Raw genomic sequence first — 227019 nt, forward strand, 5'->3', positions numbered from 1 at the left:
TCCACCGACGCCGGGTCGCTCAGGTCCGCCGGGATCACCACCGCCCGGCCCCCCGCCGCCCCGACCCGAGCAGCCACCTCGCGCAGTCGCTCCTCGCGCCGCGCCAGCAGCAACACCGTCGCCCCCGCCGCACCCAGCCGCAGCGCCGTCGCCTCGCCCACCCCGGACGACGCGCCCGTGACCAGCACCGCCCGCCCCGCCACCGCCGCCCTCAGGGCACTCAGGTCACGGCAGGCAGGCGGGGACAGCAGGGCGCGGCGCACGGGCGCATCGTCCCACACGCCGCCCCGACGTGGCGCGCAAAGTGACCGTTCCGGTCAGGTCAACCGGTCCCGGCGGTCAGTTCACGGTGCCCTGGGCACTCGGGTACGAGCCGATGATCTTCGCGTAGCTGGCCTTGCGCAGCACCCCGGCGAGGGCCTGGGCGACCTTCGGATCGCGCGCGTCGCCCTCGATGTCCACGTACATCAGGTAACTCCAGGCGCGGTCGCGGCGGGGGCGGCTCTCGATGCGCGAGAGGTTCAGGCCGCGCAGTTCGTTCAGCGTCTCGACCAGGAACCCCGGCGTGTGGCGCACAGCGAACACGAGGCTGGTCTTGTGCGGCGCGTCCGACGGGGCGGGTTCGTGCCGCGCGAGGATCATGAAGCGCGTGTAATTGAACGGTTCGTCCTCGATGTTCCGCTGGAGGATGTTCAGGCCATACAGCTGCGCGGCGCGTTCGCTGGCGATCGCGGCGAGGTCCCGTTCGCCGCTCTGCGCGAGGTTCTTCGCGCTCCCCGCCGTGTCGTGCGCGGCGACCGGCTGCCAGCCGTGCTTGCGGATCAGGTCCGTGCACTGGTCGAGCGCGGGCTGCTGGCTGGCGACCCGGCGGATGTCGCCGAGGTCCACGCCGGGGAGCGCCATCAGGCAGTGCGATACCCGCACGACGACCTCGCCGACCACGTGCAGGTCGGTTTCGCTGAGGAGGTCGATGCTCTGGTGGATGGCGCCCATCAGGCTGTTCTCGACCGGCAGCACGCCGTACTCGGCCTCGCCGGTCTCGACGGCGCGGGCGACCTCGTGGAAGGTCGGGTACCCGCGCGTCTCGGCCATGCCGGGCACGGCGTTCAGCGCGGCGATCTCCCCGTACGAACCGGGATTCCCCTGAAACGCCACCACCCCGGAGGTGAGAACGGGCACGGCAGCGGTCGCGGGGACTGGGTCACTCATGCCCTGAACGCTACCGTACCGCGTCCCAGCCCACGGCCGCCGGACTTAGACGTGCGTACAGTGGAGGGCGTGACCCTGCAACCTGACCCGATCCTCGACCTGGACGCCGCCGCCCTGGCCGCCGCCACCCGCCGGGGCGACCTGACGTGCAGCGAGGTGACCCGCACGTACCTCAGTCGCCTGCGTGACCTGAATGGCAGCCTGCACGCCGTGATCACCGTGAACCCGGCCGCGCAGGCCGACGCGGACCGCCTGGACGCCGTCAGCGCCGACCGGCGCGGCCCGCTGCACGGCGTGCCCATGCTCATCAAGGACAACATCGACGTGGCGGGCCTGCCCACCACCGCCGGAAGCGCCCTGCTCGCCGGGCACGTCCCCGACACCGACGCGCCCCTGGTGACCCGGCTGCGCAACGCCGGGGCCGTCATCCTGGGCAAGGCGAACATGACCGAATGGGCGAACTTCATGACGCTCGCCATGCCGAACGGGTACTCCAGCGCGGGCGGGCAGACCGTGAACCCCTGGGGGGACGGCCTGGACACCGGCGGCAGCAGCAGCGGCAGCGGCGTGGCGGTCGCCGCGCGCCTGTGTGCCGCCTCGATCGGCACCGAGACGAGCGGCAGCATCGTCAGCCCCGCCCACCAGAACGGCGTGATCGGCGTGAAACCCACCCTGGGCCTCGTCCCCCGCACCGGCATCGTGCCCATCAGCCACAGCCAGGACACCGCCGGACCCATCACCCGCAGCGTCCGTGACGCCGCGATGATCCTGGCCGTCATCGCCGGGCCGGACGACCGGGACGAAGCCACCCGCCGCCTCCCCGTGCCCGACCTGACCGTGTGGCCCGACGTGCTGCGCGGCGCGCACCTGGGCGTCATCCGCGACGAGAGCGCCGTCACGCCCGCCGAGGCCGCCGCCCTCGACCACCTGACGGCCACGCTGCTCGACGCGGGCGCGACCCTGCACGACGTCGCCTTCCCCAGCCGCGCCGACCTGAACGCCCACGGCTGGAGCCTCGAGGTGCTGGAGCACGAATTCAAGGGTGACCTGAACGCCTACCTGCGCACGGTCACGACCGGCCCGCGCAGCCTCCAGGCGGTCATCGACGCGAACGACGCCGACCCGGAACGCCTGCTGCGTTTCGGGCAGACGCTACTGCACGCCTCGCAGAGCACCCGCGGCGACGCGACCGAACCCGCCTACCTCCAGGCCCGCGAACGCGACCTGCGACTGACCCGCACGCGCGGCTTCGACCCGCTATTCGCGCAGGGCCTCGACCTGATCATCTTCCCCGGCATCCACGGCTACGGCCTGGCCGCGAAGGCCGGGTACCCCAGCCTCGCCCTGCCGGTCACGCCCGCCGGCGCGGCCACCCCGAACGGCGCGCTGCTCGTCGCGCCCGCCGGGAGTGAGGGCCGCCTGCTGTCCCTGGCCGCCGAACTGAACCGCCTGCTGGGCGGCGTGCGCTTCCCGGAGCTGTAAGCGAGCAGGGAGGGGCGACCCTGGTCAATCTGGCCGCCCCTCCCTGCTGCCGTTACTTCTGCACGTCGATGTGAATCACGCCGTCCTGCAGCCGCGCGATCTCCGCCAGCGGCTGGTCCTCACGGTGGCGCATGTTGCTCAGGCTGCTGCCCTCGGGCGCGCGCGCCACGGCGTCCCCGATGCGGATCTGCGTGCTGGCGATGGGCCGCGCCCACACGATCGCGTCCGCGTGCCCGCCCAGCCCCGCGTGCGCCACGCCCCGCAGCGCGCCCACCACGATCACGTCCCCGCCCGCCAGGATCTCCGCGCCGGGGTTCACGTCGCCCAGCACGATCACGCTGCCCGGGAATTCCCGGTGGTACCCGGCGCGCAGCGTGTGCGTGAGGATCTCCGTGCGGGCGGGCAGCGGCGCCGGTCGGGGCGCGCTGTCAGCGGGGGAAGGCGTGGGGACGCTCACGCGCGGCGCCCGCACCCGCCCCGGCGTGCCCCCCGCGGCGCGGATGGCGTGCAGGGCCGCCTCAACCGCCTCGGGGTCGGCGTCGCCCTGCAACTCGAGGGTCACGGCGCTCGCCAGCAGCTCCGTGCGGACACTCAGGGCGTCCTGCACGCTGCTGCCAGTATCGCCGGGTTCGATCAGGAGGTTCAGGCCGCCCAGGGTGCCGCGCAACTTCATGAGCTGCACTCTAGCGTGACACTCATGGACGCACGCAGGTGTCGCCCACCCCGGGCGGGGATGGTGTAAGATGCGACTCATGCTTTGCAAGGAGACTTCCTTTGGTGCAGCTTGATTCCGGCGCGGTCGTGGAGGGCCGCGTGACGCGCGTGACCGACTTCGGCGCGTTCATCCAGTTCGAGAACGGCGAGACGGGCCTCGTGCACATCTCGCAGATCGCGCACTCCTTCGTGCGGAACATTCATGACCACGTCCGCGAGGGCGAGAACGTGGAAGTGAAGGTTCTGGGCCGGGACGAACGCGGTCGCCTCGACCTCTCCATCAAGGAGCTCCTCGAGGAACCCGAGGAAGTGCCCCGTCCCCGCGCGATCGGCCGTCAGAGCCCGCAGTTCGAGGCAAAACTCCGCTCGTTCATGCGCGACGCCAAGGAACGCACCCACGGTGGTGGGGGCGGCGGTGGCGGCGGCGCGGCGAAAAAGCCCGCCGGCGGCAAGCGCAAGCGCTGACCTGCATCCAGACCAGACGGCACCCGGATTCCAAGTCCGGGTGCCTTTCTGCTGCCCGCAACGGGGGTGCAGCGAACACACCTGGACTGATCAGACCGGGCGTCTCCACCGGGCCTCATACGGATTCCGTCTGTTTCGTTGACAGGCCGGAACATCACCGGGTGGTCAACTCCACGCCCGGAAGCCGCTTCTCTCCTGCTCGCATCCGCTCGGATTGAACGGTTATCCCACACCGTTCAATCCGAGTCCGTTTCAGTTCAGCCCGTCGAAGCCCAGCCCGTCGAACAGGCCGCTCAGCGGGTAGTTTGTCAGGGCGGTGCGGGTGCCGCCGATGCTGAAGCCCTCGGTGCCCAGCATGCGGCGTTCCATCGCGTCGCGTTCCTCGGGCGTCATGCGGCCCAGGAGGCTCTGCTCGCCGGTCTGCGTGCCGTGCGCCATCAGCGCGGCTTTCTTGTTCGCGGCGTACGCGCTGACGTCCAGCTGCACGGCCAGCGTGTTCGCCGCCACGCCGTACACGAGGGGATCGAGGTCCTGTCCCATGCGGGCCAGTCCCTGCGCGGCGTCGGTGGACAGCGCGGTGTAGTACAGCCGCTGCGGCCCGCCGTACGGGAGGTGACCGGTGCTGAAGAACGCCGCGACGGTCGCGCGGTGCATCTGGAGGTGATCGACGTGCCCGTACCCGCCGTGCGGGTCGAAGGTGACGATCACCTGCGGCTGCACGTCCTCGATCAGCGCGCGCAACTTCACCTCGACGTCCAGCGGGTTGACGTTCATCAGGGCCTTCGGGTCGTCGTGGCGGGTGCGCTCGTAGCGGCCCGAGTCGTGGTAATCCAGGAACACGGGGGGACCGATCTCCAGCGCCTCGCACGCATCGCGGAGTTCCTGCTCACGCTGCGCGCCCAGGTCGTCCACGGTCATGCCGGGCACCGTGATCTTCCCGGCCTCGCCGCGCGTGGCGCAGGCCAGCACGACGCGCACGCCCTGCCGGGCGTAATGGGTGAGGGTGCCGCCCACGCTGAACGCTTCATCGTCAGGGTGGGCAAAGACGGCCAGGAGGGTCGGGGTGCTCATGGTGGCCCACTCTACGCCCCGCGCGCCCGCGCACCGTGGCGGCCGTCGCGAAGCGGCAACCTCTGACCTCCGGGACGCGTACCCGGTGCATGACCTTCTGGCGCGCGGCCCTGTACCTCCTGATCGGTCAGCCCCTGCCCGGCGCAGAACCGGCGGCGCAGGAGCGGGTGGCGCGCCGCCGGGAGCGACTGGCCCGGGTGCGTCCGGCCACGCTGTGGTCGCTGCTCGTCACGGCGCTGCGCGAGATCACGCTGGCGCTGTTGGGTCAGCCCTCGCCCTCCGCGGCCCGCAGGCGCAGGCCGCGCCGGTAGAAGTCCCAGCAGGCGTCCGGCCAAGTGTTCAGGATCAAGCGGCGGTTGGCGGCGTCGGCGGCGTGCAGCGCGTCGCCCAGCGCGCGGTAGAAGCGGCTGCCCTGCTCCTGCATGGCGCGCGCCGTCCAGTACACCTCGCTGGCGTGGAGTTCCTGCGTCTGCTCGGGCGTGATCATCGGCCCCCATGGTACGGGGTGCCTGACGCGGCTTCCGTTTGTTTCGTTGACAACCCGGTACACTACCGGGTGGCCAACTCCACCGGAGGCCGTATGACGCGTGGCCGCCGCTGCGTCTGCTACGCTTCCGGGCATATGGCACGCGTGGCGGCGATCACTTCAGAGAAGGGCGGCGTGGGCAAGAGCACCCTGGCGGTGCATCTGGCGGGCGCGGCGCACGCGCAGGGCCACAACGTCCTGCTGGTGGATGAGGACGGCCGGGTGGGCAGCAGCCTCCGCTGGGCGCAGCGGGCCGGGGCGCTGCCCTTCCCGGTGGTCGCGGCGGACGACGTGAAACCGAAGAAACTCGCGGCCTTCGACCTCGTGCTGATCGACACCGAGGGCCGTCCGCGCCGCAAGGACCTGCGCCAGCTGGCCGAGCGGGCCGACCTGATCCTGGTGCCCAGCGGCGTGAGTCCGCTGGAGGTGGACGCCACGCGCGAACTGCTGGACTTTCTGACGGAGGAGGGCGCGGCGCGGCAGTCCCGCGTGATCCTGACGCGGGTGCCCCCCGTGGGTCACGCCGCCGAGGTGCTGCGCGAGGACCTGCGTGAGGGGGGCGTGACGGTGTGCAACACGCTGGTGCGGTCGTACCTCGCCTACCAGCGCGCGGCGGAACTGGGCGTGCTGGCCCGCGACGTGCGCGACCCGCGCGCCCTGGCCGCCTGGGCGGACATCGAGACCCTGTCGCGCGAGTTGTGGTGACCGTGGGCCGCTTCGATTACCTGGACAGGAACGGCAAGGGTGGCAAGAAGGGCGGGGCGCGCAAGAGTGCCCCTGCCCCGGACGAGTCCCGCGTGGGTGGCACGGAGCGGCTGGAGGCGGTGTATCTGCGCAAGGAGACCGTGCGGGCCGTGTGGCGGCAGGTCCGCGCGGACGGCGGCGAGAGCGTCAGCGAACTGGTCGAGGACCTGCTGCTGGCGTGGCTGCGGGAGCGGCAGCGCCCTTGACGCTCACCCTGCCGACGTGGTGGCCGCGCGTGCTGGGGCTGCTGCTGAGCCTGTGGGTGACGCTGCCGGGCGTGGTGCGCCCCACCGAGCCGGGTTTCCTGGGGAACGTGAACCTGATCTTCCACGAGGCCGGGCACGTCCTGCTCATGTGGGCGGGGGAGGTCGTGATGCTGCTGGGCGGGAGCGTGTTTCAGCTGCTCGTGCCCGCCGCATGCATCGGGGTGTTCCTGGCGCGCGGCGAGCGCTTCGCGGCGGGACTGGTGACGCTGTGGCTGGCGCATTCGCTGGCGGGGGTGTCGGCGTATGTCGCGGACGCGCCGCTGCGGAATCTGCCGCTGATCACGGGTGATCCGGACACGCACGACTGGTGGCAGCTGCTGACCATCTGGAACGCGCTGGGGTGGGCGCCGGGCCTGGGGCGCTTCCTGCACGCGCTGGCGCTGGGCGCGGTGGTCGTGGGCGTGTTCGTGGCCCTGTGGGACGACCTGAAGGAAAAAGAGTGACCGCTGGCGTGGTGGGCCGCTTCGCGCCCAGTCCCACCGGGGCGATGCACCTGGGCAATGCCCGCACGGCGCTGCTGGCGTGGCTGCACTCCCGCACGCAGGGGGGGCGGCACCTCCTGCGCTTCGAGGATCTGGACACCGGGCGGGTGCGCGCCTGGGCGTACGACGTGACCCGCGCCGATCTGGCGTGGCTGGGTCTCGACTGGGACGAGGAGGTCATCCAGTCGCAGCGGCTGGACCTGTACCGCGCGGCCGCCGCGCGCCTGGACACCTACCCCTGCACCTGCACCCGCAGGGAGGTGCAGGCGGCCATTCAGGACAGCGCGGGCGCCCCGCACGGCGCGGAACCGGTGTACCCCGGCACCTGCCGCGCGGGCAGCCTGCACCCGGAGCGTCCATCTGCCGTGCGATGGCGCGTGCCGGACGAGGTGGTCTGCGCCCGCGATGGGTGGCGCGGCGAGACGCTCTGCCAGCACCTCCGGGCCGAGGTGGGCGACCTCGTGCTGCAGCGCAACGACGGGGTGTTCGCGTATCACCTCGCGGTGGTGGTGGACGATGCAGAGGCGGGCGTCACGGACGTCCTGCGTGGCGAGGACCTCTGGACCGCCACGCCCCGGCAGGTGGCGCTCCAGCGGGCGCTGGGACTGCCCACGCCCCGCTACTGGCACGTGCCGCTCATGCTGGATTTCCGGGGGGAACGGCTGGCGAAGCGCGGCGGCGCGCCGCCCGTGCAGGCGCTCCGGGAGGCCGGGGACCCGCCGGGCCGGGTGCTGTCGGAACTGGCCCGCAGTCTGGGCTGGTCGGTGCCGGATGAGGTGAGCGCGGCCGACCTCCTGCCCCTGTGGCGGCTTGAGATCGGGCGAGCTGAACTTGGTGCCTGGCCCCACAAACTTAGATGACTTGTCTAAGTTTGCCTAACGCCCGTTCGACACGGCAGTCCTACCCTGTCAGCATGTCTCTCCAGCTCCCCACCTACCCCCAGCCGGACGAACGGGGCCGCTTCGGCCGCTTCGGCGGACGGTACGTGCCCGAAACGCTCATCCCCGCCCTGGACGAACTCCAGGCCGCCTACACCGAGGCCCGGAATGACCCCGCCTTCCTGAACGAACTCGAGCGCCTCCTGAAGGACTTCGTGGGTCGCCCCAGCGGCCTGTACCTCGCCCAGGGACTCACCGAGCACGCGGGCGGCGCGAAGATCTACCTCAAACGCGAGGACCAGAACTACACTGGCGCGCACAAGATCAACAACTGCCTCGCGCAGGCCCTGCTCGCCAAGCGCATGGGCAAACAGCGCGTCATCGCCGAGACCGGCGCCGGGCAGCACGGCGTGGCCAGTGCCACCGCCGCCGCCCTGCTGGGCCTGGAGTGCATCGTGTACATGGGCGCCGAGGACATCCGCCGTCAGGCGCTGAACGTGTTCCGCATGAAACTCCTGGGCGCCGAGGTCCGCGAGGTCACCTCCGGCACGAGCACCCTGAAGGACGCCACGAATGAGGCCATCCGCGACTGGGTCACGAACGTCCGCGACACCTTCTACATCCTCGGCAGCGTCGTCGGGCCGCACCCGTACCCCGCGATGGTCCGCGACTTCCAGTCCATCATCGGCGAGGAGGTCAAGGTGCAGCACCAGGCCCTGGAGGGCCGCGCGGTGCCGGACGCGATCGTCGCGTGCGTGGGTGGCGGCAGCAACGCCATCGGCATCTTCGCGCCCTTCGCGTACCTGCCCGAACACGAGCGGCCCCTCTTGATCGGCACCGAGGCCGCCGGTGAGGGCGTCGAGTCCGGCAAGCACGCCGCGAGCGTCGCCGGGGGCCGCATCGGCGTGCTGCACGGCGCGATGATGTATCTCCTGAACGACGACGAGGGCCAGATCGTCCCCCCGCACTCCATCAGCGCGGGCCTGGACTACCCCGGCATCGGCCCCGAGCACTGCCTGTACTCCGAGACCGGCGTGGCGCAGTACGTGCCCGTCACCGACGCGCAGGCGCTGGACGCCCTGCAACTCCTGACCCGCCTGGAGGGCATCATCCCCGCGCTGGAGACCGCGCACGCCATCCACGCCGCCGTGAACCTGGCCCGCACCCTGCGCCCCGACCAGACGGTCGTCGTGAACCTGTCCGGCCGCGGCGACAAGGACGTGGCCGAGGTGATGCGCCTGCTCGACCTGGGCCGCGAGCAGACCGCAACGCCCGCCGCGCCCCGCACCCCGGAGGTGCACGCATGACCGCCACCCTGACCCCCACCACCCCGGGCGCCGCGCGCCTGCACGCCGCCTTCGCCCGCGCCAAGCAGGAGGGCCGCGCCGCGTTCATCCCGTTCATGACCGCCGGGTACCCCACCGCGCAGGCGTTCCCCGCCGTCGCGGACGCCCTGCTCGGGCAGGCGGACATCCTCGAGGTCGGCATTCCCTACAGCGACCCCCTGGGCGACGGACCCACCATCCAGCGCGCCAGCGAGCAGGCCCTCGCGGGCGGCACGAGCACCCGCCACACCCTCGCGCTGGTCAGGGAACTCCGCTCGCGGCACGACACGCCCATCGTGATCATGACGTACGTGAACCCCATCTACGCCGTCGGCCCGCGTGAGTTCATGCGGCTGGCGCAGGAGGCCGGGGTGGACGGGCTGATCCTCCCCGACCTGCCGCCCGACCAGGACCTGGAGATCGCGGATCTGGCCGCCGAGCACGGCATGGCCGTGACGTTCCTGATCGCGCCCACCAGCACCCCGGCCCGCGTGAAACTCGTCGCGGAGGCCTGCACCGGCTTCCTGTACGCCGTGAGTGTGACCGGTGTGACCGGCACCCGCGAGGGCAGCGCCCTGAACGAGGTGCCCGCCATGCTGGCCCTGGCCCGCCAGTACGCCCGCGTGCCCGTCGCCGTCGGCTTCGGCGTGAAGGACGCCGAGAGCGCTGCGCAGGTCGCTCAGGTCGCCGACGGCGTCGTGGTGGGGAGCGCATTCATCAACGCCGTGAAGGCCGGGCAGGACGTCGCCGCACTTGCCGCGAGCATCCGCGCAGGCTGCACGCAGACCTGATTGCCCTTTCTGACGCCGTCCCGGTGGGTCAGGTCTGGCCGGGTCCACTGGAGACGGGCGGGCGGGTGTCATCTTCACCGCCGGGACTGCCGCGCAGCTGCGGCCAGCGGCGCGCCATCAGGATGTACAGACCCGCCACCCACGCGACACTGGCGGTGAAGCCCGCCAGGACGTCCGACGGGTAGTGCACCCCCAGGTAATTGCGGCTGACCCCGATCGCCAGGGCCCACAGCAGCCCGAACACCGCGACCGGCCACCCGGCCCGTGACCGCCAGAACGCCAGCGTGAGCGCGAACCCGAACGCGGCGTTCGCCATGGCGTGCCCGCTGGGAAAGCTGAAACCCGGTTCGGTCAGGACGGCCATCAGTTCGTCCGGGCGGGGACGCTGGAACACGATCTTCGCCACGACGTTGAGCAGGGTCGCGCCGGCCACGCTGCTGACCAGGAACCACCCGTGCGCCCGGCCGCTGGCGCGGCCCATCAGCCACGCGATGGCCAGCGTCACGAACGGCAGGATGGTCACGCCGCCCAGCAGCGCCAGCAGTTCCGCGAAGCGCGTCAGTTCCGGCGTGCGGCGCTGCGCGTACCAGTTCAGCACCGCCTGATCCCACGCGAAGCCGCCCTCGCGGAACACCTCGTGCGTCAGGTGCGTGAACAGCACGAAGGGCACCATGACGCCCAGCAGCAGCAGCAGCAGGGATCGCCAGTGCGACCTTACGAACGGGACGAATTCACGCCGGGACCGGGGAAACATCCTGTCATTACAGCCCGCCGGGACGTGCGGGCGCACCGGGGGGCGCTTGCGCCTTGCTTAACGCTCCTGCGCCCTTTGGCGTAGTCATTCCTGCGCCACCCGGTGCATGTGCGCGCACCCGCCCGGGGCGCACCATAAGAGGCAGAAGGTCCGCGCCCAAACGGGCCGCCACGGGGGCGGCGGCGCGACCTCGGGAGTCTAAATGCAACACGAATTCGGTCAGCTTCACGCGCAGGATCTCCTGCTCGAGGCGCAGCACGCCCGCCTCGTCCGGCAGGCGCAGGCCGCCCAGCGGCAGTCCCGCAAGCCCGGCGCCCTGCGCGCTCTCCTGCACCGCCTGCGGCTCGCGTGACCCGCCGCCCTTCGCTCAAAGCGCCGCTCCCTTCCCAGTGAAGAGGAGCGGCGCTCTTTTCGCTCAGGCGCTCAGGCGATGGGGGCCGAGCGCGCCTCGCGCTCGGCCAGGAATTCTTTCACGCTCTGCGCGGCGCGCATGGTCATGCCGGGCACCGCCGCGATCTGCTCGACCGGGGCGCTCGCCAGATCCTCCAGGCTCGTGAAGTGCTCCAGCAGCGCGTCGCGCCGTTTCTGCCCGATGCCCGGCAGGTCGTCGAACACGCTGCGCAGCATGGATTCCCCGCGCAGCTTGCGGTGGTACGTCACGGCGTAGTTGTGCACCTCGTCACGCACGCCGATCAGCATCCGCAGCGCCGGGTGCGTGTGCGGCAGCAGCAGTGCGCGGTCCACGCCGACCTCCGTGCCGGACTCCAGCCACCACTGCGCCCCGTAACGCCCGGGGAGAATCAGGCGTTCCTCGCGCTTGGCGAGGCCCACGACCGGGATGTGCAGGTTCGCCTCTTTCAGGGCGTCCAGCGCGGCGTTCACCTGCCCGCGCCCCCCGTCGATCAGCAGCAGGTCCGGGAGGGGCAGCTTGTCGCTGAGGCTGCCGGTGAAGCGCCGCGTGATCGTCTGCCGCATGCTCGTGTAGTCGTCCGGGTGGTCCAGGCCGCGCACCTTGAACCGCCGGTGCTCCCCGCGCCGCGAGCGGCCCCCCTCGAACACCACCATCCCGGACACGATGTTCGTGCCGAACAGGTTGCTGTTGTCGTAGCCCTCGATCCGCCAGGGCCGGTCCGGGAGGGCCAGCACCTCGCGCAGTGCGTCCAGGCCCGGGTGGTCGCCCCGGCGTTCCAGCAGCGCCATCTCGGACTCCAGGCCGTTCTGCGCGTTGCGCTGCGCCATATCGATCAGGTCCACCTTGTCCCCGCGTTTGGGGGTGCGCATCTCGACCTTCCGCCCAGCCCGCTCCGACAGGAAGTCGCTCCAGGTGGGGGCGTCCTCGAAGTCGGCGGGCAGCAGGATCAGCGGCGGGACGTGGGTGGCCTGCGTGTAGTAGTCCTGCACGAACGCCTCGACGATCTCGCCCAGCGGGGCGTCCTCCGTGCCGGTCAGGAACCGTTTGTCGCGCCCGACGACGCGCCCGCCGCGCATGCGGAACAGCTGCACCATCGCGTACTCCCCGGCCTGCGCGGCTCCCAGGAAGTCCAGGTCCGTCTCCTCGCTGACGAAGGCGTGCTGCTCGGTCCCGAACAGCTTCTCGACGGCCTGCACGCGGTCGCGGACGCGGGCGGCCTGCTCGAAATCCTGTCCCTTTGCGGCGACCTTCATGTCCTCGCGCAGCCGGGCGATGACCGGCGCGGCGCGGCCTTCCAGCAGACTGGTCACGTCGTCCACCACCCGCGCGTACTCGCCCGGGTCGGCGCGGTCCACGCAGGGGCCCAGGCAGCGGCCCATGTGGAAGTTCAGGCACGGGCGCGGCTTGTGCTGCATGGGCAGCCCACTGTTCTTCCGGAGGGGGAACATCGTGTCGATCAGGTTCTTCACGCGCCGCACCGCCGACGAGTCCGGGTACGGTCCGTAGTAGCGCCCGCCGTCCTTGAGCACACGCCGCGTGACGACCAGCATGGGGAAGGCCTCGTTCGTCAGCTTCAGGAACGGGTAGTGCTTGTCGTCTTTCAGGGTGACGTTGTAGTGCGGCCGGTGCTGCTTGATGAGGTTCGCTTCGAGCACCAGCGCCTCGACCTCGTTGCGGGCGGTGATGAACTCCAGCGTGTCGGCCAGGGCGGTGAACTTCCCGCTCTTGCCGCCCGCCTTGAAATGCTGGTTCACGCGGGACCGGAGGTTCTTGGCCTTCCCGATGTAGATGGGTGTCCCGCCCTTGCGGAAGATGTACACGCCGGGTGTGGTGGGCAGCACGGGCAGGTCGTCGGAATGCACGTCCCGCAGCATAGTGGAGGGACTGGGACGTTTCCGTGACGGGAGGTCCCAATGGTACCCCCTCAATTCAAAGGAAGAGAGAATTCACATCCTGGCAAAATCGTGAATCTATTCACTAATTGGAAGTAGGCTGGATGCGTGACCTGAACGTGAATGTGTACGGGGCAGCAGTAAAGGTCAGGGCCGACTCAGCCTCACCGCACCCAGAATCTCGACCGGAACCTCCGCCATGAGCTGATTCTGGGACTGTCTGGCATCGCGCTCTGAGCGCTGAGGCGCGTGAACCGGGCAATTCGGTTGCCGAACGGGCATCCGTCAACGCCAACCAGCGCAATGCGGTCCCCTGGAGTGGTGATGAGGACTGTGCCGTCAGCGTGCTGCTGGGAACGCTGACCTCCACGCAGACCCGGTCACAGACGCGACTGCGTGTGGGACAGGGCGACTGCGGCGGCAAGGGCAACAGTCACGCCGGTCAGGAGAGGAAGCCTCGGCCGTCTCAGCGGGACCTCGTCTGCGGCGCAGCTCTTGACCTGATCGGCCCCTCGCCGGCCCGGCACTGTTGGTCGGCCTTCCATAAGGTTCCTGACAGGTTGGGGCTGCCGCTGAGCGTCTATCCTGCGTGGCGTGTCCACCGAGTCCTTCACGCATGACGGCGCGCACCTGGGCGTGCGGCGTACCGGGACGGGCCCGCCGGTCGTGCTCGTGCACGGCCTGAGCGGTTCGTCCCGTTGGTGGCGTTTCAATGTGCCCGCGCTGAAGCAGGCGCACGCGGTGTACAGCCTGGATCTCAGCGGCTACGGCCGCTCGTGGGGGCGGCCCTCGCGGAGCGTGCGGGACGCCGCCGACCTAATCTGCGCGTGGCTGGACGCGCAGGACCTGCACAATGTCACGCTGGTCGGGCACTCCATGGGCGGGCAGATCAGTCTGCATGTCGCGGCGCAGCGCCCGGACCGGGTGCGGAACCTCGTGCTCGTGTGCGCCAGCGGCCTGCTCCGGGCGAACGCTGCGCGGACGGCGCTGCACCTGCCGCGCGCTGCGTGGATGGGTGAACGTCGCTTCATCGGCCGGATCGTCTTCGACGGGCTGCGGGCCGGACCACTGAACCTGTGGCGTAATGCCACGGATCTCCTGCGGGACAGCGTGCAGGATGTCCTGCCGTTCGTGCACGCCCGGACACTGATCGTGTGGGGTGAACAGGACATCCTGGTGCCACTCGCGCTGGGGCGACTGCTCCATGAGGCGCTTCCCGGCTCCCGTTTCGAGGTGATTCCCCGCGCGGGGCACGTGGCGATGGTGGACCGCCCGGCAGTGTTCAATGCCATTCTGCTGGACTTCCTGAATGGGGAAGAGGCCGGGACTCCCTCTTGAGTGGACAGCCGACGTACCTGACGGTCAATGGCCTGCGGACCCACGCCTGGAAACGCGGGCGGGGCGCGCCGCTGGTGATCGTGCCGGGTCTCGGGTGCGCGTCGTGGATGTACGCGCGGCTGGCGCGGGAGTTGGGGCGGGAGCGCACGGTGTTCGTGTACGACCCGCCGGGTCACGGGGACAGCCAGGGCCGACCGGACTTCCCGGTGTGCATCGAGCATCTGACCGATCACCTGTCGGCGTGGCTGCGCGCGGCGGGGCTGGTGGGCTCGCCGGTGTTCGGTCACTCGCTGGGGGGTGAGGTGATGTTCGATCTCGCTGCTCGGTATCCGCAGCTGGCCCCGGCCTTGATCGCGTGCGCGCCGACAGGCATTCCGGAGAACCCCAGCGTGCGGCTGCAACTGCTGCGTCTGGTGCGGGATCTGCCGCGTGAACGGCTGGGGCTGCTGTTGCCGGGGCTGCGGGCGTACCGGCAGTGCGGGGCGCGGCGGATGCTGCTGCTCGCGCGGGATCAGGAGGCGCACATGACCGGGCCGCTCCTGCCGCGCGTGAAGGTCCCGACGCTCCTAATTGATGGAGAGAGTGATCCGGTGATCCAGACGTGGACGGTCGAGCGGATCTGCGCGGACATCCCGGAGGCGGTGGCGCGGCAGATCCCCGGCGCGCCGCACGGTCTGACGGACACGCACCCGCGAGCGGTGGCGCAGCTGACGCTGGAATTCCTGCGACAGGCGGGTTGTTAGGCGGAATGCGGTTCCGGTATGACAGTGCAGTAGCAGCAGGGTGAACATTGCGACATCACGCCAGAGAACCGACTTTTCACGAATTAGATTGATCGTGAATAGTTTCACTTAATGGCTTGAGGAAAAAGGGGAGGGTGACCTCCCCAATTCATCTCAGTCCTCGGAATTCGCCACGCTCAGGCCGACGTCGGCCAGCTGACCCGGCTCAACGGGGGAGGGCGCCAGGGCCATCAGGTCCACGCCGCGGTTGTTCTTCGGGAAGGCGATGACCTCGCGGATGCTGGTCGCGCCGCTCATGACCATGATCAGACGGTCAAAGCCCCACGCGATGCCACCGTGCGGGGGCGTGCCGTACTCGAGGGCGTCCATGAAGAACCCGAACTTCTCGCGGGCCTGTTCGGCGCTGAAGCCGATCGCCTGGAACATCTTCGCCTGCACGGCGGGGTCGTGGATGCGGATGCTGCCGCCGCCGACCTCGAAGCCGTTCAGGATGAGGTCGTATGCCTGGGCGCGGATTTCACCCTGGCGGTCGGTGCCGAAGAGGTCCAGGTCGTCGGGGTGGGGGGCGGTGAAGGGGTGGTGCATGTACGTCCAGGTGCTGCTCTCGTCGTCGAATTCCAGCTGGGGGAACTCCGTGACCCAGGAGACGTGGAACTGCGGCCCGGCGGCGGCGAGGTTGAACAGGTCCCGCAGCGCGAGGCGCACGGCACCCAGGGCGCCGACCGCTTTCTTCCACTCGCCGGCGGTGAACAGCAGGGTGCCGCCCTGCGCGACGCCGGTGCGGGCGATCAGTTCGGCGGCCTGAGCGGTGACGAACTTGCTGATGCCGCCGGTGAAGCCGTCGCCGTCACGTTTGAGCCACGCGAGCCCGCCGGCGCCGTTCTGCTTGGCGATGCGTTCGAGTTCGTCGATCTGCTTGCGGGTCAGTTCGGGCGCCGCGATCACCTTGACGGCCTGTGCGGCGGCGAAGGCCTTGAATTCTCCGCCCTGGAACAGGTCGGTGACGTCCGTGAACTTCAGGTCGAAGCGCAGGTCCGGCTTGTCCGAGCCGTAGAGGTTCATGGCGTCCATGTACGCCATGCGCGGGAAGGGTACGGCCAGGTCGACGCCCATCGTCTCGCGGAACACGTGGGCCATCAGGCCCTCCTGGGTGCTCAGGACGTCGTCGAGTTCCACGAAGCTCATCTCCATGTCGAGCTGCGTGAAGTCCGGCTGCCGGTCGGCGCGCAGGTCCTCGTCGCGGAAGCAGCGGGCCAGCTGGTAGTAGCGGTCGTACCCGGCGACCATCAGCATCTGCTTGAACAGCTGCGGGCTCTGCGGCAGCGCGTAGAACTCGCCGGGGTTCTGACGGCTGGGCACCAGGAAGTCACGGGCGCCCTCGGGCGTGGACTTCGTGAGCATGGGGGTCTCGACCTGCACGAAGCCCTCGCGGTCGAGGTACTCGGTGATGGCGGCGACGGCCTTGCTGCGCAGCACGAGGTTGCGTTGCATCTCCGGGCGGCGCAGGTCGAGGTACCGGAACTTCAGGCGGATGTCCTCGGCAACGCTGTCGCCCTTCTCCAGTTCGAAGGGCGTGGTTTTCGCAGTATTCAGCACCTTCACGCGTGTAGCGATGACCTCGTAGTCCGCGAGGCCACCCTTGCGCTGGCTGTCGGGGCGGGTCTGGTACGTGCCCTCGATCTCCGCGACGTACTCGGCGCGCAGGCGGTCCGCGTCCGCGAAGGCGGCGGAGTCCGGTTCGACCTGCACCTGCACCAGCCCGCTGCGGTCGCGCAGTTCCAGGAAGATCAGGCCGCCCAGATCGCGGCGGCGGTTCACCCAGCCCTGCAGGGTGACGGTCTGCCCGGCGTGCGCGGGCGTGAGGTGGCCGATCATGGCGGTGCGTTTCATGCGTGCTCCTGAAGGAAGGTGGCGAGGTCGGCGGCGGCGAGGCTGCGCTGCTCACCGGTCCTGATGTTCTTGAGGCTGAGGGTGCCCTGCGCGACCTCGTCGGTCCCGAGGAGGGCCACCCAGTGCGCGCCGCGCCGCTCGGCGTCGCGGAAGGCCGCGGCGGGTTTCATCGCGCGGTAGGCGAACTCCGCGCGGGCGTGCGCGCGGGCTCTCATGGCGGTGCGCGCGGCGTGCGGGACGTTCACCTCGTCCAGCGCGGCGACGTACAGCAGCGGCCCGGCGATCTCCGGGAGGGCCATCCCCTCGGCCTCCAGCGCCAGCAGCAGCCGCTCTACGCCGAACGCCCAGCCGATGCCGGGAATAGGCTCCTTGCTGCCGAGTTCCTGCGCCAGCCCGTCGTAGCGGCCCCCGCCGCCCAGCGCGGATTTCGCGCCGACGCCCTCGTGGTGCAGTTCCCAGGCGGTGCGGCGGTAGTAGTCCAGGCCTCGCACGATGCTGGGGTCGATGTCGTAGTCCACGCCCCACTCGGTCAGGTAGGCCTGCACGGCGCGGAAGTGCGCGCCCGCCTCCTCACCCAGGAAGTCCAGCATGGGCTTCACGCCGAGTTCCGCGAGCAGCTCCTGATCCGAGGCGCTCTTGCTGTCGAGGATGCGCATGGGGTTGCGGGTCAGGCGGTCCTTCGAGTCGTCCGACAGGCGCTCCAGCTGCGGCGTGAACAGCTCCCGCAGGTACGTGTTGTAGCGCTCGCGGTCCTCCGGGTCGCCGATGCTGCCCAGCTTCACGCGCACTCCCGTCAGGCCCAGTTCACGCACCACGCCCACCATCAGCGCGATCGCCTCGGCGTCCACCAGCGCGTCCGTGCTGCCCAGCACCTCGTAATCCACCTGATGGAACTGCCGCAGGCGCCCGCGCTGCTGCCGCTCGGCGCGGAACATCGGCCCGTGCGTCCACAATTTCAGCGGCGCGGGCAGCTGCTTGAGCCCATTCTGCAGGTACGCGCGCACGATGGCTGCCGTCCCCTCGGGCCGCAGGATGTACCCGCCGTGATCCCCGAAGTAATACACGGTGAACATCTCCTTGCGGACGATGTCCGTGCTGCCCCCCACGCCACGCTTCACGAGGTCCGCCTCCTCGAACAGGGGCGTGTCGATGCGCTGCGCGCCCGCGCGTTCCAGAACGCGCCTTGCCTTCTCCACCAGCCAGCCGTGCGCCTGCGCCGAAACGTCAAGCGTGAGTTTCGGACTCAGGGCCGGGAGGTGATCTTCTGTGCCCTTGGGGCGGTTGATCGCCATAACCCGAGCAGCATAGCGCCTGCACGGCAAAACCCCCCTGTGCCGGACGGTGGGCACGCCCCGCCCTGGCCCCAGAACAGGGGAGAGGGCGGCCCCCGGACTCCCGGACGCCGCCCCCCACCCTTCACGCTCTGGTTACTGCCTGGTTACTGCTTGACGCTGAACGGCAACCCCGTGGAGCGCATCGCGCCGACCTCCACGAACAGCCAGCTTCCGCCCACCGGCGCGTCACTGGGCACGGTCAGCACGATCTGGCTGTCCGTCCACGACTGCACCGCCGCGGCCGGGAACACGTAGCCTCCCTCGCCCTGCTCGTTGGCGCCCAGGCGCACCTTGCCGGTGCTGGGCCCACCCAGGTACCGGCCCTGAATCGTCAGGGTGCCGCCGCGCGCGGCGCCCTCGGACGCCTTGATCAGCACCGGCGTGACCGTCACCATCCGGGACGCGCCCTGCTGGGCAGGCGCGCAGGCCACCAGCCCCCCAGCAATCAGTAAAGAAGCAACAAAGAAACGCAGCATGTCCTTTCCTCCGTGCAGGCAGTCTAATACATGAGATGACAGGCAACGTCCCCACCCCCAGCGGCCCCCGCACCGGCACCCGCGTCCTTGTGGTGTTCAATCCCAAAAGCGGCAGCGGTGACAGTGAACTGCCGCAGTTCATCCAGCTGCTCCGTGAAGACGGCATGGACGTCGTGGAACGCGAACTCCAGAACGACACCCCCATGCGCGACTACGTCACGGACCTCGACCAGTTCACGTACCTCGTCGGGGCCGGCGGGGACGGCACCGTCAGCAGCCTCGCGTACGCCGCGCAGTACAAGAACGTCCCCATGCTGGCCTTCCCGGCCGGCACCGCCAACCTCATTGCGCAGAACCTCGACCTGCCGCAGGACGCCGCCGGACTGGCCGCCATCATCCGCGACGGCCACAGCCTGCGCGTCGACATGGGCGAGATTGAGGTGCAGGGCGAGAAGAGCGGCTTCTGCATGCTCGCCGGCGCGGGCGCCGACGCCAGCATGATCCGCGACAGCGAGGAACTCAAGGACCGCTTCGGCGCCATGGCGTACGTCATGAGCGCCATGAAACAACTGAACCCCAAGAAGACCACCTTCCACCTGAAGATCGACGGGCAACCCCGGGAATTCGAGGGGATCGGGGTCATGATCGCCAACTTCGGCATGGCCAACTACCGCCTGCCCATCACCAGCGACATCAGCCCCAGCGACGGCCGTTTCACCGTCATTCTGATGAAAGCCGGGAACATCATGCGGCTCCTCCCGAATCTGATCGACTCCGTGCGCGCCAAACTGAACCTCGGGGACCCCATGTTCAGCGGCAACCTCGAAACCATCGAGGCCCGCACCGTCGAGGTCGACGCCGACGAACCCTTCCCGCTGCAATACGACGGCGAACTGCACGTCGAGACCACACCCTTCCAGGCCCGCATCCTGCCCGGCGCGATCCGCTTCCTCACCGCCGCCAAGCGCGACGACCTCGAAACCTGAACGTGGCCCTCACCACGGCCGCCCGGCGCACCTGCCCGGGCGGTCATTTGATACGCACCCAAAAAGAGCGTCCAGGACGCAACAAAACACACAAGCTCACAGGAAGGCCAGGAAGGGGCCAGCAAACCCGGCCGAGGGGTACAACACCTACCGGAAGGCCTCGACGGCGTCCGCCAGATCATCTTCCGGCACCTCCACGTACCGCCGCGTCGTATCCACCTGCTCATGGCCCAGAAATCCCGCCACCCGCGTGAAATCCTTGACCGCCGCGTACAGCTGCGTCCCCGCGTACTTGCGCCCGGCGTGAAAGCCCCGGAATTCATGCTCACGCCCGCACCGCAGCGCCAACGTCTGCAACCGCTCGTACGCCGACGAGTAAGCACGCCACGGCAGCACGAACCCATCCCGCGTGGGGGACGCGGCCAGCAACGCCTCCAGCGACCCACGCAGACGACCGCTGAGTGGCACGATCCGCGCCTTGTCGCCCTTACCGTGCGCGACGAGCAGGCGCCGACCCGGCAGATTCACGTGCGACCACTCGACGGACAGCGCCTCCGCGATTCGCAGCCCAGCGTGCGTCAGCAGCAGCAGCAGCGCCGCCTCCCGCACGTCCGCCTCGGCGAGCATCGCCTGCACGAACTCCGCCCGGTACGGCGGGTTCTTCACCACGCCCTTCGTGCGGTCCTTCGGGCGCTTCACGTCCGCGAAGGGATCGGCGTCCGTCGCCCCCGCCCACCGCAGCGCGCGGTACAGCGCCCCGGCCGCCGCCACGCGCGCCATGACCGTCGCTGGCTTCAGGCCTGAGGCCGTCAGGGCCGCCACGTACAGCCCAGGCTCACGCCGCCCCGGGTGCAGCAGATTCCAGGCATTCGACGAGGCGTGCTCCAGCAGAACCTCGACGCCCTTGCGGTACGCGCGCAGTGTGTGCGGACTGAGTTTCACGCCCGCACTGGTGTCGCTGCTGAGGTACGCGAGGGTCAGGGACCACAGGTCCTCGAAGGTCTTGTCCCGGGCGGCGGTGATGGCGCGGACCCGCAGGGCCTCGTCGGTGAGGCCAGCCAGCGCGCGGGCCTGGGCAAGGCGGTCGCCTACGTAAGGGGTAATCTCGGACATCTGCTCCGATGATAACATGCCTTATCAACGTCGGGGTCATAACGGAACAGACATGCACGACGTGCGGCACTCCATTCACACCACAATGCCAGCGCCGCCGCCAGATTCCATTTCGATCACCGCGTACCACTGGCCTCCGGTGGAACCCACTTGCTGGAGAGCCTCGAGCTGTGCTGCGGGGCGTGCAACCGCGCCAAATGGCACTACTCCAAGGTTGAATTCATGGCGTGGCTGATGGAAGCCGCCGAGCGCCTGCGGTCTGAAGGCTAGAAGTCCCGTTCGCGTCGGGTCATGCCGTACAGGATCATGCCGAGGGCCAGCATCAGCGCGGGCCAGTCGCCGAGGCGGACGTAGACGGTGGTGCCGGTCAGGAGGCGTGGGCGGACGTCGAGGGTGCGGAGTTCGGTGCCGTCCTGCACGGTCTGGATGGGCTGCCCGAGGTCGTTGACGGAGCCGGCGACGCCGTTGTTGACGCTGCGGACGAGCCAGCGCCGCGTCTCGATGGCGCGCACGCGGCCCATGTTGAAGTGCTGCTGCACGCCCCAGCCCCGGTACCAGCCGTCGTTGCTGGGGTTCACGAGAACCTCCGCTCCCTGGGCGGTCAGTGCGCGGGCGACCCTGGGGAAGACGCTGTCGTAGCAGATGTACGCGCCGTACAGGACGCCGTTCAGGGCGATGGGCGCGGGGGTGAGGTTGCGGGGCATGCTACCAAGCGGGAAGCCGAGGTTGCGTTCCAGCAAGTTGTAGATGGGCGTCAGGATGGGCCGGAAGGGGAACAGTTCGCCAAAAGGAACGGGCTGAGCCTTGGCGTTGACGCTCTGGACGCGGCCTGCGGTGTCGGTGGTGACGACGGTGTTGAATTCCTCGACCCGGTACTGATTGTCCAGGAGGGGCGTGAACTGCTGGCCGCTGTATCCCGTGATGCCGGGACCGGGAAAATTGGGGACTGCGGTTCCCTTGAGTGCCGGGGTGGACTGGTTACGGACGCTGCTTTCACTCCAGACGACGACGCTGTCCTGGGGGCGGTTGAGGCTGGCTGCTCGTTGCACGTCGAATTCTGAAGCTGGGTCGAGGGTGTTGCTGGCGCGTCCAAAGACGTCGAAGGTGACGCGCATGACCCGCATGGGTTGTTCGGGGCCGGTGCCGGGGGTGCGGGTCAGGCCGTAGCCCAGGGCGGCAGCCCAGGCGCCGGCAGCGAGCAGCGCGGGGGTGAGGGGGCGTCTCCCCTGCTGCTGCCGCTCGGTCCAGGCGTGGGCGAGGCTGGCGGCGGTGAGGGTCACGAGGACACTGCCGAGCAGCACGCCGCCCAGGTCGGCGATCTGGATGGTGGGGGTGGGCAGCAGGGTGTACCCGAGGGTGGGCCAGGGGAAGGCGAGGGGGCCCAGGAAGCGTAGCCATTCGAGGATCACCCACGCGCCGGCCAGTGTCCAGATGCGGCCGGTGCGGGTGCGGGTGACGCTGGTGGCGAGGAACGCGGCGGCCGCCAGGAACGCGCCTTCCAGGGCGAACAGCAGCGCGGCGGCGGCGGCGAGGGGTGGGAAGCCCAGGAGGTTCACGAGGAATGCGCCGAGCCACCACAGGTGCAGGCCGAAGTACCCGAAGCCCACCCAGAAGGCGCGTCCGGCGGCGTGCCTGGGGGTGGGGGCGGCGGCGATGAACGGCAGGATCAGGGCGAGCGGGAGGAACGCGGCCCAGCTCCAGGGCAGGGGGAGGCCGCAGGCGGCGAGGAGCAGGCCGAGCAGGAGGCCGGTGGCGGGCGTGGGCATCGCCTGCCACTATAGGGGCCGGTGCGTCCGGGGATGGACCCGTCGGGTGGGTTGCGTGGGTGGTGGGTGCGGTTTTGTTCTAGGATGAACGCACCTTGAGACTGGCGTTTATCAGTGACATTCACGGGAACATTCACGCGTTGACGGCGGTGAAGCGGTTCCTGTCGGAAAATATCGTGAATCAGGTGATCGTCGTGGGTGATCTGGTGGGGTACGGCGCGAGCCCGGGTCCGGTGATCGATTTCGTGAAGCGGGAGGGCTGGACGGTGGGTCTGGGGTCCAGTGACATGCGCGTGGCGATGGACATGGGAGACCGCGCGGACCGCAAGGGCGTGGCGGATCAGGTCCTGAACTGGACGAAGAAGATGCTCACGCCGGAGCAGGTGGATTTCCTGCGGCGCCTGCCGCCTGGGGGGCGGATCATGACGCCGGTGGGGCGCGTGCGGTTCTTCCATGGCAGTCCGCACGATCCGGAGCAGCGGCTGGACCTGATGGCGGCCGAGCGGGACCTGGAGTCCCTGGCGGAGTCGCTGGGGTCGCGGGTGATCGTGGTGGGTGGGACGCACGTGCCGTTCACGCGGGTGATCGGTGAGACGACGTTCGTGGATCCGGGGAGTGTGGGGTTGACGCTGAATCACGAGCCGGGTGCGGACGTGGTGATCGTGGACTGCGTGGGGCGCAAACCGAAGGTGTCGCTGCATAAGGTGACGTACGATTTCGCGTCGAGTGCGTTCGACATCATGGCGTGGAACCTGCCGCCGGTGATCGCGGACGTGATCCGCACGGGCCGCATGGGCTGACGCATCCGAATGGAAGGGAGGGCCGCCCGGTGAGTGGGCGGCCCTCCCCTCTTGGTGCGTGCCTCACAGCGGTTGGAAGTGGAATTGAAGGGCCAACACCACGCCCTTCAATTCCACTTCCAACCGCTGGTGTTATCAGGTGCTCGCTCCGCTCGATTCAGAGGTATTGAGGGATAACCTCAATACCTCTGAATGCTGCTGTCAGGCGGGCACGGGAGCCAGGGCGTCCTGGAAGCGCCCGGCGAGGCCGCGTTCACCCAGGATGTCCTCCAGGGCGTGCATGAGGGTCAGGTAGGGGGCGGGGCGGGCGGTTTCACCCATCAGGCCCAGACGCCAGATGAGGCCCGCGGTGGGGCCGAGGCCGCCGGTGACGCTGATGTGCCGTTCGCGCAGGGCCGTGCGGACGCCTGCGTCGTCGAAGCCTTCGGGGAGGCGCAGGGCCAGGACGGTGGGGAGGCGGTCCTCGGGGCGGCGGACGTACGAGGTGAAGCCCAGTGGGGCCAGGGCGGTCTGGATGGCCGCGCCGACCTCCTGCACGCGCCGCTGGCGGTTCTCCAGGCCCTCGTCGAGTGCGGCGCGCAGCGCGGCGTGCAGGGCGTAGTGCAGGTTCACGGGCACGGTGTGGTGGTAGGAGTGGTCCTCCCAGTAGTCGCGCAGACCCTCGAAGTCGCAGTACCACAGTGGGGTGGGGGCGCGGCGGGCGGCGAAGCGGGCGAAGGCGCGTTCGCTGATGGCAACTGGCGCGAGGCCGGGGGGGGCGCTGAGGCACTTCTGCGCGCCGGTGTAGGCGAAGTCCACGCCCCACTCGGCCATGTGGAAGGGTTCCATGCCTGCGGTGGTGACGGCGTCCACGGTGAGCAGCGCGCCGCTCTGGCGGACGAGGCGGGCGATCTCGGGGACGGGGTTCAGGACGCCGGTGCTGGTTTCGCCGTGGACGACGGCGACCATCCTGACGCCGTCGAGGTGCGCGGCGACGGCGTCTGGGTTGATGGCCTCGCCGAGGGGCGCGGTGACGAGGCGGACGCGCGCGCCGTAGCGGGCGGCCATCTCGGCCATGCGGCGCCCGAAGGACCCGTTGGCGCACACGAGCACCTCGTCGCCCGCCTCGACGAGGTTCGCGAAGCTGGCTTCCATGCCGAGGCTGCCGGTTCCGGCGAGCAGGGCGGTGAAGGTGCTCTCCTCGGTGCCGTACATGACGCGCAGATCGGCCTGGATCTCGCGGTTCAGGGCGAACACCTCGGGGTCCATGTGGCCGAGCATGGGGCGCGTGAGGGCCTGCATGGCCCTGGGGTGGATGGGGGTGGGTCCAGGGGTCAGCAGGGTGTGTTCGGGGGTCGCGTCCGGCATGGGGGTCAGCCTAGCGGATGTCCACGCCGGACGCAACATCATTGCGATGCTACGGGAATACGCCTGTTTAGATTATAAAATATTGCGGGTATATCTGATTAAATCTCCTAAAATTGCGGGGTATGCTTAGCCTCCGGACATGCTGCGACTGCCGGGGCGTCACTTCCGACAATCGACCGGGAAAGCCGGAGGGTAGAGTGTCCGGCATGTCCAGCCATCCTCCGCTGCGCGCGGTCCTGTTCGACCGGGACGACACCATCGCCTTCACCGACCCTGGCGTGTACCGCGAGGCGGCCCGGTGGGCCCAGGAGACCTTCGGTATCGACGCCCGCACGTTCGGCGGCGCGCTGCGCGAGCAGTGGGACCGCCGCGCGATGGACTGGTGGGACCTACGCACGCCCGAGCAGGAGGACGCCTTCTGGCACGCCTACGGGCAGGAACTCGCGGGGATGCTCGGCCTGACGGCGCCGCAGATGACGCAGCTCATGGACCGCTGGCCGTACGAGGCGTACATGAAACCCGTCCCGAACGCGCGGGCAGTCCTCGGGACGCTGCGCGAGCGGGGGCTGAAGGTGGGCGTGCTCAGCAACACTCTGCCGAGCATCGACCGGACGCTGCGCTTCGTGGGTCTGGACGATCTGGTGGATGTCGCCGTGGCGACCTGCTCGGTCGGGGTGCACAAGCCGGACCCCGGCGCGTACCGGCACGCAGCGGACGCGCTGGGCGTGCGCCTGGAGGAAGTGCTGTTCGTGGACGACAAGATCGAGAACGTCGTTGCCGCCCGCGCGCTGGGCATGCACGCCCTGCTGATCGACCTGAGCGGCGCGCACCCGGACGCCATTCACGACCTCGCGCAGGTGCTGGAGGCCGTCGAGGGGCTGGACGTCGCGTGCTGATCGACGGACACCTGGACCTCGCGTTCAACGCCCTGAACGGCCGGGACCTGACCCTCCCACTGGAGGCGCTGCGCGCGGCGGACCCCACCGTGAACGAGACCGCCACCGTCACCCTGCCGGAACTGCGCTCGGCTGGCCTGCGCGTGTGCGTCGGGACGCTGTTCGCCCTGCCGCACGGAGCGGGCAGTGCCGGCGGGTACAGCGACCACGCGGGCGCGCGGGCGCAGGCGCTGGCGCAGCTGGACGCGTATCACCGCTGGCAGGACGCGGGCCTCGTGCGGCTGCTCTCCACGCGGGCGGAGGTCGGCGCGCACCTACAGGAGCCGGACGGCCCGCTGGGCGTGGTGCTCCTGATGGAGGGCGCCGATCCCATCCGGGACGCCGGGGACCTGCCCTTCTGGGTCGAGCGGGGCGTGCGCGTGATCGGCCCCGCGTGGGGACGCACCCGCTACGCCGGGGGAACGGACGCGCCGGGCCCCCTCACCCCGCAGGGGCGGGAACTGGTGCAGGCCATGCGGGACCTGAACGTCACGCTGGACGCCTCGCACCTGGACGACGCGTCGTTCTGGGAGGCGGCCGAGATCGGGCCGCAGCTGATCGCCACGCACGCCAACAGCCGCGCCCTGGTGCCCGGCAACCGCCACCTGACCGACGACATGGTCCGCGCGGTCGCGGCGTCGGGCGGGATGATCGGACTGGTGTTCCTGAACCGTTTCATCCGCCCGCTGCCGGAGGGTAGCCTGGAACCGGTGCCCCTCTCGGAACTGGCCGCGCACGCCCGGCACTACGCGTCCCTGGTCGGCTGGGAACACGTCACGCTCGGCACGGATCTGGACGGCGGTTTCGGGGCCGAGAAGACCCCGGCGGGCGTGGACCGCTACGCGGACGTGGCTGCCTTCCTGCAGGAGCTGCCCGCCGGGGCGCGGGACGGCGTGGCGTGGGGCAACTGGGCGCGCTGGCTCACGCACCGGCTGTAACCGGGGTCAGGCGGGCGGCCACGCGTGCCGCAGGTCCTCCGACGCTGTGGCCGCGTGCGTCACGGCGTCCCCACCCGCCCCGTTCAGGAATCGCCGGACCAGTTCGAGTCCCAGGGCGTAGCCCCCCCAGCGGGGCAGGTCCTGCGCGGCCGACCCCATGAACCACGCGTGGTAGTCGTACGGCCCGTCCAGGTGCGCCGACGCCCGCGCCCACAGTCCGTCCAGCTCGGTGGTGGGGTGGGCGTACTGGGGGACCTCGCCGCGCTCTTCGGACTCGAAGTGCAGGGCGAGTCCCTCGAACACCAGGGCGTCGAGCAGCGTCCCCAGGCCCGCGTGCCGCCAGCGCCGCGCGTGGTGCAGTTCGTGCGCGAGCGTCGCGGGGAGTTCCTGCCGCCATCCGGCCCGGAAGTGCGGACTGGTGGGTGTCAGGGCAATGTGGACGCTGTGACCGTCCGGGGCATTCCCGACCAGGCCCGTCTCGGGGATCGTCCAGGGGCTGGCGTACAGCACGGCGTCCACGCCGTCCAGTTCCAGTCGGTCCGCGAGGCGAAGGAAGGCGCTCCGCCCGACCTCATCCACATGGGCGGCGAGGTCAGGCGGGAGTTGCCCCCCGGCGTTCAGCAGGTGGAAGAGGTTCGGGCGGGGGTGCGGGCGCATCTGGCGTCCAGCCTCTCACGCGAGGGGGGGCGCGGTCCGCTCATGTGACTGCGCGCCCCCTCGCCCACCGGGTTACTTGATGGTCTTCTTCATGGCCTTGACGGCCGTGTCGAGCAGCGTGGTGTAGTCCTGGGCGGGTTTCTGCACGCTGGCGTTCACGGCGTCACTCCAGGGGCCCCACACCTGGCCCATGGCGGGCACGTTGGGCATGGGGGTGCCGCCGCTGATGATGCGGCCGAAGCCCGCCACGATGGGGTTGCCGGCCAGACGCATGCGGACGCCGATGTTCACCGGGATGCGTCCGCCCGCCTGGTTGAAGGACAGCTGCGCGACGCTGGTGACCAGCCCCTCGGCGAACTGCGTGGCGACGTCCTTCTGCGTGCCGTATGCGTTCAGGACGACGCCCTGCACGCCCACGAAGGGGCTCCACCGGCCGGTCGCGCCGGGGGGCATGGGGACGGACGTGATGCCGTAGTTGATGCCGGCCTTCTTGATGTCGCCCATGTCCCAGGGGCCGGTGACGATCATGGCGGCGTTGCCTTTCAGGAACGCGGCCTTGACCTTGTCGCCGGTCATGTCGGCGGGCACGAGTCGGTCCTTGAAGCGCAGGTCGTTCATCAGCGAGAGTGCCTTGCGGGCGCCGCTGTTGTTCAGGCCGATGTCGCGCACGTCCAGGGTGCCGTCCTGGTCTCCGAACACGTACGAGCCGTACGCGCTGAAGAAACCGTAGTTCATGTAGGCGTTGCTCAGGTCGGTCAGGAAGCCGTAGCGTCCGGCAGCGGTGTTGGTGTTGCGCTTGGCGACCTTCAGGAAGTCCGCCCAGGTGGCGGGGGCGGTGGGGACGAGTTTCTTGTTGTACACCAGGGCGACGCTCTCGGCGAACATGGGCAGGCCGTAGAGTTTCCCGCCGACGGTCAGCGCGCGGACGGTGGTCTGATCGAATTCGCTGCGGCGGGCGGTGCTGTTCAGGGGTTCGATGACGCCGGCCTGCGCGAGCTGGCCGATGCGGTCCTGCGGGAGGGTGACGATCACGTCGGGGCCCTTGCCCTGCTTCGCGGTTTTCAGGAGCTGGTCGACGATCTTGTCGAGGGGCACGTTGACGACCTTGACGGTGTTGCCGCTGAGGTTCTGGTAGGTCTTGACCTGACTGCCGAGCCACGCGACTTCGGCCTTGTCGTTGAAGTGCGTCCAGACGGTGAGGGTGGCGGCGTGGGCGCTGCCCGCCAGGGCGAGGGCCAGCAGGGTGAGGGTTCGTTTCATGTGATCTCCGTGGGCGGCACGGTTGCGCCCGTGGCGGCCCACATGGATCTGGAAACGGTTCCAAAACCGGTGAGGGGCCGCCTTGATGAACTGGTGGAACTGCCCTGCATTATTCCGCCCCCCCCGGCAGGCAGACGTGAAAAACGCCGCACGGAACGCCCCCCGGCGGATGGAACCACCTCTACCCCCACCGGGGGGCGTCGTGGCGTAGGCTGGGGCGCGTGACCACCCCAACCCTCCCGGACGCCCGCACCCACGCGAGCGACCCGCACATGAAGATCGCCGAGGACGCCCTGCGCCCCCACCTGCCAGAACCCGGCTGGCGTTTCGTGACCCCCACCCTCGCGCACGCCGGAGCGGCCCGCCTGAGCCTGCGCGCCCACCCCGAACCCGACGCCGCGCAGGTCACCGAGGCGCTGCCCGGCGAAGCACTGGACCTCCTGTGGGAGAACGCGGGCGGCTGGGCCTATATCCGCACCGCGCACGACCGGTACCTGGGCTGGGCCCGCGCCGACGGCCTGCACGCGCGCCCCTGGCAGCCGGACCTGACCGTCACCGCCCGCCGCGCCCACGCCTACGCCGGGCCGAAGATCAGCCAGCCCATCCGCGCGGAACTCGCGTTCGGCGCGAGGCTCGCCCGGGGCAGCGGCGAGATCGTCACCGAAAACCACCGCCGCTGGGTGCCGGTCATCCTGCCTGGCGGGACGGACGCCTGGGTGCAGGAGGTGATCCTTGCCCCGCTGGACAGCGACCTGTTGACGTTCGCCCAGGGCTTCCTCGACACCCCCTACATGTGGGGCGGGCGCAGCGCGTGGGGACTGGACTGCTCCGGCCTGACGCAACTCGTGTACGGCGCGTTCGGCCGCCCCCTGCCGCGTGATGCTGACCAGCAGCAGGCGTTCCTCACCCCGGTGACGGACGCGCAGCCCGGCGACCTGGCCTTCTTCCCCGGTCATGTCGGCCTGATGCTTGGCGGGCGGCGCCTGCTGCACGCGAACGCCACACACATGCGCGTCACCGTCGAGACGCTCGGCGAGGGCGAGTACGGCACGCGCCTCCAGTCGGACCTCAGCGGCTTCGGGCGGTGGACGCAGTGACCGCCGCGACCTCCCCCACGGTCACCTGGGAGACGCTGGACCTGCACACCGCGCAGCCCTTCGGCATTGCTCGCTGGACGCACAGCGTCTACCCCCGCACCATCGTCACCCTGACCCACGGCGGCCTGACCGGACGCGGCGAGGCCGCCCCGAACGCCTTCTACGGTGAGACGCGCGGCACCGTCGAGGCGGTCCTGCCCATCCTGGCGGACGCGGTGCAGGACCCCTGGGACTGGGACGGCCTGCACGGCCGCCTGTCGGCCCGCATGCCGTACGACCACCCCAGCGTGAAGTGCGCGCTGGAGATGGCGGCCGTCGAGTGGTGCGCCGCGCGCGCCGGGGTGTCCGTCTGGCAGCTGCTCGGCCTGAGCCCCGCGTCCCTCCCCGAGAGCAGCTATACCGTCAGCATCGCCGACCTGGACGACATGCGCCGTCAGGCGCGCGAGGCCGCCGCGCGCGGGCATGGCGTCCTGAAGGTCAAGCTGGGCACCGACCGCGACGAGGCGATTATCGCCGCGCTGCGCGAGGAAGCCCCGCACGTCCGCCTGCGCGTGGACGCCAACGCCGCCTGGACCCGCACCCAGGCCCGCCGGATGCTCGGTGTGTTGGAGGCCGCCGACGTGGAATTCGTCGAGCAGCCCCTCGCCGCCGGGGACCTGGACGGGCACGCCGCGCTGCGCGCCGTGGCGGGGGTGCCCATTGTCGCCGACGAGAGCCTGCACCACGTCTCGGACGTCCTGGCGCTGGCCCGCGCGTTCGACGGCGTGAACCTCAAGCTCGCCAAGCTCGGCGGGCCCCTCCAGGCGCTGCGGGCCCTGCGGCTGGCCCGCGCGCACGGGATGTCGGTCATGATGGGCTGCATGATCGAGAGCAGCCTCGGCATCGCCGCCGCCGCGCACCTCGCAGGTGCGTGCGACTGGGCCGACCTGGACGGCGCGCTGCTCCTCGCGGACGACCCGTTCAGCGGACTGGACTGGCAGGCGGGGCACCTCGCGCGCCCCACGGGCAGCGGCTGGGGCGTCGAGCGGCGCACCCCATGACCGTCCGGGTGGCGATCATCGGCGCCGGTAACCGCGGTGGGGACGTGTACGCCCGCCTGCTCGCGCAGCACGGCGCGCAGGTCACGCATGTCGTGGACCCCCGCGCGGCCCGCCTGACCGAGGTCGCCGCCCGCCACGCCACCCCGCCCGAGCGGCAGTTCAGCGACCCGGACGCCTTCTTCGCGCTGGGTCGCGCGGCCGACGCGGTCGTGATCGCCACCCCCGACGATCAGCACGTCCGGCCCTGCATCCAGGCCCTTGCCCTGGGCTACGACGTGCTGCTGGAAAAACCCATCTGCCTGACCGAGGCGGACCTCGACCTCCTCCAGGCAGCCGAGGCCGCCAGCACCGGGCGAGTCACGGTCTGCCACGTCCTGCGCGCCGCGCCCTTCTTCCGCGAGGTGCGGCGCGTGCTGGACAGCGGCGCCCTGGGCACCCTGATCGGCATCCAGCACGCGGAGAACGTCGCGCACTGGCACTACGCGCACTCCTACGTGCGCGGCAACTGGCGTGCGGCCCCACCCGCCGCGCCGTTCCTGCTCGCCAAGAGCTGCCATGACCTCGACCTGCTCCGCGCGTTCGCCGCCAGCCCCCCCGAACGGGTCAGCAGCGAGGGCGGCCTGCATCACTTCCGCCCCGAGCACGCCCCGCCCGGCGCGACCGACCGCTGCGTCACCTGCCCCGTCCAGGGCTGCCCGTCCGACGCGCGGCGCATCTACTTCACCCGCGACCTGCACACGTGGCCGGTCACGGTCCTCACCGCCGGGGGCATCCGCCTGAGCGACGCGCTGGCACACGGACCGTACGGCGAGTGCGTGTACCTCGGAAAAAACAACGTCGTGGACCACCAGGCCGTCACCGTCCGCTTCCGCAACGGCGTCACCGCGCAGCTCACCGTCAGCGCGTTCACGCACAACAACACCCGCACCCTGAAACTCCTCGGGTCGCACGGCGAACTGCGCGGCCACATGGACCGCCACGAACTCGAACTCCACGACTTCCGCACCGGCCACAGCCAGCGCTGGAGCGTCGACGCCAGCGGCACGCACGGCGGCGGCGACGACGGTCTGATCCAGGCGTGGCTCGCCAGTCTGCGCGGCCACACCCCCCCACCCACTCCCCTGTCCGAATCGCTCGACTCCCACCGCATGGCGTTCGCTGCCGAACGCGCCCGGCAACGAGGCACGGTCGAGGAGGTCTGCTAAGCACGTTCTTTCGCAGGCCTCACACACTCTGAATTCAATAAAGTGAAAGTATTCACGATTAAGCTGGGTCGTGACAAAGTTGTTTCTTCTCTATTCCAGCAGGGACCACCCCCCCTGCTGCCGCTCCAGCACGATCCAATCGGTGTTCTTCAACATGAAGTCCCCACTCCGCCAGACCTCGCGGACATCCAGGCCCAGCAGATCAGCCAGGGCGATCCGGATGATCCCACCGTGCGACACCAGCGCCGCGTCCCCATCCGGCAGTCCGTTCACATCGGCAGCGAACCGCCCCGCGATCTCCCGGAATGACTCACCTCCCCGGAAGCCCAGTTCACCGCCGCCCAGCTCCAGGCGTTCCGGATGCTGCCTCAGGGCCGAGTACGGCTCGCCCGCCCACTCGCCGCAGTCCACCTCGTGAATACCGGGAAGGACCGTGACCGGCACGGCCAGCCGCTCCGCCAGAGGCTGCGCCGTCTGCTGCGCACGGGTATACCGGCTGGCATACACGGCCTGCGGGCACGGCTCTCCCCCGCTGATCCGCTCGGCCATGGCCTGCGCCTGATCATGACCCGCATCGGTAATCTCGTCGTTCGCGCTGCTCGCGCCGCGCAGGATGCCCGCCTGATTGCCCTTCGTCTCGCCGTGCCGGATGATCCAGAGTCGCATGCGCCCAACTGTACCGGGCGCACGCGTCTGTGGACTGCGGGGGATCAGGCGGTCAGGGCGTCCCGCACGGCCTGCGTGGTGGGCGTGGTGGGGCGGCCGATCAGGCGGCTCAGGTCGCGGCTCTCGCTGGCGAGTTCGCCGCGCGTGATGCCGGTGTCACTGTCGGCCAGCACCTGCGCGAAGCCGTCGGGCACGCCGAATCCCGCGAGGGTCCGGGCGTACTCCTCGGCGCTGAGGTCGTGGTACGCGACGGGCTGGCCGCTCTGGCGGGCCACCTCGGCGGCGAGGTCGGCCAGGGTGATGGCCTCGTCCCCGGCGAGCTCGTAGGTCTGCCCGGCGTGACCGTCGGTGCTCAGGACGGCCGCGGCGGCCTCGGCGTAGTCCTGCCGGGGCGCGGGTTGAAGCGCGTGGTTCCCGGCGGCCCCCAGGATCGCGCCATTTTTCACTGCTCCCTTGAGGTCGTAGTTCTCGGTGTACCAGCCGTTGCGCAGCAGGGTGAAGGGCACACCGGACTCGCGCAGGAGCGCCTCCGTGGCCTGATGGTCCCCGGCGAGGATCATGCCGCTGCGGTCGGCGTTCAGGAGGCTGGTGTACGCGATGAGGTCCACCCCGGCGTTCCGGGCGGCGTCAATCACGTGGCGGTGCTGCCCGACGCGGTCGTCGAAGTCGTTGCTGGAGATGAGCAGCAGGCGGTTCACGCCGTTCAGGGCGGCGCTGAGGGTGTCGGGCTGCCTGTAGTCGGCCTGGCGCACCTGGATGCCCTGCGCGGCGAGGTCGGCGGCCTTCGCGGGGTCACGGACGAGAGCGACGAGGTTCCCGGCAGGCACACCCCGCTTGATGAGGGCCTGGAGGGTGAGGCGGCCGAGATGGCCGGTGGCTCCTGTGACGGCAATGGTGCGGGCAGGTGTCGTGGTCATGGTGGGCTCCTGTGGGGGTGAGAGGCGGAACGACTCGTAAGGATCTCACTTACATGTTGGGCAGAGGACCGTCAGCCTGCCCGGGCGGCCAGGTCCCCCAGCACGTCCGCGAGGGTCGTGCGGGCCAGTTCAGCTTCCATCGCGGCCTGCGCGCACCCGAAACGGGCTTCCAGGGTGGCCTGGATGTTCGCGCCGACCGGACACGCCGGGTGCGGATGCTCGTGCAGGCGAAACACGCTGGCCTCGCCGTTCACGGCGCGGTACACGTCCAGCAGGGTGATGTCGCGCGGGTCGCGGGTCAGGCGCGCGCCGCTGACGCCCTGCTGGGTGGCCAGCAGATCCGCGCGGCGCAGCAGGCCCGTGACGGTACGGATCACGACCGGGTTGGTCCCGACGCTGGCAGCGATATCGGCCGAACTGGAGTGCTCGGGGAACTGGCTGATGATGCTGAGCACATGCACCGCCACGGCATACTGACTGTTCACGCACTCACCTCCACCAACATGTCATCAATCTACTTACAGGCTGGGGAGAAGTCAAGGGTGGAGTCTCCCCCACCCCCCCGGACGTTCAGCGCCCCAGGCGGACCGTGACCACTGTGGTATCCGCGAAGGGCTGCACGTTCACCGCGCGGCCCACATCCACAAGGAAGGCGTTCCAGCCACGCTTCAGGCCCGCCTGGAAGCCCTTGCTGGCCGTCACGTTCACGTCGGTGTTCACCCACACCACGAACAGGTTCGCCCCGCGCACGTCCGCCATCACCTCACGCAGCTGCTCGTTCTCGTCGCGGCGGCCGTTGTTGTTCTGATCGCGGTACGTGAACAGCTTGAGTTCCGCCACCTGTGCCTGACCGCTGACCTGCACCGGGTCGATCACGCCGGGCCAGTTCACGTTCTGCGGTGTCAGCGCCACCTGCGCCCGCGCGGTGGGGGCCGTCGCAGGAAGCTCCAGGCTGAACTGGCCCTTCTCGACCGGCACGCTGCTGACCTCCTGCACGACCTGCCCGAAGGGCGTCACGACCACACCGGCCACGCGCAGGTCCGGTGGCAGGTTCCCCCCGGCGACCGAGCCGCGCACCGTCAGGGCGTCAGCGGCACCGGCGGCCAGCAGAACAAGGGAAGTGGCGAGTGTGAAGGTCTTCATATGTCCAGTCTACGCGCGGGGCTGACGCCCATGTGACCGCAGGTGACGATCAACATTCACCAGCCTCTCATGCAATCTGCTGGCAGGAATAGACCGTCCAGCACGGCGCCGCGCACGGACCCACGCCAAACAGGGAGGGCCACCCACGCGGGCAGCCCTCCCTGGACAGCAAGGGCGCTTACTTATTCAGCGCCTGCTTCACGAGATCGATGATCTCGGGCATGGTGTCGGCCACGGGCACGTTCGCCGCCGCGAAGGCCGCGAGCTTGCTCTCGGGGGTGCCGACGTCGCCCATGATGATCGCGCCGGCGTGACCCATGCGCTTGCCCTTGGGTGCCGAGCGGCCACTGATAAAGGCCACGACGGGCTTCTTCATGTTCTGCGCGATGTACTCGGCGGCGGCTTCCTCGTCGGCGCCGCCGATCTCGCCGATCACGACGACCGCGTCGGTGTCGGGGTCGGCCTCGAACAGGGGGAGCACGTCCGCGAAGGTCGTGCCGATGACGGGGTCACCGCCGATGCCGACGGTGGTGCTCGTGCCCATGCCCGCGTCGTTCAGCAGCTTGGCGGCCTCGTACGTCAGGGTGCCGGAGCGGCTGATCAGGCCAATGCGGCCGGGGTTGGCGTAGATCTTGTTCGGCATGATGCCGACCTTGGCTTCCCCGTTCGTGACCAGACCGGGGCAGTTCCCGCCGATCAGGCGGATGCCCTCGCCACCCTCGGCGCGGTTGGCGGCGTCCAGGGTCTTGACTTCCTGCACGGCGCGCATCATGTCCACGGTGGGCACGCCCTCGGTGATCAGGACGATCAGGGGCATACCGGCGTGCGCGGCTTCCAGCACGGCGTCCGCGGCGCCCGCGGGGGGCACGAAGATGATGCTGACGTTCGCGCCGGTCGCGGCCTTGGCCTCGGCGACGCTGTTGAACACGGGCCAGCCCTCGAAGTCGGTGCCGCCCTTGCCGGGGGTGACACCCGCGACGACCTGCGTGCCGAACTCCTTCATGGCGCGGCTGTGCGAAGCGCCTTCACGGCCGGTCATGCCCTGCACGATGACCTTGCTGTCCTTGTTGACGAGGATACCCATTACTTGTTCGCCTCCTTGGCGGCCTCGTCGGCAGCCTCAAACATGGTGGGGTACATCTGGATCAGGGGGCTGTTCACGTCCGCCAGGAGGGCCTTGGCCTCGTCCTCGGCGGTGCCCGCGATGCGCATGCGCACGGGTTTGGTGAGGATGCCCTCGTTCAGCGCCTGGATGACGCCCTTGGCGACCTCGTCGGCGCGGGTGATGCCGCCGAAGATGTTGATGAAGATCGCCTTGACGTCACTGTCCTTGCTGACGAGCTTCACGGCGTTGTACACGACCTCGGCCTTGGCGCCACCGCCGATGTCGAGGAAGTTCGCGGGCTTGGCGCCGGCGCGGTTCACGACGTCGAGGCTGGTCATCACGATGCCCGCGCCGTTGCCCAGCACGCCCACGTTGCCTTCGAGCTTCACGTACGCGAAGCCGTACTTGCTGGCCTCGATCTCGAGGGGGTGCTCGGCTTCCAGTTCGCGCCAGTCGGCCAGGTCCTTGTGGCGGTACATGGCGTTGTCGTCGATCTCGAACTTGGTGTCCAGGGCCAGCGGCGTGCCGCTCTGGTCCACGAACAGGGGGTTGATCTCGACGAGCACGGCGTCACGCTTCAGCGCGGCCTCGCTCATCTTGACCATCATGTCCGCGATCTTGTTCAGGTTGCCCTTGAAGCCGGCCTTGATGGCCACTTCGCGCGCCTCGTAGGGACGCAGGCCCGTGACCGGGTCCACGCGGTGCTTGATGATCTTCTCGGGGGTGGCGGCGGCCACTTCCTCGATCTCCATGCCGCCCTCGGCGCTGGCCATCAGGGTGTAGCTCTGGACGTTGCGGTCGACGATCATGCCGACGTAGTACTCGACGCCCGCGTCGATGTCCACGGCCTTGGTGACCAGCACCTTGTTCACGGTGAGGCCCTTGATGTCCATGCCCAGGATCTTCTCGCCGTTTTCGAAGGCCTTGTCCTCGGTGGGGCTGAACTTCACGCCGCCGGCCTTGCCGCGGCCACCGACGTGCACCTGCGCCTTCACGACGACCGGCTGGCCGTACTCGCGGGCGATCTGACGCACTTCGTCGGGGGTGCGGGCGACCTTGCCGTCCTGAACGTTCACGCCGAACTGGCGCAGAATTTCCTTACCCTGATACTCGTGAAGTTTCACGACTGTTCCCTCCTTGGGGTGAGTGACCTACGCGGCCGAAATCATTTGTCCCGATCAACGAGTATAAGCGCACTTTTGAAAAACCCCGCGCGGCTGTCTCCGGTGGGGGAACAGTCCTGGTGCAGCGGTAGTGGCCGCACGCACTGACAGCCGGCGTCAGGCTCAGGTGAGGAGCGCCGTGTTACTTTGCCTGTCATGACTCAACTTCAGGAGTTGCGCCACGCGATGGCCCGCGCCGGACTGGACGCCGTGTGGATCAGCGATCCCGCCAACGTCCGTGCCGTGAGCGGCTTCAGCAGCGGCAAGGACGGCAAGGTGCTCGTCACGCAGGGTGGGGCCACGCTGTACACCGACGCGCGGTACACGGTGCAGGCGGCCGAGGAGTCCCCGCTCGACGCTTTCATCGCGCGGCCCCCCGCCACGCTGGAGCACGCGGCCCCCGGACTGGCGGGGCTGCGGGTGGGCTTCGAGGCCGATCACCTGACGGTCGCCGCACTGGAAGACCTGCGGGAGCACTGGCCGCAGGCGGCCCTGGTGGCGGTGCAGGGGCTGGTGCAGAGCCTGCGGGCCGTGAAGTCCAGCGCGGAGGTGCAGGCGATCCGGGACGCGCAGGCGCTGGCCGATCAGGTGTTCGCCGAGGTGCGGCCCCTGATCGTGGCGGGCGCGCGGGAACTGGACATCGCCAGCGAGATCGAGCTGCGGCTGCGCCGCGCCGGGGCGCAGAGTGCTTTCGACCTGATCGTCGCCAGCGGCCCGCGCGGCGCGATGCCGCACGGCGTCGCCAGTGACCGCGTCATTCAGGACGGGGACCTCGTGACGGTGGACATGGGCGCGCAGCTGCGCGGGTACCACAGCGACATGACCCGCACGGTCGCGGTGGGCACGCCCGGCGCCGAGATGGCCCGCGTGTACCGCGCCGTGCTGGAGGCCGAGGAGGCCGCCGTGCGTGCCGTGAAGCCCGGCGTGCGGACCGCCGAGTTGGACTGTTTGGCGCGCGACATCCTGACCGGGCACGGCCTGGGCGAGGCCTTCGCGCACTCGCTGGGGCACGGTGTGGGCCTGGAGGTCCACGAGGCGCCCAGTTTGCGCGGCACGAGTGACGACGTGCTGCAACCCGGCATGATCATCACCATCGAACCCGGCGCGTACCTGCCGGGCGTGGGCGGCGTGCGGATCGAGGATCTGGTTCTCGTGACGGAAGACGGCCACGAGGTCCTCAGCGTGTCCCCGAAGGAGGTGCTGTGAGGCTGCGGGTTCCCCTGCTGGCCGCCCTCCTGTTGGGGGCCGCGCAGGCCGGAACGTACCGCGTGCAGGCCGGGGATACCCTGTGGGAGATCGCGCGGGCGCACGGCACCAGCGTCGGCGCCCTGCTGCAACTGAACGGGCGCAGCAGCCAGACGATCCGCGTTGGTGAGGTGCTGCAGGTGCCCGAGCGGGGCGCGCCCACCATCCGCGCGACGTCGCTGGCGCCCGCCGCGCCTGCGTTCCAGCAGGGGCAGGCGGTGTACTACGGGGGCCGCGCACACCCGCAGACGACCATGACGGCCGCGCACCTGAGCCTGCCGTTCGGGACGTGGGTGCGGGTCACGCACGCCCGCACGGGCCGCAGCGTGGACGTGATGATCAACGACCGCGGGCCGTTCGGGGTGCAGTCGCGCGTGATCGACCTGTCCACCGACGCGGCCCGGGCGCTGGGCATCCTGGCTGAAGGCGTGGCACCCGTGACGCTGAGTGTCCTGAGCCGCCCCTGATGCGCGCAGGCGGGGACGGGCGGTGTAGAATCGTTCGGGTTTCAACCACACACGACAAGTTGATGTGCTTCACCCACCGAGGAGGATGGTTTCAATGACGATGGAAACGGCACTGCTGACCCTGGACACCCTGGCCAAGTACCTGAAGGAAAAGGAAGTCCAGCTGGATATGGAAGAGAACAACGGCCAGCGCTTCATCCGCATGGGCTGGCGTTTCGAGATGGGCGACGCGGCCGTGCTGGTCAGCGTGAACGACGGCCCGAACAACACCAGCCGCCTGGAGGTCACCTGCGTGACCCAGAAGCAGTACGGTGACCGCCGCGCGGAGATCGTGAACATGCTGAACGATCGCAACCGCGAGCGTGCCTTCGCCCGCAGCATCGACGCGGACGGCAACGTGTGGCTGGAGTACGTGGGCTTCTACCCCACCCTGGCCGAGATGCCCCAGGAGACCTTCGACACGCTGTTCGGCGGCGTGCTGATGCACTTCCAGGACGACTACGCCGCGCTGGAAGGCTTCGTGCCCCAGATGCAGCAGCAGCCCCAGGCGTAAGCCGACGGGTGAGATGGGCGGGGTCACCCCCCGCCCTTCCTTATAGCTATTAAGTGAATAGTTTCACGATTTTGACTGAACGTGAAAAAATTGCCTCCCTTGCTGTCCGATAACTGAGGAGGGGGCTGGGTTGATGGCCTCCCAGCCCCCTCCTCTCTGGGGCTCGTCTCAGCGGCGCGCGGCCAGCAACTCCTCCAGACGCGCCACGTATCCTTCCAGGGTGCGGAAGGTCGCCTCGACCGGCGCGGGGCTCAGCATGTCCACGCCCGCCTCACGCAGGGCGTCGATGGGGTCCAGGCTCCCGCCCGAGCGCAGGAAGCGCAGGTACGACTCGCGCGCGGCGTCCGGATCGGCGGTGAACTGCTCGAGGATCTGGTGCGCGGCGCTGATCCCGGTCGAGTACTGGTACGCGTAGAAGTTCGCGTACAGGTGCGTGCTGAACTGCGCCCACAGGATGCCGCTGCGCTCGCGGTCCATCGTCACGCCGTCCCCGTAGCCCTCTGACAGCAGGTCGGCGGTCAGGGTGATCAGGTCGGGCGCGCTGAGGGTGCCCCCCGCCTCGATGCGGCGGTACGCTTCCAGCTCGAAGGCCGCCAGGGTCGGCATGATGAAGAAGTACCGGTGGAAGTTCGACAGCGCCTCCTCGATGATCTGCACCTCGAACTCGGTGTCACCGGCCGCGCGGGCCTGGGCGAGCAGGTGCTGGCGGACCATCGCCTGGTTGAAGTTGCTGGCGACCTCCGCGTGGAAGAGGGTATAGCGGGGCACGCCGTACCCGTGTTCGCGCTGCGAGAGCAGGGAGTGCATGGAATGCCCGATCTCGTGCGCCAGGGTGGAGTACGAGTTCATGGTGCCGTTCCAGGTCATGAAGATGTACGGCTTCACGCGCCCCCCACCGTTGCTGTAGGCACCCTGGCGTTTGCCGTCGTTCTCGGCGTAGTCCACCCAGCGCTCAGTGGTCAGGCCGGGCACCATGTCGCGCACGTAGTCGGCACCCAGGGCGGCCATGCCGCCTTCGAGCCACTGCACCGCCTGCTCGTAGGACACGGCGCGGGGGGGCACCAGCGCGGCCTTCACGTCGTATTCGCGCAGTTCGGGCAGGCCCAGCCACTCGCGGCGCACGCGCCAGTAGCGGTGCCAGACCGGCGTGTTCGCGCGGTACGTGTCGAGCAGGGTGGTCACGACGGCAGTGGGAATGTTGTCCGGGGACAGCGACGCACTGATGGTGTCGGGGTAGTTCCGGGCGCGAGCCAGGAACACGTTTTGACGGACGTTCGTGGCGTACATCGCCGCCTGCGAGTGCCGCGCGGCGAGGTGCGCGTCCGCGTAGCCTTCCCAGGCCTCGCGGCGCACCTCGCGCTCCGGGTGGGCGGTCAGGCGGTCCACGTTGCCCTGCGTGACGGTTTCGCCGCCCGCCGTGCCGAAACGCAGGTCCATGTTCGCCAGCGCGGGGTGAATGCCGCGCTCCGAGGCGAAGGGAGCCTGCACGGCACCGAGGAGTTCCTCGACCTCGGCGCTGCGGACGTGGGGTTTACCGCGCAGGATGCGCTCCAGGCGCACGCGGTGCTCGGCGAAGTCCGGCGTGTCCAGCCAGCCGCGCACCAGAGCGTCGTCCAGCGCGAGGAGTTCCGGACGGAAGAACGCCGCAGCGCTGCCGAACTGCGCGCCCAGGGTGGAGGCGCGGTCGCGGCGGGCGGCCGCCACCGCGTCTCGGCCGTCCACGCTGGCGGTCATGCTGGCGTAGGACATGAAACGGCCCAGACGCAGTTCGAGGTCGTTGGCGGCGCGCAGGTACGCCAGCAGCCCCCCGGGCGTGCCGAGCTGTCCCGCGTGAGCAGACAGTGCAGGAAGGTCGCGGGCCAGGGCGTCCCCTTCCGCCGACCAGGCGTCGGGCGTGTCGTAGAGGGCCTCGATGTCCCAGGTCTGTTCACGGGGGACGTCGCTGCGGGGCGGCAGCGCCTTGATCGTTTCAGTTGGCATGCCGGAGGCTAACACTCCGCGCACGGGCACGGGTTTAAAGTGACCCCCATGTTCGGACGGACCTCATGACCACCACCGCCCCCCCCGCGCCCGGCAGCGGCCTGGGCGCCATGCTGCGCCTGCCGCACGCCCTGCCGCTGGCGCTCAGCTGCTTTCTGCTGGGCTTCGGCCTGTCGCTGGCCATCCCGTTCACGGCGCTGTACGCCGTGAAGAAGGCCGGCCTGAGCCCGCTGCAACTGGGCATCTTCCTGACCGTGAACGCCATCAGCGCCGTCGCGGTCGCCACGCTGCTGGCCCGCTGGTCCGACCGGCTGCCCAACCGCAAACCCATCGTCCTGGCCACCATGGCCGCCGGGACCGCCGCGTACGCCCTGATCGGCGTCACCCCTCACTTCGCAGGCCTGCTGGTGATCGGCGCGGGCCTGCTGTCCCTGGGCGCGGCCGCGTTCCCGCAGGTGTTCTCCTTCGCGCGGGCCAGCCTGCAGGATGTCCCCGCCGACCTGGCCGACCGCGCCATGACGCTCCTGCGCGCCGTGTTCAGCCTGTCCTGGGTGGTCGGCCCGGGCCTGGGCGCCGTGATCCTGGGCGCCGGGAACTACACGGCGGTGTTCCTCAGCGCGGGCGCGTGCTTCGCGCTGGCGGCGCTGCCGCTGCTGCGCGTCCCGGGGCGCCGCCCGCAGCCCACGCCGGGCATCACCCCGGACCTGCCCGACACGCCCCGCCCCGCCGCGCGCCGCGCCATCGCGCTGGGCGCCCTGGCATTCGTCCTGTACGGCATGAGCATGCAGATGGGCATGGCGATGTTCCCGCTGTTCGTCACCGAGACGCTGCGCGGCACGAGCGGCGAGGTGGGTTTCCTGGTCGGCCTGTGCGCCCTGCTGGAGATCCCGGTGATGATCGCGCTGGTCACGTGGCGGCGCCTGCCGGGCGTGCCCACGCTGGTCGCGGCGGGCATGGCGCTGTTCGTGGCGCACTTCGCGCTGGTGTACGTCGCGGACAGCCTGCCGCTGCTGATCGCCGCGCAGGTCATCCGCGCGGTGGTCCTGGCGATCCTGGCGGGGCTGGGCATGACCTACTTCCAGACCCTGATGCCGGGCCGCTTCAGTGCGGCCACCACACTGTTCGCGAACACCGGCAGCATCGGCGGGATGCTCAGCGGTATCACCAGCGGCGCCGTCGCGCAGACCCTCGGGTACCGCAGCGTGTTCCTCGTGTGCGCCGCGCTGACCCTGCTGGGCTTCCTGGTGATGATCTGGACGCACCGCCGCAGACCGGAGTGACCGGACAGTCAGAGGGGGACCGGGCGCGCGGCCCGGTCCCCCTCTCCCCTGCTTCTGATCAGGCGGTCGCGGCGCCCAGGCCGAAGGCGCGGTGGACGGCCAGGGTGGCCGCGTCCACGTGCGCGGCCTCCACGGCGACGGACACGTTCAGTTCGCTGCTGCCCTGGGAGATCATCAACACGTTCACGTCCTGATCGGCCAGCGCCGTGAACATCCGCGCCGAGACGCCCTTCTGACCGCGCATGCCGCTGCCCACGATGGCCAGGACCGCCACGCCGGGCTGCTCCTCGACCTTCAGTTCCAGGCTGACCCCGGCGCGCAGCGCGGCCAGGGTGCGTTCGGCGTCCACGGTCTGCACGGCCAGCGACACGTTGCTCATGCTGGACGACTGCGAGACCATCAGCAGCGTGACGTTCTCGCGGGCGATCGCGTCGAACACGCTGGCGATCACCTCGGGAATGCCGAGCACGCCCGCGCCGCTGACGTTGATGATGCTGACGTTGCGGATTGCCGTGACGGCCTTGACGGGGTGACCGTCCTCGTCGCGGGGCTGCGCCTGCACGAGCGTGCCGGGGAAGTCCGGGTCGGCGGCGCTCTTGACGCGAAGGGGAATCCCGCTCTCCTGGAGGGGCGTGACGGCCAGCGGGTGCAGCACCTTCGCGCCGAAGTAGGCGAGTTCCATGACCTCGCCGTACGACAGGACCTCGATGTTCTGCGCGTCCTTGACCACGCGGGGGTCGGCGCTCATGACGCCGTCCACGTCTTTCCAGGCCCAGACCTCATCCGCGCCGAGCGCCTTGCCGACGATGGTGGCACTGAAATCGGTGCCGCCGCGCCCCAGGGTGGTAATCGCGCCCTTCTCGGTCTCGCCCATGAAGCCTGCCACGACCGGCGTGACCCCGGCGGACAGCAGGCCGCTGAGGCGGTCCTTGACACGTTCATAGGTGTTCGGCATGGGCTTGGCGTTCCCGAAGTGGCTGTCGGTCAGGATGCCCGCCTCGCCGCCGGAGAGGTGGTGCGCGCGCAGGCCGTCCTGTTCGAGCGCGAGGCTCATCAGGGGCGCGGAGAGACGCTCGCCGAACGCGACGATCAGGTCGCGGCTGCGGGGCGTGAGTTCGCGCAGCAGGTACACGCCGTACACGGCCTGCCGCAGGGTCTCGTGCATCTCGCGGATCTCGCGGACGGTGATGCTGTCAGGCGCCGCGCCGAGTTCCTGCGCGGCCGTGAAGTGACGGGTGCGCATCAGGGCGATCTCGTCGTTGGCGGCGGCGATGTCGCCGGACTGCGCGGCGTCCGCAAGTTTCAGTAGCTGGTTCGTGACGCCCGCCATGGCCGAGACGACCACGACGACCTTCACGCCCACGCGGACGGAGCGGGCGGCCAGGGAGGCGCTGTGGCGGATGGCGCGCGAGTCCTGCATATTGGTGCCGCCGAACTTCATGACGAGGAGGTCGTAACTCATGGCGTGCAGTATGACCTGACGGGCGGGGCGGTGGGACCGGGGCGTCTGGGCAGCGCCGGTACCCTGCGTGCGGCCCTGAATGAGAACGCCAGCCGGGCTCAGATACTACTCATGAATTCCCCATGTGACGGGGTCCACGGGGCGGGCGTTACACGCCGGAGGCCCAGGATGGCCGGTTCAGCGCACCTCGCCAGCGCAGCTGACATTCCACAACAGAGGAGCGTAACGCCCCTGCAACGAGCCAGTAACGTCACACGCGGCAACAAATTGACCGTCCCAGACATGAGAATTATAGTTTTCCTCAGTCCGGTGACCCGCGTACCACAGCGTTCAGATGACAGCTTCTGGGGAGAAGCTGGCGGCGCCCCATGCGCCGCGCGCCAGCACCCACCGGACAGGAGGAAGGCCATGAAGAGAACCGCTCTGCTGCTCGCCGCCCTGAATCTCGGTCTGGTCCACGCCCAACAGGCCGCCTCGGTCACCCTCCACCCCGCTGTGGAGGTCTCGAACGTGTGCGCCATGGGCGACGAGAACATCAACGGCATGAACATCGACGGCCCCGCAGGGTTCCCGGCGTTCGACTACAACGCCCTTGACGGGGACGGCGGCGGCGTCGAGACGCCCGTCCTGAGGATCCGCTGCACGGCCGGGACAGCCATTACGCTGGGCATCAACGCGTCTGGGGCGGGCTCCGAAAGCCTCGCCCCGCAGAGCCTGTCCAGCACCGTGAACAGCACCTTCGACGGCCTGATCTACCTGCAGGGCAGCGGCTCGGTGCCGCTGAAGGCCATGTGGAAGGTGCGGGTCAACACCAATCCCTCCAGCAGTGCCACCACGCCCGACCGGTACGCCGGGTGGCTGAAGATGACCGCGCCGGACGGTCAGTGGGGCGTGCCCGCCGGGACCTACACCGGTACGCTGGCGATCACCGTCTCGTACAACTGAGCACGGTGTCCGTAGCGCGATCTGCCGGCGCGGACCGGTCCTGAACACCAGTCCGGCCGCGCCGGCAGACGCGCTGGCAGGAGCATCAGGGGCCGGACGGTGCGGGGAGACTCCGCCGTCCGGGCCGTTTCATTCCCGGCCAGGTTCGGGATTCCCGGAGGCCATATGAGGACAGGTGCAGTCTGCTGGAGCGTCTGGCTGCTGGGCGGCGCGCACGCGGCGTGCCTGCCCGTGAGCGCCAGCCTGGACGCTGATCCATACAACGCGCTGCGCGGCGCCCGCCCGACGCTGGCGGTCACCGTGACCTGCGCGCGGCCCGGCGACCGGTTCCGGTTGGACCTGGGACTGCTGGATGGCGGCGCGGGGGCGCTGCGGCTGGTCGGGCCCGGCGGGACGCTCCTGGCGACTGTTGCGGGTGGGGACGGCACGGCGTGGCGGGGCGAGCGGCGCGGCACGCAGGTGGTGCGGGTGCCGCTGAACATCCTTTCCGGGCAGTGGGTGGCGGGCGGCACGTACCGCGCGGCGCTGGAGGTCACCGTGGTGAACACACGACAGGAGACGCCGTGAGGCGCGGGGCGCGCGCGCTGCTGGTCCTCGCGCTGGGGGCGCTGGCGGGCGCGCAGGGGTTCGGGTTCACGCCGACCGTGCTGAACCTCGACCCGACGCGGTCGCTGAACACGCAGACGACCATGCTGAACACCACGCGGGTGGCGTCGAAATTCACGGTGAGTGTGAAAGCCTGGCGGGTCGAGGGCGGACGCATGGTCCTGACCGACACCCGGGACCTGCTCGTCAACCCGGCCGAGTTCATCCTGCCGGGCGGCGCGTCGCAGGTCGTGCGGGTGGGGCTGCGCAAGAAGCCCGGCGCGGCCGAGGTCGCGTACCGGCTGCTGGTGCAGCAGGTCCCGTACGGGACGAGCGTGCCGCAGACGACCGTCGCGGCGGACGGGATCGACGTGCGGCTGGACCTGCCGACGACGTTCTCACTGCCGGTGTACGTGGCGCCACCCGGCGCGGCGGCGCGCATGAGTTTCGACGCGCAGCGGCAGGGGAACGACCTGATCCTGCGTCTCGCGAACGCCGGGACGCGGCACGAGACCTTCAATGCGTTCCAGGCAGCGCGCGGGGACACGCGGGTGGACCTGGCGTCGCTGGCGGTGCTGGGGGGCGCGTCGGTGACACTGACCCTGCCCGGGCTGGGCGCGCGGTCCGGGGACCTGACCCTGAGCTTCCTGAACGCAGACGCGAAACCGGCCCGCGTGACCGTCCGGGTGCCCTGAGATGCGTGCCGCGCACCTTCCAGGCCTGTCGGCGGCGCTGTGGGCGGCGACGCTGCTGTGGGCGGCACCCCCGGTGGGGGCGCAGTCGGGGGGCTCACCGGAACCGGCCGCGTGCGCCGCGCCGGAGATGCTGCTAGAGGTGGTGGTGGGCGGTGCGCCGCGCGGCGCCATGCCGGTCCGCCTGGGCGTGGACCTGGCGGATACGCTGGTCCCACCCGACGTCCTGCGCGCCGCGGAGGCCGGGTACGCGGCGCAGACGGTGTCGTGCGACGGCCAGCCGTTCGTGAGGCTGTCCGGGCAGGTGACCGTCACGTTCGACCAGCCCCGGCAGCGCCTGCTGATCCGCCCCCGTCTGGACCGGTTGCAGGGCGACACGCTGAACCTCGCGGGGGCCGCGGCGGGCGCGCCGACCGGCGGTCAGCCGGTGTGGGGGGTGGAGTACGGGGCGGACGTGCAGGCCACGTATGCCGTCACCCCTGCGGCGGGGGCGCCGCCCGCCGCACTGAACGCGACCGTGAACGCCGACGTGGGGGGATCGGGCGGCGCCTGGAGCGGCTCGGCCGGGGCGCTGCTGGAACGGTCGGACGGGTCGTGGCGGGCGCAGCCGCGCGCGCAGGTCAGCGTGGGCGTCACGGACAGCGTGCGGGTGGGCGCGGCGTGGAACGCGCAGCCACTGGAGGGCAGTCCGGGCCTGAGCAGCAGTGACTTCCGGGGCGTGGCGCTCGGCGCGCAGGGCGGCTTCACGCTGCTGGACCCAGAGCGGCGCGTGGACCTGCCGCTGGAGGCGGACGTGCGGGTTTTCCTGGATGGCCGTGAGGTCGCGGCGAGGCGGGCCGGGCCGGGCGTGCTTCGTCTCGTGGACATTCCGCATCCGGCGGGCGCGCCGCTGACCGTGCAGGTTGAGGTGACGGACGAGACGGGCGTGCGCGTGCAGGAGTGGGTGCTGGAGCCCGATCCGGACCCGCTGCCGCGCGGCGCGTACCTGGCGGCGGTGCGGGCAGGCTCGTCACGCGGCGCGTGGGGCGCGGACGTGCGGGGCGAGTACGGCCTGGGGCGCGGCTGGCGGGTGGGGGCGTCCGGGAGTGCGCAGCTGGGCGGGTCGCTGTCGGCCGGGGCGCGCGTGGCGTACACGGACGCGCGTGGGGGCGCGCAGGCCAGCGTGCAGGTCACTTCGGCGGTGACGGGCGGGGTGCGGTCGACTGTGACGACGCTGGGCCTGCGCGGCGAGACGCAGGTGGGCGCGGCGCGGGTGTCGGCGTTCACGGTCCTGCCGCTCGGCGCGTGGCAGGACACGCAGCTGGGCGCCGCCCTGAACGCGAACCTGGACCCGTGGACGCTGTCGGTATCGGCGCGGACGGCGCTGCGGCGCGACACCTGGAGTGTCGAGGGCAGCGTGACCCGCACCTTCGATACGGTGGGCAGCGTGACGCTCAGCGCGGCGGCGCAGCCGGGCGGCTGGCGGCTGGGCGTGGCCGGCGGGTACCGGCCTTCGCCCAGGTGGGACCTGACGGGGGGCGTGCGGGCCGTGCAGGTGCCGCCTGCGCCGGGCTCAGAGGCCCCGGCGGTGGCGTGGCAGGCCGCGGCGGGCGCAGCGTTCCAGGTGGACACGGGCAACCGCCTGACGGCCCGCGTGTCGCGGGACGATCTGGCGGTGGGGGGCAGTCACGTGGGGCGGGTGCTGGCCTCCGGCGAGGTCGGCCTGCGGGGCGCGTTGGCGCGGGTGCAGGGGGCGGTCGTGGCCCTGCCGGACGGCCTGAGTGCCCAGGCGACGCTGGGGCAGCGGGCGGTGCTGCTGCAGACCGGCGTGCCGGGCCTGAGCATCCTGCTGGGCGGGGTGTTCGTGGGGCGGACGGACGCGGCAGGCAGCATCCTCCTGAGCGGCTTCACGCCCGGCGAAACGGCCGAGGTGCGCGTGGATCTGCGGGACGCGCCGTTCGGCGTGCAGGTGGGCACGGACCGCCGGGTGATCGTGCCGCCGCAGGCAGGCCTGACGGTGCTGGACTGGCGCGCGAACTTCCGGGTGCTGCGCTGGGTGCAGGTGCGCGGCCCGGACGGCACGCCGGTCGGGAACGGCAGCGTGGTCTGGAGTGGCGGGTCAGTCCTGCTGGACGACGAGGGCTTCGGGCTGTTCCCCGCGCAGGTGGTGCGGGGCGAGGTCCGCTCGGCTGGTGACGAGGTACTGTGCGTGCTGGACGTCACGCCGGGCGCTCAGGAGGTCCGCTGCGGGACGCCGCCTGACCAGCCGGGTCAGTAGTAGACGAGTTCGGTGCCGTCGCTTTCGGTGGCGCTCACGCGGGTGTAGACGTTCAGGGTGCCGCCCATGGGATCGTCACTGGTGGCGTTCAGGCGCCACTCTCCGGCAGGCAGGCGGCCGTACAGTTCCGGCAGGGTGCGGGGGTCGGTGGGCCGGTAGTCCTGCGTGCAGCGCAGTGCGAGGGTCTGGGCGTCGCTGCGGCTGACCTCGCACACGGCGCGCACCGTGACGTGGATCGGGATGGTGATCTGCGCGGCGTGGGCAGCACTCAGGGCGGCGCCGAGCAGGGCGGTGAACAGGGTCAGGGCGGTGCGGTGGGGTCGGGGCATGTGAGGGTCCTCCTGGGCGGGCCTCACCGGGGGTGGGCCTGATGCCACGCAGCGTAGGGACGCCGCTGGCACCCGCCTCTTGCAGAAGCGGGACATGAAGAGAGGTTTCCGACACGTGGCGGCGTACCGGACGCCGTGGTCTGGGAGGGGCGACCCCACAGGGTTCTGAGGGCAGTCGTGTGGGCGGGGAGCGCGCAGCGTCAGCCGTGCGTTTGCAGCGTGATGCGCCTGAACCCAGATGCTCGTTTCACCAAGTATTCACCCGCGTGCCGCACCATCAGGGCATGAAAGGACACCTCATGCTGGGACTGACGGGCGCTGCCCTGCTCGCCTCCGGTCTGGCGTTCGCGGCCCCGTACGCCGCGACGGCCGGCACCGCGACCTTCTCGCACACGGTGCGTTTCATTCCGGTGCGCGGCAGCATCGCGGGCGTCACGGCCAGCGTGAACCTGGACCCGGCGAACCTCGCGGCCACGACCGGCAGCGTGACCGTTCCGGTGGTGAATCTGAAGACCGGCATCGGCCTGCGCGATACGCATGCCAAGGGTGCGGAGGCGCTGAATACTGCGAAATTCCCGAATGCGACGTTCAAGCTGGAGAAGCTGACGGGCGGGAAACTGGTCGAGGGCCAGACACTGTCCACCACCGCGACCGGCACGCTGACCGTGAAGGGCACGGCGAAGAACGTCAGCGTGCCCGTCAAGGCCACGTTGCAGGGCGGGAAAGTGAATGTGAGCACGCAGTTCAAGTTCAATCCCTTCGATTTCGACGTGCGTTACCCGGGGAGTAGCGACTCTGTGACGGTGGACGTGGCGTTCGTGCTGAACGCCGGGTAAAGTCCGCGGAAGGCCGTGAGGACGGGGTGGCTGTGGCCGCCCCCTTTTTTTGGACTTGGTTCACGAATGCCTTGGTGTACAGGTGACACGAACCGCCGATCCTGCGACCCGCGTTACACTGCGACATGCGAGGTCATCCGCCCCAGCACTGGGGGCGGCCCTCACGACTGGAGGCACAGCATGAAAGTAGGGATTAACGGCTTCGGCCGCATCGGCCGTCTGGTGTTCCGTGTTCTGGAAGCTCGCGGCGTTGAAGTGGTCGCCATCAACGACCTGACCGACAACAAGACACTCGCCACCCTCCTGAAGTACGACAGCACCGCCGGCAAGTTCGACGGTACCGTCGAGTACGACGACGCGTCCCTGACCGTGAACGGCAAGAAGATCCACGCGCTGGCCGAACGCGACCCCGCCAACATCAAGTGGGGCGAGATGGGCGTGGACATCGTCATCGAATCCACCGGCATCTTCACCAGCCGTGACGGCGCGGGCAAGCACATCCAGGGCGGCGCCAAGAAGGTCATCATCACCGCGCCCGCCAAGGGCGAGGATATCAGCGTCGTGCTGGGCGTCAACGAGCAGGACTACGACCCCGCGCAGCACCACATCATCAGCAACGCCAGCTGCACCACCAACAGCCTGGGCGCGCCCATGAAGCTCATCGACGAAGCCTTCGGGATCGAGAAGGCCATCATGACCACCGTCCACAGCTACACGAACGACCAGCGTGTGCTGGACCTGCCGCACAGCGACCTGCGCCGCGCCCGCGCCGCCGCCGTGAACATCATCCCCACCAGCACCGGCGCCGCCAAGGCCGTGTCGCAGGTGTACCCCGCGCTGAAGGGCAAGTTCGACGGCACCAGCCTGCGCGTGCCCACCCCCACGGGCAGCATCAGCGACGTCGTCGTGATCCTCAAGCGTGACGTGACCGTCGAGGAAGTCAACGACGTGTTCCGCAAGGCCGCCGAGGGCAGCCACAAGGGCATCATCGCCTACACCGAAGATCCCATCGTGCTCTCGGACATCGTGGGCGACCCCCACAGCGCCATCATCGACGGCGGCCTGACCATGACGATGGGCAGCCTCGTGAAGTTCTTCAGCTGGTACGACAACGAGTGGGGCTACAGCAACCGCATCGCCGACCTCGTGCAGCTGGTCCAGCAGAAAGGCTGACCGCCACACCCTGATGGTTGATAGAGAGGTGGCCGGTCCATCCTCTATCAACCATCACCTTTTCCCCCGGAGAGACGACATGCAGAACCTCAGTCAGCTGGATGTGCAGGGCAAGCGCGTGCTGGTGCGCGTGGATTACAACGTTCCCGTCAAGGAGGGCGTGGTGCAGGACGACACGCGCGTCACCGCCAGCCTCCCCACCATCAGCGCCCTGCTGGACGCCGGCGCGCGCAACGTGATCCTGATGAGCCACTTCGGCCGCCCGAAGAACGGCCCCGAGGAGAAGTACTCCCTGAAGCCGGTGGCGCCCGTGCTGGAGAAGGTGCTGGGCCGCCCCGTGACGTTCATCGCCGGGACCGCCGACAGCGACGAGACCCTGGCCGCCGTGCAGGCGCTGCCCGAGGGTGAGGTGGCGCTGCTGGAGAACGTGCGGTTCAGCGCCGGTGAGGAGAAGAACGACAGTGGCCTGAACGGCAAGCTGGCCCGCCTGGGCGACGCGTTCGTGCTGGACGCCTTCGGCAGTGCCCACCGCGCGCACAGCAGTGTCAGTGGCGTGGCGGCGCAGCTGCCCCACGCGGCGGGCACGCTGCTCCAGACCGAGGTGGACGCGCTGGGCAAGCTGCTCAGCGGCGCCGAGCGGCCGTACGTGGTGATCATCGGCGGCGCGAAGGTCAGCGACAAGATCAAGGTCATCGAGAACCTGCTGCCCCGCGTGGACAAACTGCTGATCGGCGGCGGCATGGCGTACACGTTCATCAAGTCGCAGGGCGGCAAGATCGGCGAGAGCATCCACGAGGACGACCAGCTCGACCTCGCCGCGCGACTGCTGCGCGAGTACGGCGACAAGATCATGCTGCCCGTCGACGTGATCGCTGCAGACGCATTCAGCGCCGACGCGAACACCCAGGTGGTCGCCAGTAACGCCATCCCCGACGGCTGGCAGGGCCTCGACGCCGGCCCCGAGACGGTCAGGCTGTACAGCGAGGCCCTGAAAGGCGCGAAGACCGTGTTCTGGAACGGCCCGCTGGGCGTGTTCGAGTTCGCGAAGTTCGCGGGCGGCACGAACGCCGTCGCAGCCGCGGTGGGCAGCCTGAAGAACCAGGCGTACACCGTCGTGGGCGGCGGGGACTCCGTCAGCGCGGTCAACAAGAGCGGCAAGGCCGACCAGATCGACCACATCAGCACGGGCGGCGGGGCCAGCCTGGAACTGCTCGAAGGCAAGGCCCTGCCCGGCGTCGAGGCGATGAAGTAACCCTGCGCCGGGGAGGCCTCCGCGCCTCCCTGCTCACCTGCGCCGCGCCGCCGCACCCGTCCGTGACATGCTGGGAGGCACCATGACCACAACCCCCGTCGCCGTCCAGCACCGCGATCACACCGCCCTGACCGAGGAGTTCGCGCGGACGCTCGTGGCACACCTGAACCGCCTGCGGGCCGAGTCCCACCCGCACGACCCGCCGGTCGACCCGGCGAACGTGTGGGGGCAGATGCAGCACCTGCCCCCAGTCCTGGAACTGGATTTCTGGACGGTAGAGCAGGACGGGCAGATCGTGGCGCACGCCCGCACGCAGCTGTTCACGGTCGGGGAGAACGGGCATCTGGCCGAGCTGGAGCTCATGGTCTCCCCTGCCGCGCGGGGGCGCGGGCTGGGCCGGACGCTGCTGGACCATGCGGCGCGGGCCATGCGGGAACGCGGGCGGACGCTACTGATCACGCAGACGAACGACCGTGTACCCGCAGGTGAGGCGTTCGCGCGCCGCGCCGGGTTCCAGCCGGGCCTGAGCAGTCACGCGAACCGCCTGCTGCTCTCGGACATCCCGGACGGCCTGCTGGACGCCTGGACGACCCGCCCGGACGACGGGTACACGCTGGAGGTCTGGACGGACGGCGTGCCGGACGCGGACCTTGATGCCTACGCGGAACTCCTGAACGTCATGAACAGCGCCCCCCGCGACGACCTGGACATGGAGGACCACCGCACCACTCCGGACGAGGTCCGTTCGATGGAGCAGCTGGCGCGCGCCGGGGGCCGCGCAGCGGTCGTGGCGGTCGTCCGTGCGCCCGACGGGACGCTGGCGGGCCTGACGGACGTGTCGTGGCGCCCCGCGCAGCCGGGCATCGTCAGCCAGGGGAACACGGGCGTGCTCCCGGCGCACCGGGGACACCAGCTGGGCCGCTGGCTGAAGGCGGCGAACGTGAGTGAGGTCATGCGGCTGAACCCGCAGGCGACCGAGATCCGTACGCAAAATGCGGACAGCAACGGCCCCATGCTGAAGATCAACACCGACCTGGGCTTCCGCCCGTTCATGGCGTCCACCGTGTGGCAGGGCGCCGTGGCGGACGTGCTGTCCGGGCTTGAAAGGAACTGACATGAAGAACCTGCTGGCACTGAACTGGAAGATGAACAAGACCCCCACCGAGGCCCGGGCCTGGGCGCAGGAACTCGGCGAGAAACTTGAAGCCGGGCAGGCGGAACTGGCCGTCATGGCTCCCGCGATCACCCTGAGCGCGCTGGCCGCGAATCTCCCCACCGGCGTGGGCTTTGGCGGGCAGGACGTGTCCGCGCACGAGTCCGGTGCGTACACCGGCGAGATCAGCGCCGCGATGCTCAAGGACGTCGGCGCGACATACGCCGTGGTGGGCCACAGCGAGCGCCGCGACTACCACGGCGAGACCGACGCGGTCGTGGCCGCGAAGGCCCGTCAGGCGCAGGCGAACGGCCTGACGCCCATCGTGTGCGTCGGCGAGAAGCTCGATGTCCGTGAGGCGGGCGAGCACGTGCCGTTCACGCTGGCTCAGCTGGCGGGCAGCCTGGAGGGCGTGGGCACCGACGTGGTGGTCGCATACGAGCCCGTATGGGCCATCGGTACCGGCAAGACCGCCACTGCTGAGGACGCCGAGGAGCTGGCCGCCGCAATCCGCAGTGCGCTGGAGGAACGCTACGGCGACGCGGCGGCGGGCATCCGCGTGCTGTACGGCGGCAGCGTGAAGCCGGACAACATTGCCAGCATCTGCGCGAAACCGAACGTGAACGGCGCCCTGGTGGGCGGCGCGAGCCTGAAAGTCGCCGACGTGCTGGGCATGAACGACGCGCTGAAGTAACGCTGATGGCCTGCCCTTAGGGGTGGGCTGTTCTTTGTAGACCGTAAGTGAATGTTTTCACGATTTCTCAGCACGTGAAGGATTTGTTTACTATTCCGTCCGGGCCTTCTGTCATTGATCTGGGCGACGACACGGGTGTGTCCCGAACGCATCCGCCCGCAACACGTCATCCTGAATCTTCCCAGCAGGCGCCGGAGCGTAGCTTCATGGCGTCAGCCGCTGGATCGTCCGCCGCTCAATCGGCCATTCGTTCATCCGCTTCAGGGGTCGCCACCTGATCCCAACGCCACTCTCCAGCGCGGGCCATGGCGTGCAGGCGGGCCCGCAGGGCGGCGTGGCTGCGCAGGTCCTCGCGGAACGCCTCCCGGGACCGGAGGGGCAGGCCCGCCTCGCGCAGTGACGTCAGGTCCGGTGTGGGCGGCACCTCGGCGGCGCGCAGGAGCGGGTGGCGGGACTGGGTGCGCTCAAATGTGCGGCTCAGGCTATCGACGCTGGCCAGGGCGCGCTTCAGGCCGCGTGGGCAGTCACCCCGCAGCGCACCCTGGATGATCAGCAGCGCCTCCCCCAGCGCCGGGAGGTGCAGGTCCAGCGCGTCCTGCCGGTCATGGTCATGGAAACGGTGCAGGTAAGGGGTATTCAGGTGCGCGGCGTCCAGGCGGTTCAGCAGATGTTGCAGGTCTCCCGTGAGGCTGGACAGGCCCCGGTCGTGGTCCTGCACGGCGTTCACGATCAGCGCCTGCGCGCCGGGCCCCGCGCGGTGCAGCAGCAGCGCCAGTTCGCGCCGTTCGGTGCGGGCCTGCGCGATGGGCACGACGAACGTGATGGCGAAGGTCAATAGGAAGAACCCGTTGATGGCGGCCACGTCCGTCATCACGCGCCAGAAGGCCTGCGGGGCGATGATCTCGCCCAGGCCCAGCGTGCTGATGGTGTACCCGACGAAGTAGAAGCAGGCGACGAAAGTGGCGGGCTGACCGCTCTCGGCGCCGACCAGCGCGCCGGGGTGCGACCAGAAGATCAGCGTCCAGCCCAGCCACGTCAGGAGGGTCCATGCCGTGAGGGTACCCGTGATGATGACTGGCGTCGCCCAGGAGAGCAGCGCGCGCCGTCCGGAGTGATGCGCGGCGCGGCGCAGCAGGCCGTACAGCGGACGGTGGATGGCGCGGCTCAGGCGGCCCTCACCGGTCTGGATACACGTGACGATCAGGTCGAGCAGGACCGCCACGACCATCAGCGCGCCGGGAAGCCAGAGGAGGGACCTGAGCATGAGAGGCATTCTCACGGGCCGCGCCGCGCCGGGGGATGCCGTGAACGTGGATGAGCCTTCACGGTTCCCGGGCTGGTACAGTGACCCGGAGTTCAGTTCGGTCACGTCCCATCGTCCACGTTGTCAGGAGCACCCTCATGACCACCGACTGCTGCCGTGAGAGGTCCGTATGCATGTCTCCCCTGTCGTCCTCCCTGTTCTTCTCGTGTTGGTCGCGGCCGGAAGGGTACCGGCCCGCACGGCCGCCGCGCCCCCCGACCCGGAACTGATCCAGGCAGCGGCCGTGCTGTACGGCGCGGCGCAGGTGGGGGGCACCATCCGTGACTGGTGTCTCAAACGCGCCCCGGGGGACCACGCGGTGGTCGAGCAGGGCTTCGCGGCGTGGCAGGTGGCGTCCGGCGTGCCGCAGCTGGAGGCGTACCTGAAGGCCGCCGCGCCGGATCTCCTGCCCCGGTTGCGAGCCCTGGCCGGGGAGCGCCGCGCGCAGACCGAGGCGGCGCTGGACGCGGGCAGCGCCTCGCCGCGTGACGACTGCCGCGCCATCCGGGCGCAGCTCGGCACGTACGCGAACCTCGCGCAGCTGTACCCGGCGGAATTCGCGCGGACGGCCACGCTGCGCCAGGGCAACCCGGCGCCCGCACAGGTCGGTGAGCCCACCGCACCGGCCGCCCCGGTGGGGAACGGCGGGCCGTTCATAACGGGCACGAACTTTTCACCGTTCAACCGCGCGTTCGTACTGAAGGTGCTGGGGGCGGCCGGGGGTCAGGCGCCGTTCACGGCGGGCGGCCCGCTGGGTCCCGGCGCGTTCCGCTGCGTGCGGGAGGACACCGACGAGGACAGCGTGACTGTCGCGGATTACCGGTACACCCTAAACCTGTACGGGGACGGCGGGGTGCGGGTGGCGCAGGGCAGCGTCCGCCCGCGCAGCGGGGCCGCGTACGACCTGAAGGTGCAGACCGGCACGTACACGTACGACCGGGCGTCGGGCACCCTGAAGGTCAAGGGGGACCGGGACAGTGACCTGCTGGACGACCTGATCGTGCAGTCCGGGTCGTACGACAGCCTGATCCGGAAGGTCACGCTGTTCAACTTCTTCCGGGCGATCAAGGACCGCGGCGGGCGGACGCTGCTGTACGGGCAGCAGGCGTACGGGGCGCAGGCCGACACCACCCAGACGGTCTGCACCCCGGCGGGCACGCCGGTCGGCGTGTCACCGGTCGAGGAGGAGCGGCGCGCGCGGGCGGAGGAGGCGCGGATCTTCAACCTCTACCGCGCGGCGCCGGGGCAGGGTCTGAAGGCCGCGCAGATCGAGGGGATCGTCCACGGGTACGCCACCCGCTCCGACGGGATCAACGTGCTGGGCGAGGAGTCGGTGGTGCTGCTGCTGAAGGACGGCCGGGCGTACTTCAACCTGCGCTGGACCCCCACCGACCTGAACGTGGCCGCGTCGGTGAAGGGCGAACCGACGATGTGGGGCCAGTGGCGGCGCCGGGGCGCGGCGCTGGAGGTGAAACGCGGGGGAAGCTGGGCGGCGCTGCCCGGCACCCTGGCCGTTCCGGGCGCCTCGCCGGAGCGGCTGAGCGGCGACTACGAGTTCTTCTCGGCGTATACGTCGGGCACGCTGATGTCCGGCGCGACCGCCACGACCCGAGTGACGTACTCGTTCCGGCCGGACGGCACGTACACCCTGCGGGGCGGGAGCGCCGTGTACGGGAACCTGAATACCGGCGCCACGCAGACGACCGGGGCGGCGGTCGGCAGTGACCCCACCCGCAGCGGCACGTACCGCTTCGACGGGTACACGATGGAACTGCGGGACCGGGCGGGAACCGTGACCCGCACCGTGGCGTTCTTCTGGGACCGGTCGAAGACACACCTGTACCTGGGCGATCGGTCGTACACCCGGCAGTGACGGGCAGAAGCGGACGGCGCAGAGGGGCGCCCGAGGTGACTGCCGGGCGCCCCTCTGTCCCCAGGGTTCAGGTGAGTTCGCCAAAGACCGCACGGCTGATCACGAGCTGCTGGATCTCGCTGGTGCCCTCGTAGATCTCGGTGACCTTCGCGTCGCGGTACAGCCGCTCGACAGGGTACTCGCGGCTGTAGCCGTTCCCCCCGAAGATCTGGATGGCGTCGCGCGTGACGTCTACGGCGGCCTCGCTGGCGAGCAGTTTGGCGATGCTGGCCTCCTTGCCGTACGGGCGGCCCTGGTCCTTGAGCCACGCGGCCTTCAGCGCGACCAGACGGGCGCTCTCGATGCGGGCGGCCATGCGGGCGATCTTGAAGGACACGCCCTCGAACTCACGCAGGGGCTTACCGAACTGCTCGCGCTCGGCGGCGTAACGGGTGGCGTGCTCCATCGCGGCGCGCGCGATCCCGAGGGCCTGCATGGCGATCCCGATGCGGCCCGCGTCCAGGCTGGCCAGCGCGATGATCAGGCCCTGGCCTTCCTCGCCGACCATGTTCGCGTGCGGCACGCGCACCCCGTCGAAGGTGACGGTGGTCGTGTGGCTGGCGTGCAGGCCGAGTTTCTCCTCGGGCTTCCCGAAGCTCAGGCCCGGCGTGCCGTTCTCGACGATGAAGCAGGACACGCCGCGCGCGCCGCTCCCGCCCGTGCGGGCCATGACGAGGTACGTATCCGCCTGACCGCCGCTGGTGATCCAGGCTTTCGTGCCGTTCAGCACCCAGTCGTCCCCGTCGCGGGTCGCCTGGAGGCGCAGGCTGGCGGCGTCGCTGCCCGCGCCGCTCTCGGTCAGGCAGAACGCGCCGATGTGGCGGCCCTCCGCCAGGGGGCGCAGGTAGCGGTCACGCTGCGCGTCGGTGCCGTAGCGGAGGATCATCTGCTCGGGCAGGCCGTTCTGCACGCTGACGATCACGGCGACACTCGCGTCCGCCGCGGCGACCTCCTCGAGGCACAGGGCGTACGTGACGGAGTCCAGGCCCGCGCCGCCCCACGCCTCGGGCACGGTGGCGCCCATCAGGCCCAGGTCGGCCAGGCCGCGCAGCTGCTCGCGGGGGTAGTCGCCGCTGCGGTCGAACTGGGCGGCCAGGGGGGCGATCTCGGCGCGGGCGTAGTCGCGGACGTGCTCGACGATCAGGCGCTGGTCGCTGCTCAGCGCGAAGGACATGCCGGGGTCGGCTTCGGTGACTGTCATGCCCCCAGGCTACCAAACGACCGTTAGGCAGCGTCCAGACCGCTCGGCCCGGTCAGCTCAGGCCAGCGTGGCGGCCAGGGCTTCCTCGATGCCGCGCCCACGCCAGCCGGTCTCGACAGTCGCCGCATCGCCGCCCGGCCAGCGCAGGTGCGCGCCGATCACCGCGCCGCCCGCGATCGCCAGCGCCGCGCCGCTCAGGTCGTCCAGCGGCGCGTCCGGGCACAGGCGCGCGGCGGCCATCCTCAGCGCGGGCGCCAGGGGCAGTGGGGGGCGGGTGACGCGGACACGGGCGGGCAGGTTCACGCCGCGCAGTGTACCGCCCGGGTCAGCCGATCTCGATCACGGTGCGGCCCCGCACGCGCCCCGCCAGGATCTCGGCCGCCAGCGCAGGCACGTCCGGGAGGGGCCGGGTCTGCGTGACGGCCTCCAGGCGGGCGGCGGGCAGGTCACGCGCCAGCCGCGCCCAGGCGGCCTCGCGCCGGGCGGGGGGGCAGGTGACGGAGTCGATGCCCAGCAGGTTCACGCCGCGCAGGATCAGCGGGAACACGGTCGCGTTCAGGTCGTGCCCGCCCGCCAGGCCGCACACGGCGAGGCTGCCGTGCGTGCGGGTCGAGGCGTACGCCCCGGCCAGCGTGGCGCCCCCCACCGTGTCCACCACGCCCGCCCAGCGTTCCTTCTCCAGGGGGCGGGTCAGGGCGGGCAGCTCGTCGCGCCCGATGATCCGCGCGGCGCCCAGGTCACGCAGGTAGGCCTCCTCCTGCGGGCGGCCGGTGCTCGCCACGACCGTGTGCCCCGCCCGGGCCAGCAGGGCGACGGCGGTGCTGCCCACGCCGCCCGCCGCGCCGGTGACGAGCACCTCGCCGTTGCCGGGGGTCAGGCCGTGGTCCTCCAGCGCCATGACGGCCAGCATGGCGGTGAACCCGGCCGTGCCGACGCTCATGGCCCAGTGGGCGTCCGTCCCGGCGGGCTGCGCGACCAGCCACTCGGGGCGGGCGCGGGCGCGGGTGGCGTACCCGCCGTCCTGCCGTTCGCCGATGCCCCAGCCGGTCAGGATGACCGCGTCGCCCGGCTGCCAGCGGCCCGAGGCGTCCTCGAGCACGGTGCCCGCGAGGTCGATGCCGGGCGTCATGGGGTGGCTGCGCAGCACGCCGGGGCGGCCGCTGACGGCCAGGCCGTCTTTGTAGTTCAAGCTGGAGTGCGTCACGGCGAGCAGCACGTCCCCATCCGGCAGGGCCGAGAGGGGCAGCGTCTGAAGTTCGGCGCGGAGGCCCTGGTCGTCCTTCAGGACGCGCAGGGCGAGGTAGGTGTCGGGGGTGGCCTGGGTCATGCGGGATGCCTCCTTGGGGTGTGGTGTGCCCAGCCTACCTTCACGGCTACGCTGCTGCGCGGGGGGCACGCCAATGGTGGGACAGTCGTCCCGGCGCAGAGTGGGGTGTGTTATCCTCGCAACTGCTATGGAGCCTCCCAGTTCCGGCTCACGTACCGCGCCCGGAGAACACCGCCCGAGGGCGGCGTTTTTGCCGTGGCACCCCACTTCCGGTCACCGACGCACCCGCCTGAGCAACCGCCGGGCGGGGCGGGCAGCTTGCGCCTTGCGGATGACCATGACGCGACCCTGGAGCGCGTCCCTACATGAATGATCTGCTCGGAATCGTCGCCCTGTTCTTCCTGGTACTCATGAACGGCTTCTTCGTCGCGGCGGAGTTCGCGCTCGTCAGCGTGCGCCGCACCCGCATCGACCAGCTGGCCGACGAGGGAAACGCCACCGCCAAGGCCACGCAGAAGGCGCTGCAGAACCTCGACCTGTACATCGCCGCCACGCAGCTGGGCATCACCATGGCCAGCCTCGCGATCGGTTTCGTGGCCGAGCCCGCCATCGAGCACCTGCTGCACCCGCTGTTCCCCGAAGGGCAGTTCAGCGAGGCGCAGATCACGGCCATCTCCTTCGGGGTGGCGTTCGCGATCAGCACCGTGCTGCACATCGTGTTCGGGGAACTCGCGCCGAAGACGTGGGCGCTGCAGCGCAGCGAGCAGGTCAGTCTGCTCGTCACGCGCCCGCTGCTGGCCTTCACGTGGCTGTTCAAGTACGTCATCCGCTCGCTGAACGCCCTGGGCAACGGCGTCGTGCGCCTGTTCGGGCTGCGCGGCGTGTCCGGGCATCACACGGCGTACTCGGAAGAGGAGATCCGCATGATCGTCAGCGCGTCCAGCCAGGAGGGCGTGCTGGAGGACGACGAGAAGGAACTCGTGTACAACGTCTTCGACCTGTCCGACACGACCGTGCGCGAGGTCATGACCCCCCGCATCGACATGGTGCTCGTGGACGGAGCCGCGCCGCTGCGCCGCCTGCTGGACCTGAACGCCGAGCACGGCTACTCGCGCGTGCCAGTCTTTCAGGACACCCCGGACAACATCGTGGGCATCGTGCACACCGGCGACATGCTGGCGCACCTCGACAGCCTGGACCACACCCTGATCGCGGACGTGATGCGCCCCGTGTACTTCGTGCCCGAGGGCATGAAGATCAAGGACCTGCTCGCCAAGATGCGCGACAAGAAGAGCCACATGAGCATCGTCGTCGACGAGTTCGGTGGCACGGCAGGTCTGGTCACGCTGGAGGACGCCCTGGAGGAGATCGTGGGCGAAATCTACGACGAGACCGACGAGGAAGAAGTCCCGATGATCGAGGTGCTCAGCGAGGGCGTGTACCTGATGGACGCCAGCCTGACGGTCGGCGAGGTCGAGGAGCGGCTCGGGGCGAACATCGAGGACGGTGAGGGTGAATTTGATACCCTGAGCGGCTTCATGACCAGCCACTTCGGGGACATCCCGGAGCCGGGGCAGAGTTTCACCCACAATGGCTGGGCCTTCACCGTCGAGGACGCCGACCAGCGCCGCGTGACCCGCGTGCGGGTGGAACGCGCTCCGGACGCCGGTCCCCTGGAAGCCGAGGATACCCATGAGTAACACCAACGCACTGAATCTGACCCCCGACCCCCAGCTGCTTGAGGGCGCGCAAGCCGCGTTCCGGCAGGCGTATGCGCCGTACAGCAAGTTCCACGTGGGCGCAGCGCTGCGCACCCGTGACGGCCGCGTGTTCTTCGGCGCGAACGTCGAGAACGCCAGTTACGGCCTGGGCCGCTGCGCCGAGCAGAGCGCCGTGCAGGCCATGGCCACCGCGGGCGAGCGCGAATTCACCGACATCGTCGTGTATTCCGAGGCAACCCCACCTGCCAGTCCCTGTGGCGCGTGCCGTCAGGTACTGTACGAATTCGCGCCGGACGCCCGCGTCGTGTGTGTGAACCAGCACGGCGACATCGTCAGTGGATACGTCCGTGACTTCCTGCCGCACGGCTTCCGGCTGGAACAGCGCGACGACGGGCACGACGTCGGCACGGAATAAGGGCGGCCCGGCGGGGGCGGTGTGCGGTGAGGGCTTTCCCTTACCGCACACCGCCCCCGCCGCAACGCATGTCTGGATTTCAGCGTGTGGGTGGCATTCCCCGCGCCACATGAGCGTGGTATGCTGGGTACGTCAGCGCGGCTTCAATGGACACCTGGGCTTCATTCACGTACCCCGGTTACCCGATCCCTCCTCACCCCAGCGGTGCGGGGCCATTCACGGGTAAGAGCAGGGGCGAAAAGGTAGGCACGTCATGGCAGAAGTCATTCTGGAACACATCAACAAGCGCTATGGTACGAAGCACCACGCGGTGAAGGATTTCAACCTGCACATCCAGGACCGCGAGTTCATGGTGTTCGTCGGGCCGTCCGGCTGCGGGAAGTCCACCACCCTGCGCATGATCGCGGGCCTGGAGGACATCAGCGACGGCATTCTGAAGATCGGGGACCGCGTCGTGAACGACGTGCCGCCCAAGGACCGCGACATCGCGATGGTCTTCCAGAACTACGCGCTGTACCCGCACATGAACGTGTACGAGAACATGGCCTTCGGCCTGAAGCTCCGTAAGACGCCCAAGGAGGAGATCGACAAGCGCGTGCGTGAAGCCGCGAAGATCCTCCAGATCGAGCACCTGCTGGGCCGCAAGCCCAAGGAACTCTCGGGCGGTCAGCGTCAGCGTGTGGCGATGGGCCGCGCCATCGTGCGCGAGCCGAAGGTGTTCCTGATGGACGAGCCGCTCTCGAACCTGGACGCCAAGCTGCGCGTCGAGATGCGCTCGCAGATCAGCCAGCTGCACCGCCGCCTGGGCGCCACGATCGTGTACGTGACCCACGATCAGGTGGAGGCCATGACGCTCGGCAACCGCATCGTGGTCATGCGTGACGGCGTGATCATGCAGGTGGACACGCCCATGAACCTGTACGACTTCCCGCAGAACAAGTTCGTGGCGGGCTTCATCGGCAGCCCCAGCATGAACTTCCTGACGGGCCGCGTGCAGAACGGCGAGTTCGTGATCGGCGAGAACCGCGTCGGCGCGATGGGCCGCCTCGGCCAGAGCCTGAAAGCCTACGAGGGCAAGGACGTCCTGATGGGCATCCGCCCCGAGCACCTCGGCATGGTCGGCATGACCGACATCCCGCGCGGCTCGAACGTCCTGCGCGGTCAGGTCGTCGTGGTCGAGCCGCTGGGCGCCCAGACGGACCTGATCATCGACGTGGCCGGGCAGCACATCACCGCGAAGGTCGAGGGTCAGGCGAACGTCCTCCCCGGCGACAGCATCGAACTGCTCGTCGACCAGACCCGCCTGCACGCCTTCGATCCCAGCAGCGAGGCCGCCATCGACCGCGGCACGCCCGCCGGGACGCGCGGGCAGGCCGACACCCCCGGCCTGGGCTACGAGTACGCTGCGCCCGTCAGCACCTACTGACCTCCCACTGACCTCTGCCGCTGCCAGGGCCGCGTCCTCCTCGGAGGGGCGGCCCTTCAGCGTGCCTTCATGTGGGACGTGGGCCATGGGGTAGAATCGCAGCGTCACCTACAGGAGCAGCGTCCCGCCCAACGTCGTGCCATGCGCCACGGATGTTGATCCACCCGCACAAGGAGTCCCCATGAAGAAAGTTGCCCTGACCCTCGCCGCCCTGACCCTCCTGACCACCGCCCAGGCCCGCACGTGGGCCGAGATCAAACAGTCCGGCACCATCAAGATCGCCACCGAGGGCGCCTTCCCGCCCTTCAACCTGCTCAAGGGCAAGGAGCTGACGGGCTTCGAGGTCGACCTCGCCAACGCCCTGGCCAAGCAGCTGGGCCTGAAGGTGCAGTGGGTGACGCAACCCTTCGACAACCTGCTGATCGGCCTGGGGCAGGACCGCTACGACTTCGTGATCGCCAGTCACGGCATCACGCCCGAACGGCAGAAGGCCGTGGACTTCACGAGCCCGCACTACTGCACGGGCGGCGCGGTCGTCACGAAACCCGGCGGCCCCATGAACGCCGCCGCCCTTAAGGGCAAGACGGTCGCCGTGCAGGTGGGCACCACCTACCTGGAGAACGTGCGTAAGGTGCCCGGCGTGAAGGACGTCAAGACCTTCCCCAAGGACACCGACGCGCAGGCGGCGCTGATGGCGGGCCGCGTGGACGCCTGGGTGGGCGACAAGTTCACGGGTCTGGATCTCGTGAAGGCGCAGAAGGGCAAGGTCGTGCAGGGCTCGCTGCTGTTCAACGAGAAGATCGGCATGGCCGTGAAGAAGGGCAACAGCAGCCTCGTGAAGGAACTGAACGCCGCGCTGGCCAAGGCCATGAGCGACGGCACGTACGCGAAACTGAGCGGCAAGTACTTCGGCACGGACGTGCGCTGCAAGTAAGCGGTCATGACCGCGCGCCCCGCTGCCCGTGTGAGGCAGCGGGGCGCGTCCCGCTGGGCCGGATGCGGATCGCCGCCCCAGGCAGGGTGGGGCCGCGCGGCGCGGAGTGTGGCACAATCCTGCAAATGCAACCCGGTTCTCCATCCGAGCACGCCCCCCTGACGCGGAGGCTGTCATGACCGCCAAGCCCACCCCGCCCCGCGCCAGCCAGCCGCTCGGCCTGGGCGCCCTGCTGCTGTGGCTGGGCGGCGCGGCGGTCGCCTTCCTGGCCCTGTTCTGGGTGATCACGCTGATCCTGCGCCAGATGCCCGACCCGATCGGCCCGCGCGCCGACCTGTTCGTGGACGGCGCCCGCATGACCCTGCAACTCACGGTGGTCAGCGGCCTGATCGGCCTGATCGTGGGGACCATCGCCGGGATCCAGAAGACCAGCGCCCTGTGGATCGTGCGCGCCCCGGCCAGTATGTTCATCTGGCTGGTGCGCGGCACGCCCCTGCTCGTGCAGATCCTGTTCGTGTACAACGCCCTGCCGCCCCTGCTGAAGGGCATCGGGATCGACGTGCAGCTGAATGAATTCTGGTCCGCCGTGATCGCGCTGTCGCTGAACGTGGGGGCGTACAACGCGGAGGTCATCCGCGCCGGGATCCTGGCTGTGCCGCGCGGGCAAACCGAGGCGGCCCGCAGCCTGGGCCTGAGCGGCGCGCAGACCATGACCACCGTGATCCTGCCGCAGGCGCTGCGGATCGTGGTGCCGCCCCTGGTGAACAACCTCGTGGCGCTGCTCAAGGACTCCTCGCTGGCGTCCAGCATCGCGCTGCTGGAACTCACGCTGGCCGGGCAACGGGTGTCCTCCGAGAGCTTCCTGCCCATCCCGGTCCTGACCACCGTGGCGGGCGTGTACCTGGCCCTGACGACGGTGATGACCTTCTTCACCGATCAGCTCGAACGCCGCCTGAAGATCGCCACCCGCTGAGCCCACGTGACAGGAGGCGCACCCACGACCCCGGGTGCGCCTCCTGCTGTGATCGTGCTGTCCTGCGGCGCGATCAGCGCTCGGTGGCACTGTCCTCCCGGCTGGGGGCGGCGCGGCCGGACACGCCCCGGTACAGCGGACTGCGCAGCCAGTAGCGGTTCGTCCAGCGCTTGAGCAGCACCGCGCAGGGGATCGCCAGAATGGCGCCCATCGCGCCCGCCAGGGTCAGGCCCACCAGGATCGCGATCAGGATGCTGGCCGGGCCGATGCTGGTGCTGCGGCCCATGACCATCGGCCCGATGACGTTCCCGAGCAGCTGGTTGATGATGAAGTACAGCGCCCCGACCTCCAGCACCACGGTCGTGCCCTGCGGGATGGCGAGCAGCATGGGCGGGATCGACGCCGCGACGATCCCCACGTACGGGATGAGATTCACGAAGGCACTCAGGATGCCCAGCGCCAGGGCGTTCGGGACCTTCAGGATGAGCAGGCCGGTGGTGGCCAGGACCGCGCAGGCGAGCGCCGTGATGACCGTTCCGCGCAGGTACATGCCGAAGCTGTCGCTGACGTCCTCGGCGAGTTGCAGCACGGTGGGCTGCCACGTGCGTGGGAAGAGTTTCAGCAGGCCCGCCCCGAAGGTGTTGTACTCGAACATGAAATACATGGCGAGTGTCAGCAGCAGCCCCAGCTGGCCCAGCCAGCCCACGAGGCTGGAGAGGGTATCCAGGACGTCCGGCCCGGACGTGACCAGCCGCTCGATCAGAGGGCCGGTGTTCTCCGTGAGGTTGGACGTCTGCGTGTCGATGTACGACGTGATGCTGGCCTTCAGGCCCGTGGTACCCGGAATGCTGTCCAGGCGGTCCAGCAGGGAATTGATGATGACCTTGAGGTTGTGCGCCAGATACGGCAGTCCATCGGCGAGCCCCCGCAGCTGCGAGCTGACCAGGAAGCCCAGCAGGGTCAGGGCGCCCGCCAGCACCACGATCAGGAGCAGCACGCCCACCGCCCGGCCTACCCGGTGGCGTTCCAGCCACGACAGGATCGGGTTGACCAGGAAGGCCAGGGCGTACGCGCCGAGGGCTGTGACGACCACGCTGGCAAGGTGGCCCAGCAGCCACCCGCCCAGGCGCAGGGCCAGCAGGCCGGCCAGCACGAACACGATCAGGCGGAAGGCGGCGTATTGCCAGAGGTTCCGCAGGAAATCCTGAATGGAACCCGTGGACTGCCACGGGGCGCGCCGCCCGGGCGGGGTGGAGTCGGGGAGAGTCACGGCCCCATCGTGACAGGTCGCTGGCGGGGCGCGCCGCTACAGAACTCTTGAGAATCGCGTGTGCGCGCCGCTTCAGGCGGGGCTGAGGTTCGCGAACTTCACGAGCAGCTTCTTGGTGCCTGCGGACGGGAAGTGCACGGTGACCTCCTGCCGGTCGCCCACACCCGCCACGGCCAGCACCTGCCCCTCACCGAACTTGGGGTGTTTCACCTTCTCGCCGCCCCGGAAGGCCATCCCGGCGGTCATGGGGCTGGTGTTCTTGACGACATTGGGGGCAGGCACGGTCGGCCGGTACTGTTTCCAGGTCTTGGCGCGGTACTCGATGACCTGCCCGTACGGGTCGATGGTGTCGAAGTGGCCCTCGATCTCCTCCAGGAAGCGGCTGTCCTCGGCGGCGTTCGTCTTGCCGAACTGCATGCGGTTCTGCGCGGCGGTCAGGAACAGGCGTTCCATGGCGCGGGTGATGCCCACGTAGAACAGGCGGCGTTCCTCCTCGATCCCCCCGGCCTCGACCAGGGCGCCCTTGCTGGGCAGCAGGCCCTCCTCGGTACCCACGATGAACACCACGGGGAATTCCAGGCCCTTGGCGTTGTGCATGGTCATCAGGGTGACGGCGTCCTCCGGGGACCCCTTGTTCTCGGTCTTGGTGCGCATGTCGTCCACGCTGGACAGCAGCGCCGCGTCGTCCAGGAAGTCCGCGATGGTGCCCTCGTGTTCCTGCGCCCATTCCTGCGCGGCGTTGATGAGTTCGTCCAGGTTCTCCATGCGTACCTGGCCCTCCTGCCCCTCCTGGCGCAGCAGGTCAAGGTACCCGCTGGTTTCGATCACGAAGCGCAGGAACGGGGCGGGTTCGTAGTTCTCGGCGGCGTCCGCCATGGCTTCCATCAGCGCGGCGAACTCCACGGGCCGCTGCGCGCCGCGGTCGAGGATACGGGCCTGCTCGGCGTTCGCGCAGGCGGTCAGGAGGCTGGTGCCGTTCGCGCGGGCCCAGTCCATCAGTTTCACCAGGGCCGTGTCGCCGATCCCGCGCTTGGGCCGCCCGATGATGCGGCGCAGGGCCACGTCGTCACTCGGGTTGATGGCCAGCCGGGCGTACGCGAGGATGTCCTTGATCTCGCGGCGGTCGTAGAAGCCCACGCCGCCCACGATCTTCGCGGGAATCTGCACGCGCCGCAGCGATTCCTCCAGCACGCGCGACTGCGCGTTCGTGCGGTACAGGATCGCCATCTCGCTGAAGCGGCGGCCCTCCAGGGTGTGCAGGCGCGTGATCCACTCCGCCACGAAGTCCCCCTCCGCGCGGTGGTCGCCAGCGCGGTGGAACACGACCGGGTGCCCGTCCTCCTTGACGGCCTTGAGGGTCTTGTCGAGGCGCTCGGCGTTGTTCTCGATCAGCTTGTTGGCGATGGTCAGCACGCGGGCGCTGGAGCGGTAGTTGTGTTCCAGCAGGTACACCTTCGCGTCGCGGTAGTCCTTCTGGAAGTCCAGGATGTTCTGGATGTCCGCCCCGCGGAACTTGTAGATGCTCTGGTCGGGGTCGCCCACGACGAGGAGGTTGCGGTCGCGGCTGGCGAGCAGGCGGGTGAGTTCGTACTGGGCCTTGTTGGTGTCCTGGTACTCGTCCACGTGGATGAACTTCGCGCGGTTCTGCACGGCGTTCAGCACGGCCGGCACCTCCTGGAAGAGGCGGACGGTCTCGGTGATCAGGTCGCCGAAGTCGATGGCGTTCTGGCCCTTCTTGCGCTGTTCGTAGCGGCGGTAGACCTCGGCGGCGGCCTCGCGGGGCACGCCGCTGATGTAAGGCTCGCCGCTGCGGGAGAGGTCCTCGGGGGTCAGGAGGTTGCTCTTGGCGCGGTCGAGAATGCCGCGCAGCACGCGGGGGTTGGTGTCGGGGCCGATGCCGGGGACGCTGCCCATGACTTCCTTGAGGATGTCGAGCTGGTCGTCGTCGTCGTAGATGACGAAGCCGCGCCGGAGGCCGATGTGTTCGCCGTAGGCGCGCAGGATGCGCACGCCGGCGCTGTGGAAGGTGCTCATCCACAGTTTGTCCGCGCCGCCGATGAGGTGGCTGGCACGTTCGCGCATCTCGGCGGCGGCCTTGTTCGTGAAGGTCACGGCGAGGATCTCGCCGGGCTGCACGCCGTAGTGGCCGATCAGGTGCGCGATGCGGTAGATGAGGGTGCGGGTCTTGCCGCTGCCGGCACCGGCGATGACCAGGGCCGGGCCGGTGTAGTGGTCGGCGGCCTGGGCCTGGGTGGGGTTGAGCTGGGCAAGGAGGTCGGGCGCGGTCACCGAACGATTGTATCAGGGCGCGTTCTGCACAGGACAGAATAGGTGTGGATTGCGCTGTTCCCTGGCGGGGCACGGTATTCGGCGCACCTAACCCTGCTACGCTCCTGCGGTGACGGTTCCCTCCGCCTCCCAGCAGTCCTCGCAGCGCGCCTCCCGGCTGGCGCTGGGGAGCATTCTCGTGGCCGTGGTGGTGCTGGGCCTGAAGTTCCTGGCGTACCTGCTGACGGACAGCGTGGCGCTGTACTCGGACGCGCTGGAGAGCATCATCAACGTGGCGGCCGCCGTCGCGGCGTTCATCGCGCTGCGTGTCGCGGCCCGCCCGGCGGACGCCAACCACCCCTACGGGCACACGAAGGCCGAGTACTTCAGCGCGGTCGCCGAGGGGGTGCTGATCGTGCTGGCTGCCGCCGCCATCATGCGTGAGGCTCTGCCCGTCCTGATGAACCCCGCCCCGCCGGAAGGCGGCACCGGGCTGGTCGGCCTGGGCGTGAACCTGGGCGCCAGCGCCCTGAACGCGCTGTGGGCGACGGTGCTGTTGCGGCACGGGCGGACGCTGCGGTCTCCGGCGCTGCTCGCCGACGGCCGGCACGTCATGAGCGACGTGGTGACCAGCGTGGGGGTGCTCGTGGGCGTGCTGGCCGCTCGCCTGACCGGGCTGCACTGGCTGGACCCGCTGCTGGCGATGCTGGTGGCGCTGAACATCCTCTGGAGCGGGTGGCTGCTGGTGCGTGACAGCGTGGGCGGCCTGATGGACGCGGCAGTGGACACCGACACCGAGCGGCGCATCCGCGCGGCCATGAGCACAGCGGGTGTGGGCGCGCTGGAGATGCACGACCTGCGCACCCGGCACGCGGGCAGCCTGACGTTCATCGAGTTTCACATGGTGGTGCCGGGCGACATGACCGTCACGGAGGCGCACGCCATCTGCGACCGGCTGGAGGACGCCATCCGCGAGACGACCCCCGACTGCTCGATCAACATTCACGTGGAACCGGCAGACAAGGCCAAGCATCACGGCGTGCTGGTGCTGTGACCTGCAGAGTCTCCTGGCCCGGCCGTTCCTGCGCCGGGCCGCGGCCATGAGCCCACACCAGCACGTACCTGCATGAGCCCGCACTTGCATGAAGTCTTCATGCATTCGGGGCTACTCGCACCCTGAGGGGCCCCGCCTATACTCGCCGGAGTTTCAAGGGAGGACGTATGGGCGAACTGGACGTGCCGAACGACGCGCAGATCCGCAGCGAGGTGGGGCCGACCCGGCCGCCGCGCGGGGCGCAGGTACAGGTCACGGTGGACGGGGCCACGCAGGCGGCGTGGCTGGGCGAGCCGCTGGTGGACGTGATCAACCGCGCGCAGATAGAACTGGCGCAGGTGTGTTACCACCCGCAGCTGGGCCCGATTCAGACGTGTGACACCTGTGCAGTCGAGATTGACGGCGTGGTGGGCCGCGCCTGCGGGACGCCCGTACAGGCGGGGATGGTGGTGCGCACGCAGACGAACGCGGCGCGCACGGCGCAGCGGGACGCGTACGACCGGATCGTGGCGAACCACGACCTGTACTGCACGGTGTGCGACAACAACAACGGGAACTGCACGGTGCACAACACGCTGGGCGTGCTGGGCATCGACCACCAGACCCGGCCCTTCCAGCCCAAGGGCTTTGAAAAGGACATGAGCAATCCCTTCTACCGCTACGACCCGGATCAGTGCATCCTGTGTGGCCGCTGCGTGGAGGCCTGTCAGAACGTACAGGTGAACGAGACCCTGACGATCAACTGGGAGGCGGAGCAGCCGCGCGTGCTGTGGGACGGCGGCAAGCCCATCGGCGAGAGCAGCTGCGTGAGCTGCGGGCACTGCATCTCGGTGTGCCCCTGCAACGCATTGCAGGAGAAGTCCATGCTGGGCGAGGCGGGGCTGTTCACCGGGATTCCGCTGCCGGTGTGGAACTCGGCGATTGACGTGGTCAAGGGCGTGGAGGCCAGCGCGGGCCTGAAACCGATCATGAACGTCAGCGAGATCGAGTCGGCCGCCCGTGACCGCTACATCAAGAAGACGAAGACGGTCTGCACATACTGCGGCGTGGGCTGCTCCTTCGACGTCTGGACGGACGAACGGCACATCCTGAAGGTCGAGCCGGGCCTGGGGCACGCCAACGGCATCAGCACCTGCGTGAAGGGCAAGTTCGGCTGGGACTACGTGAACAGCGAGGACCGCCTGACCAGCCCCCTGATCCGCGATGGGGACCGCTTCCGCGAGGCGAGCTGGGACGAGGCGCTGGCGCTGGTCGCGCGGCGCTTCACCGAGATCCGCGCGGCGAAGGGACCGGACGCGCTGGCGTTCGTGGCGAGCAGCAAGGCCAGCAACGAGGAAGCGTTCCTGGTGCAGAAGTTCGCGCGTCAGGTGATCGGCACGAACAACGTGGACAACTGCTCGCGCTACTGCCAGTCCCCGGCCAGCAAGGGCCTGTCCCTGACGGTCGGGATCGGCGGGGACAGCGGGACGATCAAGGACATCGAGAACGCCAGTCTGGTGATCACGGTGGGCAGCAACACCGCCGAGAGCCACCCGGTGCTCGCCACCCGCGTGAAGCGCGCGCAGAAGCTGGGGCACACGCGCGTGATCGTGTTCGACATCCGCGAGCATGAACTCGCCCGCCGCGCCGACGAGTTCCACCGCCCGAACCCCGGCACGGACTTCGTGTGGCTGGCGGCAGTCAGCAAATTCATCCTGGACAACGGCCTGGAGGACAGGGACTTCCTCCGTGAGCGTGTGAACGGCCTGGACGAGTTCCGCGCGTCCATCGAGGAGTACACCCTGGAGCGCGCCGAGCGTGAGACGGGACTGAGTGCGGCGACACTGGAGGCCCTGGCGCGGCGCATCGCGTCGGAGGACCGGGTGTGCATCCTGTGGGCGATGGGCGTCACGCAGCAGTGCGGCGGTACGGATACGAGCGCCGCGATCAGCAACCTGCTCCTGATCACCGGGAACTACGGGCGGCTGGGGACGGGCGCGTACCCGCTGCGCGGTCACAACAACGTGCAGGGCGCCTCCGACATGGGCGCGCAGCCGGACGCGGTCAGTGGCTACCAGAAGATCGACGATCCGTTCGCCGTGCAGCGCCACGAGCGTGAGTGGGGCGTCACCCTCCGCCCCGAGCGCGGCCTGGACAACACGCAGATGATCGACGCGGCCATCCGCGGCGACCTGCGCGCCCTGTGGATCACGGGCGAGGAGATGAGCCTCACCGACGCGAACGCCAACCACCTGCAGGAGGGCTTCGAGGCGCTGGAGTTCCTCGTCGTGCAGGACCTGTACTTCACGAACACGGCGCGCTTCGCGGACGTGGTGCTCCCAGCGGCCGCGTCACTGGAGAAGGACGGCACCTTCACGAACACTGAGCGGCGCATCCAGCGGCTGTACGAGGTCATGCCGCCCCTGAAAGGCACGAAGCCCGACTGGCAGATCTACACGGCGGTCGCCGAGCGCATGGGCCACCGCTGGGGCTACACGCACCCCGCCCAGATCATGGCCGAGATCGCGCGCCTCACGCCGCACTTTGCCGGGGTGAGCTACGACCGCCTGGAGGGCTACGACACGCTGTGTTGGCCGGTCGCGGAGGACGGCACCGACCAGCCACTGCTGTACACTGAGCGCTTTAACTTCCCCGACGGCAAGGCGCGCTTGCACACCGGTGAGTACCGGCCCCGCCAGCAGGCCCCGAACGACCAGTTCGACCTGCACCTGAACAGCGGCCGCATGCTGGAGCACTTCCACGAGGGGAACATGACCTTCCGCGTGGCGGGCATCGCCGAGAAGACCCCGGACGCGTTCGTGGAGATCAGCCCCGAACTGGCCGCCGAGCGCAGCATCCAGAGTGGGCAGTGGGCGCGGCTGGTCAGCGAGCACGGCGCGGTGCGGCTTCAGGTGCTCGTGACTGGGCGGGTCAGCGGGAATCAGGTGTTCGTGCCCATGAACGCCCGCAAGGCCGAGGACGCCGTGAACCGCCTGACCGGCTCGCAGGGCGACGCGACCACGAACACCCCGGCGTACAAGGACACGCGCGTGCGGCTGGACGTCCTGCACGACGTGGGCCCGAACCCGCTGCCCGCCACGAACCCACGCTGGGGGCACCCGACGCCGCAGCAGGGCGTGGAGGTCGAGCGCAAGTGGGCGCGGCCCGACTATGTGTTCCCGGGCGGGCTGCTGCCCATGCACGGCGACAGCCTGAACGCACGCGCCGACGCGCTGGGCGCCGATGACTGACCAGTCCACACCCACGGAGGAGTCCTGAATGGCGAAACCACTCGAATTCACGCCCCGCACGCCCACCCCGCAGGAGCAGCTGCACACTGAGGTGGCGGACTCCACCGAGGCGCTGCTGGCGGGCCTGCACCTGCTGCGGCAGCTGCACGAGCACGGCGTGCTGGACGTCGCGCAGAAGACCGTGCGGGGCGGCGAGGGCCTCACGGCGTCGCTGCTGCACATCCTGGGCGGGCAGAGCAGCACCACCCTAATCCGCAACGTGACCGAACTCGGCAAGACCCTCTCCGAACTCGATCCGGGTGAGGTCAGCGTGCTCGGCCACGCGGTCACGGTGGGCGTGCACGAGGGCGCGCGGCACGTGGCGTCCGGGAAGGGCATAGGCCTGGGCGAACTGCTGGGCCTGCTGAAAGACCGGGACGTGCAGGTGGCGCTGGGCGCGATCTTCGCGCTCCTCAAGGGCGCGGGGCGGGCGCTGCGCGAGGCCAACGAGGCCGTGCCACAGACCGCGAATCAGGCCGAGGTAGGGCGCTGAACCCAGACGACGGACCGGGCGGGGAGGCGACGACCGGCCTCCCCGTCGTGTTGTGGCGGGGCGGGGCGCCAGCGGAGTGGGTGGACGCCGTGGCGGTCGAGGAGCCGCTGGAACTGCGGCTGCACACGCCGGACGGCCCGCTGCCGCTGGGGGTGCTGATGCGCACGCCCGGCCATGACCGCGAGCTGCTGCTGGGCTGGCTGGTCGCCGAGGCGCTGCTGCCTGAGGACTTGACGCTGCACCCCGACGCGGAGAACCCGAACGTGTGGCACCTGCACACGCCGGACTTCGCGCGGCTGGCGGCGGGCGCGCGACTGGCGGTGTCATCCAGCGCGTGCGGGGTGTGCGGGTCGGGCAGCGTGGAGCGCCTGATGACCCGCGCCTCTCCCCCAGTCTGGGCGGGCGGACCGCTGGACGTGGCGTGGCTCTCGGGCCTGCCGGAGGCGCTCGCGGCGGCCCAGCCGGGCTTCGCGGCGACCGGCGGGCTGCACGGCGCGGCGCTGTTCACCCCGGACGGCGCACGGCTCGCGGCGTTCGAGGACGTGGGGCGGCACAACGCCGTGGACAAACTGGTTGGCTGGGCGCAGGACCGGAGACGCCTCCCCCTGTCGAACGCCGTGCTCGTGGTAAGCAGCCGAGCGGGTTTCGAGATCGTCCAGAAGGCCGTGACGGCTGGTGTGGCGGTCGTCGTGACGGTGGGCGCCGCGACCAGCCTCGCCGTGGACACCGCCGCGGCGTTCGGGGTGACCCTGTGCGGCTTTGCGAGAGGGGACCGGCTGACCATGTACGCCGGAGCACACCGGTTCGCGGCGGTCGTTCAGGCCGGTCCTCCGCCAGACGACTGATGCCTTCGGATCCCAATTTGGAGGTCACGCACGCCCCATCTGGGGTCAGCGGCTGCCTGGGGCCAACGTTCACGCCATCGGGGAGGTAAGGTCCTTAAAGGCGCGGCGCAGGTAAGGCGCGGTGCGGCTACCACTGGCCTCTGCGACCTGTTCGGGGGTGCCCTGCGCGACGATCAGCCCGCCGTCCTCGCCCGCGCCGGGACCCAGGTCGATCACCCAGTCGGCAGCGGCGATCAGGCCCAGGTCGTGCTCGACGAGCATCACGGTGTGCCCGGCGTCCACGAGGCGGCGCAGCTGGGCGTGCAGGCGTTCCACGTCGCTGGGGTGCAGGCCGGTGGTGGGCTCGTCCAGCAGATAGACGGTGTGCCCGCGCGTGGCCTTCTGGAGTTCCGAGGCGAGTTTCACGCGCTGCGCCTCGCCGCCGGAGAGTTCCGTGGCGGGCTGCCCCAGCCGCAGGTAACCCAGTCCCACCTCCTGCAGGGTGCTCAGGGCGCGCGCCACGGGGGGCTCGTGCGCGAAGACGTCGGCGGCGGCGTCCACGGTCAGGTCGAGCACCTGCGCGATATTCAGGTCCGCCCAGGTGACCTCCAGCGTGCTGTCGTTGAAGCGGGCGCCGTGACAGACGGGGCAGGGGGCGTACACGGACGGCAGGAACAGCAGTTCCACCATGACCCAGCCCTCGCCCTGGCAGTGCTCGCAGCGGCCGCCCTTCACGTTGAAGGAGAAGCGGCCCGGCCGGTAGTGCCGCCGCCGGGCCAGGGGCGTGGCGGCGAACAGGCTGCGGACGTGGTCGAACAGGCCGGTGTACGTGGCGAGGTTGCTGCGCGGCGTGCGCCCGATGGGACTCTGCGTGACCTGCACCAGCCGCTTCACGCGGCCCACGTCGCCGCCCAGCGTGCCGCCGGTGGGCGCGGGCGCGTCGTCGGCGCTCAGCAGCTCGGCCGGGTCGGTGCTGCCATCCGCTGCGGGCAGCGTGACGCCCAGGTGCGAGCCAAGCAGGTCCGCGAGGGCCTGGGTGATCAGGCTGGATTTCCCCGAGCCGCTCACGCCCGTCACGGCGGTCAGGACGCCCAGCGGCAGGCGCACGTCCAGGCCGCGCAGGTTGTTGCGGGTCACGCCCAGGAGTTCCAGCCAGCCCTGCGGCTCGCGCGGCGCGGCCCGTTCCGGCGCGGCCCAGCCGAACAGGTGCCGCGCAGTCTGCGAGGCCGACACGTCTCGCAGGCCCTCCGGCGGGCCGCTGTACAGCACCTCTCCCCCGCTCTGCCCGGCGGCCGGGCCGACGTCCACGATCCAGTCGGCGTGGCGGATCACGGCGAGGTCGTGCTCGACCACGAACAGCGAGTTCCCCCCGGCCTTCAGATCGTCCAGGGCGCCCAGCAGCGCCTCGGTGTCGGCGGGGTGCAGCCCGGCGGACGGTTCGTCGAGGACGTACACCACGCCGAACAGGTTCGAGTACAGCTGGGTCGCCAGCCGCAGCCGCTGGAGCTCCCCGGGCGAGAGGGTGGGCGTGCCCCGTTCCAGCGTCAGGTACCCCAGGCCCAGGCGCCCGAGCACCTCGATCCGCGCGCACAGGTCGCCCGCGAGGCGGGTCAGGGCCAGCGCCTCCTCCTGCGGGCGGGGCGGGCCGTCTGGGCGCCCCGTCTCCCCCCGGGCGGCGGGGGCCAGCAGCTCGGCGGCGCGGCTGAGCGGCAGGCGCGAGAAGTCCGCGATGTCCAGCCCCGCGAAGGTCACGCTCAGCGCCTCGCGGGTCAGGCGTTTGCCGTGGCAGACGGGGCACTCGCGGATCACCATGAACGACGCCGCGCGGCGCTTCATGCTCTCGCTGCCGCTGGTCGCGAAGGTGTGCAGCACGTGCCGCCGCGCAGACGTGAACGTCCCCATGTAGGACGGTTCGGCATGGCGTTTCAGGGCCCGGCGGGTCTCCTCGGGCGTGAAGCCGGGGTAGACGGGCACCTGCGGCTGCTCCTCGGTGAACAGGATCCAGTCGCGGTCGCGCTGCGGCAGGTCCTGCCAGGGCGTGTCCACGTCGTAGCCCAGCGTCACGAGGATGTCCCGCTGGTTCTGCCCGCCCCACGCGGTCGGCCACGCGGCGATGGCCCGCTCGCGGATCGTCAGGGACGGGTCGGGCACCATGCTCGCCTCGGTGACATCGAAGACGCGGCCCAGCCCGTGGCATTCCGGGCAGGCGCCCTCGGGCGTGTTCGGCGAGAAGCCCTCCGCGTAGATGATGCCCTGCCCCTCGGGATAGTCGCCCGCGCGGGAATACAGCAGCCGCAGGACGCTGTTCAGGGTGGTCAGGCTGCCGACCGTACTGCGCGCCGACGTCACGCCCCGCCCCTGCTGGAGCGCCACGGCGGGCGGCAGGCCCTCGATACGGTCCACGTCCGGGGTGCCCAGCTGGTTGAACAGCCGCCGCGCGTACGGCGACACGGAATCCAGGTAGCGGCGCTGCGCCTCGGCGTACAGCGTCCCGAACGCCAGGGACGACTTCCCCGATCCGGACACGCCCGTGAACACCACCAGGGCGCCTCTGGGTAGGTCCACGTCCACGTTCTTCAGGTTGTGTTCCCGCGCGCCGCGCACCTGCACGAAACCGTCACGGGGGGTGGGGGCAGACCGGCTCATCCCGGCATGATCCCCGCCCGCCCACCGGGATGGGTGCGGGCCGCCTTCAGCGCTTGCCCATGCTCGGGCGCCACACCCGCGCCACGCCCCTGCGCCCTGCGGCCCGCCGCAGTCAGAACGGGAAGAAGATGAGTTCCCCCAGCGTCTGTGGGGACGTCGCGTAGAGGCTGTCGGCCTGGGGCTTGCGGTAGTGCAGGTGGTCCACGCCGCCCAGCGGCCCGATCTGGCATTCGGGGCCCAGACCAGAGGTCTGCTCCGCGCATGTCACCTCGTGCGGGGTGCCGTCCAGCGTGCGGAAGGTCCCCGTGCGCAGCTGCGCGACCGGGAAGATGTTCGCGCGGGCGAACGCCGCCTGCAGGGCCGCGTCCCTCCGGAAGGCGGTCAGGGTGGTGCCCCGCCCGGCCAGGAAGCGCGTGAGGGCCTCCTCGCGCTCGGTGTCCCCGGTGTTGGGCAGCAGGACGCTCACGGGGCCGCTGACGGCGGCCAGGGTGGGCTGCATGGCGCGGCACATAACGTCACTGCGGGCGCGGGCGCAGGACCGCACGTAGTCCCGCGCGTCCGTCGGGGAGTACAGGTCCAGGCCCTGCGGGTCGCACCCGGCCAGCAGCGGGAGCGTCAGGGCCAGGGGCAGCAGTCGGCGGGTCATGCCGCAGGGTACCGGGTCAGCGCAGTCCGGTCAGGTAGGTCTGGACGGCGTTCAGGATGTCGCCTTCCGCCTGCGCGCGGTTCACGTCCGGCTGCCCGTCGCCCCGCTGCGGGCCGTAGCGGCCGAAGAAGGCGTGCACCGCGCCGGGAATGACGGTCAGGGTGGTGCCCGCAGGCAGGCGGTCCAGGCCGCCGCGCACATCCTCGGGGGCGGCGACGCCGTCACGCTCGGCCAGCAGGGACAGGACGGGCAGCGTCTGGTCCTTTAACGTCACGTTCCCGGCGGGGTACGCGGCCATCAGGATCAGGCCCGCGACCTTCCCGGGGTGCCGGGCGGCGTACTGCGCGGCCATCGCGCCGCCCAGCGAATGCCCGGCGATCACTACGCGCTTCCCGCCCCCGTACGCGCCGATGAGCGCGTCGGCGCGGCCGGCGGCCGTGACGGCCAGATCGAGCGGGAAGGCCGGGATGACTGTCTCGACGCCCTGATCGGCCAGGGCGCGGCCCAGCCACTCGTACGCCTGCGGGCGCACCAGCCCGCCGGGGTAGAACACCAGCAGCGTCCGCGCCTCCCCGCCCGCCGGGCGAATGCGGATGACCGGGCCGCCCGCCTGTTCCAGTGTCACGCGGGCCTCCCGGCTCTGCCGGGAACTGACCGCGTCCTGGCCCAGCACCAGCGGCGGCCGCACCGCCACCTGCCGCGCCGTGGCGATCACGTACCCGCCGAGCAGTGAAAGGCCCGCCACCAGCCACGTGCGGACGCGTGGTGAGAGGCGGGCGGGTCGGCGGGCGCGGACGGGTGGCTCGGAGGTCACACCGGTCAGCATAGGAGGGTGGGATGCGGCGCGAGGGCAGCCGATCCCACAACCTCCCCCGGAGGCGGGGTTATACGAAGGCGCTCAGGCCGGTGATGGCGCGGCCCACGACCAGCGTGTTGATCTCGTTGGTGCCCTCGTAGGAGTAGATGGCCTCGGTGTCCGCGAAGTGCTTCGCGACGCCGTACTCGAGGAGGATGCCGTTCCCGCCGAAGGTCTCGCGGGCTAGCGCGACCGTCTCGCGGCAGCGCGCGGCGGTGACGACCTTGGCCAGGGCGGCGTGTTCGTCACGCATGTCGTCCGCGTCGGCGAGGTGACTCAGGCGCAGGCACAGGGCCAGCATGCCGGTCACGTTGCCCAGCATGTGCACGAGGTGGTTCTGGATGAGCTGGAATTCCCCGATGCGCTTGCCGAACTGCTCGCGGGTCTGCGCGTACGCGAGGGCCAGTTCGTAGGCGCCCATCGCGCAGCCGACCCCCTGCCACGCCACGCCCGCCCGGGTGAGTTTCAGCACCTCGGCGGTGGTCCGCCAGCCCTGCACGTTCTGGAGGCGGTCACTGTCGGGCACGGCGCAGTCGTCCAGGGTGATCAGGCCGTTCTCGACGATGCGCAGCGCGGTCTTGCCCTGGATCTTCTCGACGCTGTACCCGGGGGTGCCCGCGCGGACGATGAAGCCGCGCACCTCGCCGCCGTCCACGTCCCGCGCCCAGATCACGGTGAAGTCGCTGAAGGTGCTGTTCCCGATCCATTTCTTCTGGCCGCGCAGGATCCAGCGGTCCCCGTCGCGGCGGCAGGTGGTGCGCATGCCCTGGCTGACCTGACTGCCGCCCTCGGGCTCGGTCAGGCCGAACGCGCCGATGACGTCCAGGTCAAGCATCTTCGGCAGCCACTCGGCCTTCTGCTCGTCGCTGCCGCCCAGCGCCACGGACGCGAAGGCCAGTCCCGCGTGCACGCCGAAGAACACGGCGGTGCTGACGTCCACCCGGCAGGCCTCCAGGGTGATCAGGCCCTCCAGCACGGTCGCGTTGGGTTTGCGGGTGCCGTCCTCGTTCCAGATGCGGCGCAGCAGGTCCAGGCGGCGCAGCTCCGGGATGAGCTGGCGGGGGAACTCGTCGCGGTTCCAGTACTCGTTCATGATCGGCGCGACGTGCGTCTCCATGAACGCCCGCACGTCCGCAGCGGTCTGCCGCTCGTCAGGGCCGAGGGTGCCCAGCTGGCCCAGGAAGTCCCCATCCGGCGCGGGCAGGGTGCTGTGGTCGTCGTGCTGGCCGCTCAGCATGCGGGTCAGCTGGCCCAGCTGACGGTCGTTCAGGCGGGACGCGGCGCCCAGCAGCGCGGGCAGGTCCACGCGCTCGCTCAGCGCGGCGAGGGCCCGCAGGTCCAGGCCGGCCAGGAGGGCGCTCGGGTCAGGCGTGCTCGTCATGCTGATCTTGTACCGCGTTCAAGGACGCCCGGACTGCGAGGACGCGCCCGGTTCCGCTTCACGTCACCTTCACGCACCCGCCCCGCGCCGTACGATGCGGCCGTGCCCACCCCCGCCAGCGAACGCCCCACCCGGCCCCTCCCGCACCGACCGGCGGGGCACGTCGAACTGGCCCGCTACTCCAGCCTGGGGCGGCTGTGGGCGCTGCTGGGCGGCGCGGCCCGCGCGGGGCGGCAGGTGACGCTGGTGCGCGGCGACAGCCCCGATCTGTGCCGCCGCCGCGTGAGCGGGTCCGTGCTGAGCGGCGCGGGGATCTTCCTGGACGTGCCCCGCACCGCGCGGCACCTGGAGGACGGCTTCGCGCCCCATCCGGCCCTCGTGGCGCTGCTCGCGGGGAACCCGGACCCGCTGCGCGCCGAACTGAACGCCCACTTCGAACTGCGGGTCGAGTTCACGCTGGCCCTGACCGCCGCGCGCGACCTGATCTGCCGCCCCGAACTGCGCTTCGTGCCGATCGTGCCGGGCCTGAGTGACCTGCCGGGCGACCTGCCGCTGGAGGTCCGCCGCCTGGGCCGCGACGAACTGCACCTGCTCGTGCAGCGGGCCTGCGGACTGGCCTGAGCCGGGCACATCCACGGCACCAGACGCGGGCGCGGCGCACCCGGAAGACGGGGATGCGCCGCGCCCAGGGGAAAGGCGGGTCATACGGATTCCGTTTGTTTCGCTGACAATCCGGAACTTCACCGGATTGCCAGCTCCACGTCCGGAACCCGCTTTACTCCTTCTCGCATCCGCTCGGGTTGAAAGATTTTGCAAACCTTTCAACCGGAGTCCGTATCAGAACGTGAAGCCGCTGCGGGTGACCATCAGTTTCAGTTCGTGCGGGCTGGTCGCCGCAGCAAGGGCCTCGTCCATGGTGATCAGGGTGTTGCGGTACAGCTGCACGAGGTGCTGGTCGAAGGTATGCATCCCGCGGATGTTGTCCTCGATCAGGGCGTCCTTGATCAGCGGCGTCTTGTTCTCGTCCTTGATGTACTCCTGGATCAGCGGCGTGTTCAGGAGGATTTCCAGGCCCAGGACCCGGCCCACGCCGTCGGCGCGGCGCAGCAGGCGCTGGCTGACGATCCCGACGAGCGATTCGGCCATCTGGAGGCGCACCTGTTCGCGTTCGAAGGGCGGGAAGAAGTCGATGATGCGGTTCACGCTGCGCACGGCGTCCTGGGTGTGCAGCGTGCTGACGACGAGGTGCCCGGTCTGCGCGGCGCTCAGTGCAGCCTCGACGGTTTCCTTGTCGCGCATCTCGCCGATCATGATGACGTCCGGGTCCTGGCGCATGGCGTACTTCAGGGCGGTGCGGAAGTCGCGGGTGTCGCTGCCGACCTCGCGCTGCACGACGATGCACTTCTTGTTCTTGTGGAGGATCTCGATGGGGTCCTCGATGGTGATGATGTTGTACGCGTACGCGCGGTTGATGTGGTCGATCAGGCTGGCCAGGGTGGTGCTCTTGCCCGACCCGGTGGGGCCCGTGACGAGGATCAGGCCGCGGGCGTGTTCGGCGAGGCCGCGCATGACGTCCGCCGGGAGGCCCAGCGCCTCGAAGCCGGGAATGGCGTCCGAGACGATCCGCATGACCATCCCGACCGCGCCGCGCTGCCGGAAGACGTTGCAGCGGAAGCGGCCCAGTCCGGACACGCTGTACGCGAGGTCGAGTTCGTTGCGGTACGTGAAGTCGTCCCACTGGTCGGCGTTCATCAGCGACTGCGCGAGCAGCATGGTGTCGGGCGGCATGAGCGGCTGCGTGCCGAAGGGCACGAGCTGACCGTCGATGCGGCCCATGGGGGGGCTGCCCGCCTGGAGATGCACGTCGCTGGCGCGGCGGCCCACCATCTCGCGCAGGAGTTCGTCGAGGGTCACCGGGTCTCTCCGAGGGGCATGTTGTCGATCAGGCGCACCCCGAAGAGGCGGGCCGCCACCAAGACGCGATTCATGGGGTCATTGTCCATGATTTCCGGCGTCTGCATATCCCCCCCGACGACCGTAAGATAATCCAGGGTCAGCTCGGGTTCCTGCGCGAGGACCGCGTGTCCGGCGGCCTCCAGCGCGTGTGCGCGGCGTTCACCGGTCGCGTACGTGGCCTGCACGGCGCGCAGCGCACGCGAGAGGATGGTCGCGCGGTCCTGCTGCGCGGCCGTCAGGTAGGTGTTGCGGCTGCTCAGGGCCAGTCCGGACGCGGCGCGGACGGTGGGCACACCCTGGATGATGACGGGGACGTTCAGGTCGCGGACCATGCGGCGCACGACGGCCAGCTGCTGCCAGTCCTTCTCGCCGAACAGCGCCACGTCGGGCTGCACGAGGTTCAGGAGTTTCAGGACGACCGTGGCGACGCCCGTGAAGTGGCCGGGGCGGGCAGCGCCATCCAGGCCGTCGCTGACGCCGGTCACGGTGACGCTGGTGCTGTAGCCCTGCGGGTACATGGTCGCCACGTCCGGGTGGAACAGCAGGTCCGCGCCGGCCTGTGCGGCGATCCGCAGGTCCCGGTCCAGGTCGCGTGGGTAGCGGCTGAGGTCCTCGGTGGGGCCGAACTGCATGGGGTTCACGAACACGCTCACGACGACCAGCCCGTCTGGGCCTGCCTCGGCGCGCGCCGCGCGGATCAGGGTGGCGTGCCCTTCGTGCAGGTAGCCCATGGTGGGCACGAACGCCACGCGCCGATCGCGCAGATGTGCGCGCAGGTCGTCCGGGCTGGTGAGGACGCGCGGGAGCACGGCGGCGGTCACTGGTCCTTCTCCAGGCCCAGGGCGCGCACGGTGGCGTCCAGCACCCATGAGATGACGGCCAGCACGACCGCACCGATCACAGCCGCGCCGAAGCCCGCGACGTTCAGGGCGGTCGCGGCGGCCACCAGCCACAGCACGACGCCGTTCACGACCAGCGTGAACAGGCCCAGCGTCAGGACGTTCACGGGCAGCGACAGCAGCAGCAGCACGGGGCGCACCAGGGCGTTCACGATGCCCATCACGAGCGCGGCGATCAGCACGCTCAGCAGGTCCGCGCCGGGCGCGAAGCTCACGCCGCCGTACACGCGGGTCAGGAGGTACAGGGCCAGTGCGTTCACCAGCAGCCGAAGGACGAAACCCATACCGGCAGGATACGGGATGCGCCCCCCGGCGCGAACCTGCCCGCACGGGAGCCAGCGCTGTACAGACTGTTGCGGGCATCCAGGAAAACCGCTGTGCCCTAGACTGGGCGGGTGACTGTGCCGGACCTTGCGACGACCCAGCGTGCCTTCCTGTTCGCGGACCCGGCGGCGCACTCCCTGTCGCCGCGCATGCATGGCGCGGCGTTCACGCACGCGGGGCTGCTCGGCACGTACGAGGCCCGGCGCGTGCCCACCGGGGAGCTCGCGTCGGCCGTCGCGGGGCTGCGCGCGCCGGGCGTGCTGGGCGCGAACCTGAGCCTGCCGCACAAGGAGGCGGTCGTGCCGCTGCTGGATTCGCTGAGTGACGCGGCGCGGGCGGTCGGGGCGGTGAACACCGTCATTCACCGGGATGGGCAGCTGCACGGTGAGAACACGGACGCGCCAGGGCTGCTCGCGGCGCTGCGGGACGCGGGCCTGCCGGACCTGGGGCCGGGCGAGCCGGTCGTGATCCTGGGGGCGGGCGGGGCGGCGCGCGCGGCGGCGTTCGTGGCGCTGCGCGACCTGCGGGCCCGGGCGTGGATCGTGAACCGCACGCTGGACCGCGCCCGGGCGCTCGCGGCGGAGTTCCGGCCGCACGGCGAGGTGCAGGCCGCCGCCCCGGACGACGTCCCCTGGGCGGACACGCCACTGGTGATCAACGCCAGCAGCGCGGGCCTGAACGATCCGGAGCAGACGCCGCTGGACGCTTCGTTCCTGGCGCGCCTTCCGGCCGGGGCGCTCGTGTACGACATGGTGTACAAGCCGGCCGAGACGCGCCTGATGCGCGAAGCCCGCGCGCTGGGTCTGAACGCCGAAAACGGCCTGGGCATGCTGGCCCATCAGGCGCGGCTGGCGTTCACCGCGTGGACGGGCGCGGACGTGCCGGTGCGGGTGTTCCTGGACGCCCTGGGTGAGGATGCTGGTAGCGGTTCTGGTGCGGGGCGGACGCCGTGAGGCGCCTGCGGGCGCTGCCGCTGGGGGGCCGTCAGGTTCCGGCGCTGGTGATGCTGGTGATCGTGCTGCTGTCGCTGCTGATCGCGTACGCGGTGCATTCGTTCGCGCGGGAGCAGCAGCGGGGCCGGTTTGAGCGGGAGGCCGGGGCGTTCACGCAGGCGCTGCAGGACCGCGTCCTCGTGTACGAGCGGCTGCTTGAGGCGACCCGTTCGAGCTGGCAGACGGTCGGGCCGAGCGCCACCGAGGCGCAGTTCGCGCAGTACGTGGGCGGCCTCGACCTCACGCAGCGGTACCCGGGCGTGCAGGCAGTCGGGTTCGGGCAGCGCGTGGCGCGTGGGCAGGCGGCGGCGCTGCTGGCGGAGCTTCGCCGCAGCGTGTCGCCGGACCTGAGGCTGCGCACCGGGGGGGAGGTGCAGGAGGAACGGGTGATCATCGCGCGGATCGCGCCGCCGACCGCGGTAAACCTCGCGGCGCTGGGCTTCGATCTGAACAGCGAGCCCCTGCGCCGCGCAGCGATGCGTGAGGCCCTCGTGACGGGGCGGGCGCAGGCGACGGCGCCGCTGAGGCTGGTGCAGCGCGCCCCGGACGGCGCGCCCCTTGCGGGATTCCTGGTGATGCTGCCGGTGCAGGAGGCCGCCGGGCTCGGCGGGTTCATGTACGTGGCGGTGGACGCCGCGGCGTTCCTGCGGGGGCTGGAACCGGCGGACGGGGTGTCCGGGAACCTGAACGTGCGGGTGCAGCTGGCGGGGCAGCCGCTGGGCGGCGGAACCGCGCTGGAGGACGGACTGTTCACGACCCGGTCGTCGTTCTCGCTGATCGGGCAGACGTGGACGCTGGAGTACAGCGCGGGCGGCACCTTCGGGCGGGATCAGGCGGCGTTCGTGCCGTACCTGATCGCGCTGCTGGGGCTGCTGCTGGCGGGCTTCGCATTCCGGATCGTGAAGGCGCAGGTGGACGCCCGTGGGCGCGCCGAGCGGCTGAACGTGTCGCTCGGGCACGCCCGGTCGCTGCAGGAGGCGGCCCGTGCGGAGTTCGAGGCGATCTTCCAGTCCATGCAGGACGCGGCGGTGTTCACGGACGCCGAGGGCCGCGTACGGCTGGTGAACCGCGCGCTGCGTGACTGGCTGGGCCGCAACGACCTGGAGGGCCGCCCGCTGGGCGTCATTCACGCGGACCGGCGTCTGGATGGCCGCAGCCGGTTCGAGCCGCTCTCCACCAGTTACGTGCGGGCGGACGGGACGATGTTCTCCGGCGAGGCGCAGCGCAGCGAGGTGCTGGCCCCCGACGGCACGCTGCTGGGTCTGCTGGAGGTCGTGCGGGACATCCGTGAGCGGGTACAGGCCGAGCAGGCCGTGCAGGCCGAGGAGCGCCGCTCGCGGGCGGTACTGGACGCGCTGCCCAGCGTGGTGCAGCTGTCGGGCCGCAGCGGGCGGGTGCGGTACCGGAACCTCGCGCATCAGGAGCAGCTGGGCGGCGTGGACCTCGCCGAGCACCTGAATCCGGCGGAACGGACGGCGTTCGCGCAGTGGCGGGAGCAGGTGCTCGCCAGTGGCCGCGACGCGAGCAGCGAGTGGGAACTGAGCACCCCGCAGGGCGCGCGCTGGTTCCAGGTGCGGGTCAATCCGGTGCGGGACCCGGGCGGGCCGGACGATCAGGTGAGCGCGTGGGTGACGACCGCGACGGACATTCACGACCGGCTGCTGGCCGAGCGGCGCGCGCAGCGCAACGAGGAACGCTACCGGGCGGTGCTGGAGGGCATGCCGCAGATCGTGTGGCTGACCGATCCGCGCGGCGCGGCCGTGTATTTCAACCGCCGCTGGGCGGAGTTCGTGGGCGAAGCCCGGGCCGCGCAGCCGCTGAGCAGCCTGATCCACCCGGAGGACCGCGCGGATTACCTGAGGGGCTGGCAGGCGGCCCTGGCGTCCGGGCGTCTCTTCGAGGCCGAGCACCGTCTGCTGCGTGCCGACGGGCAGTACCGGGCGTTCGTGACGCGGGGCCTGCCGGTCCTGGACGGGGACGGACTGGTCATGGAGTGGGTGGGGACGAGCACGGACGTGGACGATCAGGTGTATGCCGAGCAGACCGCGCGGCTTCTGGCGGACGTGTCCGAGCAGCTCTCGGCGCGCAGTGACGACCCCAGTCACCTGCGGCACGACCGGTACCGGGCGGCGCTGGCGCGACTGGACGGGCGCTTCGTGGACAGCGGCGCGCTGTGGACCGTGCATCCCACGCAGCTGGTGGCGGCGTCCTCTCCGTCAGCGACGTGGCATTCGGCGGCGTTCCAGGTGGTGGCGGGCGGCGCCATCGAGCGGGTGGTGGGCAGCGAAGATCCGGTGTTCATCGACGCGGACCCGGCGCTGCACCGCGTGAGTGCCACGGGGGCGCTGTTCTATCCGCTGACGGGGCGGGACGGGACGCTCAGTGGCGTGCTGGGGCTGCTGTACCGGCAGGCGCTGACGGCGCGGGATCAGGACCTCGCGCAGGAACTCGCGGGGCGGTTCGCGTCGGCCCTGACGAACGATCGCCTGCAGGAGCGGGTGCTCGCGGCGCAGGCGGACCTTCAGGCGCTGAACCAGTCGCTGGAGGAACGGGTGCAGCAGCGCACGCTGGAACTGGAGAGCGCGAACCGGGAGCTGGAAGCGTTCAGTTACTCGGTCAGCCATGACCTGCGCACGCCGCTGCGGCACATCGTGGGATTCGGGGACCTGCTGGCCCGCGAGACGGGGGACAGCCTGACGCCGAAGGGGCAGCGGTACCTGACGGTCATCAAGGACTCGGCCAGCCGCATGAGTCAGCTGATCGACGATCTGCTGTCGTTCTCGCGCATGGGCCGCCAGGAGATGCGGCAGGTGCCGGTGGACCTGCGCCGCGTGATCGAGTCGAGCTGGCAGGGGCTGGAACCCGACCGGGCCGGGCGCCGCGTGACGCTCAGCCTGCCGGACACGCTGCCGACCGTGCAGGGCGACGAGTCGCTGCTGGGGCTGGTCTTCACGAACCTGCTGAGCAACGCGATCAAGTACTCGCGGGGCCGGGAGGAGGCGCGGGTGACGGTCAGTGCGCAGGCCGGGGAACATGAAGTGACGGTGAACGTCAGCGATAACGGTCTGGGTTTCGATCCGCGCTACGTGGATAAACTGTTTGGCGTGTTTCAACGACTGCACCGCGCCGAGGAATTCGAGGGCATCGGCATCGGCCTCGCCAACGTCCGCCGCATCGTCACCCGTCACGGCGGCCGCGTGAGCGCCGAGGGCCGTCCCGGCGAGGGCGCCACCTTCAGCGTCACGCTGCCGCTGCGGGGCCCGGCATGACCGACGCCCTGCCCGGCAGCGGTGAGCCGCTGCGCGTCCTGCACCTCGAGGACAGCGAACTCGACCATGAACTCGTCACCATGCATGTCGAGACGGAACTGCCCTGGCCGGTGGACTTCACGCGCGTGGAGGACGAACAGGAGTTCCTGCGGGCGCTGAACGAGGTTCGCCCCCACCTGATCCTGAGTGATTTCGCGCTGCCCAGCTACGACGGCCTGAGTGCCTTCCGGGCCGCGCACGCGCAGGCACCCAGCGTGCCGTTCATCATCGTGACCGGCGCGATGGGCGAGGAGACGGCCGTGGACACCCTGCGTGAGGGCGTCACCGACTACATCCTCAAGCAGCGCCTGGAGCGGTTGCCGTCCAGCATCCGCCGCGCGCTGAACGAGGTCGAGACCCGCACGCAGCGGGAACGGGCCGAGCGCGAGGTCCGCGAACTGAACGACCGGCTGCGCGCCCGCCTGGACGAGGTCGAGCGGCTGCGCAACACCGCCGAGCGTCAGAGTCAGCGTCTGGAGATCCAGGCCAAGCAGCTCGAGGAGGCCCTGAACCTCCAGAAGACGTTCCTGGCAGAGACCAGCCACGAGCTGCGCACGCCCCTGACGGCCCTGCACGGGTACCTGCGCCGCGCCGAGCGGGAGGCGGGCGGCAGTCAGACGCTGCAGGACGCGCAGCGCGTCGCGGAGAACATGACGCGGCTCGTGAACGACCTGCTCCAGCTGTCGCGCGGGGAGCTCGTGCAGAGCATCGAGATGCACTTCACGAACCTGGGGAACCTGCTGCGGCAGGTGGGCCGCGACTACGGCGTGCAGGCCCCCGAGGGCAACTACGAGATCGTGGGGGACCCGGGCCGCCTGACACAGGTGTTCGTGAATCTCGTGACGAACGCCATTCGCGTGACCGGGAACGCGAATCTCGTGCGGCTGGAGATGGAACCCCGCGCGGGCGAGATCGAGGTGCGGGTCGTGGACCGGGGCCCGGGCGTGCCGGACGCTGTCAAGCCGCGCATTTTCGACAAGTTCTACCGCGGCAAGGAAGCCGGGTCGGCCGGGCTGGGCCTGACGATCGCGCAGCAGGTCGTCACCGCGCACGGCGGCATCATTGACGTGACCGACACGCCGGGCGGTGGGGCGACGTTCCGCGTGCGCCTGCCGGAACTGGAGGAGGACGCCGGGGACGACTCGGACGATCTGAGCGACCTGGAGGACCTGAACGATCTGGGCATGGATGACACGGGGAGCGCGGACAGCCTGCCCGGACAGACCCACAGTGACGGGCCGCGCGGGACGCTAGCGTGAACGCATGAAGAAGACCCTGAACGTCACCTGGCTCGGCGAGCAGCGCTACCTGGGCGTCAGCGAGAGCGGCCACCAGCTGCTGATCGACAACAGTCCCACCAAGATCGGCGTGTCGCCCATGGAGGCGCTGCTGGGCGCGCTGGCGACCTGCACGGCGTATGACGTCGTGGAGATCATGAAAAAGCGCCGCACGCCCCTGAGCAGCTACCGCATCGAGGTCGAGGGCGAGCGGGCCGACACCGACCCCAAACGCTACACGACGATCACGGTGCGGCACATCGCCAGCGGTGAGGGCGTGACCGAGGAGTCGCTGAGCAAGGCGGCGCACCTCAGCCACGAGAAGTACTGCTCGGTCGCGGCGAGCCTGAACAGCGACATCACGGTCGAGACCCGCGTCGAGTGACCCGTGGCGTGACCTGACCCAGCGCGCCCCAGGCTGGAACAACCGGGGGCGCGCTTGCCGGGTGGCGTCTGCACGACCATCCTGGCACCGGTCAGGCCGGGTGACAGAATGCGCGCGTGACGACCGCCCCCCTGACGGACCGCCCCGCTGACACCTCCCCCCTGCTGGCCCTCGATATCGGGGGGACGAGCATGCGCGCGGCGCTCGTGCAGGGCGGGCGGGTGCTGGACCGCGTGGAGGCCCGCACGCCCCGCCCGGCCACGCCGGACGCGGTGATCGCGGCGGCGCTGGAACTGGCCCGGCCCCTGGCCGCGCGGGCCGGGGCAGTGGGCGTGGCCTGCGCGGGCGCCGTGGCGCGGGGGCGCGTGACGGCCACGGCTGCCCACACGTTCCCCGGCTGGGTGGATATTCCCCTGGCTGAGCGGCTGGGCGCGGGGCTGGGCCTGCCGTGCGCGGCGCTGAACGACGCGCGGGCCGCCGCGTGGGGTGAGTTCGCGGCGGGAGCAGGTGTGGGGACGACCGAGTTCATGTTCGTGACGGTCAGCACGGGGGTAGGGGCGGGACTGGTGCTGGGCGGGCGGCTGCATCTGGCGGCGAACGGCCTGGACGCCGAGCTGGGGTTCGTCACGGTTCCGGCCCACTGGCACGCGGGGGCACCCACCCCGGCCGGGCAGCTGGCGCCGCTGGAGTTCGAGTCGAGCGGCACGGCCCTGAACGCCCGTGCGCTCGCGCTGGGCTTCGCGGACGCCCGCGCGCTGTGCGACGCGGCCGAGGCCGGGGACGCGACGGCGGACGCGGCGTACCGGCACTCGGCGGCGGGTCTGGCGTGGAAGATCGCGGACGTCGCGGCGCTGCTGGGCGTGACGCGCGTGGCGCTGGGCGGCAGTGTGGGCCTGCGCCCCGGCTACCGGTCGCGGGTACAGGAGGCGCTGGCGGCGTTCCCGGAGCGCTACCGGCCCGGGGTGGTGCACGCGGCGCTGGGCGCGGACGCCGGGCTGATCGGCGCGGCGCTGTGGGCGGCCCGCTCGGTCCAGGACAGGGCAGCTCAGGACGCCTCAGCCCAGGGGTGAGCGGGTGCCGGTGATTCAGCCGTCCTGCACGGCGCAGAAGGGGTCTGAAGCAGAGTGCGGGTGTCCTCGCCGGGGTGCGGCGTGACGGGGTGCCACTGCCCGACGCACTGTACCTGGAGCCGGTAGTCGGGCGGCGCGGGCTGCACGCGGTTGTTGCCGATGGGGTGGGTGCCGCTGGGCAGGGTGGGGACGTGCATGCTGAACCTCTAGGTCGGGGGCCGCGCGGGGGGCGCTGGCCCAGGCTGATGGTGCAGCGCGTGGCGTGACTGTGGCGTCACTGCCTGGCGGCGGAAAGCCCACCTTTCAATTGACAGGCAAGTGGCGCCTTTCAGTGGCCGCCCCACACCTCAGGAATAGGCATTTTGAGCGTCTGACAGCGTGTTTCCCCACCCCCAGGCGGGTGTGTTAGCCTCGCGGCAACCACAAGGAGGTCCGTATGAGCAGCACCCTGATGGAAGGGTTCCTTCCCTTCGAGCATGAACCGTACTTCAACTTCAAGGACGCGCAGGTGGCCGAGCGGCAGCGCGACGCGTTCACGCAGGTCCGCGAGAAGTACCTCGGCCAGACGTTCCCGCTGATCGTGAACGGGCAGGAGGTGCAGGGCGAGGGCACCTTCGCCGTCCGCAACCCCGCCGACACCCGCGAGATCGTCTGGTCCTTCCAGAAGGCCACCCCGGCGCAGCTGGACGAGGCCGTCAAGGCGGCGCAGGCGGCGTTCGAGGAGTGGCGCTTCACCGAGCCGTTCCAGCGCGCCACGATCTTCAAGCGGGCCGCCGAGCTTCTGCGCGCGCGCCGCATGGAATTCAACGCCGTCATGACCCTGGAGAACGGCAAGAACTGGTTCGAGGCCGACGGTGAGGTCGCCGAGTCCGTGGACCACTTCGAAGTCTTCGCGCGCGAGGCGATGCGCTGGGCGACCGGCAAGCCCGTGTACCCCATGCCGGACGAGCACGTCACGACCGTGTACGAGCCGCTGGGCGTCGTGGCCTGCATCAGCCCCTGGAACTTCCCCAGCGCGATTCCGCTGGGCATGGCGCTGGGCGCGCTGGCCGCCGGGAACACCGTCCTCTGGAAACCGGCGTCCGAGACGCCGCTGTCGTCGTACCTGATGATCGAACTGCTGTTCGAGGCCGGGCTGCCGCGCGGGACCGTGCAGTTCCTCACCGGCACGGACGACGTGCTGGGCGACCCGCTGGTGGATCACCCCGGCGTGCGGATGATCGCGTTCACGGGCAGCAAGGAGATCGGCTGCCGCATCTACGAGCGGGCCGCGCGGGTGCAGCCGGGCCAGAAGTGGCTCAAGCGCGTCATCGCCGAGATGGGCGGCAAGGACCCGACGGTCGTGTGCGCCGACGGTGACCTGGAGGCCGCCGCGACGGGCATCGTGCAGGCGGCGTTCGGGTACAGCGGGCAGAAGTGCAGCGCCTGCTCCCGCGTGATCGTCGAGGAGAGCGTGTACGACGACCTGCTGAGCCGCGTGGTCGAGAAGGCGCGCGGCCTGAAGGTGGGCCTCCCCGAGGAGAACGCCGATCTGGGTCCGGTGATCACGCAGGGCAGCGCCGAGCGCATCCAGACGTACGTGCAGGAGGGGCAGGGCCGCGTGCGCCTGCTGCTGGGCGGCGAGACGCCCGACGTGGGCGAGCGCGTGGGCGGCTACGTAGCGCCCACCATCCTTGCTGACGTGCCCGCCGACGACGCCCTGTTCCAGGAGGAGATCTTCGGCCCGGTCCTGGCGTTCACGAAGGCCCGCGACTGGCAGCACGCCATCGAACTGGCGAACGACAGCGAGTACGGCCTGACCGCCGCGTTCTACTCTCGCGATCCCCGCAAGATCGACGAGGCCCGGAAAAAGATTCACGTCGGCAACCTGTACGTGAACCGCAAGTGCACGGGCGCGCTGAGCGGCACGCACGCCTTCGGCGGGTACGGCATGAGCGGCACGAACGCCAAGGTGGGCGGCCCAGACTACCTGTTCTGGTTCCTGCAGACGAAGACCATCGCGCAGCGCTACTGATGGCGCGCGGGGTCGGGTCAGGGTTGCCCACGCAGCCACGCCCGCCCCGCCGCCTCGTCCGGCACGAAGCGGATGAGGGAATGGCGGGCGTGCTCGCGGGCGAGTTCCGCGAAGCGCTCGCCGTACCGGGCCGGGTCGGGCACGACCACTGCGACGGGCAGGCGGTAGTTCACGAACTTCTGGAACAGCTCGCCCAGCAGGCCCGTGCGCAGGTTCAGGAAGTCGGGGCCCAGGTCCGTGTCGTGCAGGAGGAGGCCCGGCTGGCCGTACAGCGCGCCGATCACATCCGGGATGTCCGCCGCGTCTCTCAGGTGCAGGCCCAACTCGGGCAGGGTCGTGACCTTGTCGGACTGTTGGGGTTCCATCCTCCCATTCTCGTTTCTCGCCGCAATCTGGGACACTGGTCGCATGACGGATGACTCTCGCAATCAACGCTCGCAGCTCGCGTTCGCCCGGCTCCTGCCGAAACTGTTCCGGGGGGGGCAGGCGTTCGTGGGCGTCGAGGCGTCCCTGAGCGGCCTGACCGACGAGCAGGCCACCACCCGCCCGGCGGGGCTGCCGCACAGTGTCGCGCAGCTCGTGGCACACGTGAACTGGTGGAACCGCTGGATGCTGGACATCATCGAGATGGGTCAGGCCCAGCCGTACCCGAAGCACGCGGCGGACACCTGGCCCGGGGTGCCGGCGAGTGACTGGCCGCGCGTGAAGAACGAGTTCTACGAGCTGCTGGCCCGCATCGACCCGCACGCGGCCCGCCCGGACCTGTCCAACCCCGTGAACCACGAGGAGACCATCGGCGAGCTGCTGGCCGACATGGCGCTGCACACCGCGCATCACTTCGGGCAGGTGGTCACGGTGCGGCAGGCGCTGGGGGCGTGGCCTCCTCCCGGCGGCGGCGACACCTGGTAAATGCCCGGCCCCCGCGCGGGCTGGAAAGGATTTCTATGTCGAACGTGTTCTACCGCAGCAGCAAGTCGTATCCGGTCGCCGTGCGCGCCGGGGGCGTGTTCATCGAGACGCAGGATGGCCGGTCGTTGCTGGACGGGTCGTCCGGGGCGCTCGTGGCGAACATCGGGCATGGGCGCGCGGCCGTGGCGCAGGCGATGGCCGCTCAGGCGTCGCGGCTGGCGTTCGTGCACGGCTCGCAGTTCACGAGTGACGTGCTGGAGGAGTACGCGTCGCGTCTCGCGGCGTTCCTGAACCTGCCCGCATTCCGCTTCTGGGCGGTGTCGGGCGGCTCCGAGGCGAACGAGAGTGCCATCAAACTCGCCCGGCAGTACCACGTGGAGCGGGGCGAGCCGGGGCGCTTCAAGGTGATCACGCGGGTGCCCAGTTACCACGGGGCGTCGCTGGGCGCGCTGGCGGCGTCGGGGATGGGTGCGCGGCGCGAGGTGTACGCGCCCCTGATCCGCGAGGACGCCTGGCCGAAGATGCCGAAACCCGACCCGACCCTGAGTGGCGAGGAGGACGCCGAGCGGCTGCGCGCGGTGCTGGAGGCGGCCGGGCCGGAGTCCGTCGCGGCGTTCATCTGCGAGCCGGTGGTGGGTGCGTCGGACGCGGCGCTCGCCCCGAACGCCGGGTATCACGCGCGGATCGCGGCGATCTGCCGGGAGTACGGCGTGCTGTTCGTCGCGGACGAGGTCATGAGCGGCATGGGCCGCTGCGGCGCGCCGCTGGCCGTGCGGCTGGGCGGGGACGTCACGCCGGACATCGTGGTGCTGGGCAAGGGCCTCGCGGCGGGCTACGCGCCCCTGGCAGGCCTGATGGCCAGCCCCGAGGTGTACGGCACGGTCATGGGTGGCAGCGGGGCATTCAAGCACGGCTTCACGTACGCCGGGCATCCGGTCAGCGTGGCAGCGGGCCTGAGCGTGCTGGACATCGTCGAGCATGAGGAGCTGGTGCACGCGGCCCGCGAGCACGGCGCGCAGCTCCTGGCGGGTCTGAAAATCCTCAAGGACCGGCACCCGCAGGTCCTGGCGGTGCGCGGTCAGGGACTGCTGCTGGGCGTCGTGCTGGGCGACCCGGCCACCGGGCAGGCCCTCGCGCGGCCCGGACTGGCTGACCGGGTGGCCGCCGCCGCCCGCGAGGAGGGCCTGCTGACCTACCCCGGCTCCGGTGCGGTGGACGGCGTGCTGGGCGATCACCTGCTGCTGGGGCCGCCCCTGAGCATCACGCCTGCCGAGGTGGACCTGCTGCTCGAACGACTGGACCGGGCACTGGCCTGCACGAGCACCGCCGTTCCAGGCTGATCCACACAAGAAGAGGGGCCGGTGGGCGTCGCTGCCCCCGGCCCCTTCCCGTGCCCTGCGGTTAGACTTCCAGCGCCTTCTTGTTGATGAAGGGCATCTTGTCGCGCAGTTCCTTCCCAACGACTTCCAGGGTGTGGTCGCGCATCTTGCCGCGCTGCTCCTCCATGAAGGGGAAGCCGGCCTCGGCGTCGGCGATAAAGCGCTCGGCGAACTTGCCGGTCTGGATATCCTGGAGGACACGGCCCATCTCGGCTTTCGTCTCGGCGGTCACGACGCGGGGGCCGGTGACGTAGTCGCCGAACTCGGCGGTGTTGCTGATGCTGTGTCGCATGCCTTCGAAGCCCTTCTCGTAGATCAGGTCGACGATCAGCTTGACTTCGTGCAGGGTCTCGAAGTACGCGATTTCGGGCTGGTACCCGGCTTCCACCAGGGTCTCGAAGCCCGCCTGGATCAGGTGGGTGACGCCGCCGCACAGGACGCTCTGCTCGCCGAACAGGTCGGTCTCGGTCTCTTCCTTGAAGGTGGTTTCCAGCACCCCGGCGCGGGTGCAGCCGATGCCGTTCGCGTACGCCAGGGCGATGTCACGGGCGTGGCCGGTGGCGTCCTGCTGCACGGCGAAGATGCCGGGCATGCCCGCACCGTCGGCGTAGACGCGGCGGAGCATGTGGCCGGGGCCTTTGGGGGCCACGAGGAACACGTCCACGTCGGCGGGGGGCGTGATGCGGCCGAAGTGCACGTTGAAGCCGTGCCCGAACGCCAGGGCCTTCCCGGCGCTGAGGTGCGGGGCGATGCTCTGCTCGTACACCTTGGGCTGCTGCTCGTCGGGGATCAGGAGCATGATCACGTCGGCTTCCTTGGTGGCGTCCTCGATGCTGGCGACGCGCAGTCCGGCCTGTTCGGCCTTGGCGCGGCTGGCGCTGCCGTCGCGCAGGCCGACGACGACGTTGAAGCCGCTGTCGCGCAGGTTCTGGGCGTGGGCGTGCGCCTGGCTGCCGTAGCCGATGATGGCGATCAGCTTGTTCTCGATGGGGGCGGTGCTGACGTCTCGGTCGTAGTACATTTTTGCAGCCATGTTCGGGATTCTCCTACAGAAAGTGAGTGGGGGCAGGGTGTGGACTAGGCGGGTTCAGGGGGCGTTGATAGTGGATAGTTGATCGGTTTTCTTTCAACTATCCACTTTCAACCATCGACCTAGAACAGATTGGGGACGTGGCGGGCGCGTTCCTCGCGCGGCTGGACTTCCAGGGTAGGTTGCAGGGCCTGCGTTTCGCCCTCGTGGTAGACGTGGGCGGGGATGTCGGCGTTGCTGCCTCGGGTCAGGGCGATGCGGCCGGTGCGCATGGTTTCCAGGATGCCGAAGGGGCGCATCTGCTCGATGAACGCGGTGATCTTGCCCTCGTCGCCGGTGACCTCGAAGGTGAGGGCGTGGCGGCCGACGTCCACGATGCGGCTGCGGAAGTCCTCGGCGATCTGGCGGACCTCCACGCGGCTCTCGGGGGTGATGGCGACCTTCACGAGGACCAGTTCGCGGTCCACGTACTTCTCGAGGCTGTGGTCGATGATGCGCACCACGTCGTGCAGTTTCTCCAGCTGACGGATGGCCTGTTCGACCACGCCACGGTCGCCGCTGACGACGATGGTCATGCGGGACACGCCGGGGTGTTCGGTGCTGCCGACCGAGAGGCTGCGGATGTTGTAGCCGCGGCGGCCGAACAGGGCGGTGATGCGGGTCAGAACGCGGGGTTCGTCGCGCACCAGGATGGACAGCAGGTGGTCTTGAACGTCGGTCATGCTTCGCTGGCCTCCTCGGCGGCGCCTTGCATCTGCGCGGACAGGTCGGGGCTCTTGACGGGTTCGGTCTCGATCATCTCGTACAGCGCGGCCCCGGCGGGCACCATGGGGAACACGCCGTGCTCGTGCGGCACGACGACTTCCAGCAGGGCGCTCCTGGGGTCGCTGAGCCACGCGTCGATGGCGGCGGGAAGTTCCTCGGCGGTGGTGGCGCGGTAGCCGGGCACGTCGTAGGCGTCGGCGAGTTTGATGAAGTCGGGGTTGCTGTCACCCAGCCAGACCTCGCTGTAGCGCTTCTCGTGGAACAGTTCCTGCCACTGGCGGACCATGCCCAGGAACGAGTTGTTGATGATGCAGATCTTGACGTTGCGGACGTCGTACATCTTCAGCGTCGCGAGTTCCTGCGCGGTCATCTGGAAGCCGCCGTCCCCGGCGATGACCACCGAGCGCACGCCGGGCTCGGCCATGCCGGCGCCAATCGCGGCGGGCAGGCCGAAGCCCATGGTGCCCAGCCCGCCGGAGTTGATCCAGCGGCGGGGCTTCTCGAAGCGGGCGAGCTGCGCGGCGAGCATCTGGTGCTGTCCCACGTCGGAACTCAGGATGTCGTCGGGGCGCAGGCGGTCCACGACGGCCTTCACGGCGTACCCGGCGCCGTAGGTTTCGGGGGGGACGGTGCGGCCCTTCCACTCCTGAATCTGCGCGGTCCATTCGGGGCGGGGGGTGGGCTGGGCGCCCTCGGCGAGCAGCAGCGCGGCCTGCCGGGCGTCGCCCCGCACGGGCACGTGCGTGCGGATGATCTTGCCGATCTCGGCGGCGTCGAGTTCCACGTGAATGATCGCGGCGTTCGGCGCGAAGCCGTTCACGCGGCCGGTCACGCGGTCGTCGAAGCGCAGGCCGATGCCGAGCAGCACGTCCGCCTCGCTGATCGCGCGGTTCGCGGCGACGCTGCCGTGCATGCCGGGCATGCCCAGCCACAGCGGATCACTGCTGGGGAACGCCCCCAGGCCCATCAGGGTCGTGATGACCGGGATGTCCCAGGCGCGGGCCAGGGCGGTGATCTCGGCGCTGGCGTCCAGGCTGCCGCCGCCGGCCATGATCACGGGCTTCCTCGCGGCCCGGAGAAGGTCCAGGGCACGCTCGATGCTCTCGGCGCTGGGCGCGGGCGCCTCGGGGCGGGCGTGCGGGGACGGAATCTCACCGTGGAAGGCGGCCAGCTGGATGTCCTTGGGAATGTCCACCAGCACCGGCCCGGGGCGGCCGGAGCGGGCAATGCGGATGGCCTCGGCAACGATGCGGGGCAGTTCCTCGACGTCACGCACCACGTAGTTGTGTTTCGTGATGGGCAGGGTGATGCCGGTGATGTCAGCCTCCTGGAAGGCGTCGGTGCCCATCAGGTGCGACGCGACGTTCCCGGTGATCGCCAGCAGCGGCACGCTGTCCAGCATCGCGTCGGCCAGTCCGGTCACGAGGTTCGTGGCGCCGGGGCCACTGGTGGCCATGCACACGCCGATCTCGCCGGTCGCCTTGGCCCAGCCTTCGGCGGCGTGGGCGGCACCCTGCTCGTGACGGGTCAGGACGTGACGGACCTCGGGGTAGAAGGTCAGGGCGTCGTACACGGGCATGATCGCCCCGCCGGGGTACCCGAACACGGTGCTGATGCCGTGGTTCGCGAGGGTCGCCCACAGGGCCTTCGCGCCGGTCATGTCGCCCCGGTGCGGGGCGTGCTGCTTGCCGTTGTCTGCCATGGTCTCCTCCGTGCCTGCGCTGGTATGAAAAACCCCCACCCGGGTGTGGGTGGGGGTGTGCGGGTCGGCAGTACGCCTAGCCTCGGACTCCCCCGATGCTAAGAAGTACCACCACAATCGCCGCGCTCATGGCCCCACCATAGGCCCCGGCCTGAACCGGGTGCAAGGCGCGTCTAGACCGCCGGGCGTTCCGGCCCGAGGAACAAACGGCCGTTCGTGTGGTGCGGTGAACGTCAAAAGTTGATGGTTGATGGAATTGAACTCCATCAACCATCAACTCTCGACTATCAACTCCTGGGTCCGGTTTCGTACACCGCCTGCCAGGCCTTGTACACGGTGCTGACCTTGTCGGTGCGCACGCCACTGGCGTCCTTGATGGTGCGGGTGATGTAGAGGCTGTACCCGTCGGAGGCCCAGTCGACCTGCCGGACCACGCCGGGGCGCAGGGCGGTGTTCACCACGTACTTGGGGGCGGGGTGCGGCACGCGCGAGGTGATCACGGCGGGGCTGACGGTCACGGTCCGCTGCGGCTTGACGCCCCAGACCTCGACGGTCAGGGTGCTCCTGGCGTTGTCATTGTTCGCCTTGATCAGGATCGGGGCGGTCGTGTCGTTCTTCAGGCGCAGGTCCAGGCCCGGGTCGTACACGGCGGCCTCGAAGCCCACCTGCGGCTCGTAGTACCCGACGCGGTAGGAGTGCTGGTTGCGTTCGATGACCGGCAGGCCCGCCTGGTACAGCGCGCGGAACACGGTGGTGCTGACCTGGCACACGCCGCCGCCCAGGCCGTCCACGGTGCGGCCCCCACTGATGATCAGGCCGCCCACGAAGCCGTTCGAGGCGTCGATGCCACCCAGGGAGTTCAGGAAGCTGAAGACCTCCCCGGACGGCACGACGGCGCCGTTGATCTTGGCGGCGGCGTTGGCGACGTTCGTGCGGCGCGCGGCGCTGCTGCCGTAGTACGTGCTCTTCCCAACGGCGATCAGCTGAAGCTTGTCCGCGGCGGGCAGTCTGTCGATGGTCAGGGTGGGCTGATCGGCCTTGCTGGGGAACACCACGGTCTTCACCGCGGGGTCCAGCACCGCCTTGCGGAACAGGGCGTACGCGGCGGCGCGGTCCGTGACCAGTCCGGCCTTCTCCTTCGCCTTGACCAGCTTGCCGCCCTGCAGGACGTAACGGGCATTCAGGGCGGGCTGGTCGATGGCGTCGGTCAGGCGGCCGAACGCGGCTTTGAGGGTCTTCTCGTCGGGTTCGATGCCGCTGTCGCGCACCCAGTACAGGTCCGCGACCTGCAACGCGGTCAGGCCGCCCTTGCGGGCCGTGCCGCTGAGGGTCACGGTGAAGGGCCGGGCGATGGCGTTGCCCTGGTCCACGTAGGTCTTAAGGGTCGCGGCCGTGAGTTTCGCGGGGGTGGCCTTCAGCGCGACCTTCAGGCTGGTCAGGCTGGGCGTGGCGACGTAGGTGTTCACGGCGCCGGTCACGTCGGCGCTCAGGCCGGGCGCGTCGGCCTTCACGGCGTAGCGTTTGCTGACCTTGTCGAAGTACACGCTGGCGTTCCTCGGGGCCGTGTTCAGCCCGGCGGTCAGGGTGGTGAGGGTGGCCCGGGCCTTCGCGGGGTCCACGGCGGCCGTCAGGGGGATGTCCTGGGTGGGCGCCTGACCGATCATGCCCTGAAGTTTTTCCAGCACGCCGCGTTCCTGGGTGATCTTCAGGGCAGCGTCCACGCTGGTCTGCGCGTCGGCGTGCCAGCCGAGTTTCTCGGCGCCGAGTGTCCAGGTGTTCTTTCCGGCGGTGACGGTCACCTGCGGTGGGGTCGCGGCGCGGCTGCCCACAGCGGCCAGGGCCTGCTCACGGGTCATGCCGCTCACGTCCGTCCCGGCGATGCGCAGGCCGGGGGCGAGGGTGGTGGTGTTCTGCGTGGCGGCAACCGCGAGCGCTCCCCCCACGAGGAGCGCGACGGTTCCAGCGGTGATTCCTGCGGCCCAGACCTTCATCGCAGGCAGTGTAAGGAAGTTCACGCGCCCGTGATTGAGGATTGTGCACGTTCACTGGACAGATTGAGCTTCATGAAGTCTCCGTCAGACTCAGGGGCTCCATCCGTCCGATCCAGCTGGACAAAGGGGGCCGGTCCGCTCCCACAGCTTGCTCGTCCCCCAGTCTGACGCTGTACCTGGGCCCAAGGCGCCTCTCATCAAATCTGCAATCTCATCCATTCAGGTCACCCGCCCCCGGTCAGGACCACCCCCCTGCCTGCGCGACCACGCGGCTGTGACGGCTGGCCGGGGCGCGCGCCCGGAGGAACAGACACAGCCCCACGCCGACCCGGCCGGGTCGGCGTGGGGCTGGGCCGCTGATCTTACTCGGTCTGGGTCTGCTCCTTCTGCGCGGCGGCCAGCTCCGCCTGACGCTCGGCGCGGGGATTTACGCTGTTCAGAACCCGTTCGAACGCGGCCACCACCGTGTCGATCTGCTCGCGGCTGATCGTGACCGGCGGCAGGAACCGCACGACCAGTGGTGTCGCCTGGAGGGTCAGCACCCCTTCCTCATGTTCCAGCGCGTGGATGTAGGGGGCGCTCTTTTCTTTCAGTTCCACACCGATCATCAGGCCCAGGCCGCGCACCTCGCGGATCTTGGGGCTCTGGATCCCGCGGAGTTTTTCCATGAAGTACGCGCCCTTCTCGCGGGCCTGCTCGGCCATGCCCTCGCGTTTCATGGCGCGGATCGCGGCGACCCCGGCGGCCATCGCCAGGGGGTTCCCACCGAACGTGCCGCCGTGCCCCCCGGCGGGCATGCGGTCGGCGACGTCGGCGGTCATCACGAACGCACCGATGGGCACGCCGCCCGCCATGGCCTTCGCCAGGGTCATGCCGTCGGGGACCACGCCGTAGTGCTCGGCAGCGAACATCTTCCCGGTGCGGCAGAAGCCGGTCTGGATCTCGTCGAGGATCAGCAGCGCGCCCTTCTCCTGCGTCAGGCGGCGGGCCTCCTGGATGAATTCGGGGCTGGCAGGGCGCACGCCACCCTCGCCCTGCACGGGTTCGAGGATCACGGCGGCCGTTTCATCGGTGATCGCGGCGCGCAGTTCCTCGATGTTGCCGTACGTCACGAAGTCCACGTTGCGGTTGTCCACGGCTTCACCGAAGGGCTCGCGGTACTTGGGTTCCCAGGTGAACGCCAGCGCACCCAGGCTGCGGCCCGAGAAGCCGCGCTTCATGCTCACGAACCGCTTGCGGCCCGTGGCGGTGATGGCAAATTTCTTCGCGGCCTCCATGGCCTCGGTGCCGCTGTTGCACAGGAACACCCGGTCGAGCCCGGCGGGGGTCACGCCGACCAGTTCGGTCAGGAACTCGGCGCGTTTGTCGTTGGGAAGGCTCTGGGGCATCACGAGCAGGCGCTCGGCCTGATCCCTGATGGCCTTCACGACGTCCGGGTGGCAGTGACCGATGTTCGCCACGCCATACCCGGCGACGCAGTCGATGTACGAGCGGCCCGACTCGTCCCAGACGACGCTGCCCTGCCCGCGGGTCATGACGACCTCGTGCTTGCCGACCACGCGGCTATCAAACTTCAGTTCGGCTTCGAGCCACTTGCTCTGGGTTGAGGTCATGCGGGGAGTCCTCCGTGCGGGGGTGGAAAGAGGGGCGGGGTGATGTGAACTGGCCGCGCGGGAGCGCAGGCGGGATGCGACAGTGTAGGCCCTGCGGCCCGGTCAGGTGCCCGGGTGTCCAGGGGACACGATCATGGCACGCGGCAGGTGGACAGGCGGGTTCTCCTGGCAATCGGCAGGAGTCGGTACGAGAGGCTGTGATCCTGAGCCCGTCAGCTCTGGGCAGACCGCGCCTCCGCGACCCTCACAGTTCAGAGCTCACAGCCCCCGGAACGCGTTTCGCGCGGGGTGGCAGGTTGATCAGGCCCAGCCCCGCGAGCACCACGAGCACCCCCAGCACGGACATCGGCCCGACGGGCTCCCCGGCCAGCGCGGCCCAGCCCAACCCCCAGACGGGCAGGGCGTACGTGACGGCGGTGACCTGGGTGGGGCTGACGCGGGCCAGCAGGCCGTAGTACAGCAGGTACGCCAGTCCGCTGCCGACCACGCCCAGGAAGAGGGCGGCACCCACGGCGGTCAGGGTCAGGGGGGCAGGGGCAGGGCCGATCAACGCGACCGGGAACAGCATGACGCTGCTGAGACCCAGCTGCGTGGTGGCCAGCCCTACCGGGTTCAGGCCGCCCAGGGTGCGTTTGGCGATGGTGGTGGCGATGGCGTACCCCAGGCTGGCGAGCAGCAGGATGATCACGCCGTGCAGCGTGGCGTGCCCGCCGCCCAGCCCGCCCGACACCGTGAGGGCCACGCCGCCGAGGCCCAGCAGCACGCCGCCCAGCGTCAGGCCACTCAGGCGGGTGTCGCGCAGGGTCAGGCCGATCAGCAGCGCGAACAGGGGCGTGGTGGCGTTGATGATCGCCGCGATGTTGCTGCTCACAGTCTGCTCGCCCCACGCGAAGAACGACCAGGGAATCACGTTGTTGAACAGCGCGACCAGCAGCAGCGGTTTCCACAGCCGGGCGGGCGGCAGGGTGTGGCGGCCCAGCCGCAGCGCGAGCAGCAGCACCGCCGCGCCGAACACGGAGCGTAGCAGCGCCACCCACACGGGCGGGAACACCTCGCCGCTCAGGCGGATGAGCAGGAACGACACGCCCCAGAACGCCGAGAGCAGGAACATGTCTAGTGCGTCGCGGCGAGTCACGCGCGGCTCCCCGGCAGGAAGGGCGCGGCGAGGTGAGGGGGCAGGGCGGGCCAGCCCGCCTCCTGCGCGGCGCCGTCCGCCCAGTTCTCCTTGCCGCTCCAGCGCTCGATACTCAGGGCGTAGACGGCGGTGCGGGCCAGATCGGCGTCCGTGATGGGCCGGGTGTGCGTGCCGACGCGCAGGCCAGGAAACACCCGCTCGCTGAGGGTCGTCAGGGCCGCGCGGGCATCCTCGCCGTGCAGGAGGCGGGCCGTGCCGAACACCATGGCGCTGCGGTACTGCACGCTGAGTTCCAGCGGGGAATTGCTGGGCAGCAGCGCGCCGGTCTCGGTGACCTCGAAGGTCGCGGGGTGGCCCTCTGCCTCTGCCTGCTCGGTGTTCGCGCGCAGGCGGCCCACGACATTCGTGTGGTACACGAGGTCACGCGACCCGGGCCGGTACGCGAAGGCCAGCGGGGTCACGAAGGGCCACACCCGGCCGTCTTCACCCCGGTACACGGTCGCCACGCGGCCCAGCGGCACCCGCAGCAACAGATCCTCGATCCAGGCGTCGTCCCGGCGGTTCTGCGGGCGGCGGCTGACACTGGGGTCGCGCTGCGCGGGGTCGTAGAAGCCGCTCACGCCGTCACCCCATCCAGCAGTCCCTGGCCTGTCGGGCGGAATTCCATCTGGCGGGCGGCGCGGTCCGCCAGCGCACGCGAGTGCAGCCGCCCGACGAGGTGCAGGGTCATGTCGATGCCCGCACTGATCCCACCCGACGTGACCACCGCGCCCGTGTCCACCCAGGCGACGTCCGGCACGACCGTCAGCGCCGGGAACCGCACCTGAAGGTCCGCCTGATCCTCCCAGTGGGTGGTGACGCGCCGGCCGTCCAGCAGGCCCTCAGAGGCCAGCAGGAACGCACCGGTGCAGATCGAGGCGAGCACCTCCACCCGCGCCGATTGCGCACGCACCCACGCACGCACGCGCGGGTCGGCCAGGGGGGCGTCCATCACGCCGCCGGGCACGATCAGCACGTCCAGCGGCGGGTGATCGGCGAGGGTGGCGTGCGGGAGCACCCGGAACCCCCCGCGCCCGATCGCCGGGGCATCGGTCGCGCCGATCAGGACCGGCTGGAAGGGCGCCGCCTCGCCGTCGCGTCCGGCCAGTCGCGTGGCGACACTCAGGACCTCGAAGGGACCGCCGAGGTCAAGGACCTCGATGCCGTCGAAGATCAGGATGCCGACGGTGCGGGTCATAGCAACTCCGATTGAATGGTTTGCAAAACCAGCTCAATCCGAGCGGATGCGAGCGGGAGCAAAGCGGAGTCCGGGCGTGGAGTGAGCCACCCGGTGGTGTTCCGGGTTGTGAACGCAACAGACGGATGCCGCGTCACGCCGTCCCCCGACCCAGCGGGAGGCTGAAGTGGTACGCGGTGATGTTCATTCCGGCGCGGTGGTACAGGCGGTGGGCGGCGTGGCGGGTCTCCCCCACCCCGGCGTCGAGGTGGAGTTCCGCGCAGTCCAGGTCGCGGGCACGGGCGTCCAGCCAGTGCAGGAGCGCGCGGGCGTGGCCGCGCCCACGGAATTCGGGGAGGGTGCTCAGGTCGTCCACGTACAGCGTGCGTCCGGCGTACAGCAGGTGCATGACGCGGTATCCGGCGACGGCGGCGGCCTCCTCGCGGCCCGGTTCGAACGCGCCGACCAGCGCGTAGCCCTCGGGCCCGGTGGCACTCAGGAAGGCGCGCAGGGTGTCCGGCGTGGCGGTGTGGGGCGAGTCGGGCCGCAGCGTGCGCAGGGCCGGAAGGGCCGTCTGCGCCTGCGCGGGCGGGATGGGTCGGAGGTCACGGGCGTCAGTCATGGGCGTAGAGTAAGGACATGGTGGCCCCCGTGAAAGCTCCACTTTCTGCTCATACCCGGGGGCCACTGCCCGCCCGGACGGATGAACTGCCGTTTCCGCTGGACCTGCGCCGCGACCAGACCGAGGCGTTGCACGCGCAGCTGGCCCGGCAGATCCGCGAGGCGGTCCTGTCGGGGCTGCTGCCGGGGGGCACGCCACTGCCCGGCACGCGGACGCTGGCGCGGACGCTGGGAGTCACGCGGGGCGTGGTGGAGGCGGCGTACGCGGAACTGCTCGCGGACGGCACCGCGCAGGCCGAGGTGGGGCGCGGCACCCGCGTGCGCGACGAGACGCCCGCCCCCGTCCCGGACGCCCCGACGGGGGCAGCAGGTGTTCCCGCGTGGCTGCCGGGTATCCCGCCACTGCCGGTGGACGGCCCAGACCCGCGCCCGGGTCTGGACTTCCGGGTGGGCGTGACCGGGACCGCCACCCTGGACCTGCGGGCGTGGCGGCAGGCCTGGTCGGATGCGGCCCGCGAACCCGTCAGCGGGGACTACGCCGACCCGGCGGGCGAGCACCGGCTGCGGGCGGCCCTGGCGGCGTTCGTGGGGCGGCAGCGGGGACTGGGCGCGCAGGCCGAGGACGTCCTGGTGACGGGCGGGACGCTGCACGCCCTGAACCTGATCGTGCGCTCGGTGCTGCCGCCGGGGTCGCGGGTGCTGATGGAGAATCCGGGGTACCGCGCGGCGCGGCAGGTGCTGCTGGACGCCGGGCACGAGGTCGTTCCCGTCCCGGTGGACGGCGACGGCCTGATCGTGAACGCGGACACGCCAGCCGCGCGGCTGGTGTACGTGACGCCCAGCCACCAGTTCCCGCTGGGGGGCCGCATGTGCCTGCCCCGGCGGCTGGCGCTGCTGGAGTGGGCGGCGCGGCACGACGCGCTGATCGTCGAGGACGACTACGACGGCGAGTTCCGCTACGGTGCGCCCCCGCTGCCGCCCCTGGCCGCGCTGGCGGCGCAGACGGGCGCGGGAGGGCGCGTGCTGTACCTGGGCACACTGAGCAAGGTGCTGACCCCCTCGGTGCGGACGGGGTTCGTGGTGGCGGCCCCGCCGCTGCTCTCGCGGCTGGTGCGGGCGCGGACGCTGCTGGACTTCGGGCCGCCCGTTCAGGTGCAGGCGGCCCTGACGCACCTGCTGACCGGCGGGCACGTGGACCGCCACATCCGCCGCTCTCGTCGCTGGCACGCGCAGGTCCGCGCGGCGCTGACTGAATCGCTGGACGGTCTGGAAGGCGTGGCGCACCTGGGCGGCATCGAGGCGGGCCTGCACGTGTGCTTGCACCTCCATCCGGCCATACCTGCCCGGGACGTGGCGGCGGAACTGGCCGCACAGGGCGTACATGTCACCCCCCTGGACACCTACACGCTGGGCGAGGCACCGAACGCGCTGCTGCTCGGTCACGGCGGCCTGAGTGCCGCGCAGGCAGGCGCGGGCGGGCGGGTGATCGCGGGGACCCTGCGAAGTTGTGCAACCCGAGCGCGACTCGCGCCGTAATGTGACGCATGAGCAAGTCCTTCACCCTGCCACTGATGGCGGCGCTGCCCGTCCTGCTGGCCTCCTGCGGGAACGACCTGGACCGGTATTCCCGCACCAGCTACAGCAGCTATGAGCAGTGCCTGATCGCCAACCGCGTCCTGATCGACCGGGGCCTGAGCAACCCCTGCGTGTACCGCACGGGCGGCGGGTACTACGGCCCGTACGTGCGGGTCGTGAGCGGCACCACCCGCTACGTCGGCTACGACCGCCTGGGCAAGGTGTCCGGCGCGGGCCTGACGTACGACAGCAAGCGCGGCTCGTACGGCAACTTCAAGGCGCCCGTCAGCCGGGGTGGCTTCATGTCCGGCAGCCGCTCGGGCAGCTTCGGCGGCTGAATCTCCGTCCACCCGTCCCACTCTTTCTTTGCGTGCTCCCCTACTGGCGCGCGCCGGAGCCCCCATGCCCAGAGAATTCAGCCTGCCCCTGATGACCGCCGTCCTCCCCGCCCTGATCGCGTCGTGTGCGAATCAGCCCGCGCAGCAGGTCAACCAGCCGTACGCCCAGTACGGCGCGCAGACCGTCCCGGACGGCTGTGAACTCGAACTCGACGGAGAGATCGACTGCGACCACGACAGCGTCAAGCTGAAGACCGGGAAGAGCACGAGCAAGGTGGCCAAGGCGGTCGTGGCGGGTGTCGCGGCCCGGACGGCCAGCCGCACGACCTCCACGCAAAGTGTGAACTCTGCGTCGGGCGTGTCGCGGGGTGGGTTCACCACCTCGGCCCGCGCGAGCAGCACGGGCAGCGGGTACGGCGGATGATCCGGCGCACCGTGACACCCCGCCCGGACTGGGAGGCGCGGCTGCGCGAGGTGGGCTTCACGTGGTTCGCTCCCACGCCCGAGCATCCGGTGCCGTACTGGAGCGAGGACGGGTACTACGCCTTCACGACCGACCAGATCGAGCAGATCCGGTCCGCCAGTCAGGAACTGACGAACCTGGTGCTGGAAGCGACCGGGCACGCCATCGAACGTGGGCGGCTGGCGGAACTGGGCATCCCGGCGTTCCTGCACAGCGCCGTGCGGGACTCCTGGGAACAAGATGATCCGACGGTGTATATGCGCCTGGACCTTGCCTACGACGGCCACAGCGGCGTGAAGCTGCTGGAGGTCAACGCGCAGACCCCCACCAGTCTGCTGGAGGCGGCGGTCAGTCAGTGGCAGTGGCTCGAAGACCAGCAGGCGCGCGGCGAGCTGCCCGCAGGGGCAACCCAGTGGAACACCATTCATGAGGGCCTGACCGAACAGTGGGCGCACCTGAAAGCCGCGCGGGGCGTTCATGAGGTGGCCTTCTCCAGCGCCCGCGTCGAGGAGGACGCCGCGACCGTCACGTACCTGCGTGAACTGGCCGGGGCAGCGGGCCTGCGCACGTCATTCATCTTCACCGAGGACCTGGGCACCAGTCCCACCGAACCCTACCTGCTGGACACCTGGAGTCTGCCCATCCGGGGGCTGATGTGGCTGTGGCCGTTCGAGTTCGCGTGGGAGTCCCGCGACTCGGCGTTCCTGGCGAGCACCGGCACGCGCTTCATCGAGCCACTGTGGAAGGCCGTCACCGGCAGCAAGGGCCTGCTGGCGCTGCTGCACGAGCTGAACCCCGGGCACCCGAACCTGCTGCCCGCCACGCTCACGTCCGGCGCGCTGGGGGCGGACGTGGTGCGCAAGCCGCTGTACTCCCGCGAGGGACAGAACGTGCAGCTGCCCGGCGAGGCCAGCACGCCCGGCGCGTACGCCGACCTGCCCGTGGTCGAGCAGGCGTACACCGAACTGCCCACCGCGCAGGCCCCGGACGGCCCCAGGTACCCGGTGCTGGGCGTGTGGGTCGCCGGGGATGAGGTGTGCGGCCTGGGCATCCGAGAGGGACGCTCACGCGTGACGGACAACCGCGCCACCTTCGCGCCGCATGTGGTGCTGCCCGGATGAGCGCGCCCAGGACCTTCCGGGAGAACCTGCACTCGTTCCTCGATCCGAGTGACGGCGCGGGCCCCGCCGAGCGGCTGTTCAATGCGCTGCTGGTCACGCTGATCCTGCTGACGATCGCCGTGACGATCCTGGGCACCGTCCCGGACGTTGCGCGGGAGTATGGGCCGGCCATCCGTGCGTTCGACTACGTGTGCGCGTTCGTGTTCGGCCTGGAGTACCTGGGGCGGCTGTACGTCACGCCGCTGCGGCCCGGCTTCGACGGCACCCCCCGTTCGTACCTGCGGTACGCGACCTCGCCACTGCCGCTGATCGACCTGCTGGTCCTGATCTCGCTCATGGTGCCTGCCACAACTGCCCTGGCCAGCCTGCGCGGCCTGCGCCTGCTGAAACTCCTGAGCCTGCTGAAGCTGGGCCGGTACTCGGACTCGCTGCAACTGATCGGGCGGGTCATCCGCCAGCGGACCGGGGAACTGCTGTCCACCGTGCTGATCGTGCTGGTCCTCGTGTTCATCGCCGCGAGCCTGCTGTACCAGGTGGAATCCAGTGCGGGGACCAAGGGTTTCGAGAGCATCCCGCAGGCACTGTGGTGGGCCGTCGTGACCCTGACCACCACCGGGTACGGCGACGTGTACCCCGCCACGCCGCTGGGCAAGGCCGCGGCTGGACTGATCATGCTGTTCGGGGTGGGCATGGTGGCCCTCCCGGCGGGCATGATCGCCAGCGGCTTCGCCGAGGAACTCTCGCGCCTGCGCCAGCAGGAAACGGTGGCCTGTTGCCCGCACTGCGGCAAGGCGCTGGAATAATTCAGGCATGAAGGCGAGCAACGGTCAACTGCCGTCGCTCCCGTGTCATTCACTCGTTCAGCGGCGGCCCTTGACCAGCCACGCGTGTTCCCCGATCCCGGCGGCCTGGTTCGCGGCGCGGGCCATGACGAACAGCAGGTCCGACAGGCGGTTCAGGTACACCTGCACGTGCGCGTTGGCGTCCTCCTCGTGCAGGAGGCGGATCACCTCGCGTTCGGCGCGGCGGGCGACCGTGCGGGCCACGTGCAGGCTCGCGGCGACCGGAGTGCCGCCGGGGTGCACGAAGCCCGTGAAGGGTGGCGCGCCTTCCTGGTAGCGGTCGATCATCGCCTCGATGAACGCGGTGTCCTGCTCGTCCATGCGGCTGATCTTCTTCTCGTACGTGGTGCCGCTGCGGGTGGCGAGGTCGGCCCCGACATCGAACAGGGCGTTCTGGAGGTACTCGAGGTCGGCGTCCATCTCGGCACTGGGGCCGTGCGCGCGGGCCACGCCGATGGCGCTGTTCAGTTCGTCCACCGTGCCGTACGCTTCCACGCGGATGTTCGCCTTGCTGACGCGGTCCGCGCCGTACAGGCCGGTCGTACCGCCGTCCCCCGTCTTCGTGTAGAGCTTCATGCCCCACAGGGTAGTGGATGGTGAACGGTTGATGGTTGAGAGGAGGTGGTTCGCCTCGCTATCAACCATCAGCTGTCAACCGTTCCCGCTCCTTACCGTCCGGTCGCCTCGGTCAGGTCCCGCAGGCTGCGGGCGAGGTCTGGGCGGAGGTCAGCCGCGGCGTACCGCCAGGTCCAGTTGTGCTGTCCCGTCGTGCCGGGGAGGTTCATGCGGGCCTCGGTGCCGAGGTTCAGCAGGTCCTGGAGGGGCACGACGGCCAGCCGGGCGCGGCTCTCGAAGGCCATGCGGGTCAGTTGCGCCGCGAAGGTGTCCTCGGTGGGGTCGCTGCTGGTGTACACGCGGAAGTTGTGCCGTTCGAGTTCGTCGGCGTTCCGCCACCAGCCGCGCGTGGTGTCGTTGTCGTGCGTGCCGGTGTACACGACCTGGTTCTCCCGGAGGTTGTGGGGCAGGAAGTCGTTCACGCTGAAGTCCCCGCCACCGAACGCGAACTGGAGGACGGCCATGCCGGGGAAGTCGAAGTCGTCGCGGAGTGTCTCCACGTCGGGCGTGATGACGCCCAGGTCCTCCGCGATGATCGGCAGGGTGCCCAGGGCGTTCCGGACGGCCTCGAACATCTCGTGCCCCCTGGCGGGCATCCACTGGCCGTGAATGGCGGTCTCGGCGGGGAACGGGATCTCCCAGGAGGCCGCGAAGCCCCGGAAGTGGTCGATGCGGATCACGTCGAACAGTTTCAGGCTGCCCTGGAAGCGCTTGATCCACCACTGGTAGCCGTCCCTGTCCATGACGTCCCAGTTGTACAGGGGGTTGCCCCACAGCTGCCCGGTCTCGCTGAAGTAGTCCGGCGGGACGCCCGCGACGACGGTGGGCTGGCCCTGGTCATCGAAGTAGAACTGGTCGCGGTTCGCCCAGGCGTCGCTGCTGTCCATGGCGACGAAGATCGGGATGTCCCCGATGATCTCGATGCCCTTCTCGGCGGCGTAGCGGCGCAGGACCGTCCACTGGCGGAAGAACAGGAACTGGATGAACTTCACCCGTTCGATCTCTTCTTTCAGGCGGGTGCGGGCGCTGGCGATCACCTGGGGGTCGCGGTCGCGGGTGCCGGGTTCCCAGGCGTTCCAGGGCAGGCCGCCGTGGGCGTTCTTCAGCGCCATGAACAGGGCGTAGTCGTCGAGCCAGTCGGCTTCCTCGGCCTTGAAGGCGTCGAAGTCGGGCTTCAGGTGCTGGGCGTCCCCGAAGGCGTAGCGGGCGTAGGCGCGTTCCAGCATCTGGTTACGCCACACGTACTGCTGGCCGAAGTCGACCTTGCCGGGGTTGAATTCGGGCAGGACGTTGAAGTCCTTGTCCTCCAGCAGGCCGTGTTCGCGCAGGGCGTTCAGGTCGATCAGGTAGGGGTTCCCGGCGAAGGCGCTGAACGCCTGGTAGGGGCTGTCGCCGTACCCGGTGGGGCCCAGGGGCATGACCTGCCAGTACTTCTGGCCGGCCAGGGCGAGCCAGTCGACGAACGCGCGGGCGTACTGGCCGAGTTCGCCGATTCCGAAAGGGCCGGGAAGGCTGGTGGGGTGCAGCAGGACGCCGCTGGATCGTGGAATGGTCATGGAAGGGGAGCCTCCGGTGGAACGGTCGTGGAACGAGAGTGGAAGTGATTCCAGTTAACAGGTCAAATAGTACAGTCCCACACCGTTCCCGGCATAGCGGCGCGCCGCTCACGGCCCTCATGTGCCCAGACAGGCCGGACAGCGGGGTGGGCGGCGCAGCAGGGAGCGGCCTCCTGGCTTCCATGAGAAAGCGGCTGACACGGCAGTCACGTCACAACTCAGGGGCAATCTGAGCTGGTCGAGACTGCCGTGGTGAACCTGGGCCGGGGAACTTACTGCCCCTGCGCGTCCTCGCGCTGCGCGGCGGCCGCCAGATCGAAGGCCTTCAGGGTGACCTTCACGTCACGCGGCTGCCCGTCGCGGATGACGGTCAGGGTGACGGTCTCGCCGATCCTGCGGCTGATGATCTGCTGCGGCAGCTCCTCCACGCCCGTGATGGGCTGGCCGTCCACGGCGGTGATCACGTCGCCGGGCAGGGTGGTGCGCTCCCCGTTGGACTCGTCGGTGACCGTGCGGCTGCCCTTCAGACCGGCGGCGGCGGCGGGGCTGCCCTGGTACACCCGGCCGATCAGGACGCCCTGGTCGGGCAGCTTGGCCTGCTTGCGCTCGTCGGCACTCAGGCTGGCCACGTCACCGATGCCGACGCCCAGGCTGGGCGTCTGGATGACGGTGCCCTTCCCCGCCTGCAACTCCGGCAGGAGTTTCTTGACGGTGTTCACGGGGATCGCGAAGCCCACCCCGGCGCTCTGGCCGATCCCCCCGGTGAGGATCTGGGTGTTCACGCCGATGACCTGCCCGGCGCTGTTCAGGAGTGGGCCGCCGCTGTTGCCGGGGTTGATGGCGGCGTCGGTCTGGATGACGTTCTGGTTCACGCCCTTCGTGCCGACCGGCACCTGCCGTTCCAGGCTGCTGATGATGCCCTCGGACACGCTGAAGTCCAGACCGAACGGGGCGCCCATGGCGATGGCCTTCAGGCCCACGTCCAGCTGGTCGCTGTCCCCCAGCGGCAGCGCCCGGATCTCGCTGCTGGGCACGCCCTCGGCGCGGATCAGGGCGAGGTCGAAGTCCGGCGCGCGGGCGACGACCTTCGCCGTGTACGTCTTCTTGCTGCCGTGCAGGCGGACCGTGATCTCGCTCGCGCCCTCCACGACGTGGTTGTTCGTGATGATGTCACCGCTGCCCGTCACGAAGAAGCCGCTGCCGGTCCCGGTCTGCTCCTGCCCGCCACCATCGCCGAAGCCGAAGGGGAGCTGCTGCTGGAGGCGCTGGCGCAGCTGGGCCTGGGCGCTGCTGCTGTCGCGTTCCGTGACGCTGATGTACACCAGGCCGTCGCGGCGCTCCCTGACGACCTGCACGGTGTTGGCCTCGGATTCCGTGCGGGCCCGGGCGCTGTCGTACGGCTGCGCGAGGGTCTGCACCATCTGCCCCTGGCGGGCGGGCGCGCCGGTCGTCGCACTCTCGGCCGGGGCGGGCGCCGCGGTGGTGGGTGTCTCACTGCGCTGGTGGATGTCGTAGCCGACCAGACCGCCCAGGACCAGGGAGCCGGTGAGTGCCAGGATGGACAGGGTCTTGTTCATGCGCGCAGTCTGCCCACGCGGGGTTACACATCGGTTAAAACGCGGGTGGGGCCGTCTTCAGGAACGGCAGGGAGTGGCCCCCAGTCTGGAGAACCGCCCCCCGCTGTGCCGTGATGGACGGATTACTGCCCGAGCACCTCGATGGCCTTCTTCAGGATGGCGTCGCCCTGCACGTCCACGACGGCCTCGCCCTGCTGGGCGCTGCGGGTGGGGCGCTTGACCTCGCCGGTGTAGCTGAACTTCCCGTCCTTGTCGGCGGTGACGGTCACGGGTTTGCCCTCGAGAGTCAGGGTGAGGGTCTCGCCGGGTTTCACGCCGCTGCCGCTGAAGTTCACGGGAGTGGTGTAGCGGGTATCCTTGACTTCAATGTCGGGCGTGACGCCCTTCTTGTGGATCTGGCGGCCCTTGGGGGTCAGCCACTCGTTGGACACGATGGCCGCCTTGCCGCCGTCGGGCAGGGTGATGGGGGTCTGCGCGACGCCCTTGCCGAAGGTCTGCTCGCCGATGACCTGCGCGCGGCCCGTGTCCTGCAGCGCGCCGGACACGACCTCGCTGGCGCTGGCGCTGTTCTTGTTCACCAGGACGACCAGTTTGCCGGTGTAGTCGGTGGGGCGGTTGGTGGCGCTGCCGAACACCTGGGTGTTCTTCGCGCGGTCGCGCAGGCTGACGATCGGACCGCTGCCCAGGAACTGGTCGGCGACGTCCACCCCGGCGTTCAGCAGGCCGCCGCCGTTGTCGCGCAGGTCCAGGATCAGTTTCTGCACGTTCTTCTTCTTCATGTCGGCCACGGCGGCGCGGAACTGCTCGCTGGCCTTCTCGTTGTAGAAGGTGTTCAGCGCGATGTACCCGACGCCTCCGGGCAGCACGGTGGATTCCACGCTGACGATCTGCACCGGCTGGCGTTCCATCTTCACGGTGTACGGCTTGCCGTCGCGGGCGAAGGTCACGTTGACCTGGGTGCCCTTCTCGCCACGCACGAGACGCACGATCTCGTTCAGTTTCGCGCCGGTCACGTCCTTGTCGCCGATCTTCAGGAACACGTCCCCGATCTGCACCCCAGCGGTGGAGGCCGCGCCGGTCTTGAAGACGTTGTCGATCTTCCCGCCGGTGCCGTCGGCGTTCGCGGCGACCAGCGTCACGCCGATCCCGTAGAACTCGCCCTGGAGGTTCGCGGCGTCGATGGCGTTGTCCTCGGGTTCGCTGTAGTACGTGAATTCGTCGCCCAGGCTGCCCAGCGCGCCGGTGATGGCGCCGCGCAGCACCTTGTCCTGATCCACGGGGTACAGGTAGTAGCGGTTCAGGTCGTTCAGCACCTGAATGAGGCTCTTGCCTTCCTTGCTGCTGCTCAGGTTCACCGGGGTGTACCCGCCCAGCTGCGCGTAGGCGACAGCGGCGGTGGCGGCCAGCGCGGCCCCCACGACAGTCATGCGTTTGGCGTTCACGCCGCTCAGGATAGAGCGCGGCGGTGAAACGAACGTAAGCGTCTTCCGGGTCGCGAGCGGGCTGGGCAGGCAGGCGTTCATGGGCCAGGCGCGCCCCTGGGCTATCCTGGGCGGCAAGCATGACCAAGCGCATCCACTTACCGCCTCTTCACCTTCCGGGGGAAGCGGCGTGATCGATTTCAAGCACGTGACCCTGGAGTACCCCGTGACCCGCACCCTCGCGCTGGATGACGTGTCCCTGAACATCGGCAAGGGCGAGTTCGTGTACCTCGTGGGGCATTCCGGCGCCGGGAAGAGCTCCTTCATGAATCTGGTCCTGAAGCGGGCGCTGCCCAGCCGGGGCGAGGTGCGCGTGGCGGGCGAACCGCTCTCGGCGTACCGGGGGCGGCGCACGTCCATCCTGCGCCGCCGCATGGGCACCGTCTTCCAGGACAACCTGCTGCTGCCGCACCTGAACGCCTTCGACAACGTGGCGTTCGCGCTGCGCGTGACCGGCGTCCCGCAGCGCGAGTGGCCGCAGCGGGTCACGGCGGCCCTGCGGACCGTGGGCCTGGAACATAAGAAGTACGCGCTGCCGCTGCAACTGTCGCTGGGCGAGCAGCAGCGCGTGGCCATCGCGCGGGCCATCGTCGGAAACCCGCCGCTGCTGCTGGCGGACGAACCTACCGGGAACCTCGACCCGGACAACAGCCGCGAGGTGCTGAAGGTGCTCCAGAACGTGAACCTGCGCGGCACGACCGTGATCGTCGCCACGCACGCCAAGGACCTCGTGGAAACCTTCCGGCACCGCACGCTGACGCTGCGCAAGGGCAAGCTGGTCCGCGACGACCCGTATGGCGGGTACGCGCTGTGATACGGATTCCGTTTGTTCCGTTCACAACCCGGGGAAGCACCGGGTTGCCAACCCCACGTCCGGAATCCGATCTGCTCCTCCTCGCATCCGCTCGGATTGAACGGTTGAAAGCAACCATTCAATCGGAGTGCGTATGAAGTACCACCTGAGGCAGGCGCTGCTCGCCATGCGCGGCAACGTCACGGCCACCCTGGCCACGCTGATGACCATGACCCTAACCCTGCTGATGCTGGGCTTCGTGCTGCTGCTCACGCTGAACGTGAACCGCACCATCGAGCAGCTGGAGGGGCAGGTGGAGGTCGCGGCGTTCCTGGCGGGCGACGCGCAGGACGAATCGCTGCTCGCGCAGGCCCGCGCGATCCCGCAGGTCCGTGACGCGCGACTGGTCACGAGCACGCAGGTGCTGACCGAGATGACGCAGGACTCCCCGTTCGCGCGGGACGCGGCCGCGCTCGTCGGGAACCCTTACCCGGACACGCTGCGCCTGCGGGTGGCCCGCGTGGAGGACACCCGCACGGTCGCCGCGCAGGTCGCCGCGCTGCCCGGCGTGGACGACGTCGAGTACGGCGCCGGGTACGTGGACACCACTGTGCGGACCCTGAGTGCCGTGCGGCTGGCCGGGTACCTGCTGGTGGGCCTGCTGCTGCTGGGCACGCTGTTCAACATCCTGAACGCCGTGCGGGTCGCCATGTACGCCCGCCGCGACGAGATCAGCGTCATGCGTCTGCTGGGCGCCACGCGCGGCTTCATCCGCATGCCGCACGTCCTGGAGGGCCTGATCGTGGGCGCCCTGGCCGCGGCCCTGGCCCTGGCGATCCTGACCCCGGCGTACCTGAGCCTCACGCAGCGCGTGCAGCAGCTCGCCCCGGTCTTCCCCGTCGTGCGCGACCCCGGCACCCTCGCCCCGCTGCTGGGCGGCGTGGCCTGCCTGGGCATCCTGATCGGGCTGCTGGGCAGCGTGTTCGCCACCCGCCGCTACCTCCAGGAGCTGGAGTGACACGGTTTCCGATTGAATGGCTTACAAAGCCGTTCAATCCGAGCGGAGCGAGTGGGAGAAAAACGGGTTCCGGACGTGGAGTTGGCAGATCGGTGATCTTCCGATCTGTCAACGAAACAAACGGAATCCGTATGGGGGCCGCCCGCGCGCTGGCACTGACGCTGCTGCTGGGCGTCGGGAGCGCGCAGGACACGAGCACCCGCCTGGACCAGCTGCAACAGCAGCTTCAGGAGCAGCGGCAGCTGAGCGCCCAGAAGGCCCGTGAACTCGCCGCGGCGCGCGCCCGCATCCAGAACCTGACCGCGCAGCAGCGCCAGACCCTCACGCAGCTGGACGACCTCGCCCGGCGCACCGCGACGCTGGAGAACGAACTGGCCACCGTCACCGCCCGCGTGGCCCTCGCTCAGCGGCAGCTGACCGACACCACCGAGCAGCTGACCGTCACGCGCGCCCAGGTCGAGCGGCTTCAGGGAGACGTGCGCGAGGTCATGCAGCTCATGTACCGCCAGCGCAGCGGGCAGTACCTGCAGCTGCTCTCGCAGGCGCGTAGCCTCCCGGACCTGCTGATCCGCCTGCGGTACACCAACATGGCCGGCGAGTACCAGACGCAGGTCCTGGCCGGCCTGCGCGCGCAGGCCACCGCGCTACGCACGCAGGAGCAGGCGCAGCGGCAGCAGACCGCCGAACTGAAGAAACTCCAGGCGCAGCGGACCGAGAAACTCGGCGCGCTGCGCGCCCAGCGGCAGCAGCAGAACGCCCTGCTGGCCCGGCTGCGGACCAGCGAGCAGGGCCAGCGGACCCTGGCCGCGCAGCGCGCCGCCGAACAGGCCCTCGCCGCGCAGCAGGTCGATCAGCTCGTCGGGCAGGTCGTCGCCGAGCGCGCCCGCCTGGAGGCCGAGCGGCAGCGCCGCCTGGAAGAGGAACGCCGTCGACGCGAGGAGGAGGCGCGCCGTATCCGCGAGGCGCAGGAACGCGCGCGGCAGGAGGCGCTGCGTCTGGCGCAGCTGCGTCAGGCGCAGGCGGCCGCCGCGGCCCGGCAGGCCCAGGCGGCCCGCGCCGCGCAGCTCCAGCGGGACCAGCAGGCGCGCGCCGCGCAGCTGGAACGCGAGCGGCAGGCCCTCGCGCAGCGGCAGGCGCAGGTGCAGCAGGCCCAGGCGCAGGTCGAGCAGCAGCTCGCACCCCTGCCGCCCGTCAGCGGCCCGGCGGGTTTCCCGCTGCCCGGCGGGCGGGTCCTGGCCGCGTACGGCGCGAACGGCGCCCCGTGGGTCGTGCTGACCGGCGCGTCCCAGGTGGTCGCCGCCGAGGGCGGGAACGTCCTGGCGGTCACGTCGTACGCGTCGCTGGGCTGGGTGGTGCTGATCGATCACGGCAGCAGCGTCAGCGCGTACCTGGGTCTGCGCGACCCGCTGATCAGCGTGGGCAGCCGCGTGGCGCGCGGCACCCCGCTGGGCGCGGTGGGCGGCAGCTCGATCATCGGGCCGGGCAACATGGCCTTCCAGCTCCGGCAGGGCGGGCAACCGGTCGCGCCGCGCTTCTGACCCCACCCGGCCCTTGCTGCGGTGCGGGCCGGTCTGATACTCTTCTTCGGTGCGCTTACCGGTTGGCTGCTGACGGGCGCATTTCCCCGTGATCCTAGCGGGAGCTTTACCCTCAAATACCCCAGTTGGAGAACTACCATGGTCAAGATTCGCCTGTCCCGCTTCGGTTCCACCCACAACCCCCACTACCGCATCGTCGTTGCCGACGCGCGCCGTCCCCGTGACGGTGGGTACATCGAGAACCTGGGCCACTACGACCCCCGCAAGACCACCGAGAACTACCTCAAGGTGAACGTCGAGCGCGCCCAGTACTGGCTCGCCAACGGCGCCCAGCCCACCCAGACCGCCCGCCGCCTGCTCAAGAGCCAGGGCGTCAAGGTTTCCTGAGTTCCGCTCCACGGAACATGAAGCCCCCCACGTGGGGGCTTTTTCGTTGTTGCGTGCAGGATAGGCGCGCCGCCCGCAGTGGATGCCGGGCGGCGCGTGGCCTGGGCGGTCAGCGGCTGAAGGCGATGAACCCGGCCGCCACGCCGAGCAGCGTCCCGACAAGCACCTCCAGGTAGGTGTGGCCCAGCAGCACCCGCAAGGGCAGCGGCGCGAAGCCCTCGCGGACGACGGCACGGAGTTCCTCGACGAGGTCGTTCAGCAGCCGGGCCTGCTGGCCGCTGCTGTGGCGCACGCCGGTCGCGTCGTACATGACGATCAGGGCGAACACGGCACTCGCGGCGAACAGCGGGCTGCCGACGCCCTCGGTGATACCGACGCCGGTGGTGAGCGCGGCGACCATCGCGGAGTGGCTGCTGGGCATGCCGCCGGTCTCCATGAACGCGCCGGGGCGCCAGCGGCGTTCGATCAGGAGGATCAGGAACACCTTGAGAAGCTGCGCGGCGGTGCTGCTCAGGACGGCCACCCACAGCCAGCGGTTGCTCAGCAGGTCAGCGAACGAGTTCACCGGTGACCTCGGGCTGGACGTGCTGGCGTTCGGCGGCGATGACGGTGTTCATCAGGAGCTGCGCGACGGTCATGGGGCCGACGCCGCCGGGCACGGGCGTCAGGGCGCCCGCCACGTGCGCCACGTCCGGGTGGACGTCGCCGGTCAGTCGTCCCTTGCCGTCCTCGGTGGGGACGCGGTTGATGCCGACGTCCACGACGGTCGCGCCGGGGCGGACCATGTCTGGCGTGATCAGGTGGGGCTGTCCGGCGGCGACGATCAGGATGTCGGCCCCTCGGGTCACGGCGCCCAGGTCGGGCGTGACGCGGTGGGCCAGCGTGACGGTGGCGTCGGCGTTCAGCAGCAGGCCCGCGACGGGGCGGCCCACCAGGGCGCTGCGGCCCACCACGACCACCCGCGCGCCGCGCACGGTCACGCCGTGGTGCGCCAGCAGCGCCATGATTCCGGCCGGGGTGCAGGGGCGCAGCCCCTCGTGGGCGTTCCATAGTGCCCCGGTGTTCGCCGGGTGCAGGCCGTCCACGTCCTTGGCGGGATTCACGGCCAGCAGGACGGGTTCGGGGTCCAGGTGGGCGGGCAGGGGCAGCTGCACCAGGATGCCACTGACGGCCGGTTCGGCGTTCAGCGTGCCGATCAGGGCCAGCAGGTCCGCCTGGGTGGTGTCCCCCGGCAGGGCGTGCACGTGGCTGCTCAGCCCGACCTCCGAGGCTTTCTTCGCCTTCCCGCGCACGTACGAGACACTTGCAGGGTCCTCTCCCACCCGCACCAGGGCGAGGTGGGGGGGGCGGGGCAGGCGCGCGGCGCGGCGGCGGGCTTCGTCCAGCAGCGCGGCGGCGGCGGGCGGCCCGGCGAGGACCTGCGCGGTCCCCTGGGTCACTCCTGCGGCTCCTCGCGGGGCGCGGCCCTTTCGTTCAGGCTGCGGCTCAGGCCCGCCAGGACGCCGTTCACGAAGCGGCCGGAGTCGTCCCCGCCGAACTTGCGGGCGATGCGCACGGCACTCTCGATGACGGGCGGGTGGGGTTCGGGGGTGTACATCATCTCGAAGGTCGCCAGGCGCAGGACGTTCAGGTCGGTCTGGGCCATCTGGTCGAAGCTCCAGCCGCGGATGGTGCGGCGCAGCGTGGCGTCCACGTCGGGGCGGGCCGAGCCGATGCCCTGCACGAGTTCCTGCGCGAAGGCCAGCGCCTCCTCGCTGAGGGTGGGGTAGGTGTCGTCCCCGCCGCGCATGCTGCCCTCGGCGCGGGTGAAGACGCTCTGCATGGGGAGGTTGCCCCGGTCGGCCTCGAACAGCACGCGGAACGCGAATTCACGCGCGGCGCGGCGGGTGCCGACGGGCGCGGCGGCCTTCTCGCGGCGGCGGGTCACGCCTGACCGCCCTTGGGCACGCAGACGTTCTGCACGGTGACGTTCACGGCGCGCACGCGCAGCCCGGTCATGAGTTCGATGTTCTCCCGCACGGCCTGCTGGACCTTCTCGGCGGTGCCGGTCAGGCTGCGGCCGAACTCGATGTTCAGGCCGACGTCCACGGTGACGTCCTGACCCTCGCGGGTGACCTTCAGCGCGCGGGGTTTGCGGCCGGGCGTCTGGGTGCGCAGCACCTCGCCGACCTTCAGGGGCGTGGTGGCGACCTCGGTGCCCTCGATGCCGTCCAGGGTGGTGGCGGCGATGTCCATCAGGACGCTCTTGCTGATCTCGACTTCGGGTGTTGCCATGCTGGTCTTGCCTCCGGGTCGCGCGGGATGGACGCGCGACAATACCGCCCAGTGTACCTGCTGGGCCTTCAGTTGGTCACGCCGCGCGCGGCGAGCAGCTCGTCCAGGGCCGCCTCGTCCAGCACGGTCACGCCGAGTTCCTGCGCGCGGGCCAGTTTGCTGCCCGCCTCCTCCCCGGCGATCAGGAAGCTGGTCTTCTTCGTGACGCTGCCCGTGACGCGCCCCCCGGCCTGTTCCAGCTGCGCCTTGATGGCGTCGCGCGGGCGGCCCAGCGTGCCGGTGATCACGAAGTTCAGGCCCTGGAGCTGCTCGCCGCGCGTGACCTGTTCCTCCTGCGGGTTCACGCCGTGGTCGCGCAGGCGGGCGATCAGGTCCCGCATGCTGGGGTCGGCCAGGGACGCGGTGACGCTCTGGGCGATCACGCCGCCCATGCCGGGCACGCTCTCGATCTGCTCGGGCGTGGCCGAGAGCAGGGCGTCCAGCGTGCCGAAGGCGCGGGCGAGCGCCTGGGCGTTGCGTTCCCCGACGTGGTTCATGCCCAGCGCGTTCACGAGGCGCCACAGGGGCCTGCCCCGGCTGGCGTCCAGCTGGGACAGGATGTTCTGCGCCTTCTTCTCACCGCTGCGGTCCAGCGAACCCAGTTGCTCGGCGTTCAGGCCGTACAGGTCGGCGGCGTCACGCACGAGTCCGGTCTCGATGAGCTGCGCGACCAGTTTCTCGCCGATGCCGCGCACGTCCATCGCGCCGCGCGACACGAAGTACCGGATGCGCTCGAAGGCCTGCGAGGGGCAGGCGGGGTTCGGGCAGTAGGTGTTCGCGTCACCCTCGGCGCGCGTGACCTCGTGGCCGCACTCCGGGCAGTGGGTGGGGAACTCGAAGGGCTGGGCGCCGTCCGGGCGCCGGTCGGTCAGGACGCGCATGATCTGCGGGATCACGCCGCCGGACTTGCGCACGACGACCGTGTCCCCGATCCGCAGGTCCAGGTCGCGGATGAAGTCCTCGTTGTGCAGCGTGGCGCGGCTGACGGTGCTGCCCTCGATCAGGCGCGGCGCGAGGTGCGCCAGCGGCGCGAGCTTCCCGGTGCGGCCCACGTTCACAGTGATGGCCTCCAGGGTCGTCTCGACCTCCTCGACGGGGAACTTGTACGCGATGGCCCATCTGGGCGCGCGGCTGGTGAAGCCCGCCTCCTCCTGCGCGCGCAGGTCGTCCAGTTTCAGGACGGTGCCGTCCGCGTCGAACTCGAAGGAGCTGCGCGCGGCGGTCATCCGGGCGTGGTAGTCGGCGGCGGCGGCCAGCCCGTGCAGTTCCTCGCTGTGCTCACTGGTGGGAAAGCCCTGGTCACGGAGCCACGCCAGCACCTCGCCCTGCGTGCGGGCGGGCACGCCGTCACGCTTGCCCAGCGCGTACAGGATCGCCCTGAGGTTGCGGCTGCGCGTCACCTCCGGGTCCTTCTGCCGCAGCGCGCCCGCCGCGCCGTTGCGGGGGTTCTTCAGCAGCGGCGTGCCGAGTTCCTCGGCCTGCGCGTTGAACGCCGCGAAGTCCGCGCGGCTCATGTAGACCTCGCCGCGCACCTCCAGTTCCCCGCGCAGGCCAGGCAGCGTGGTGGGGATGCCGGGCACGGTCAGCACCTGCGCGGTGACGATCTCGCCGGTCACGCCGTTGCCGCGCGTGGCCGCCCACTGCAACTCGCCGTCCAGGTAGTAGAGGTTCACGCTCAGGCCGTCGATCTTCAGTTCGCCCGTGAACGTGAAGTCGTCATGATCGGCCGGGAGACCCAGCGCGCGCGCCAGTTTCTCCTGCCAGTCGCGCAGCTCCGCGTCGTCAAAGGCGTTGTCCAGGCTGGTCATGGGCGTGGGGTGATTCACGGGCTGGAACGCGGCGGCCGGGGCGCCCCCCACGGTCTGCGCCGGGCTGTCGCTGCCAGCCTGCGCGGCCCAGTCCGGGTGCGCCGCTTCCAGGTCCCGCAGTTCACGGGCCAGGGCGTCGTAGGCGTCGTCGGGGATGCTGGGCGCGTCCTGTTCGTAGTAGGCGCGGTTGTGGGCGGCCACCTCGGCCCGCAGGGCCAGGTAACGGTCAAACTCGGGCGTCATGGCCGGTAGCGTACCATTCAGGTTCAATTCAGCCTGGAACAGTACGCTACCCCCTGGCCCGAGCAACCCACCGTGATTTTGGAAGGCTAAAGAATCACACAATCACCCGTTCATCCGACGTGAAGAATCCGACCCATCGGCCACCGGGCACCGGGGGTCTAGACACCCACCAAAATCCGTATACTCTATTCAAGCAATCCACGCACCAACTTCCCCTGGAGGAACATCACATGAAGAAGATCCTGACCCTGGCCCTCGCCATGACCGCCACCGCCGCCTCCGCCCAGGCCCTGCGCGTCGGCCTCGCCTACGACGCGGGCGGCAAGTTCGACAAGAGCTTCAACCAGAGCGCCTACGAGGGCAGCCAGCGCGCCAAGAAGAACTTCGGCATCGAGACCAAGGACTTCGAACCCAGCGACCCCAGCCAGACCGTGCAGGGCATCCGCCAGTTCGCTCAGGACGGCTTCGACCTGACCGTCGGCGTGGGCTTCGCCAACAACGCCAGCATCAGCCAGGTCGCCAAGGAAAACCCTGACCTGTTCTTCGGCCTGATCGACGACGTCTCCCCCGAGAAGAACGTCGCCAGCCTGGTCTTCCAGGAAGAGCAGGGCAGCTACCTCGTCGGCTACCTCGCGGGCATGAACAGCTCCACCGGCGTCGTCGGCTTCGTCGGCGGCATGGACATCCCCCTGATCCACAAGTTCGAGGCCGGCTTCGCCGCGGGCGCCAAGGCCGCCAACGCCAAGATCAAGGTCATCGCCCAGTACGTCGGCACCACCCCCGATGCCTGGAACAACCCCGGTAAGGCCAAGGAAATCGCCGGCAGCATGCGCGCCAAGGGTGCGGACATCATCTTCGCCGCCGCCGGTGCGTCCGGCAACGGCGTGATCGACTACATCAAGCAGACCCAGTGCGTGAAGGCCGCCAACCTCCCCAGTGGCGTGAAGTTCACCACCAACAACTTCGCCAAGGTCGCCAAGAGCGCCGCGTACCAGAAGGCCTGCGCCGGCAACACCCGCCCCATGTTCTTCATCGGCGTGGACAGCAACCAGAACTACCTGGGCGACTTCGACAAGAACCCCGCCACCATGAACCACGGTCTGACCAGCATGCTCAAGCGTGTGGACAACGCCGTGTACGCCCTGATCCAGGACGTCAGGAACAACAAGTTCAAGGGCGGCGAGCGTCGCTTCGGCCTGAAGGACGCGGGCGTCGGCTACGCCGTCGACCAGTACAACAAGGCCCTGATCAGCAGCGCCCAGGTCGCCAAGGTCGAGGCCGTCAAGGCCAAGATCATCAGCGGCGCCATCAAGGTTCCCACCAAGTAAGGCCCACGCCTGACCTGAAACGGCCCCCCAGCGGGGCCGTTTTCGCGTGCCCAGGGTCCTTAATGGGTGTGGGCTCCGGTCATCACCCGGACTTCTTGGCAGTGGAACGGACGTAGCGCTCTGTGCCGTGTCGGCGGGTGTTGACGTCCCGGCGCCTCGACGCTGCACGTGATCACGCCCTCCCGTGAACCCGGCGGCCCCGCGCCGAAGGAGCGGTCACCCGCTGTGGGATGACCGCTCCTTCGGCGTGGGTCTGGGGTGGTCAGCGCACCTGTCCGCCGCCCGTGGCGGTGGGGAGCGGCTGCCCGTTCTCGTCGATGACGGTCACGGTGGTGTAGCTGCCGGGAACGCTCACGATGGCCCAGGGGCTGGTGATGACCTGCGCGAGGATCGCACCGGGTGCGGGGGCAGTCAGGCGGACGCGCAGGGTCAGCTGCGTGCCGCTGCTGCTGGCGCTGACGACCTGCACGCCGTACCCGCCGGTGGGGCGCTGACCGAGGAACACGCCGATCAGGGTGCGGCCCGTGACGCTGGGGGGCGTGGGAACGCTGCTCTGGCGGCCGTACGCGCGGGCGTACAGGCTGCTGGCGGCGCTGGCGGTGGCGGCGACCTGCACGCCGGCCTCGCTGGTATTGGCGTTGGTGCCGGTGGCGATCTGGGTGACGGTCACGTTGCCTCCAGGGGTCGGCGTGGTGGGGGTCGGGGTGGTGGGTGTGCCGGGCAGGGGGCGGGGCGGCTGGACCTGTGCGGCGGGGACGCTACTCAGGATGTACAGGTCGCTGCGCAGGTGCTCGGTGGGTGTGGGTTCCACCGCGAGTGCCGGGGCAGCCTGGTTGGCGAGGACAGCCACGGCCAGCGGGCCCTGGGGGCGCAGGGTATCCGCCAGGACGCGGGCCTCGTCGTCCGTGAGCTGCCCGGCGCCCTTCAGGCCCTCCACGCGGGTGCCGCCGACCGTGCCGCTGGTGCCGTTCAGGCGGGTCCAGCTCTGACCGTCGGTGTAGTACACGGCGCTGATCTGCGCGCCGCTGGCCGGCGTGACGGTGAAGGTACTCCCCTGGCGGGTCACGGTCACCTGCGCGGGGATGGTGGTCGTGGGTTCTCGGTAGGTGGCCTTGCCGTTCACGCTGAGGCTACCGGGCGTGGCGATGGGGTCGGTGACCTGGGCGCGCAGGTCCGCGCTCTGACTGCCGAGTTTCACGCTGCTGGCGCTGCCCTGGAGGGTACCGTACACCCAGACGACGCGTTCCTGCGCGCCGCCGTACAGGACGGCCTCGTGGACTCTGAGGTTGCCGGGGCCGGTCATGGTGCAGGCGCTGAGGAGACCGGCACCGAGCAGGGCGGCGGCGAGCAGGGTTCTTTTCATGCGTCCCAGCTTATGAGCGCAGTCTGACGGGCGACTGAACGCCGCCTTTCAGAAATCCTGACGGTTGGTGCCGCTCAGGCGGTCCCGGCGAGCAGTTCGCGGGCGTGGGTCAGGGCGGCGTCACTGGTGTTGCCGCTGAGCATCCGGGCGATCTCCTCCAGGCGTTCGCTCTGCGTGAGGAGGCGCACGCGGCTGACGGTGCGTCCTCCCTCGACGCTCTTCTCGACCTTGTAGTGGTGGTCGGCCCGCGCGGCGATCTGCGCGAGGTGCGTCACGACGAGCACCTGCCGGGTCGCGGCCAGGGCGCGCAGCTGATCGGCGACGGCGTGCGCGGCGCTGCCGCCGATCCCGGCGTCCACCTCGTCGAACACCACGGCGGGCGTGTCGGCACCCAGGACGGTGCTGATGGCCAGCATGACGCGGCTGAGTTCCCCGCCGGAGGCCACGTCGGCCAGCGGGGCGAGGTCCTCGCCGGGGTTGGCGTTGAAGTGCAGTGTCACGTCGCTCAGGCCGTGCGGGCCGGGTTCGCTCAGGGCGCCCAGGTGGAAGGCCAGGCGGGCGTGCGGCATGCCCAGCTGCCGGATGACGGCCAGCAGGTCGGCGGCCAGGGGGGCGGCGCGTGTGCGCCGGGCGGCGTCCAGGGTCTCCCCTGCCGCCTGCACCCGGGCGCGCAGGGCGTCCACCTCGGCGTCCAGGGTGCCCGCGTCCTGCTCGTCGCGGGTGAGGTCCGCGAGTTCCGTCTCGACCTGTGCGTGGAAGGTCAGCACGTCTTCCAGGCCCGGGCCATACTTGGCGCGGAGTTTCCCCAGGGCGCCCAGGCGGGCCTCGACCCGCGCGAGTTCCTCGGGGTCGGGCGCCTGGTCCTCGGCGACGGCGCGCAGTTCACCCACGACCGCCTGGATGCTGGCGAGCGCCTCGCGCAGTTCGCTCTGCAGCTGCGCGGTGGTGTCGTCGAAGCGCGCCCCGGCGTTCAGGGCGCGCACGGCCTCGTTCAGGAAGCCCAGGGCGTTCTCGTCCCCGTCGCTCAGGAGGTGCAGCGCCCCGGCGGCACTCTGCGCGATGGTGTCGAGGTTCGCCAGCCGGGTCAGGTCCGCCTGGAGGGGCTCCTCCTCGCCGAGCTGCGGGGCGACCTCGGTGATCTCGCGGTCCTGGAACTGCAGCAGGTCGAGCTGCCGGGCGCGTTCGCGTTCGGTGGCGCGCAGACGCTCCAGGCGGGCGCGGGCGTCCTGCCAGTCGCGGTAGACGCTGGCGTACGCGGCGTGCGGGGTGTCCACCTGTCGGTCGAGCAGCGCGCGCTGGTTGGCGGGCGTGAGGAGACTGACCGCCGAGTGCTGCCAGTGGATGGTCAGGCGCCGCTGCGCCCACTCCTGCAGTTCGCGCAGGCTGACGACCTCGCCGTCCAGGCGGGCGGTGCTGCGGCCGTGCGCGGTCACGCGGCGGCTGGCGATCTCGTCGCCCCAGTGGCCGGTGACCAGAAGGTCGTCCTCGCCGCTGCGGATCAGGTCGGTGTTGCTGCGGCTGCCCAGCAGCAGGCCCAGGGCGTCCACGATGATGCTCTTGCCCGCGCCGGTCTCGCCGGTGAAGACGCTCAGGCCGCCGCTGAACTCCAGGTTCAGGCTGCGGATGGTCGCCAGGTTCCGGACCTCCAGGGCGCGCAGGGGCGGCAGGGCGGGGGGGGCGTCAGCACGCGGGGCCTTGCGGGTCACGCCCCCGAGTGTAGCGCGAAGGCCTGCGGGGCGACGGTGCTGCGCGCGACCTTCGCGGCGCGGCACGCGAACATGAATGCGGCGTTACGTTCCGCCCACACTGGGCTCGGGGGTGGGTCTGAGAATGGGCCGCATGACCCGGTCGCGCAGCCCTGCATCCTGCACGGGCGCGACCGGCCCAAAGGAGTCACCATGAACACGAACACTGATGCGACCGGCGGCGTGAGCAAGCGCAGCCTCGTCCTGCTGGGGGCCCTGGCCGGACTGATGACCAACCGTGACACGCGCCGCGCCCTGGTGGACGGCACCCGCACCGCCTGGACCGGCACCCAGCACACCCTGAGTGACAGTGTGAAGCCCGCACTGCTGTCGGCCGCCGCGCAAGCCGCGCAGATCGCGCAGGAGACCGCGCGCAGTGGCGCACACACGGTCGCCAGCACGGCCTCCAGCCTGAAGGATGAGGCGGCGCCCCGCGCGAGCGCACTGCTGGACAGTGTCCTGCACGCCGCGAGTGGACTGGCCGGTCAGGCGCAGGAGGTCGCGGCGCGCGCGGCGACGGTCGGCGGCGAGGGCGCCCGCACGCTGGGTCATGAGGCCGGGCGCCTCGCGTCGGACGCCAGTGTCACGGTGCAGACGCAGGCTCAGCGGGGCCTGAAACGCGCCGAGCAGGCGACGCGGCCCGCACGGCGCGCCGCGGCCCTGACCCTGTCGGACGCATCGGGCGCCGCGACGGAACTCCTGGCGAACGTGCAGGACACCGTGAGCAGCACCCTGCATGAGGCTGTGGACGGCGCCGAGGCCCGCCGCCGCCGCGTGGAGCGCACCCTGCGCCAGGCGCGCCGCGACGCCGAGCGTGACCTGCGAAGGGGAAAGAAGACCCTCAGCGCCAGTCAGCTGGACCGCGCGGTGAGCCGCAAGCTGGCGCCGCTGGAAAAACAGCTGGGCCGTGAACTGAAGGTCATCGAGAAGCAGGTGCGCCGCGCCCGCAAGGACGATCGCAGCGGCGGTGGCGGTGGAGCTACCGCGACGCTGGTGCTGCTGGGGACCGGCGCGGTGGTGCTGGCCCGCGTGCCTGCCGCCCGTCAGGCGATCCTGTCGGCGGTGGAGAAGGTCAGTCCCGAGGCCGCGCAGAGCCTGCATCAGGCAGGCCGCAACGCCCGCAATCTGATCGGCACCATGTGGTTGGAACGCATCGAGGAGCCCCAGGCGACGCCGGCACCCGGCGCGGCGAAGGCCACGCAGGCGGCGACGACGGGCGCCACCTGGGGTGGGGCCGTGGCGCCCGACGCTCCGGCAGCCGCGAAAACTGCCGCGCAGGACGGCGCACCGAAGCCCGAAGGTCAGACGAAACCGGCGAACTGAGGTCCACGCCACCCCGAGGTGCCTTCCCGTGATGGGAGGGCACTTTTTTGTGGTGGCTCGACACCGGGTCGCACAGGGTGTCCGGCTATTCTGTTCGGCTCTTGAACAAAAGGCCGGGGGCGGACCTTGCACCCGGTAATGGATCGGTACACCCACCGTGGACACTGAGATGTGGCGTCGCAGTCGGCGCCGCCGCATGTAAGGTCGTCCACCCGACGGGGACATCCCTGTCTGTTGTCCCCGAATGCGTGACACCACAAAGGTTGGACTGGAACCGCTTCACAGGCGACAATTTCTCCGTAACATCGAACACCAATTCACCCCGACACGCCCCGCGAGGCGGCGCTGCACACGGAGGACCCATGAGCCTGACCGCGACCAACCCGCTGGCCGACCTCGGCATCAAGACCGCCACCATCCACCTCAACCCCGGCGTGGACGCCCTGTACGCCGACGCGATCCGGCTCGGCGAGGGCGTGCAGGCCGCCTGCGGCCCCCTCACCGTCCGTACCAACAAGACCGGCCGCAGCCCCAAGGACCGCTTCATCGTCGAAGACGACCTGACCCGTGACCGCGTGTGGTGGGGCGGCTTCAACACCCCGATCAGCCCGGTCGTGTTCGACCGCCTGCTCGACAAGATGACCCGCCACGCCGAAGGGAAGGAACTGTTCGTGCAGCAGGTGTACGCCGGGACCGACCCCCGCTACCGCATCGGCTGCCGCATGGTCACCGAGATGGCGTACCACTCGCTGTTCATCCGTAACATGTTCGTCCGCCCCACCCCCGAGGAACTCACGGACTTCCACGAGGACTGGACGGTCCTGAACATCCCGTCCTTCAAGGCGGACCCCGCCGTGGACGGTGTGCGCAGCGACACGTTCATCATCGTGAACTTCACGCGCAAGATGATCATCGCGGGCGGCACCCAGTACGCCGGGGAGAACAAAAAAGGCATCTTCGGCGTGCTGAACTACCTGCTGCCCGAAGCGGGCGTCATGCCCATGCACTGCTCCGCGAACGTGGGCGAAGGCGGCGACGTGGCGCTGTTCTTCGGCCTGAGCGGCACCGGCAAGACCACCCTGAGCGCCGACCCCAGCCGCAAGCTGATCGGTGACGACGAGCACGGCTGGACCGACAGCGGCGTCTTCAACTTCGAGGGCGGCTGCTACGCCAAGGTCATCAACCTGAACGCCGAAGCCGAACCCGCCATTCACCGCACCACCCGCACCTACGGCACCGTGCTGGAAAACGTGGTGCTCGACGCTCAGGGTGAACCGGACCTGAACGACGGCTCGCTGACCGAGAACACCCGCAGCGCCTACCCCATCGACCAGATCGACAACGTGCAGCCGGGGTCCATCGCGGGCCACCCGAAGAACGTGGTGTTCCTGACCGCCGACGCGTACGGCGTGCTGCCCCCCATCAGCCGCCTGAGCGCCGAGCAGACCATGTACCAGTTCATCAGCGGCTTCACCGCCAAGATCCCCGGCACGGAAGACGGCGTGACCGAACCCAGCCCCACCTTCAGCACCTGCTTCGGCGCGCCGTTCATGCCCCGCCACCCGGGCGAGTACGCCCGCCTGCTGGCGCAGAAGGTGCAGGAGAGCGGCGCCCGCGTGTGGCTGGTGAACACCGGCTGGAGCGGCGGCATGTACGGCCAGGGCAAACGCATGAGCATCGCCCACACCCGCGCCATGATTAATGCGGCGCTGTCTGGCGTGCTGGACGACGTGACGTTCGAGAAGGAACCCTTCTTCGACCTGGAGATCCCCACCCAGGTGCCCGGCGTGCCTGCCGGCGTGCTGAACCCCCGCGACGCCTGGGCAGACAAGGACGCCTACGACCAGGCGGCCCGCAAGCTGGCCCGCATGTTCCGCGAGAACTTCAAACGCTTCGAGGACGGCGTGGACGCGGCCGTCACGAACAGCATGCCCAACCCCGACGCGAACTAAGTCCCACACGATGAGGCGGCTCCCCGGTGAACAGGGAGCCGCCTCGTTCTGGGTGCCTGGCTGCTGCGCCCTTACTTGAACTTGACGCTGGCGAGCACCTTGTCGAACGTGCCGCTGGCCGCCGCGAAGCGTGCGGGCGTGTCGGTCAGCTGGAACGAATACAGGTTCTTCGCACCGACGCCGTACCACACACGCATCTTCAGCTGGCCCTTGGGGTGCGTGAGGGTGTAGCTGCGCTCCACGCCGCTCAGGGCGCCGACCTTCAGGGTGCGGCTGGCCGTCTGCTTCACGGCGGCGCCCGTGCCCTTGATGCCGGCCTCAAACTTCTTGAATTCACCTTCGGGGGTGGGCTTGCCGCCCGCCTTGTCCACAAACAGCAGGCGCATCAGCGTGGCAGGCGGGGCCTTGGCGGACACGATGGACACGCCGCTGGTACCGTCTTTGAAGTCCACGCCCAGCCACCCCTTGGGGAGGCTGACCGTGAAAGGGAGCTTCGGGTCGCTGAAGCCCACGAGGGTCTGGGCCTGGGTGGTGCCGAGGGTGGCGGCGAGCGCCACGGCGGGGAGGGTCAGGGAGCGGGCAAACTTCATGAGAGGCACCGTACCGCCCGAGTGTGAGCGTCCCCCCCGCCCCACGTGAACGGACCCTGTGGCCCGTTCAGCGCGGGATCAGGCCTGGGCGCGGCCACAGGCGCAGGTCGGCAGGCCCGGCGACGTCGCGCAGGTCCACCGGGCCGTACACGCGACTGTCGAGGCTCTCGCCGATGCGGCGGTTGTCGCCCATCACCCAGACCTTCCCGGCGGGGACGCGCAGGGCGGGCTGATCGTCCACGAAGCCCTCGCTGGCGTAATTCTCGGCCAGGGTGCGGCCATTGACCACCACCCGCCCGTCCCGGATGGCGACCGTGTCGCCGGGCAGGGCCACCACGCGTTTGACATTGTACTGGCGGTGACGCAGCCCGTACTGAGTTTCAAAGGCGTAGGGGCTGTCGGCGGGTGCTTTGAAGATCAGCAGGTCACCCCGGCGCGGGTAGGGCCCCCCCAGGCCCCAGGCCCGCAGCCAGCGGGGGTACTTCAGGAGGACCAGCACGTCCCCGCTGTCCAGGGTGGGGTTCATGGAATCGCCGTCCACGCGGGCCAGCGTGAACCCGAAGGTGGTCAGCAGGTACGCGGCGGCGGCACTGCGCACCCAGGGGCGCCAGCTGTCGCGGGAGGTGGTGGGGGGTGCACTCACGGTGTCGCAGGGTAGCGTACCGCCCCGCAGCGCTGGCCCCGCGAAGTGAGGGAACGGGCCAGGTGACCTGTCTACCTGATCATCATAAAGCTCATGGGACGGGGGTGGCGCGCAGGGCCGGCGGGTCTGGACAACGGCCCGGGGCGGTTCGCTGCTGCTGTGCATCCCCCTTGAGCGTCTCCCCATGAGTCGGAGCAAACTCTTAATTGCCTTCATGGTCACTTCAGCTTGGGTAGCGGACACGTGTGCAGGTCGGGTAGCCTGACGCGCATGACCGCTGAAGGCAAGACCGAAGGACTGAAGATCGACAAGTACCACGAGGGGACCGGCGCGCAGGCGCAGGCCGGGAAGATGGTGCGCGTGCACTACACCGGAATGCTGGAAAACGGGCAGAAGTTCGACAGCAGCCGTGACCGTGGCGAGCCGATCGAGTTCCCGCTGGGCGTCGGGTACGTTATCCAGGGCTGGGATCAGGGCATCGCGCAGCTGCGCGTGGGCGACAAGGCCAAGCTGACCATCCCCGCCCACCTGGGGTACGGCGCGGCGGGCGTGCCCGGCGTGATTCCCGGCGGCGCAACCCTGATCTTCGACGTGGAACTGGTGGACGTCCGCTGAGCGGACATTCTCACCGTCAGCCCCGACCTGCGCGGTCGGGGTTTCTTGTGCCTGCCGCTGGGGCTGTCCAGCGGCCCCTCTTGCCACCACTTCATAACTTCCGTAATATTCGAAAGACATGAAAGCTCCGGGACGTGCATGATCGAGGGTCGACGCAGCGAGATCGTTGCGCTGGTCCGCCAGCACGGCGAACTGAGCGTGACCGAACTCTCGGGCCTGCTGGGCGTCTCGGAGGTCACGGTCCGCAGCGACCTGAACGCGCTGGCGCAGGCCGGGCACGTGCGGCGCACGCGCGGGCGGGTCAGCCTGCCCCTGGACCTGCGCCGCGAGGCGCCGCTGGAGACCAGCATGCGCGAGTTCGCAGCGGCCAAGCGCCGCATCGGGCAGGCAGCGGCCGGCCTGGTCCGCAGTGGAGACACCGTGTTCCTGGACGTGGGGAGCACCACGTCCGAGGTCGCGCGGGCGCTGTCCCCATCGCTGCAGGACGTGACGGTCGTCACGAACGGCCTGAACATCGCCCTGCTGCTCGAGCGCCTGCCGGGCGTGCGGGTCATCGTGACCGGCGGCACCCTGCGGCCCCTGCAGCATTCGCTGGTCAGTCCGTACGCGCTGGATGTGCTGCGCCACATTCATGCCGACCGGCTGTTCCTGGGCTGCAATGGCGTGCACGCCGCGTCGGGCGTGACGAACGCGAACCACGAGGAGGCCGAGGTCAAGCGCCTGATGGCCGAGCAAACGAGCGAGGTGGTGGTCGTCGCGGATCACCGCAAGCTGGGCGTGGTCAGCCGGGCGTTCATCACGCCGCTGGACCGCGTGACGACCCTGATCACTGACCGCGCCGCGACCTCTCCCCCGCCAGACGTGCTGGACGCCGTGAAGGACGTCCGCGTGGTCTGATCCGCCACCTTCCCTGCCCATGCAGAAACCGGTTACCGATCCTCTCCCCCACCCGAGGCCACCCATGACCCACCCCGACCCCACCACCCCCGAATTCCTGATGCTGGGCACCTGCGATTACCCCGAGCATGTCCCCTCTGACCGCTGGGCACCGTACGCGCGGATGCAGGCCGAGCTGGGCCTGCGATTTGTGCGGGTGGCGGAGTTCGCCTGGAGCCGCCTGGAGCCCCGCCCCGGCGAGTTCGACTGGGCGTGGCTGGACGACGCGATCGCCGCGTACGCCGCCGAGGGCCTGCGCGTGGTGATGTGCACGCCGACGCCGACGCCGCCCGCGTGGCTGATCCGCGCGCACCCGGAGATCCTGGCGTTCGACGAGGGGGGCCGCGTGCGGGAGTTCGGGTCGCGCCGCCACTACGATTTCGCTTCGCCTGTGTTCCGGGAGCATTCGCGCCGCATCACGCGCGCGGTCGCCGAGCGGTACGGGCAGCATCCGGCGGTGGTGGGCTGGCAGACCGACAACGAATTCGGCTGCCACGGCACCAGCCGCAGCTACGGCGGCGCGAGCGAGGCGGCGTTCCCCGCGTGGCTCCAGGCGCGCTACGGCACGCTGGACGCGCTGAACGAGGCGTGGGGGAACGTGTTCTGGAGCATGGAATACACCGACTGGGCGCAGGTGAAGGCCCCGGTGCTGACCGTGACGGAACCCAACCCGTCGCACGTGCTGGACTACCACCGCTTCGCGTCGGACCTGATCGCGTCGTTCCAGGCCGAGCAGGTGGAGCTCCTGCGTGAACTCGCGCCGGGGCGGTTCGTGACGCACAACTTCATGATCTTCGAGTCGGGCTTCGACCACTACGACGTGGCGCGCGGCCTGGACTTCGCCACGTGGGACAACTACCCGACCGGGATGCTGGAATTCTTCGCGCCGCCCGGCGTGGGCGAGGACCTCAAGACCCACTACGCCCGCACCGGGCACCCGGACCTGGTGGCGTTCAACCACGACGTGTACCGCGGTCTGATGCTGGGCAAGGACGGCCTGGGCCGTGAGGGCGCGGGCACCTCGAACGGCTTCTGGGTCATGGAGCAGCAGTGCGGGCAGGTGAACTGGGCGCCCTACAACCCACTGCCTGCCGAGGGCGCGGTGGCGCTGTGGACGGCTCAGGCGTGGGCGCACGGCGCGGACGTCGTGAGTTACTTCCGCTGGCGGGCCGCGACGATGGCGCAGGAGGTCATGCACTCCGGGCTGCTGCGCCACGACGAGACGCCCGACCGGGGCTTCGCGGAGGTCGCGGGCCTGGACCTCACGCAGTTTCCGGTGGGACCGGTCCCGGCGCGCGTGGCGCTGCTGCACGACTACGAGAGCCTGTGGATCTTCGATCAGCAGCGGCACGCGGCGGGCCTGAGCTACTGGGCGCAGACGGTCACGTACTACATGGCCCTGCGCTCGCTGGGCGTGGACGTGCAGATCACGCACCCGGACGCCGACCTGAGAGGCTACGTGGCGGTGGTCGCCCCGGCGATCACGCTGGTGCCCGGGGAGCGCGCAGCGCGCTGGGAAGCCGCGGCGCAGGCGGGCGTGCCGTTCGTGTTCGGCCCGCGCACGGCGTTCCGCACGCCGGGCGGCGCGACCTGGTCTGACGGGCAGTTTGGGCCGCTGTCGGGCCTGACGGGCGCGCGCCTGTTGCAGTACGACAGCCTGCGCCCCGGCGTGACGCAGGGCGTGGCCGGCCCGTTTGGGCATGCGCACGCGACCTTCTGGGCCGAGAGTTACCGCGTGAACGGCGCGCAGACCCTGGCCACGTACGCGGGCGGGCCACTGGACGGGCAGAGCGCCGTGATCCGGCACGGCAACGCGACCGTGATCGGCGCGCACAGCCAGGAGCTCATCCGGGCGGTGCTGAGCGACGTGCTGGGAGGCGCGGGCGTGCCGCTGCTGGACCTGCCGGAGGGCGTGCGCGTGTCGCGCCGCGCGGACCGGACGCTGGTGCAGAACTGGCATCCGCACGCGGTGACGTGGGGCGGCCTGAAGCTGGGTGCGGTGAGTTCGGTGGTGCTGGGCGGCGACTGGACGCCCACGGAAGGGAAAGGAGAGCAGGGTGAATAAGTGGATTGTCGACGAGGCCCCGCAGGACCTGCGGGTGCTGACCAGTGGGTTCCAGTCGTGGAGCGAGGCGGAACTGCGCCCGCTGACGGACGTGCAACCTCGCCCGGGGCAGGGCTGGCGGGTGGAGCAGGGGCACGATCCGGGCTTCCCTCCCAGCGGCGAGGCCGGGGTGTGGCGCAGCCATACCGTGCTGGCGCTGGTCCGCGCGGATGGGAGCGGCTGGGTGGGCAGCGTCGGGGACGCCACGCGCACCTTCGCGCAGTGGGAGGCCCGCGCCGGAACCGAAGGCGTGACCGTGACCTGCACCCTGGAAGGCCCCGATGTTCCCGTCACCTGGGAGGAGACCGGGGACGTGATCGCCACGCTGGAGACCCGCGCCGCCGAGCTGGGCGCGGCCATGGGCGCGCGGACACCCGCGCCGGTGCGGGTGTGGTGCTCGTGGTACTCGTACTACCGCGAGGTGACCCTGGAGGCCATGCTGGAGAACGCCCGGCTGGCCCGCGAGCACAGGCTGGACTTCGACGTGTTCCAGCTCGACGACGGCTTCCAGACGTTCCTGGGCGACTGGGAGGACCCCAGCACTCACTTCGGCGGGCACGCCCGCGAACTGCCCGCGCGCCTCGCGGAGCTGGGCTTGACGGCCGGGCTGTGGCTGGCGCCGTTCCTGGTGCAGCCACAGAGCCGCCTGTTCCGCGACCACCCCGAATGGCTGCTGCGCGGCGAGGACGGCCAGCCGCTGGCGTTCGGGAACAACTGGGGCGGCCCGTACCACGCGCTGGATACCACGCACCCCGGCGCGCTGGCGTGGATTCGCGAGCTGGGCCGCACGGTACGCGGCTGGGGGTACACGTACCTGAAGATCGACTTTCTGTACGGCGCGACGCAGCCCGGCGTGCGTCACGATCCCAGCGTCGGGCGGGCCGAGGCGTACCGGATGGGCCTGCAGGCGTTCCGGGACGGCGTGGGCGAGGACGCGTTCATCCTGGCGTGCGGGGCGCCGCTGGCGCAGAGCATCGGGCTGGTGGACGCCATGCGGACCGGCCCAGACGTGGCCCCGCTGTGGGATGAGGAGTCCCGCCGCGTGTGGCTGGGCGACGCGACCGGCCCCAGCGCCCGCAACGCACTGCACACGGCGCTGAGCCGCTGGTATCAGCACGCGTGGTACCAGCCGGACCCGGACGTGGCGATCTGCCGCCGTGAACTGAGCCTGCTCAGCGCCACCGAGCGGGAAGCCATTGCCGGGATGCTGGACGTCATCGGGGGCCTGCGGGCCAGCAGCGACCCGATCAGCCTGCTTGACGAGGAAGGCCGTGCGCTGCTCCGACAGTGCCTGACGGTCAGCACCCCGGACCGCCCCGTGACGCTGGCTGCGTCGCACGGGGACGCGGTGACGCACTTCACGCGCGGGACCTTCAACCTGACCGACCGCGCGGGTGACGGCATTCCCGCGCACGGGTACCGGCCCGGCACCGGGAAGGAGCAGGTATGACGACCGAACCCACCTCTGAAGCCCTGCCCGGCGGGTACCACAGCGCCGACTTCACGAAACCCGACGGGCGCGGCCTGACCCTGTATGGCCTCCAGCCGGTGCGGGTGGACAGCGAGATTCCCAGCCCCAGCCCGGACCCGGTGGACGCCCGGCCCCTCATGCGCTGGCATCCGGTGCGCGGCGAGTGGGTCATGTACGCCGCGCACCGCATGGGCCGCACGTTCCTCCCCCCGCCCGAGTACAACCCGCTGGCACCCACCCGCGACCCCGAGCACCCCACCGAACTGCCGCGCGGCGAGTACGACATCGCCGTGTTCGACAACCGCTTCCCCAGCCTGACCCTCACGGCCCCCGACCCGGAGCCCGGCCCGGCCGGGACGCGCGCGGGCGTCGGCAAGTGCGAGGTCGTGGTGTTCAGCCAGAGTGCCCAGGGCCGCCTGTGCGACCTGACGAACGAGCAAATCAGCCTGCTGCTGGCCGTCTGGGCCGACCGCACCACCCGCCTCGCGGAGACCGGTCAGATCAACGCGGTGCTGCCCTTCGAGAACCGTGGAGTGGAGGTCGGGGTGACCCTGCACCACCCGCACGGGCAGATCTACGCCTACGATCACGTGCCGCCCGTCGCCGCGCGCGCCGCCGCGCAGATGGACGCGTACGTCGCCGAGCACGGCCGCCCCTGGCTGGAGGACTTCATCCAGGAGGAACGCGCCGCCGAGGACCGCATCATCCGCGATGACGGCGCGGCCCTGAGCGTCGTGCCACCGTTCGCGAGGTACACCTTCGAGACGTGGGTGCTGCCCACCCGGCCCGTCAGCCTCCTGAGTGACCTGGGTGACGCCGAGCGGCTCAGCATGGCGCGGGTGCTGCGGGACGCGCTGCGCCGCCTGGACGGCCTGTTCGGCGTGCGGATGCCGTACCTGCTGACCGTGCATCAGGCGCCGCTGGACACGCCCCGCCCGGCGTTCCCGCTGCACATCGAGATCTACCCGTACCTGCGCGCGCCGGGCCGCCTGAAGTTCCTGGCGGGTACCGAGCAGGGCGCCGGAGAGTTCGCGAACGACAAGTTCCCGGAGGTCGCCGCCGCCGAGCTGCGCGCCGTGCCGGACACCGCAGGAGACGGACTGTGACCCACACCAGTTATGAACAGGCGTTCGGAAGTGCGCCGCAGGCCACCGCGCAGGCACCGGGCCGCGTGAATCTGCTGGGTGAACACACCGACTACCAGGGGGGCTTCGTGCTGCCCACCGCCATCCCGCAGCAGGCGACGGTCGAGCTGGGCCGCAACGGCAGCGCCGAGCACGTCCTGTACTCCGCGAATCTGGATCAGACCATCCGCGTGCCTGTCGGCGAGACCGGCGAGGGCTTCGCGCCGTACCTGACGGGCTGCTTCCAGCTGAGCGGCGTGCAGGAGGGCCTGAACGCCTTCATTACCAGTGACGTGCCCAGCGGCGGCCTGAGCAGCAGCGCCGCGCTGGAGGTCGCCACGCTGCGCGCCCTGCGGAACCTCGCGGACCTCGACCTCGACGACGTGGCCCTCGCCCTGCGCGGCGTGCAGGTCGAACACGAGTTCGTGGGCGTCAAGTGCGGCGTGATGGACCAGATGGCCAGCTCCCTGGCCGACACCCGCACCATGCTCCTGATCGACACCCGCAGCCTCGACCGCCGCGCCGTGCCGTTCCCCGCCGGGGCGGAGGTGCTCGTCATCGACTCCGGCGTGCCGCGCCGCCTCGCCGAGAGCGGCTACAACGAACGACGCGCGCAGGTCGAGGAAGCCGCCCGCCTGCTCGGCGTCCCGCAACTACGAGACGTGACTGACCCCGCCGCCGTCGAGACGCTGCCGCCCATCCTGCGCGAACGCGCCCGGCACGTCGTCACCGAGAACGCCCGCGTCCTGGCCGCCCTGGAACCCGGCGTGGACGCCACGCGCTTCGGGCAGCTCATGAACGCCAGCCACGCCAGCCTCCAAGGCGACTACGCCGTCAGCCACGAACGGGTGGATCAACTCGTCGCGCTGCTCCAGGCGCACCCGGACGTGTACGGCGCCCGGATGACCGGCGCGGGCTTCGGCGGCGCGGTCGTCGCCCTCGTCCGCCAGGGGCAGGCCACCGTCGCCGCGCAGGCCGTCTTAGCGAAGTACAGCGAGCAGGGTTCCCAGGTCGTTCCGTAACACACCCGTACGCCAGTGTGCCGATGCCCCACGCGCGGGCGGACGGCACACTGGCGTTCGTGACTCAACCCAGCCCTTCCCTCACGACGTCCCTGGACGGCCTCACGCCTGAACAGTTACACGGCTTTTTTGTGGACTGGCCGAATCCGCCCAGGCCCGACACATTCCTGCGCCTGCTGCGCGGGTCGTACCGGGTCGTGCTCGCCGTGCACGACGGTCAGGTCATCGGCTTCGTGCAGGCCGTCAGCGACGGGGTGCTGACCGCATACATTCCACTGCTAGAAGTCGTTCCCGCGTGGCAGGGCCGGGGCGTGGGCCGCGCCCTGATGACCCGCATACAGGAAGAACTGCGGCACCTGTACGCCGTGGACCTCGGCTGCGACGACCACCTCGTCCCGTACTACGAGGGACTGGGGATGAGGCGGGGCACCCTGATGTTCACCCGCAACTACGAGCGGCAGGACGGGTCGCCCACCGGGTGAAACGGCCGGGGGCTGCGCCGCGTACTGCCCACCGTGGTGACCTTCGATCCGACGCTCCTCCTGTTGTACCCAATGGCCGGACTGCTGGCCGTCACCACGCATGAGTTCGCGCATGTGCTCCTGCCGTTGCGGGCCGGGGCGTCCGGCGTGCGCGTGCAGATCGGCGTGGACGGGGGCCGGTCCGTGGCGCGGTTCCGGGTGGGGCGGGCCGCGGTGGACGTGCGCCGATTCCCGTTCTGGACGGGCCGCGCCCACTGGCATCACGCGGCCATGAGCCCCGCCACCTGGGCGTGGGCCATCGCCCTCGGGCCGCTCAGCTCACTGTCTCTGTGCGCCCTGGGCACGCTGCTGTGGCGCGGCGGAGGCGAACTGACCGGTCCGTTCGGGCAGGCGCTGGCCGTGTTCGCCGGACTTCAGGCCCTCGTGACCGCCGCGCCCGTGCGCTACCCCGCCTGGATGGGCCTGGGCGCTGGCATGCCCAGCGACGGGCGGCAACTCCTCGACCACTGGCGGGCGCGGGGAAGGCAGCAGGCGCACGTTTAACCGTTACCAGTACCGGAACAGCAGGTCGCCGCGCGTCCAGCCCAGGTGCCGCGCGCCCTTCGCCGCGCCGGGTGGCAGGCGGTCCAGGTCGGCGCGGTCGGGTGTCCCGTTCAGCCACGCGGCGTCCGGCACGAGCCAGCCGCGCGCCTGCCACCACCCGGTCACGCCGGGCGGGTTCAGGTACGGCGCGAAGGTTGCCCCCGAATGGGTGGCGGCCGTGAAGGCCAGCAGCGGCCAGTCGGTGTGGGCGTGCAGCCTCACCGCTGCTCCGCCCGCCGCAGGTCGGAGGATCTGACCCCGCACGCCCGTCAGGGGATCGTCGTGTAGCCCGCCGACGAGCACCCAGCCGGATTCGCGGGCGCAGCGGTGCAGGTCGGCGGTCAGGCGCGCCGGCGCGTGAGCGTCCGCGCGGGTCAGGTCGTCCCGCAGCCACGGCAGCACGCCCGGTTCCACCGTCAGCCCTGCATGCTCAGCTCAGCGCGGCGCGGAGGCGCTGGATGTCCTCGCGCCAGGCGTCGGCGTCCTCGCTGTCCTCCCAGAGGTCCGGGAGTTCACTGCCGGGGCCGAGGACGCGCTCCAGGGCTTCCAGGGCGTGCCCGCGCAGGTGGTCCAGTTCGGCGGCGTCCGCGTTCTGCACCCAGGCGCGCAGGGCGGCGTCGGTCAGGGCGCTGGTGTCACCGGTCAGTACGGCGGCCAGCGTCTCGGCGGCGGCAACGGCGCGGTGGCCTTCCTCGGCTTCCAGGTGGTCGTTGTCGGGGTCCAGCGCCACATCGAAGGCTTCCGCCAGGGCGTACGCGCCGTCCTGCACGATCTCGGCGGCGTACTCGGCGGCCGCCTCGTTCTGGAAGGGTCCGACGCCCCAGGCGCTCATGCGGGGGCCTCGGTGCGGCCGTAGCGCTGCTCGACGTATTTTTCCATGAGCTCCTGGAAGTCCTCGGCGATGCGGGGGCCTTTCAGGGTGGTCAGGAGTTTGCCGTCCTGGTAGACGGGCGCGCGGGGGTCCTCGCCGGTGCCGGGCAGGCTAATGCCGATGTTGGCGTGCTTGCTCTCGCCGGGGCCGTTGACGATGCAACCCATGACGGCGACCTGCATGTCCTCCACGCCGGGGTATTTCGCTTTCCAGTCGGGCATGGTGTCGCGGATGTAGTCCTGGATCTTCTGCGCGAGTTCCTGGAAGAAGGTGCTGGTGGTGCGGCCGCAGCCGGGGCAGGAGGTGACCTGTGGGAGGAACTGGCGGATGCCGAGGCTCTGGAGGATCTGCTGGGCGACCTCGACCTCCAGTTTGCGGCTGGCGCCGGGTTCCGGGGTGAGGCTGACGCGGATGGTGTCCCCGATACCCTCGATGAGGAGGGGCGCGAGGGCGGCGCTGCTGGCGACGATGCCTTTCATGCCCATGCCCGCCTCGGTCAGGCCGAGGTGCAGAGGGTAGTCGCACAGCGGGGCGAGCTGGCGGTACACCTGCCAGAGTTCCGGGGCGCTGCTGACCTTCACGCTGATCAGGATCTTGTCGTGCGGCAGGCCGAGTTCCTCGGCGTAGGCGGCGCTCTCCAGCGCGGAGACGACCATCGCGTCGATCATGACGTCCGTGCCGGTCCTGGGGCTCCCCTGGGCGGTGTTCTCGTCCATCAGGCGGGCGAGCACCTGCTGGTCGAGGCTGCCCCAGTTCACGCCGATGCGGACGGGTTTATCGTATTCCTTGGCGACCTCGATCATGGTGGCGAAGTTCGCGTCGTGGTGCTGCCCGGCGCCGACATTGCCGGGGTTGATGCGGTACTTGGCGAGCAGGCGCGCGGTTTCGGGGTATTCGCGCAGGAGGATGTGACCGTTGTAGTGGAAGTCCCCGACGATGGGCACCTCGATCCCGACTTCTTTCAGGCGGGCGATGATGTCGGGGATGGCGGCGGCGGCCTCGCGGGTGTTGACGGTGACGCGCACGATCTCGCTGCCTGCCCGGACGAGCTGCGCGATCTGGATGGCGGTGGCTTCGGCGTTGGCGGTGTCGGTGTTCGTCATGGACTGCACGACGACCGGATGGGCGCTGCCCACCATGACCCCCCCGACGTTGACGCTGACGGTCTGGCGACGCTTCATGCCGCCCAGTGTACGCGCCCCCGTGCGGGACGGGCTGGAAGCGAGGTTACGGGTGCGCGGCGCGTTCCATGCGGTCCAGGATCGCGTTCAGGCCGATGTCCAGGCCGTCCTGCGGCCCGCTGGCACCGTACAGGCCGCTGCGCTGGAGGCTGGCCGCGCCGTGCAGGAAGGTCCAGTAGGCGACGGCGTGCCCGGTGTCGTCGGGGTTGCCGCTCAGCGCGCCGACGTGGGCCAGGAGGGCATTCCAGAGGTGCTTTCCGGCGGTGGTCTTGATGCCGGGGGGTTGTTCGGGGCGCGGGGTCATCAGGAGGTCGTAGGTGTGGGGGCGGGTGTGGGCGAAGTGCAGGTACGCCCGGGCGATGGCGTCCAGAGCGGCGCGGGGGGTCCGGGCATGGGCGGCGGCGGTGACGTCGTCGCGCAGGGCGTCGGCGGCGTGTTCGGCGAGCTGGTTCAGGAGGGCGGCGCGGCTGTCGAAGTGGCGGTACAGGCTGCCGGGGCGCACGCCGAGTGCGTCGGCGAGGGGCCGCATGGCGAGGGCGTCGGGGCCGCCGTGGTCGAGGAGGGTCTGCGCTTCCCGGAGGATGGTGGCCGGGGTGAGTTTGGCGGGGTACGGCACGGTGAACAGTGTACGTCTTGACGCCATTCCGCTGAAGGTGTACGGTGTTCACCATGAAAGCGAACAGTGTTCAGCTTGTGTCGCCGGACCGGGTCAGCGCCGCCGACCTGCTCGCCCTGACCACCGAACCCGCCGTCCTGGCCACCGCGACCACCTTCGCAGCCGTCTGGGGCATCTTCCGCTCCCCCCGCGCCACACGGCCAGCCAGGGACGCCGCGTCGCCCGCGGTGAAACTCGCGGTGTTCAGCCTCGCTGCGCTGGCCCTGGCAGCCGTCGCGGGCCCCCCCCCGGCCGCAGTCTTCCTGGGCGCGGCCCTGCTGAGCACCGTGCACGGCGGCGCGCGGTGACCCGGCCGCCCATCCGGCTGGCCCAGTTCGGCCTGATCAACGCGTACCTCGTGCCCGAACGCGACGGACTGACCCTCATCGACGCGGGGGTGCGCGGCATGGACCGCCGGGTGAACCGCGCCGCCCGGCAACTGGGGCTCCCGCTGCGCCGCGTCGCCCTGACCCACACGCACAGCGACCACGTCGGCGCCATCGACACCCTGATGCGGCACTGGCCAGACGCAGAGCTCCTGGTCGGCGCGGCCGACACCGCCAACCTCGCCGACCTGGGCGTGAGGACCCCACCCACCCGCCTCCTGCGCGGCGGGGACCGCGTGGGGTCCCTGACGGTCATCGACACGCCCGGCCACTCGCCCGGTCACGTCGCGTACCTCGACGATCGGGACGGCGCGCTCTACAGCGGCGACACCTTCGTGAACGTGCCCCGCCTGCGGGTCGCCAGCGTCCTAAACGCCGCCTTCCCCCTGCCCACCTTCGGCACGCACGACCCGGCGCAGACCACCCGCGCCGCCCGCGCCCTGCTGGACGTGCCGCTGCGCACGCTGGCCACCGGGCACGGCCCGGCCATCCCCGACCCGCTGCCCGCCATGCGCCGCGCCGTGCAGGCCGCCGAATCGGGCCGTGAACCCGGCGTGGTCACGCGCACGGTCTCCGGCTGGGTCGGGCACCTGACGCGCCTGGGCACCGACGGCGCGGTGGCGGGCAAGGCCCTCGCGTACCGCAGCGGCCGGACCGGCTGACGCACCGGCCAGAGCAGGAACAGAAGACGGGACCGGTGCACTGTGGCGTCCGGTCCCGTCCGTGGTGGGCGGTGAGGGATTTGAACCCCCGACCTATCGCTTGTAAGGTGCCTTGTGACCACTCAGGCCCGTTCGTGTTGGTTCTATTTCATCCGTGCTCTGGCGGGTGGTTGGGGTGCCGGGGTGAGTGTTTTTCGTGTTGGTTCTCGCTGATTCTGCGGGGGTAGGGGTGAAATGAGGGGTGCCTCTATGCTGCTGGCATGCCGTGCCATACGCCGAGGGTCTTTGTCACCGTGAGTCATGTGGAGACTGGGGAAGTCGTGCGGCAGCTAGGGCCGTATGCCAACGCGGCAGCAGCACGCCGGGCCATCCCAGCATTCACGGGGCAGGCTATGACGTGGGAGCGGATTGCGGAGACGTGGAGGGCGGAGAAGTACCCGCTGGCGTACCACGTGCCTGCTGACGCGCCGGAAGTCAGTGGATAGGGTTGACCAGGGGTGAATACCGCTCTATATTCAAGAAATCAAGGCGGCCTTTGGGTCGCCTTCTTCTATGTGCTGACCCAAGTCTTCAGGTCGTTCCAGCCGCCACTACCCTACGCGTCCGGGCCGTCGCCACGCAGCAGGCGCCACTGCCACGTGCCGCCCTCGCGGGTCATGGTGCCCATCTCTCCGGACGTCCGCTGGGCGTGGTACAGGGTGCGCTCTGAGGAAGTCTGCGGATCGGCGGGGAGTGGGCGGCCGGGAAGGAACGTCATCCGGCCAGGGTACTCCCACCCGAAATGATGAACGGCCCCATCCCAGCGCAGTCCAGGGTGGAGGCGACTACGGACTTACCTGTGCGTCAGGGTATAGAGGAACTCACCGGCAGCCATTCCAGCCGTGAAGATCGCCACGCCAGCCGCGACGTAGAGAAGGGGCGTGGGGACGCGCACCTGTGGAAAGTACCGCTCCCACAGGGTCACGTAGGCGTCTGGACGTTTCATCGCGGCCTTCAGTGTAGGCGATTGAGGGCGCTCCTCACTCGGCAACCGCCTGAGTTGTCCGAGGGTGCGTCGCCCCTCAAAAGTGCATGCGATCTGCCGTCAATCCTGGCGGGAGGAGCCAGGCGCAGACTTCAATCGGTTCTTCCTTGTCCGCCTGGGTGAGCCCCAGGGAGATCGTTCGGTCCGGCAGGAGCCAGTTCGATTGCCCGGTCACGTCCGGCAACCCAATCGCGCCGGCCGCTTCTACCGTCAGGGCGTCCACGTGTAAATGGGCTTGAATCCAGTACTCGTCAATCACGGCGTACGGGTCGTCCAGTTCCTCCTCGGTGTACGGCCCTCGGCCGTCCAGCAACTCCTCCAGCGACTCGGACGCGTACAGGGTGATCTTCAAGTGAGCGACTTCGCCATCTGGCGCGTCACTGTACGAGAGAGATAGGTCGCCGGGCAGCGCGATGCCTTCGCTGGGGACTGCGCTCCAGGAGATGGGCAGGGTCGTCAGGGCAGTCCAGAGGGCCGCGCGATTCTCGGACGCAACAGTGGCGGTGAGCATACGTTCGCAGCCTACCTGTGCACCTACCCGCCGGGGAACAGTCGCCGGAAGGCCATCTCGACGAGCATGGCCGCGAAGGGGCTGTCCAGCAGCAGGCGGAGCCACTGGGCGCTGGGTGGGGCGAACTCACGCACCAGGGACTGCACGACCGCGAGGACGAACGCCGCGCGGGCCGTGCCTGCCAGGACGGGCTTGAGTTCCTGGGCGGCCTGCACCGCGGCTTCCAGCAGGGCGCCCACTTCGGTCCACGTCGCGCCGTCGCGCAGGGCCTGGGCCTTGGTGACGAGGGTGGGGAGGTGCTTGTCGAGCCACGGCTGAACGGTGGGGGCATCAAGCAGCGCTCCGGAGCGGGTGGCGGTGCCGAGGGCGACGATGGCGGACAGGATCGTGAACTGGTTCATGGTGGACCTCGATGTGGCGCGGCCCCCGCGCTGAGGCAGGGGCCGGTGAGAGGGTGGATTGGGAAGCGCCCCATGGGGCACAGCGGGCCTACTCGCGTTCCAGCTGCAGCGCACCATCCGGATACAGGGTGAGGCGTGAGCCGTTGTAGATCGTGGCCTTCCCGTCCCACAGCACGTTCTCCCCAGCCATGTCACGCAGGAACACGCGCGGGATTGGGGCGGACGCCGGCAGGGCGGCCAGCGCCCGGCGGTGGTATGCCTCCCGGTCCGGCAGGCCGTTCAGCCCGCCGTTGATGCGCCGCGTGATGCCCTCGAAATCCCCGGCGTCCGCCAGGGTGTTCAGCTTCCGCTGGTCCCAGTACGCGCAGGCGATCCGCGCGGCTGTACCGGGCTGGGCTGCCAGGTCAGGCTGTGCTTCCAGCGGTAGGCCCAGCAGCGCCCCGTACGTGCGGTAGTTGTGCCGCCCAGTGAGCTGAATCCAGCCGCGGCCCCGGTAGCGGTATCCGTCACCGGGCTGCGTGTTGCCGAGATCCGCGCGACCCTCGTAGCGCCGCTGTGCGGGGGTGGGGCCCCAGATCTCCTCGAGGTACCGGAACCCGGCGGACTCGTGCGCCAGCTGCGCCAGGAACGCCGCCACGCGGGCCCGGGTGGTGATGCCTGCCCGTGTGGCCGGATCGGCGAGGGCAGATGCCACCTGGGCCGCCTGAGCGGCACTGAGCGTGGGCACCAGTGCGCGAATGAGGTCAGGTGTGATCATGCTCTCCCCTTCCCTGCTGAATGAGTCGCGCACGCCGCTCGGTCATGCCGAGGACTGCCCAGATGCCGTCGAGGAGTGCCCAGACGACGAGCAGCAGCGCGGCGCAGTTGCGGTACGTCTCCTCGATCGGGATGAATGCTGGAATGGTGGCCGCCCCGTTCACGTGGCGCCACACGAAGAACACGCCCGCCACGGCGTGCACGAACACGGCGAACAGGCGGCGGGTCCGCTGTTCCGGCCAGGACAGTGCCGTGAGGAGCAGGCGGACCAGGGCAGACAGGAACCACCCGCCCGCCAGGACCGCCCACATGAGTTTCAGCCAGTACCCTTCGATGATCACGTCGCTTCACCTTCCTTCTTCGGCGCCGCGGGGCCGCCGGGGTTCGTGAGTTCGCCGAGGTCGACGTTGTACTTCTGCCCGATGAGCTTCACCGCCGCGCGTAGGGTCCACAGGGGCGGGATGGCCCCGGCGAGCGTGCCGATGGTCGCACAGACGTACTCGTCGAGGCTGGTCAGCTGCGCCAGGAGGACGGTGGTGCTCGCACTGAACACCAGGGACAGCAGGAGGAAGCCGTACAGCTTGGCGCGGTCCTTGGCCATGTCCATGGCGAGGCTCGTGCCCAGCTGAGCGACCAGGCCGAGGCCAGCGGCGCCGAAGGCGAGGACCCAGAGGGGGGGAACGGAAGGTTTGTCCATGAGGCTCCTGGTGAGATGAAGAACGCCCCAACGGGAGTCGTTGGGACGCGAGGAGAACGTGTGGTCTGGTATGGGCCGGGTCAGCAGCGTGGACACTGGGACCCGGCAGTGATTCGCGGCCCACTCCTCACGGTGGGCCGCGCGTTCATGTGCTCTTCCAGAGCAGCGTGGAGAGGCTTGCTTTCAGGAAAGATTTTCCTCATTCCTTGAATAGACAATCCATGTGTTTGACCAAACTCATTACGGACGCGTATAACCCTTGCTATGGCCTATGTCAGATTGAGCGAGCAGGTTCACAAACTGAGCAACCCCCAGCGGAGCGATACGTTCATCAAGCTGTTCCAAGAGGCCGTACGTTCCGGCAAGATCGATGGCGCCTACCTCCCTGAACGCTTCACGATGCCCAAACAGTTCACGCGTAGGGGCAGTGATGACACTTACCAGAAGGACACGCGCGAGATGATCTTTGATCACACGCCGGCGTTCGATGAATGGTTCGAAGAAACGAACCGTGAACTGGCTGCCGCCCGTCGTACCAGCACCATTAAACCCAGCGTGGAAGCCATTGAGTCTGGCCTCGTGGATTTTAAGGATCTCGTCGCGCAGACTCGCCAGAAGATGCAGGCCAGTTACGAGAAAGGGCAGGCGCTCGGGAACAGCCGCAAGGGTGCAGGGCAAGGCAGCGGGACGAAGCGCAAAGACAAGAAGTAAGGTGCGCAGCCTATTCGGCTGATACGCACGGCGTGAGTAGAGTCAGACGTTGAACCTTCACAACGCGGCCCATGCCTCTTCAGGCGGGCCGCGCGTTCGTTGTGCTGGCATGGTGGCCTCGAATGGAAACTGCCCTGGGCTGGGGTCAGAGCGGGCGTGAGAGGCGTGGGTTACTGCGTCTCGGCGGGGAGCGGGACGGCCTCGGCGGACTCCGCAGTCGGCGCGTCGAGCGGCTGCAGCACCGCCGGGTCGTCCGTCCAGCCGCAGGACGGGCACGCCCAGTAGGCGAGGTCGGCACCGGTTTTCACGCAGCGGGTCGCGCAGTTCGGGCAGCGTTTAGGCAGGATTGGGGGCATTGCGGAGCTCCTTCATGTAGTCGAGCAGGTCAGTGATTTCCGTCTGGATTTCGGCGGCTGCGGCTGTGTTTCCACTGGCGTTCGCGCGGTTGTACAGGCGGTAGCGGTCGTCGAGCATCGCCTGCGTGTCCCGCAGGTCCTGCCGCAGGGGCTCCAGCGCCCGCGCGGCCTGCGCGGCCGCCGCCACCTCGCCCGGCGTGGGCGGCGCGACCGGCAGGTCCCAGTGGTCAATCCAACCGTCCACCGCGAGGTGATCGGTCGCCACGCGGTAATCCCGGTAATTGTCCGCCGCCGGGTGCAGGTGCGCCAGAGCCGCCACGAGATCCACCAGGGGGTACCGGGTCATGCGATCACCTGCAGGCTGGCGTGCATCGGGTAGCTCACACTGTCGGTGTTGATGGCGTTCCCGCTGTTCTGGTACGCACACACCTCGAAGTAGTCACCGGGCACGACGGGCACGGCCGCCGTGTCGGCGGGCAGGAGGAACGGCTGACCAGCCATGAGCAGCTCCTGCCCGCCCGGGAAGCGCGCGCCGTTCTTCTTGATGACGCACACGCGGATGCCGGGCGTCCCAGCGCCCAGGTCCTGCAGCGAGACGAATCCCGTGATGCGCACGCGGGACACCCCGGCGGGGACGACCAGGCGCGTGGGGGCAGCCGCGCTCCAGATGCCGTCCGTGTCATAGACCGCCGTCCCCCAGGCAATCGGGGTGTCGGCCGCGTGGGGGACCGGGGTGTTGGTGACCAGGCGGACCAGCGCGCCCCGGAACGCAGTGGGACTGGCGGGTGGCGTGACGATCCGCATCAGCCCACCTGCCAGTAGTCCACGCGGGCAATGCCACCATCGGAGGTGCGGCACCGCGTGACCTGCAACTCCACGCCAGTCAGTTCCACACTGCCGCCCATAGGGATGCCAGGGGAATCCTGGGAGTCCCCGTAGCCGAGCCAGAGCGTGCCGCGCGTCACGCGGAGCAGGGCGCGGTTGGCCCAGGCGGGCACATCGGGAAGAGGGCCGTCCACCACCTGATCCTCGATCAGGGCGTAGGTCGGTTCGGCCCGCACGACCTCAGACGACGTCACTGTGACGGGCACCGGGTTGTCCGGACTGACCGGGCCGCTCGTGCCGTCGCCACGATCCGTGAAGATCAGTGCCACACGCTCAGGCACCCGGAAGAAACTCGCCAGCTGTCGAATCAGATTGGTCATAGAACTCCTCTCCGGCTGCAAGGGACGGCCCCCACCGCGCCGGACGACGGTGGGGGCCACAGGGGCTTCATGAAGGCAACAAACGGTCAGGGTCGATCACTGCTCCGACTGATCGCCGGTACGCTAGAGGGCGTGACTCAATTCATCCGTCGGTGGACGTCGCCTCTCCCTGATGACGTCGTGCCCCCCGTCACCCTGGACAGCGAGCGGGTACGCCTCGCTGCGCTTCTGGCACGCACGTGGGACGGCGAGCGGACCACGCCGATCACACTGCTCACGGAACGCGCGCAGGTCACCACGAACCCCACGTTGCTGCGCGGCGTGATTGATGAGCTGGAGTATCACCTGCGCCTCGAGCACCAGGCCTCCCACCTCTGGTAACCCTCCGGCTGAGACACCGGGCAGGCGACACTGACGTGACCGGAGGTCAGACGGGCGGGCCACCTGCGCTTTCCAGCGCCATGGGTATCCCGTACCACTCGCCCTGGTGGAACACGCGCAGCACTGGCTGGCCGTCCCGAAACTGAACGACGAGAACGGGGTGCCGTTCTCGTCCTGAAGCTGGAGCGCTTTGGTCATGTGGTCCTCACGAGTACCCGTAGGCGAAGAATTGCAGCTGGAGCGTGAAGCGGTCCCCATCCTCGGGGTTTCCGCTGATCCAGTTGCCGGTGTCGGGCTGAATGACGCGCGCCGCCCAGATCCGGACGGCGGCGCGGTCGGTGTAGTTCTCGGTGATCACCGTGTCATCCCCCTGCTGGCACTGCTGGAGGGGCCGCGCGACGTCGAGGGGCACGCCGTTGCGTTCAGGAATGGCGAGGGTCAACTCCCACCCTTCGGCCTCCTGCGCCCGGCTGAGGATCGCGCGGCCCTGCACGCTGCGGCTGCGGCGCACCTCGTCAAGCCGCCGGGCCTGAAGCACGGTGGGCGGTGGGGCGGGCAGCACGGCCAGCCCGTACGGCGTCTGGATCTCCAATTGCAGGGGATACAGGGCGGTCACGGCCGGCACGGGTCCCTCCGCGCCTGGTTCTTCGCCCAGCGTTCAGCGTGCGGCACCAGCTGGTCCCACATGGCCCGGTAGTCGGGCGGGGTGGGGAGTTCCTGGTTCTGCCAGTAGATGGCGTACGTGGTATTCACGGTATCTCCGGGTGTGGGCGTGGAGGTCTGCGGGGTGGGGAGCGTGATGGAGGCCTCACGGAACGCCCTGGCAATGGCGTCCGCGACCAGTTGCCCGCCGTCCCCCAGGCTGCTGAGCACCTGATCGGCGAGGTTCTGCGAGGCGGTGGTCATGGCGCCGCTGATCGCCTCGGCGGCCAGGAGGGGCACCTGATCGCCGCTGCTGCCCCTGGCGTCCTTGGCGAGCTGGTCGGCCATGGTGAGGTTGTCCGCGCCGCGCTCGATCAGGCCGTCAAGGACGCCCTGTGCGGCTTTCACGCCACTGAGCACGCGCCGCTGCTGGGTGTCCACGAGGTTCAGGTAGGGGGCGTAGCCTTCTTTCTGCAGGCGCTGCACCTGTTCCCGGAAGGCTTTCTCCTGCGTGGTGACCTTCCCGAGTGCCTGGGCGATCTGCTCGGCGTTCCCGCTATTGAGGGCCTGTTCCAGCGCCCGCAGCGCCAGCTCCCGCCGCGCCTGAAGTTGCTGGAGACCCTGCGCTTCGCGCTGCACGCTGAAGGGCTGCCCCTCCTGCGGCCGCACGACGTCGCTCAGGCCCTTCACGGCGTCCGAGAGCGTGTCGATGTGCCCCACCTGCCGGGCGTACTCCTCGCCCAGGGCGCGCACGGCGTCCTGCTGGTCACGCAGGGCGTCGGTCAGGCCCGTCAGGGTCCGCTGATCGTCAGCGGTGAAGGTCCCGCCGCTGTTCACGCGGGCCAGCAGGTCCGCCACGTCCTGCCGGGCGCGGGCGACCGCCTGGGTGGTGCGGTCGGCGCGTCGCTCGGCCTCCTGCAGGGCGGTGTCCTGCGCGCCGGCGGCGTCACTCAGACCCAGCAGAGCCTGCTCGATGTCGCGGGCCAGGGCGAGGCGGTCGCGCAGGGCCCGCGTAACGGCCCGTTCCTGCTCGGCCACACCAGCGGAGCCCTCCTCGATCTGAGTGGCGAGCTGCACGCGCTGCGTGTCGCTCAGGCCCAGCGCGTCCGCGTTGGCGAGCCGGGCGCGGTCCACGTCGAGCTGCTGCCGCACGAGGCCCAGTTCGATGCGGGCGGCCGCCACCGCGTCGTCCGCCGCGCCGGTCAGGCGGGCCTGGGCGCGCACGCGGGCCTGCTGCGCGGTGAGTTCCCGGTCCACGAACTCCCCGGCGAGCGCCGCCAGGGACCGCTCGGCCTGCACGAGCCGGGTGGTGGCCTCCACCCGCGCGGCACGCAGACCGTTCAGTTTGATCTCGCCTGCCCCCTGCGCGGCCGCGAGGTCCAGTTGCCGCTGTGCCTCGAGCACTTCACGGGCCGCCAGGGCGAGGCGGTTCTGCCTCGCCTGTACCACCTGCACGTCGGTGAGTGCCAGGGCGTCCAGCCGGTCCGCCTGAGCCTGAGCCACGGCGATCAGGCTGCCCGCCAGTGCCTCGGCGTTCTGACGGTCCTCCTCGGTCGCCTGCGCGAGGTTCTGCTGCAACGTCCACTGCTCGGCCTTCAGGTCCTTCACGCGAGCTTCCGCGCTCGAGCGTCCCTCCAGCGCCCGCAGCTCAGCGTTCACTTCCACGAGGCGGGCCTGATCGATACCCAGCAGCCGGGCACGCAGCGAGGCGCGTTGCTCGTCGGCCTGCGCGACTTTCAGGGCACTCTCGACCTCACCACGCGCCAAATCTCGCTGCCCGGCCAGGAGTTCCCGGTTCGCGGCCTGCTCGGCAGTCAGCACGGCGCGGTTGCGTTCCAACTGCGCGTCCCGGATCACGGCCTGCTGCTCAGCGACTGACTTCCGGAACAGCGCGGTCTGCCCGGGCGTCGGCTGATTGATCAGGCCGAAGGCTTTCTTCAGCTGGCTGATGCGATCCTCAGCGGACTTGATGACGCTGTTGAAGGGATTGGCAGCCTCGCTGCGGGCCGCGGCCACTGCCCCCTTGGGCACCGCGTCTCCGAGCCGGTCACGCAGTTCGGCGGCCCCCGCTGCGGCGTCCGTGACGAGCCCCTTGAACTTCGTCACGCGGTCCAGGTTCAGGTCCTCCACTTTCCCCAGCGCGTCGGTGAGCTGCTCGACCGCGCCGGCGTCCCCAGCGGCTTCCGCTGCGGCGCGGCGAGCCTTGAGGCGCAGGGTGAGGCTGGCCAGCTCCGCGCCAGTCGCGGCGCTGATGCCCTTGAGCTCCCGGTCGAGCACGTCCTGCTGCGCGGCCAGTCGCGCCTCACGGACCCGCTCCTGCACGTCGAGCTGGATCTGCGCGACCTTCTGGGCCGTCTGCTGCTCCAGCAGCCGCACCCGGCCCAGGTATTCCTCCCGGGCGGCGACTTCCAGCGTGCCGCGCTGCTCCTCAGCGTCCCGGGCGTCCCGGAGCTGCTGGGCCAGGGTGCGGCGCAGACCTGCGGTGTCCACCTGCTCCTGCACCTGCGCGGCGCGGGTCCGCAGGGCCAGGATGCCCGGCGCGTACTGCTGCTCCAGGCGCAGCTTGGCGGCGTTGGTGGCACCGGCGACGGCCACCTCGCGGTCACGCTGCTGCTCAGTCACCTGCGCGGCCAGCTCAGCCCCTTCCTGCTGCACCTGAAGCACGCGGGTCAGGGCGTCCCGCGCGGCCTGCACGCGAGCCTCGGTCTTGTCCTGCTCCTCCTGTTCGATCCGCTGCAGGTCCTGCTCGGCGGCCCCTCTGGCGGCGGCCTCCGCTTCCTTCTGCAAGGCCTGGAGTTGCCCGGCCTGGCTCTGGAAGGCCGCGCGGTCCTTGCCCGTGGTGAGCTGGGCCGCTTCGAGGGCTTCCTTGATCTTGGGGGCGTACTGGTCGCGGATATCGCGCAGCTCGCCGTCCAGCTCGGCGCGGCGCTTGGCGACACCGTCCTGCATGGCCGCGACACGGGCATCCTCGACAGCCCGCTGGGCGGAGGCGATCTCCTCCTGGCCGCTTCGGATCTCCTCGGCGGCGCGGGCCCCCAGCGCGGCCTCCTGCACGCGGTCGAGCTTGTCGATGGTCGTCTGGATCTCGGCGCGGATCACGACGTCCTTCTCGTTTTTCAGCTGGTTCTCCAGCTTCTTGCGCTGCTCGCGAAAGTCACGGGCGATGGTGGCCATGTCCTGCGCGAAGTCGCTCTTGGCCTTGATGCGAATGTCGGTGTCCTGCTTCGCCAGTTCGACCTGCTGCTTTTTCAGGGCCTCAAGCACCGGCTTGCGCTTGGCTTCCAGGTCCTGCAGGCGCTGCTGCTGGAGGATGTTCGCGTCGATGGTCGCGCGGTTCTGGCGTTCCAGGCCCAGCGCGGTCGTGAGATTCTTGATGCGGTCCTGGATGGTCAGGGCCGCGCCGCTGTCGCCGATGCTCTTGGCGCGGCTCAGCGCGGCCTGCTCGACGGCGAGTTCCTTCTCCAGCTGGAGCGTGCGGAGCTTGCTGGACCGCAGGTCCTTGTCCTTCTCCTCGCGGGCCTTTGCCAGGGCGTCGGCCTGCTCGCGGGTGACCTTGTTGAAGACCTCGTTCCGGGCCTGCTCGATTCGCAGTTCATTCACCTGCCCCTGCGAGTACCCGCTGAACGCCTTCAGGCTGAAATTCTGGACGTTCTCCCCGATGGTCAGGCCGTTCAAGGTCTTGATCTTCTGGATGAGGGCGCCCACGCCGTACCCGAGGGCCAACACGATGCCGTACAGCCCGGCTTTATTGATAACGATGTAAATACGAGCTGGTATGCTGGAGGTGTGGCCGAATGGCATCCATCCAAATACTCCCGGGCGCAGCTGGAGGAACGTCGACTGGCGGCGACCCCCTGGCTTCAAGGGGGCCAGCATTCACAGCAGGCGATTGCCGATCACTTCGGCGTGTCCGTACACACCGTCAGTAACTGGAAGAAACGTCTGAAGCGCACCGGCAGTCTCCAGGCAACGGTGACGACAGGACGCCCCTCGCGACTCACCGCCGCCCAGCTTGAACAGGTCCGCACCCTCCTGCGGGAGGGTGCGCTGCACCATGGCTTCCCTGACCCGACCTGGAGCACCAGACGAGTCGCAGACCTGATCGGGCGGCACTTCGACGTGTGGTACCACCCCGATCACGTCCGGAGAATGCTTCGGCAGCTGGGGTTTACGCCCCAGATGCCGGATGGACGGGCAGCAGAACGCAATGAACTCCGGATCGCGTCCTGGAAAGAACAGGTGGCTCCGGAGTTGGGAAAAAAAGGTCGCGCAGGGCGCCACCCTGGTGTACCTGGATGAGGTTGGCTTCTCGCTGAAAGGCGTGCGAAGACGAACGTGGTCGACCAGGGGCGTGACGCCCCTGGTCATACTCCCGGCCAACTGGGAAAAACTCTCGACGATCGGGGCGATCACTTCGGACGGTCGATTCTTCCAGCACACGAAGCCTGGGGCGATCCGGAGTGGGGACGTCACCCGGTTCTTCCAGCATCTGTTGCGCCATGTGCAGGGGAAGATCGTGGTGGTGCTGGACAACGCGGGCATTCACCGAGCGAAGGCAACCCAGGCGTTCGTGGAGCGCCACGAACGCCTGTCGCTGGTGTTTTTGCCGCCGTACGCTCCGGAATTGAATCCGATCGAGCTGGTGTGGGCGTACGTGAAGCGGAATGTGCTGGGGAACTTCTGTGCCCGCTCAGTGGGCATGCTGAAAGCGAAGCTGACGACGGCTTGGCAACGGGTTCGGTACATCGACCTGCCTCAGCATTTGATGGACTCAAACTTATGCCGTTATCAATAGTGGCCGGACTGGCAGCCATGCTCACTGCAAAACGCCCCAGCGCCGCAGCACCATTCTTCAATGGGCTCACGACGCTCTTGGCGCCTTCGCTGATCTTCGTCCACAGGCCGGGCTGCTTCCCGATCTCGCTGATGTCCTTCAAGCCCTTCCCAAGCTGAGCCGCTTTCGGCGCGGCTGCCCCCGCTGCGCCGCCCAGTTCCGCCACGGCACCCGCGGCCGCGCGCTTCCCGGCCACTTCACCCACCTTCGTGAACAGGCCCACGCCGCTGCGTAGCAGCCCGAACAGTGGACTGAGCAGCAGCCGCGCCCCGGCCAGGACCGTGCCCCACACGACGAGGTTCGCGATGCTGTCCTTCACGGCAGGGTCCAGCTCGTTGAAGGCCTTCAGGAAGTTGGTCAACTGCTTGGCGCCGTTGGTCACGGCGGGCAGCAGCGCCTCCCCGAGCTGCTTCTGAGCCTCGCGGTACTGCTGGCTGGCTTCGCCCAGGTTGCCCCCTACCCCTTCGAGGATGGTGTCCGCTTCGCGCAGGTCTTGGGTGGCTTCCTTGCGCAGCTGAATCAGGTACGCCTCTGCCTTCTGCTCGCCGATCAGGGCGTCAGCAGCCACGCCGATGCTCTTGGCGTACTGCTGCCACGCGGTCGCCTGGTTCGCGGTGATGCCGTACTGGTTGCTGAGCACGGTGGTACCCAGTTGCACGTCGCTTGCCAGGGCGTCCACGGCGCCGTTCACGTCCTTCGCGGCAACCAGGGCGCTCGCGCCGTACAGTTCCAGGGTCTCCTGCGCCTGCTTCAGCGTGTACCCGTTGTTCAGCAGGACTTTCGTGGTGGCCTCAATGGCGGTGGGCACCACGTTGAAGCGACTCGCGAACTTGTCGACGAACGTTTCGGCGGCCGCCACGTCCTGGTTCTGCCGCTGGAGGGTCTTCTGGAACGACTGGCTGCTCAGGCGGGCCTGTTCGTACCCGCGCACGAGTTGCACGATGCCGTTCACGTTCCCCTGCGGGTTCTGGAAGATCTGCGTCTGGTCGAGCGCCGTCTTGAACTGACTGGCGATGCCCAGGCGACTCATCTGCCCGGTCGCGCCGGTGATCGTGCGCTGCAGCTGCTCGGTCGTCAGGGCCAGCTTGCGCACCTCGCCACTGGCGGCGCCGAAGGTCTGCTCGGCGATGGGCCGCAGCTCCCGCAGTTCCCGCTGAAGGGTCTCGACGCGGCCCTGGAGCTGCGCGACCTCCTCGTCGGTGATGTTGGCCGCTGTGCCCGCCGCGATGAAGTCCGATCGGAGGATCGCCGCCTCGTTGTGGATCTCCACGAGGCGTTTCTTCAGCGCGTCGGCCTTGGCGATGTCGTCGGTCCTGGGTCCGACTGGCGCGTTCGGCGCGGAAGGCGCGCTAGGGACGGTCACTTTCGGCGCCGTGACCGGGCGGCTGCCGGGCGTCAGTCCCGCCTCGCGCAACTTGCCCGCGAAGTCCTCGAGCTGCTTCAGGGAGTCGCCCAGGTCAACGCGGGGCTTCACGACGATGGCCACGTCGCCCAGGTCGGTCAGTCGCTTCTCGAACTGGTCCAGTTTGCCGAAGAGGTCGGTGAGGTCGGCGGTGCCTTGAAGGTTGAGATCTTGCATGGTGGCTCACCGCCTTTCGCGGGTAGGGGTGGAGGTGTAAATCGCTGTCTTATCTGAAGAACGGGACTCATGTTGGTCGTGATGGGCTGCTATGGAGGTCTCGGAGGGATGTCGAAAAGGCAGGTAACGACTCTCAGCAAACAGATCTTTCCGATAGGCGCGAAGCCCATCGGTAAAATCGTGTAGACGATACCGAGTGGGCCTGGGTTGTTGCTGTTCGACTGCTGGAAACTCGCCAGAACGCTCAATTTTCATGCGTCTCGGCTGGGGCGCAAAGCGAGACGTACGATGCGGTAAAGCTCAGGGATGTGGATTGAAAGGCTTCTACGCCTACGGCCATTTGGGTTGGCAGCACACATCTCTACACTACCCTATTGATTTTTTCGCATGCTCATTGTCACCACAGCGGATCTAATTATAAAAGAATTCTAACGTATTATGTTTATCACATATATTTTAAGTGATATATTCATATTAAAACGAGTAAATATTGATTAAAGGCAAGTTGAATGATTCAACTCAAACTTAAACTACTTTTACTCCAATTGGGCATCTATACCTCTCATCCGAGTTTCTATGTACGCTTTGTGTCCTAAATCTCAGCACCTGACACTTCGGGAAACTGACGTGCTGGCGGTTGGGAACGGCATTCCGAGGAGCTGTAGACAGTCACAGAAGACCTCGCCGCCCCACCGTGCCGCTTGACTCAGGATCTGCCACCCGATCCGCGTCACGCTCACGACCGCTCGCCCACGCTTGTCCTGACGAGGGGCGTGAGTTTCTGTCCGCTGCGCGCCGATCCGCGTCATCCAGGCCAGCGCAATACAGAGCAGGCCAAAGAGCCGAGAGATGCGCTCTGGAGCCGTCATGTGCGTGGCCTCCAGATTCAGCCCGCGAGCTTTCAACGCGGAGAACGCCGATTCAATCGCCCACCTGAGCCGATAGGTCCGCAACACATCCAGGACGGGCAAATCTGAGGCCACGATCACCCTGTCCCCCGCAGGGGACAGGGTGATGACCACGTGCATCCAGCCCCCATAGACCCACGTCCGCTCGAACAGGGTGCGCACCTGTCCCAGTTGCAGCGTCGTGAACAGGTCTCGCACCAGTTCATCCTCGATTCTGGTGTTCTCCCGGATGCGGATACAGTGCCGGATGCGTTTCCAGCGCAGGAACGAGCACCACTCGCGCCCCACGAACTCCCGGTCTGCGATCAACACGGCCCAGCGGCGAGCTGGCATCACCTTGAGGAGCCGGGCAACCAGGAGGATCCGGGCAGCAGTGCAGCTGTTGCCTTGATGCGGCAGGATCGACCAGACGAGGGGAATCACCGCGCCCCCAAGCAGAACGCCCAAGACGAGGATGTTCAGCGGCGTCTGACCGTAATGCCACGTGGTGCGGTCCATGATCAGGGTGAGCTTGCCGTCGGGCAGCAAGGGAAGCAAGACGTCACAGACGTCCTGCGGCGTGAGCTGAGCGTCGTGAAACACGCGGGCCACCGTCCGGGTTTTTGATTCCAACGTGGCTGATCTGGGGAGGTGAAGCGCGATCTTGCGGTGAAGCGTGGACTCGGCCTGGAGCACGGCCAGGAGCACTTCGGCAAGACGACGGAGCGCGTCCGTACGGCGGTGTGGCCAGCGAGTGTGCAGGTAGGTGGCCAACGTGTCAGCATGGAAGCGGGCAGTATCGGGGCTCGTCACAGACCCAGATACCGCCCTTTGTCATGTCGCACTGCGTTCAGGACGCCATTTCTCGTGAAGTGTCAGGTGCTGAGGTCCTAAATTTGACAGAGAAATGAATGGCTTCGCCTCATAGTCCCACTCTTCGTACTGCTCGATTTGATATTTGATTATCTCCATCCTACTAAACAATCTGATCATATGTTCTGTATACTTAACGAGAGCCTCCCTATTTTCCTTCAATCTATCAACAAAACTTAGAATTTCCATTTCATTCAAGATAGAATCAGCTATAGACTCATATAGTCCATCAGCCAAAAATTTTCCATGTTCCAGATGACTCGCCACACGAATAAACATTGCAATAGGTTTGAATTTAATAGACACGGGGCCACTTAGAGATGTAACATTAAAATACATTTTATCCAATTTTTCATTTTCCAAAATATGCAGAATCTGGTCTACTTCTTCCCCCCCGTACACAGTAGGCTTCTGACCAATAATGTCTTTCAGACGGGAATTTTCCTCACTTAGTCGAGCCAATTCCTCCATAACTCCAACGCTATTTATTGGAAATGGTCGAATCCAACCTGGGCGAGGATCGTCGCTAAATGTATTAGTAAGCGCCGTCATTACTACGTATGGCAGATCAGCCTTGCTTTTCCAGAAAGCAACTTGACGATCTTTTGAAGCACTTGCCCTGAAAGATCTTAGACGCATCACGGCATCCGCCTCAGTATCAGTATAGTTGCCGGGCCAACTAGCGTTTTCCTCAAGGAGAAACACGAGCACCGGCACTTCTTTCTCAACCGCATACCTGAATTCTTGTTCTGTGTAACCAAGATTAACAGCTTCATTGATTGAGCCATAGCGTCGGGCAATCAACAGGACGTAGTAGTCGGCAGCGTCGATGGTCTTGGTGATGACTTTCCATGAGCTCGCGTTCGCTGCACCGAAAGCCTCCATGCCGAGCGGAATATGTCCAGCTCGCATAATGGCCTGAATGACCGCATTCCGCTCGTCAATCATATCGGTGTAGGTACTGCTAACGAATACGGTGTATCGCTTATCCATGTCCTTGCAGATTAAACCGCCCCCGATAGCAGGTGCGGCTTTTTTGCTTCACTGCCACGCCCTGAACCACGTGCCCTTCACGTCCAGGCGTAAGCGTTCCAGCATCCAGACGAGTGCGCGCGTGTGCGCGAGGCTTGGCTGGGTGTAGTTCACGCCACTGCGGCCCGTCACCAGGGGCGTGGGTTGCGCGCCGGGCGCGGAGGCCCGCTGCTGGGCTTCTGCGGGGCTGGTGCGGTCGCCGTAGGTGCCGTACTCGACCAGCGGCGCGTAGGGGGCGGTGTTCCAGACGCGGAACTGCACCAGCCCGCGCCGGGCCCGCTTGGCGGTGACGTGCAGGCCGCGAAGCAGGTTCTCAGACCGGGCGTATGCTCCGGCTTCGGTGCCGTACACGGTGACGTTCAGGCCCAGGACGGCCATGCCGAGTCCCTGCTGCTCCAGCTGCTGCGCTCGCTGCTCGACCAGGGCCGCCAGGAGCTTCTTGCGCCGCTTCACGTCCTCCCGCACCGCGCGGGCGTTCGTGCCCAGATGCACGCCTCGCCGCCGGGTCACGGCGCACCCATGAGGTGCTTCATGGCGGCCGCCACCTGCTCGCTCGCCTGTTCTTCCAGGGTAAGGGGCGCACGGCTGGCGCGTTCCAGGGACTTCAGCAGCTTGAGCAGCGCCTTACCGTCCTTGCCGGGGTGGGCGGCGAGGTAGGCGTCGTGCAGGCGCACCTTCCGGTCACGGGCGTCGAGGCGCCCACGGGCTTCCAGGATTCCCGTGATCACGCCGGGCGGGTAGGTCAGCAGTTTCTCTGCTTCGCTGGGGTTCAGCTCGGCGATGAGTTCGGCGAGGGTGAGGTTCCGGCCGCGCTTTCGCGGGCGCTGACGACGGCCTGCTGCCACGCTCCCAGCAGGCCGAGCAGTCCCCCCGCGACATCACCCAGCCGGTTCAGTTCGAAGATCGCGTTGGCGATCACGGGCAGATCCGCGACGGTGAGGAGCTCGGCGTCCTCGGGGTTCACGAGGCTGGCCTGCACCACCCGGCGCAGCAGGCCCAGGGACCGCGCGTACTGCGCGTCCCGCTCCTCAGGGGTGGCAGCGTCCAGGCCTTTCACGCCAGAGAGGAACAGGCGCAGGAACGCGAAGAAATCCGCCATGTTCGCCTCGACGGTCAGGAGACCCCAGGCGCGGACGATGACGGTCACCTCGCACTGGAGCGTCACGCTGCGTTGAATGCTGGCCAGCATGTTGGTTCGTTCAGTCATTGTGGTGTCTCGATTTGAAAGGCCCCCGCCGCGTAGGCGAGGGCCAGGACAGGAACAGGGATCAGGCGGTGGTGACGGCGTCGAACAGGTCGTACAGGAAGCGATCGATCTCGGCTTTCGGCACGAGGTACACGACGCCTTCGGGCGTCTTCTCGCCGTTCATGTCGACCAGGCTGACCGGGGCCACGAAGTCATTCGCGGCCTGGATGGTCGCTTCGAATTCGAAGGTCTCGAAGCCATCCTCCTCGCCTTTGCCGGTGCCGCGCAGGGACACGCTCGGGTAGTAGGCGATTAGGCCCGTGCCCGCGTCGGGTTCGAACACCACGACCGCGTCGCAGGTGGTGGCCTTGCCGGTGTCCTCGACGGCCTTGATGGCCGCGTTGGCAGCCGCGCCGGTTTTCGCGGCGCTGCCGTAGAACAGCGGGATGATGTCGAGGCTGCTGGTGCTGCCGGTGAAGAAGTTGAACGTGCGGGTGCGGTTGGCCAGCTGGCGCTTGAGCGTCTGCTCCGTGCCGTACAGGTTCGCCTTGAACTCGCGGAAGGTCTCGTCGTTGCTGGGTTCGTAGCCTTTGGTGGCGCCCAGGGATAGGAACTCCCCGGCGGCGTTGACGGCGCCGTTGACGTGCGGGCGGACGTACATGCGGAAGCCGCGCGTGACGATCTGGGATTCATCGGCTGCGCCGGGGTTCTTGACGAATTCGTTGTAGTCAGTGGCAGGTAGCGTCATGGTGCTCCTTAGCCCTTCCGGGCGGTGAGGATGAAGGTGCCAGCCCAGGCCGCGTGAACGCTTAGGGCGCGGCTGCTGGGCGGCGTGGTGAGGGTGTACCGGGTCTGCTGTCCGCCTGCGCGGCTGCTCACAGCGCGGGCGGCGGTGTGGGCGAGGGCGTCCGCGGCCGCCCGGGTGGGGGCCACGCACGCGACCTGAATGAGGTACTGGTGGCCCAGTCCGGCGGACAGGCCTTGCGGCGCTTCCACCTGCACGTACCCCTGTGGGCGGGCGGTGAGGTACGCCCCCAGGCCGCGCTCTCCGCCGCCGACCTTCGGTCGCCCCTGGGCATCCTTCGTGGTGGTTGCGGTGAAGGGTTCCTGGGCTTCCTCGGGTAGCAGGACTGGGGTGCCCTGGGGAAGCGTTGCGAGCAGCAGGTCGCGCAGGTGCTCGACCATCACGGCCTCCGGAGGGCGCAGGTGCCGAGGCGCTGGCCGGTGAAGTCGCTGGGCTGACTCCACTCCAGAATTTCGAGCGTCCCGTCATCCCAGGCGGCCGTCGCACCCGGCACGGGCACCGTGTCGTCCGGGTGGACGGTCAGCAGGCGCAGGTCGGACGTGGCGATTCCCTGGGCGTTGGTGAGTTGTCCCATGCGGGCCAGAGCTTTTGGGTCGATGCGCTGTGGGTCCCGCACGCTGCACCGGACATCCCAGGTGTGCGGCCCCAGGCGGAAGGTCAACTGATGCCGGAACCGCAGGGCCAGCATCTCAGGGGTGGTGGTGGCGTCCACGCCCTTCTGGATGGCGTCCTGTAGGCTCACGCGCCCTCCCCGCAGGGCCGGGTGATGCGGAACACGGGTTCGGTGTTGCCACCGGCCACCATGCCCGCTAGGGGCGACGGCACGAGGCGGGAGCCGCCCCCGGTGAGGGACGAGGCCTGCTTCCGGAGGCGTTCGGCGCGCGCGCACCACGAGGAGGCCGTCACGCTGTCCACGGGCGTCGAAGCGAAGAACTCGGTTTCCACCTCGCCTTCCACCTTCACGCGCTTCACCGCGCCGGCGCTGGTACCAGCGGCCTGCTGGGACGCCCTCAGGCACGCGGCCTCCAGCACGTCTGCCGCCACGAGCCGCAGGTCCTGGTGGACGATCCACGCGGCGTACAGATCCACGCGGTCATCCTCCGGTACCTGGGCGTCGTGATAGTTCAGCGCGGCAGCGGTCGCGTACGTCCTGACGGCCGTCAGCTGCTCCGGGGTCAGGGTGATCGGTGCAGGCGCCGTCACGATCAGCCCTCCGGAGCGGGCGGATCAGCTGGGGCTAGTGCGGTAACGGCAGCGAGGATCTTGTCCGCACGGCTCGCCCCGATGGCGTCGAGCGCCATGAGGTTCGCCCTCCCCTGCTCACCGTCCACCAGGATGCGCAGGCCGGGCAGGGTCTCCACGCCATTCTGCGCGAGCTGCTCAGCGGCCGGGAAATCGCCGGGAATCACCTCGCCGTTTTCCCGGACGGCCCTGACCAGCAGCTCCAGGAACGTGATCCGCTCCTCCAGTTTGTCGACCAGCGCCAGCTGCACCTCACTGGCCTGAGCGTGCGTGGCGGCGGCTTCCGCCACCCGGTTCTGCTCGAACGCCAGGAGGCGCGTCGCGGGGACGCCCGGCAGCAGGTCCTCCAGGCGCACCTGCTGCATGCCCGGGTGCGGCTGCCCGTCCTCCGCGAGCGGCCGCACCCGGGCGGACTGGACATCACCCGGGTTGTCGAGCCCTTCGAAGGTCATGAGTTGCGGCGCGCCGTCCGCGTTCACCCACACGACCAGACTGCCCTCCTGCCACAGCGAGGCAGGCCCGCTCTGAGCGCCGAGGTCCTCAATCAACCGCAGCGTGGGCTGCTCAGGCAGCAGGCTGTCCAGGCGCACCACGACCGGGTTTGGGTCGTCCTCGAATTGCACGGCAGCCACCGCTGCGCCCACAGGGACGTCCAGGGCTTCCGCGTCATCCTCGGAGGCCTGCGCGCGAGTCAGGAACGCCGCGAGGCTGTGCGCGCCGTCCATGCCAATGAAGACCACCCGCTGACCCTGAGTGAAAGCGGGGGTGGACAGGTTCTGCGGTGTGGCCGCAAACCCAGCGTGCGCCGGGCCAATCTGACCAAGGCGACGCATCAGGCGGTAGTCGCGTCCCGGCTCCAGCGGTACCGGATCGCCCGGCTGAAGCTCCTGACGACCGAACCGCAGGGGCCTCAGCGCGACGTAGTGTTCTTCACTCATGGTGACCTTCCCGGGACTTACCAGTCCGCTGCGCTCTGCTCGACCACGTCGCTGAAAATCATGCCCAGGTCGGGTGCCACCACGTTGAACGTGGCCGCCGTGTGGGCCTGCACCCAGCGGACGCCGCTGCGGTCGTCGTACCCGCGGCGCAGCAGCGCCAGCGTGTCCGCGATGCGCTCCTGGTCACCTTCGAACTGCTCGTACAGGTTGCTCCAGACGAACATGTACCCTCCGCTGGGCTGCGTGCGGCTGGGGCGGGGCGCGGCGTACGTCAGCAGCATGGCCTTGGGGTCCACGCGGTACTGGAAGTCGTCCCCCAGACCTTCCAGCGCCTTGTTGTACGCACCGTCCGCCACGAGCACGCGGTCCACGTCAAGGTACCGGGCGATCAGGTTGCGGTCCGCCACGCCTTCCTGCACATACTTCACGCGGTCCACGATGTCCTCGTTGAAGACCATGGCGGCGTACACATCCGCGCCCAGCACAGCGACGTTCGGGCGGCGCCCCGTCATGAGCTTCATGCGCTGGGAACGCCCGCGTACCAGTCGGCCGGGCGTCGCGCCAGGCTGGTCGAACTGCAGGAACTCGGGCGTGTCCGCCGCCTGATTGGGGTTACTGTCCACGCCCTGGTAGTGGAAGCCCCACCCGGCGTCCACGCGCAGCGCCTTGTCAATGAAGCGCAGGTCGAGGTCCAGGCGGGCCTGCCCAGCGAGGTACAGCGCCGCGTCCTCCTCGGGCTGGAGGGGGTTGCGGGCGTTCGCGCGGTCGTTGGGCGTGATGACGCGCTCGAGGCTGCGGTGGAAGACCTTGTAGTCCCCTTCGTCCTGCTTGACGTGCGCGATGTTGGGGCGGTCGCCGTACGCGTGGTCGCGGAACTCCGGCTTGAGCAGGCTGCCACGGTCCCAGACGGTGTAGCTGCCCCGGTCGCGCTGCACGTCCACGCGGGGGAAGACCTGGGGCGCCATGAAGTCCTGATCGGCCTCGATGTCGTCCACGGCGAGGTCCGTGAGGTAGCGGTCGTTCTGCCCGCTGCGGTACTGAGGGGGCAGGGGGCCGGTGGTGTCGTCGTACGCCGCGTGCAGGGCGCCCATCAGTAGTGCGTGACCGATTTTCAGCATGTGAGTCCTCCTGGAACTGGGGGGAAGGCAAAGCCCGCCGAAGCGCGAGGCTCAGGCGGGCAAGGGGCGGGCGGAACGTGCTTTAGATCTGGCCGCTGATGACCGCTTCGCCGGGGTTGGTGCCGTGGTCGAACTCGAACGGGACGACAGCACCGATCGGGCCAGCTTCGACCAGCGTGCCGAAGTACGCTTCGCCCACCCCGGCGAGCAGCGCCACGCCGTTCGCGCCGGGCTTGATGCGGTCGTTGGCCTTCCCGGCGAAGCCGAGTTTGATCTTCAGGCGGCCGCCCGTGAGGATCGTCGTGGGCACCCCGGCGGCGTCCCCGGGGTATTCGATGACGCCCGCGACGTGATCGCCTGCACCGGCGACGTCGATGACCTGGTCCTGCTCGACGGTGCGGGTGTCATTGCTGCTGGCGTTGCCGACGAGTTTCGCGGCGCGCCACTGGTAGGGGGTGAGGTCGCGGGCGCTGCGGCCGGCGTGCTTGCTGGTGGGCTTGATCGTGGACACGATTCACTCCTTGATGGCGTGAGAGGGTGGGAGGCGAGGTGCTGACGCGACCGCTCAGCGGCCGCCGTGGTACCGGGCGGCGAAGGTGGGATCGTCCCGCATGACCTTCTGGCCTGCCTGCGCACGCGTGAGCTTCGGGTCTTCCTTCATGACGGCCTGCACGCGGCTTTCGTAGTCCGCCTGCACGTTGCCGCTGGCCTTGTTGTCCTTGCTGCTGCCGCGCTCGCCGATCAGTTCCAGTTGCGCGCCGGTGGCGTTCAGGCTCTGCTCCAGGGAGGCGTACTCCTCCTTGGTCATCTTCTCGCTGGCGGAGCGCAGGGTCGCGCCGAACGCGGCGGGCTGGCCAAGTTGCAGGGCGCGTTCGCGGAACTCGCGGTTGAGACGCTGGTCGCGTTCCGCGTTCGCGGTGTTCTCGGCGCGTTCGGCGCGGGCGTTGGCGGCGTCCGCCGAGCGCTGCGCTTCTTCCACGGCGGCGCGGGCTTCGGGTGTCAGGGCGCTCAGGTCCACCTTCGCGGTGGGCTGGCCCGCTCCCGCTGCGGCGGCACTCTGGGCGGCGAGGTGATCGTCGAGGAACGCACGTTCCTCGGCGCTGAGGGTCTCGCCAGCGGCGAGCTTCGCGGAAATGGCGGCGATGTTCATGGAGGCCTCCTGCGCGTTCGGCGCGGGCTGAGGGGTGATGGACGAACCCGCCTCCGGGGTGGCAGGCGGGTCGTCTGTGGGGCTGGTGGTCTGCTCAGCGTCCGGGGTGTCCGGGTCGCCGTCGGCAGTGGGAGGAGGGGCAGCGTGGGCATCCGGGTCGTCGTCCTCCGGATCGTCTTCAGGATCCGGCGGGGGCGGCTCAGGCGTGGGGGTGGGCGTGGCGCCGGTAAGTTCGCCCAGCACGGCGGTGAGGCTCCCCACCCGGTCAGCGAGGCCTGCCGTAACGGCAGCCTGCCCGGTCCAGACCTCGCCGCTGCCCCACTGCTCGGCGACGACCGCGCGGGCCTTGCGGCGGCCGCGGGCGACCGCCTGGATGAACTGGGCGTACATCGCGTCAACCATCTGCTGCCACTCGGCCTGAGCCTCGGCGCTGAACGGCTCGTATGGCTGCCCGAGGGCTTTCTTCGCGGCGCTGCGGACGTACGTGACGACGATGCCCCAGGTGTTCATCATCTTCGTGTAGTCCGCATGGGTGCTGATCACGCCGATGCTGCCGGTGATCGCGGTGGGCGTCACGACAATCTCGTTGGCCTGGGACGCCACCCAGTACGCGGCGCTCGCGGCCATGTCGTTGGTGACGGCCACCACGCGTTTCTTCGTGCGGGCGTACGCCACGGCGTCCCCCGCTTCGACAGTGCCAGCGACCGTGCCGCCCGGGCTGTCCATGGACAACACGATGGTGCTGACGGTGGCGTCGTCGGCCAGCTTGCGGATCTCCGCGGCGAAGCGCTGCGGATTGACGTACCCGTAGCCTTCCGCCCAGGCGGGCACGCGACTGATCACGACGCCGTGGAAAGTCACGAGGGCGACGCTCTTGCCGTTGCCCCGCACGAGCGGGACGCGCTGCGTCAGCGCGACCGGTTGCTCGGTGAGGTCCTCCGCGCCAAGGCCGTGCCCCTGGGGGTTCATCACGCGGGCGTGCAGCTCGTCCAGGATCGGCTGCCCAGTCGCCCAGAGTTGACCGGCCTGGAGAGCGTGGGCGAGGAAGTGCAGGTTTCGTTTCAAGGCGGGCCTCCTACCAGGGCGAGGGGGGCGGTGTGATGCTGCCCGGCCTGGGCATCTGCCCCCCAGGGACGGGCGCCGGGACGGGCGTGGGCGGGCGCTGCGCGCCGGGCATGGGCAGCTCAGTCAACGGTCGGGGTGTGGGCGTCATGGGTTGGGTCATGGGGTGGCGTCCTCCTGCCTGGCGGTGTCGGCGCGTTCCGGCAGGCCGAGTTTCTGCCGGAGTGAGGTTTCGAGGTTCTCGTCGGAGGTGATGGACCCGGACTTGACGGCTTCGTTCACGCGGTCGAGGAAGGCGGTGAAGGCCGCTTCGCTCAGCCCGCCGTGCTGGAGGGTCGGCCACAGTTGGGGCGGCACGCCGTTGAGACGCATGAGGTTCCCGACACCGAAGCGGTTGATCACCGCTGTCATGCCGTCCAGGAACCCGGTCCCGGCCTGTTCGAACAGGTCCGTCAGGTCCCCACTGAGGGCCTGCGCGCCCTTGCCTTCGCTGCCGCCCAGCAGCAGGAAGCTGGCCAGGAAGGACGTGGCGATCCGCTGGCTGTAGCGCTTGATGATCTTGTCCGTGTCGTGCGCGCGGCTGCCGCCGGACGTGATCAGGCTGAACTTGTACCCGGTGGGCATGGCCTGCGTGCGGGTCGTGCCGGTCTTCTCGTCCACGTCCTGCACGACGTACTGACTGCTGGGCATCAGCACGAACGCGCGCTCGTCGTTCCGCACGCCGGCCGCCACCTGCTCGATCACCTGCAACGTGGCCTTCTGCGCGGGCGTCGCGGTGGGACTGAGCAGCTCGACGGGCACTTCGACCAGCGGCAGGCCCGCCAGGTCCCGCTCGACGCCCACCGCCTCGAACTCTTCCAGGCGGGACTGGAACCTGTAGGCGCGGCGGGCGTTCACGAGGAAGCTGCGGCCCTCCGGGTGGCCGCCTGCTTCGGTCGTGCGGAAGTGCAGGCACCGCTGGATGGGGAGGAACACCAGGCCGGTGCGTGTGTTCTGCCACATGCCCTGGATGCCGCCGTCCCCGTCGTACTCCCAGCGGGAGAGGGTCCGCTGGGGCCTGAGTGCGAACTTCCGCCACCCAACGCGGCCATCGTTGTGGGCGCTGCGGTACCGGGCGTCCACCTGGTCGGGGCCGCGCCGGATCTTGTACACGACTTCGAAGTAACTCCAGCCGTGCACGAACATCGTGAGGACGTCCGCGGCGAAGCTGGGCCAGGTGTGGCTCATGTCGTCCCGGCATTCCTTCAGGAACAGCGCCCACGCCACGGCTTCCGGGCTGTCGTCGGCGGGGACTTCCTGCCACTCCACCTGCCGGAACATGGCTTCCAGCGCGAGGAACACCGCGCCGATGATCGGGTCGGTGTCGCGCATCTCCTGGTACAACTGCGACGCGTACACGCCTTCTTCGGGGAGGAAGTCGCGGCGCCAGTTGCTGCCCGCGCCGCCGCTGCCCAGGATGCCGAGGTCGACGGTGTTGGGTGTGGATTGGGTCATGGGGTCACCTCCTGAGGGCGTGATGCGGGTCGCCAGATTGGACGGCCGCTCTGAGGTGGGGCCGGGTTGGTGCCGCGCGGCGTGCCCGCGGGTCATCGACGCCAGAGACTGGTTTTCTGGCTGTTCACGGCGGTCAGGCCTGTGAGGTCAAGGGGAGGGGTGGGCGGCGGGGCGCGGCGGGGTGGGTCGTACACGGCCAGGGCGAGCGCGTCGGCCCGGTCGGGGCTGCGGCCCATGCGTTTCTTGAGGTCCTCTTTCTTCTCAACCTTGGCGCGGCCCTGCGTGTCGAAGTTGTACTTCACGGCCACCAGCTCGCCTTCCAAGTGACTGTCGGGGGGCAGTTGCCCACCTTCCTTCAGCCAGTCGCGCAGCGCGAACCAGAGTTGGTCACGCAGCTTGCTGTACCCCTCGCTCGTGGCAGCCTCGCTGACCGTGACGGGCAGGGCCGTGATGCCCAGCGTCCGGGCGCGGTCGCTGTGCCGGAGGTGGTCGGTGACGCCGCCTCCGTTGCCGAGGTCGTCGATCTTCACGCGGACCGCGCCAGCACTGACGGGGTAGTCGTGGGCCGCGCGGAGTTCTTCGACGAGGTCCATGACGTGCCCGGCCACTTCCACGTTGTCCTGCTTCGCATGCACACGTGGTGGCAGGGGGTACGTCCCGAACAGGGGTTGCAGGACGGTGCTGTCATCTCCGAACCGGGCGACGTCCACGCCCAGCGTGAAGGCACCGGTGGGCGCCGCTTCCTGCGCGGCGTACCGGGCGCGGGCCGCTTCGACGAGACCCAGGCCGATGACGGTGTTCTCCGCCTGCGTGGGGAAGTTCCCGCGCACGCGCACCTGGAACAGGGGGCTTTCCTCACCCCACTCGCTGAGCTTCTCCTGCACCCATTCCCGCGTGGCGAGGCCCGGGATGATCAGCTCCCCGGCCTGCACATTCGGGGTGTCCTCTGAGGAGACGTGGATGGTCTCCCAGAGGTGCCGCTTGGTGGTGAACGCGTCGTAGAACGTGCCGCTGGTCTGCGTGGGGTTGCTGATCAGGAGCAGGCCTGCGCCGCCGGCCATGTTCCCCTCGATTGCTTCGTAGAGTGCCTCGTCCACGCCGGACGCCTCGTCGATGATGAACACGAGGTCCGCGCCGCTGATGCCAGCCATCTTCTCCGCGTCCGCGGTGCTGAACCCGAACACTTCACTGTCCCGGTAGCGCAGGCCGCTGGCCGGATCGAGGAACAGGTCGCCGGGCAGGCGCGCCTCGCGGTGCCGCTTGCTGAGTTCCTTCCAGATGATCGCCTTGACCTGGCGGGCGGTGGGCGCGGACAGGACGGTGCGGCTGCCTTCCCGGCACAGGCAGCGCCACAGGGCGATGATCGCGGCCGTGGTGGACTTGGACACCTTGTGCCCGGAACGCACGGCCACCTTCCGTTTGTCGCGGATGGCCAGCAGGATGCGTTCCATGGCCGCCCAGACCGTGATGCTCAGTACGTCCTTCGCGAACCCCACCGGGTCATTGACGTACTTCGCGAATGGGTTCTCGTCCGTGCGGACGGCCTTGGGTGCAGTCTGGGTCAGGCCTGCCTGGAGACCGCGGCTAAAAGCGGAGGCGGCGGTGGGCTCAGTAGCGGACGCTGCGGGCGTGTCGTTCAAGAGCGCCTGCAAGTTCAGCGCGCAGGTCCGCTGGTGTGAACGTCGATAGGTCTGCGTCATCTGCGATCACCTCCCTGAGGGCGAGAACGGTCTTGAGGCCGAGTTCGTTCAGCACGCGGTCCACTTCCGCGAGGCTGATGCTGCGTTCCCCCTCACGTTTCTGAATGCGTTCGACCATCCCGCCGATCTTGTCGATCAGGCTCACGGCCGTGGCCAGGTCGGGCAGTTGGCGGGGCTTACTTTCGAAGTGCTCCGGGATGGGCGGCGCGGGCGGGTCCATCTCCGGTTCGCTGTGCCCCTGCCGGACTGCTTCGAGGTACAGCGCCATCTGCTCTCGCCAGAGCTTCACGGCCTCCAGGTACCCAGTGGTGTGGCTGGCGTGCCACGCGATGATTGCGCCGGTGATCTGATCGTGCCGCTCGATGTAGTCGTGCACGATGGCACGCATCCGGGCGAGGTCCTTGCTGAGGTTCAGCAGGTCAGCGTCGGTGCTGTACCCGTCGATCAGTTCCCTCAGGCGCGGGCTGGCGTTGACTTCCAGGTACGCCGGACTGGGCTTCTGCGCGCCGCCCCCGTGGAGCTTGCAGCGGCCCTCTCCGGGGTGGTCGGTGCCCCAACCGGCGGGGCGTTTGCAGGTGCCGGGCCGCTTGTTGTGCTTGGCGCCGCAGAGGGGCAGTTTGGCCCGTTCGGCTTTGGTGGTGCCCTGCTTGCCGGGCTGGCGTTTTGGTGCATCTGTCACGGGGTTGTCCCACCGATGCATCTGTCTTGGGGGTGCTGGTGTTGCGGCATGGTGGGATTCACCTTCTTGGTAGGGTGCACGGGATGAAACCCGAACTGTGGACTGTCGTGCTCGTGGTCGCGTTGGCGCTGGCGGGTTTCTTTCTGCTCCGGGACGCTCCAACCGGCGTGTTGATGCCACTCGCGTTGGTCATCGTTGCTGGGTTGGCGCAGAGGCTGCAGGGGAAAGGCAAGCGCGAGCAGGGCTGAAAAAGCCCCACGCGGCGGTGGGGCGTCCCTCCGCCTTCACTCGGGCGGCACTGTGTTGTTGGGTGACGTGAAGGGAGCGCGGTGGGTGTCAGGGTCGCGTCACGCTTATGGCTGATTGAAGAGTGACAGCAACGTGTCGCTGTTGAGGGTGTCGGTCAAATGATGTGCGGCATGGTCGTGTGACTGGATTGGGTACGGTGAGGGCATGACGATGCTGCAGCGTGGTGTGCTGGTGGTTGGCTTGTTGGCTCTCCTGTGGGTCACGGTGGTGCATCCGCCGCTGAGGGCGTTGATGGATGGGCAGTGGATTGATGCGCGGAAGTTCTGTGCGCAGACCGACGCGGGGGATGGGCGGTGCTGGCAGGTGCTGGATTACCAGCAGGACACGGGGCGCTTATTGGTGTACGTGGCGGTGATCGTGGTGGTGACGCTGGTGGGTGTCGTTGCATCGAAGCGGCGGGCGTAACAGTGAAAACGTCGCTCCGGTTGGAGCGACGTGTGGTTTCGACTTGTTGTGCAGCCTATCCAAAGTATGCGTTGATCATTGGATTTCTGCAATGGGGAGTGTGCGGAGGTGTTCCTGCGCATGCGGATCTCCGAGGTGGAACGCGAGGGTCAGCACGGCGTGGGCGTACTTCACGGCCTGCGGCTTGCTAGGGTGCCACCCGCCACGCGGATCTAGCAGGGTAGCGAGGGTGGTGCCGTCCCGGATGGCGCTGAGGGTGGGGTCGGTGTTGACCAGCTGCGCGAGGACTCCTTCGGGAACGTTGCGCCAGGGCATGTCCACTTCACGCGTGCCCAGATCGTAGGGCGCGCTGGCCCAGTTGCCCACAATGGGGCGCATCCGGCCCCCGCCGTTGCCTTTCTCGCGGGGCAGCTTTCCCCCACCAATCTGATGCACGTCCCACGTGCGCAGGGCCTGGTAGTACTGCTCAGCGTGGTCTCGCGCGGCCCGCTCGCGTTCCCGGCGCGTCTTGCCACTGAATTGATCGTGGACGATCCGCGTGCGGGTGCGGCCCAGGGGGCGCGGGGCGGGGCGGGGTTCCTGGTACCGCTCGCCGGGGCTGCTCAGGGTCAGGAGGGCGCTCTGGCCGGGCAGTTGCTGGATCTGCTCCCGGTGGTACTGGGTGGGGTCCTGGACGTTGCGGGCGCGGCGGGCGAGTTCGGGGGCGCTGCTCTCCCAGTCCCGGGCGGCCTGCGCGGCGCACACCTGCCGGTACAGGGTGCGGAGCTGGGTGTACCGGGTGCGGAGACCGGCGCGGCGGGCGCGCCACATCGCGCGGACCAGCTTGCGCCGGGCAGTCTGGAGGCCGTCCTGGGTGGGGTTGAGCCAGACGGCGCGGACGGTGCGTTCCGCGGCGGTGAGGCTGGGCGGGCGGGGTGCGGTTCGGGTGGTGGTCTTGCGGGGCATCGGCACCTCGGGGTGGGGGCGGGTCATGGTCATCGGTGCTGGCTCCTGGGCGGTTGGGGAGAACTGGATGATGGGAGCGTCCTCACGTTGGGCTTTGAGTTGTGTTGAGCTGCGTCCCACATTGCCAAAAGCGGTACAAAGTGCCCGAGGTGCGCGTCGCACACTGACTGCGTTGCACTTGCTCCAATGACGCTCGGTGCGGACCATCCCCGAGCCTCTGGCGGACCGTGCAACCTAATTCCTCCCCTTCTCGCCCCCAGCTTTCTGGGGGTGTTCTTGTGTGGATGATGGGTGGGAGGTCGCGGGGCTGGTCTGTGGGGTGTGGCAGGTGTGGGGTGAGGCCCAGGTCGTAGAGGTAGTGGGCGTCCCGGTCTTTGATGCGCAGGTGCCCGCGCCGCCGCTGCTGGTACCGGGCGCGGATCAGGCGGCGCAGGATGGGGTCGGTGGCGGCTTCCAGCGCGCGGGCGTACTCGCGTTCTTCCTGGCGTCGGCTCATGGTTGGACCTCGAAGAGGGTGACGGTGAGGGGCGTGATGGTGACGTGCACCTGCCCGCCGCTGGTGACCGGGCCGCGCGTGACGCGCAGCTCGTCGATGAGGCTGTCGTCGGCCCAGACGCCGCAGTGGGTGAGGGCGTCCAGGCACGCCTTGACGTGGTTGTCCACGTCGTAGGACCGTCGGGTGGGGGCGCACAAGGTGAGGTGCACGGCCAGGCGGGCGCCGGGTGGGGTCACGAAGGGGGCGTGCGCGCGGTAGGTGTCCAGGGAGGTGCGGACGTTCCGGCGGTACATGCGGCCCTCCTCGCTCATCAGGAGCTTGACGTAGTAGGGCGGCGCACCGGGATTCTTGGGCTTGCAAGGCTTGAGGACGTGCCGCCAGTAGTGGTTGATGCTGGGGCCCCAGGGGAGCGCGAACAGCAAGGCGCCGCCGTCCAGAGTGCCGAGGTAGGTGTGCACCTCAGCGCCCAACGGTGCACCATCGCGTGGCGCAGTGGCGGGTCTCAGGGGTGGACTTGTTTTGGGTGCTGCGGCCGGGATCGGCACACTGGTCAGTTTTTGCTGCGCTGGGAGGGGAGCAGTGGGTGGACTCGTTTTCGGCAGTTCTGCTTCCAGGCCCAGCCGGGCACGGGTCGCGTCACGCAGACCTGGGTCCGCGATCTTGGACAGGTACGCCTCGGCAGCCTGACGGGTTGGGAAGGGGTTCATGCGGCCACCTTTGGCAGTGCGCCACTGGGTACAACCACCGCCGCGCGGGGGATGTGCACGTCACACCCAACGTCAACATGCGTCACTGGGAACCCTCGGGCGTTTCCACGTGCGTGGCGTGGTCTTTAGTGATAGGACGGGAGGGATGAGCTTTCCCGTGCAGCAGAACAAGTGGTGTTTCGTCCTGACGCTCGTGTACGGGACCGCCGTGCTCGTGGATTGGCTCTTCGTGCCAGATGGGTCCGAGTGGCAATGGGTGAATTTCGGCCTGGGTCAGTTGAAGCTGGCTGCCCTCTTTGGGCTGGTGGCCCTGTGGTCGCCGCGCCGCTGGGTGTTCGCCCTTCTGGTGATCGTGTGGGTGGCCCTGGCGGTCATTGGCTGGCCCCGGACGCTGTAACACCGTGCGGTGCGCAGCGCAACCAACGTGAGAGCGCGTCACAGAGTCTCCCTGGGCGTTTCTGCGTGCGCGCACTGATCATCGGTGATATGACGGTGGGGATGAGTCTTTCCGACCGGCAGGGCAAGTGGTTGGGGCTGCTGGCGACCGTGGTCCTGATCTCCGCACTCGTGAGCGTCTACGTCGTTCCTTCTGGCGATGCGTGGCGTTGGGTGAACTTCGCTGTTGACCTGGTGACCCTGGCGGCCAGCTTTACCATCGCTGCTGTGGTGTCGCCACACCGCTGGGTGCACGTGGGGCTGGTCATCGTGTGGGTGGCCTTGGCGCTGTTTATCTGGCCCCGGCCGCTGTAGCGCGGCGCGGTAGACGCGCACGCGCTTGCTGTCCAGCTCGCCGCACTGCTCCAGTTGCACGAGAAGCTTCCGAACGTCGTTGTGCGGGAGGTTCAGGCGCACCGCGTAGTGATTCGCGGGCCGCCCGGGGTCCTTGCGGACCAGGGCGAGCAGGTTCTGCATGTCTGTCGCACGGGTGATCACAGCGCCTCACCTCCCTGTTCCGGGTTCTGCTCGCTGCCACTCAGGGCGAACTCGCTGCCCGCCCCGGCCTGCGCAGGCACACTGGTACGCGCACCCGGGCGTCTTGTGGTAGGACAAGGACCATGACCCAACAACACGCGCCCGCTGCCCAGCGGCTCTGGTGGACCTTCCCCCTGATGCCCCTCACGTGGGTCTTCAGCCCCGACACTTTTGGCATCGCGGCTGTTGCCCTGAAACTGGTCGTCGTCGTCCCGTTCGTGCTCGCGGCGGTTGACACCTGGCGCTCCTCCGATCCGGCCCTGAGCGCCCGCAAGGATGTGCTGCTGGCGTGGTTCCTCACGGTGTCCGCCGTCGCAGCGACCGTGTTTGGCAGCCTGGAACTGTACTACTTGTGGCGAGCGGACCAGTTCCGTTAGGAGCTGGGGGGCTGAACTCAGGACCTCCCAGGGCGCGTCTTCGGCTTTCTTCGGGGTGCTGCTGTCTTGTGAGGTCCTGATGGAACAGGGGCTGAACTTGGAGGGATACGTTGCGGGGCTGTGCTGGTTCGGGCAGGTGGTCACGCTTTGACCTCTTCGACGAGGTTCAGGACGGCTTTCTTCAGCCAGTCGGCGGGCTCCCCGAAGGCGATGGTCGCGTGCGTGTCGGTGTCGATCACCAGCGCCTGCGCCTTGGGATTCCCGCTGGGGTCGCGTTTGATGACGATGCGGAGTTCCTGGGTGTCGATGAGGTGCTGCTGGGCATAGCTCAGGCACCAGTCGGTCCAGCCTCCCTTGCCGTTGCTCCTGGCCTGCATGACGCTTTCCTGCACGTGATCCTTCTGGCGCTGGAGTCGCTCGTGGGTGCCGGTGCTGACGTTCTCCGCGATCGCGGCGGCCCGCTGCTCGCCGGTCAGGGTGTGGAGGGGCACCTCGGCGCCCGTGTCGGGGTGCTGCACCGTGGCGTGTGCGTCGATGCTGGCGGCGACTTCCGCCGCGGCTTTGACCTGACTCGTGGTGGGTTTCTCGCTGCCGGTGGCGGTCTTCAGGTACTGAGCCACTGCCACGATCTGTTCGGGTTCCAGGTGCTGCACGACCTTCGCCGCTTCCTTCAACTCGCGGGCCTGCCGTTCGTTCTCCGGCTGTAAACCGATGGTTGACAGGGCGTGCGAGGTCTGGGCGGCGTCCATGAGTTGCTGGGCGCGCTGGCGGGACCAGCCCCACACCTGCTCGCAGTAGTCGCCGAACGTGCGGTGCGCGGCGCGGTACAGGCGCTGATCACGGATGGTCAGCAGGGCTTCACCGACCGTCACGAAGCCGTGCCAGCCGTCCCGGATCGTGCCTTCCAGTTGGGTCAGTGTGACCTGCTCGTGCAGGGTGAGCGCGTCCACAGGGGCCGTCATGCGCCCCCCCGAACACGCTGCCTGGTGAGCGTAACCGTTCGCTTAAGAACCGGGCGTAGGGAACGGCGTGGGAGCGTACCAATCCGCGCGGCCCTTCCTGCCAGGGTAGGCCATGGCGTCCAACACGGTGAACCTGAGCATCCCGAAGCACGTGCAGTCCAACGCGGCCAAAGGGCTGAAGCTCCGCGATGAGCACGGATTTGGTGGTACGGAGGTCGGTGAGCACATGGCGGAGCAACTGGCCGCCGGTGGAGAGCTGACGGCGAAGGAAGTGCGGCACATGGCGCAGTACTTTCCGCGGCACGCGCATGACAACCTGGATCAGACCGGGAAAGACGGTGAGAAACCGTCCCGGGGGTACATCGCGTGGTTGTTGTGGGGCGGTGATGAGGGCCGCGCGTGGAGTGAGAAGGTCGTTGAGCAGTTGGAGAAGTCGGACGGGAAGGAATCATAAGTTCACCTGCGGGGCGGCGTGATCCGCCCCGCGTCCTTGGTCAGTCAGCGTCGCTGTCGGTGTCGGGCAGGTTGAAGGGCAGGTCTTCGTCCGGTTGCTTGGGATCGATGACGAGGCGGGGCGGCACGGGACCGGCGTCCACGTACTCCGGATGTCCGAGGGCGGGCGTCTGCACCAGCAGGGCGCGCGTTTCGGCCTCCACCTGATCCCAGTGCTGGGCGAGGAGTGTGCGCCACTCCGCGGCGTCCTGCTCGTTGGTGTGGGTGGGATCGCTCCACTCGCCGGGGTCGCGGCCGATCATCTGGAGGAGCTGGCTGAGTTGTCCGAAGCCCAGTTGAGCGAGCAGCGCTTCGGGGATGTCCGAGGGTGGGGCTGGAATGGTCTCGGCCTGTGCCTCCTCGAACAGTGAAGTCTGTCCGTCCAACACCTGGTTTGCCGCCAGCTCTTCCTGGATCTGCGTTTCGGTCTGCTCTTCCAGGGTGGGCATGTCGCTGACCGTGCATTCCAGGCTGCAACTCGCTTCGAACAGCACCGCCGAGGTGAGGCCTGCTTGCTCCAGGGCTTCCTGGGAGACGCGGGTCGTGAACTTCGTCTTCGGTCCCTCCGCGACGGTGTTCAGACTGCCCTGCAGGGTCGTGGGCACCATCACGCCGGGCAGGTGACCGCCGGACATGCGGGGGCAGATCTCCAGCTTCAGGCCGCTGCTGTCCGCTGCACCGAAGAGCACCTGGGCGTGGTCGAGTTCGAACTTGCGTTCGGGCCGGGCGCCGACTGCGAACGCCCATTTGAGGTCGTGGACCCAGCCGATCTCGCGGACTTCTTTCGAGGTCAGGCCCAGGAATTCGAGCGCGTAGATGCCGTAGGTGCGGTGTGTCGTGGTCATGGTTCGGTTCTCCGGGGTGCTCAGCTGGGGCGGCAGTAGTGTTCGACGGGAATCCACACGGTGATGTCGCGGCCCTTCGGGCTCACGTGGTGGTGCAGGCGGGGTTCCTGCCCGCATCTGGGGCAGGTAGCGGAGGTCGGGCGGTTGAGTTCCAGGGTCTCCCCTTCCCTGACGCCCAGAGCTGCGGCGAAGGTCACGGGCTGGCCGATGCGGCGGTCACTGAAGGACACGGGGCACCTCCACACCGGGCAGGGCGGGGGTGCGGTCCACGGCCTGCTGGGCGAGTTCAGAGGTGTATTGATAACGATGTAAATACGAGCTGGTATGCTGGAGGTGTGGCCGAATGGCATCCATCCAAATACTCCCGGGCGCAGCTGGAGGAACGTCGACTGGCGGCGACCCCCTGGCTTCAAGGGGGCCAGCATTCACAGCAGGCGATTGCCGATCACTTCGGCGTGTCCGTACACACCGTCAGTAACTGGAAGAAACGTCTGAAGCGCACCGGCAGTCTCCAGGCAACGGTGACGACAGGACGCCCCTCGCGACTCACCGCCGCCCAGCTTGAACAGGTCCGCACCCTCCTGCGGGAGGGTGCGCTGCACCATGGCTTCCCTGACCCGACCTGGAGCACCAGACGAGTCGCAGACCTGATCGGGCGGCACTTCGACGTGTGGTACCACCCCGATCACGTCCGGAGAATGCTTCGGCAGCTGGGGTTTACGCCCCAGATGCCGGATGGACGGGCAGCAGAACGCAATGAACTCCGGATCGCGTCCTGGAAAGAACAGGTGGCTCCGGAGTTGGGAAAAAAAGGTCGCGCAGGGCGCCACCCTGGTGTACCTGGATGAGGTTGGCTTCTCGCTGAAAGGCGTGCGAAGACGAACGTGGTCGACCAGGGGCGTGACGCCCCTGGTCATACTCCCGGCCAACTGGGAAAAACTCTCGACGATCGGGGCGATCACTTCGGACGGTCGATTCTTCCAGCACACGAAGCCTGGGGCGATCCGGAGTGGGGACGTCACCCGGTTCTTCCAGCATCTGTTGCGCCATGTGCAGGGGAAGATCGTGGTGGTGCTGGACAACGCGGGCATTCACCGAGCGAAGGCAACCCAGGCGTTCGTGGAGCGCCACGAACGCCTGTCGCTGGTGTTTTTGCCGCCGTACGCTCCGGAATTGAATCCGATCGAGCTGGTGTGGGCGTACGTGAAGCGGAATGTGCTGGGGAACTTCTGTGCCCGCTCAGTGGGCATGCTGAAAGCGAAGCTGACGACGGCTTGGCAACGGGTTCGGTACATCGACCTGCCTCAGCATTTGATGGACTCAAACTTATGCCGTTATCAATAATGCGCTGACTGGTCGCTCGACTTCTCGACCAACCGCTAATCACAGACCGTGGGAAATGGAGAAGTGTCAGGCGCAGAGATCGTTCCATCCCCGCAATCCACAGGGACCGGAGCAGACGCCTTGCACCAGACCTCACGCGAACGGCCACTGCAAGGCGACGAACTGGCAGTCATGGCCCGCACGTCACCCTGCACCCACACAGCCGGGCTACTCGCGCTGGCCTGGTTGACCCGGACCGGGTGGCAGATCCTGAGTCAAGCGGCACGGTGGGGCGGCGAGGTCTTCTGTGACTGTCTACAGCTCCTCGGAATGCCGTTCCCAACCGCCAGCACGTCAGTTTCCCGAAGTGTCAGGTGCTGAGCGCGGTGAGACACGAGGGACGGGCTGCTGTACCGCCCGAGCAAGAGCAGCGATATCCACATCCACTACGCCCGCGCTGGCTAAAAAAAAGTCAACGCGGGCCCACCAGTCCGCCTCAAGAGGGTTTGGCTGTCTGAAGAATATTCGTTAAGAGCGGGTCTTCGACCGGCGGGAGAGGTACACGTAGAGCAGCACCTGGGCACTAACCATCATGCCACCCAAGGACCGATCATACCCACTGTGATCTGGCTGCAGCATCAGGCCGCCGAGGAAGAACAGACCGAGATACATTGGCGCTGGACTCAGCACCTGACACTTCGGGAAACTGACGTGCTGGCGGTTGGGAACGGCATTCCGAGGAGCCGCAGACAGTCACAGAAGACCTCGCCGCCCCACCGTGCCGCTTGACTCAGGATCTGCCACCCGATCCGCGTCACGCTCACGACCGCTCGCCCACGCTTGTCCTGCCGAGGGGTGCAGGTCTCTGTCCGCTGCGCGCCGATCCGCGTCATCCAGGCCAGCGCGATACACAACAGGCCAAAGAGCCGAGAGATGCGCTCTGGAGCCGTCATGTGCGTGGCCTCCAGATTCAGCCCGCGAGCTTTCATCACGGAAAACGCCGATTCAATCGCCCACCTGAGCCGATAGGTCCGTAATACGTCCAGCACGGGCAAATCTGAGGCCACGATCACCCTGTCCCCTGCGGGGGATAGGGTGATGACCACGTGCATCCAGCCCCCATAGACCCACGTCCGCTCGAACAGGGTGCGCACCTGTCCCAGTTGCAGCGTCGTGAACAGGTCTCGCACCAGTTCATCCTCGATTCTGGTGTTCTCCCGGATGCGGATACAGTGCCGGATGCGTTTCCAGCGCAGGAACGAGCACCACTCGCGCCCCACGAACTCCCGGTCTGCGATCAACACGGCCCAGCGGCGAGCTGGCATCACCTTGAGGAGCCGGGCAACCAGGAGGATCCGGGCAGCAGTGCAGCTGTTGCCTTGATGCGGCAGGATCGACCAGACGAGGGGAATCACCGCGCCCCCAAGCAGAACGCCCAAGACGAGGATGTTCAGCGGCGTCTGACCGTAATGCCACGTGGTGCGGTCCATGATCAGGGTGAGCTTGCCGTCGGGCAGCAAGGGAAGCAAGACGTCACAGACGTCCTGCGGCGTGAGCTGAGCGTCGTGAAACACGCGGGCCACCGTCCGGGTTTTTGATTCCAGCGTGGCTGCTCTGGGCAGATGAAGCGCGATCTTGCGGTGGAGTGTGGACTCGGCCTGGAGCACGGCCAGGAGCACTTCGGCAAGACGACGGAGCGCGTCCGTACGGCGGTGTGGCCAGCGAGTGTGCAGGTAAGTGGCCAACGTGTCAGCATGGAAGCGGGCAGTATCGGGGCTCGTCACAGACCCAGATACCGCCCTTGTTCATGCCTCACTGCGTTCAGGACGCCATTTCTGGCGAAGTGTCAGGTGCTGAGGGCGCTGGATCTTGAGGTCGGCGCTTCCAGTACAGGATGGAGCCCGCGATGAGCAGAAGGCCGAGAAGAGCAATCAGTACCATACACACTTATTACTTGAAGCGTAGTCGCTTTTCCACTGGTTGATGGCCTCCTGGCAGTACTGCACCCGGATCTGTGCATCGTTGCGCAGGCGAGTCTTATCCTCCACATCTCATCACCTGACCCTTCGCAAGAAATGCCGTTCTGAACGCGGTGGAGCAAAACAAGGGGAAAATTCTGCGCGAGAACCATGCACCTGAGGCACGTTCAGTACGAGGTCTTCCCTACACTCCAGAGGTGACCCGCCCGCTCCTCCCAGCGCTCCTCGCCCTGACCACCACTGCCGCCGCCGGCGGCCTCGAACCCATCAGTCGCCAGCAACCCCTCCACTGGGTCCCCGGCGTCCTCACCGTCACCAGTGGCCACCTCGGCACGCAGCCCTTCACCGAGACCATTACCCTCAAGGTCAACGGGCAGCGCATCCAGGTGTACCTCATCACCGGCAACCACAGTGACGACCCGAGTCTCTCAGTCATCAACACCCTGATGGCCTGGGTGACCACGCCCACCGCCACGCCCGCCCAGAAACAGGCACTCACCGAAGTCGCCCGCGCCTACCTGCACGGCTGCAACGTCCAGGCCACCCCCACACAACTCGCCCTCCTGAACACCCTCGACCGCTGGGAAGACGGCGGCTGGCACGAGAAGACCCTGGAGGGCGTCACGGTCGGCTGGGCAGACGGCAACAGCTTTGGCTTCCGCGATGAAGCCGAACGCCTCAAACACCGGACTGGTCTCAGCCTCCAGTGGCCCATCCAGGCCAGCCGCTGCCAATTCTGAGCCGGAAGCATGCACAGACGAGGCGAAACCACTTCAGTGGCCGCTACACCGCCTCCTACCCAGGCGCCAACATTCCCGGCACCATTGATTTCAAGCGCCAATCCCCCTGACCTACGCCTCACCTTCAGCGAGAGCGCCTAAGGAACAGGCCACCTTCAACGGCGCCATAGCCCACGCTGAACACGCCACGCCGCGAAGACGTGTCTGGCCGCCCGCCGCCTCAAGTAGGCCGCGCCGCCCGCGTCACCGTCAGATCAGCCGTCTCAGCACCGCGCTGCACAGTAAAAGTGCTCCGCACACCAGGCGCAGCGCTCAACCGCAACTCGTGGAAGTAAGCGTCCCGGACGTCCACCCCATCCACAGCCACGATCACATCCCCGGACTCCAGACCCGCCTCTTCCGCTGGGCTGCCGGGGTGCACCGTGCGGCAACGCACCCCCCGCCCCCCCTGCAGTGGTTCCAGCCATGCACCCATCAAACCCAGGCCCTGAAAGCCCGGCATGTGCCGCCGCAAGATCCCTATTTGCCCCCGGTGGTTGATCTCATCCTCGAAAACGTGGAACCACATGAAGTGCCGGTTACCCGTGCCGCCCCAGAAAGGCAGCGGTTCATCCAACCACGCGTCATCCCGCGCCCCCAGCAACTCAAGCGTCCCAGCCCGCACGAGGGCCAACTCCTCCAAATAGTGCCGCAGGGGACGCCCCCGGATCTCCGCGCGGCCCTGCTCCCCAAGATTCAGACCGGGCCAGTAGTGCGCTTCCAGCGCACCGTCCGGATCCGGGTGGTCATCGCTGATGAGCTGGTAGATGCGTTCCACTGCCGCCATGTGCGCCAGCAGCATCCCCGCACTGTTGGCATGCCCATCGGGGATCAGGTCAAGTTCCTCCACGGTGAAGCCCTGCACGGCCTCCAACGTCGTCTCGCGCGTGTACGCCATCATCCCCAGCAGACGGGCGATCATGGGCGTGAACCCGGGCTGGTCACTGAGCAGCGTGGAGGACATGCCCAGCAGCATACGGGGCACGCCGTGGACACGTCGCACCACATGTCCTCGATGTGGGTGCGGGTCTCAACGTCCAGGAACAGTCGATGATGTTGGCCCGTCCACTCGCCAGTTCAGTGTGGGGACCGGCGGACGATGCCGCCAGTGAGGGGGCGACCGTCACACCTCATCCACGTCATAGCCCCACGCGAGCAACTCCTCGGGCGTCGGGGCGCGCTCGTCCATCACCACCACCTGCCCCCCTTCCACCCGCGCGTGCACGAACAAGTCATTGCCCGGCTCGATGCACCACAACTCGAACGTCAGGTCCGGCCACAGCGCTCCCATCGTCTCCAGCCACGGCACCGGCGCCGACCAGGCCGACGAGAACGTCACCGTCAACACGCCCGGCTCAGCCACGACTTCCACGTCCTCCGCGTCCCGACTGGACCCCCAGTGCATCGTCTGCCACGCCGCCCCATCCAGCGGTACGCCCGGCAGGGGGTCCACGCCACCCGACTGCAGGCTCACCACCCGCCCCAGGTCCCCCAGACCACCTGCGTTGTAGCCCCGGGCCACCACCTCGGGCGGGACGGGCACCTGCGCGGCGAAACTCAGCGACTGGACGGCCACCGGGTCCCGGTCGTACCCCGGGGCCGCGCCCCGTTGTGCGGCACGCCACGCCCCCAGCGCGTCATCCGCGCCAGTCACCACTAATTTGTTCTGGCACCAGTTCGTCATCTCACCCCCAAATACGCGCGCTCAGGACACGCGCGTTCCCTACACTCCAGGCATGCCCGAATCACCCCACCGCACACCCCGGTTCCGTCCCCCCTGGTGGCAGGTCATCATGGTGATCTTCCTCGTGATCCTGATGGCGATCTCCCTCTGGCCCAACGGGTAGGCCATGAGCGGCAGCCGCACCGCACCCTTCGTATAGGCCGCCCGTCTCGGACTGGCGCCGGAAACCCTCTTCGCCCACACCCCATACTGGGTTGTACCCATGCCCGCCTCCCCCACCCGCAAACGCGCCCGCCACAATGGTGAAGGCAGCCTCCGCAAACGCCCCGACGGCACCTGGGAGGCCCGCTACACCCTCGGCCGGGACGCCAACGGCAAGCAGGTCCGCAAGTCCGTGTACGGCCGCACCCGCGCCGAAGCGGCCGACAAGCTCAAGACGGCCCTCAACACCCACGCGCCCCTCACCGGGCAGACCGACATCACCCTGGCGGACTACATGGCCCGCGTCGCCACCCAGCGCGTCGGCCACGTCAGCGCCCGCACCAGCGAAATCGACCAGCACTGGATCAAGTACACCCGCGCCCACCCCACCGGCCAGGTCCAACTCCAGAAGATCCGCGTCGCGCACCTCGAAGACCTGTACCGCCACCTCGCGACCGAGAAGAGCCGCAGCGTCGTCATGCACGTCCGCACGTTCATCAACATGACCCTCAAACAGGCCGTCAAGCACGACCTGATCATCAGTCACCCCGGCGTGGCCGCCGACCTGCCCCGCATGGAGAAACCCAAAGTCGCCCAGGTCATCACGGCTGACGAGGTCGCCACGCTCCTCGAAGAAGCCCAGAAAGGCACCGGCCGGTGGTACCCGCTGATCTTCTTCGCCGTGACACTCGGCCTGCGCCACGGCGAGATCCTGGGCCTCCAGTGGCAGGACGTGAACCTCGACGCCGGAGAGTTGCAAGTCCGCCGGGCGATCAGCACCGACGCCAAGGGCGCCCCCCGCGTCACGAAACCCAAAACGAAAAGCAGTGCCCGCACCCTCTACCTCAGCGAGGACCACATCGCCCTCCTGCAGAGCATCCAGCGTCAACAGCAGGAAGCGGGCGTCCGCACCGCCCTGATCTTCTGCACCCATGACGGCCAGCCCCTCCGGCAAGGCAACGTCCGCCGGGAGTTCCTGACCCTCCTCAGCCGCTGCGGTCTCCCCCATCTCCGCATTCACGATCTGCGCCACACCTTCGCCACCCACCTGATCGGCAGCGGCTTCGACCCGAAAACCGTCGGGGACCTGATGGGCCACAGCGACCCCCGCATGACGCTCGAGATCTACACCCACGCGCAGGAGAACCTGAAGAAACGCGCGGCCCTTCAAGCGGCCCAGATCGGGAAGCCAGGGGCCGGTTCAAAAAGCACGTAGGGGTAAAAAAGGGGTAACGCCCCCTGAAAAGGAGGCGTTTTTGCGTGGTGGGCGGTGAGGGATTTGAACCCCCGACCTATCGCTTGTAAGGCGAGAGCTCTACCGCTGAGCTAACCGCCCACGCGGCCTGACATGCTAGGCGATCAGGGCCGGTCCGCGCAAGTGGGGCAGCCCGACTGGACTGCCGGTGCGCGCGGCGTTTGTGACAGCTGGCGTGCGCTCTCGCGCCAGTGGGGTATACTGGGGGGGTAATTCCTCGAATGGGGGTGGGCGGTTCGCTCACCTTTTTTCGTGGAGGGGGTGGTTTCAGGCTGCTGGTCAGCCGCTACAATATGAATAACAACGACAACAATTTGATGCAACTCGCCAGTGGCGCCCTGGAGCCCCTGGGGTTCGAGGTTCTGGAAGTGCAGGTGCAGAACATGGGCGGCCAGCCGATCGTGCTGGTGCGCATCGACCGCCTCGACGAGCAGCCGGTCACGGTGGACGATCTGGCGCGCGCCAGCCGCGCGGCGGAAGCCGAATTCGACCGGGTCGACCCGATTGCTGGGGAGTACCGTCTGGAGTTCGAATCCCCGGGCGGGAAGCGCCCCCTGCTGCGCGCGCGGCACTTCGAGCGCATGCTGGGCCTGAAGGTCCGCGTGCGTGGCGACGGGCACTCGTTCACCGCGCCCCTGACCGGCGTGGACGGCGACCGCGTGACGTTCACCGTGAACGGCGAGCCGGTCACCCTGACCGCCGGAACGTTCCAGGCGAACCTCGCCGAGTTCCCCGACCGTCACCGGTAACCCCCCAAGAATCGATTCGTGGGTGCCGGTGACGCACCCAGAAGGAAGCGTGAGATGACCCAGCCGGAATTCAACTTTGCCGACGCGCTGCGTGAAGTGGCGCAGGCCCGCAACATCAACGAGATGCAGCTGATCGAGGCGTTCGAGCAGTCCCTCGCCCAGGCGTACACCCGCAACGTGGAACCCGAGAAGCGCATCGAGGTGCACCTCGACCCGCAGAGCGGCGAGCTGGAAGTGCTCATCGTGCGTGAGGTCGTCGAGAAGGTCGAGGACGAGCACCTGCAGATCTCCCTGGCCGACGCGCTGGAACTCGACCCCGGCGTGGAAGTCGGCATGGAGATGGAGTTCCCCGTCGACCGTGAGAAGTTCAGCCGCATCGCCCTGCAGGCCGCCAAGCAGACCCTGACGCAGAAGATGCGCGAAACGGAACGCAACGTGGTCTTCAACGAGTACAAGGACCGCGAGGGCCAGGTGCTCACCGCGCAGGTGGTGCGCAGCGACAACAAGGGCAACTGGTTCGTGGAACTCGGCGCGGGCGAGGCGATCCTGCCGCCCCGCGAGCAGATTCCCGGCGAGAAGCTCACGCCGGGCAACCGCGTGAAGATCTACCTCAAGGAAGTCCGCAAGACCCCCAAGGGCCCCACGATCCTCGCCAGCCGCGCCGACGAGCGCCTCCTGGATTACCTCCTGAAGCAGGAGATTCCCGAAGTCGCCAACGGCATCGTGGAGGTCAAGGCCATCGCCCGTGAAGCCGGTCAGCGCAGCAAGGTCGCCGTGTTCTCCCACAACAGCAACGTCGACCCGATCGGCGCGTGCATCGGGCACCGCGGCAACCGCATCCAGGCCGTCACCGGCGAACTGGGCCGCGAGCGCGTGGACGTGATCCTCTGGGACGCGAACACCCGCGACTTCATCCGCAACGCCCTCTCGCCCGCCAAGGTGGGCCTGATTGAGGCGCAGCCCGACCGCCGCGAGGCGACCGTGACCGTCACGCCCGATCAGCTGTCCCTGGCGATCGGCAAGGGCGGGCAGAACGTGCGCCTGGCGGCGAAACTGACCGGTTTCAAGATCGACCTGCGGGAAACCGCCGCGATCAGCGACCTGGACGCCGCGATGCAGCAGGCCATGCAGGACGAGCAGGACGGCCGCGACCCGGGCAGCGCCCAGTCGGCGTTCGACGCGCTGTTCAAGGACAGCAAGTCAGTCGCGACCGCCAGCCCGGACGACGAGCAGGAGTAACCCTTGACCGCCGCCCCCTCCCCCACTCCCACGCCGAAGACCGGGCACGTACCCGAGCGGACGTGCGTGGCCTGCCGCCGCCGCCGCGCGCAGGGCGAGTTCCTTCGCCTGAGCCGCGACGCGGACGGCCGCTGGCGGGTGCAGGAGGGGCCGCGCACGGGCCGGGGCGCGTACATCTGCGCCGACAGTCCCGCGTGCTGGGCGGAGAAGCGACTGCGCCGCGCGTTCGGAGCGCAGGCTCCGGCCGTCTCGCAGACGCTCCTGAACCGATCCACTGATTTACCCCGCGCGTAAGAGCAGGCGCGGGTCTCACCGGAGGTGAGCATGTCGAAAGTTCGTATTTATACCCTCGCCAAGGACCTTGGCGTCGAAAACGCGAAGATGCTGGAAATTCTCGACGGGCTCGGCGTGTCCTACAAGAGCGTCAGCAGCACCATCGAGGAAGACACCGTCGAACTGATCAAGGACATCCTGGCCGCCGAGGCCGAGGGCGGCGCACCCGCCCAGGCCGACGCCGACACGACCCCTGCGGCCGCGCCCACCGAGGCGCCCGCCCAGACCACCGTCCAGACCGCTCCCCAGGCGACCGAAGCGGCGGCCCAGACCGGCGCCGCCCCGGTGGCCGACCAGACCGAGGCACCCGTGAGCACCGAGAAGGAAATTCCGCACCGCGCGCCGGTCGTGACCATCATGGGTCACGTCGACCACGGCAAGACCAGCCTGCTGGATTACATCCGCAAGACGAAAGTCGCCGCCAAGGAAGCCGGGGGCATCACCCAGCACGTCGGCGCGTTCGAGGCGAAGACCAGCAAGGGCAAGATCGTGTTCATCGACACGCCCGGCCACGAGGCCTTCACGACCATCCGCGCGCGCGGCGCGAACGTCGCCGACATCGCGATCATCGTGATCGCCGCCGACGACAGCCTCATGCCGCAGACCCGCGAGGCCATCGCGCACGCGCAGGCCGCCAAGGTGCCCATGATCGTCGCGATCAACAAGGTCGACCTGCCCCAGGCCGACCCTGAACGCGTCAAGACCGACCTGACCCAGCTGAACCTCGTGCCCGAAGAGTACGGCGGTGACCTGGTCGTCGTGCCCGTGTCCGCCAAGACCGGCGAGGGCGTCGAGGACCTGCTGGAGTACATCAGCCTGACCGCCGAGATCGAGGACCTGCGCGCCGACCCGAAGGGAGAGTTCAGCGGCGTGGTCATCGAGGGCAAGGTCGACAAGCAGGCGGGCGTCCTGGCGACCGTCATGGTGCAGGAAGGCACGCTGCACGTCAGCGACTTCCTGGTCGTGGGCGAGAACTACGGCAAGATCAAGGCCATGACCGACAGCAACGGCGCGCGCATCAAGGAAGCGGGCCCCAGCACCCCGGTGCAGATCTTGGGCTTCAGCGAGGTCCCCAGCAGCGGCGAGAAGGTCATCAGCGCCAAGAACGAGCACGCCGCCCGTGAAGTCGTCGCCGGCCGCGCCGACGTCCGCCGCGACGAGGAAGACGCCCGCGACCGCCGCAAGGGCCAGCGCAGCCTCGAGGATCTGCTCGGGCCGCTGGGCACCGTCCGCACCGTGAACCTGATCCTGCGCGCCGACACGCAGGGCAGCGTGGAAGCCATCCAGGGCATCCTGGCCCGCAAGGAAAAGGACGACGTCAAGATCAACGTGATGCTCGCCGGGATCGGCGCGCCCACCGAGGGTGACGTGCTGCTGGCCTCCACGGCCGAGGCGACCATCCTGTGCTTCAGCGTCACCGCGTCCGGCGGCGTGAAGAAGGTCGCGGACACCAAGGGCGTGGACATCAAGTCCTTCCGGATCATCTACGAACTCATCGACGAGGTCGACCGCCTGATCAAGGGGAACCTCGAACCCGTGTTCGAGGAGCGGTACCTGGGCCGCGCCGAGGTCCGCATGGTCATCCGTCACCCCAAGAGCGGCAACATCGCCGGGTCGTACGTCACCGACGGCAGCCTGAAGCGCAACGCCAAGGCGAAAGTCACGCGCGGCAAGCAGGTCGTGTACGAGGGCACCATCGTGGGCCTCAAGCGCTTCAAGGACGACGTCCGCGAAGTGCAGACCGGCTACGAGTGCGGCATCAACGTGGACTGGAACGACGTGATGGAAGGCGACATCATCGAAGCCAGCGAGATGGTCGAAGTCGAGCAGAACTAAACTTCACCGCCAGGGCCGGAACCTCCGCGTGGGGTTCCGGCTTTTCCATGCACCGGGCGCAACGACCACCCCCCGCCACGGGGACGGGGGGCTGGGGGGTCGGGTATGGATCAGGTGCCGCTGGTGGTGCCCTCCTGGGCCGCGCTGCCCTGGTCGGTGCCGTCGCCCTGCGGACCCTGGTTGTCCTGGCCGCGCGGGCCGCCGGGGCCCATGGGGCCGTCGTGGGGACCGTGCCCGCCGCGTCCTGGGCCGCCGGGGCCGCGTCCGCCGAAGGCGAAGGGGTTCTCGGTGAGGCGCTGCTTCATGTCGGCGGCGCGGTCGGCGGGGATGTCCCCGGCCTTCACGGCGGCGTCGATGGTCGCCGAGCCGGCCTTGACGGCGGTGGCCTTGAGTTTCTCGGGCGTGGTGCCGAGCTGCCTGGCGAGGTTGGTGATGAACGTGTCGGCGTAGTTGGTGCCGCTGCGCTGGGGGCGCTCGCCGGGCTGTGGCTGGACCTGCTGCGCCTGATTCTGCCCGGTGCGCTGGCCGGGCTGGGCGGGCTGCACGCGCTGCGGGGCCTGCGCGGTGGTTGCACTGGTGCTGGGGGCGGCGCTCTGCTGGGCGAGTACGGCGCCGACGGTCAGGGGCAGTGCGGCGAAGGCGATCAGGGGAAGTCGGGTTTTCATGGGGGCACACTCCTGGACTGAAGGTTTGGAAGGGACTGTGGGGACGTCCGGACGTCGGCCACGGGGGCAGTGTGCGGCGGCGGTGTTAAGGGGCGGCTAATGGGGATTGGGCGCTTCTGCTATGCTGGGTCGCCTTGAGATTCCCGCGTTCCTTCCGACTGGCGTGGCAGCGTGCGCTGCTGAGCCTGCCGGGCCTGTTCCCGCTGCTGCCGCTGCTGGCCGTGGTGCTGGGGCAGCCGTGGACCGCGCCGGAGCCGGGCCGCTGGGCGGCAGGAAATGTCGCCCCGGCCCTGCCGGAGCTGCGGCCCGCGCCGCCGCCCGGGCCACCCGTGCCGCTGCTGGCGGGCGACGCCCCCCGGCCGGTGGCGCTGCCGCCCAAGCAGGCGCGCGTCGCGCTGGCGCTGCCGGAGTGGGCCGAGCCGGGCGTCCGGCCGGTCCTGAGTGTGCTGGGGCGGCGGCAGTCGGACGGGGGCTGAGTGTCCGCGTCCGACCGCTGACCCTGAATCTCTGCATTGAACTGGAGTTGTGAATGACGTACGGAAACAAAGGCAAGAAATCCGGCCGCCCTGCCCCGCGCAGCGCGCCGACCGCAAGTAAACCGAACCTCTGGACGGGGCTGCTGCTGCTGCTGACGCTGCTGGCGTCCGTGGCGTACATCTGGCGGCCCTGGGAGCACAAGGACAACGTCTGGAGCCTGTGGAACGACAAGTTCCAGTTCATGACGCTGGGCCTGGACCTCAAGGGTGGCCTGCGGATCGAGCTGGCGCCCGAGTCGGGCACGGCCACGAAAGACGAACTGGACCGCGTGAAGACGGTCATCGAGAACCGCATCAATGCGCTGGGCGTGGCCGAGCCGACCGTGACGGTCGCCGGGGGCAAGCGCGTGGTCGTGGAGATCCCGGGCGCGACGCCCGCCGTGCAGGACCGCGCGCGCGAGATCATCAAGCAGACGGCCCGCCTGGAGTTTCGGATCGTGCAGGCGAACGCGCAGCCGGATCAGGCGCTGGCGCAGCAGAAGCCGCAGACGGGCGGGTACACGCTGGCGCAGCTGGGTCCGGTCGAGGCGACCGGTGAGGTCATCCAGAACGCGCAGGCGGCGACCGATCCGCAGTCCGGGCGCTGGATCGTGACCTTCCAGAACACCGACGCGGGCTCCGCGAAGTTCGGGGAGTTCACCGGGAAGAACATCGGCAAGCTGATGGCCGTGGTGCTGGACGACCAGATTCAGAGCGTGGCGACGATCCAGAGTCGCCTGAACCGTGACGTGCAGATCACGGGGAACTTCGACGCGCAGGAAGCGAACCAGCTGGCGCTGGTGCTCAAGTCGGGCGCGCTGCCCATCAAGATCAAGACCGAGGCCGAGCAGGCCATCGGGCCGAGCCTGGGCGCGGACGCGATCCGCAGCGGCGCGGTTGCCTCGCTGGTCGGGATCGGGCTGGTGTTCGTGATGCTGTTCGGGTACTACGGCTTCTGGTTCGGGCTGGTGGGCGCCCTGGGTCTGCTGTTCTCCAGCGTGGTGATCCTGGGGATGCTGGCGGGGTTCGGCGCGACGCTGACCCTGCCGGGCATCGCGGGTCTGGTCCTGACGATCGGCGCGGCGGTGGACGGCAACGTGATCTCCTTCGAGCGCATCAAGGAGGAGCTGTTCAAGGGCAAGGGCATCAAGAACTCCATCCGCGCCGGGTATGACCACTCGACCGCGGCAATTCTGGACGTGAACGCCTCGCACCTGCTGTCCGCGCTGGCGCTGTACAACTACTCGACGGGCGCCGTGAAGGGCTTCGCGGTGACGCTGATCATCGGTGTGGTCGCCTCGACGTTCTCGAACCTCGTGTTCGCGAAGTGGTTCATCCAGTGGCTCGCGCAGCGCAGACCCAACATGAGTGCGCCGCAGTGGATCAAGGAGACGCACATCGACTTCATCCGCCCGGCGCGGATCATCACGACCCTCAGCGTGCTGCTGGCCCTCGCGGGCGGCGTGACGCTGCTCACGAAGGGCCTGAACTACGGCGTGGACTTCTCCTCGGGGACGACGATCACCGCGAAGACCAGCGCCGAGACGACCACCGAGCAGGTGCGCGCGGCCGTGACGGGCGCGGGTGTGGAGAAGGCGAACGGGCAGAGCACCGTGATCCTGCGCAACGTGGTGACCGGGCAGAGCGGCGCGTCGTACACCATCAAGGTGCCTGAACTGACGCAGGAAGAACGGGTCGCTGTGCAGGCTGCCGTGCAGAAGCTGCCGCAGGGCACCGTGCAGGCCACCGAGACGGTCGGCCCGGCGGTCGGGAAGGAACTGACGCAGAAGACCATCTACGCGGTGCTGCTGGGTCTGGGCCTGATCCTGGTGTACGTGGGCTTCCGCTTCGACTTCATCATGGGGGTCGGCTCGATTCTGGCGGCGATCCACGACGTGATGATCGCCATGGGTCTGTTCGCGCTGCTGAACCTGGAGTTCACGGTGGCGACCGTGGCGGCGCTGCTGACCCTGATCGGCTACTCGCTGAACGACTCGATCATCGTGTCCGACCGCATCCGCGAGAACATCAAGGAGCTGCGCGGCAAGTCGTACCGCGAGATCGTGAACCTCGCGATCAACCAGACGCTGTCGCGCACGATCATGACGTCAATCAGCACGATGCTGCCGCTGCTGAGCCTGCTGATCTTCGGCGGGCCGGTGCTGCGGGACTTCAGTCTGGTGCTGCTGGTGGGCATCCTGATCGGGACGTACTCCAGCATCTACATCGTGGCGCCGCTGGTGGTGTACTTCGAGGAGTGGCGCGAACGCCGCAAGGCCGGGGGACAGGCCGCCAAGGCGTAACCCGGTCCTGTGGAGGTGGCGGCGTGGAGCGATCCCGCCGCCACCTTTCATTTGCCACATTCAGAGGATTCAGACGTATCACTCGACAGGCATTGGTGGGGCGGGGTATGCTGCCCGGCGATGAGTATGCACGACCAGAAGACCGTCGCCATTGTGGGCGGCAGCGGCTACGCCGGCGGGGAATTCCTGCGCCTCGCCCTGAACCACCCCCACCTGCACGTCACGCAGGTCACCAGCGAACGCAACGCGGGCACGCCCGTCAGCATGGTGCACCCCAACCTGCGCGGCCGCACCAACCTGAAATTCCGCAAAGCGGCCGACCTGGACGAGGCCGACATCATCGTGCTCGCCCTGCCGCACGGCAGCGCCGCGAAGAAGATCGCCGAGTACGAGGCCAGAGGGAAGATCATCGTGGACCTCTCGGCCGACTTCCGCCTGAAGGACCCCGAGATCTACCGCGCCACCTACGGCGAGGACCACCCCACCCCTGAGAAGCTGGGCGAGTGGGTGTACGGCAACCCGGAACTGCACCGCGAGGAGCTGCGCGGCGCCACCCGCATCGCCTGCGCCGGGTGCTTCGCCACCAGCGTCATCCTGGCGCTGTACCCCCTGTTGAAACTGGGCGTGCTGCTGCCCAAGGACATCATCGCCACCGGCCTGGTCGGCAGCAGCGCTGCCGGAGCCAGCGCCAGCGACTCCTCTCACCATCCGGAACGCGCCGGGAGCCTGCGCGTGTACAAGCCCGTCGGGCACCGCCACACCGCCGAGGCGCAGCAGGAGTTGCCCGGCCACTTCCCCCTGCACCTGACCGCGATCAGCACCCCGCGCGTGCGCGGCATCCTGACCACCGCGCACGCCTGGATTCCCGACGGGTACAGCGACCGCGACGTCTGGAGCGCCTACCGCGAGGTGTACGGCGCCGAACCGTTCATCCGGATCGTGAAGGTCGCCAAGGGCATCCACCGCTACCCGGACCCCATGCTGCTCGACGGCACGAACTACTGCGACATCGGCTTCGAGATGGACCAGGACACCGGGCGCGTGGTCCTGATGTCCGCCATCGACAACCTCGTCAAGGGCACCGCCGGACACGCCATCCAGAGCCTGAACATCGCCCTGGACTGGCCAGAGACGACCGGTCTGGAGTTCGCGGGCCTGCACCCCGCCTGACCGGCCGCGCCCGCAGCCACGGGGCGCAGCCGTCCAGGCACGAGAGCAACAGGCACGGCGGCCACTCCATGTTCCCGGAGTGGCCGCCGTGTGTGATGGAATCAGCCGATCGGAATGGCGTTGAACCCGTACGTGCCGGGCCCGACGTGCGCGCCGATCACGGGGCCCATCAGCTGCACCCGGCCGCGCTGCACGTTCAGACCGCTGCCCACCATGGCCGTCCGCAGGGCGTTGATGCGCGCCGTATCGCGCCCGGCATGCATGATCGTGACGCTGAGCGGGGTGTCCCCGAAGCGTTCCTTGAGGCTGCCCAGCATGTCGCCCGCCGCCTGATCCACCTTGGCGCGGCGGGTGGCTTTCAGTTCGCCACGCTCGAAGGTCAGGACCGGACGCACGCCCAGCATGCCGCCCAGGAACGCCTGCGCGCGGCTGACACGGCCGCTGCGGCGCAGGTAATCCAGCGTCGCGACCGACAGTTCGGCGTACATGCTGTTGCGGGCCTCCAGCACGGCGCGCGCCACCTGATGCAGCTCCCGCCCGGCGGTGACCTGATCACGCGCCACGAGCGCCAGCTCGGCCAGGGGGCCGCAGGCGACCTCCGTGTCGACCACCTGAATTCGGCCGGCCTCACCCAGCTGCTGCGCCGCCTGCTGGGCGTGCCGTACCGTCTCCGACAGTTTGCCGGAGATGTGCAGGCTGATCACGGCGTCATGCGTGCTCAGCAGTTCACGGTAGCGCTGTTCAAAAGCGGCGACGCTCACGGGGGATGTGCTGGCGCTGCCCCCGGCGCGCATGTGGTCGTACACGGCGTCCGGGTCGATGTCCTGCCAGTCGGAGAAGGTGCGCTGCTGCATACTGACCTGCAGCGGAATGATGTTGATCCCCAGCTGAGCTGCACTGTCAGGGTGCAGATCACAGGTGGAATCCGTGAGAACAGCAATCATGACCCTTATCTATTCTTTTGATGTTCAGGTGTCTGTGAGGTTCTCTGCTCGGTGGGGTCACACCCGTCAGCTCAACGTGACCTGCACTGGGCGGAAAGAATCCTGTGACAGACGACCGCCCCGCAGGACACTGCCGCCACTGCTCCTCCGGACCTCGGTGGCCATATTCACCCAGAGGCATTCCTGCCGCCACCGACCACCGGGCAGGCCAACTCCAGCACACAGCCACCCCCGGTAGACGGAGCGGTCAGGGCGTTGAGGCCGCCGACCGCGCCGAGAGCCGGTCCAGCAGCCGGGCGGACGCACCAGCAAACAGGAACGTGTTCGACGGGACCGACAGCACCCCGGACGGCAGGTACGCGGTCCAGCGCGGGTCACGCGGCACGGCGTCAGGCAGACCGGCGGCGCGTTGCAGGGCGTTCTGGTACGTGCCGCAGTCGAACGCGTCCAGCTGCCCGTTCAGGAGGTACGGAGCGGCACCCAGCCGGTCGATCTCGCGCCGGATGGCATCCAGGTGCTCGGGTCGAACGCCGGCGTCCACGACCAGCACGAGGTCGCGGCGCAGCAGGCTGTCCAGCGGCAGCTGCGCCGCGCCACTGCCGAACAGGCCGGGCTCCTCAGCCACCTGATCGTCACTGATCTTGCGGGTCAGGTGGCGGCAGGGGCCCCACATGGCCGCGGCGTCCTCGCACGCGACGAGCAGACTGCCGAGCGGCGCGCGGCGCAGCGCCTCGGCCAGCGGCAGAACCTGACCGGCGGGCAGTTGCGAGTGCAGGCGAAGATCGTCGGGCGTCCACGTGGCAGCAGGCACGACGGTCAGTGTGGTGAGGTCCGGGCCAACCGGGGCGGGCAGGCACGCGCACAGCAGCGCGGCCAGCCCGGCGGTCGCGGCCACGCGCAGCGGGACAGTCAGGGACACGCGGGTATTCTGGCGCGCGGCGGTCATGGCCAGGTTCAGGACAGGCTTCACAGTGTCCTGACCTCCCGGACCACGCCGCTGCTGTGCTGGCCCAGAGAGGTCCTCACCGTACTGTTCAGTGCCACCCTGGGCCAACAGTACGTTCCAGGGCTCCACTTCCCCCCGCTGTTCACCGCAGGTGATCGCTCGGCTCCGCCGCTCTGCGCGTCCGATCGGTGCAGAGGGGCCGAGGGAGACCCCCAACACCTCCGGGATCTGCTGTCAGGCGCCGGGCAGGCGCAGCACGCCTTCCAGGGCGGTGTACGCGTCAGGCCGGGCGAGGAACACCAGTTCGTCCGTGGCAGTCAGGCGCAGGTCCGGGCGGGGCAGGCGCACCGAGCCGTCCCGCACGATCCCCACGACCTCCACCCCGGGCGGCAGGGTGACGACACCCAGGCGCGCGCCGCGCCAGCTGGCGGGCACCACGCGGCGGTACAGCTCCCGGTCACTCGATGGGGGCGGGAGGGCGTCGGCGTCCAGGGGCGCGGCGGGCGCGGCGGCGTCGTAGGGCACGGCGGGCGCGTCGACCGGGCGGCGCGGGATGTAGCGGACGGTGTCGGGCAGCCACGCGGGCGTGGCAGCGTGCACGCCACTGTCGCGCCGGGCGCGCACCTGACTCTCGATCAGGCCGCGCGTGCCGCTGAGCAGGTGCGCGACGCTGCAGGCGGCCAGGGTGACCGGCAGCAGCGCCTCGCCGCCCCAGGTGACCGCCAGCAGGGTCGCGGCAAGGGGGACATTCAGCGTGACGGTCAGGAACGCCGCGGCACCCACCATGGCCGCGACGGCCGGGTCCACGCCGAGCAGGTTCGCCAGCCCGACGCCCAGCAGCCCCCCCACCCCGACCGACGGCAGCACGCCGCCGCCCAGCGCGACGTGCAGACCCAGCGCGAGCAGCACCCAGCGCCACGCGGCCTGCTCGGCGCCGTCCGCGACGAACCCTCCGGCGCCCAGTTGCAGCCAGCCCAGGCCGTCCCCGAGGACGCTGGGGGTGAGACGCTGCGCGACGACCGCCGTGAGCAGTCCGACGGCGCCCGCGAACGCCAGGCGGCGCCAGCCTTGCAGGACGGAGGCGGGCAGCGCGGAGCAGCTCAGGAGCGCCAGCCAGCCCAGCAGGGTCGCGCCGAGCCCAACGAGCGCGAAGGCGGGCAGCTGCGCGGCGGCCGGCACCTGCACGTCGGGGAAGGTCAGCAGGGGCGTGAAGCCGAACGCCAGTCCGTACACGGCGGTGCCCGCCACGGCGGCCAGCAGGCAGGGCATGACGACCTCGAACTCAAATTCGAAGCGGCGGTACAGCACCTCAGCGATCAGGACGGCCGCGGCCAGCGGCGCGTGCAGCACCGCGCCCAGTCCAGCGGCGGCGCCTGCGAGGGTCAGGGTTCGCAACTCGACACTGTCCAGCCGCGTGACGCGCTGCATAAGCCGCGCGCCGAGCATGCCGGTCATGGTGAACGGCGCGTCGCGGCCCAGCAGCAGCCCGGACGAGTGCGCCACCAGACTGCCTGCCAGGGTGCGCAGCTGCGTGGGGACCGGCGCCCACTGGCCGCGCTGGTGGTAGCCGCGCACCAGTTGCGTCAGGGGGTCGCCCTCACCGGGGCGGACCAGGGCGGCGTAGGCGATGGCAGCCAGGGGCAGGGTGATCAGGCCCCAGTGGGCGGCGGTGCCGAACGCCATCATCAGGCCGCCCTCGCCGGTCGTGCCGGGGGGCGCGTAGTCGGTCAGGCGGACGGCGAAGGCGATCAGGGCGTCCAGCGTCAGGCGCAGCACGATGCACAGCCCGCCGACCAGGGCGCCCAGCAGCACGCTGAGCACCACCAGCCTTCCGGTTTCCAGGCGGTGCAGGACGGCGCGGGGGAGCGGGGAACGCATTGCCGCCCATGCTAGAGCAGTTCGGGACGGAACGCCACCGCCGCGGTTGCCTGCCGGGCGGTTTTTTTGCCGTCCTGCCGCGCGCAGCCACCCCTGCCCGGTCCGCGTGGGTGGGTCAGATGAAGGGCGCTTAAAGTCGGGGCGGGTCTTCACAAATCGCGCGCCACGCGTAAGATACGTGCCGGTACTCCGGTGACGGGGCGCGGCGCGGCGCCGCGATGTCCCGCCCGGCCTGAAAGGAGCTTCACCATGGCCTACGAACTGCCCACGCTGCCCTACGCCTACGACGCCCTCGAGCCCCACATCGACGCGCGCACCATGGAGATCCACCACACCAAGCACCACCAGACGTACGTGGACAACGCGAACAAGGCGCTCGAAGGCACCGAGTTCGCCAGCCTGCCGGTCGAGGACCTGATCCAGAAACTCGATCAGGTGCCCGCCGACAAGAAGACCGCGCTGCGCAACAACGCGGGCGGGCACGCCAACCACAGCCTGTTCTGGCAGGTCATGGGCCCCCAGGCCAGCGGTCAGCCCAGCGGCGAACTGGCCGACGCGATCAACGCGGCGTTCGGGTCCTTCGAGGCGTTCAAGGAGAAGTTCGAGGACGCCGCCAAGACCCGGTTCGGCAGCGGCTGGGCGTGGCTGGTCGTGAAGAACGGTGAACTGGCCGTCGTGAGCACCGCCAACCAGGACAACCCCCTGATGGGTGAGGCCGTCGCGGGCGTCGGCGGCACCCCGCTGCTAGGTGTGGACGTGTGGGAGCACGCGTACTATCTGAACTACCAGAACAAGCGCCCGGACTACCTGAAGGCGTTCTGGAACGTGGTGAACTGGGACGAGGTCGCGCGCCGCTACGCCGCCGCGAAGTAAACCCGTTCACTGAAAACGAAGCGCGCCCCGGTGAAGGGGCGCGCTTCACTTTCGGTTCCTCAGGGGCGCATGCGCGTGAGCATACGCGGGAAGGGAATCGCCTCGCGGATGTGGTCGATGCCCGTGATCCACGCGATCACGCGTTCCAGGCCCATGCCGAAGCCCGCGTGCGGCATGCTGCCGGTCTTGCGCAGGTCCAGGTACCACTCGAAGGCGTCCAGCGGCAGGCCCTCGTGCTCGATGCGGGACTTCAGCAGATCGTAGTCGTGGATGCGTTCGCTGCCGCCGATGATCTCGCCGTAGCCTTCGGGAGCGATCATGTCGTCGCACAGCGCCACGCGGGGGTCCTGCGGGTCGGGCTGCATGTAGAACGCCTTGATGGCCGCCGGGTACCGCTCAATGATGACGGGGCGGTCGAAGTGATGCCCGAGAATCGTCTCGTGCGGGGCGCCCAGGTCGTCACCCCACTCGACCGGCTGCACGTCCTCCTGCACGTTGGCGGGCAGGTCGCGGTCCTCGATGTGCTGGCGGATGATGTCCAGCGCGTCGGTGTACGTCACGCGCGGGTAGTTGCCTTCCGCGGCCCCGGCCAGTTTGCTCTGGTCGCGCCCGAGGATCTTCAGTTCCTCCTGGCATTCGTCCAGCACGCGGCGCACGAGGAAGCTCACGAAGCGCTCCTGCAGGGCCATGTTCTCCGTGTGGTTGCTGGGGACCACCTCGGGTTCGATCATCCAGAATTCCAGCAGGTGACGGCGCGTCTTGCTCTTCTCGGCGCGGAAGGTCGGGCCGAAGGTGTACACCTTGCCGAACGCGAACGCGCCCGCCTCGGCGTGCAGCTGCCCCGTCTGGGACAGGTACGCCTTGTCCTCGCCGAACAGGTCGATCTCGAACAGTTCGGTGGTGCCCTCGGCGGCGTTCGGGGTGAAGAACGGCGCGTCGAAGCGGATGAAGCCCTCGCCGTGGAAGAAGTCCACCACGGCGCGCTGCACGCTGTCGCGCACGCGCATGATCGCCCAGGGGCGGCGGTGGCGCAGCCACACGTGACGGTGGTCCATCAGGAACTCGATGCCGTGCTCCTTGGGCGTGATGGGGTACTCGCCGTGGTTCTCGCTGATGACGGTCAGGGCCCGCAGGCTGAGTTCCACGCCGCCCGGGGCGCGCTCGTCGGCGCGGACCTCGCCGGTCACGGTGACGGCCTGCTCCTGCGTGAGGCGCTTGGCCTGCTCGAAGACCTCCTCGGACACGTCGGTCTTGAAGACCGTGGCCTGCACGAAGCCGCTGCCGTCGCGGAGCTTCAGGAACTGGATCTTGCCCTTGCCGCTCTTGTCCTGCAGCCAGGCGTGAACGGTGACGGTCTGCCCCACGTGCTGCGCGAGGTCGTGAATGCTGGAATGAACGCTCATCGCGGCTCAGTATAGGCAGCGCGTGCCGCGCGGAGGTCGGGACGGAAACGGCCCGGCCAGCCCGTACACTGACCGGGTGGGTCAACCGCTTCTGGAATTCGGCATTCTTGTCGTACTGCTGATCATCAACGGCTTCTTCTCCGGCTCCGAGCTGGGGGTGGTGTCGGCCCGCCGGTCCCGGCTACAGGCGCAGGCGAACGCCGGGCACCGGGGCGCGCGCCGCGCCGTGGAACTCGCGGAGAACCCCGGCGCGTTCCTGGCGACCGTGCAGATCGGCATCACGCTGATCGGCACCGTCAGCGCCGTGTTCGCCGGGGGGAGCCTCACGCGGTACCTGGAAGCCGCCCTGACCCCCGCCCTGGGTGATCTGGCCCCCAGCGCCGCGTCGGTGGGCGTGGTGCTGATGGTCACGTTCCTGTCGCTGGTGCTGGGTGAACTGGCTCCCAAGAACATCGCGCTGCGTAACCCGGAGGCGCTCGCCATGCGGGTCGCGCCGTTCTTCGCGGGGCTGGCGCGCGTGGCCAGACCCGTCGTGTGGCTGCTGGAAGTCACCACGCGCGGCCTGCTTCGCCTGCTGGGCATGCGCGGCGAGACGCAGGAGCAGATCACCGAGGAGGACGTCAAGGCACTTATTCTGCAGGCCTCCGAGAGCGGCAGCCTGGAAGCGGGCGAGCGGGAACGCATCGATCACGTGCTGCGCTTCAACGACCGCCGCGCCCGCGACCTCATGACGCCCCGCGCGGACGCCGTGACGCTGCGCGCCGACCTGCCCATGCCGGACCTGATCGCATGTGTCCTGGCGAATCCTCACGACCGGTACCCCGTCACGGACGAGACCGGCGACGTGACCGGACAGGTGGCCGTGGCGGACCTGCTGCGCGCCGTGACCGAGGGAGGCACCATCCTCGACCACGTGCAGAGCGTCGTGTTCGTCCCGGAAACCGCCTGGGCCGAGGACGTCCTGACGCGCCTGGCAGGCGAGGCCGGGCAGCGCCTGGCGATCGTCGTGGACGAGTACGGCGTGTTCACGGGCCTGCTGACCAGCACCGACCTCCTGACCGAACTGGCGGGTGTGAACACCCCGGACGACGAGGGTCTGCTGGTCATGCGGGACGACGGCAGTTTCCTGGTTGACGGCGGCATGCCCATGCACGACCTGCGCGACCACCTGCCGCTGCCCGCGCTGCCCCGCGAGGAGTTCAGCACGCTCGCCGGGTACGTGCTGGAGGTCCTGGGCGAATTTCCCGCCGTGGGCGCCCGCGCCAGCTACGACGGCTGGGAGCTGGAAGTGCTGGACCTGGACGGGCCGCGCATCGACCGGGTGCTGATCACGCCGCCGGGCCGCCCGCACGACAGCTGAGCGGTGCTGGGACGGGGGAGAGGGGTCGCCGCGCCGCCTCTCCCCCTTCGCGTGCAGCGTCACTTGACACGAAACTCTACATATGTTGTTAATAGGGCATGCCACGATCCCCCAACTCCAGCCCCCACACCAGAGCCGTCCTGCACGCCCTCCAGCAGACCTACCCCGCGCACACCTACGGCTATGACCTCTCAAAGAGCACCGGTCTGAAAAGCGGAACCCTCTACCCCATCCTCCAGCGCCTGCACGAACAGGGCCACCTGGACGCCCAGTGGGAACAGTCCCCCCACCCCGGCAAACCACCCCGCCACATCTACCGCCTGACCCAGAGTGGCCTCGAGCTGGCCCGCGACCGCCACGAAACCACCCCCACCACCCGCACCACAGGAGCGCTGACATGACCCACGACGACTGGAAGACCGGCATGCAGAACGAAGCGGACAGCGTACAGGACACCCGCTGGAGCCACGACACCCGCCAGAGCCTGCGTCACCGGCAGCTGGCCCGCACCGTCCTGACCGCGCTGCTCGCCACCACCGGCACCGTGACCGCCACCGCCGCCCTGACGCTGGGCACGCAGTGGGGCGTCATGACCCGCGAGGCCGCCCGCAACGGCGTGGACAGCCTGACCTTCCTGAAATGGAACCTGCTGGGCAACCCACAACCCGTCACCACCATTACCGACAGCCAGGACCCGCAACTGCCCATCACCGCCCTGATCCTGACCGTCTTCATGCTCGCCGCCGTCGCCACCCGCCTGCGCGTCCCCCACTGGATCACGCTGCTGTGCGCCACACTGGGCACCCTGACCATCGCCACCCTTATCAACCTGATCAACCGCGACTTCGCCGGTTTCCCCGCCTACCCCCTGAGCGTCGCACTGGGCATCGCCGCCCTCGGCATCATCCTCGGCCTCCCCTTCCGCCACCCGCCCCACCAACCCCGGAGCCTCGCGTGACCCCCGACGAGTGGAACGACGGCATCCGCAACGAGGCAGACAGCGTTCAGGACACGGACTGGAGCCAGGACACCCGCCGCCACCTGCGCCGCCAAGCATGGCTGACCGCCACGGTCATCACACTGGGATTCACAGTGGTCACCCTGTCCCTGATGGCCACACTTAACGCAGCGCTGATCGGTAGCCTGCCCGCCCTGACTTCCGGCATTACCCAGGTGTTCGCCACTCCCCTAAACCCTGCCTGGGCGCTTGTCGCTGGCCTGGGCTACCTGCTGACCCGGCAAGGATTCACGCCAGTCCAGGCGGCGGGAGTCCTCCTGACTGTCAAGCTTCTGGGTTCAGTCGCGACACGACTCGTCACCCTGAATGTCCCATCAACCTTCCCGGACGGCACGACCATCCTGTTCGACATCCTGCCCTCTCCACAGGCATTCATCAGCGGCCCAATGCTTGTATCTCTGATTCTCAACTTCGTCGTCCTTGGCGCCGGAATCGGACTCGCTCGCATCAACTTCCCCCGGACGAGAACCGCGTGACCCCCGACGAGTGGAAGACCGGAATGCAGAACGAAGCCTCCAGCGTGAACGACAGGGAGTGGGCCATGGACACGAAGCTGGCAGCGGGACGATTCGGATGGCGTGGTGCGGGCGTGGCGGCGGCGGTGTTCGCGGCTCTGGGCGTGGGCGTGGTGCTGCTCGGGCAGTTCCTCTGGCGGCACGACGCGCCGGATCAGTTGTGGTTGGGCGTGATGATCCTGTCGGGCATGGTCGGCGCCCTGCTGGGTACCCGGCGCGTGGGGGCGCTGGAGGCCGGGGTGGGGGCGCTGGCGTTCCTGCCGGGCGCGTGGATGACAGTGGTGGCATTACAGGCCGTGCTGGGCAACGCGGCTCCGTTCACGCCCATCATCGGAGTTTCGAACGAGGGTGTCGCCGTGGTGGCTGTCATCGCGGCGTGCGCGGCGGGCAGTGTTCGCACCGCCACCGACCGCCTGACACTGGTGCGCGCGTGACCCCGGACGAGTGGCGGACAGGGATGGAGCACGAGGCGCAGACGGTCGGGCAGGTGGACGATAGGTGGGCGCAGGACACCCTCGCGTCGGCACGGCGCCTCCCTCACCGGACTGTGCTGGTGGATGTCCTGCTGAGCGCGGCGACGGCTGGCGTGGCGGCGTTCGCCCTGAGTGGGCTGTCGGGGGCGCTCCTGCGACTGGTCGCGGATTAGGAGCCGACGTGGGAACTGCTGACCTTGCTGAACCTCACGACGGCAGGGGTGCTGATGCTGCTGGGCCTGTGCCTGGGTGCCGCCCGCGTGCGGGTATGGACGGTCGTGACGGCGTTCCTGACCTACCCGCTTGTGTGGGCCTGGGCGCAGGCCGCGCTCGGGACCACGGTGGGCTGGGATGCCCCCCTGAGCGGCTTCCTGCTGGCCGGGGGAGCCGTGGTGCTGACGGTCCTGGCGGTCACGCTGGCCGGTCGTGCCGTCATGACGCGCAGGCTGCGCCGGACCTGACATGACACAGGAGCGGGCCGACCCCAGCTGCACAGGGGTCGGCCCGCTCCTGTCCACCTACGCTAGTGGCAGTTCGATCATGCCGCCCGGTCCCTCGCCGTCCTTCTTCCCTTCCATGCGGGCGGTGACGGCCAGTCCGGTGGGGGTCTGGGCGAGGCCCCCGTCGGCGGTTTCACGCAGCGCAGCGGGCATCATGCGGCCCACGCTGGCCATCGCACCCAGGACCTCGTCCGGGGGGATGAAGGATTCCAGTTGCGCCAGGGCCAGCTGGGCGGCGCTGACGGCGTGCACGGCGTAGAAGGCGTTGCGGCTCACGCAGGGGACCTCCACGTACCCGCCGACCGGGTCGCAGACGAGACCGATGGTGTTCATGAGGGCCATGCTGGCAGCGTGCACGGCGGCGCGGGGGGTGCCGCCCATCAGTTCGACGATGGCGGCGGCGGCCATGGCGGCGCTGCTGCCGATTTCGGCCTGACAGCCGCCTGCCGCGCCGCTGATGAACATGCGCTTGCTGATGGCCTTGCCGATCCCCGCGGCGAGGATCATGGGGTTCACGAGGCGCTCGTCGGGCAGGCCGAGGTGGTCGGCCACGCCGATCAGCGCGCCAGGGATGGTGCCGGCACTGCCGGCGGTGGGGGCGGCGACGATGCGGCCCATGCGGGCGTTCTCCTCGTTCACGGCCATCGCGTACGCCTGCACGCGCCGCAGCAGGGGCGCACCCAGCACGTCCGGGGCGTCCCAGAGGCCCTTGGCGTTCCAGCCGACCATCCCCGTGATGCTCCTGGCGTCGCTGCTCAGGCCGCGCTGGATGCTGGCGCGCATCTCGCCGATGCGGCGCAGCATCTCGGCGCGGATGTCGTCGGGTTGCAGGCCGGTCTCGGCGCAGTCCTGCGCGAGAATCCACTCGGAGGCGGGGTGGGGGGCGTTCAGGATGTCGTCGAGGGTGGTCATGGCGTCCTTGAGGCGTGCGCGGCGCACGGATGGTGAAGAGGTGGTCAGTGCGGAAAAGTGGCTCCCATCGTACGCCCCGGCCTGTCTAGCCGAATCAGCGCGCGGTGAGGCCGTCCGGAGCGCACGGACACCGTACCGTGCAGCCGTGAAGCTCCTGCTGATCCGCCACGCGCAATCCGAGAACAACGTCATCGAGGACCGCCCCGACTACACGCAGGCGCGGCAGCCCGACCCGCCCCTGACCGCACACGGACACCACAGCGCCCGGCAGTTCGCACAGGACGCCGACCTGAGAGGCGTGACGCACGGGTTCCGTCTGTTTCGTTGACAACCCGGAACAGCACCGGGTCGCCAACTCCACGCCCGGAACCCGTTTTTCTCCTACTCGCGTCCGCTCGGATTGAACGGCTTTGTAAGCCATCCAATCGGAGTCCGTATCACCTGTACACCAGCCTGATGCTCCGCGCCGTGCAGACCGCCGCCCCCATCGCCGCCCACCTGAACCTCCCCGCGCACGGCATCGAACGGGCCTACGAGTACGGCGGCCTGACCACCGGCCCAGCCGGAGGCTTCACACCCGTCACGGGCGGCGACCACACCAGCCTCCGCGCGCACTGCCCCGCACTTATCTGGCCCGCGCACCTGCACGGGCAAGCGTGGGACGGCGGCGCGGAAGCCTGGGAGGAACCCCGCTTCCACGCCCGCGCCGCGCACGTCCTGACCGACCTCCGCGCTCAGCTGGCCCGTCACGGACACCCCACCGACCTTCCATATCGCGCACCTCGGTACCGCCCAACTCGACCTGCCCGCAGACGGCCGCATGGGCGGACTGGAATGGCTGAACCGGTAAGGGTTCCCTTACGCCTCCCGCGCCACGCGGAGCAGTTCGCCGCTGCGGACCATCTCGACGATCTTCAGGAGGTCCGGGCGGTAGTAGCGGTCGCGGGTCATGTTGGGGATGTGGGCGCGAATGTGTTCCCACGCGGCCTGCGCGCCGCGTCCGGCGTGGAGGTTCTGGAAGTCGAGGGCCTGCGCGGCGCACAGCAGTTCGATCCCGATGACGTTCTGGACGTTCTCCAGGATGGCGCGCAGCTGCCGGGCGCCGTGCGCGCCCATGCTGACGTGATCTTCCTGGTTGGCGCTGGTGGGGATGGTGTCCACGCTGGCGGGGTGGGCGAGGACCTTGTTCTCGCTGACGAGGGCGGCGGCGGTGTACTGCGCGATCATGAAGCCGCTGTTCAGGCCGCCCTGCGGCGTCAGGAAGCCCGGCAGGCCCGACAGGGACGGGTTCAGGAGCTGCTCGCAGCGGCGCTCCGCGATGCTGCCGAGTTCCGCCACCGCGACTTTCAGCGTGTCGATGGTCACGGCGAGCGGCTGCCCGTGGAAGTTCCCGCCGCTGACGACGTCGCCGGTGTCGGGGAAGATCAGAGGGTTGTCCGTCACGGACGCGAACTCCACCGCCAGCACCCGTTCGGCGTGCGCGAGGGCGTCCAGGCTCGCGCCGTGCACCTGCGGCGCGGCGCGCAGCGAGTACGCGTCCTGCACCTTCCCGTCCCCCACCAAGTGCGACGGCGCGATCTGCGAATCCCGCAGGAAGAACCGCAGTTCCTCGGCCACCGCGACCGCGCCGGGGTGGGGGCGCAGGCCCACCACATCCGGCTGGAAGGGTCGGTGCGAGCCGTACATCGCCTCGACCGTCATGGCCGCCGCGAGATTCGCCGTGCCCAGCAGCGTCCGCGCATCCGCGACCGCCAGCGCGAGCAGGCTGCCCATGAGCTGCGTGCCGTTGATGAGCGCCAGTCCCTCCTTCGCCTGCAACACCAGCGGGGTCAGGCCCAGCTCGGCCAGCACGTCCGCACTGGCGCGCACCTCGCCCCGGTACTCGATCTCGCCGTGCCCGATCAGCGCCAGGGCAAGGTGCGCCAGCGGCGCCAGATCCCCCGACGCGCCCACGCTCCCCTGCGCTGGAATGACCGGGTGTGCCCCCGCGTTCAGCAGGGCCAGCAGCAGCTCCACCACCTCGGGCCGCACCCCCGAATGCCCCAGCGCCAGCGACTGCGCCCGCAGCAGCAACATTCCGCGCACCACCTCGGTCGGCAGGGCCTCCCCCACCCCGATCGCGTGCGACAGGATCAGGTTCAACTGCAACTCCTCCAGCCCCTCGCGCGGCACCTGCACCGACGCGAACTTCCCGAAGCCCGTATTCACGCCGTACACCGCCGCGTCACCGTCCACGATCCGCTCGATCACCGCCCGCGCCCGCAGGATGCGCTCACGCGCGGCGTCGGACAGCTGGACGGACTCGCCGCCACGCACGACGGACAGGAAATCAGACAGGGTCAGGTGTTGATCGAGAATCACGGGTGCTCCTTCGGAGGGTTGATGGGTGATAGAGGATGGTTGATGGAGATGGTTCAGACGGGAATTCCGCCGACGAACACGTTTCGCACGGGGTTCGCGCCGAGGGTGTAAGGCAGGTCGCGCCAGTCGGGGCTGTGCAGCGCGAGGAAGTCGGCGCGCTGACCGGGCGCGAGGGCTCCCCGGTCACTCAGGCCCAGGGCGGCAGCCGCATTGACGGTGCTGGCAGTCAGCGCCTCAGCGGGCGTGAGGCGGCACAGGCGCACGGCCAGCGCCAGCGCCAGTTGCGTGCTGAACACGGGGGACGAGCCGGGGTTCAGGTCGGTGCCCACGGCGACCGCCGCGCCCGCGTTGATCAGGGCGCGGCCCGGCGCAGCGGGCAGACCCAGGTGCAGCGTCACGCCGGGGAGGATGGTCGCCACGGTGTCCGACGCGGCCAGCGCGGCGATCTGCGCGGGGCCGCTCGCTTCCAGGTGATCCACACTCAGGGCACCCAGCTCGCACGCGAGCTCCGTGCCGCCGATGGCGTGGAACTGGTCGGCATGCAGCTTCGTCTGAAGCCCGTGTGTTTTTGCGGCCTGGAGGATGGCACGGGTCTCGGCCACCGTGAACGCCTCCCGCTCGGTGAACACGTCCACCGCCGTCGCCAGCCCGTCACGTACCACGCCGGGGATGAGATCGTGGCACACCGCCTGCACGTACTCGGCGCGGCCCTCGGTGGGCGGCACGTGAATCAACAGGGTCGGCACGAGCCCGTATTCCGTCTGGAGGGCACGGACCGCCTGGAGCATTCGCAACTCGGCGTCGAAGTCCATTCCATACCCGCTCTTGACCTCCATGGACGTCGCGCCAGAGTCCCGCAGAGCCTCCAGGCGAGGCCGGGCGAGCGCCACGAGATCGTCCACGCTGGCCGCCCCGGTCGCCCGCATGCTGCTGCGGATGCCGCCGCCGCGCGCGAGGATCTCCTCGTACGGGACGCCCTGCACGCGCGCCTCGAAGTCCGCGAGGCGATCCCCGGCCCACACGGCATGCGTGTGCGGGTCGATCAATCCGGGGACGACCGCCACGCCACCCAGGTCATGCTCCTGCGCGTTGCTGGGAGCGTCGGCGCGCGGGCCAATCCAGCGGATCACGCCCCCTGACACGAGCATCGCCACATCGGGAATGACCGTCAGGTCGCGCATGGCCGCGCCACGCTGCATGCCGGGGGCAGGTGTGACCAGCTGGCTGATGTTCGTGAACAGTGTTTCCGTCATCGTGTCCACCCCGACTTTGCGGCACCGAATTCGTCCACGGCGCACAGTGTCTCCATGATCAGCCGCGCCGTCAGGAGTTCGCTTCGGCCAGTGGGGTCGAGGTTCGGGGCGAGTTCCACCACGTCCAGGCCGACGATGGTGTTGTGCCGCGCGGTTTCCGCCAGGATCGCCATGCCCTGCGCGTAGGTCAGGCCGTCCGGTTCGGGGCTGCTCGTGCCGGGGATGACGCTGGGGTCGAAGCCGTCCACGTCCACGCTGAGGTACACGTTCTTCCCGCGCGGCAGCCGCTCCAGCACGCGTGTCAGGTCGCCCGCGACGTCCGTCATGGGGATCAGGGCGTGCCCCCGCGCGCGGGCTGCCGCGACTGCTTCCGGGTCGAAGCGCAACCCGCGCAGACCGACCGTCGTGATGTGGACGAGGTTCGGCAGTTCCTCGCACGCGCGGCGGAACGGACTGCTGTTGCTGTAGCGGGTGTCGTTCCGGGAGTCGGTGAAGTCCAGGTGCGCGTCCAGCTGCACCACGTGCAGGTCCGGCACGCCCGCAAACGCACGCAGGATCGGGTACGTGACGCTGTGGTCGCCACCCAGGAACACGGGCAGACGGCAACGCTCCCTCATGGACTCCGCCGCCGCGCTGATCCGCTGCCGCGCCAGTTCGGGTTCCAGGCTGGGCAGCACCACGTCCCCCGCGTCCGCGAAGGTCACGCCCGCCAGTCTCGTCACGCCGTCCAGGCCCGTGAAGGGCGGCACGCTCCGCAGGCTCGCCTCCCGCAGTGATCGTGGCGCGAAGCGTGCGCCGGGGCGGAAGCCCAGCGCGATATCGAAGGGAATACCGAGCACCGCCACGTCCGCCATCCAGTCCCCCTCGGGCTGAACCATCGGCGCGCGGGCGAAGGTCGGAATCCCGCCGTAGGGCAGGTGGGTGGGCTGGGTCATCTCTGGCTCCGGTGCAGGCGGATGAGTTTCTTCAGGAGAATGATCTGACCCTGGTGCCTGATCTCGTCTTCCATGACGTGGAACCACGCGAAGTGGTTGTTCCAGGTGTCGCGTCCCCATGGGCTGTATTCGTGAGCCAGCCATTGATCGTCCCGGTCGCGCAATCCGGCGAGGGTCTGCTGCCTAACTTCATTCAGTCGCTCCACATATCGTTCAAGGGGTTGGCTGTGAATCTCACGTCGGCCCGCGTCGCCCAGGCGGAGTTCTGCGCGAGTCGAATCAGGCCGGACCCCCTGGAAAGTGATGCCCTGGTAGCCCTCTTCAAGCCCGGCAATGTGGGCCAGCAGCATCCCGATGGTGTTGCCTTCAGGGTTCACCAGGGTATCAAGTTCCTGCACAGTGAGCCCCTCGACTGCTCCGAGCGTGGTATTTCGGACGTAAGACATCATGTGAATCAGCCGCGCGATCTGCGGGGCATAGCCCTCGAGATCAGTGATGACAAGGTGGTCTGTACGGCTGAGTGGCAGGTGGTGCCTGTTCATTCTCTGGACTGTATGCCGAGGCTGGGGAGGTCGAGGCCGCGTTCGCGGGCGACGTTCAGGGCGTGGTCGTATCCGGCGTCGGCGTGGCGGATGACGCCCATGCCTGGGTCGTTGGTGAGGGCGCGGGACAGTTTCTGCGCGGCTTCGGGAGTGCCGTCGGCGACGATGACGAGGCCGCTGTGCTGGCTGAAGCCCAGCCCGACGCCGCCGCCGTGATGGAAGCTCATCCAGCTGGCGCCCGACGCGATACCGACGCCGAAGTTCAGGAGGGGCCAGTCGGATACGGCGTCGCTGCCGTCCAGCATAGCTTCCGTTTCGCGGTAGGGGCTGGCGACGCTACCCGCGTCAAGGTGGTCGCGGCCGATGACGATGGGGGCTTTCAGGCGGCCGTCGGCGACCATCTCGTTGAAGAGGCGCGCGGCCTGGTCGCGTTCCCGGTACCCGAGCCAGCAGATGCGGGCGGGGAGGCCCTGGAAGGCGATCTGGTCGGCGGCGTACGTGAGCCAGGATTGCAGGCGTTCGTCGTGCGGGAAGAGGTCCAGCAGCGCGCGGTCGGTGGCGCGGATGTCCTCGGGATCGCCACTCAGCGCGACCCAGCGGAAGGGGCCGCGGCCCTCGCAGAAGGAGTCGCGGATGAACGCGGGGACGAAGCCGGGGTAGTCGAAGGCGTTCTCCACGCCCGCTTCCTGCGCGCGGTGGCGGAGGTTGTTGCCGTAGTCAAACGCGACGGCGCCGCGCTTCTGGAGTTCGAGGATGGCGCGGACGTGCGCGGCCATCGCAGCGTACGCGCGGCGTTTGTACTCGTCGGGGTGGTCGGTGCGCAGGCGGCTGGCGTCCTCGTCGGGCGTGACGGGTGGGATGTAGCCCCACATGGGGTCGTGCGCGCTGGTCTGGTCGGTGATGAGGTCCGGGGTCCAGTTCATCTCGACGAGCTGCGGGACGAGGTCCGCGGCGTTGCCCTGCACACCGATGGAGCGGGCGACGCCCTCGGCCCTGTACCCCTCGGCGCGGGCGATGGCGTCTTCCAGGCTCGTGGCGACCTCGTCGAGGTAGCGGGTGTCGAGGCGTTTCTGGATGCGGGTGGGGTCGATCTCGATATTGATGCTGACGCCCCCGGCGAGTTTCACGGCCAGCGGTTGCGCGCCGCCCATGCCGCCCAGTCCGGCGGTGACGGTGATGGTTCCTTTCAGGGTGCCACCGAAGTGCTTGCGGGCCGCCCCGGCGAAGGTCTCGTAGGTGCCCTGGAGGATGCCCTGCGTGCCGATGTAGATCCAGCTTCCGGCGGTCATCTGCCCGTACATCATCAGGCCCGCCTGGTCGAGCTTGTCGAAGGTTTCCCAGTTCGCCCAGTGCGGCACGAGGTTGGAGTTGGCGAGCAGCACGCGCGGCGCCCACTCATTGGTGCGCAGGACGGCGACGGGTTTGCCGGACTGGATCAGCAGCGTCTCGTCGTCTTCCAGCCGGTCGAGGGTCTCCACGATCCGGTGGAAGGCCTCCCAGCTCCGGGCGGCCTTGCCGCGCCCGCCGTACACGACCAGGGTGTCGGGGTGCTCGGCGACGTCCGGGTCGAGGTTGTTCATCAGCATGCGCTTGGCCGCTTCCTGCACCCATCCTTTGGCGGTTTTCTGGGGGCCGCGTGGGGCGCGGATGACGGGGGCGGGTTCGGTGGGGGCGGGGTGCGTCATGAGGTGTCCTCCGGTGGGGGTGCGGGCGGATCGGCAGGGGCGGGCGTCGGCGCCCTTACGTGCTCCTGGCCTGCTTGATGTGCCGTCATCTTCCGCCCGAGTGCGGTGGGTCGCAATCCGGTTTTCCGGTTTGTCCGGAAAGTTGTGGTCCCCCATTGCCTCCACCGCTCCTCTCCATCAGAATGAATGAGTGAACACTCACTCGGGTAGAGATGAACGGATGAAGCGGACCTCGCCCCGCCCGGCAGACGATCCCCAGCGGCGGGCGACCATCCTCCGCGCGGCACAACTCTGTTTCGCGCAGGACGGCTTCCACCGCACGACCATGCGCGCCGTGGCCCGGCAGGCGGGACTGGCCGAGGGCACCCTCTACCACCACTTCCGCAGCAAGGACGACCTGCTGCTCGGCCTGTTCGGCGCCCTCGGGGAGCAGGCGCGTGCGTCGCTCGATCCGGCGGCGCTGGCGGCCCTGAACCTGCGGGACTTCCTGCGGGCGTTCCTGGAAGCGCCACTGGCGGCCCTGATGCAGGACGAGGCGGGGCTGCTGCGCGTGATCCTGTCCGAGGGCCTGATCCGCCGCGACCTGGGCCGCGCCTTCGCCGACGGCCTGAACGGAACGGCGGACCTGGGCGCGCAGGCGCTCGCCGCGCGGCCCGAACTGACTGGCATGGACACCGGCGAACTGCTGCGTACCGGCCTGACCCTGGTGCTCGGCCACTGCGTGCAGGGCGCACTGTCGGGCGACCCTCTGCCCGATCCGCAGGTGACGGCGGCGCGCGGGGCAGACGTGCTGCTGGCCATGGTGGCAGGTGAGCGCGCATGAACATCACGCTGATCGCGCTGGGTTCGCGCGGGGACGTGCAGCCGTACGTGGCGCTGGGGCTGGGGTTGCGCCGGGCGGGGCACGCGGTGCGGCTCGCCTCGCACGACACGTTTCACGCGCTCGTGACGGGCGCGGGGCTGGAATTCGCCCCGATGCGCGGGAACGTGCAGGAGGTCGTGAACAGCCCCGAGATGCGCGCCGCGCTCGCCAGCGGAAACATGCTGGCAATCAACCGGGTGTCCGCGCGCGCCACGCAGCAGGGCGCGCTGCTGTGGGCCGAGGACGGCCTCATCGCCGCGCGGGACGCCGATCTGCTCATGGCGGGCATCGGGGGCATGAACGTGGCGCAGGCCCTCTCGGAGAAACTGCGCGTGCCGCTCGTGGAGGCACACGTGGTGCCGTTCCACCCCACGCGGGCGTTTGCCGGGGCGATCTTTCCGCCGGGCACCGCGCGGCTGGGCGGCTGGGCGAACCGCCTGTCGCACGTCCTGACGCGGCAGGTGATGTGGCAGATGTTCCGCGCGGCCGACACGCGCGCGCGGCGTGAGGTGCTGGGCCTCTCCCCTGCCCCGCTGCTCGGCCCGCGCCCGCTGCGGCCCCTGCCGACCCTGCACGGGATCAGTCCGGCGGTCCTGCCGCGCCCCGCCGACTGGGACGCGGCGCAGCACCTGACCGGCTACTGGTTTCTGCCGCAGGAGGCCTGGACGCCGCCGCCCGCGCTGGAGGCGTTCCTGAACGCCGGGCCACCCCCCGTATCCATCGGGTTCGGCAGCATGACCACCCCGGACCCGCAGGTGACCACCCGCGCGGTCGTGGCGGCCCTGGCGCGCAGCGGACAGCGGGCCGTGCTCCTGAGCGGCTGGGGTGGCCTGAGCGCCGCCGACGTGCCGGACACCGTGTTCGTGACGGACAGCGTCCCGCACGACTGGCTGTTCCCGCGTGTGGCTGCGGCGGTGCATCACGGCGGGGCGGGCACGACCGCGGCGGGGCTTGCGGCGGGCGTCCCGAACGTCGTCGTGCCGTTCTTCGGGGATCAGCCGTTCTGGGGGGATCGCGTGCAGAGGCTGGGCGTGGGACCCGCCCCGGTGCCGCGCCGCGCCCTGAACGAGCGGACCCTGGCGGACGCCCTGACGCGCGCCGTCACGGACGCCGGGATGCGTGACCGCGCGGCGGCGCTGGGCGCCCGCATCCGCGCGGAGGACGGGGTGACGCGGGCGGCGGAGGTGGTCTCGGGGTTGAGGTTGTGACGACAGAATTCAGCGGTAAGGAGGGCCTCCCGCACGTCCTCTGAATCGAGCGGACTCGCAGAGCGAGCACCTGAAACCAACAGGGGTGGAGATGGAGCCCTGGGCGCGTTGTTGGGCCCTCGATGAAACTGAAGCCCGCTGTGACGCCGCCGCCGTGTGTTTCCGGTCCAGCCGGAACCGTGCCATGCTGCGCTCGTGGCTTCCCCTTCCCTGCTGGCGGGCGCAGTGGACGTGCTCTCTGCGTTCGACGCGGATCACACCGAGTGGCGCCTGTCGGACCTGTCGCGGCAACTGGGCGTGCCGACCAGCACCCTCCACGAGCAGCTGCTGGCCCTGTGCGAGACGGGCCTGCTCGCGCGGGTGGGGCGGGGCCGGTACCGGCTGGGGTGGCGGCTGCTGAAACTGTCCAGTGCGCTGTACGGCAGCCTGCCCTGGTACGGCCCGGCGCACGCGGCGATGGAGCGGGTCGCGCGGGCCGGGCACGCCCTGGCGTTCCTGTGCGTGCTGGACGCGAGGTCAGGGCGGGTACTGTGCATTGCCCGGAGCGTGCAGGGCCGGGACGGCCCACCGGTGGCCGGGGAACTGGATTTCGAGCTGCCCGCACATGCGTCCGCCAGCGGGAAGCTGCTGCTGGCGCTGGCGGGTCGCCCCCTCCCGCCGGGCGCGGCGGCGTTCACACCGCGCACCGTGACCGGGGTGGAGGCGTGGGAGGCCGAGACGGCAGGCATCCTCGCGCAGGACGCCGCCCGGACGCAGGACGAGTGGGCGACCGGCACGTCCGGGCTCGCGGTCCCGGTGCGCGGGCCGGACGGGACGGTGCTGGCGGCGCTGGGTGTCAGCGTCCCGACCGCGCGCGTGCGGGGAGACACCCTGCTGCGCCTCCTGCGGGACGAGGCGGACGCGGTCAGCTGGGAGCTGGGCTGGCGTCCGGGGGCGCCGGGCACCCATTGACCCCGTTTCGGGCGACAGTCCGCCACATTTGTCTGCGTGTGCGGAGCGTCCCGGATCAGTGGCGCGTGGGGGGCTCGTCGCCGGGCACCGCGCCTGTCAGGAGGTACTTGGCGGCCTCGGGCGGGAGAGGCCGGGCGAGCAGGAACCCCTGGATGTGGTCGCATCCGAGGTCGCGCAGGCGGTCGCGTTGCGAGTCGTCCTCGACGCCTTCCACGGTGACGGTCATGTTCAGCGTCTGCGCCAGCTGGATCATGGCGCCCATCAGGGCCGTCACGCGGGGTTGCCGGTCGGTGTTCAGGTGCCGCGTGAAGGACCGGTCGACCTTCAGCTGGTCGAAGGGCAGGGATTCGAGCATGCTCAGGCTGCTGTACCCGGTGCCGAAGTCGTCCATGGCGATCTGCACGCCCAGCGCCTTGAGTTCCGTGACGTGCGATTGCGCGCGCTCCAGGTCGCGCATGACGAGGCTCTCGGTGATCTCGAGGATCAGGTGCCGGGCGGGCAGGCCGGTGGCGCGCAGGGCGGCGCGGACGGTATCCACGAAGTGAGGCAGGTCGAACTGCAGTGGCGAGACGTTCACGGACATGCACAGGCCCCGCTGCGGGAAGGCCCAGCGGACCGCCTGGGCGCACGCCTCACGCAGCACCCACTCGCCGATGGGAAGGATCAGGCGGGTGTCCTCCGCGACCGGGATGAACGTGACGGGCGGAATCAGGCCCCGTTCGGGGTGCTCCCAGCGGATCAGGGCCTCGAAGCCCGCGAGGGCCCCGCCGCGCACGGCGTAACGGCCCTGGTAGTGCAGCCGGAGTTCCTGGCGGTCCAGGGCGCCGCGCAGGTCCCGTTCGAGCAGTTGCCGGTCGCCGGGTTCGCCCATGGCGGATTCGAAGTGCAGCACCTGGTTCCCGCCGCTGCGTTTGACGCGGTACATGGCGAGGTCCGCGTGCTGCTGTAGCGCCTCGGCGTCCCGGCCGTCGGAGGGCGCGACGGCGCAGCCGATGCTGGCAGTGATGGTCATGCGAGTCCCGGCGAGGTCGAAGGGGTCGGTGAGCACGTCCGCGAGTTTCTGCGCGACCAGCGTCGCGTCGCGGCGGGCACTGACGCGGCTCAGCAGGACCGTGAACTCGTCCCCGCCGACCCGCCCGACGAGGTCGCTGCTGCGCACGACACTCTGGAGGCGCCGCGCGACCTGTTGCAGCAGGCTGTCCCCGGCTGAGTGCCCGAGCGTGTCGTTCACGGTCTTGAAGCGGTCCAGGTCGATGAAGATCAGCGCGGCGTTCTCGCCACTGCCCAGGCTTCGCAGGGTGTCGGTGGTCACCTGCTGGAAGTGCGCGCGGTTGCTGACACCAGTCAGGGCGTCGTGCGTGGCGCGGTGCAGCAGGTCCGCCTGCGTGTCGCGCAGCTGCCGGTTGGCGCGGGCGAGGTCCACGTTGCGCAGCCGCTCGATCTCCGCCTCGCGGTTCAGGAGTTCCAGGCGGATCTCGGCAGTCAGAAGCTGGGAGCGGGCGTCCACCTCATGTTCGTGCACGGCGCGTTCCAGCGCGTGGTGCTCACGGGCATAGGCCAGGGCCGCCCGGTGATCTCCGGCCCACTCGTGCAGGCGGACCAGGCCGTCCAGCGCGAGGATCTCGACGGGACGACTGCCGACCTCGCGGGAGCACTCCAGGCTCTCGCGCAGCAGCGCGCCGGCCTCCTCCAGGTTCCCGAGGGCCAGGTGCGCCAGCGCGGCGGCGCACGCGAGGCGGCTGATGCCTTCGCGGTCCTGCCGGGCGCGCGTGGCGTCCAGGTCGGTCAGGGCGACCGTCAGTGCCTGCCCGGTGTGCCCCTGGCGGAGCAGGGCGCGGCTCACGCATTCCTGCACCGTGCTCACCCAGCGGGGCGGACCGACCTGCCGGATCAGCGGAAGGTGCTCTCCGGCGAGGTCCAGCACCTGCGCGGGGTGGTCCTGCCGGTCATGTATGAGAATCAGGTGCGTGATGGAGGACGCCAGGATGATCGGCGACTGCAGCACCTGCGCGAGCTGCTGCGCGCGGTCATGGAAGGCCAGGGCCTGTGACAGCTGCCCGGTGGTGGTATACAGCGCCGCGAGATTGGTCAGCGCGCGGAACGAGCCGGTGTCATCCCCACTGGCCTGGGTCAGGCGCAGGCTGTCCAGGAAGGCCTGCAGTGCCAGGTCATACTGCGCGACGCGATCGTGGTACAGGCCCAGGCCGTTCAGGGAACGGGCCTCCATCAGGGGGTCGGCCACCTGCCGCGCCAGGGTCAGCGCGGCGTCCAGGTGCGCCTTCACGTCCGGCAGGCGACCGGTGTACAGCGCGCAGCCGCCCAGCAGCAGGTACGCGAGCAGCTGGGCGCGGGTGTCGCCGCGCTGCGTGGCCTGCGCGAGCAGCGCCGCGATCTGCGCGGAGGTCACCTCCGGGGTGTGGTACATCCCGGCTTCCAGCGCCGCCAGGTCACGTTCGAGGGACCCGGGCGGCGCGCGCAGCGGGCTGTTCACCTCCTGTTGTGTCACGCGCTCCCCTGTGGCATGGCGTTCAGGGTATCGGGCGGCGCGGCACAGGTTCCTCACAGGGACGGAACCTTCAGGGCGGGGGCGCAGTGACCGGTCGGGCCAGCACGGCGCGCAGCGCGGCGTTGATCCACGCGAAGGCCCGGCGGGTGTTCGGCATGGTGTACGTCTGGTCGGCGCCGCGCTGCATGAACACGTACACGAGGTGGCGGCCGTCCGTCGTTTCCAGGTAGCCGCTGTAGGTCAGCAGCTGCCAGCCGTTGCCGCCCTTGGCGCCCACGTACCGCACGCGGTTCTGGTGCGTCAGGGTCAACGCGGACTTCCCGAAGCCCAGCGCCATGACCTCCCGCTGCCAGCGGCGTGAGGTCTCCGAGAGGTCCGGACGCAGGAATTCCTGCGCGACGAGCGTCCCGAACTCGTACGGCGTGCTGAGGTTGTATACCTGGGCGTCCACGGCGTCGTCCCGGCGGTGGTCAAAGTGGTCGTTCAGCTTGCGCTGCACGTAATCCGCGCGGTAGCGCTGGGCGTCCTGATCGATCAGCGCGGCGATCCGGCGCTGCTCATCGCCATGTGCGCCGGTCCAGCGGGACGTTCCGTTGAAGGTCGCGGACAGGCCAGTCTGCGCCACCCACCAGGCCTTGGTCGGCAGGATCAGTCGCGTGCGGCACAGGCCCAGGCGGTCGGCGACGTCCTGCACGGCGTTCAGGCCCACTCGGCGGTGCAGGATGTCGGTGGCGGTGTTGTCGCTGTTGCGGATCATCCGTTCGCTTAGGGTCCGGACATCCGAACCGTCGAAGGGATAACTGCCCAGCGACTGGTTCTGACGGGTCACCTTGAACCGCTCGGCGGGACTGACCGCTCCCGAGTCCACGCCGCGCAGCAGGGCCCACAGCACCGCCTGCTTGTACATGCTGGCCAGCGGGAAGACGCGGTCGGGATTCGTGGCGACGGCGCGGCGGACCGAGAGCGTGACCGGGTCGACCTCGGCCACCCACAGGCCCAGCTGTCCGCTCAGGTGATGCGGGGGCGGCGGGGCTGTGGGCACAGCTGGCGCGGCCTTCAGGCAGCCCCGGTCGTCCCGCAGTGGGTCGGAAATCGCCTGCGGCTGCCCCGGCCGGGCCTGTCCGGGCACGGACTGGCGTTGCAGGGTCACGTGCCCCTCGCGCTGCGGGGCGGGCTGGGCGCAGCCCAGCAGGACAGCGGGCAGCCACCACGCCGCCCGGACAGGGAAGCCCCTCACGTCAGACCGTGACAGGCTCCAGGGTCACGCCGACCGTGCCGGGGCCCGCGTGGGTCGCGACGACCGCGCCGATCTGATGGTCGCCCATGTCCTCGAACGTCAGGCCCGCCAGGCCGGCGCGGACCTCCCTGACGTACTCCTCGCCGCCCGGGGTGCACATCACGGCCAGGCGCACGCTGCCGTGTTTGGCGACGTACTTCTTCACGTGATCCACGATGTCCGCCATGGCCTTCTTGTGACCGCGCACGCGCCCACCGGAATCCACTCGGCCGTCCTTGACGACCAGGATCGGCTTGATGTTCAGCAGGCTGCCCAGCAGCGCCTGCGCGCCACCGATGCGCCCGTTGATCCGCAGGAAGTCCAGGGTGTCCACCGTGAAGCGGATGTCCGCCTTCGCGCCGGCCGCCTCCAGCTGCCGCACGAGCTCATCCATGCTCAGGCCCTGGTGCGCCAGTTCAGCGGCGCGCAGGACGCGCAGGCCCAGGCCCATGCTGACCGAGCGGCTGTCGACGACCGTGACCTTCCCGCCGAACTCCTGAGCGGCGAGGCGGGCGCTGCCGACCGTGCCGGACATCTGACCACTGATGTGGATGCTCAGCACCTGATCGGCCGTCTGAAGCGCCGCGGCGTACGCGGCGGCAAACTCGGCCGGGCTGGGCTGAGAGGTGCTGGGGGTCTTCTTGCCGGCCTTGAGGCCCGTGAAAATGTCCTGCGGGGTGATCTCCAGGCCGTCTTTGTGCATCTTCCCGTCGAACAGCACGTACAGCGGCACGCCGGTCACGCCAATCTGAGCAAGCAGCTCTGGCGTCAGGTCACATGTGGAATCCGTGACGATCGCAATGGTCATTCCCTGATACTAGCGTGACCTTCGACACGGTGCAGACAAGCAGCACGCGAAACCGCCCCGTGAGGGGCGGCTCGGACGTCCGTCAGGTTATTCCGGCTTCTTCTTCGGCTGCCACTTCTTGCGGCCCCCGGCACCGGGTTCACTCGTCGCCTGCTGCCCTTCCTCCAGCAGGTTCTCCCCGACCTGTTCGAGGTGCACGTGCTCGGTGACGGGCTCAGGGGTAGCCGCCACCTGTGGCTCGGGCGTCACCGGGACAGTGCCCGACGCGGCCTTCGGTGCCCATTTCTTCCGTTCGCCGGTCGGGGCGGGCGCGGCAGGCGCGACTTCAGGCGTCACGACAGGAGCGGGGGCGGCCTGTGTGGTCGGTTCCGTCACTTCGGTCACGGGCGCGGCGCTGACCGGCTGGCCTTTCGGCGCCCACTTCTTCCGCTCACCTGAGGCGGGCGCGGCTGCGGGCGCTGCGGGCTCAGTGCTGGAGGCCACCTCGGCGGGAGCCACCGGCGCGGAGGGCTGGGTGGCAGCGGGGGCGGGCGTCGCCTCAGCTTTGGCTTTCGGCGCCCAGGCCTTGCGGGCGGGGGCGTCCGTGCCGGGTGCCGCAGAGGCCGGGGTCGCGGCCGTGACATCCGGCCGGGCGGCAGGGAGGTGAGCAACAGGGGCGGGGTTCACGTCGTCCGCCTTCGCCCTGGGTGCCCAGGCCTTGCGGGCGGGAGTGTCGGCTGCCGGGGTGGTGGGCGCCGCCGTCGCAGCCTCCGGGGCGGGCGTGACGGGCGCGGCACTCACGTCGTCGCCGCCTTTGGGCTTCCAGCTCTTGCGGGCCGGGGCGTCGGCGGAAGGGGCAGCAGCCGGGGCAGGGGCGGTGGGCGCCACGTCGTCGGCACCCGCCGCCTTGGGTTTCCAGCTCTTGCGGGCGGTCGCCTCGGGGTGCGCGGCCTGCGCCTCGGGCTGGGTGCCCTGGGTGGCGTCGGGGCTGCCGGGCTGCGCGTTGATCACGGCGGCGCTCGTCTCGCCCACCACGGCTGCGGGGGCACCGGCGCCGGGGCGGTCACCCGTGCGCTCCATGGGGGTCTGCGCGTTCGGGGCGCTGACGACCTCGGGCTGTTCCAGCGGGGTGGCGTCCGCCACAGGGCCGGTGGGGGCCGCCTGCTGCCACGTGCCGTCGGCGCGCTGCACGCTCTCGAGCATGAGTTCCGCGACGTCCTTGACGATGATGTCGTCGCGTTTCTGCTTCTCGGGCGTGGAGTTCATCATGGCCTTGCAGAACGGGCAGCCGACGGCGACGACCTTGCCGGTCTGCTCGAACTCGTCGCTGGCCGCCTTGGCGTCGTCCAGGCGGGCCTGGAGTTCACGGAAGCGGTTGTCGCTGATGCGCTCGCTGCCTTCTTCCTCTTCCTTCCAGAACTGCGCGCCGCCCGCGCCGCAGCAGAAGGAGTTCTCGCGGCTGCGTTCCAGGTCCAGCACCTCGCCCGCCATCTTGGTGATGAGGGTGCGGGGCGCGTCGTACACGCCGTTGTGGCGGCCCAGGTAGCAGGGGTCGTGGTAGGTGACGTTCTCGGCGAGCCGTTCCATGGGGAGCTTACCGGCGGCCACGAGGGTCTCGAGGTACTCGGTGTGGTGGATGGTGCGGTAGTCGCCGCCGAGCTGCTTGTACTCGTGCCCGATGGCGTTCATGCAGTGCGGGCAGGTCGCCACGATCAGTTTCGGCGCGACGGTGTTCAGGGTCTCGACGTTCTCCTGGGCCAGCGTCTGGTACAGGAACTCGTTCCCGGCGCGGCGGGCGCTGTCGCCGGTGCAGGCTTCCTTCTTGCCCAGCACGGCGTAGTTCACGCCGGCCTTGTCGAGCAGCTGCACGAAGCTGCGGGCGACCTTCTGCGCGCCGGGGTCGTAGCTGGCGGCGCAGCCCACCCAGTAGATGACGTCCGGGGTGGGGTTCTCGTCGATGGTGGGGACTTTCAGGCCCTCGGCCCATTCCATGCGTTTGTCGCGGCTGATGCCCCAGGGGTTGCTGGTGCGTTCCATGCCGCGGAAGGCGGTCTGCAGTTGCGGGGGAAACTCACCGGCGACCATGACCTGATGGCGGCGGATGTCGATGATGTCGAGCATCTGCTCGTCCTGCACCGGGCAGACCTGCATGCAGGCGCCGCAGGTGGTGCAGGCCCAGACCGATTCCTCGTTGATGGCGAATTCCAGCAGCGGGTGCGCCGTGCTCGCGCCGCCCTCGAAGGGCGCGGGCTTGAGCGTGAAGGGGCTGGGGTGCGACCCGATCACGTTCAGTTCCATGCGCTTGTTGATCTCCAGCGCGGCGGGGCTCAGGGCCTTGCCGGTCGCGTTGGCCGGGCAGACGTCCTGGCAGCGGTTGCACTGGATGCAGGAGTACGCGTCGAGCAGGCGCGGCCATTCCAGGTCCTCGAGTTTCTCGACGCCCAGTTTGGGTTCCTCGGCCTCCATCGCTTCCTCCAGGCCCTTCATGGGGGGGAGGACGCCGCTGCCGACGGGGCGCTTCAGGGCGTAGTTCAGGGGCGCCATGAAGATGTGGATGTGCTTGGTGAACGGGAAGTACGCGAGGAACGCCAGGACGCTGCCGAGCGCGCCCCAGTACCCGAAGACGCGCCAGCCCTCGATGGCCTGCTCGCTGGCGCCGTTAAAGAGGAGGCGGCCCAGGGCGCTGCTGAACGGCTGGAAGGCGTCGTACCCGCCGAGCCCGCGGGCCTCCTCGGTCATCTTGGCGGCGTTGCCGAGCACGCGGCTGCCCACGTGGAAGGTGATGAACGACGAGACGATCAGGCTGTCACGCAGGATGTAGTTGGCTTTCAGCAGCGGGTGCAGCAGCGTCTTGTCCGTGAAGCGGAAGTCGCGTTTGCTGGGCAGGAACAGGCGGCGAATCAGCAGGCTGATGACGCCGACAAGCACGAGCATGCTCAGCAGGTCCGCCAGGAAGTTGTACCCGGCGAGCAGCGGGCTGTCCTTGGAGTAGATGTGGAACGGCAGGTAACCTTCCAGGCCGTCCACGACGTTGACCAGCAGGTAGTACACGAAGCCGTAGAAGATGAAGCTGTGCAGCACGCTGATGGCGGTGCGGCGGCGGAAGGTGCGCTCCTGGGTGAGGCTGACCCGGATGGCGTACAGCACGCGCTGGACGGGGTTGCCGGTGCGGTCCTCACTGGCGGGCGCGCCGCGCGCGACGCGGCGGTAGAGGCGGTAGAAACCCCAGACGCCGAACCCACCGGCGATCAGGGCGAAGACGAAGAACAGCAGTTTGTGGATCAGGGGCAGCAAGGGGGCAACTCCTTCGGTCGGAATGGCTTAACTGTACTCGGACGAAAAATTAGACTGAGTCAAAGTATATCGGACAGCGCGGCACCCGCGCATCACCCGTGCACCGGGTCCCGCGTCAACCCCACATGCACCAGATACACGCTGTCCGACTCATCCTCCGACGAGCGGGCCAGGAACTCCTGCACCACCCCGGACAGCCGCTCGCGGAACGCCTGCGCGTCCTCCCGCGACAGCCGCAGCAGCGCCCATTCCCCCAGCGGCCGCTGCCCTGCCGGGGCACCCGACCCGTCCAGTTCCTCACGCGTCAACTCACGCCGGGTCAGCAGGCCCTCCGGCGTCACGTGAAACCGCAGCAGCCAGTCCGGCGACACCCGCTGATACTCCCGCGCGTAGCCGCGCAGCATCCGCTCCCACGAGGGAAGCTGCACGCCCGACAGCATCTCCTCCAGCGGCATCACCCGCGACGGGTCCACGATGAACTCGTTCGACACCGCCCCGAACACCGCCGGACGCTGAGAGGCGACCTCCCGCACCAGCCCCAGCCGCACGAACCGCTTCACCCAGTACCCCAGAGAGGTCGGCGGGGACCCGGTGATCTCCGCCGCCTGCGCGATCGTCATCGGCGCCGCCATGAAAGGCGTCAGGAGACGCATACGGTCATGATCCAGCAGCACCTCAACCACCTGCGGATCGTCAAGGATAACGTGCGCCATACCGCGAATTCTACGGGGGTTTTCGCAGTGGACCTCCGCTACCGTGGTCACCACCGGAGGTCCCCCATGACGCGCACCATCCTGCTGGCCCTGACCCTCGTCCTTCCACACGCGAGTGCCGCCGCCCTGACCGGGCCGGCCGAGAGTGGCATCTCCCTGACCTGTTCCATGCGGGTGTGCCCACCCAGCGCCCCGTAAACGACGCCTTCCTCACCCGACGCCGCAGCCCAGCCCTCCACATCACGCGGCGCGCGGGGCGCCTTGCTCCTCACCCACGAGAGGCCCACATGACGCGACTCCTGCCCCTGACCACCCTGTACCCGGCCACCCTGTTTCTGCCCCTGCTGCTCGCCGCGTGCGGTGGGGGCGGCACCTCCACCCCAGGCCCGACGCCGACACCGGGGAACGCGATCACCACGCGCCTCGCGGCGTGCCCGGTCGTGAACACCTCCTCGGACCCCGCCGCGAGTAGCTGCCTCGCCGGGACGTACGCCGGACAGACCCTCAGCGGCGCGGCGTGCGCCCTGACGGTCGCGGCGGACGGCGCGTACACCTTCACCAGCCCGACCCTGACGTACTCATTCACGCCCACCCCCCAGGCCATCCGGGTGTTCGGGCGGCAGGCGCTGCCGGACCTGAATCAGGTGATCTGGCTGATCGACGACCCGCTGACCGCCACCGAACCGAAGGAACTGGACCTCCACGCCACCTGGGGCCGGGGCGCGCCCAGCGTGAAACTGGACATCCAGGGCACAAAACGCCTCGCGGGGGGCGGCAGCACCTCCGTGACCTGCACCGTTCCGTTGTAGGCCCCGCTCGCCGGGGATCAGGGGATCAGGAATACCACCGACCCCACCCCGGACCCTGAAGGCCGCCCAGGCGCGCGCTCACTGCGCCGGGCGGCCCCATTGATGTAGCCTCAGCGCGTGAGCCTGACTGCTGCCGAACTTCAGACGTACCTGCACGCTCTCGTCCGCGGGGACCTGAAACTCGCCACGATGATCTGGGGCCCCCCCGGCGTGGGCAAGAGCAGCGTCGTGGCGCAGGTCGCCGCCGCGCACGGCCTGGACTTCGTGGACGTGCGCCTCTCGCAGCTGGCCCCCACGGACCTGCGTGGCCTGCCGGTCCCCGAGAGCGACGGGCAGGGGGGCGGCGTGAGCCGCTGGTACCCCCCGGAATTCCTGCCCCGCAGCGGGCGCGGCATCCTGTTCCTGGACGAGGTGAACATGGCCCCGCCCACCATGCAGGGCATGGCGCAGCAGCTCATCCTGGACCGCCGGGTGGGCAGTTACGAACTCCCGGACGGGTGGTTCGTGTGGGCCGCCGGGAACCGCAAGGAGGACCGCGCCAGCGTGTTCGACATGCCCGCCCCCCTCGCCAACCGCTTCCTGCACCTGACGGTCCGGCCGGACTTCGACTCCTGGCGCAGCTACGCCCTGGGCCGGAACCTGCACGAGCACGTCATCGCGTTCCTGACCTTCCGCCCGGAACTCCTGCACCGCCTCGACCCGCAGCAGCCCGCGTGGCCCAGCCCCCGCGCCTGGGAGATGGCGTCCCGCCTGCACCGCGCCGGACTGGACGCCACGCCCGCCATCGGCGAGGCCGCCGGGGCCGAATTCAGCGCCTTCGTGCGCCTGTACGAGCAGCTGCCCGACTTGGGCATCGTGCTCGAAGGCCGGGGCGCCGGCCTGCGCCTGCCGGACGAACCCAGCGTCCGCTACGCCGCCGTTGTGGGTCTGGCCGCCCGCGCCAGTACCGCCGACGAGGCGTACCACGCCTTCACGTGGCTCGCCGACAGCGCCGGACCCGAATGGCTCCAGCTGTACGTCGCCACCCTCGTCAGCAAATTCCAGGCCATCGGGCAGCTCGCGGACCTCGCCGAACTCGTGGGCCGGGACGAACGCCTCGCCACGCTCGTGCAGACCACGCTGAGCCTCACGGAAAGCGCGTGAGGGGGGGGGATGGTCGATGGTTGACAGTTGATGGAGAACCGCCTTTTCCATCAACCATCAACCATCAACGTTCAACACCGGGAGCCGTATGACGACGCCCGTCCCGGTCACGCCGGAATTCCAGCGTCTGATCTCCGGCTCCCGCCTGCGCCTGCGGGGGCGGTCGGCGTTCTTCGCGACGCTGCTGCTGCACGCGGAGTTCGTGCCCTCCCGGGAGGTCGCGGCGGCAGGCACGGACGGCGAGCGGGTGTACGTGAACCCGGAGGTCGCCGCGACGCTGGCGCCGGACGTGCTGGACGGCCTGCTGCTGCACGAGGTGCTGCACGCGGCGCTGTCGCACGTGGAGCGGCGCGGGCCGCGTGAGAAGAAACGCTGGAACAAGGCCGCGGACCTGATCGTGAACGGCATGGTGTCGGCAGCGGGGCTGCCCACGCCGCCGCAGTCGCGGCGGGACGAGCACCTGGAACGCCTGAGTGTCGAGGAGGTGTACACGTCCATCGAGGCAGAGGCCGAGGGGGACGGGGACGACGAGGGCGACGACCTGCTTGACGGGCCTCCCAGTGACGCGCCGCCGCGCGGGCAGAAGCCGGGGCAGGCCGGGCAGACGCAGCGGCAGTGGCAGCAGGCGCTGGCGCAGGCGCGCAGCGTGGAGGCCATGAGCGGCAAGGGTGACGATCCGCTGGGCGAGCACCGCGAGTTGCAGCGCCTCGCCCCGGCGCGACTGGACTGGCGGGCTCACCTGTGGCGCTTCCTGGCGCGCACCCCGGTGGATTTCGGGGGCTTCGACCGGCGGTTCGTGGGGCGCGGCCTGTACCTGGAGGCGCTGGACGACGAGTCCCTGACCGCACTGATCGCGGTGGACACGTCCGGCAGCGTGGACGACGACGCTGTGCGGGCGCTGGTGGGCGAGGTGCAGGGCGTGCTGGGCGCGTACCCGCACGTCCGCGCGACCCTGTACTACGCGGACACCGAGGCGTACGGCCCGCACGACCTGACGCCCGGCGGGGAGATCCCCCCACCGCAGGGGGGCGGCGGCACGGACTTCCGCCCGATCTTCAGGCTGCTCGACGAGCACGAACCGGACGTGCTGATCTACCTGACGGACGGCTACGGGGACTTCCCCGAGGCGGCCCCGCGCGTGCCGACGCTGTGGGTGGTCCCACCGGGCGGCCTGGAGGACGAGGGCTTCCCCTTCGGTGAGGTCCTGCGCCTGGAGGAACACATATGATCGCCACGAGTCGCCCCGACGACTTCGAGGTTGCCCTGACGCTAACACCAGATGCGGGGTCGGTGTGGTTCGTGTTCGACGGACCGAAACTCGTCCTGCGCGCGGACGGCACCCTGCCGACCGGGGAAGCCCCACTGCCTGCGGTGGACGTGACGCGGCTGGGCACCCTGGACGGCACGTCGTATCTGGCGGCGGGACTGGACGGCGACCTGCCCGGCGGCTTCCAGGCCGTGCCCGTTCGCTCCGGCTTCGGCCGCCTGCCCGATCATCACATGGGGCTGGCCGGGTACGCCGCGCAGGTCATCGAGTTCGCGCGCACGCACCGCTACTGCGGCCGCTGCTCTGCGCCCCTGAGTGACGTCACGCATGAACGCTCGCGCCGCTGCCCGAACTGCGGCCTGACGGTGTACCCGCGCGTGGCCCCCGTCGCAATGGTGCTCATCCGGCGCGGTCAGGGCCGGGACACCGAACTGTTGCTGGCCCGCAGCCCGCACTTCCCGCCCGGCATGTACTCCGCGCTGGCGGGTTTCGTGGAACCCTCCGAGACGCTGGAAGCCGCCGCCCGGCGCGAGGTACAGGAGGAGGTGGGCGTGCAGATCACGGACCTCCGGTACCAGTTCAGTCAGCCGTGGCCGTTCCCGCACTCGCTGATGCTGGGCTTCACCGCCGAGTACGTGGGCGGCGACATCACCCCGCAGCCCGGCGAGATCGACGACGCCCGCTGGTTCCCCGTCACCGGCCTCCCCACCCTGCCCGCCGCGTTCAGCATCGCGCGGGCGCTGATCGACGGGGCGGTGGCAGGCGCGCTGGAGTAAGTGGGAAGTGGGCAGCGGGTCGGCTGCTGGGTACACCACCCTTCATCACTTGGATCGCCCCCGCCCATCCACGGGCCACCCACTGCCCACTTCCCATGTCCCCCCGTGCCATCATCGCTGCGATGACTGGTGAGCTTGACCCGCGGACGCTGACGATCTTGGGTGTGGAGGGAGCGCTGGAGGCGGCAGGTGCGCCGCGCGCGACGGCAGATACGCTGTCGGGCCTGTCGGCGCATCCCGACGCTCGGGTGCGGGCGCGGGTGGCGCGGCATCCGAACACACCCGTGGAGGTGCTGGGCGGACTGGCGGCGGCGTACCCGGCGGACGTGCTGGCGAACCCGGGGTTGCCGCTGATGCGGCTGGCGCGGCCGAACCTGCTGGGCGTGTTCCCGGCGGACGGGGTGATCGCGCTGCTGAACGCGCCGGGCGTGCCGGGGTGGGTGGTGGATTCGGCGCTGCGGCACGAGGACTACGCGGTTCGGACGGCACTGGCGGGCCGGGCGGACCTGAGTGCCGAGCGGGTGGCGGCGCTGGCGCAGGACGCCGGCTGGCAGATCCGCGAGGCGGTCGCGCGCAGGGACGCGCTGCCCGAGGCGCTCGTGCGGCAGCTGGCGGCGGATGACGATTACGACGTGCGCAAGGCCGTGGCGTCCCGACCTGACCTGCCGGGGGACGTGCTGCGCGTGCTGGTCGGGGACGCGCACGGCATGGTGCGGGCCGGGGTGGCGCGGCGGCTGGACCTGCCGCTGGACTGCATGATCCAGCTTGCGGCGGACGGCGACCCGGACGTGCTGGCGACCCTGGCGCGCCGGGTGGATCTGCCCCGGTCGGTGCGGGAGTGGCTGGCGACGAACGATCAGCCGCTGGTGCGCGCGGCGGCACTCCAGGCGTGGACGGTCCCGGTGGAGTGGCTGGCGCGGGCGGAGGTGGACGCCGATCCGGACGTGCGTGCCGCGCTGGCCCGCCGCCCGGACGCCCCGGCGGACCTGCTGACGCGGCTGGCGGGCGACGAGTCCGAGACGGTGCGCCGCGCCGTGCTGGAGC

At 69.3% G+C, this 227019-nt stretch carries 228 protein-coding genes and 1 tRNA gene (2 of these 229 running past the window's edge); 111 read left to right on the plus strand and 118 right to left on the minus strand.

Annotated features, from left to right (window positions below):
- Positions 1 to 263, minus strand: the 5' portion of a protein-coding gene (locus tag SY84_RS00830; RefSeq protein WP_046842402.1) for an SDR family NAD(P)-dependent oxidoreductase. 571 nt of this gene lie to the left of the window's left edge; the window shows 263 of its 834 coding nt (coding positions 1–263); its start codon is at positions 261 to 263; the stop codon falls past the left edge of the window.
- A 76-nt stretch (positions 264 to 339) separates the two neighbouring features.
- Positions 340 to 1209, minus strand: a complete 870-nt coding sequence (locus SY84_RS00835) for a prephenate dehydratase (protein WP_046842403.1) — start codon at positions 1207 to 1209, stop codon at positions 340 to 342.
- Positions 1210 to 1278: 69 nt separating this feature from the next.
- On the opposite strand from SY84_RS00835, the gene SY84_RS00840 reads away from it, so the two are divergent.
- Positions 1279 to 2691, plus strand: a complete 1413-nt coding sequence (locus SY84_RS00840) for an amidase family protein (protein ID WP_046842404.1) — start codon at positions 1279 to 1281, stop codon at positions 2689 to 2691.
- Between the two features lie 52 nt (positions 2692 to 2743).
- Here SY84_RS00840 and SY84_RS00845 read toward each other — a convergent pair whose 3' ends face one another.
- Entirely contained in the window at positions 2744 to 3364 is a 621-nt protein-coding gene (locus tag SY84_RS00845) for a septum site-determining protein MinC (protein ID WP_046842405.1), read from the minus strand.
- 101 nt (positions 3365 to 3465) lie between these two features.
- Here SY84_RS00845 and SY84_RS00850 point away from each other — a divergent pair, with 101 nt between their 5' ends.
- Entirely contained in the window at positions 3466 to 3870 is a 405-nt protein-coding gene (locus SY84_RS00850; protein ID WP_046842406.1) for a S1 RNA-binding domain-containing protein, read from the plus strand.
- Positions 3871 to 4122: 252 nt separating this feature from the next.
- Here the strand turns inward: SY84_RS00850 and SY84_RS00855 are convergent, their stop codons facing one another.
- A complete protein-coding gene (locus SY84_RS00855) occupies positions 4123 to 4941 on the minus strand; it encodes a PIG-L deacetylase family protein (protein ID WP_046842407.1) in 819 nt (272 codons plus the stop codon).
- Positions 4942 to 5030: 89 nt separating this feature from the next.
- On the opposite strand from SY84_RS00855, the gene SY84_RS00860 reads away from it, so the two are divergent.
- Complete coding sequence (locus SY84_RS00860) at positions 5031 to 5252, plus strand: hypothetical protein (RefSeq protein WP_046842408.1); 222 nt, start codon at positions 5031 to 5033, stop codon at positions 5250 to 5252.
- Here the strand turns inward: SY84_RS00860 and SY84_RS00865 are convergent.
- A complete protein-coding gene (locus tag SY84_RS00865) occupies positions 5207 to 5428 on the minus strand; it encodes a hypothetical protein (RefSeq protein ID WP_046842409.1) in 222 nt (73 codons plus the stop codon). The two genes, SY84_RS00860 and SY84_RS00865, sit on opposite strands and share 46 nt — an antisense overlap.
- A gap of 135 nt (positions 5429 to 5563) precedes the next feature.
- Between SY84_RS00865 and SY84_RS00870 the strand changes: the two genes are divergently transcribed.
- The 6 genes from SY84_RS00870 to trpA are packed head-to-tail and all read left to right on the plus strand — an operon-like array spanning position 5564 to position 9953.
- Positions 5564 to 6172 (plus strand): ParA family protein, encoded by a 609-nt coding sequence (locus SY84_RS00870; RefSeq protein ID WP_046844824.1) that lies wholly within the window; start codon positions 5564 to 5566, stop codon positions 6170 to 6172.
- Entirely contained in the window at positions 6169 to 6417 is a 249-nt protein-coding gene (locus tag SY84_RS00875) for a hypothetical protein (protein WP_245621370.1), read from the plus strand. Before SY84_RS00870 ends, SY84_RS00875 begins: the two co-directional genes overlap by 4 nt.
- Positions 6414 to 6920 (plus strand): hypothetical protein, encoded by a 507-nt coding sequence (locus SY84_RS15695; RefSeq protein ID WP_157882836.1) that lies wholly within the window; start codon positions 6414 to 6416, stop codon positions 6918 to 6920. Before SY84_RS00875 ends, SY84_RS15695 begins: the two co-directional genes overlap by 4 nt.
- A 44-nt stretch (positions 6921 to 6964) precedes the next feature.
- Complete coding sequence (gene gluQRS, locus SY84_RS00885; protein WP_046844827.1) at positions 6965 to 7819, plus strand: tRNA glutamyl-Q(34) synthetase GluQRS; 855 nt, start codon at positions 6965 to 6967, stop codon at positions 7817 to 7819.
- A gap of 53 nt (positions 7820 to 7872) precedes the next feature.
- Positions 7873 to 9144, plus strand: a complete 1272-nt coding sequence (gene trpB / locus SY84_RS00890) for a tryptophan synthase subunit beta (RefSeq protein WP_046842410.1) — start codon at positions 7873 to 7875, stop codon at positions 9142 to 9144.
- Positions 9141 to 9953, plus strand: coding sequence for a tryptophan synthase subunit alpha (gene trpA, locus SY84_RS00895; protein ID WP_046842411.1), 813 nt, complete (start codon positions 9141 to 9143; stop codon positions 9951 to 9953). The genes trpB and trpA overlap by 4 nt, the downstream gene beginning before the upstream one ends.
- A gap of 28 nt (positions 9954 to 9981) precedes the next feature.
- Here trpA and SY84_RS00900 read toward each other — a convergent pair whose 3' ends face one another.
- Complete coding sequence (locus tag SY84_RS00900; RefSeq protein WP_046842412.1) at positions 9982 to 10707, minus strand: phosphatase PAP2 family protein; 726 nt, start codon at positions 10705 to 10707, stop codon at positions 9982 to 9984.
- Between the two features lie 202 nt (positions 10708 to 10909).
- Here SY84_RS00900 and SY84_RS16355 point away from each other — a divergent pair, with 202 nt between their 5' ends.
- Positions 10910 to 11059: a hypothetical protein gene (locus SY84_RS16355; protein WP_157882837.1), complete on the plus strand. Its 150-nt coding sequence runs from the start codon at positions 10910 to 10912 to the stop codon at positions 11057 to 11059.
- Between the two features lie 71 nt (positions 11060 to 11130).
- On the opposite strand, the gene uvrC is transcribed toward SY84_RS16355, so the two are convergent.
- Entirely contained in the window at positions 11131 to 12981 is a 1851-nt protein-coding gene (gene uvrC, locus SY84_RS00905; RefSeq protein WP_046842413.1) for an excinuclease ABC subunit UvrC, read from the minus strand.
- Positions 12982 to 13605: 624 nt separating this feature from the next.
- Here uvrC and SY84_RS00910 point away from each other — a divergent pair.
- Together SY84_RS00910 and SY84_RS00915 are read left to right on the plus strand one after the other, a co-directional pair.
- Positions 13606 to 14349 carry an alpha/beta fold hydrolase gene (locus SY84_RS00910; RefSeq protein ID WP_046842414.1) on the plus strand — a complete coding sequence of 248 codons (744 nt, stop codon included), beginning with the start codon at positions 13606 to 13608 and terminating at the stop codon, positions 14347 to 14349.
- Complete coding sequence (locus tag SY84_RS00915; protein WP_046842415.1) at positions 14346 to 15092, plus strand: alpha/beta fold hydrolase; 747 nt, start codon at positions 14346 to 14348, stop codon at positions 15090 to 15092. The genes SY84_RS00910 and SY84_RS00915 overlap by 4 nt, the downstream gene beginning before the upstream one ends.
- A 153-nt stretch (positions 15093 to 15245) precedes the next feature.
- On the opposite strand, the gene aspS is transcribed toward SY84_RS00915, so the two are convergent.
- From aspS to SY84_RS00930, 3 genes are all read right to left on the minus strand, one after another.
- The gene (gene aspS / locus SY84_RS00920; RefSeq protein WP_046842416.1) at positions 15246 to 16982 is read right to left on the minus strand and encodes an aspartate--tRNA ligase; all 1737 of its coding nucleotides are present in this window, start codon (positions 16980 to 16982) and stop codon (positions 15246 to 15248) included.
- Complete coding sequence (gene hisS, locus SY84_RS00925; protein ID WP_046842417.1) at positions 16979 to 18274, minus strand: histidine--tRNA ligase; 1296 nt, start codon at positions 18272 to 18274, stop codon at positions 16979 to 16981. Before hisS ends, aspS begins: the two co-directional genes overlap by 4 nt.
- Positions 18275 to 18420: 146 nt before the next feature.
- Entirely contained in the window at positions 18421 to 18792 is a 372-nt protein-coding gene (locus tag SY84_RS00930) for an IPT/TIG domain-containing protein (RefSeq protein ID WP_046842418.1), read from the minus strand.
- 35 nt (positions 18793 to 18827) lie between these two features.
- Here SY84_RS00930 and SY84_RS00935 point away from each other — a divergent pair, with 35 nt between their 5' ends.
- Entirely contained in the window at positions 18828 to 19778 is a 951-nt protein-coding gene (locus tag SY84_RS00935) for a diacylglycerol/lipid kinase family protein (protein ID WP_046842419.1), read from the plus strand.
- A gap of 147 nt (positions 19779 to 19925) precedes the next feature.
- Here SY84_RS00935 and SY84_RS00940 read toward each other — a convergent pair whose 3' ends face one another.
- Positions 19926 to 20891: a tyrosine-type recombinase/integrase gene (locus tag SY84_RS00940; protein WP_046842420.1), complete on the minus strand. Its 966-nt coding sequence runs from the start codon at positions 20889 to 20891 to the stop codon at positions 19926 to 19928.
- Positions 20892 to 21020: 129 nt separating this feature from the next.
- Here SY84_RS00940 and SY84_RS17050 point away from each other — a divergent pair, with 129 nt between their 5' ends.
- Positions 21021 to 21161, plus strand: coding sequence for a hypothetical protein (locus tag SY84_RS17050; protein WP_081424469.1), 141 nt, complete (start codon positions 21021 to 21023; stop codon positions 21159 to 21161).
- Here SY84_RS17050 and lnt read toward each other — a convergent pair.
- The gene (gene lnt / locus SY84_RS00945) at positions 21158 to 22657 is read right to left on the minus strand and encodes an apolipoprotein N-acyltransferase (RefSeq protein ID WP_046842421.1); all 1500 of its coding nucleotides are present in this window, start codon (positions 22655 to 22657) and stop codon (positions 21158 to 21160) included. The genes SY84_RS17050 and lnt overlap by 4 nt on opposite strands.
- A gap of 95 nt (positions 22658 to 22752) precedes the next feature.
- Here lnt and SY84_RS00950 point away from each other — a divergent pair, with 95 nt between their 5' ends.
- Positions 22753 to 23457, plus strand: coding sequence for a metallophosphoesterase family protein (locus SY84_RS00950; RefSeq protein ID WP_046842422.1), 705 nt, complete (start codon positions 22753 to 22755; stop codon positions 23455 to 23457).
- Positions 23458 to 23658: 201 nt separating this feature from the next.
- Here SY84_RS00950 and SY84_RS00955 read toward each other — a convergent pair whose 3' ends face one another.
- A complete protein-coding gene (locus SY84_RS00955) occupies positions 23659 to 24804 on the minus strand; it encodes an alanine--glyoxylate aminotransferase family protein (protein ID WP_046842423.1) in 1146 nt (381 codons plus the stop codon).
- A 206-nt stretch (positions 24805 to 25010) separates the two neighbouring features.
- Between SY84_RS00955 and SY84_RS00960 the strand changes: the two genes are divergently transcribed.
- Together SY84_RS00960 and SY84_RS00965 are read left to right on the plus strand one after the other, a co-directional pair.
- On the plus strand, positions 25011 to 25700 hold the full coding sequence (locus SY84_RS00960) for an HAD family hydrolase (protein WP_046842424.1): 690 nt from the start codon (positions 25011 to 25013) through the stop codon (positions 25698 to 25700).
- Entirely contained in the window at positions 25694 to 26677 is a 984-nt protein-coding gene (locus SY84_RS00965) for a dipeptidase (protein ID WP_046842425.1), read from the plus strand. The genes SY84_RS00960 and SY84_RS00965 overlap by 7 nt, the downstream gene beginning before the upstream one ends.
- A gap of 6 nt (positions 26678 to 26683) precedes the next feature.
- On the opposite strand, the gene SY84_RS00970 is transcribed toward SY84_RS00965, so the two are convergent.
- Both SY84_RS00970 and SY84_RS00975 read right to left on the minus strand, forming a co-directional pair.
- Positions 26684 to 27334 (minus strand): DUF2268 domain-containing putative Zn-dependent protease, encoded by a 651-nt coding sequence (locus tag SY84_RS00970; RefSeq protein WP_046842426.1) that lies wholly within the window; start codon positions 27332 to 27334, stop codon positions 26684 to 26686.
- Positions 27335 to 27406: 72 nt separating this feature from the next.
- Positions 27407 to 28594, minus strand: a complete 1188-nt coding sequence (locus tag SY84_RS00975; RefSeq protein ID WP_046842427.1) for a maltose ABC transporter substrate-binding protein — start codon at positions 28592 to 28594, stop codon at positions 27407 to 27409.
- A gap of 221 nt (positions 28595 to 28815) precedes the next feature.
- On the opposite strand from SY84_RS00975, the gene SY84_RS00980 reads away from it, so the two are divergent.
- From SY84_RS00980 to SY84_RS00990, 3 genes are read left to right on the plus strand one after another with little or no spacing between them, the layout of a single operon-like run.
- Complete coding sequence (locus SY84_RS00980) at positions 28816 to 29691, plus strand: NlpC/P60 family protein (protein WP_245621371.1); 876 nt, start codon at positions 28816 to 28818, stop codon at positions 29689 to 29691.
- Complete coding sequence (locus SY84_RS00985; protein WP_046842428.1) at positions 29679 to 30731, plus strand: dipeptide epimerase; 1053 nt, start codon at positions 29679 to 29681, stop codon at positions 30729 to 30731. Before SY84_RS00980 ends, SY84_RS00985 begins: the two co-directional genes overlap by 13 nt.
- The gene (locus SY84_RS00990; protein ID WP_046842429.1) at positions 30728 to 31936 is read left to right on the plus strand and encodes a Gfo/Idh/MocA family protein; all 1209 of its coding nucleotides are present in this window, start codon (positions 30728 to 30730) and stop codon (positions 31934 to 31936) included. The genes SY84_RS00985 and SY84_RS00990 overlap by 4 nt, the downstream gene beginning before the upstream one ends.
- 90 nt (positions 31937 to 32026) lie before the next feature.
- On the opposite strand, the gene SY84_RS15700 is transcribed toward SY84_RS00990, so the two are convergent.
- The 6 genes from SY84_RS15700 to sucC form a co-directional block, all read right to left on the minus strand.
- Positions 32027 to 32602 carry a histidine phosphatase family protein gene (locus tag SY84_RS15700; RefSeq protein WP_052750992.1) on the minus strand — a complete coding sequence of 192 codons (576 nt, stop codon included), beginning with the start codon at positions 32600 to 32602 and terminating at the stop codon, positions 32027 to 32029.
- Positions 32603 to 32646: 44 nt separating this feature from the next.
- The gene (locus SY84_RS01000) at positions 32647 to 33519 is read right to left on the minus strand and encodes an SDR family oxidoreductase (protein WP_046842430.1); all 873 of its coding nucleotides are present in this window, start codon (positions 33517 to 33519) and stop codon (positions 32647 to 32649) included.
- Between the two features lie 71 nt (positions 33520 to 33590).
- Entirely contained in the window at positions 33591 to 34004 is a 414-nt protein-coding gene (locus SY84_RS01005) for an Rrf2 family transcriptional regulator (RefSeq protein ID WP_046842431.1), read from the minus strand.
- 85 nt (positions 34005 to 34089) lie between these two features.
- Positions 34090 to 34662 carry a hypothetical protein gene (locus SY84_RS01010; RefSeq protein WP_046842432.1) on the minus strand — a complete coding sequence of 191 codons (573 nt, stop codon included), beginning with the start codon at positions 34660 to 34662 and terminating at the stop codon, positions 34090 to 34092.
- 178 nt (positions 34663 to 34840) lie between these two features.
- Complete coding sequence (sucD, locus tag SY84_RS01015; RefSeq protein ID WP_046842433.1) at positions 34841 to 35746, minus strand: succinate--CoA ligase subunit alpha; 906 nt, start codon at positions 35744 to 35746, stop codon at positions 34841 to 34843.
- Positions 35746 to 36891 carry an ADP-forming succinate--CoA ligase subunit beta gene (gene sucC / locus SY84_RS01020; RefSeq protein ID WP_046842434.1) on the minus strand — a complete coding sequence of 382 codons (1146 nt, stop codon included), beginning with the start codon at positions 36889 to 36891 and terminating at the stop codon, positions 35746 to 35748. Before sucC ends, sucD begins: the two co-directional genes overlap by 1 nt.
- Positions 36892 to 37086: 195 nt before the next feature.
- Between sucC and SY84_RS01025 the strand changes: the two genes are divergently transcribed.
- From SY84_RS01025 to SY84_RS01035, 3 genes are all read left to right on the plus strand, one after another.
- Positions 37087 to 38136: a M24 family metallopeptidase gene (locus SY84_RS01025; RefSeq protein WP_046842435.1), complete on the plus strand. Its 1050-nt coding sequence runs from the start codon at positions 37087 to 37089 to the stop codon at positions 38134 to 38136.
- On the plus strand, positions 38133 to 38642 hold the full coding sequence (locus tag SY84_RS01030) for an RlpA-like double-psi beta-barrel domain-containing protein (protein ID WP_046842436.1): 510 nt from the start codon (positions 38133 to 38135) through the stop codon (positions 38640 to 38642). Before SY84_RS01025 ends, SY84_RS01030 begins: the two co-directional genes overlap by 4 nt.
- Positions 38643 to 38736: 94 nt before the next feature.
- On the plus strand, positions 38737 to 39195 hold the full coding sequence (locus SY84_RS01035; protein WP_046842437.1) for a YbjN domain-containing protein: 459 nt from the start codon (positions 38737 to 38739) through the stop codon (positions 39193 to 39195).
- Positions 39196 to 39363: 168 nt separating this feature from the next.
- On the opposite strand, the gene pepF is transcribed toward SY84_RS01035, so the two are convergent.
- Positions 39364 to 41175, minus strand: coding sequence for an oligoendopeptidase F (pepF, locus tag SY84_RS01040; RefSeq protein ID WP_046842438.1), 1812 nt, complete (start codon positions 41173 to 41175; stop codon positions 39364 to 39366).
- 65 nt (positions 41176 to 41240) lie between these two features.
- Between pepF and SY84_RS01045 the strand changes: the two genes are divergently transcribed.
- Positions 41241 to 42455 carry a sugar efflux transporter gene (locus SY84_RS01045; protein WP_245621372.1) on the plus strand — a complete coding sequence of 405 codons (1215 nt, stop codon included), beginning with the start codon at positions 41241 to 41243 and terminating at the stop codon, positions 42453 to 42455.
- Positions 42456 to 42513: 58 nt separating this feature from the next.
- On the opposite strand, the gene SY84_RS01050 is transcribed toward SY84_RS01045, so the two are convergent.
- Positions 42514 to 43917 carry an aspartate kinase gene (locus tag SY84_RS01050; RefSeq protein ID WP_046842439.1) on the minus strand — a complete coding sequence of 468 codons (1404 nt, stop codon included), beginning with the start codon at positions 43915 to 43917 and terminating at the stop codon, positions 42514 to 42516.
- Between the two features lie 408 nt (positions 43918 to 44325).
- Here SY84_RS01050 and SY84_RS01055 point away from each other — a divergent pair, with 408 nt between their 5' ends.
- From SY84_RS01055 to SY84_RS01070, 4 genes are all read left to right on the plus strand, one after another.
- Positions 44326 to 44862: a spore coat protein U domain-containing protein gene (locus tag SY84_RS01055; RefSeq protein ID WP_157882838.1), complete on the plus strand. Its 537-nt coding sequence runs from the start codon at positions 44326 to 44328 to the stop codon at positions 44860 to 44862.
- Positions 44863 to 45027: 165 nt separating this feature from the next.
- Entirely contained in the window at positions 45028 to 45429 is a 402-nt protein-coding gene (locus tag SY84_RS01060) for a hypothetical protein (RefSeq protein WP_046842441.1), read from the plus strand.
- Positions 45426 to 46142, plus strand: coding sequence for a molecular chaperone (locus SY84_RS01065; protein ID WP_046842442.1), 717 nt, complete (start codon positions 45426 to 45428; stop codon positions 46140 to 46142). The genes SY84_RS01060 and SY84_RS01065 overlap by 4 nt, the downstream gene beginning before the upstream one ends.
- Before the next feature lies 1 nt (position 46143).
- Positions 46144 to 48396, plus strand: a complete 2253-nt coding sequence (locus tag SY84_RS01070) for a hypothetical protein (protein WP_046842443.1) — start codon at positions 46144 to 46146, stop codon at positions 48394 to 48396.
- Here the strand turns inward: SY84_RS01070 and SY84_RS01075 are convergent.
- The gene (locus SY84_RS01075) at positions 48390 to 48725 is read right to left on the minus strand and encodes a hypothetical protein (protein WP_046842444.1); all 336 of its coding nucleotides are present in this window, start codon (positions 48723 to 48725) and stop codon (positions 48390 to 48392) included. The two genes, SY84_RS01070 and SY84_RS01075, sit on opposite strands and share 7 nt — an antisense overlap.
- Positions 48726 to 49009: 284 nt before the next feature.
- Here SY84_RS01075 and SY84_RS01080 point away from each other — a divergent pair, with 284 nt between their 5' ends.
- The 5 genes from SY84_RS01080 to tpiA all read left to right on the plus strand — a co-directional run bounded on the left by SY84_RS01080 (position 49010) and on the right by tpiA (position 53833).
- Positions 49010 to 49561 (plus strand): YceI family protein, encoded by a 552-nt coding sequence (locus SY84_RS01080; protein WP_229755742.1) that lies wholly within the window; start codon positions 49010 to 49012, stop codon positions 49559 to 49561.
- 180 nt (positions 49562 to 49741) lie between these two features.
- Entirely contained in the window at positions 49742 to 50734 is a 993-nt protein-coding gene (gap, locus tag SY84_RS01085; protein ID WP_046842445.1) for a type I glyceraldehyde-3-phosphate dehydrogenase, read from the plus strand.
- Between the two features lie 79 nt (positions 50735 to 50813).
- Positions 50814 to 51986, plus strand: a complete 1173-nt coding sequence (locus SY84_RS01090) for a phosphoglycerate kinase (protein WP_046842446.1) — start codon at positions 50814 to 50816, stop codon at positions 51984 to 51986.
- An 82-nt stretch (positions 51987 to 52068) separates the two neighbouring features.
- Entirely contained in the window at positions 52069 to 53100 is a 1032-nt protein-coding gene (locus SY84_RS01095; protein ID WP_052750993.1) for a GNAT family N-acetyltransferase, read from the plus strand.
- A gap of 1 nt (position 53101) precedes the next feature.
- Positions 53102 to 53833 carry a triose-phosphate isomerase gene (gene tpiA / locus SY84_RS01100; protein ID WP_046842447.1) on the plus strand — a complete coding sequence of 244 codons (732 nt, stop codon included), beginning with the start codon at positions 53102 to 53104 and terminating at the stop codon, positions 53831 to 53833.
- A gap of 235 nt (positions 53834 to 54068) precedes the next feature.
- On the opposite strand, the gene SY84_RS01105 is transcribed toward tpiA, so the two are convergent.
- A complete protein-coding gene (locus SY84_RS01105) occupies positions 54069 to 55097 on the minus strand; it encodes a potassium channel family protein (protein ID WP_157882840.1) in 1029 nt (342 codons plus the stop codon).
- Positions 55098 to 55266: 169 nt separating this feature from the next.
- On the opposite strand from SY84_RS01105, the gene SY84_RS01110 reads away from it, so the two are divergent.
- The gene (locus SY84_RS01110) at positions 55267 to 57009 is read left to right on the plus strand and encodes a hypothetical protein (RefSeq protein WP_157882841.1); all 1743 of its coding nucleotides are present in this window, start codon (positions 55267 to 55269) and stop codon (positions 57007 to 57009) included.
- A gap of 67 nt (positions 57010 to 57076) precedes the next feature.
- Here SY84_RS01110 and SY84_RS01115 read toward each other — a convergent pair whose 3' ends face one another.
- The 3 genes from SY84_RS01115 to SY84_RS01125 are packed head-to-tail and all read right to left on the minus strand — an operon-like array spanning position 57077 to position 59576.
- Positions 57077 to 58249, minus strand: a complete 1173-nt coding sequence (locus SY84_RS01115; RefSeq protein ID WP_046842449.1) for an acyl-CoA dehydrogenase — start codon at positions 58247 to 58249, stop codon at positions 57077 to 57079.
- 57 nt (positions 58250 to 58306) lie between these two features.
- Positions 58307 to 58552 (minus strand): hypothetical protein, encoded by a 246-nt coding sequence (locus SY84_RS01120; RefSeq protein ID WP_046842450.1) that lies wholly within the window; start codon positions 58550 to 58552, stop codon positions 58307 to 58309.
- A gap of 22 nt (positions 58553 to 58574) precedes the next feature.
- Entirely contained in the window at positions 58575 to 59576 is a 1002-nt protein-coding gene (locus tag SY84_RS01125) for an MDR family oxidoreductase (protein ID WP_046842451.1), read from the minus strand.
- A 305-nt stretch (positions 59577 to 59881) separates the two neighbouring features.
- On the opposite strand from SY84_RS01125, the gene SY84_RS01130 reads away from it, so the two are divergent.
- From SY84_RS01130 to SY84_RS01150, 5 genes are all read left to right on the plus strand, one after another.
- Complete coding sequence (locus tag SY84_RS01130) at positions 59882 to 61216, plus strand: hemolysin family protein (RefSeq protein WP_046842452.1); 1335 nt, start codon at positions 59882 to 59884, stop codon at positions 61214 to 61216.
- Complete coding sequence (gene cdd, locus SY84_RS01135; protein WP_046842453.1) at positions 61209 to 61652, plus strand: cytidine deaminase; 444 nt, start codon at positions 61209 to 61211, stop codon at positions 61650 to 61652. The genes SY84_RS01130 and cdd overlap by 8 nt, the downstream gene beginning before the upstream one ends.
- A 253-nt stretch (positions 61653 to 61905) precedes the next feature.
- Positions 61906 to 63078, plus strand: a complete 1173-nt coding sequence (locus SY84_RS01140) for an ABC transporter ATP-binding protein (protein WP_046842454.1) — start codon at positions 61906 to 61908, stop codon at positions 63076 to 63078.
- 181 nt (positions 63079 to 63259) lie between these two features.
- Positions 63260 to 64012 (plus strand): ABC transporter substrate-binding protein, encoded by a 753-nt coding sequence (locus tag SY84_RS01145; RefSeq protein WP_046842455.1) that lies wholly within the window; start codon positions 63260 to 63262, stop codon positions 64010 to 64012.
- A gap of 175 nt (positions 64013 to 64187) precedes the next feature.
- Positions 64188 to 64985, plus strand: a complete 798-nt coding sequence (locus SY84_RS01150) for an amino acid ABC transporter permease (protein WP_046842456.1) — start codon at positions 64188 to 64190, stop codon at positions 64983 to 64985.
- 73 nt (positions 64986 to 65058) lie between these two features.
- Here SY84_RS01150 and SY84_RS01155 read toward each other — a convergent pair whose 3' ends face one another.
- Together SY84_RS01155 and SY84_RS01160 are read right to left on the minus strand one after the other, a co-directional pair.
- Complete coding sequence (locus SY84_RS01155; RefSeq protein ID WP_052750994.1) at positions 65059 to 66255, minus strand: AI-2E family transporter; 1197 nt, start codon at positions 66253 to 66255, stop codon at positions 65059 to 65061.
- A gap of 72 nt (positions 66256 to 66327) precedes the next feature.
- Positions 66328 to 68544, minus strand: coding sequence for an ATP-dependent helicase (locus SY84_RS01160; RefSeq protein WP_046842457.1), 2217 nt, complete (start codon positions 68542 to 68544; stop codon positions 66328 to 66330).
- A 109-nt stretch (positions 68545 to 68653) separates the two neighbouring features.
- On the opposite strand from SY84_RS01160, the gene SY84_RS01165 reads away from it, so the two are divergent.
- From SY84_RS01165 to SY84_RS01180, 4 genes are all read left to right on the plus strand, one after another.
- Positions 68654 to 69577, plus strand: coding sequence for a cation diffusion facilitator family transporter (locus SY84_RS01165; RefSeq protein ID WP_046842458.1), 924 nt, complete (start codon positions 68654 to 68656; stop codon positions 69575 to 69577).
- A gap of 167 nt (positions 69578 to 69744) precedes the next feature.
- The gene (gene fdhF, locus SY84_RS01170) at positions 69745 to 72807 is read left to right on the plus strand and encodes a formate dehydrogenase subunit alpha (RefSeq protein WP_081424471.1); all 3063 of its coding nucleotides are present in this window, start codon (positions 69745 to 69747) and stop codon (positions 72805 to 72807) included.
- A gap of 28 nt (positions 72808 to 72835) precedes the next feature.
- A complete protein-coding gene (locus SY84_RS01175) occupies positions 72836 to 73339 on the plus strand; it encodes a DUF1641 domain-containing protein (protein ID WP_046842459.1) in 504 nt (167 codons plus the stop codon).
- A gap of 89 nt (positions 73340 to 73428) precedes the next feature.
- Positions 73429 to 74184 (plus strand): formate dehydrogenase accessory sulfurtransferase FdhD, encoded by a 756-nt coding sequence (locus SY84_RS01180; RefSeq protein WP_245621373.1) that lies wholly within the window; start codon positions 73429 to 73431, stop codon positions 74182 to 74184.
- A 69-nt stretch (positions 74185 to 74253) separates the two neighbouring features.
- Here the strand turns inward: SY84_RS01180 and SY84_RS01185 are convergent, their stop codons facing one another.
- From SY84_RS01185 to SY84_RS01200, 4 genes are all read right to left on the minus strand, one after another.
- Positions 74254 to 76809 (minus strand): excinuclease ABC subunit UvrA, encoded by a 2556-nt coding sequence (locus SY84_RS01185; RefSeq protein WP_046842461.1) that lies wholly within the window; start codon positions 76807 to 76809, stop codon positions 74254 to 74256.
- A 112-nt stretch (positions 76810 to 76921) separates the two neighbouring features.
- Entirely contained in the window at positions 76922 to 77455 is a 534-nt protein-coding gene (locus tag SY84_RS01190; RefSeq protein ID WP_046842462.1) for a hypothetical protein, read from the minus strand.
- Positions 77456 to 77471: 16 nt separating this feature from the next.
- Positions 77472 to 78269 carry an alpha/beta fold hydrolase gene (locus tag SY84_RS01195; protein WP_245621374.1) on the minus strand — a complete coding sequence of 266 codons (798 nt, stop codon included), beginning with the start codon at positions 78267 to 78269 and terminating at the stop codon, positions 77472 to 77474.
- 70 nt (positions 78270 to 78339) lie between these two features.
- Positions 78340 to 79692 (minus strand): acyl-CoA dehydrogenase family protein, encoded by a 1353-nt coding sequence (locus tag SY84_RS01200; protein WP_046842464.1) that lies wholly within the window; start codon positions 79690 to 79692, stop codon positions 78340 to 78342.
- Between the two features lie 102 nt (positions 79693 to 79794).
- Here SY84_RS01200 and SY84_RS01205 point away from each other — a divergent pair, with 102 nt between their 5' ends.
- Positions 79795 to 80313, plus strand: a complete 519-nt coding sequence (locus SY84_RS01205) for a hypothetical protein (protein ID WP_046842465.1) — start codon at positions 79795 to 79797, stop codon at positions 80311 to 80313.
- A 216-nt stretch (positions 80314 to 80529) separates the two neighbouring features.
- Here the strand turns inward: SY84_RS01205 and SY84_RS01210 are convergent, their stop codons facing one another.
- From SY84_RS01210 to SY84_RS01220, 3 genes are read right to left on the minus strand one after another with little or no spacing between them, the layout of a single operon-like run.
- The gene (locus SY84_RS01210) at positions 80530 to 81606 is read right to left on the minus strand and encodes a type IV pilus twitching motility protein PilT (RefSeq protein ID WP_046842466.1); all 1077 of its coding nucleotides are present in this window, start codon (positions 81604 to 81606) and stop codon (positions 80530 to 80532) included.
- Positions 81603 to 82469 carry a pantoate--beta-alanine ligase gene (panC, locus tag SY84_RS01215; RefSeq protein WP_245621375.1) on the minus strand — a complete coding sequence of 289 codons (867 nt, stop codon included), beginning with the start codon at positions 82467 to 82469 and terminating at the stop codon, positions 81603 to 81605. Before panC ends, SY84_RS01210 begins: the two co-directional genes overlap by 4 nt.
- On the minus strand, positions 82466 to 82831 hold the full coding sequence (locus tag SY84_RS01220) for a phage holin family protein (protein WP_046842467.1): 366 nt from the start codon (positions 82829 to 82831) through the stop codon (positions 82466 to 82468). The genes panC and SY84_RS01220 overlap by 4 nt, the downstream gene beginning before the upstream one ends.
- A 111-nt stretch (positions 82832 to 82942) precedes the next feature.
- Between SY84_RS01220 and aroE the strand changes: the two genes are divergently transcribed.
- The 6 genes from aroE to SY84_RS01250 all read left to right on the plus strand — a co-directional run bounded on the left by aroE (position 82943) and on the right by SY84_RS01250 (position 91917).
- Positions 82943 to 83824 (plus strand): shikimate dehydrogenase, encoded by an 882-nt coding sequence (gene aroE, locus SY84_RS01225; RefSeq protein ID WP_245621376.1) that lies wholly within the window; start codon positions 82943 to 82945, stop codon positions 83822 to 83824.
- On the plus strand, positions 83821 to 87132 hold the full coding sequence (locus SY84_RS01230; RefSeq protein ID WP_046842468.1) for a CHASE domain-containing protein: 3312 nt from the start codon (positions 83821 to 83823) through the stop codon (positions 87130 to 87132). Before aroE ends, SY84_RS01230 begins: the two co-directional genes overlap by 4 nt.
- Entirely contained in the window at positions 87129 to 88430 is a 1302-nt protein-coding gene (locus SY84_RS01235) for a sensor histidine kinase (RefSeq protein ID WP_046842469.1), read from the plus strand. Before SY84_RS01230 ends, SY84_RS01235 begins: the two co-directional genes overlap by 4 nt.
- A gap of 4 nt (positions 88431 to 88434) precedes the next feature.
- Positions 88435 to 88833, plus strand: a complete 399-nt coding sequence (locus tag SY84_RS01240) for an OsmC family protein (RefSeq protein ID WP_046842470.1) — start codon at positions 88435 to 88437, stop codon at positions 88831 to 88833.
- Between the two features lie 191 nt (positions 88834 to 89024).
- Complete coding sequence (locus tag SY84_RS01245) at positions 89025 to 89903, plus strand: ROK family protein (RefSeq protein WP_046844838.1); 879 nt, start codon at positions 89025 to 89027, stop codon at positions 89901 to 89903.
- Between the two features lie 436 nt (positions 89904 to 90339).
- Entirely contained in the window at positions 90340 to 91917 is a 1578-nt protein-coding gene (locus SY84_RS01250; protein ID WP_046842471.1) for an L-glutamate gamma-semialdehyde dehydrogenase, read from the plus strand.
- Between the two features lie 17 nt (positions 91918 to 91934).
- Here SY84_RS01250 and SY84_RS01255 read toward each other — a convergent pair whose 3' ends face one another.
- Entirely contained in the window at positions 91935 to 92282 is a 348-nt protein-coding gene (locus tag SY84_RS01255) for a DUF4180 domain-containing protein (RefSeq protein WP_046842472.1), read from the minus strand.
- 43 nt (positions 92283 to 92325) lie between these two features.
- Here SY84_RS01255 and SY84_RS01260 point away from each other — a divergent pair, with 43 nt between their 5' ends.
- The gene (locus SY84_RS01260; RefSeq protein WP_046842473.1) at positions 92326 to 92826 is read left to right on the plus strand and encodes a DinB family protein; all 501 of its coding nucleotides are present in this window, start codon (positions 92326 to 92328) and stop codon (positions 92824 to 92826) included.
- 35 nt (positions 92827 to 92861) lie between these two features.
- Entirely contained in the window at positions 92862 to 94166 is a 1305-nt protein-coding gene (locus SY84_RS01265) for an aspartate aminotransferase family protein (protein WP_046842474.1), read from the plus strand.
- A gap of 61 nt (positions 94167 to 94227) precedes the next feature.
- On the opposite strand, the gene ilvC is transcribed toward SY84_RS01265, so the two are convergent.
- From ilvC to SY84_RS01310, 9 genes are all read right to left on the minus strand, one after another.
- Positions 94228 to 95238 carry a ketol-acid reductoisomerase gene (gene ilvC, locus SY84_RS01270; RefSeq protein WP_046842475.1) on the minus strand — a complete coding sequence of 337 codons (1011 nt, stop codon included), beginning with the start codon at positions 95236 to 95238 and terminating at the stop codon, positions 94228 to 94230.
- A 119-nt stretch (positions 95239 to 95357) separates the two neighbouring features.
- Positions 95358 to 95957, minus strand: coding sequence for an acetolactate synthase small subunit (gene ilvN / locus SY84_RS01275; protein WP_046842476.1), 600 nt, complete (start codon positions 95955 to 95957; stop codon positions 95358 to 95360).
- Positions 95954 to 97702, minus strand: a complete 1749-nt coding sequence (gene ilvB, locus SY84_RS01280; protein WP_046842477.1) for a biosynthetic-type acetolactate synthase large subunit — start codon at positions 97700 to 97702, stop codon at positions 95954 to 95956. Before ilvB ends, ilvN begins: the two co-directional genes overlap by 4 nt.
- Positions 97703 to 97989: 287 nt before the next feature.
- Complete coding sequence (locus SY84_RS01285; protein WP_046842478.1) at positions 97990 to 99693, minus strand: VanW family protein; 1704 nt, start codon at positions 99691 to 99693, stop codon at positions 97990 to 97992.
- A 362-nt stretch (positions 99694 to 100055) separates the two neighbouring features.
- Entirely contained in the window at positions 100056 to 101306 is a 1251-nt protein-coding gene (locus SY84_RS01290) for an acetylornithine/succinylornithine family transaminase (RefSeq protein ID WP_046842479.1), read from the minus strand.
- A gap of 244 nt (positions 101307 to 101550) precedes the next feature.
- Entirely contained in the window at positions 101551 to 102441 is an 891-nt protein-coding gene (locus SY84_RS01295; protein ID WP_052750995.1) for a DMT family transporter, read from the minus strand.
- The gene (locus SY84_RS01300; protein WP_046842481.1) at positions 102438 to 103061 is read right to left on the minus strand and encodes a pyridoxamine 5'-phosphate oxidase family protein; all 624 of its coding nucleotides are present in this window, start codon (positions 103059 to 103061) and stop codon (positions 102438 to 102440) included. The genes SY84_RS01295 and SY84_RS01300 overlap by 4 nt, the downstream gene beginning before the upstream one ends.
- Entirely contained in the window at positions 103058 to 103678 is a 621-nt protein-coding gene (locus SY84_RS01305; protein ID WP_046842482.1) for a DJ-1/PfpI family protein, read from the minus strand. Before SY84_RS01305 ends, SY84_RS01300 begins: the two co-directional genes overlap by 4 nt.
- Positions 103679 to 103811: 133 nt before the next feature.
- A complete protein-coding gene (locus SY84_RS01310; protein WP_046842483.1) occupies positions 103812 to 104279 on the minus strand; it encodes a GNAT family N-acetyltransferase in 468 nt (155 codons plus the stop codon).
- A gap of 17 nt (positions 104280 to 104296) precedes the next feature.
- On the opposite strand from SY84_RS01310, the gene SY84_RS01315 reads away from it, so the two are divergent.
- The 5 genes from SY84_RS01315 (at position 104297) to SY84_RS01335 (ending at position 108578) form a co-directional block, all read left to right on the plus strand.
- The gene (locus SY84_RS01315) at positions 104297 to 105814 is read left to right on the plus strand and encodes a PLP-dependent aminotransferase family protein (protein ID WP_052750996.1); all 1518 of its coding nucleotides are present in this window, start codon (positions 104297 to 104299) and stop codon (positions 105812 to 105814) included.
- A gap of 8 nt (positions 105815 to 105822) precedes the next feature.
- On the plus strand, positions 105823 to 106191 hold the full coding sequence (locus SY84_RS01320) for a hypothetical protein (protein ID WP_046842484.1): 369 nt from the start codon (positions 105823 to 105825) through the stop codon (positions 106189 to 106191).
- Positions 106192 to 106282: 91 nt separating this feature from the next.
- Positions 106283 to 106615 (plus strand): hypothetical protein, encoded by a 333-nt coding sequence (locus SY84_RS01325; protein ID WP_046842485.1) that lies wholly within the window; start codon positions 106283 to 106285, stop codon positions 106613 to 106615.
- Positions 106612 to 107775 (plus strand): glutathionylspermidine synthase family protein, encoded by a 1164-nt coding sequence (locus SY84_RS01330; protein ID WP_046842486.1) that lies wholly within the window; start codon positions 106612 to 106614, stop codon positions 107773 to 107775. The genes SY84_RS01325 and SY84_RS01330 overlap by 4 nt, the downstream gene beginning before the upstream one ends.
- Positions 107772 to 108578, plus strand: coding sequence for an ion transporter (locus SY84_RS01335; protein ID WP_046842487.1), 807 nt, complete (start codon positions 107772 to 107774; stop codon positions 108576 to 108578). The genes SY84_RS01330 and SY84_RS01335 overlap by 4 nt, the downstream gene beginning before the upstream one ends.
- 57 nt (positions 108579 to 108635) lie before the next feature.
- On the opposite strand, the gene SY84_RS01340 is transcribed toward SY84_RS01335, so the two are convergent.
- The 4 genes from SY84_RS01340 to SY84_RS01355 form a co-directional block, all read right to left on the minus strand.
- Positions 108636 to 109193, minus strand: coding sequence for a cob(I)yrinic acid a,c-diamide adenosyltransferase (locus SY84_RS01340; RefSeq protein WP_046842488.1), 558 nt, complete (start codon positions 109191 to 109193; stop codon positions 108636 to 108638).
- A 92-nt stretch (positions 109194 to 109285) separates the two neighbouring features.
- Positions 109286 to 110788 (minus strand): 4-alpha-glucanotransferase, encoded by a 1503-nt coding sequence (gene malQ / locus SY84_RS01345; protein WP_046842489.1) that lies wholly within the window; start codon positions 110786 to 110788, stop codon positions 109286 to 109288.
- 272 nt (positions 110789 to 111060) lie between these two features.
- Positions 111061 to 112365: a S1C family serine protease gene (locus SY84_RS01350; RefSeq protein WP_046842490.1), complete on the minus strand. Its 1305-nt coding sequence runs from the start codon at positions 112363 to 112365 to the stop codon at positions 111061 to 111063.
- A gap of 122 nt (positions 112366 to 112487) precedes the next feature.
- Positions 112488 to 113807 (minus strand): S41 family peptidase, encoded by a 1320-nt coding sequence (locus tag SY84_RS01355; RefSeq protein WP_046842491.1) that lies wholly within the window; start codon positions 113805 to 113807, stop codon positions 112488 to 112490.
- A 169-nt stretch (positions 113808 to 113976) separates the two neighbouring features.
- On the opposite strand from SY84_RS01355, the gene ftsE reads away from it, so the two are divergent.
- From ftsE to rpsP, 4 genes are all read left to right on the plus strand, one after another.
- Entirely contained in the window at positions 113977 to 114660 is a 684-nt protein-coding gene (gene ftsE, locus SY84_RS01360; RefSeq protein WP_046842492.1) for a cell division ATP-binding protein FtsE, read from the plus strand.
- A 133-nt stretch (positions 114661 to 114793) separates the two neighbouring features.
- On the plus strand, positions 114794 to 115657 hold the full coding sequence (locus SY84_RS01365; protein ID WP_046842493.1) for a cell division protein FtsX: 864 nt from the start codon (positions 114794 to 114796) through the stop codon (positions 115655 to 115657).
- 131 nt (positions 115658 to 115788) lie between these two features.
- Positions 115789 to 117195 carry a murein hydrolase activator EnvC family protein gene (locus SY84_RS01370; protein ID WP_046842494.1) on the plus strand — a complete coding sequence of 469 codons (1407 nt, stop codon included), beginning with the start codon at positions 115789 to 115791 and terminating at the stop codon, positions 117193 to 117195.
- A gap of 138 nt (positions 117196 to 117333) precedes the next feature.
- Positions 117334 to 117582 (plus strand): 30S ribosomal protein S16, encoded by a 249-nt coding sequence (rpsP, locus tag SY84_RS01375; RefSeq protein ID WP_046842495.1) that lies wholly within the window; start codon positions 117334 to 117336, stop codon positions 117580 to 117582.
- Positions 117583 to 117691: 109 nt separating this feature from the next.
- On the opposite strand, the gene SY84_RS01380 is transcribed toward rpsP, so the two are convergent.
- From SY84_RS01380 to ligA, 5 genes are all read right to left on the minus strand, one after another.
- On the minus strand, positions 117692 to 118147 hold the full coding sequence (locus tag SY84_RS01380) for a divergent PAP2 family protein (RefSeq protein ID WP_046842496.1): 456 nt from the start codon (positions 118145 to 118147) through the stop codon (positions 117692 to 117694).
- Positions 118131 to 119021, minus strand: a complete 891-nt coding sequence (folD, locus tag SY84_RS01385) for a bifunctional methylenetetrahydrofolate dehydrogenase/methenyltetrahydrofolate cyclohydrolase FolD (RefSeq protein WP_046842497.1) — start codon at positions 119019 to 119021, stop codon at positions 118131 to 118133. The genes SY84_RS01380 and folD overlap by 17 nt, the downstream gene beginning before the upstream one ends.
- A complete protein-coding gene (gene nusB, locus SY84_RS01390) occupies positions 119018 to 119509 on the minus strand; it encodes a transcription antitermination factor NusB (protein WP_046842498.1) in 492 nt (163 codons plus the stop codon). Before nusB ends, folD begins: the two co-directional genes overlap by 4 nt.
- Positions 119506 to 119856 carry an Asp23/Gls24 family envelope stress response protein gene (locus SY84_RS01395; protein WP_046844840.1) on the minus strand — a complete coding sequence of 117 codons (351 nt, stop codon included), beginning with the start codon at positions 119854 to 119856 and terminating at the stop codon, positions 119506 to 119508. The genes nusB and SY84_RS01395 overlap by 4 nt, the downstream gene beginning before the upstream one ends.
- 68 nt (positions 119857 to 119924) lie before the next feature.
- Entirely contained in the window at positions 119925 to 121946 is a 2022-nt protein-coding gene (ligA, locus tag SY84_RS01400) for an NAD-dependent DNA ligase LigA (RefSeq protein WP_046842499.1), read from the minus strand.
- Between the two features lie 230 nt (positions 121947 to 122176).
- Here ligA and SY84_RS01405 point away from each other — a divergent pair, with 230 nt between their 5' ends.
- Complete coding sequence (locus SY84_RS01405; protein ID WP_046842500.1) at positions 122177 to 123274, plus strand: BMP family lipoprotein; 1098 nt, start codon at positions 122177 to 122179, stop codon at positions 123272 to 123274.
- 262 nt (positions 123275 to 123536) lie between these two features.
- Here SY84_RS01405 and SY84_RS01410 read toward each other — a convergent pair whose 3' ends face one another.
- The gene (locus tag SY84_RS01410) at positions 123537 to 124637 is read right to left on the minus strand and encodes a protease complex subunit PrcB family protein (protein ID WP_046842501.1); all 1101 of its coding nucleotides are present in this window, start codon (positions 124635 to 124637) and stop codon (positions 123537 to 123539) included.
- Between the two features lie 74 nt (positions 124638 to 124711).
- Positions 124712 to 126343, minus strand: coding sequence for a DNA repair protein RecN (locus SY84_RS01415; RefSeq protein WP_046842502.1), 1632 nt, complete (start codon positions 126341 to 126343; stop codon positions 124712 to 124714).
- Positions 126344 to 126535: 192 nt separating this feature from the next.
- On the opposite strand from SY84_RS01415, the gene SY84_RS01420 reads away from it, so the two are divergent.
- Together SY84_RS01420 and pckA are read left to right on the plus strand one after the other, a co-directional pair.
- Complete coding sequence (locus SY84_RS01420) at positions 126536 to 127705, plus strand: hypothetical protein (RefSeq protein ID WP_052750997.1); 1170 nt, start codon at positions 126536 to 126538, stop codon at positions 127703 to 127705.
- A 362-nt stretch (positions 127706 to 128067) separates the two neighbouring features.
- Complete coding sequence (pckA, locus tag SY84_RS01425) at positions 128068 to 129657, plus strand: phosphoenolpyruvate carboxykinase (ATP) (RefSeq protein WP_046842503.1); 1590 nt, start codon at positions 128068 to 128070, stop codon at positions 129655 to 129657.
- Positions 129658 to 129728: 71 nt separating this feature from the next.
- Here the strand turns inward: pckA and SY84_RS01430 are convergent, their stop codons facing one another.
- Positions 129729 to 130247: a hypothetical protein gene (locus tag SY84_RS01430; RefSeq protein WP_046842504.1), complete on the minus strand. Its 519-nt coding sequence runs from the start codon at positions 130245 to 130247 to the stop codon at positions 129729 to 129731.
- Positions 130248 to 130314: 67 nt separating this feature from the next.
- Entirely contained in the window at positions 130315 to 130890 is a 576-nt protein-coding gene (gene lepB / locus SY84_RS01435) for a signal peptidase I (RefSeq protein WP_046842505.1), read from the minus strand.
- Positions 130891 to 131160: 270 nt separating this feature from the next.
- Here lepB and SY84_RS01440 point away from each other — a divergent pair, with 270 nt between their 5' ends.
- The 8 genes from SY84_RS01440 to SY84_RS01475 all read left to right on the plus strand — a co-directional run bounded on the left by SY84_RS01440 (position 131161) and on the right by SY84_RS01475 (position 139187).
- Positions 131161 to 131505 (plus strand): FKBP-type peptidyl-prolyl cis-trans isomerase, encoded by a 345-nt coding sequence (locus tag SY84_RS01440; protein WP_046842506.1) that lies wholly within the window; start codon positions 131161 to 131163, stop codon positions 131503 to 131505.
- A 138-nt stretch (positions 131506 to 131643) separates the two neighbouring features.
- A complete protein-coding gene (locus SY84_RS01445; protein WP_046842507.1) occupies positions 131644 to 132402 on the plus strand; it encodes a DeoR/GlpR family DNA-binding transcription regulator in 759 nt (252 codons plus the stop codon).
- A gap of 64 nt (positions 132403 to 132466) precedes the next feature.
- Entirely contained in the window at positions 132467 to 134506 is a 2040-nt protein-coding gene (locus SY84_RS01450) for a beta-galactosidase (RefSeq protein WP_046842508.1), read from the plus strand.
- On the plus strand, positions 134499 to 135995 hold the full coding sequence (locus SY84_RS01455; protein ID WP_046842509.1) for a glycoside hydrolase family 36 protein: 1497 nt from the start codon (positions 134499 to 134501) through the stop codon (positions 135993 to 135995). Before SY84_RS01450 ends, SY84_RS01455 begins: the two co-directional genes overlap by 8 nt.
- Positions 135992 to 137122, plus strand: coding sequence for a galactose-1-phosphate uridylyltransferase (galT, locus tag SY84_RS01460; RefSeq protein ID WP_046842510.1), 1131 nt, complete (start codon positions 135992 to 135994; stop codon positions 137120 to 137122). The genes SY84_RS01455 and galT overlap by 4 nt, the downstream gene beginning before the upstream one ends.
- Positions 137119 to 138162: a galactokinase gene (galK, locus tag SY84_RS01465; protein WP_046842511.1), complete on the plus strand. Its 1044-nt coding sequence runs from the start codon at positions 137119 to 137121 to the stop codon at positions 138160 to 138162. The genes galT and galK overlap by 4 nt, the downstream gene beginning before the upstream one ends.
- Before the next feature lie 59 nt (positions 138163 to 138221).
- The gene (locus tag SY84_RS01470) at positions 138222 to 138644 is read left to right on the plus strand and encodes a GNAT family N-acetyltransferase (protein WP_046844842.1); all 423 of its coding nucleotides are present in this window, start codon (positions 138222 to 138224) and stop codon (positions 138642 to 138644) included.
- Positions 138645 to 138677: 33 nt separating this feature from the next.
- Complete coding sequence (locus SY84_RS01475) at positions 138678 to 139187, plus strand: hypothetical protein (protein ID WP_162200792.1); 510 nt, start codon at positions 138678 to 138680, stop codon at positions 139185 to 139187.
- Positions 139188 to 139190: 3 nt separating this feature from the next.
- On the opposite strand, the gene SY84_RS01480 is transcribed toward SY84_RS01475, so the two are convergent.
- Genes SY84_RS01480 through SY84_RS01495 form a run of 4 tightly spaced genes read right to left on the minus strand, consistent with a single transcriptional unit; the run spans position 139191 to position 141894 of the window.
- Positions 139191 to 139628 carry a hypothetical protein gene (locus tag SY84_RS01480; RefSeq protein WP_157882844.1) on the minus strand — a complete coding sequence of 146 codons (438 nt, stop codon included), beginning with the start codon at positions 139626 to 139628 and terminating at the stop codon, positions 139191 to 139193.
- 28 nt (positions 139629 to 139656) lie between these two features.
- Positions 139657 to 140058 (minus strand): DUF4259 domain-containing protein, encoded by a 402-nt coding sequence (locus SY84_RS01485; protein ID WP_046842514.1) that lies wholly within the window; start codon positions 140056 to 140058, stop codon positions 139657 to 139659.
- Positions 140055 to 141278: a flavodoxin-dependent (E)-4-hydroxy-3-methylbut-2-enyl-diphosphate synthase gene (ispG, locus tag SY84_RS01490; protein WP_046842515.1), complete on the minus strand. Its 1224-nt coding sequence runs from the start codon at positions 141276 to 141278 to the stop codon at positions 140055 to 140057. Before ispG ends, SY84_RS01485 begins: the two co-directional genes overlap by 4 nt.
- Before the next feature lie 46 nt (positions 141279 to 141324).
- The gene (locus SY84_RS01495; RefSeq protein WP_245621377.1) at positions 141325 to 141894 is read right to left on the minus strand and encodes a TetR/AcrR family transcriptional regulator; all 570 of its coding nucleotides are present in this window, start codon (positions 141892 to 141894) and stop codon (positions 141325 to 141327) included.
- Positions 141895 to 141947: 53 nt separating this feature from the next.
- Here SY84_RS01495 and SY84_RS01500 point away from each other — a divergent pair, with 53 nt between their 5' ends.
- Complete coding sequence (locus SY84_RS01500; RefSeq protein ID WP_046842517.1) at positions 141948 to 142241, plus strand: DUF2568 domain-containing protein; 294 nt, start codon at positions 141948 to 141950, stop codon at positions 142239 to 142241.
- On the plus strand, positions 142238 to 142981 hold the full coding sequence (locus tag SY84_RS01505) for an MBL fold metallo-hydrolase (protein ID WP_052750998.1): 744 nt from the start codon (positions 142238 to 142240) through the stop codon (positions 142979 to 142981). The genes SY84_RS01500 and SY84_RS01505 overlap by 4 nt, the downstream gene beginning before the upstream one ends.
- A gap of 595 nt (positions 142982 to 143576) precedes the next feature.
- Here SY84_RS01505 and SY84_RS16365 read toward each other — a convergent pair.
- The 7 genes from SY84_RS16365 to SY84_RS01535 form a co-directional block, all read right to left on the minus strand.
- Positions 143577 to 143738 carry a hypothetical protein gene (locus SY84_RS16365; RefSeq protein ID WP_157882845.1) on the minus strand — a complete coding sequence of 54 codons (162 nt, stop codon included), beginning with the start codon at positions 143736 to 143738 and terminating at the stop codon, positions 143577 to 143579.
- Between the two features lie 75 nt (positions 143739 to 143813).
- Complete coding sequence (locus tag SY84_RS16370) at positions 143814 to 143966, minus strand: hypothetical protein (protein ID WP_157882846.1); 153 nt, start codon at positions 143964 to 143966, stop codon at positions 143814 to 143816.
- Positions 143967 to 144042: 76 nt separating this feature from the next.
- Entirely contained in the window at positions 144043 to 144516 is a 474-nt protein-coding gene (locus SY84_RS01515) for a hypothetical protein (RefSeq protein ID WP_046842519.1), read from the minus strand.
- Between the two features lie 23 nt (positions 144517 to 144539).
- Entirely contained in the window at positions 144540 to 144917 is a 378-nt protein-coding gene (locus SY84_RS01520; protein WP_046842520.1) for a hypothetical protein, read from the minus strand.
- An 88-nt stretch (positions 144918 to 145005) separates the two neighbouring features.
- Positions 145006 to 145674 carry a glycoside hydrolase family 19 protein gene (locus SY84_RS01525; RefSeq protein WP_081424475.1) on the minus strand — a complete coding sequence of 223 codons (669 nt, stop codon included), beginning with the start codon at positions 145672 to 145674 and terminating at the stop codon, positions 145006 to 145008.
- Entirely contained in the window at positions 145661 to 146014 is a 354-nt protein-coding gene (locus tag SY84_RS01530; RefSeq protein WP_046842521.1) for a hypothetical protein, read from the minus strand. The genes SY84_RS01525 and SY84_RS01530 overlap by 14 nt, the downstream gene beginning before the upstream one ends.
- Positions 146011 to 146370 carry a hypothetical protein gene (locus SY84_RS01535; protein WP_046842522.1) on the minus strand — a complete coding sequence of 120 codons (360 nt, stop codon included), beginning with the start codon at positions 146368 to 146370 and terminating at the stop codon, positions 146011 to 146013. The genes SY84_RS01530 and SY84_RS01535 overlap by 4 nt, the downstream gene beginning before the upstream one ends.
- Positions 146371 to 146634: 264 nt before the next feature.
- On the opposite strand from SY84_RS01535, the gene SY84_RS01540 reads away from it, so the two are divergent.
- Complete coding sequence (locus tag SY84_RS01540) at positions 146635 to 147081, plus strand: hypothetical protein (protein WP_046842523.1); 447 nt, start codon at positions 146635 to 146637, stop codon at positions 147079 to 147081.
- A gap of 170 nt (positions 147082 to 147251) precedes the next feature.
- Here the strand turns inward: SY84_RS01540 and SY84_RS16375 are convergent, their stop codons facing one another.
- The 4 genes from SY84_RS16375 to SY84_RS01555 are packed head-to-tail and all read right to left on the minus strand — an operon-like array spanning position 147252 to position 148642.
- Positions 147252 to 147437 (minus strand): hypothetical protein, encoded by a 186-nt coding sequence (locus tag SY84_RS16375; RefSeq protein WP_157882847.1) that lies wholly within the window; start codon positions 147435 to 147437, stop codon positions 147252 to 147254.
- Positions 147418 to 147783, minus strand: a complete 366-nt coding sequence (locus tag SY84_RS01545) for a hypothetical protein (protein ID WP_046842524.1) — start codon at positions 147781 to 147783, stop codon at positions 147418 to 147420. Before SY84_RS01545 ends, SY84_RS16375 begins: the two co-directional genes overlap by 20 nt.
- Positions 147780 to 148241: a hypothetical protein gene (locus SY84_RS01550; RefSeq protein ID WP_046842525.1), complete on the minus strand. Its 462-nt coding sequence runs from the start codon at positions 148239 to 148241 to the stop codon at positions 147780 to 147782. The genes SY84_RS01545 and SY84_RS01550 overlap by 4 nt, the downstream gene beginning before the upstream one ends.
- A complete protein-coding gene (locus SY84_RS01555) occupies positions 148241 to 148642 on the minus strand; it encodes a hypothetical protein (protein ID WP_157882848.1) in 402 nt (133 codons plus the stop codon). Before SY84_RS01555 ends, SY84_RS01550 begins: the two co-directional genes overlap by 1 nt.
- A 132-nt stretch (positions 148643 to 148774) precedes the next feature.
- Between SY84_RS01555 and SY84_RS01560 the strand changes: the two genes are divergently transcribed.
- Positions 148775 to 149023, plus strand: a complete 249-nt coding sequence (locus tag SY84_RS01560; protein WP_046842527.1) for a hypothetical protein — start codon at positions 148775 to 148777, stop codon at positions 149021 to 149023.
- A gap of 205 nt (positions 149024 to 149228) precedes the next feature.
- Here the strand turns inward: SY84_RS01560 and SY84_RS01565 are convergent, their stop codons facing one another.
- Together SY84_RS01565 and SY84_RS16745 are read right to left on the minus strand one after the other, a co-directional pair.
- Entirely contained in the window at positions 149229 to 149648 is a 420-nt protein-coding gene (locus SY84_RS01565) for a hypothetical protein (protein ID WP_046842528.1), read from the minus strand.
- Complete coding sequence (locus SY84_RS16745) at positions 149636 to 153466, minus strand: hypothetical protein (RefSeq protein ID WP_211117121.1); 3831 nt, start codon at positions 153464 to 153466, stop codon at positions 149636 to 149638. Before SY84_RS16745 ends, SY84_RS01565 begins: the two co-directional genes overlap by 13 nt.
- Between SY84_RS16745 and SY84_RS16750 the strand changes: the two genes are divergently transcribed.
- A protein-coding gene (locus SY84_RS16750; RefSeq protein WP_211117122.1) for an IS630 family transposase occupies positions 153452 to 154460 on the plus strand; the annotation gives its coding sequence in 2 pieces (ribosomal slippage) (positions 153452 to 153919 and positions 153921 to 154460; 1008 coding nt in all). The two genes, SY84_RS16745 and SY84_RS16750, sit on opposite strands and share 15 nt — an antisense overlap.
- A 2217-nt stretch (positions 154461 to 156677) precedes the next feature.
- Here the strand turns inward: SY84_RS16750 and SY84_RS01580 are convergent.
- The 16 genes from SY84_RS01580 to SY84_RS01650 all read right to left on the minus strand — a co-directional run bounded on the left by SY84_RS01580 (position 156678) and on the right by SY84_RS01650 (position 170244).
- Positions 156678 to 157673, minus strand: a complete 996-nt coding sequence (locus tag SY84_RS01580; protein WP_081424459.1) for an IS4 family transposase — start codon at positions 157671 to 157673, stop codon at positions 156678 to 156680.
- A gap of 126 nt (positions 157674 to 157799) precedes the next feature.
- A complete protein-coding gene (locus SY84_RS16120; protein WP_081424478.1) occupies positions 157800 to 158831 on the minus strand; it encodes a DUF4062 domain-containing protein in 1032 nt (343 codons plus the stop codon).
- A gap of 48 nt (positions 158832 to 158879) precedes the next feature.
- A complete protein-coding gene (locus SY84_RS01585) occupies positions 158880 to 159380 on the minus strand; it encodes a hypothetical protein (protein ID WP_157882851.1) in 501 nt (166 codons plus the stop codon).
- Positions 159377 to 159598, minus strand: coding sequence for a hypothetical protein (locus SY84_RS01590; RefSeq protein ID WP_046842531.1), 222 nt, complete (start codon positions 159596 to 159598; stop codon positions 159377 to 159379). Before SY84_RS01590 ends, SY84_RS01585 begins: the two co-directional genes overlap by 4 nt.
- A 41-nt stretch (positions 159599 to 159639) precedes the next feature.
- Positions 159640 to 160077, minus strand: coding sequence for a hypothetical protein (locus SY84_RS01595; RefSeq protein WP_157882852.1), 438 nt, complete (start codon positions 160075 to 160077; stop codon positions 159640 to 159642).
- Positions 160078 to 160138: 61 nt separating this feature from the next.
- The gene (locus SY84_RS01600; protein WP_046842533.1) at positions 160139 to 160804 is read right to left on the minus strand and encodes a hypothetical protein; all 666 of its coding nucleotides are present in this window, start codon (positions 160802 to 160804) and stop codon (positions 160139 to 160141) included.
- 8 nt (positions 160805 to 160812) lie between these two features.
- Positions 160813 to 161241 carry a hypothetical protein gene (locus SY84_RS01605; protein ID WP_052751000.1) on the minus strand — a complete coding sequence of 143 codons (429 nt, stop codon included), beginning with the start codon at positions 161239 to 161241 and terminating at the stop codon, positions 160813 to 160815.
- Positions 161241 to 161603, minus strand: a complete 363-nt coding sequence (locus SY84_RS01610; protein ID WP_046842534.1) for a hypothetical protein — start codon at positions 161601 to 161603, stop codon at positions 161241 to 161243. The genes SY84_RS01605 and SY84_RS01610 overlap by 1 nt, the downstream gene beginning before the upstream one ends.
- Entirely contained in the window at positions 161600 to 162064 is a 465-nt protein-coding gene (locus SY84_RS01615) for a hypothetical protein (protein ID WP_046842535.1), read from the minus strand. The genes SY84_RS01610 and SY84_RS01615 overlap by 4 nt, the downstream gene beginning before the upstream one ends.
- A gap of 2 nt (positions 162065 to 162066) precedes the next feature.
- A complete protein-coding gene (locus SY84_RS01620) occupies positions 162067 to 163041 on the minus strand; it encodes a hypothetical protein (protein ID WP_157882853.1) in 975 nt (324 codons plus the stop codon).
- A 17-nt stretch (positions 163042 to 163058) separates the two neighbouring features.
- Positions 163059 to 164159, minus strand: a complete 1101-nt coding sequence (locus tag SY84_RS01625) for a hypothetical protein (RefSeq protein WP_046842537.1) — start codon at positions 164157 to 164159, stop codon at positions 163059 to 163061.
- Positions 164160 to 164241: 82 nt separating this feature from the next.
- On the minus strand, positions 164242 to 164670 hold the full coding sequence (locus tag SY84_RS01630) for a hypothetical protein (RefSeq protein WP_046842538.1): 429 nt from the start codon (positions 164668 to 164670) through the stop codon (positions 164242 to 164244).
- A 54-nt stretch (positions 164671 to 164724) separates the two neighbouring features.
- Positions 164725 to 166374, minus strand: a complete 1650-nt coding sequence (locus tag SY84_RS15705; RefSeq protein WP_052751001.1) for a S49 family peptidase — start codon at positions 166372 to 166374, stop codon at positions 164725 to 164727.
- 156 nt (positions 166375 to 166530) lie between these two features.
- Positions 166531 to 167865, minus strand: coding sequence for a phage portal protein family protein (locus SY84_RS01640; RefSeq protein WP_046842539.1), 1335 nt, complete (start codon positions 167863 to 167865; stop codon positions 166531 to 166533).
- A 92-nt stretch (positions 167866 to 167957) separates the two neighbouring features.
- Positions 167958 to 169505, minus strand: a complete 1548-nt coding sequence (locus SY84_RS01645) for a hypothetical protein (RefSeq protein ID WP_157882854.1) — start codon at positions 169503 to 169505, stop codon at positions 167958 to 167960.
- On the minus strand, positions 169474 to 170244 hold the full coding sequence (locus SY84_RS01650) for a hypothetical protein (RefSeq protein ID WP_157882855.1): 771 nt from the start codon (positions 170242 to 170244) through the stop codon (positions 169474 to 169476). Before SY84_RS01650 ends, SY84_RS01645 begins: the two co-directional genes overlap by 32 nt.
- Before the next feature lie 83 nt (positions 170245 to 170327).
- On the opposite strand from SY84_RS01650, the gene SY84_RS16390 reads away from it, so the two are divergent.
- Together SY84_RS16390 and SY84_RS01655 are read left to right on the plus strand one after the other, a co-directional pair.
- Positions 170328 to 170492, plus strand: coding sequence for a hypothetical protein (locus tag SY84_RS16390; RefSeq protein ID WP_157882856.1), 165 nt, complete (start codon positions 170328 to 170330; stop codon positions 170490 to 170492).
- A 205-nt stretch (positions 170493 to 170697) separates the two neighbouring features.
- Positions 170698 to 170958, plus strand: a complete 261-nt coding sequence (locus SY84_RS01655; RefSeq protein WP_046842542.1) for a hypothetical protein — start codon at positions 170698 to 170700, stop codon at positions 170956 to 170958.
- 75 nt (positions 170959 to 171033) lie between these two features.
- On the opposite strand, the gene SY84_RS01660 is transcribed toward SY84_RS01655, so the two are convergent.
- Complete coding sequence (locus tag SY84_RS01660) at positions 171034 to 171936, minus strand: hypothetical protein (protein ID WP_046842543.1); 903 nt, start codon at positions 171934 to 171936, stop codon at positions 171034 to 171036.
- A 459-nt stretch (positions 171937 to 172395) separates the two neighbouring features.
- A complete protein-coding gene (locus tag SY84_RS01665; RefSeq protein ID WP_052751002.1) occupies positions 172396 to 172869 on the minus strand; it encodes a RusA family crossover junction endodeoxyribonuclease in 474 nt (157 codons plus the stop codon).
- A 394-nt stretch (positions 172870 to 173263) separates the two neighbouring features.
- Here SY84_RS01665 and SY84_RS01670 point away from each other — a divergent pair, with 394 nt between their 5' ends.
- The 3 genes from SY84_RS01670 to SY84_RS01680 all read left to right on the plus strand — a co-directional run bounded on the left by SY84_RS01670 (position 173264) and on the right by SY84_RS01680 (position 174455).
- Positions 173264 to 173503 (plus strand): hypothetical protein, encoded by a 240-nt coding sequence (locus SY84_RS01670; RefSeq protein ID WP_157882857.1) that lies wholly within the window; start codon positions 173264 to 173266, stop codon positions 173501 to 173503.
- Positions 173504 to 173568: 65 nt separating this feature from the next.
- Complete coding sequence (locus tag SY84_RS01675) at positions 173569 to 173856, plus strand: hypothetical protein (RefSeq protein ID WP_157882858.1); 288 nt, start codon at positions 173569 to 173571, stop codon at positions 173854 to 173856.
- Positions 173857 to 174161: 305 nt separating this feature from the next.
- Positions 174162 to 174455 carry a hypothetical protein gene (locus SY84_RS01680; RefSeq protein WP_046842546.1) on the plus strand — a complete coding sequence of 98 codons (294 nt, stop codon included), beginning with the start codon at positions 174162 to 174164 and terminating at the stop codon, positions 174453 to 174455.
- 140 nt (positions 174456 to 174595) lie between these two features.
- On the opposite strand, the gene SY84_RS01685 is transcribed toward SY84_RS01680, so the two are convergent.
- On the minus strand, positions 174596 to 175417 hold the full coding sequence (locus SY84_RS01685; RefSeq protein ID WP_046842547.1) for a hypothetical protein: 822 nt from the start codon (positions 175415 to 175417) through the stop codon (positions 174596 to 174598).
- Between the two features lie 112 nt (positions 175418 to 175529).
- Here SY84_RS01685 and SY84_RS01690 point away from each other — a divergent pair, with 112 nt between their 5' ends.
- Positions 175530 to 175871, plus strand: coding sequence for a hypothetical protein (locus SY84_RS01690; RefSeq protein WP_046842548.1), 342 nt, complete (start codon positions 175530 to 175532; stop codon positions 175869 to 175871).
- Between the two features lie 40 nt (positions 175872 to 175911).
- Here the strand turns inward: SY84_RS01690 and SY84_RS01695 are convergent, their stop codons facing one another.
- Positions 175912 to 176754: a hypothetical protein gene (locus SY84_RS01695; protein ID WP_046842549.1), complete on the minus strand. Its 843-nt coding sequence runs from the start codon at positions 176752 to 176754 to the stop codon at positions 175912 to 175914.
- 20 nt (positions 176755 to 176774) lie between these two features.
- Entirely contained in the window at positions 176775 to 176984 is a 210-nt protein-coding gene (locus SY84_RS16755; protein WP_046842550.1) for a hypothetical protein, read from the minus strand.
- A 105-nt stretch (positions 176985 to 177089) separates the two neighbouring features.
- Here SY84_RS16755 and SY84_RS16760 point away from each other — a divergent pair.
- Positions 177090 to 178098, plus strand: a protein-coding gene (locus SY84_RS16760; RefSeq protein WP_211117122.1) for an IS630 family transposase whose coding sequence is annotated in 2 segments (ribosomal slippage) — positions 177090 to 177557 and positions 177559 to 178098 — 1008 coding nt in all. Because the reading frame shifts where the segments join, the coding sequence is not laid out codon by codon here.
- A gap of 662 nt (positions 178099 to 178760) precedes the next feature.
- Here SY84_RS16760 and SY84_RS01710 read toward each other — a convergent pair.
- Positions 178761 to 179756, minus strand: coding sequence for an IS4 family transposase (locus SY84_RS01710; RefSeq protein ID WP_081424480.1), 996 nt, complete (start codon positions 179754 to 179756; stop codon positions 178761 to 178763).
- A 497-nt stretch (positions 179757 to 180253) separates the two neighbouring features.
- Here SY84_RS01710 and SY84_RS01715 point away from each other — a divergent pair, with 497 nt between their 5' ends.
- Positions 180254 to 180796 carry a hypothetical protein gene (locus SY84_RS01715; RefSeq protein WP_046842552.1) on the plus strand — a complete coding sequence of 181 codons (543 nt, stop codon included), beginning with the start codon at positions 180254 to 180256 and terminating at the stop codon, positions 180794 to 180796.
- A 220-nt stretch (positions 180797 to 181016) separates the two neighbouring features.
- Here the strand turns inward: SY84_RS01715 and SY84_RS15710 are convergent, their stop codons facing one another.
- Positions 181017 to 181799, minus strand: a complete 783-nt coding sequence (locus SY84_RS15710; protein ID WP_052751003.1) for a DinB family protein — start codon at positions 181797 to 181799, stop codon at positions 181017 to 181019.
- A gap of 159 nt (positions 181800 to 181958) precedes the next feature.
- Complete coding sequence (locus SY84_RS01725) at positions 181959 to 182489, minus strand: hypothetical protein (protein ID WP_157882859.1); 531 nt, start codon at positions 182487 to 182489, stop codon at positions 181959 to 181961.
- 292 nt (positions 182490 to 182781) lie between these two features.
- On the opposite strand from SY84_RS01725, the gene SY84_RS01730 reads away from it, so the two are divergent.
- The gene (locus tag SY84_RS01730; RefSeq protein WP_046842554.1) at positions 182782 to 183936 is read left to right on the plus strand and encodes a tyrosine-type recombinase/integrase; all 1155 of its coding nucleotides are present in this window, start codon (positions 182782 to 182784) and stop codon (positions 183934 to 183936) included.
- A gap of 45 nt (positions 183937 to 183981) precedes the next feature.
- Here SY84_RS01730 and SY84_RS01735 read toward each other — a convergent pair.
- Positions 183982 to 184056 (minus strand) — tRNA-Val (locus SY84_RS01735).
- 212 nt (positions 184057 to 184268) lie between these two features.
- On the opposite strand from SY84_RS01735, the gene rimP reads away from it, so the two are divergent.
- The 4 genes from rimP to infB are packed head-to-tail and all read left to right on the plus strand — an operon-like array spanning position 184269 to position 188132.
- A complete protein-coding gene (gene rimP, locus SY84_RS01740) occupies positions 184269 to 184724 on the plus strand; it encodes a ribosome maturation factor RimP (protein ID WP_046842555.1) in 456 nt (151 codons plus the stop codon).
- Positions 184725 to 184778: 54 nt separating this feature from the next.
- Complete coding sequence (gene nusA / locus SY84_RS01745; protein ID WP_046842556.1) at positions 184779 to 185963, plus strand: transcription termination factor NusA; 1185 nt, start codon at positions 184779 to 184781, stop codon at positions 185961 to 185963.
- A 3-nt stretch (positions 185964 to 185966) separates the two neighbouring features.
- Complete coding sequence (locus SY84_RS01750) at positions 185967 to 186257, plus strand: YlxR family protein (RefSeq protein ID WP_046842557.1); 291 nt, start codon at positions 185967 to 185969, stop codon at positions 186255 to 186257.
- 30 nt (positions 186258 to 186287) lie between these two features.
- The gene (gene infB / locus SY84_RS01755) at positions 186288 to 188132 is read left to right on the plus strand and encodes a translation initiation factor IF-2 (protein WP_046844851.1); all 1845 of its coding nucleotides are present in this window, start codon (positions 186288 to 186290) and stop codon (positions 188130 to 188132) included.
- A gap of 110 nt (positions 188133 to 188242) precedes the next feature.
- Here the strand turns inward: infB and SY84_RS01760 are convergent, their stop codons facing one another.
- A complete protein-coding gene (locus SY84_RS01760; RefSeq protein WP_052751004.1) occupies positions 188243 to 188797 on the minus strand; it encodes a hypothetical protein in 555 nt (184 codons plus the stop codon).
- A 134-nt stretch (positions 188798 to 188931) separates the two neighbouring features.
- Between SY84_RS01760 and SY84_RS01765 the strand changes: the two genes are divergently transcribed.
- The 3 genes from SY84_RS01765 (at position 188932) to argC (ending at position 192785) form a co-directional block, all read left to right on the plus strand.
- Positions 188932 to 189273 (plus strand): hypothetical protein, encoded by a 342-nt coding sequence (locus tag SY84_RS01765; protein ID WP_046842558.1) that lies wholly within the window; start codon positions 188932 to 188934, stop codon positions 189271 to 189273.
- A 53-nt stretch (positions 189274 to 189326) separates the two neighbouring features.
- Positions 189327 to 191615 (plus strand): protein translocase subunit SecD, encoded by a 2289-nt coding sequence (gene secD, locus SY84_RS01770; RefSeq protein ID WP_046842559.1) that lies wholly within the window; start codon positions 189327 to 189329, stop codon positions 191613 to 191615.
- A 126-nt stretch (positions 191616 to 191741) separates the two neighbouring features.
- A complete protein-coding gene (gene argC, locus SY84_RS01775) occupies positions 191742 to 192785 on the plus strand; it encodes an N-acetyl-gamma-glutamyl-phosphate reductase (RefSeq protein ID WP_419177421.1) in 1044 nt (347 codons plus the stop codon).
- 101 nt (positions 192786 to 192886) lie between these two features.
- Here argC and SY84_RS01780 read toward each other — a convergent pair whose 3' ends face one another.
- The 3 genes from SY84_RS01780 to SY84_RS01790 form a co-directional block, all read right to left on the minus strand.
- On the minus strand, positions 192887 to 193729 hold the full coding sequence (locus tag SY84_RS01780) for a DegV family protein (protein ID WP_046842560.1): 843 nt from the start codon (positions 193727 to 193729) through the stop codon (positions 192887 to 192889).
- A gap of 247 nt (positions 193730 to 193976) precedes the next feature.
- The gene (locus SY84_RS01785; RefSeq protein ID WP_046842561.1) at positions 193977 to 194699 is read right to left on the minus strand and encodes a hypothetical protein; all 723 of its coding nucleotides are present in this window, start codon (positions 194697 to 194699) and stop codon (positions 193977 to 193979) included.
- 210 nt (positions 194700 to 194909) lie between these two features.
- Positions 194910 to 196553, minus strand: coding sequence for a chloride channel protein (locus SY84_RS01790; protein WP_046842562.1), 1644 nt, complete (start codon positions 196551 to 196553; stop codon positions 194910 to 194912).
- A 249-nt stretch (positions 196554 to 196802) separates the two neighbouring features.
- Between SY84_RS01790 and sodA the strand changes: the two genes are divergently transcribed.
- Entirely contained in the window at positions 196803 to 197426 is a 624-nt protein-coding gene (gene sodA / locus SY84_RS01795) for a superoxide dismutase [Mn] (protein WP_046842563.1), read from the plus strand.
- A gap of 59 nt (positions 197427 to 197485) precedes the next feature.
- Here the strand turns inward: sodA and asnS are convergent, their stop codons facing one another.
- The gene (gene asnS, locus SY84_RS01800; RefSeq protein ID WP_046842564.1) at positions 197486 to 198829 is read right to left on the minus strand and encodes an asparagine--tRNA ligase; all 1344 of its coding nucleotides are present in this window, start codon (positions 198827 to 198829) and stop codon (positions 197486 to 197488) included.
- A 76-nt stretch (positions 198830 to 198905) separates the two neighbouring features.
- On the opposite strand from asnS, the gene SY84_RS01805 reads away from it, so the two are divergent.
- The 7 genes from SY84_RS01805 to SY84_RS01835 all read left to right on the plus strand — a co-directional run bounded on the left by SY84_RS01805 (position 198906) and on the right by SY84_RS01835 (position 202656).
- Positions 198906 to 200189, plus strand: a complete 1284-nt coding sequence (locus SY84_RS01805) for a hemolysin family protein (protein ID WP_046842565.1) — start codon at positions 198906 to 198908, stop codon at positions 200187 to 200189.
- Positions 200190 to 200287: 98 nt separating this feature from the next.
- A complete protein-coding gene (locus SY84_RS01810; RefSeq protein WP_046842566.1) occupies positions 200288 to 200590 on the plus strand; it encodes a PadR family transcriptional regulator in 303 nt (100 codons plus the stop codon).
- Entirely contained in the window at positions 200587 to 201147 is a 561-nt protein-coding gene (locus SY84_RS01815) for a hypothetical protein (RefSeq protein ID WP_046842567.1), read from the plus strand. Before SY84_RS01810 ends, SY84_RS01815 begins: the two co-directional genes overlap by 4 nt.
- Positions 201144 to 201683, plus strand: coding sequence for a hypothetical protein (locus SY84_RS01820; RefSeq protein WP_046842568.1), 540 nt, complete (start codon positions 201144 to 201146; stop codon positions 201681 to 201683). Before SY84_RS01815 ends, SY84_RS01820 begins: the two co-directional genes overlap by 4 nt.
- Positions 201680 to 202156 carry a hypothetical protein gene (locus tag SY84_RS01825; RefSeq protein ID WP_046842569.1) on the plus strand — a complete coding sequence of 159 codons (477 nt, stop codon included), beginning with the start codon at positions 201680 to 201682 and terminating at the stop codon, positions 202154 to 202156. Before SY84_RS01820 ends, SY84_RS01825 begins: the two co-directional genes overlap by 4 nt.
- The gene (locus SY84_RS01830; RefSeq protein ID WP_046842570.1) at positions 202153 to 202368 is read left to right on the plus strand and encodes a hypothetical protein; all 216 of its coding nucleotides are present in this window, start codon (positions 202153 to 202155) and stop codon (positions 202366 to 202368) included. The genes SY84_RS01825 and SY84_RS01830 overlap by 4 nt, the downstream gene beginning before the upstream one ends.
- A 24-nt stretch (positions 202369 to 202392) precedes the next feature.
- Entirely contained in the window at positions 202393 to 202656 is a 264-nt protein-coding gene (locus tag SY84_RS01835) for a hypothetical protein (protein ID WP_157882860.1), read from the plus strand.
- Positions 202657 to 202713: 57 nt separating this feature from the next.
- Here the strand turns inward: SY84_RS01835 and sdaAA are convergent, their stop codons facing one another.
- The gene (gene sdaAA / locus SY84_RS01840) at positions 202714 to 203607 is read right to left on the minus strand and encodes an L-serine ammonia-lyase, iron-sulfur-dependent, subunit alpha (RefSeq protein ID WP_046844854.1); all 894 of its coding nucleotides are present in this window, start codon (positions 203605 to 203607) and stop codon (positions 202714 to 202716) included.
- Between the two features lie 145 nt (positions 203608 to 203752).
- Between sdaAA and SY84_RS01845 the strand changes: the two genes are divergently transcribed.
- On the plus strand, positions 203753 to 203935 hold the full coding sequence (locus SY84_RS01845) for a histidine phosphatase family protein (RefSeq protein ID WP_046842572.1): 183 nt from the start codon (positions 203753 to 203755) through the stop codon (positions 203933 to 203935).
- A 530-nt stretch (positions 203936 to 204465) separates the two neighbouring features.
- On the opposite strand, the gene hutH is transcribed toward SY84_RS01845, so the two are convergent.
- From hutH to hutU, 5 genes are read right to left on the minus strand one after another with little or no spacing between them, the layout of a single operon-like run.
- Entirely contained in the window at positions 204466 to 205968 is a 1503-nt protein-coding gene (gene hutH / locus SY84_RS01855) for a histidine ammonia-lyase (RefSeq protein ID WP_046842573.1), read from the minus strand.
- A 53-nt stretch (positions 205969 to 206021) separates the two neighbouring features.
- On the minus strand, positions 206022 to 207221 hold the full coding sequence (gene hutI, locus SY84_RS01860; protein WP_046842574.1) for an imidazolonepropionase: 1200 nt from the start codon (positions 207219 to 207221) through the stop codon (positions 206022 to 206024).
- Complete coding sequence (locus SY84_RS01865) at positions 207218 to 208156, minus strand: arginase family protein (RefSeq protein ID WP_046842575.1); 939 nt, start codon at positions 208154 to 208156, stop codon at positions 207218 to 207220. The genes hutI and SY84_RS01865 overlap by 4 nt, the downstream gene beginning before the upstream one ends.
- The gene (locus SY84_RS01870) at positions 208153 to 208698 is read right to left on the minus strand and encodes a DinB family protein (protein ID WP_046842576.1); all 546 of its coding nucleotides are present in this window, start codon (positions 208696 to 208698) and stop codon (positions 208153 to 208155) included. Before SY84_RS01870 ends, SY84_RS01865 begins: the two co-directional genes overlap by 4 nt.
- The gene (gene hutU / locus SY84_RS01875; protein ID WP_046842577.1) at positions 208695 to 210383 is read right to left on the minus strand and encodes a urocanate hydratase; all 1689 of its coding nucleotides are present in this window, start codon (positions 210381 to 210383) and stop codon (positions 208695 to 208697) included. Before hutU ends, SY84_RS01870 begins: the two co-directional genes overlap by 4 nt.
- Before the next feature lie 220 nt (positions 210384 to 210603).
- Between hutU and SY84_RS15715 the strand changes: the two genes are divergently transcribed.
- From SY84_RS15715 to SY84_RS01890, 3 genes are all read left to right on the plus strand, one after another.
- Entirely contained in the window at positions 210604 to 211206 is a 603-nt protein-coding gene (locus tag SY84_RS15715) for a TetR/AcrR family transcriptional regulator (RefSeq protein ID WP_052751005.1), read from the plus strand.
- Positions 211203 to 212453: a glycosyltransferase gene (locus SY84_RS01885; RefSeq protein WP_046842578.1), complete on the plus strand. Its 1251-nt coding sequence runs from the start codon at positions 211203 to 211205 to the stop codon at positions 212451 to 212453. Before SY84_RS15715 ends, SY84_RS01885 begins: the two co-directional genes overlap by 4 nt.
- A gap of 195 nt (positions 212454 to 212648) precedes the next feature.
- On the plus strand, positions 212649 to 213404 hold the full coding sequence (locus tag SY84_RS01890; protein WP_046842579.1) for an IclR family transcriptional regulator: 756 nt from the start codon (positions 212649 to 212651) through the stop codon (positions 213402 to 213404).
- Positions 213405 to 213459: 55 nt separating this feature from the next.
- Here the strand turns inward: SY84_RS01890 and SY84_RS01895 are convergent, their stop codons facing one another.
- From SY84_RS01895 to SY84_RS01915, 5 genes are all read right to left on the minus strand, one after another.
- Positions 213460 to 215910 carry an EAL domain-containing protein gene (locus SY84_RS01895; RefSeq protein ID WP_046842580.1) on the minus strand — a complete coding sequence of 817 codons (2451 nt, stop codon included), beginning with the start codon at positions 215908 to 215910 and terminating at the stop codon, positions 213460 to 213462.
- A 70-nt stretch (positions 215911 to 215980) separates the two neighbouring features.
- Positions 215981 to 217147, minus strand: a complete 1167-nt coding sequence (locus SY84_RS01900; RefSeq protein WP_046842581.1) for a serine hydrolase — start codon at positions 217145 to 217147, stop codon at positions 215981 to 215983.
- Between the two features lies 1 nt (position 217148).
- Positions 217149 to 217994, minus strand: coding sequence for a DegV family protein (locus SY84_RS01905; protein ID WP_046842582.1), 846 nt, complete (start codon positions 217992 to 217994; stop codon positions 217149 to 217151).
- A gap of 87 nt (positions 217995 to 218081) precedes the next feature.
- Positions 218082 to 221267, minus strand: coding sequence for a heterodisulfide reductase-related iron-sulfur binding cluster (locus tag SY84_RS01910; protein WP_046842583.1), 3186 nt, complete (start codon positions 221265 to 221267; stop codon positions 218082 to 218084).
- Between the two features lie 92 nt (positions 221268 to 221359).
- On the minus strand, positions 221360 to 221980 hold the full coding sequence (locus tag SY84_RS01915; RefSeq protein WP_046842584.1) for a helix-turn-helix transcriptional regulator: 621 nt from the start codon (positions 221978 to 221980) through the stop codon (positions 221360 to 221362).
- A gap of 66 nt (positions 221981 to 222046) precedes the next feature.
- Between SY84_RS01915 and SY84_RS16965 the strand changes: the two genes are divergently transcribed.
- From SY84_RS16965 to SY84_RS01940, 6 genes are all read left to right on the plus strand, one after another.
- Positions 222047 to 222178: a hypothetical protein gene (locus SY84_RS16965; RefSeq protein ID WP_281174739.1), complete on the plus strand. Its 132-nt coding sequence runs from the start codon at positions 222047 to 222049 to the stop codon at positions 222176 to 222178.
- Positions 222179 to 222267: 89 nt separating this feature from the next.
- The gene (locus SY84_RS01920) at positions 222268 to 222789 is read left to right on the plus strand and encodes a hypothetical protein (protein WP_046842585.1); all 522 of its coding nucleotides are present in this window, start codon (positions 222268 to 222270) and stop codon (positions 222787 to 222789) included.
- A 117-nt stretch (positions 222790 to 222906) separates the two neighbouring features.
- Positions 222907 to 223932, plus strand: coding sequence for an ATP-binding protein (locus tag SY84_RS01925; protein ID WP_046842586.1), 1026 nt, complete (start codon positions 222907 to 222909; stop codon positions 223930 to 223932).
- Between the two features lie 88 nt (positions 223933 to 224020).
- Positions 224021 to 225160 (plus strand): DUF2201 family putative metallopeptidase, encoded by a 1140-nt coding sequence (locus SY84_RS01930; RefSeq protein WP_046842587.1) that lies wholly within the window; start codon positions 224021 to 224023, stop codon positions 225158 to 225160.
- The gene (gene nudC / locus SY84_RS01935; protein WP_081424483.1) at positions 225157 to 225975 is read left to right on the plus strand and encodes an NAD(+) diphosphatase; all 819 of its coding nucleotides are present in this window, start codon (positions 225157 to 225159) and stop codon (positions 225973 to 225975) included. Before SY84_RS01930 ends, nudC begins: the two co-directional genes overlap by 4 nt.
- 122 nt (positions 225976 to 226097) lie before the next feature.
- Positions 226098 to 227019, plus strand: the 5' portion of a protein-coding gene (locus tag SY84_RS01940) for a hypothetical protein (RefSeq protein ID WP_046842588.1). The gene runs 479 nt beyond the window's last position; only the first 922 of its 1401 coding nucleotides appear in the window; it begins with the start codon at positions 226098 to 226100; the stop codon falls past the right edge of the window.

Origin of the sequence: Deinococcus soli (ex Cha et al. 2016) (assembly GCF_001007995.1) — a bacterium.
Taxonomy (GTDB): domain Bacteria; phylum Deinococcota; class Deinococci; order Deinococcales; family Deinococcaceae; genus Deinococcus; species Deinococcus soli.

Coding starts and splice junctions, on each gene's coding strand:
- SY84_RS01430 (WP_046842504.1), bottom strand. CDS start 130,247: ATGAAGTTTGCCCGCTCCCTGACCCTCCCCGCCGTGGCGCTCGCCGCC.
- gap (WP_046842445.1), top strand. CDS start 49,742: ATGAAAGTAGGGATTAACGGCTTCGGCCGCATCGGCCGTCTGGTGTTC.
- SY84_RS16355 (WP_157882837.1), top strand. CDS start 10,910: ATGCAACACGAATTCGGTCAGCTTCACGCGCAGGATCTCCTGCTCGAG.
- SY84_RS01290 (WP_046842479.1), bottom strand. CDS start 101,306: ATGACCTCAACCCAGAGCAAGTGGCTCGAAGCCGAACTGAAGTTTGAT.
- SY84_RS16365 (WP_157882845.1), bottom strand. CDS start 143,738: ATGACGTTCCTTCCCGGCCGCCCACTCCCCGCCGATCCGCAGACTTCC.
- SY84_RS00975 (WP_046842427.1), bottom strand. CDS start 28,594: ATGAAACGAACCCTCACCCTGCTGGCCCTCGCCCTGGCGGGCAGCGCC.
- SY84_RS01010 (WP_046842432.1), bottom strand. CDS start 34,662: ATGAAGACCTTCACACTCGCCACTTCCCTTGTTCTGCTGGCCGCCGGT.
- SY84_RS01930 (WP_046842587.1), top strand. CDS start 224,021: ATGACGACGCCCGTCCCGGTCACGCCGGAATTCCAGCGTCTGATCTCC.
- SY84_RS01025 (WP_046842435.1), top strand. CDS start 37,087: ATGACTCAACTTCAGGAGTTGCGCCACGCGATGGCCCGCGCCGGACTG.
- ligA (WP_046842499.1), bottom strand. CDS start 121,946: ATGACGCCCGAGTTTGACCGTTACCTGGCCCTGCGGGCCGAGGTGGCC.
- SY84_RS01000 (WP_046842430.1), bottom strand. CDS start 33,519: ATGACCACGACACCTGCCCGCACCATTGCCGTCACAGGAGCCACCGGC.
- argC (WP_419177421.1), top strand. CDS start 191,742: ATGCACGACCAGAAGACCGTCGCCATTGTGGGCGGCAGCGGCTACGCC.
- galT (WP_046842510.1), top strand. CDS start 135,992: ATGACGACCGAACCCACCTCTGAAGCCCTGCCCGGCGGGTACCACAGC.
- SY84_RS16965 (WP_281174739.1), top strand. CDS start 222,047: ATGACGCGCACCATCCTGCTGGCCCTGACCCTCGTCCTTCCACACGCG.
- SY84_RS01555 (WP_157882848.1), bottom strand. CDS start 148,642: ATGACCAATCTGATTCGACAGCTGGCGAGTTTCTTCCGGGTGCCTGAG.
- SY84_RS01410 (WP_046842501.1), bottom strand. CDS start 124,637: ATGAAAAGAACCCTGCTCGCCGCCGCCCTGCTCGGTGCCGGTCTCCTC.
- SY84_RS01035 (WP_046842437.1), top strand. CDS start 38,737: ATGACGATGGAAACGGCACTGCTGACCCTGGACACCCTGGCCAAGTAC.
- SY84_RS01350 (WP_046842490.1), bottom strand. CDS start 112,365: ATGAACAAGACCCTGTCCATCCTGGCACTCACCGGCTCCCTGGTCCTG.
- sdaAA (WP_046844854.1), bottom strand. CDS start 203,607: ATGACCACCCTCGACGACATCCTGAACGCCCCCCACCCCGCCTCCGAG.
- SY84_RS01640 (WP_046842539.1), bottom strand. CDS start 167,865: ATGACCCAATCCACACCCAACACCGTCGACCTCGGCATCCTGGGCAGC.
- SY84_RS01655 (WP_046842542.1), top strand. CDS start 170,698: ATGACGATGCTGCAGCGTGGTGTGCTGGTGGTTGGCTTGTTGGCTCTC.
- asnS (WP_046842564.1), bottom strand. CDS start 198,829: ATGAGCGTTCATTCCAGCATTCACGACCTCGCGCAGCACGTGGGGCAG.
- cdd (WP_046842453.1), top strand. CDS start 61,209: ATGAGTAACACCAACGCACTGAATCTGACCCCCGACCCCCAGCTGCTT.
- SY84_RS00940 (WP_046842420.1), bottom strand. CDS start 20,891: ATGTCCGAGATTACCCCTTACGTAGGCGACCGCCTTGCCCAGGCCCGC.
- SY84_RS01095 (WP_052750993.1), top strand. CDS start 52,069: ATGACCACAACCCCCGTCGCCGTCCAGCACCGCGATCACACCGCCCTG.
- SY84_RS01365 (WP_046842493.1), top strand. CDS start 114,794: ATGAAGTACCACCTGAGGCAGGCGCTGCTCGCCATGCGCGGCAACGTC.
- SY84_RS01660 (WP_046842543.1), bottom strand. CDS start 171,936: ATGACCATGACCCGCCCCCACCCCGAGGTGCCGATGCCCCGCAAGACC.
- SY84_RS01305 (WP_046842482.1), bottom strand. CDS start 103,678: ATGACCCGCACCGTCGGCATCCTGATCTTCGACGGCATCGAGGTCCTT.
- SY84_RS01595 (WP_157882852.1), bottom strand. CDS start 160,077: ATGACTGAACGAACCAACATGCTGGCCAGCATTCAACGCAGCGTGACG.
- pckA (WP_046842503.1), top strand. CDS start 128,068: ATGAGCCTGACCGCGACCAACCCGCTGGCCGACCTCGGCATCAAGACC.
- ilvN (WP_046842476.1), bottom strand. CDS start 95,957: ATGACCGACGTTCAAGACCACCTGCTGTCCATCCTGGTGCGCGACGAA.
- SY84_RS01680 (WP_046842546.1), top strand. CDS start 174,162: ATGACCCAACAACACGCGCCCGCTGCCCAGCGGCTCTGGTGGACCTTC.
- SY84_RS01075 (WP_046842444.1), bottom strand. CDS start 48,725: ATGCCCCGACCCCACCGCACCGCCCTGACCCTGTTCACCGCCCTGCTC.
- SY84_RS01605 (WP_052751000.1), bottom strand. CDS start 161,241: ATGGTCGAGCACCTGCGCGACCTGCTGCTCGCAACGCTTCCCCAGGGC.
- SY84_RS01525 (WP_081424475.1), bottom strand. CDS start 145,674: ATGATCACACCTGACCTCATTCGCGCACTGGTGCCCACGCTCAGTGCC.
- SY84_RS01540 (WP_046842523.1), top strand. CDS start 146,635: ATGGCCTATGTCAGATTGAGCGAGCAGGTTCACAAACTGAGCAACCCC.
- SY84_RS01445 (WP_046842507.1), top strand. CDS start 131,644: ATGATCGAGGGTCGACGCAGCGAGATCGTTGCGCTGGTCCGCCAGCAC.
- SY84_RS01690 (WP_046842548.1), top strand. CDS start 175,530: ATGGCGTCCAACACGGTGAACCTGAGCATCCCGAAGCACGTGCAGTCC.
- ilvB (WP_046842477.1), bottom strand. CDS start 97,702: ATGGCAGACAACGGCAAGCAGCACGCCCCGCACCGGGGCGACATGACC.
- SY84_RS01920 (WP_046842585.1), top strand. CDS start 222,268: ATGACGCGACTCCTGCCCCTGACCACCCTGTACCCGGCCACCCTGTTT.
- SY84_RS01335 (WP_046842487.1), top strand. CDS start 107,772: ATGAGCGCGCCCAGGACCTTCCGGGAGAACCTGCACTCGTTCCTCGAT.
- SY84_RS01885 (WP_046842578.1), top strand. CDS start 211,203: ATGAACATCACGCTGATCGCGCTGGGTTCGCGCGGGGACGTGCAGCCG.
- ispG (WP_046842515.1), bottom strand. CDS start 141,278: ATGAAGCGTCGCCAGACCGTCAGCGTCAACGTCGGGGGGGTCATGGTG.
- SY84_RS00955 (WP_046842423.1), bottom strand. CDS start 24,804: ATGCCGGACGCGACCCCCGAACACACCCTGCTGACCCCTGGACCCACC.
- SY84_RS01370 (WP_046842494.1), top strand. CDS start 115,789: ATGGGGGCCGCCCGCGCGCTGGCACTGACGCTGCTGCTGGGCGTCGGG.
- SY84_RS01730 (WP_046842554.1), top strand. CDS start 182,782: ATGCCCGCCTCCCCCACCCGCAAACGCGCCCGCCACAATGGTGAAGGC.
- SY84_RS01330 (WP_046842486.1), top strand. CDS start 106,612: ATGATCCGGCGCACCGTGACACCCCGCCCGGACTGGGAGGCGCGGCTG.
- SY84_RS00870 (WP_046844824.1), top strand. CDS start 5,564: ATGGCACGCGTGGCGGCGATCACTTCAGAGAAGGGCGGCGTGGGCAAG.
- SY84_RS01815 (WP_046842567.1), top strand. CDS start 200,587: ATGACCCACGACGACTGGAAGACCGGCATGCAGAACGAAGCGGACAGC.
- SY84_RS01620 (WP_157882853.1), bottom strand. CDS start 163,041: ATGAGTGAAGAACACTACGTCGCGCTGAGGCCCCTGCGGTTCGGTCGT.
- SY84_RS01260 (WP_046842473.1), top strand. CDS start 92,326: ATGACGGATGACTCTCGCAATCAACGCTCGCAGCTCGCGTTCGCCCGG.
- SY84_RS01285 (WP_046842478.1), bottom strand. CDS start 99,693: ATGAAGGTCTGGGCCGCAGGAATCACCGCTGGAACCGTCGCGCTCCTC.
- trpA (WP_046842411.1), top strand. CDS start 9,141: ATGACCGCCACCCTGACCCCCACCACCCCGGGCGCCGCGCGCCTGCAC.
- SY84_RS01310 (WP_046842483.1), bottom strand. CDS start 104,279: ATGACTGACGCCCGTGACCTCCGACCCATCCCGCCCGCGCAGGCGCAG.
- SY84_RS01055 (WP_157882838.1), top strand. CDS start 44,326: ATGAAGAGAACCGCTCTGCTGCTCGCCGCCCTGAATCTCGGTCTGGTC.
- SY84_RS00865 (WP_046842409.1), bottom strand. CDS start 5,428: ATGATCACGCCCGAGCAGACGCAGGAACTCCACGCCAGCGAGGTGTAC.
- lnt (WP_046842421.1), bottom strand. CDS start 22,657: ATGCCCACGCCCGCCACCGGCCTCCTGCTCGGCCTGCTCCTCGCCGCC.
- fdhF (WP_081424471.1), top strand. CDS start 69,745: ATGGGCGAACTGGACGTGCCGAACGACGCGCAGATCCGCAGCGAGGTG.
- SY84_RS01090 (WP_046842446.1), top strand. CDS start 50,814: ATGCAGAACCTCAGTCAGCTGGATGTGCAGGGCAAGCGCGTGCTGGTG.
- SY84_RS01265 (WP_046842474.1), top strand. CDS start 92,862: ATGTCGAACGTGTTCTACCGCAGCAGCAAGTCGTATCCGGTCGCCGTG.
- SY84_RS01865 (WP_046842575.1), bottom strand. CDS start 208,156: ATGACCCAGCCCACCCACCTGCCCTACGGCGGGATTCCGACCTTCGCC.
- SY84_RS01255 (WP_046842472.1), bottom strand. CDS start 92,282: ATGGAACCCCAACAGTCCGACAAGGTCACGACCCTGCCCGAGTTGGGC.
- SY84_RS15700 (WP_052750992.1), bottom strand. CDS start 32,602: ATGCGACTCTGGATCATCCGGCACGGCGAGACGAAGGGCAATCAGGCG.
- SY84_RS01245 (WP_046844838.1), top strand. CDS start 89,025: ATGCGCGCGGCGCTCGTGCAGGGCGGGCGGGTGCTGGACCGCGTGGAG.
- nusA (WP_046842556.1), top strand. CDS start 184,779: ATGACCCAGCCGGAATTCAACTTTGCCGACGCGCTGCGTGAAGTGGCG.
- SY84_RS01070 (WP_046842443.1), top strand. CDS start 46,144: ATGCGTGCCGCGCACCTTCCAGGCCTGTCGGCGGCGCTGTGGGCGGCG.
- SY84_RS01790 (WP_046842562.1), bottom strand. CDS start 196,553: ATGCGTTCCCCGCTCCCCCGCGCCGTCCTGCACCGCCTGGAAACCGGA.
- SY84_RS01175 (WP_046842459.1), top strand. CDS start 72,836: ATGGCGAAACCACTCGAATTCACGCCCCGCACGCCCACCCCGCAGGAG.
- SY84_RS01810 (WP_046842566.1), top strand. CDS start 200,288: ATGCCACGATCCCCCAACTCCAGCCCCCACACCAGAGCCGTCCTGCAC.
- SY84_RS01915 (WP_046842584.1), bottom strand. CDS start 221,980: ATGGCGCACGTTATCCTTGACGATCCGCAGGTGGTTGAGGTGCTGCTG.
- secD (WP_046842559.1), top strand. CDS start 189,327: ATGACGTACGGAAACAAAGGCAAGAAATCCGGCCGCCCTGCCCCGCGC.
- SY84_RS01760 (WP_052751004.1), bottom strand. CDS start 188,797: ATGAAAACCCGACTTCCCCTGATCGCCTTCGCCGCACTGCCCCTGACC.
- SY84_RS01600 (WP_046842533.1), bottom strand. CDS start 160,804: ATGACGCTACCTGCCACTGACTACAACGAATTCGTCAAGAACCCCGGC.
- pepF (WP_046842438.1), bottom strand. CDS start 41,175: ATGCCAACTGAAACGATCAAGGCGCTGCCGCCCCGCAGCGACGTCCCC.
- SY84_RS01420 (WP_052750997.1), top strand. CDS start 126,536: ATGAACACGAACACTGATGCGACCGGCGGCGTGAGCAAGCGCAGCCTC.
- SY84_RS01250 (WP_046842471.1), top strand. CDS start 90,340: ATGAGCAGCACCCTGATGGAAGGGTTCCTTCCCTTCGAGCATGAACCG.
- tpiA (WP_046842447.1), top strand. CDS start 53,102: ATGAAGAACCTGCTGGCACTGAACTGGAAGATGAACAAGACCCCCACC.
- SY84_RS01240 (WP_046842470.1), top strand. CDS start 88,435: ATGAAGAAGACCCTGAACGTCACCTGGCTCGGCGAGCAGCGCTACCTG.
- SY84_RS00845 (WP_046842405.1), bottom strand. CDS start 3,364: ATGAAGTTGCGCGGCACCCTGGGCGGCCTGAACCTCCTGATCGAACCC.
- SY84_RS01320 (WP_046842484.1), top strand. CDS start 105,823: ATGAGCAAGTCCTTCACCCTGCCACTGATGGCGGCGCTGCCCGTCCTG.
- SY84_RS16745 (WP_211117121.1), bottom strand. CDS start 153,466: ATGCCATTCGGCCACACCTCCAGCATACCAGCTCGTATTTACATCGTT.
- SY84_RS01515 (WP_046842519.1), bottom strand. CDS start 144,516: ATGCTCACCGCCACTGTTGCGTCCGAGAATCGCGCGGCCCTCTGGACT.
- SY84_RS01325 (WP_046842485.1), top strand. CDS start 106,283: ATGACCGCCGTCCTCCCCGCCCTGATCGCGTCGTGTGCGAATCAGCCC.
- SY84_RS01110 (WP_157882841.1), top strand. CDS start 55,267: ATGCATGTCTCCCCTGTCGTCCTCCCTGTTCTTCTCGTGTTGGTCGCG.
- SY84_RS16370 (WP_157882846.1), bottom strand. CDS start 143,966: ATGAAACGTCCAGACGCCTACGTGACCCTGTGGGAGCGGTACTTTCCA.
- SY84_RS01080 (WP_229755742.1), top strand. CDS start 49,010: ATGAAAGGACACCTCATGCTGGGACTGACGGGCGCTGCCCTGCTCGCC.
- SY84_RS00930 (WP_046842418.1), bottom strand. CDS start 18,792: ATGCTGCGTTTCTTTGTTGCTTCTTTACTGATTGCTGGGGGGCTGGTG.
- SY84_RS01145 (WP_046842455.1), top strand. CDS start 63,260: ATGAAGAAAGTTGCCCTGACCCTCGCCGCCCTGACCCTCCTGACCACC.
- SY84_RS15710 (WP_052751003.1), bottom strand. CDS start 181,799: ATGTCCTCCACGCTGCTCAGTGACCAGCCCGGGTTCACGCCCATGATC.
- SY84_RS01520 (WP_046842520.1), bottom strand. CDS start 144,917: ATGAACCAGTTCACGATCCTGTCCGCCATCGTCGCCCTCGGCACCGCC.
- SY84_RS01440 (WP_046842506.1), top strand. CDS start 131,161: ATGACCGCTGAAGGCAAGACCGAAGGACTGAAGATCGACAAGTACCAC.
- sucD (WP_046842433.1), bottom strand. CDS start 35,746: ATGGGTATCCTCGTCAACAAGGACAGCAAGGTCATCGTGCAGGGCATG.
- SY84_RS00990 (WP_046842429.1), top strand. CDS start 30,728: ATGACCGTCCGGGTGGCGATCATCGGCGCCGGTAACCGCGGTGGGGAC.
- SY84_RS01405 (WP_046842500.1), top strand. CDS start 122,177: ATGAAGAAGATCCTGACCCTGGCCCTCGCCATGACCGCCACCGCCGCC.
- SY84_RS00860 (WP_046842408.1), top strand. CDS start 5,031: ATGACCTTCTGGCGCGCGGCCCTGTACCTCCTGATCGGTCAGCCCCTG.
- infB (WP_046844851.1), top strand. CDS start 186,288: ATGTCGAAAGTTCGTATTTATACCCTCGCCAAGGACCTTGGCGTCGAA.
- SY84_RS01625 (WP_046842537.1), bottom strand. CDS start 164,159: ATGCTGAAAATCGGTCACGCACTACTGATGGGCGCCCTGCACGCGGCG.
- aspS (WP_046842416.1), bottom strand. CDS start 16,982: ATGAAACGCACCGCCATGATCGGCCACCTCACGCCCGCGCACGCCGGG.
- SY84_RS01695 (WP_046842549.1), bottom strand. CDS start 176,754: ATGACCACGACACACCGCACCTACGGCATCTACGCGCTCGAATTCCTG.
- SY84_RS00970 (WP_046842426.1), bottom strand. CDS start 27,334: ATGCGCCCGCACCCCCGCCCGAACCTCTTCCACCTGCTGAACGCCGGG.
- SY84_RS01050 (WP_046842439.1), bottom strand. CDS start 43,917: ATGAGTTACGACCTCCTCGTCATGAAGTTCGGCGGCACCAATATGCAG.
- hutU (WP_046842577.1), bottom strand. CDS start 210,383: ATGACGCACCCCGCCCCCACCGAACCCGCCCCCGTCATCCGCGCCCCA.
- SY84_RS15715 (WP_052751005.1), top strand. CDS start 210,604: ATGAAGCGGACCTCGCCCCGCCCGGCAGACGATCCCCAGCGGCGGGCG.
- malQ (WP_046842489.1), bottom strand. CDS start 110,788: ATGACCATTCCACGATCCAGCGGCGTCCTGCTGCACCCCACCAGCCTT.
- SY84_RS01485 (WP_046842514.1), bottom strand. CDS start 140,058: ATGAGCGCCTGGGGCGTCGGACCCTTCCAGAACGAGGCGGCCGCCGAG.
- SY84_RS01780 (WP_046842560.1), bottom strand. CDS start 193,729: ATGATTGCTGTTCTCACGGATTCCACCTGTGATCTGCACCCTGACAGT.
- SY84_RS00960 (WP_046842424.1), top strand. CDS start 25,011: ATGTCCAGCCATCCTCCGCTGCGCGCGGTCCTGTTCGACCGGGACGAC.
- SY84_RS00835 (WP_046842403.1), bottom strand. CDS start 1,209: ATGAGTGACCCAGTCCCCGCGACCGCTGCCGTGCCCGTTCTCACCTCC.
- SY84_RS01535 (WP_046842522.1), bottom strand. CDS start 146,370: ATGGACAAACCTTCCGTTCCCCCCCTCTGGGTCCTCGCCTTCGGCGCC.
- hisS (WP_046842417.1), bottom strand. CDS start 18,274: ATGGCGATCAACCGCCCCAAGGGCACAGAAGATCACCTCCCGGCCCTG.
- SY84_RS01500 (WP_046842517.1), top strand. CDS start 141,948: ATGAAAGCGAACAGTGTTCAGCTTGTGTCGCCGGACCGGGTCAGCGCC.
- rimP (WP_046842555.1), top strand. CDS start 184,269: ATGAATAACAACGACAACAATTTGATGCAACTCGCCAGTGGCGCCCTG.
- SY84_RS01125 (WP_046842451.1), bottom strand. CDS start 59,576: ATGACCCAGGCCACCCCCGACACCTACCTCGCCCTGCGCGTCCTGAAG.
- SY84_RS01545 (WP_046842524.1), bottom strand. CDS start 147,783: ATGACCCGGTACCCCCTGGTGGATCTCGTGGCGGCTCTGGCGCACCTG.
- SY84_RS01045 (WP_245621372.1), top strand. CDS start 41,241: ATGACCACCACCGCCCCCCCCGCGCCCGGCAGCGGCCTGGGCGCCATG.
- SY84_RS00935 (WP_046842419.1), top strand. CDS start 18,828: ATGACAGGCAACGTCCCCACCCCCAGCGGCCCCCGCACCGGCACCCGC.
- SY84_RS01550 (WP_046842525.1), bottom strand. CDS start 148,241: ATGCGGATCGTCACGCCACCCGCCAGTCCCACTGCGTTCCGGGGCGCG.
- SY84_RS01115 (WP_046842449.1), bottom strand. CDS start 58,249: ATGACAGTCACCGAAGCCGACCCCGGCATGTCCTTCGCGCTGAGCAGC.
- SY84_RS01220 (WP_046842467.1), bottom strand. CDS start 82,831: ATGGGTTTCGTCCTTCGGCTGCTGGTGAACGCACTGGCCCTGTACCTC.
- SY84_RS01905 (WP_046842582.1), bottom strand. CDS start 217,994: ATGACCATTGCGATCGTCACGGATTCCACATGTGACCTGACGCCAGAG.
- nudC (WP_081424483.1), top strand. CDS start 225,157: ATGATCGCCACGAGTCGCCCCGACGACTTCGAGGTTGCCCTGACGCTA.
- SY84_RS01060 (WP_046842441.1), top strand. CDS start 45,028: ATGAGGACAGGTGCAGTCTGCTGGAGCGTCTGGCTGCTGGGCGGCGCG.
- SY84_RS01235 (WP_046842469.1), top strand. CDS start 87,129: ATGACCGACGCCCTGCCCGGCAGCGGTGAGCCGCTGCGCGTCCTGCAC.
- SY84_RS01340 (WP_046842488.1), bottom strand. CDS start 109,193: ATGAAGCTCTACACGAAGACGGGGGACGGCGGTACGACCGGCCTGTAC.
- SY84_RS01140 (WP_046842454.1), top strand. CDS start 61,906: ATGGCAGAAGTCATTCTGGAACACATCAACAAGCGCTATGGTACGAAG.
- SY84_RS01150 (WP_046842456.1), top strand. CDS start 64,188: ATGACCGCCAAGCCCACCCCGCCCCGCGCCAGCCAGCCGCTCGGCCTG.
- SY84_RS01200 (WP_046842464.1), bottom strand. CDS start 79,692: ATGACGAGCACGCCTGACCCGAGCGCCCTCCTGGCCGGCCTGGACCTG.
- hutI (WP_046842574.1), bottom strand. CDS start 207,221: ATGACGGAAACACTGTTCACGAACATCAGCCAGCTGGTCACACCTGCC.
- SY84_RS01190 (WP_046842462.1), bottom strand. CDS start 77,455: ATGACCCGCCGACTGCTGCCCCTGGCCCTGACGCTCCCGCTGCTGGCC.
- SY84_RS16120 (WP_081424478.1), bottom strand. CDS start 158,831: ATGGATAAGCGATACACCGTATTCGTTAGCAGTACCTACACCGATATG.
- SY84_RS01685 (WP_046842547.1), bottom strand. CDS start 175,417: ATGACGGCCCCTGTGGACGCGCTCACCCTGCACGAGCAGGTCACACTG.
- rpsP (WP_046842495.1), top strand. CDS start 117,334: ATGGTCAAGATTCGCCTGTCCCGCTTCGGTTCCACCCACAACCCCCAC.
- SY84_RS01105 (WP_157882840.1), bottom strand. CDS start 55,097: ATGCTCAGGTCCCTCCTCTGGCTTCCCGGCGCGCTGATGGTCGTGGCG.
- SY84_RS01185 (WP_046842461.1), bottom strand. CDS start 76,809: ATGAGCCGGTCTGCCCCCACCCCCCGTGACGGTTTCGTGCAGGTGCGC.
- SY84_RS01395 (WP_046844840.1), bottom strand. CDS start 119,856: ATGGCAACACCCGAAGTCGAGATCAGCAAGAGCGTCCTGATGGACATC.
- SY84_RS16375 (WP_157882847.1), bottom strand. CDS start 147,437: ATGCCCCCAATCCTGCCTAAACGCTGCCCGAACTGCGCGACCCGCTGC.
- SY84_RS01870 (WP_046842576.1), bottom strand. CDS start 208,698: ATGAACAGGCACCACCTGCCACTCAGCCGTACAGACCACCTTGTCATC.
- sodA (WP_046842563.1), top strand. CDS start 196,803: ATGGCCTACGAACTGCCCACGCTGCCCTACGCCTACGACGCCCTCGAG.
- ilvC (WP_046842475.1), bottom strand. CDS start 95,238: ATGGCTGCAAAAATGTACTACGACCGAGACGTCAGCACCGCCCCCATC.
- SY84_RS01450 (WP_046842508.1), top strand. CDS start 132,467: ATGACCCACCCCGACCCCACCACCCCCGAATTCCTGATGCTGGGCACC.
- SY84_RS00855 (WP_046842407.1), bottom strand. CDS start 4,941: ATGAGCACCCCGACCCTCCTGGCCGTCTTTGCCCACCCTGACGATGAA.
- SY84_RS00900 (WP_046842412.1), bottom strand. CDS start 10,707: ATGTTTCCCCGGTCCCGGCGTGAATTCGTCCCGTTCGTAAGGTCGCAC.
- trpB (WP_046842410.1), top strand. CDS start 7,873: ATGTCTCTCCAGCTCCCCACCTACCCCCAGCCGGACGAACGGGGCCGC.
- SY84_RS01130 (WP_046842452.1), top strand. CDS start 59,882: ATGAATGATCTGCTCGGAATCGTCGCCCTGTTCTTCCTGGTACTCATG.
- SY84_RS16390 (WP_157882856.1), top strand. CDS start 170,328: ATGAAACCCGAACTGTGGACTGTCGTGCTCGTGGTCGCGTTGGCGCTG.
- SY84_RS01315 (WP_052750996.1), top strand. CDS start 104,297: ATGGTGGCCCCCGTGAAAGCTCCACTTTCTGCTCATACCCGGGGGCCA.
- gluQRS (WP_046844827.1), top strand. CDS start 6,965: ATGCACCTGGGCAATGCCCGCACGGCGCTGCTGGCGTGGCTGCACTCC.